Annotated in this window: 194 protein-coding genes and 8 pseudogenes (2 of these 202 running past the window's edge); 104 read left to right on the top strand and 98 right to left on the bottom strand. The window is 73.4% G+C overall.

Annotated elements, in window-relative coordinates; all coding sequences use genetic code 11:
• Window positions 1-138: the final stretch of a malate synthase A gene (aceB, locus tag OG422_RS25300; RefSeq protein WP_405745919.1), read on the top strand. Its footprint begins 1506 nt before the window's first position; only the last 138 of its 1644 coding nucleotides appear in the window; its start codon lies off the left edge, out of view; it ends in the stop codon at window positions 136-138.
• A gap of 416 nt (window positions 139-554) precedes the next feature.
• On the opposite strand, the gene OG422_RS25295 is transcribed toward aceB, so the two are convergent.
• The 4 genes from OG422_RS25295 to OG422_RS25280 all read right to left on the bottom strand — a co-directional run bounded on the left by OG422_RS25295 (window position 555) and on the right by OG422_RS25280 (window position 3672).
• A complete protein-coding gene (locus OG422_RS25295; RefSeq protein ID WP_405745917.1) occupies window positions 555-2021 on the bottom strand; it encodes a hypothetical protein in 1467 nt (488 codons plus the stop codon).
• Entirely contained in the window at window positions 2018-2497 is a 480-nt protein-coding gene (locus OG422_RS25290; protein WP_405745915.1) for a hypothetical protein, read from the bottom strand. The genes OG422_RS25295 and OG422_RS25290 overlap by 4 nt, the downstream gene beginning before the upstream one ends.
• A gap of 189 nt (window positions 2498-2686) precedes the next feature.
• Window positions 2687-2863: a hypothetical protein gene (locus OG422_RS25285; RefSeq protein WP_405745912.1), complete on the bottom strand. Its 177-nt coding sequence runs from the start codon at window positions 2861-2863 to the stop codon at window positions 2687-2689.
• Window positions 2864-2931: 68 nt separating this feature from the next.
• The gene (locus OG422_RS25280; protein ID WP_405745909.1) at window positions 2932-3672 is read right to left on the bottom strand and encodes a class I SAM-dependent DNA methyltransferase; all 741 of its coding nucleotides are present in this window, start codon (window positions 3670-3672) and stop codon (window positions 2932-2934) included.
• A gap of 406 nt (window positions 3673-4078) precedes the next feature.
• On the opposite strand from OG422_RS25280, the gene OG422_RS25275 reads away from it, so the two are divergent.
• Window positions 4079-4960 carry a chitosanase gene (locus OG422_RS25275; protein WP_405745907.1) on the top strand — a complete coding sequence of 294 codons (882 nt, stop codon included), beginning with the start codon at window positions 4079-4081 and terminating at the stop codon, window positions 4958-4960.
• A gap of 116 nt (window positions 4961-5076) precedes the next feature.
• Here OG422_RS25275 and OG422_RS25270 read toward each other — a convergent pair whose 3' ends face one another.
• From OG422_RS25270 to OG422_RS25230, 9 genes and pseudogenes are all read right to left on the bottom strand, one after another.
• Window positions 5077-6582: a nucleobase:cation symporter-2 family protein gene (locus tag OG422_RS25270; RefSeq protein ID WP_405745904.1), complete on the bottom strand. Its 1506-nt coding sequence runs from the start codon at window positions 6580-6582 to the stop codon at window positions 5077-5079.
• 387 nt (window positions 6583-6969) lie between these two features.
• Window positions 6970-8370 carry an 8-oxoguanine deaminase gene (locus tag OG422_RS25265; protein ID WP_405745901.1) on the bottom strand — a complete coding sequence of 467 codons (1401 nt, stop codon included), beginning with the start codon at window positions 8368-8370 and terminating at the stop codon, window positions 6970-6972.
• Between the two features lie 152 nt (window positions 8371-8522).
• Window positions 8523-8864, bottom strand: a pseudogene (locus tag OG422_RS25260) (solute carrier family 23 protein); the annotation flags it as partial.
• Window positions 8865-8946: 82 nt separating this feature from the next.
• Window positions 8947-9900, bottom strand: a complete 954-nt coding sequence (pucL, locus tag OG422_RS25255; RefSeq protein ID WP_405745899.1) for a factor-independent urate hydroxylase — start codon at window positions 9898-9900, stop codon at window positions 8947-8949.
• Window positions 9901-9907: 7 nt separating this feature from the next.
• On the bottom strand, window positions 9908-10312 hold the full coding sequence (gene uraH / locus OG422_RS25250) for a hydroxyisourate hydrolase (RefSeq protein ID WP_143943611.1): 405 nt from the start codon (window positions 10310-10312) through the stop codon (window positions 9908-9910).
• The gene (gene uraD, locus OG422_RS25245) at window positions 10309-10830 is read right to left on the bottom strand and encodes a 2-oxo-4-hydroxy-4-carboxy-5-ureidoimidazoline decarboxylase (protein WP_143943612.1); all 522 of its coding nucleotides are present in this window, start codon (window positions 10828-10830) and stop codon (window positions 10309-10311) included. Before uraD ends, uraH begins: the two co-directional genes overlap by 4 nt.
• Before the next feature lie 172 nt (window positions 10831-11002).
• On the bottom strand, window positions 11003-11383 hold the full coding sequence (locus OG422_RS25240) for a helix-turn-helix domain-containing protein (protein WP_143943613.1): 381 nt from the start codon (window positions 11381-11383) through the stop codon (window positions 11003-11005).
• Complete coding sequence (locus OG422_RS25235; RefSeq protein WP_405747978.1) at window positions 11380-11634, bottom strand: hypothetical protein; 255 nt, start codon at window positions 11632-11634, stop codon at window positions 11380-11382. Before OG422_RS25235 ends, OG422_RS25240 begins: the two co-directional genes overlap by 4 nt.
• A gap of 449 nt (window positions 11635-12083) precedes the next feature.
• Window positions 12084-12425 carry a MerR family transcriptional regulator gene (locus OG422_RS25230; RefSeq protein ID WP_405745894.1) on the bottom strand — a complete coding sequence of 114 codons (342 nt, stop codon included), beginning with the start codon at window positions 12423-12425 and terminating at the stop codon, window positions 12084-12086.
• A gap of 982 nt (window positions 12426-13407) precedes the next feature.
• On the opposite strand from OG422_RS25230, the gene OG422_RS25225 reads away from it, so the two are divergent.
• The 8 genes and pseudogenes from OG422_RS25225 (at window position 13408) to OG422_RS25190 (ending at window position 19415) form a co-directional block, all read left to right on the top strand.
• Window positions 13408-13611: a cold-shock protein gene (locus tag OG422_RS25225; protein WP_143944633.1), complete on the top strand. Its 204-nt coding sequence runs from the start codon at window positions 13408-13410 to the stop codon at window positions 13609-13611.
• 339 nt (window positions 13612-13950) lie between these two features.
• On the top strand, window positions 13951-15438 hold the full coding sequence (locus OG422_RS25220; RefSeq protein WP_405745890.1) for a DEAD/DEAH box helicase: 1488 nt from the start codon (window positions 13951-13953) through the stop codon (window positions 15436-15438).
• 237 nt (window positions 15439-15675) lie between these two features.
• Complete coding sequence (locus OG422_RS25215) at window positions 15676-15984, top strand: SCO5918 family protein (protein ID WP_405745887.1); 309 nt, start codon at window positions 15676-15678, stop codon at window positions 15982-15984.
• Between the two features lie 378 nt (window positions 15985-16362).
• A pseudogene (locus tag OG422_RS25210) lies at window positions 16363-16647 on the top strand (NAD-binding protein); the annotation flags it as partial.
• A gap of 408 nt (window positions 16648-17055) precedes the next feature.
• Entirely contained in the window at window positions 17056-17184 is a 129-nt protein-coding gene (locus OG422_RS25205) for a hypothetical protein (RefSeq protein WP_405748089.1), read from the top strand.
• Window positions 17185-17482: 298 nt separating this feature from the next.
• Complete coding sequence (locus OG422_RS25200; protein WP_143941751.1) at window positions 17483-18208, top strand: hypothetical protein; 726 nt, start codon at window positions 17483-17485, stop codon at window positions 18206-18208.
• Between the two features lie 127 nt (window positions 18209-18335).
• Window positions 18336-18851 carry a GNAT family N-acetyltransferase gene (locus tag OG422_RS25195; RefSeq protein ID WP_405745883.1) on the top strand — a complete coding sequence of 172 codons (516 nt, stop codon included), beginning with the start codon at window positions 18336-18338 and terminating at the stop codon, window positions 18849-18851.
• Between the two features lie 183 nt (window positions 18852-19034).
• Entirely contained in the window at window positions 19035-19415 is a 381-nt protein-coding gene (locus tag OG422_RS25190; protein ID WP_405745880.1) for an MmcQ/YjbR family DNA-binding protein, read from the top strand.
• A 51-nt stretch (window positions 19416-19466) separates the two neighbouring features.
• Here the strand turns inward: OG422_RS25190 and OG422_RS25185 are convergent, their stop codons facing one another.
• From OG422_RS25185 to OG422_RS25175, 3 genes are all read right to left on the bottom strand, one after another.
• On the bottom strand, window positions 19467-20108 hold the full coding sequence (locus tag OG422_RS25185; protein WP_405745877.1) for a class I SAM-dependent methyltransferase: 642 nt from the start codon (window positions 20106-20108) through the stop codon (window positions 19467-19469).
• A 141-nt stretch (window positions 20109-20249) separates the two neighbouring features.
• On the bottom strand, window positions 20250-21917 hold the full coding sequence (locus OG422_RS25180; protein ID WP_405745874.1) for an AMP-binding protein: 1668 nt from the start codon (window positions 21915-21917) through the stop codon (window positions 20250-20252).
• Window positions 21914-23617 (bottom strand): AMP-binding protein, encoded by a 1704-nt coding sequence (locus tag OG422_RS25175; protein ID WP_405745871.1) that lies wholly within the window; start codon window positions 23615-23617, stop codon window positions 21914-21916. The genes OG422_RS25180 and OG422_RS25175 overlap by 4 nt, the downstream gene beginning before the upstream one ends.
• Window positions 23618-23745: 128 nt before the next feature.
• Between OG422_RS25175 and OG422_RS25170 the strand changes: the two genes are divergently transcribed.
• From OG422_RS25170 to OG422_RS25150, 5 genes are all read left to right on the top strand, one after another.
• Window positions 23746-24579, top strand: coding sequence for a response regulator transcription factor (locus OG422_RS25170; RefSeq protein ID WP_405747977.1), 834 nt, complete (start codon window positions 23746-23748; stop codon window positions 24577-24579).
• 89 nt (window positions 24580-24668) lie between these two features.
• Window positions 24669-25241 (top strand): GNAT family N-acetyltransferase, encoded by a 573-nt coding sequence (locus OG422_RS25165; RefSeq protein ID WP_405745868.1) that lies wholly within the window; start codon window positions 24669-24671, stop codon window positions 25239-25241.
• 832 nt (window positions 25242-26073) lie between these two features.
• Window positions 26074-27204 carry an SDR family oxidoreductase gene (locus OG422_RS25160; RefSeq protein WP_405745865.1) on the top strand — a complete coding sequence of 377 codons (1131 nt, stop codon included), beginning with the start codon at window positions 26074-26076 and terminating at the stop codon, window positions 27202-27204.
• Window positions 27205-27216: 12 nt separating this feature from the next.
• Window positions 27217-27468 (top strand): phosphopantetheine-binding protein, encoded by a 252-nt coding sequence (locus OG422_RS25155; protein ID WP_143941743.1) that lies wholly within the window; start codon window positions 27217-27219, stop codon window positions 27466-27468.
• Window positions 27465-28688, top strand: a complete 1224-nt coding sequence (locus OG422_RS25150; protein WP_405745862.1) for a beta-ketoacyl-[acyl-carrier-protein] synthase family protein — start codon at window positions 27465-27467, stop codon at window positions 28686-28688. Before OG422_RS25155 ends, OG422_RS25150 begins: the two co-directional genes overlap by 4 nt.
• A gap of 100 nt (window positions 28689-28788) precedes the next feature.
• Here OG422_RS25150 and OG422_RS25145 read toward each other — a convergent pair whose 3' ends face one another.
• From OG422_RS25145 to OG422_RS25125, 5 genes and pseudogenes are all read right to left on the bottom strand, one after another.
• Window positions 28789-29964 (bottom strand): XdhC family protein, encoded by a 1176-nt coding sequence (locus OG422_RS25145; RefSeq protein ID WP_405745859.1) that lies wholly within the window; start codon window positions 29962-29964, stop codon window positions 28789-28791.
• Window positions 29965-29996: 32 nt separating this feature from the next.
• Window positions 29997-30310 (bottom strand): annotated as a pseudogene (locus OG422_RS25140) (NCS2 family permease); the annotation flags it as partial.
• 461 nt (window positions 30311-30771) lie between these two features.
• Window positions 30772-33156, bottom strand: coding sequence for a xanthine dehydrogenase family protein molybdopterin-binding subunit (locus OG422_RS25135; protein WP_405745857.1), 2385 nt, complete (start codon window positions 33154-33156; stop codon window positions 30772-30774).
• A 2-nt stretch (window positions 33157-33158) separates the two neighbouring features.
• A complete protein-coding gene (locus OG422_RS25130) occupies window positions 33159-33752 on the bottom strand; it encodes a (2Fe-2S)-binding protein (protein ID WP_405745854.1) in 594 nt (197 codons plus the stop codon).
• Window positions 33743-34630 carry a xanthine dehydrogenase family protein subunit M gene (locus tag OG422_RS25125; RefSeq protein WP_143944627.1) on the bottom strand — a complete coding sequence of 296 codons (888 nt, stop codon included), beginning with the start codon at window positions 34628-34630 and terminating at the stop codon, window positions 33743-33745. The genes OG422_RS25130 and OG422_RS25125 overlap by 10 nt, the downstream gene beginning before the upstream one ends.
• A 296-nt stretch (window positions 34631-34926) precedes the next feature.
• Here OG422_RS25125 and OG422_RS25120 point away from each other — a divergent pair, with 296 nt between their 5' ends.
• The 3 genes from OG422_RS25120 to OG422_RS25110 all read left to right on the top strand — a co-directional run bounded on the left by OG422_RS25120 (window position 34927) and on the right by OG422_RS25110 (window position 38982).
• Window positions 34927-36579 carry a PucR family transcriptional regulator gene (locus OG422_RS25120; protein ID WP_405745850.1) on the top strand — a complete coding sequence of 551 codons (1653 nt, stop codon included), beginning with the start codon at window positions 34927-34929 and terminating at the stop codon, window positions 36577-36579.
• 226 nt (window positions 36580-36805) lie between these two features.
• Complete coding sequence (locus OG422_RS25115; protein ID WP_405745848.1) at window positions 36806-37723, top strand: hypothetical protein; 918 nt, start codon at window positions 36806-36808, stop codon at window positions 37721-37723.
• A gap of 392 nt (window positions 37724-38115) precedes the next feature.
• Window positions 38116-38982 carry a hypothetical protein gene (locus OG422_RS25110; RefSeq protein ID WP_405745845.1) on the top strand — a complete coding sequence of 289 codons (867 nt, stop codon included), beginning with the start codon at window positions 38116-38118 and terminating at the stop codon, window positions 38980-38982.
• 37 nt (window positions 38983-39019) lie between these two features.
• On the opposite strand, the gene OG422_RS25105 is transcribed toward OG422_RS25110, so the two are convergent.
• Window positions 39020-39862 carry a GntR family transcriptional regulator gene (locus tag OG422_RS25105; RefSeq protein ID WP_405745842.1) on the bottom strand — a complete coding sequence of 281 codons (843 nt, stop codon included), beginning with the start codon at window positions 39860-39862 and terminating at the stop codon, window positions 39020-39022.
• Between the two features lie 127 nt (window positions 39863-39989).
• Here OG422_RS25105 and OG422_RS25100 point away from each other — a divergent pair, with 127 nt between their 5' ends.
• The 5 genes from OG422_RS25100 (at window position 39990) to OG422_RS25080 (ending at window position 47083) form a co-directional block, all read left to right on the top strand.
• Window positions 39990-40829, top strand: a complete 840-nt coding sequence (locus OG422_RS25100) for a (2Fe-2S)-binding protein (protein ID WP_405745839.1) — start codon at window positions 39990-39992, stop codon at window positions 40827-40829.
• Window positions 40830-41289: 460 nt separating this feature from the next.
• Window positions 41290-42732: a glycosyltransferase gene (locus OG422_RS25095; protein WP_405745836.1), complete on the top strand. Its 1443-nt coding sequence runs from the start codon at window positions 41290-41292 to the stop codon at window positions 42730-42732.
• A 55-nt stretch (window positions 42733-42787) separates the two neighbouring features.
• A complete protein-coding gene (locus OG422_RS25090; RefSeq protein ID WP_405745834.1) occupies window positions 42788-44293 on the top strand; it encodes a DUF6056 family protein in 1506 nt (501 codons plus the stop codon).
• A 134-nt stretch (window positions 44294-44427) separates the two neighbouring features.
• Window positions 44428-45783: a ricin-type beta-trefoil lectin domain protein gene (locus OG422_RS25085; protein ID WP_405745831.1), complete on the top strand. Its 1356-nt coding sequence runs from the start codon at window positions 44428-44430 to the stop codon at window positions 45781-45783.
• Window positions 45784-45967: 184 nt separating this feature from the next.
• Window positions 45968-47083 carry a DUF2637 domain-containing protein gene (locus OG422_RS25080; protein WP_405745829.1) on the top strand — a complete coding sequence of 372 codons (1116 nt, stop codon included), beginning with the start codon at window positions 45968-45970 and terminating at the stop codon, window positions 47081-47083.
• 66 nt (window positions 47084-47149) lie between these two features.
• Here OG422_RS25080 and OG422_RS25075 read toward each other — a convergent pair whose 3' ends face one another.
• The 3 genes from OG422_RS25075 to OG422_RS25065 form a co-directional block, all read right to left on the bottom strand.
• Complete coding sequence (locus OG422_RS25075; RefSeq protein WP_405745826.1) at window positions 47150-47623, bottom strand: ATP-binding protein; 474 nt, start codon at window positions 47621-47623, stop codon at window positions 47150-47152.
• 177 nt (window positions 47624-47800) lie between these two features.
• Window positions 47801-49543, bottom strand: coding sequence for a pyruvate dehydrogenase (locus OG422_RS25070; RefSeq protein WP_143943096.1), 1743 nt, complete (start codon window positions 49541-49543; stop codon window positions 47801-47803).
• 211 nt (window positions 49544-49754) lie between these two features.
• Window positions 49755-51410 carry a protein phosphatase 2C domain-containing protein gene (locus tag OG422_RS25065; protein WP_405745822.1) on the bottom strand — a complete coding sequence of 552 codons (1656 nt, stop codon included), beginning with the start codon at window positions 51408-51410 and terminating at the stop codon, window positions 49755-49757.
• Between the two features lie 714 nt (window positions 51411-52124).
• Here OG422_RS25065 and OG422_RS25060 point away from each other — a divergent pair.
• The gene (locus OG422_RS25060) at window positions 52125-52607 is read left to right on the top strand and encodes a DUF456 domain-containing protein (protein WP_143944629.1); all 483 of its coding nucleotides are present in this window, start codon (window positions 52125-52127) and stop codon (window positions 52605-52607) included.
• A 47-nt stretch (window positions 52608-52654) separates the two neighbouring features.
• On the opposite strand, the gene OG422_RS25055 is transcribed toward OG422_RS25060, so the two are convergent.
• The 3 genes from OG422_RS25055 to OG422_RS25045 form a co-directional block, all read right to left on the bottom strand.
• A complete protein-coding gene (locus OG422_RS25055; protein WP_405747975.1) occupies window positions 52655-54130 on the bottom strand; it encodes an Ada metal-binding domain-containing protein in 1476 nt (491 codons plus the stop codon).
• 106 nt (window positions 54131-54236) lie between these two features.
• Window positions 54237-55460 carry a ribosome small subunit-dependent GTPase A gene (rsgA, locus tag OG422_RS25050; RefSeq protein WP_405745819.1) on the bottom strand — a complete coding sequence of 408 codons (1224 nt, stop codon included), beginning with the start codon at window positions 55458-55460 and terminating at the stop codon, window positions 54237-54239.
• 308 nt (window positions 55461-55768) lie between these two features.
• A complete protein-coding gene (locus OG422_RS25045; RefSeq protein ID WP_405745816.1) occupies window positions 55769-58741 on the bottom strand; it encodes an AfsR/SARP family transcriptional regulator in 2973 nt (990 codons plus the stop codon).
• Between the two features lie 375 nt (window positions 58742-59116).
• On the opposite strand from OG422_RS25045, the gene OG422_RS25040 reads away from it, so the two are divergent.
• Window positions 59117-60121, top strand: a complete 1005-nt coding sequence (locus OG422_RS25040; RefSeq protein WP_405745814.1) for an alpha/beta hydrolase — start codon at window positions 59117-59119, stop codon at window positions 60119-60121.
• Window positions 60122-60181: 60 nt separating this feature from the next.
• Here OG422_RS25040 and OG422_RS25035 read toward each other — a convergent pair whose 3' ends face one another.
• Window positions 60182-60982: a helix-turn-helix domain-containing protein gene (locus tag OG422_RS25035; RefSeq protein ID WP_405745811.1), complete on the bottom strand. Its 801-nt coding sequence runs from the start codon at window positions 60980-60982 to the stop codon at window positions 60182-60184.
• Window positions 60983-61097: 115 nt separating this feature from the next.
• On the opposite strand from OG422_RS25035, the gene OG422_RS25030 reads away from it, so the two are divergent.
• The 5 genes and pseudogenes from OG422_RS25030 to OG422_RS25010 all read left to right on the top strand — a co-directional run bounded on the left by OG422_RS25030 (window position 61098) and on the right by OG422_RS25010 (window position 64551).
• Window positions 61098-62327, top strand: a complete 1230-nt coding sequence (locus OG422_RS25030; protein WP_405745808.1) for an MFS transporter — start codon at window positions 61098-61100, stop codon at window positions 62325-62327.
• Between the two features lie 7 nt (window positions 62328-62334).
• Window positions 62335-62442: pseudogene (locus OG422_RS25025) on the top strand (nuclear transport factor 2 family protein); the annotation flags it as partial.
• Between the two features lie 194 nt (window positions 62443-62636).
• Window positions 62637-63551 carry a DUF6777 domain-containing protein gene (locus OG422_RS25020; protein ID WP_405745805.1) on the top strand — a complete coding sequence of 305 codons (915 nt, stop codon included), beginning with the start codon at window positions 62637-62639 and terminating at the stop codon, window positions 63549-63551.
• A 135-nt stretch (window positions 63552-63686) separates the two neighbouring features.
• The gene (locus OG422_RS25015; RefSeq protein WP_143944874.1) at window positions 63687-63875 is read left to right on the top strand and encodes a hypothetical protein; all 189 of its coding nucleotides are present in this window, start codon (window positions 63687-63689) and stop codon (window positions 63873-63875) included.
• 268 nt (window positions 63876-64143) lie between these two features.
• Window positions 64144-64551, top strand: a complete 408-nt coding sequence (locus tag OG422_RS25010) for an SH3 domain-containing protein (RefSeq protein WP_405745802.1) — start codon at window positions 64144-64146, stop codon at window positions 64549-64551.
• 334 nt (window positions 64552-64885) lie between these two features.
• On the opposite strand, the gene OG422_RS25005 is transcribed toward OG422_RS25010, so the two are convergent.
• Window positions 64886-65653: an IclR family transcriptional regulator gene (locus OG422_RS25005; RefSeq protein WP_405745799.1), complete on the bottom strand. Its 768-nt coding sequence runs from the start codon at window positions 65651-65653 to the stop codon at window positions 64886-64888.
• A gap of 123 nt (window positions 65654-65776) precedes the next feature.
• Between OG422_RS25005 and hutH the strand changes: the two genes are divergently transcribed.
• Window positions 65777-67315, top strand: a complete 1539-nt coding sequence (gene hutH, locus OG422_RS25000; protein ID WP_405745796.1) for a histidine ammonia-lyase — start codon at window positions 65777-65779, stop codon at window positions 67313-67315.
• 64 nt (window positions 67316-67379) lie between these two features.
• On the top strand, window positions 67380-69047 hold the full coding sequence (gene hutU / locus OG422_RS24995) for a urocanate hydratase (protein WP_405745794.1): 1668 nt from the start codon (window positions 67380-67382) through the stop codon (window positions 69045-69047).
• Window positions 69048-69255: 208 nt separating this feature from the next.
• On the opposite strand, the gene OG422_RS24990 is transcribed toward hutU, so the two are convergent.
• Window positions 69256-70743: an amino acid permease gene (locus OG422_RS24990; protein ID WP_405745792.1), complete on the bottom strand. Its 1488-nt coding sequence runs from the start codon at window positions 70741-70743 to the stop codon at window positions 69256-69258.
• A gap of 142 nt (window positions 70744-70885) precedes the next feature.
• Between OG422_RS24990 and OG422_RS24985 the strand changes: the two genes are divergently transcribed.
• Window positions 70886-71698 carry an IclR family transcriptional regulator gene (locus tag OG422_RS24985; protein ID WP_405745789.1) on the top strand — a complete coding sequence of 271 codons (813 nt, stop codon included), beginning with the start codon at window positions 70886-70888 and terminating at the stop codon, window positions 71696-71698.
• A 39-nt stretch (window positions 71699-71737) separates the two neighbouring features.
• Here OG422_RS24985 and hutC read toward each other — a convergent pair whose 3' ends face one another.
• Window positions 71738-72520, bottom strand: coding sequence for a histidine utilization repressor (gene hutC, locus OG422_RS24980; protein WP_251076685.1), 783 nt, complete (start codon window positions 72518-72520; stop codon window positions 71738-71740).
• Window positions 72521-72708: 188 nt separating this feature from the next.
• On the opposite strand from hutC, the gene hutG reads away from it, so the two are divergent.
• A complete protein-coding gene (gene hutG, locus OG422_RS24975) occupies window positions 72709-73674 on the top strand; it encodes a formimidoylglutamase (RefSeq protein WP_143942353.1) in 966 nt (321 codons plus the stop codon).
• A gap of 58 nt (window positions 73675-73732) precedes the next feature.
• Here the strand turns inward: hutG and OG422_RS24970 are convergent, their stop codons facing one another.
• From OG422_RS24970 to OG422_RS24950, 5 genes are all read right to left on the bottom strand, one after another.
• A complete protein-coding gene (locus tag OG422_RS24970) occupies window positions 73733-74230 on the bottom strand; it encodes an ATP-binding protein (protein ID WP_143942354.1) in 498 nt (165 codons plus the stop codon).
• A 147-nt stretch (window positions 74231-74377) separates the two neighbouring features.
• Entirely contained in the window at window positions 74378-76501 is a 2124-nt protein-coding gene (locus OG422_RS24965; protein ID WP_405745785.1) for a xanthine dehydrogenase family protein molybdopterin-binding subunit, read from the bottom strand.
• A gap of 56 nt (window positions 76502-76557) precedes the next feature.
• Entirely contained in the window at window positions 76558-77547 is a 990-nt protein-coding gene (locus OG422_RS24960) for an FAD binding domain-containing protein (protein WP_405745783.1), read from the bottom strand.
• On the bottom strand, window positions 77544-78188 hold the full coding sequence (locus tag OG422_RS24955) for a 2Fe-2S iron-sulfur cluster-binding protein (protein WP_143942357.1): 645 nt from the start codon (window positions 78186-78188) through the stop codon (window positions 77544-77546). Before OG422_RS24955 ends, OG422_RS24960 begins: the two co-directional genes overlap by 4 nt.
• A 291-nt stretch (window positions 78189-78479) precedes the next feature.
• On the bottom strand, window positions 78480-78920 hold the full coding sequence (locus OG422_RS24950; protein WP_405745780.1) for a hypothetical protein: 441 nt from the start codon (window positions 78918-78920) through the stop codon (window positions 78480-78482).
• A gap of 198 nt (window positions 78921-79118) precedes the next feature.
• On the opposite strand from OG422_RS24950, the gene OG422_RS24945 reads away from it, so the two are divergent.
• The 3 genes from OG422_RS24945 (at window position 79119) to OG422_RS24935 (ending at window position 81981) form a co-directional block, all read left to right on the top strand.
• Window positions 79119-80315, top strand: coding sequence for a serine hydrolase domain-containing protein (locus OG422_RS24945; RefSeq protein ID WP_405745778.1), 1197 nt, complete (start codon window positions 79119-79121; stop codon window positions 80313-80315).
• Between the two features lie 176 nt (window positions 80316-80491).
• Complete coding sequence (locus OG422_RS24940) at window positions 80492-80743, top strand: hypothetical protein (protein WP_251076930.1); 252 nt, start codon at window positions 80492-80494, stop codon at window positions 80741-80743.
• 221 nt (window positions 80744-80964) lie between these two features.
• Window positions 80965-81981 (top strand): PP2C family protein-serine/threonine phosphatase, encoded by a 1017-nt coding sequence (locus tag OG422_RS24935; protein WP_405747973.1) that lies wholly within the window; start codon window positions 80965-80967, stop codon window positions 81979-81981.
• 33 nt (window positions 81982-82014) lie between these two features.
• Here OG422_RS24935 and OG422_RS24930 read toward each other — a convergent pair whose 3' ends face one another.
• The gene (locus OG422_RS24930) at window positions 82015-83178 is read right to left on the bottom strand and encodes a YihY/virulence factor BrkB family protein (RefSeq protein ID WP_405745774.1); all 1164 of its coding nucleotides are present in this window, start codon (window positions 83176-83178) and stop codon (window positions 82015-82017) included.
• Between the two features lie 63 nt (window positions 83179-83241).
• Window positions 83242-83664: a hypothetical protein gene (locus OG422_RS24925; protein ID WP_143944529.1), complete on the bottom strand. Its 423-nt coding sequence runs from the start codon at window positions 83662-83664 to the stop codon at window positions 83242-83244.
• A 385-nt stretch (window positions 83665-84049) separates the two neighbouring features.
• Here OG422_RS24925 and OG422_RS24920 point away from each other — a divergent pair, with 385 nt between their 5' ends.
• The 14 genes from OG422_RS24920 (at window position 84050) to OG422_RS24855 (ending at window position 96016) form a co-directional block, all read left to right on the top strand.
• The gene (locus OG422_RS24920) at window positions 84050-84394 is read left to right on the top strand and encodes a hypothetical protein (protein ID WP_405745771.1); all 345 of its coding nucleotides are present in this window, start codon (window positions 84050-84052) and stop codon (window positions 84392-84394) included.
• A 353-nt stretch (window positions 84395-84747) separates the two neighbouring features.
• The gene (locus tag OG422_RS24915; protein ID WP_405745769.1) at window positions 84748-85446 is read left to right on the top strand and encodes a class F sortase; all 699 of its coding nucleotides are present in this window, start codon (window positions 84748-84750) and stop codon (window positions 85444-85446) included.
• 12 nt (window positions 85447-85458) lie between these two features.
• Window positions 85459-86076, top strand: a complete 618-nt coding sequence (locus OG422_RS24910; protein WP_143940545.1) for a GNAT family N-acetyltransferase — start codon at window positions 85459-85461, stop codon at window positions 86074-86076.
• Between the two features lie 171 nt (window positions 86077-86247).
• Complete coding sequence (locus OG422_RS24905; protein WP_345085877.1) at window positions 86248-86331, top strand: putative leader peptide; 84 nt, start codon at window positions 86248-86250, stop codon at window positions 86329-86331.
• Between the two features lie 210 nt (window positions 86332-86541).
• The gene (locus OG422_RS24900) at window positions 86542-88239 is read left to right on the top strand and encodes a nitrite/sulfite reductase (protein WP_405745765.1); all 1698 of its coding nucleotides are present in this window, start codon (window positions 86542-86544) and stop codon (window positions 88237-88239) included.
• Complete coding sequence (locus OG422_RS24895; RefSeq protein WP_143940547.1) at window positions 88236-88442, top strand: hypothetical protein; 207 nt, start codon at window positions 88236-88238, stop codon at window positions 88440-88442. The genes OG422_RS24900 and OG422_RS24895 overlap by 4 nt, the downstream gene beginning before the upstream one ends.
• The gene (locus OG422_RS24890) at window positions 88439-89131 is read left to right on the top strand and encodes a phosphoadenylyl-sulfate reductase (RefSeq protein WP_143940548.1); all 693 of its coding nucleotides are present in this window, start codon (window positions 88439-88441) and stop codon (window positions 89129-89131) included. The genes OG422_RS24895 and OG422_RS24890 overlap by 4 nt, the downstream gene beginning before the upstream one ends.
• 47 nt (window positions 89132-89178) lie before the next feature.
• Window positions 89179-89712, top strand: a complete 534-nt coding sequence (cysC, locus tag OG422_RS24885; protein WP_405745760.1) for an adenylyl-sulfate kinase — start codon at window positions 89179-89181, stop codon at window positions 89710-89712.
• Between the two features lie 77 nt (window positions 89713-89789).
• A complete protein-coding gene (gene cysD, locus OG422_RS24880) occupies window positions 89790-90734 on the top strand; it encodes a sulfate adenylyltransferase subunit CysD (protein WP_143940550.1) in 945 nt (314 codons plus the stop codon).
• Between the two features lie 2 nt (window positions 90735-90736).
• Window positions 90737-92065 (top strand): sulfate adenylyltransferase subunit 1, encoded by a 1329-nt coding sequence (locus OG422_RS24875; RefSeq protein ID WP_143940551.1) that lies wholly within the window; start codon window positions 90737-90739, stop codon window positions 92063-92065.
• Window positions 92066-92279: 214 nt separating this feature from the next.
• Entirely contained in the window at window positions 92280-93389 is a 1110-nt protein-coding gene (locus tag OG422_RS24870; RefSeq protein WP_405745756.1) for an aliphatic sulfonate ABC transporter substrate-binding protein, read from the top strand.
• A 34-nt stretch (window positions 93390-93423) separates the two neighbouring features.
• On the top strand, window positions 93424-94245 hold the full coding sequence (locus OG422_RS24865; RefSeq protein ID WP_405745753.1) for an ABC transporter ATP-binding protein: 822 nt from the start codon (window positions 93424-93426) through the stop codon (window positions 94243-94245).
• Window positions 94232-95239: an ABC transporter permease gene (locus tag OG422_RS24860; protein ID WP_143940554.1), complete on the top strand. Its 1008-nt coding sequence runs from the start codon at window positions 94232-94234 to the stop codon at window positions 95237-95239. The genes OG422_RS24865 and OG422_RS24860 overlap by 14 nt, the downstream gene beginning before the upstream one ends.
• Window positions 95240-95242: 3 nt before the next feature.
• Window positions 95243-96016 carry a sirohydrochlorin chelatase gene (locus OG422_RS24855; RefSeq protein ID WP_405745750.1) on the top strand — a complete coding sequence of 258 codons (774 nt, stop codon included), beginning with the start codon at window positions 95243-95245 and terminating at the stop codon, window positions 96014-96016.
• On the opposite strand, the gene OG422_RS24850 is transcribed toward OG422_RS24855, so the two are convergent.
• Together OG422_RS24850 and OG422_RS24845 are read right to left on the bottom strand one after the other, a co-directional pair.
• Window positions 95956-97113, bottom strand: a complete 1158-nt coding sequence (locus OG422_RS24850; RefSeq protein WP_405745747.1) for a glycosyltransferase family 2 protein — start codon at window positions 97111-97113, stop codon at window positions 95956-95958. The two genes, OG422_RS24855 and OG422_RS24850, sit on opposite strands and share 61 nt — an antisense overlap.
• A gap of 267 nt (window positions 97114-97380) precedes the next feature.
• The gene (locus OG422_RS24845; protein WP_143942003.1) at window positions 97381-98598 is read right to left on the bottom strand and encodes a S8 family peptidase; all 1218 of its coding nucleotides are present in this window, start codon (window positions 98596-98598) and stop codon (window positions 97381-97383) included.
• Between the two features lie 607 nt (window positions 98599-99205).
• Between OG422_RS24845 and OG422_RS24840 the strand changes: the two genes are divergently transcribed.
• Entirely contained in the window at window positions 99206-100096 is an 891-nt protein-coding gene (locus OG422_RS24840; protein WP_143942002.1) for an aminoglycoside phosphotransferase family protein, read from the top strand.
• Between the two features lie 24 nt (window positions 100097-100120).
• Here OG422_RS24840 and OG422_RS24835 read toward each other — a convergent pair whose 3' ends face one another.
• Together OG422_RS24835 and OG422_RS24830 are read right to left on the bottom strand one after the other, a co-directional pair.
• On the bottom strand, window positions 100121-100843 hold the full coding sequence (locus OG422_RS24835) for a 3'-5' exonuclease (protein ID WP_405745744.1): 723 nt from the start codon (window positions 100841-100843) through the stop codon (window positions 100121-100123).
• A 193-nt stretch (window positions 100844-101036) separates the two neighbouring features.
• Window positions 101037-102284, bottom strand: coding sequence for an SAV2148 family HEPN domain-containing protein (locus OG422_RS24830; protein ID WP_143942000.1), 1248 nt, complete (start codon window positions 102282-102284; stop codon window positions 101037-101039).
• 622 nt (window positions 102285-102906) lie between these two features.
• Here OG422_RS24830 and glgX point away from each other — a divergent pair.
• Together glgX and treY are read left to right on the top strand one after the other, a co-directional pair.
• Window positions 102907-105060 carry a glycogen debranching protein GlgX gene (gene glgX, locus OG422_RS24825; RefSeq protein ID WP_405745740.1) on the top strand — a complete coding sequence of 718 codons (2154 nt, stop codon included), beginning with the start codon at window positions 102907-102909 and terminating at the stop codon, window positions 105058-105060.
• Window positions 105061-105323: 263 nt separating this feature from the next.
• On the top strand, window positions 105324-107951 hold the full coding sequence (gene treY, locus OG422_RS24820) for a malto-oligosyltrehalose synthase (protein WP_405745737.1): 2628 nt from the start codon (window positions 105324-105326) through the stop codon (window positions 107949-107951).
• A 136-nt stretch (window positions 107952-108087) separates the two neighbouring features.
• Here the strand turns inward: treY and OG422_RS24815 are convergent, their stop codons facing one another.
• Window positions 108088-108633 (bottom strand): DUF1707 and FHA domain-containing protein, encoded by a 546-nt coding sequence (locus tag OG422_RS24815; RefSeq protein WP_143941997.1) that lies wholly within the window; start codon window positions 108631-108633, stop codon window positions 108088-108090.
• Window positions 108634-108925: 292 nt separating this feature from the next.
• On the opposite strand from OG422_RS24815, the gene OG422_RS24810 reads away from it, so the two are divergent.
• The 3 genes from OG422_RS24810 (at window position 108926) to OG422_RS24800 (ending at window position 112283) form a co-directional block, all read left to right on the top strand.
• Entirely contained in the window at window positions 108926-110455 is a 1530-nt protein-coding gene (locus OG422_RS24810) for a PucR family transcriptional regulator (RefSeq protein ID WP_405745734.1), read from the top strand.
• Between the two features lie 236 nt (window positions 110456-110691).
• Entirely contained in the window at window positions 110692-111627 is a 936-nt protein-coding gene (locus OG422_RS24805; protein ID WP_405745731.1) for a metallophosphoesterase family protein, read from the top strand.
• Window positions 111624-112283 (top strand): 4'-phosphopantetheinyl transferase, encoded by a 660-nt coding sequence (locus OG422_RS24800; RefSeq protein ID WP_143943465.1) that lies wholly within the window; start codon window positions 111624-111626, stop codon window positions 112281-112283. Before OG422_RS24805 ends, OG422_RS24800 begins: the two co-directional genes overlap by 4 nt.
• A gap of 39 nt (window positions 112284-112322) precedes the next feature.
• On the opposite strand, the gene msrB is transcribed toward OG422_RS24800, so the two are convergent.
• The 4 genes from msrB to OG422_RS24780 all read right to left on the bottom strand — a co-directional run bounded on the left by msrB (window position 112323) and on the right by OG422_RS24780 (window position 116076).
• On the bottom strand, window positions 112323-112730 hold the full coding sequence (msrB, locus tag OG422_RS24795) for a peptide-methionine (R)-S-oxide reductase MsrB (RefSeq protein ID WP_143943464.1): 408 nt from the start codon (window positions 112728-112730) through the stop codon (window positions 112323-112325).
• Window positions 112731-112744: 14 nt separating this feature from the next.
• On the bottom strand, window positions 112745-114142 hold the full coding sequence (gene murC, locus OG422_RS24790) for a UDP-N-acetylmuramate--L-alanine ligase (protein ID WP_405745726.1): 1398 nt from the start codon (window positions 114140-114142) through the stop codon (window positions 112745-112747).
• Window positions 114143-114256: 114 nt separating this feature from the next.
• On the bottom strand, window positions 114257-114895 hold the full coding sequence (locus tag OG422_RS24785; protein WP_143943462.1) for a response regulator transcription factor: 639 nt from the start codon (window positions 114893-114895) through the stop codon (window positions 114257-114259).
• Entirely contained in the window at window positions 114892-116076 is a 1185-nt protein-coding gene (locus tag OG422_RS24780; RefSeq protein WP_143943467.1) for a sensor histidine kinase, read from the bottom strand. The genes OG422_RS24785 and OG422_RS24780 overlap by 4 nt, the downstream gene beginning before the upstream one ends.
• 240 nt (window positions 116077-116316) lie before the next feature.
• Between OG422_RS24780 and OG422_RS24775 the strand changes: the two genes are divergently transcribed.
• Window positions 116317-117381, top strand: coding sequence for an ABC transporter permease (locus tag OG422_RS24775; RefSeq protein ID WP_405745722.1), 1065 nt, complete (start codon window positions 116317-116319; stop codon window positions 117379-117381).
• Complete coding sequence (locus OG422_RS24770) at window positions 117378-118085, top strand: ABC transporter ATP-binding protein (RefSeq protein WP_405745720.1); 708 nt, start codon at window positions 117378-117380, stop codon at window positions 118083-118085. The genes OG422_RS24775 and OG422_RS24770 overlap by 4 nt, the downstream gene beginning before the upstream one ends.
• Here the strand turns inward: OG422_RS24770 and OG422_RS24765 are convergent.
• Both OG422_RS24765 and OG422_RS24760 read right to left on the bottom strand, forming a co-directional pair.
• On the bottom strand, window positions 118036-118509 hold the full coding sequence (locus OG422_RS24765) for an indole-3-glycerol phosphate synthase (RefSeq protein ID WP_143943459.1): 474 nt from the start codon (window positions 118507-118509) through the stop codon (window positions 118036-118038). The genes OG422_RS24770 and OG422_RS24765 overlap by 50 nt on opposite strands.
• 162 nt (window positions 118510-118671) lie before the next feature.
• A complete protein-coding gene (locus OG422_RS24760) occupies window positions 118672-119496 on the bottom strand; it encodes a pyrimidine reductase family protein (RefSeq protein ID WP_405745717.1) in 825 nt (274 codons plus the stop codon).
• A gap of 68 nt (window positions 119497-119564) precedes the next feature.
• On the opposite strand from OG422_RS24760, the gene zapE reads away from it, so the two are divergent.
• Entirely contained in the window at window positions 119565-120677 is a 1113-nt protein-coding gene (zapE, locus tag OG422_RS24755; RefSeq protein ID WP_405745715.1) for a cell division protein ZapE, read from the top strand.
• A 52-nt stretch (window positions 120678-120729) separates the two neighbouring features.
• Here the strand turns inward: zapE and OG422_RS24750 are convergent, their stop codons facing one another.
• Window positions 120730-121398 carry an ABC transporter gene (locus OG422_RS24750; protein WP_143943956.1) on the bottom strand — a complete coding sequence of 223 codons (669 nt, stop codon included), beginning with the start codon at window positions 121396-121398 and terminating at the stop codon, window positions 120730-120732.
• Window positions 121395-122453 carry an ATP-binding cassette domain-containing protein gene (locus OG422_RS24745; protein WP_405745712.1) on the bottom strand — a complete coding sequence of 353 codons (1059 nt, stop codon included), beginning with the start codon at window positions 122451-122453 and terminating at the stop codon, window positions 121395-121397. Before OG422_RS24745 ends, OG422_RS24750 begins: the two co-directional genes overlap by 4 nt.
• Window positions 122454-122614: 161 nt before the next feature.
• On the opposite strand from OG422_RS24745, the gene OG422_RS24740 reads away from it, so the two are divergent.
• Complete coding sequence (locus OG422_RS24740) at window positions 122615-123370, top strand: peptidyl-tRNA hydrolase (protein WP_405745709.1); 756 nt, start codon at window positions 122615-122617, stop codon at window positions 123368-123370.
• Between the two features lie 63 nt (window positions 123371-123433).
• Here OG422_RS24740 and OG422_RS24735 read toward each other — a convergent pair whose 3' ends face one another.
• Window positions 123434-124186, bottom strand: a complete 753-nt coding sequence (locus OG422_RS24735; protein WP_405745706.1) for a hypothetical protein — start codon at window positions 124184-124186, stop codon at window positions 123434-123436.
• A gap of 205 nt (window positions 124187-124391) precedes the next feature.
• Here OG422_RS24735 and OG422_RS24730 point away from each other — a divergent pair, with 205 nt between their 5' ends.
• The 5 genes and pseudogenes from OG422_RS24730 to OG422_RS24710 all read left to right on the top strand — a co-directional run bounded on the left by OG422_RS24730 (window position 124392) and on the right by OG422_RS24710 (window position 130443).
• Entirely contained in the window at window positions 124392-125051 is a 660-nt protein-coding gene (locus OG422_RS24730) for a LysE family translocator (protein ID WP_405745703.1), read from the top strand.
• A gap of 145 nt (window positions 125052-125196) precedes the next feature.
• Window positions 125197-126676, top strand: a pseudogene (locus tag OG422_RS24725) (DUF692 family multinuclear iron-containing protein).
• Window positions 126677-126681: 5 nt separating this feature from the next.
• Entirely contained in the window at window positions 126682-127728 is a 1047-nt protein-coding gene (locus OG422_RS24720; RefSeq protein ID WP_405745701.1) for a TIGR04222 domain-containing membrane protein, read from the top strand.
• A gap of 134 nt (window positions 127729-127862) precedes the next feature.
• Window positions 127863-128630 (top strand): TIGR04222 domain-containing membrane protein, encoded by a 768-nt coding sequence (locus tag OG422_RS24715; protein WP_143941944.1) that lies wholly within the window; start codon window positions 127863-127865, stop codon window positions 128628-128630.
• A gap of 121 nt (window positions 128631-128751) precedes the next feature.
• On the top strand, window positions 128752-130443 hold the full coding sequence (locus tag OG422_RS24710) for an alpha/beta hydrolase (RefSeq protein WP_405745698.1): 1692 nt from the start codon (window positions 128752-128754) through the stop codon (window positions 130441-130443).
• An 82-nt stretch (window positions 130444-130525) separates the two neighbouring features.
• On the opposite strand, the gene hemQ is transcribed toward OG422_RS24710, so the two are convergent.
• Window positions 130526-131272 carry a hydrogen peroxide-dependent heme synthase gene (hemQ, locus tag OG422_RS24705; RefSeq protein ID WP_143941943.1) on the bottom strand — a complete coding sequence of 249 codons (747 nt, stop codon included), beginning with the start codon at window positions 131270-131272 and terminating at the stop codon, window positions 130526-130528.
• Window positions 131273-131283: 11 nt separating this feature from the next.
• Complete coding sequence (gene hemG / locus OG422_RS24700) at window positions 131284-132741, bottom strand: protoporphyrinogen oxidase (RefSeq protein WP_405745694.1); 1458 nt, start codon at window positions 132739-132741, stop codon at window positions 131284-131286.
• Window positions 132742-132938: 197 nt separating this feature from the next.
• Here hemG and OG422_RS24695 point away from each other — a divergent pair, with 197 nt between their 5' ends.
• Window positions 132939-134135 (top strand): thiolase family protein, encoded by a 1197-nt coding sequence (locus OG422_RS24695; RefSeq protein WP_405745691.1) that lies wholly within the window; start codon window positions 132939-132941, stop codon window positions 134133-134135.
• A 236-nt stretch (window positions 134136-134371) separates the two neighbouring features.
• Entirely contained in the window at window positions 134372-135751 is a 1380-nt protein-coding gene (locus OG422_RS24690; protein WP_405745688.1) for an FAD-dependent oxidoreductase, read from the top strand.
• A 24-nt stretch (window positions 135752-135775) separates the two neighbouring features.
• Here OG422_RS24690 and hemE read toward each other — a convergent pair whose 3' ends face one another.
• The gene (gene hemE, locus OG422_RS24685) at window positions 135776-136843 is read right to left on the bottom strand and encodes a uroporphyrinogen decarboxylase (protein ID WP_405745685.1); all 1068 of its coding nucleotides are present in this window, start codon (window positions 136841-136843) and stop codon (window positions 135776-135778) included.
• Between the two features lie 102 nt (window positions 136844-136945).
• Between hemE and OG422_RS24680 the strand changes: the two genes are divergently transcribed.
• The 3 genes from OG422_RS24680 to OG422_RS24670 all read left to right on the top strand — a co-directional run bounded on the left by OG422_RS24680 (window position 136946) and on the right by OG422_RS24670 (window position 139994).
• Window positions 136946-137602, top strand: coding sequence for a DUF3000 domain-containing protein (locus tag OG422_RS24680; protein WP_405745682.1), 657 nt, complete (start codon window positions 136946-136948; stop codon window positions 137600-137602).
• A gap of 377 nt (window positions 137603-137979) precedes the next feature.
• On the top strand, window positions 137980-138642 hold the full coding sequence (locus OG422_RS24675) for a response regulator transcription factor (RefSeq protein WP_030279967.1): 663 nt from the start codon (window positions 137980-137982) through the stop codon (window positions 138640-138642).
• A 77-nt stretch (window positions 138643-138719) separates the two neighbouring features.
• Window positions 138720-139994: an HRDC domain-containing protein gene (locus tag OG422_RS24670; protein WP_405745679.1), complete on the top strand. Its 1275-nt coding sequence runs from the start codon at window positions 138720-138722 to the stop codon at window positions 139992-139994.
• A gap of 96 nt (window positions 139995-140090) precedes the next feature.
• On the opposite strand, the gene OG422_RS24665 is transcribed toward OG422_RS24670, so the two are convergent.
• On the bottom strand, window positions 140091-140810 hold the full coding sequence (locus tag OG422_RS24665; RefSeq protein WP_405745677.1) for a PepSY domain-containing protein: 720 nt from the start codon (window positions 140808-140810) through the stop codon (window positions 140091-140093).
• 187 nt (window positions 140811-140997) lie between these two features.
• Between OG422_RS24665 and OG422_RS24660 the strand changes: the two genes are divergently transcribed.
• The 3 genes from OG422_RS24660 (at window position 140998) to OG422_RS24650 (ending at window position 144896) form a co-directional block, all read left to right on the top strand.
• Entirely contained in the window at window positions 140998-142239 is a 1242-nt protein-coding gene (locus tag OG422_RS24660; RefSeq protein WP_143941935.1) for an acetyl-CoA C-acyltransferase, read from the top strand.
• Entirely contained in the window at window positions 142236-144395 is a 2160-nt protein-coding gene (locus OG422_RS24655) for a 3-hydroxyacyl-CoA dehydrogenase NAD-binding domain-containing protein (RefSeq protein WP_405745674.1), read from the top strand. The genes OG422_RS24660 and OG422_RS24655 overlap by 4 nt, the downstream gene beginning before the upstream one ends.
• Window positions 144396-144491: 96 nt before the next feature.
• Complete coding sequence (locus OG422_RS24650; protein WP_143941933.1) at window positions 144492-144896, top strand: NTP pyrophosphohydrolase; 405 nt, start codon at window positions 144492-144494, stop codon at window positions 144894-144896.
• A 100-nt stretch (window positions 144897-144996) separates the two neighbouring features.
• Here the strand turns inward: OG422_RS24650 and OG422_RS24645 are convergent, their stop codons facing one another.
• The 9 genes from OG422_RS24645 to ngcE form a co-directional block, all read right to left on the bottom strand.
• Window positions 144997-146547, bottom strand: coding sequence for an amino acid permease (locus tag OG422_RS24645; protein ID WP_405745670.1), 1551 nt, complete (start codon window positions 146545-146547; stop codon window positions 144997-144999).
• 186 nt (window positions 146548-146733) lie between these two features.
• Window positions 146734-148734 carry a 1-deoxy-D-xylulose-5-phosphate synthase gene (gene dxs / locus OG422_RS24640; RefSeq protein WP_143944097.1) on the bottom strand — a complete coding sequence of 667 codons (2001 nt, stop codon included), beginning with the start codon at window positions 148732-148734 and terminating at the stop codon, window positions 146734-146736.
• A gap of 203 nt (window positions 148735-148937) precedes the next feature.
• The gene (locus OG422_RS24635) at window positions 148938-150233 is read right to left on the bottom strand and encodes a sugar ABC transporter permease (RefSeq protein ID WP_405745667.1); all 1296 of its coding nucleotides are present in this window, start codon (window positions 150231-150233) and stop codon (window positions 148938-148940) included.
• On the bottom strand, window positions 150230-151030 hold the full coding sequence (locus OG422_RS24630) for an ATP-binding cassette domain-containing protein (RefSeq protein WP_384590711.1): 801 nt from the start codon (window positions 151028-151030) through the stop codon (window positions 150230-150232). The genes OG422_RS24635 and OG422_RS24630 overlap by 4 nt, the downstream gene beginning before the upstream one ends.
• A 267-nt stretch (window positions 151031-151297) precedes the next feature.
• Window positions 151298-152392 carry a sugar ABC transporter substrate-binding protein gene (locus OG422_RS24625; RefSeq protein WP_405745663.1) on the bottom strand — a complete coding sequence of 365 codons (1095 nt, stop codon included), beginning with the start codon at window positions 152390-152392 and terminating at the stop codon, window positions 151298-151300.
• Between the two features lie 171 nt (window positions 152393-152563).
• Complete coding sequence (locus tag OG422_RS24620) at window positions 152564-153763, bottom strand: ROK family transcriptional regulator (RefSeq protein ID WP_143943858.1); 1200 nt, start codon at window positions 153761-153763, stop codon at window positions 152564-152566.
• Window positions 153764-154055: 292 nt separating this feature from the next.
• Window positions 154056-154961: a carbohydrate ABC transporter permease gene (locus tag OG422_RS24615; RefSeq protein WP_143943857.1), complete on the bottom strand. Its 906-nt coding sequence runs from the start codon at window positions 154959-154961 to the stop codon at window positions 154056-154058.
• Window positions 154962-155885 carry a carbohydrate ABC transporter permease gene (locus tag OG422_RS24610; protein ID WP_143943856.1) on the bottom strand — a complete coding sequence of 308 codons (924 nt, stop codon included), beginning with the start codon at window positions 155883-155885 and terminating at the stop codon, window positions 154962-154964.
• 58 nt (window positions 155886-155943) lie between these two features.
• The gene (gene ngcE, locus OG422_RS24605; protein WP_405745659.1) at window positions 155944-157383 is read right to left on the bottom strand and encodes an N-acetylglucosamine/diacetylchitobiose ABC transporter substrate-binding protein; all 1440 of its coding nucleotides are present in this window, start codon (window positions 157381-157383) and stop codon (window positions 155944-155946) included.
• Window positions 157384-157805: 422 nt separating this feature from the next.
• Between ngcE and OG422_RS24600 the strand changes: the two genes are divergently transcribed.
• Entirely contained in the window at window positions 157806-161210 is a 3405-nt protein-coding gene (locus OG422_RS24600; protein WP_405745656.1) for a GH92 family glycosyl hydrolase, read from the top strand.
• Window positions 161211-161305: 95 nt separating this feature from the next.
• Here the strand turns inward: OG422_RS24600 and acnA are convergent, their stop codons facing one another.
• Window positions 161306-164023 (bottom strand): aconitate hydratase AcnA, encoded by a 2718-nt coding sequence (gene acnA, locus OG422_RS24595; protein ID WP_405745653.1) that lies wholly within the window; start codon window positions 164021-164023, stop codon window positions 161306-161308.
• A gap of 413 nt (window positions 164024-164436) precedes the next feature.
• Here acnA and OG422_RS24590 point away from each other — a divergent pair, with 413 nt between their 5' ends.
• Window positions 164437-164943, top strand: a complete 507-nt coding sequence (locus OG422_RS24590; protein ID WP_405745650.1) for a DinB family protein — start codon at window positions 164437-164439, stop codon at window positions 164941-164943.
• A 31-nt stretch (window positions 164944-164974) separates the two neighbouring features.
• Here the strand turns inward: OG422_RS24590 and OG422_RS24585 are convergent, their stop codons facing one another.
• Together OG422_RS24585 and OG422_RS24580 are read right to left on the bottom strand one after the other, a co-directional pair.
• Window positions 164975-165334 carry a GntR family transcriptional regulator gene (locus OG422_RS24585; RefSeq protein WP_143941987.1) on the bottom strand — a complete coding sequence of 120 codons (360 nt, stop codon included), beginning with the start codon at window positions 165332-165334 and terminating at the stop codon, window positions 164975-164977.
• Window positions 165335-166321, bottom strand: coding sequence for a DUF1648 domain-containing protein (locus OG422_RS24580; protein WP_405745647.1), 987 nt, complete (start codon window positions 166319-166321; stop codon window positions 165335-165337). It lies immediately after the preceding gene.
• 79 nt (window positions 166322-166400) lie between these two features.
• On the opposite strand from OG422_RS24580, the gene OG422_RS24575 reads away from it, so the two are divergent.
• From OG422_RS24575 to OG422_RS24515, 13 genes are all read left to right on the top strand, one after another.
• Window positions 166401-167930 carry a UDP-N-acetylglucosamine 1-carboxyvinyltransferase gene (locus OG422_RS24575; protein ID WP_143941989.1) on the top strand — a complete coding sequence of 510 codons (1530 nt, stop codon included), beginning with the start codon at window positions 166401-166403 and terminating at the stop codon, window positions 167928-167930.
• Between the two features lie 272 nt (window positions 167931-168202).
• Window positions 168203-170161, top strand: coding sequence for a CASTOR/POLLUX-related putative ion channel (locus OG422_RS24570; protein WP_405745643.1), 1959 nt, complete (start codon window positions 168203-168205; stop codon window positions 170159-170161).
• Between the two features lie 128 nt (window positions 170162-170289).
• Window positions 170290-171909 (top strand): adenosine deaminase, encoded by a 1620-nt coding sequence (locus OG422_RS24565; protein ID WP_405745640.1) that lies wholly within the window; start codon window positions 170290-170292, stop codon window positions 171907-171909.
• Between the two features lie 279 nt (window positions 171910-172188).
• Window positions 172189-173169 carry a FecCD family ABC transporter permease gene (locus tag OG422_RS24560; protein ID WP_405747971.1) on the top strand — a complete coding sequence of 327 codons (981 nt, stop codon included), beginning with the start codon at window positions 172189-172191 and terminating at the stop codon, window positions 173167-173169.
• Window positions 173166-174224 (top strand): FecCD family ABC transporter permease, encoded by a 1059-nt coding sequence (locus OG422_RS24555; protein WP_405745637.1) that lies wholly within the window; start codon window positions 173166-173168, stop codon window positions 174222-174224. The genes OG422_RS24560 and OG422_RS24555 overlap by 4 nt, the downstream gene beginning before the upstream one ends.
• Complete coding sequence (locus OG422_RS24550; protein WP_405745634.1) at window positions 174221-175033, top strand: ABC transporter ATP-binding protein; 813 nt, start codon at window positions 174221-174223, stop codon at window positions 175031-175033. The genes OG422_RS24555 and OG422_RS24550 overlap by 4 nt, the downstream gene beginning before the upstream one ends.
• A gap of 47 nt (window positions 175034-175080) precedes the next feature.
• A complete protein-coding gene (locus tag OG422_RS24545) occupies window positions 175081-176088 on the top strand; it encodes an ABC transporter substrate-binding protein (RefSeq protein WP_143941993.1) in 1008 nt (335 codons plus the stop codon).
• Between the two features lie 88 nt (window positions 176089-176176).
• The gene (locus tag OG422_RS24540) at window positions 176177-177367 is read left to right on the top strand and encodes an ATP-grasp domain-containing protein (RefSeq protein WP_405745630.1); all 1191 of its coding nucleotides are present in this window, start codon (window positions 176177-176179) and stop codon (window positions 177365-177367) included.
• A complete protein-coding gene (locus OG422_RS24535) occupies window positions 177364-179163 on the top strand; it encodes an IucA/IucC family protein (protein WP_405745628.1) in 1800 nt (599 codons plus the stop codon). Before OG422_RS24540 ends, OG422_RS24535 begins: the two co-directional genes overlap by 4 nt.
• 2 nt (window positions 179164-179165) lie before the next feature.
• Window positions 179166-180440 (top strand): MFS transporter, encoded by a 1275-nt coding sequence (locus OG422_RS24530; protein ID WP_405747969.1) that lies wholly within the window; start codon window positions 179166-179168, stop codon window positions 180438-180440.
• Window positions 180440-182206: an IucA/IucC family protein gene (locus OG422_RS24525; protein WP_405745625.1), complete on the top strand. Its 1767-nt coding sequence runs from the start codon at window positions 180440-180442 to the stop codon at window positions 182204-182206. Before OG422_RS24530 ends, OG422_RS24525 begins: the two co-directional genes overlap by 1 nt.
• Entirely contained in the window at window positions 182203-183423 is a 1221-nt protein-coding gene (locus tag OG422_RS24520) for a type III PLP-dependent enzyme (RefSeq protein ID WP_405745622.1), read from the top strand. The genes OG422_RS24525 and OG422_RS24520 overlap by 4 nt, the downstream gene beginning before the upstream one ends.
• Window position 183424: 1 nt before the next feature.
• Window positions 183425-184189 carry an HpcH/HpaI aldolase/citrate lyase family protein gene (locus OG422_RS24515; protein WP_405745619.1) on the top strand — a complete coding sequence of 255 codons (765 nt, stop codon included), beginning with the start codon at window positions 183425-183427 and terminating at the stop codon, window positions 184187-184189.
• Between the two features lie 34 nt (window positions 184190-184223).
• Here the strand turns inward: OG422_RS24515 and OG422_RS24510 are convergent.
• Window positions 184224-184502, bottom strand: a pseudogene (locus OG422_RS24510) (VOC family protein); the annotation flags it as partial.
• Window positions 184503-185117: 615 nt separating this feature from the next.
• Window positions 185118-185855: an HAD family hydrolase gene (locus OG422_RS24505; RefSeq protein WP_405745616.1), complete on the bottom strand. Its 738-nt coding sequence runs from the start codon at window positions 185853-185855 to the stop codon at window positions 185118-185120.
• Between the two features lie 475 nt (window positions 185856-186330).
• On the opposite strand from OG422_RS24505, the gene OG422_RS24500 reads away from it, so the two are divergent.
• On the top strand, window positions 186331-186930 hold the full coding sequence (locus OG422_RS24500) for a TetR family transcriptional regulator (RefSeq protein WP_405745614.1): 600 nt from the start codon (window positions 186331-186333) through the stop codon (window positions 186928-186930).
• Window positions 186931-187074: 144 nt separating this feature from the next.
• Here the strand turns inward: OG422_RS24500 and OG422_RS24495 are convergent, their stop codons facing one another.
• The gene (locus OG422_RS24495) at window positions 187075-187362 is read right to left on the bottom strand and encodes a hypothetical protein (protein WP_405745611.1); all 288 of its coding nucleotides are present in this window, start codon (window positions 187360-187362) and stop codon (window positions 187075-187077) included.
• Window positions 187363-187537: 175 nt separating this feature from the next.
• On the opposite strand from OG422_RS24495, the gene OG422_RS24490 reads away from it, so the two are divergent.
• Window positions 187538-188134 (top strand): ScbR family autoregulator-binding transcription factor, encoded by a 597-nt coding sequence (locus OG422_RS24490; protein ID WP_251076834.1) that lies wholly within the window; start codon window positions 187538-187540, stop codon window positions 188132-188134.
• Window positions 188135-188207: 73 nt separating this feature from the next.
• On the opposite strand, the gene OG422_RS24485 is transcribed toward OG422_RS24490, so the two are convergent.
• The 8 genes from OG422_RS24485 to OG422_RS24450 form a co-directional block, all read right to left on the bottom strand.
• Entirely contained in the window at window positions 188208-189734 is a 1527-nt protein-coding gene (locus OG422_RS24485; RefSeq protein WP_405745608.1) for an amino acid permease, read from the bottom strand.
• Between the two features lie 197 nt (window positions 189735-189931).
• Window positions 189932-190936: an ornithine carbamoyltransferase gene (gene argF, locus OG422_RS24480; protein ID WP_405745605.1), complete on the bottom strand. Its 1005-nt coding sequence runs from the start codon at window positions 190934-190936 to the stop codon at window positions 189932-189934.
• A gap of 270 nt (window positions 190937-191206) precedes the next feature.
• A complete protein-coding gene (locus OG422_RS24475) occupies window positions 191207-192442 on the bottom strand; it encodes an arginine deiminase (protein ID WP_405745602.1) in 1236 nt (411 codons plus the stop codon).
• Window positions 192443-193682: 1240 nt separating this feature from the next.
• The gene (locus OG422_RS24470; protein ID WP_143942625.1) at window positions 193683-194606 is read right to left on the bottom strand and encodes an LLM class F420-dependent oxidoreductase; all 924 of its coding nucleotides are present in this window, start codon (window positions 194604-194606) and stop codon (window positions 193683-193685) included.
• Between the two features lie 259 nt (window positions 194607-194865).
• Window positions 194866-195321: a DUF6099 family protein gene (locus OG422_RS24465; RefSeq protein ID WP_143942634.1), complete on the bottom strand. Its 456-nt coding sequence runs from the start codon at window positions 195319-195321 to the stop codon at window positions 194866-194868.
• 499 nt (window positions 195322-195820) lie between these two features.
• Window positions 195821-196204 carry a nucleotide pyrophosphohydrolase gene (locus tag OG422_RS24460; protein WP_143942626.1) on the bottom strand — a complete coding sequence of 128 codons (384 nt, stop codon included), beginning with the start codon at window positions 196202-196204 and terminating at the stop codon, window positions 195821-195823.
• On the bottom strand, window positions 196201-197553 hold the full coding sequence (locus OG422_RS24455) for a biotin transporter BioY (protein WP_405745598.1): 1353 nt from the start codon (window positions 197551-197553) through the stop codon (window positions 196201-196203). The genes OG422_RS24460 and OG422_RS24455 overlap by 4 nt, the downstream gene beginning before the upstream one ends.
• 64 nt (window positions 197554-197617) lie before the next feature.
• On the bottom strand, window positions 197618-198007 hold the full coding sequence (locus OG422_RS24450) for a cell division protein SepF (RefSeq protein ID WP_405745595.1): 390 nt from the start codon (window positions 198005-198007) through the stop codon (window positions 197618-197620).
• 504 nt (window positions 198008-198511) lie between these two features.
• On the opposite strand from OG422_RS24450, the gene OG422_RS24445 reads away from it, so the two are divergent.
• From OG422_RS24445 to kdpC, 5 genes are all read left to right on the top strand, one after another.
• Window positions 198512-199603, top strand: coding sequence for a HoxN/HupN/NixA family nickel/cobalt transporter (locus tag OG422_RS24445; RefSeq protein ID WP_143942635.1), 1092 nt, complete (start codon window positions 198512-198514; stop codon window positions 199601-199603).
• A gap of 223 nt (window positions 199604-199826) precedes the next feature.
• Window positions 199827-199916, top strand: coding sequence for a K(+)-transporting ATPase subunit F (gene kdpF / locus OG422_RS24440; protein ID WP_405745592.1), 90 nt, complete (start codon window positions 199827-199829; stop codon window positions 199914-199916).
• Between the two features lie 10 nt (window positions 199917-199926).
• Window positions 199927-201591, top strand: coding sequence for a potassium-transporting ATPase subunit KdpA (gene kdpA, locus OG422_RS24435; RefSeq protein WP_405745589.1), 1665 nt, complete (start codon window positions 199927-199929; stop codon window positions 201589-201591).
• Window positions 201591-203699: a potassium-transporting ATPase subunit KdpB gene (kdpB, locus tag OG422_RS24430; RefSeq protein ID WP_143942631.1), complete on the top strand. Its 2109-nt coding sequence runs from the start codon at window positions 201591-201593 to the stop codon at window positions 203697-203699. Before kdpA ends, kdpB begins: the two co-directional genes overlap by 1 nt.
• Before the next feature lie 28 nt (window positions 203700-203727).
• On the top strand, window positions 203728-204354 hold the full coding sequence (gene kdpC, locus OG422_RS24425; RefSeq protein ID WP_143942632.1) for a potassium-transporting ATPase subunit KdpC: 627 nt from the start codon (window positions 203728-203730) through the stop codon (window positions 204352-204354).
• 38 nt (window positions 204355-204392) lie between these two features.
• Here the strand turns inward: kdpC and OG422_RS24420 are convergent, their stop codons facing one another.
• The 6 genes from OG422_RS24420 to OG422_RS24395 all read right to left on the bottom strand — a co-directional run bounded on the left by OG422_RS24420 (window position 204393) and on the right by OG422_RS24395 (window position 212286).
• Window positions 204393-205139, bottom strand: a complete 747-nt coding sequence (locus OG422_RS24420) for a DUF4118 domain-containing protein (RefSeq protein ID WP_405745584.1) — start codon at window positions 205137-205139, stop codon at window positions 204393-204395.
• A 166-nt stretch (window positions 205140-205305) separates the two neighbouring features.
• Window positions 205306-206973 carry an ABC transporter family substrate-binding protein gene (locus tag OG422_RS24415; RefSeq protein WP_405745581.1) on the bottom strand — a complete coding sequence of 556 codons (1668 nt, stop codon included), beginning with the start codon at window positions 206971-206973 and terminating at the stop codon, window positions 205306-205308.
• Window positions 206974-207046: 73 nt separating this feature from the next.
• Window positions 207047-209134: a dipeptide ABC transporter ATP-binding protein gene (locus OG422_RS24410; RefSeq protein ID WP_405745578.1), complete on the bottom strand. Its 2088-nt coding sequence runs from the start codon at window positions 209132-209134 to the stop codon at window positions 207047-207049.
• On the bottom strand, window positions 209131-210039 hold the full coding sequence (locus OG422_RS24405; protein WP_405745575.1) for an ABC transporter permease: 909 nt from the start codon (window positions 210037-210039) through the stop codon (window positions 209131-209133). Before OG422_RS24405 ends, OG422_RS24410 begins: the two co-directional genes overlap by 4 nt.
• A 1-nt stretch (window position 210040) precedes the next feature.
• On the bottom strand, window positions 210041-211024 hold the full coding sequence (locus tag OG422_RS24400; protein ID WP_405745573.1) for an ABC transporter permease: 984 nt from the start codon (window positions 211022-211024) through the stop codon (window positions 210041-210043).
• 407 nt (window positions 211025-211431) lie between these two features.
• Window positions 211432-212286 carry an alpha/beta fold hydrolase gene (locus OG422_RS24395; protein ID WP_405745570.1) on the bottom strand — a complete coding sequence of 285 codons (855 nt, stop codon included), beginning with the start codon at window positions 212284-212286 and terminating at the stop codon, window positions 211432-211434.
• Between the two features lie 387 nt (window positions 212287-212673).
• Here OG422_RS24395 and OG422_RS24390 point away from each other — a divergent pair, with 387 nt between their 5' ends.
• Entirely contained in the window at window positions 212674-213444 is a 771-nt protein-coding gene (locus tag OG422_RS24390; protein ID WP_405745567.1) for a GNAT family N-acetyltransferase, read from the top strand.
• 67 nt (window positions 213445-213511) lie between these two features.
• Entirely contained in the window at window positions 213512-213835 is a 324-nt protein-coding gene (locus tag OG422_RS24385) for a putative quinol monooxygenase (protein ID WP_405745563.1), read from the top strand.
• 70 nt (window positions 213836-213905) lie between these two features.
• Here OG422_RS24385 and OG422_RS24380 read toward each other — a convergent pair whose 3' ends face one another.
• Window positions 213906-214139 carry a DUF6296 family protein gene (locus OG422_RS24380; protein WP_143943257.1) on the bottom strand — a complete coding sequence of 78 codons (234 nt, stop codon included), beginning with the start codon at window positions 214137-214139 and terminating at the stop codon, window positions 213906-213908.
• Between the two features lie 131 nt (window positions 214140-214270).
• On the opposite strand from OG422_RS24380, the gene OG422_RS24375 reads away from it, so the two are divergent.
• Window positions 214271-214807: a hypothetical protein gene (locus OG422_RS24375; RefSeq protein WP_405745560.1), complete on the top strand. Its 537-nt coding sequence runs from the start codon at window positions 214271-214273 to the stop codon at window positions 214805-214807.
• 24 nt (window positions 214808-214831) lie between these two features.
• Here the strand turns inward: OG422_RS24375 and OG422_RS24370 are convergent, their stop codons facing one another.
• The 3 genes from OG422_RS24370 to OG422_RS24360 all read right to left on the bottom strand — a co-directional run bounded on the left by OG422_RS24370 (window position 214832) and on the right by OG422_RS24360 (window position 217869).
• Complete coding sequence (locus OG422_RS24370) at window positions 214832-215413, bottom strand: GNAT family N-acetyltransferase (RefSeq protein ID WP_405745557.1); 582 nt, start codon at window positions 215411-215413, stop codon at window positions 214832-214834.
• A gap of 71 nt (window positions 215414-215484) precedes the next feature.
• Window positions 215485-216909 (bottom strand): hypothetical protein, encoded by a 1425-nt coding sequence (locus OG422_RS24365; protein ID WP_405745554.1) that lies wholly within the window; start codon window positions 216907-216909, stop codon window positions 215485-215487.
• 333 nt (window positions 216910-217242) lie between these two features.
• Window positions 217243-217869 carry a TetR/AcrR family transcriptional regulator gene (locus OG422_RS24360; protein WP_405745551.1) on the bottom strand — a complete coding sequence of 209 codons (627 nt, stop codon included), beginning with the start codon at window positions 217867-217869 and terminating at the stop codon, window positions 217243-217245.
• A gap of 111 nt (window positions 217870-217980) precedes the next feature.
• Between OG422_RS24360 and OG422_RS24355 the strand changes: the two genes are divergently transcribed.
• Together OG422_RS24355 and OG422_RS24350 are read left to right on the top strand one after the other, a co-directional pair.
• Window positions 217981-219171 carry a cytochrome P450 gene (locus OG422_RS24355; RefSeq protein ID WP_405745548.1) on the top strand — a complete coding sequence of 397 codons (1191 nt, stop codon included), beginning with the start codon at window positions 217981-217983 and terminating at the stop codon, window positions 219169-219171.
• A 4-nt stretch (window positions 219172-219175) separates the two neighbouring features.
• Window positions 219176-219394 carry a ferredoxin gene (locus OG422_RS24350; protein ID WP_143943263.1) on the top strand — a complete coding sequence of 73 codons (219 nt, stop codon included), beginning with the start codon at window positions 219176-219178 and terminating at the stop codon, window positions 219392-219394.
• A gap of 134 nt (window positions 219395-219528) precedes the next feature.
• Here OG422_RS24350 and OG422_RS24345 read toward each other — a convergent pair whose 3' ends face one another.
• Window positions 219529-220041, bottom strand: coding sequence for a DinB family protein (locus tag OG422_RS24345; protein WP_405745544.1), 513 nt, complete (start codon window positions 220039-220041; stop codon window positions 219529-219531).
• Between the two features lie 474 nt (window positions 220042-220515).
• Between OG422_RS24345 and OG422_RS24340 the strand changes: the two are divergent.
• The 3 genes and pseudogenes from OG422_RS24340 to OG422_RS24330 all read left to right on the top strand — a co-directional run.
• Window positions 220516-221127 (top strand): annotated as a pseudogene (locus OG422_RS24340) (ATP-binding cassette domain-containing protein); the annotation flags it as partial.
• An 18-nt stretch (window positions 221128-221145) separates the two neighbouring features.
• A pseudogene (locus OG422_RS24335) lies at window positions 221146-221992 on the top strand (ATP-binding cassette domain-containing protein); the annotation flags it as partial.
• Window positions 221993-222352: 360 nt separating this feature from the next.
• Entirely contained in the window at window positions 222353-222793 is a 441-nt protein-coding gene (locus OG422_RS24330) for an NUDIX hydrolase (protein WP_405745541.1), read from the top strand.
• An 18-nt stretch (window positions 222794-222811) separates the two neighbouring features.
• Here OG422_RS24330 and OG422_RS24325 read toward each other — a convergent pair whose 3' ends face one another.
• From OG422_RS24325 to OG422_RS24295, 7 genes are all read right to left on the bottom strand, one after another.
• Window positions 222812-224035, bottom strand: a complete 1224-nt coding sequence (locus OG422_RS24325; RefSeq protein ID WP_405745538.1) for a cytochrome P450 — start codon at window positions 224033-224035, stop codon at window positions 222812-222814.
• Between the two features lie 208 nt (window positions 224036-224243).
• Entirely contained in the window at window positions 224244-224891 is a 648-nt protein-coding gene (locus OG422_RS24320) for a TetR/AcrR family transcriptional regulator (RefSeq protein WP_143944458.1), read from the bottom strand.
• A gap of 70 nt (window positions 224892-224961) precedes the next feature.
• Complete coding sequence (locus OG422_RS24315; protein ID WP_405745535.1) at window positions 224962-226209, bottom strand: MFS transporter; 1248 nt, start codon at window positions 226207-226209, stop codon at window positions 224962-224964.
• Between the two features lie 308 nt (window positions 226210-226517).
• Window positions 226518-226769, bottom strand: a complete 252-nt coding sequence (locus tag OG422_RS24310; protein ID WP_186000479.1) for a hypothetical protein — start codon at window positions 226767-226769, stop codon at window positions 226518-226520.
• A gap of 331 nt (window positions 226770-227100) precedes the next feature.
• Window positions 227101-228165, bottom strand: coding sequence for a type III polyketide synthase (locus tag OG422_RS24305; RefSeq protein ID WP_143944455.1), 1065 nt, complete (start codon window positions 228163-228165; stop codon window positions 227101-227103).
• 765 nt (window positions 228166-228930) lie between these two features.
• Window positions 228931-230136: a cytochrome P450 gene (locus OG422_RS24300; RefSeq protein WP_143942336.1), complete on the bottom strand. Its 1206-nt coding sequence runs from the start codon at window positions 230134-230136 to the stop codon at window positions 228931-228933.
• A 484-nt stretch (window positions 230137-230620) separates the two neighbouring features.
• Window positions 230621-230686 carry the final stretch of a DUF1259 domain-containing protein gene (locus OG422_RS24295; RefSeq protein WP_405745530.1) on the bottom strand. Its footprint extends 819 nt past the window's final position, so 66 of the gene's 885 nt are visible here — the last part of the coding sequence; its start codon lies beyond the right edge, outside the window; it ends in the stop codon at window positions 230621-230623.

Raw genomic sequence — 230686 nt, 5'->3', positions numbered from 1 at the left:
ATCCGCGCCGAGGCCGGCGAGGAGGCGTTCACCTCCGGCCGCTGGCAGCAGGCCCACGACCTGCTGCTCCAGGTCTCCCTCGACGCCGATTACGCCGACTTCCTGACCCTTCCGGCGTACGCGCTGCTGGAGGGCTGAGAGCGGCGCCCGCACCGGCGGACGGCGGGGCCACGGCCGCGGCGGCGGGGCCCGCCCTCGCCGCCGGTCCGACGATGGCCGCGCCGTACGAGGAGTGGGGTCGGTCCTGGTGCCGGGTGCCGGGTGCCGCCGAGCCCGTTCGTCGTGGGAGTCCGGGGTCCACCGGTGTCGCCGCCTCCGTTGTGGCGGCGTCCCGGTACGACCGCCCGGCGCCGGGTCCCACGAAAAAGGTCCCCTCCTCGCATGAGGAAGGGACCTTGTCCAGAGCGCCCGGCAGGCCTTGCACCTGCATCTCCCACCGGTTGGTGGGCATCTTTCCTTGGACCACAGACGCAACGCTCCACCCGCCGTTCCCGGGGGCGAAGTTGCACCATGATCATATCGGATTGCAGCGGCTCCGCGCGCCTTCGGCCCGGTCAGCCCGGCTCGCCGTCGGCCCAGGGGTTTCCGTACGGCCCGACGAAGCCGCCGGGGCCTGGGGGTGAGGCGTTCCCGGGGTCCTGATCCGGGGCGCTCACGAGGCTCGGGGCCGGTGAGCCGGAGGGGCTGTCGCCGTGCCCGTCCGGGGACAGGCCGGTCCAGGGGTTCGGCTCCGGCGCGAACGAGGCCATCGGTCCGGGCCCTTCCTCATGGGGCGCTACGGGCACGAACTCACCGTCCTGCCATACCTCGGGGCCCTCCAGGCCGGTGGGTTCGTCATGGCTCTCCCCCGGACCGGTGAACTCGTCGCCGTGAAGGGAGGCCGGGGCATCCAACGAGGTATCGGCGGAAGACGACGGGGCGAGCGAGGACGTCGCCCCGGAAGGGGACGGCAGCCCGGACGAGGGCATCCGCTCGGGCGTCGCTCCCGACGGAGCCGGAAGCCCCGGCGACGGCGGCGCCTCGGGCAACGGCGACGGCCCTCTCGTACCCTCCGACGGCGGCCGCAGCAACCCCTCCACAGCACCCTCCAGGTGATCGGCAGGGGAGAGGGATCCGAGGTTCTTCGGGTTCATCCCGGTGTGCCGGGCGCCCCAGGCCCCGTTGAACGCCCCGTTGGCCGCGCCGGAGACCCAGTCGCCGGACAGGCCGAACGCGGCGTCCTGCGCGGCGCCTTCCGCCATGCCGGCCACCGCCCCGTATCCGCCCTGCCGGACCACGTCGGCGGCGCCGCGCACGGCGGGTCCCAGCCCGGCCGTACGGAGGCCCTTGCCCAGTCCGTGTCCGAGGGCGCCTCCGGCCAGGCCCGTGCCGAAGCCCACCGCGCCGCCGATCGCTCCGTTGACCGCGGCCACCGTGAGCTGCTGTCCGTCCAGCGTGCCGCGGTGCCCCTGCGCCAGCTCGGTGACCTGGGCCAGCAGCGCGAACCCCTCCTGCGCCAGCACCGATTCGGCGACCCGGGTCAGTACCCGTACGGCCGCCTGGCGCAGGAAGGCCAGGCAGAGCACCCGCGCGGCGGCGATCTCGACGGCGGCGGCCTCGGCGCCGCCGAAGAGGAACGCCACCGCGTCCACCATCAGCTGGACGGCGAGCACGATCAGCGCGCCGAGGATCTCGATGCGCAGCGTCTCGACCTCGTTCGCCAGGGCATCCAGCGCATCGGCCGCGCTCCCGCAGCAGCGGCTCGCCGTCGGCAGCACCGCACCGTCCTCGGCGCCCGGCCGCCCGATCAGCGTGGCGAGGAACGCGTCGACGCCCGCGCGGGTCGCGCCCTCCAGCCCGGCGTCCACGGCGCGCCACGCCTCGGTCACGTCCCGGACGCACTCGTCGAGCGCGTCGGCCACCTCGCGCCATGCGGCGGCCTCGGCGCGGAGGGCCGTCTCGTCGCCGGTGGGCCATTTGTTGCCGACGACCACCAGGAGGAGGTTCTGCAGGTCCGGCGGTATGTGGTGTGCGTCGATCACGATGCCGCGCCGCCCAGGTCGGCGAGGCGGCGCCCCAGGACCGTGACGGCCTCCAGCGCCGTGCCCTCGGCGTGGGCGAACGCGCCGCGCGTCGCTGCCAGATCATCTGCCAACTGCCGTAGTACGAGGTGCAGTTGATGGGCCGTCCGGACGAGATCGGCGCGGGGACCGGCGAAGGCGTCGCCGAATGCCTGGCCCAGCCCCGGGTCGTCGCCCCAGGGCGCGGGCCCCGACCGGGCCGTGGCGTCGTCCGCCTGTGCCGCGGCCCGCTGCGCCTCCCCGGCGGCGGACTCGGCGGCCTTGATCGCGGCGAGCAGTGCGGTGAAGTCGACCGCCAGCAGCCCCGAGCCGTCCGGCGTGGTGACGGGTCCGGGCGGCGTCAGGCCCGGGGCCGGGGCGGAGACCGGGGCGTTCCGGTAGCCACCGGCGGGCCCCGGTACCGCGGATTGAGGCGCCTTTTCGTGCTCCGGCGGCATACGCGTCCTTCGTGGCAGACATCGGCCGCCCCCGTCGGATCACGGCACCGGCTCCCTCGGTCCCCCGCAGTCCACCACCGGGCACGAGGGGTGCCGGGGCCCCTTAACAGCCTCCGAACGCGCACCGGCCGCCCCTTGGCGCACCGTTGACGCCGGGCCGCCGGCCGGGGCAGAACGGGCAGCAGATCATCACCTGATCAGCGACGCCGCCCGGCCGCGCTGCCGGCCGACCGGGGCGACGACCACGACACGTACCGCCGCCTCGTCCAGGATCTCGGCGGGAAGCCGCTGATCGCCTGCCGGGGAACCGGGCGTGGCTCCGGGCTCGGCCCCCAACGCCGGGTTGCGGAGCGCGCGTTCGCCCACCTGCACTGGTTCCCCCGCCTGCGAGTTCCACGGCAGCACGCTTACGTTGACGGCCCGATGGCCGCCCCTCAGGTCGGCTTGCGCCACACGGAGATGTGCTTCGCGGAGTCCTGGGTGAACGGCGCCCCGTCCCAGTCCGCGATGCGGCGTTCCCGTTCGAGCCCGGCGATCCGTGCCATCAGGTCAAGCTCCGCCGGCCAGGCGTACCGGTGGCGGGAGTTGCCGCGGCGGTAGCGGCCGTCGTCGCCGTCGCGGGTGAAGTGGTGCGAGACGAGAATCTGCTCGACCAGGTCGAAGGTGTCGAAGCCGAGATGCTGCTCGGAGACGTCGAACGGCACCGCGACCTGGCCGGGCGGCAGGAACCGCAGCGGCGGCACGCCCAGCTCGATGACGAATCGGCCGCCGGGTGCCAGATGACGTGCGGCGTTGCGGAAGCACTCGACCTGCTCGTCCTGCGAGAGCAGGTTCGTGATGGTGTTGTAGACGAGATAGACCAGGGTGAACTCGCCGGGGACGACGGTGGTGGCCATGTCTCCGATGACCACCGGGAGCGTGTCCTCGTCGGTCTTGCGCCGCAGGACCGCCGCCATGTGCGCGGACAGTTCGATGCCCACCACCGGCACGCCGCGTTCCCGGAGCGGGACGCCCACTCGTCCGGTTCCGATGGCGAACTCCAGTGCCCGGCCGTCTCCGGCGAGTTCGGCGAGGAAGGCGAGGGTCGGTGCGAGGACGGCGACCGAGGACATCTCGGTCTCCTCGGCGTCGTAGCGGTCGGCGGTCGCACGGGTCCACAGCTCACTGCTCGTCACGGCGGCCACTGTGCCCGGCGCCGAGGGCGCTGTCGACGCATTTACCTTCCACCGGCTCCGCTTCCACGGTTCCAGGGCGGGCCGGTACACACCTTTCAGGGCACGTCCGGCTCGGCCCTCACCCGGGGCATCGCGGCGTGCGGCACTTCGCGGGGCGGGGCACTTCGCGGGGCGGGGTGCGGAGCCGTCCCGGAGCCCTGGGCGGACGCCTTCCCGGGCGGCTGATCCACGCGGCGCCCGGCCTCCCCCGCCCCACGGCCAATACCCCACAACTCCCTTTACTTGTAAGGGAATCGCCGTGCGAACAGTTGTGCACGACGGGTATACGCCACCCCTCAAGCCTGGTAGGAAAGCTTCCTAACGATTGGGGAACCCCCCACAGCTCACTCCGGAATCGGAGGATCGAATGCGCTCCCGATCGATAGGGTCACGTGTGACCAAAATATCCACCCGCGTCGTCCTCGGCGTGGCACTACTCGCCGTTCCCGCGACCGCAGTCGCGGCAACGGCCATCCAGGGCGGCACGTCGGAGTCCGCCCCGCACTCGGCCCCGCACTCCGCTCACCCCTCGCGCGCGGCGTCCGGGCTCGACGACCCGGCGAAGAAGGAGATCGCGATGAAGCTGGTCTCCAGTGCGGAGAACTCTTCGCTGAACTGGAAGGACCAGTACAAGTACATCGAGGACATCGGTGACGGACGGGGCTACACCGGCGGCATCATCGGCTTCTGCTCCGGCACCCACGACATGCTGGAACTCGTCGAGCTGTACACCAAGCGCAAGCCGGACAACGTCCTGGCGAAGTACCTGCCCGCGCTGCGCAAGGTCGACGGTTCCGATTCGCACGAGGGGCTCGACCCCACGTACGCCAAGGACTGGAAGAAGGCGGCGCAGGACCCCGACTTCCAGAAGGCACAGAACGACGAGCGGGACCGGGTGTACTTCAACCCGGCGGTCAAGCAGGGCAAGGCCGACAAGCTCGGTGTGCTGGGGCAGTTCGCGTACTACGACGCGATCGTCATGCACGGCGACGGTGACGACGCGACCAGCTTCTCCGGTATCCGCAAGCGGGCGCTGAAGAAGGCGAAGCCGCCGTCGCAGGGCGGCGACGAGACGAAGTACCTCAACGCGTTCCTGGACGCCCGGGTGTGGGCGATGCAGCAGGAGGAGGCGCACAGCGACACCAGCCGCGTCGACACCGCGCAGCGGGTCTTCCTCAAGGACGGCAATCTCGATCTGCACACGCCGTTGAAGTGGAAGGTCTACGGCGAGGGCTTCCACATCGGCTGAGCCGGTGCGGGAGGGGGAAACCCCGAGGGGAAGCGGGCGGCGGCCCGCGGCGGAAACGGTCTCGGCCGTGTCCGTCGCGGGCCGCCGGTGCGTTCGGCCGCGGGCCGCCGGTGCGTTCAGCGGCTCTGGCCGGGCAGCCGGGGTGCGTCGTCGGCCGAGCGGCGGGCGGGCTGCGGCGGGACGGTCGGGGCGGCGGCCGGCGGGGCCGTGGCGTCCGGGGCGTCCGCCGGGCCGGGCGGCGAGGGCTCGCCGCCTCCGGCCTCGTCCTCCGTATGCCCGGTGGCCGCCGACCGGCCCCCGAGATGGTTGAAGGCCAGATTGAGCACGATGGCGATCAGGGCACCGGTGCTGATGCCGGAGTCCAGGACGACCAGCAGGTCCTTGGGGAAGGCGTGGTAGAAGTCCGGCGCGGCGATGGGGATCAGGCCGATGCCGACGGCGGCGGCGACGATCAGCGCGTTCTCGCCCTTCTCCAGCGCCGCCGTCGCGAGCGTCTGGATGCCGCTGGCGGCGACCGAGCCGAACAGCACGATGCCCGCGCCGCCCAGCACCGGCAGCGGCACCAGCGAGATCACCGAGGCGGCCACCGGGCACAGCCCGAGGAGCAGCAGGATCGCGCCGCTGGTCGCCACCACGAAGCGGCTGCGTACCTTCGTCATCGCCACCAGCCCGATGTTCTGGGCGAAGGCGCTGGTGGCGAAGGAGTTGAAGAGCGGGCTGAGGGCGGTGCCGAGGGTGTCGGCGCGCAGTCCGCCCTCGATGGTCCGCTCGTCGGCGGGGCGGCCGACGATCCGGCCGAGGGCGAGCATGTCGGCCGTCGACTCGGTCATGCAGACCAGCATCACGATGCACATCGAGACGAGGGCGGCGGCGTTGAACTGCGGTGCGCCGAAGTGGAACGGCGTCGGGAAGCCGAGCGGGGCGGCGTCGCCGAGCGCGGAGAAGTCGGTGAGGCCGACGGGGATCGCCAGCAGCGTCCCGGCGAGCAGCCCGAGCAGGATGGAGATCTGCCGCAGGAAGCCGTGCAGCACCCGCCGCAGCACCAGCACGCTCACGAACGTCGCCGCCGCCATCGCGATTTGGGTGAGCGAACCGTGGTCGGGGGACGACGCCTCGCCGCCCTGCGACCAGTTGAAGGCGACCGGCAGCAGGGAGACGCCGATGAGGGTGATGACGGTGCCGGTGACCACCGGCGGGAAGAAGCGGACCAGCCTGGAGAAGTAGGGGGCGAGGAAGAAGCCCAGCACCCCGGCGACGATGATCGCGCCGAAGATGACCGGCAGCGCGTGCTCCGGCCCCTGGGCCTTGCCGATGGCGACCATCGGGGTGACCCCGGCGAACGACACCCCGTTGACGAAGGGCAGCCTGGCGCCGATCTTCCAGAAGCCGAGGGTCTGCAGGAGCGTGGCGAGGCCCGCGGTGAAGAGGCTGGAGCCCACCAGGAACGACGTCTCTGTGGGGCTCAGTCCGCAGGCCGGGCCCACGATCATCGGCGGGGCGACCACCCCCGCGTACATGGCGGCCACGTGTTGCAGACCGCTGGTGAACATCGTGAAGGGCGGGAGGAGTTCGTCGACCGGATGGGTGCTCCGGTCCGTCTCCGGCGTCCGCGTTGCGGCCACTGCGGGCCTCCTGTCGTTTTCCGCGCGGCTCCTTCGGGGAGCGGCGCTTTGCTGTCACGGAGGGAGTGGTGCGGGTGGTGCGCGCGCGTCGGGTGCGGGCGCGGTGGGGGGTGCGAACGACCGCGCGGGTGGGCGGTGCGACACGGAACGCCGGTGGGCGGAGTGCGGGATGCGGCGGTGCGGTGCTCGTGGCGGGCACGGCCGCGGTACGAGGTGGTCCGGCGGCCCGGCGGCCCGGGGACGCGGGGTGCGCCCCGCGTCCCCGGGGTCCGGCGCTCGCGGCGCCACGAGGGTTCCGCGAGCCCGGCCGGGAGCCGTCCCTCCCGGCCGGGTCGGTGGGCAGCGCCGCGGGTCGCCCGGCGGCGCTACGGTTCAGGCGTCGCGGGGTCAGCCCCCGGCGGCGATACGGGTAAGGCGCCGCGCCTCGTCACGGGCGGCGCGGGCGACGGCGTCCTCGTCGACGCGGGTGAGGTGACCGTCCTCGACGACCGGGCGGCCGCCCACGAGGGAGAGGGTCACCGGTGCCGCCGCGCCGAAGACCAGCGCGGTGACCGGGTCGGCGATGGAGGAGTGGGCGAGGCCGTCCAGCTTCCAGAGGACCAGGTCGGCGAGTTTGCCGGGCTCCAGCGAGCCGAGTTCGGCGGCGCGGCCCAGGACCCGGGCGCCGCCGCGGGTGCCCAGCCGCAGCGCCTTGCGGGCGGTGAGCGCGGCTTCCTTGTGGGCGCCGAGGCGGTTGATGAGCAGGGCGTTGCGCAGTTCGGTGTGGAGTTCGCCGGACTCGTTGGAGGCGGTGCCGTCCACGCCGAGGCCGACGGGCACCCCGGCGGCGAGCATGTCGGGGACGCGGGCGATCCCGGCGGCGAGGCGGGCGTTGGACGACGGGCAGTGGGCGACGCCGGTGCCGGTGCGGGCGAAGGCGTCGATGTCGGCGTCGTTCATATGGACGCAGTGGGCCATCCACACGTCGTCGCCGAGCCAGCCGGTGGTCTCGAAGTAGGCCGTCGGGCCCATGCCGAACAGCTCGTGGCAGAACGTCTCCTCCTCCACCGTCTCCGAGCCGTGGGTGTGCATCCGTACGCCCTTACGGCGCGCCAACTCGGCGCTCTGCCGCAGGAGTTCGGTGGAGACGGAGAAGGGGGAGCAGGGGGCGGCGGCGATGTGGACCAGGGAGCCGAAGGAGGCGTCGTGGTGGGTGTCGATCGCCTCCTCGGTGGCGAGCAGGGCGCCTTCGGTGGTCTCGACGGCGAAGTCCGGGGGCAGCCCGCCGTCCTTCTCACCGCGGTCCATCGAGCCGCGGGCGAGGGTGAGGCGGGCGCCGATCGCGGCGGCGGCCGCCAGCTCCGCGGCGACGAGGTCGCCGGCGCCGCGGGGGAAGACGTAGTGGTGGTCGCAGGCGGTGGTGACGCCGCCGCGGACCATCATGCCGAGGGAGCCCTGGGTGGCGGCGGCCAGCATCGGCGCGTCGATCCGGGCCCACGTCGGGTAGAGCGCGACCAGCCAGTCGAAGAGATTGTGGTCGGTGGCGAGGCCGCGGGTGATCCACTGGTAGAAGTGGTGGTGGGTGTTGACCAGCCCGGGGGTGACCAGGTGGCCGGTGCCGTCGATGCGGCGGGTGACGTGCGCGAGGCCCTCGGGGGCCGGGCCCGCGCCCACCGCCTCGATGGTGTCGCCGGCGATCACGAGGTGCCCGGTGGGGTGGACGGTGTCGTGGGAGTCGACGGTCGCGACGGCGCAGTTCTCGATGACGAACCGCTCGGTCGCGCTGTCAGGGGATGCCGGTGCTGCCATGGGGGCTCCTGCTTTCGGTACGGCGGTCGCGGGCACGGCAAGGCCCTACGAAAGGTGAGTGCCGGAGCCGGACGGGGCGGCTGACAGCACCGCCGTCCGTGGGGTGCTCCGGGTGCCGAGATGGTGGAAGAACAGGTTGAGCAGCAGGGCGACCCTTTGGCGGTGGTTTCCGCGATGGCGAGCATCGGGGTGATCCCGGCGGAGCTGGCCGCGTTGACGAAGGGCAGGCGGTTGCCGACGGCCTTGCGGATGCCGAGGGTCTGCAGGAGCGTGGCGCATCCGGCGATCAGGAGACCGGCGGCGATGAGGCGGGTGCGGCCGGCGGCGTCCAGACCGACGGCCTGGCCGATGATGAGCGGCGGGGTGACGACGCCTGCGTACATGGCGGCGATGTGCTGGAGGGCGGCGGGAATCAGCCGCTTGGGCCCCGGCTTCTCGTCCACGGGGTGGACCGATGGGGCAGGTTGATGCCGGTCGTGCGGGAGCTGTGCCATGGGTGGGTCCCCTCAAGGATTCGCGGCCCCTCCCCCCTGGGCGCGGGGAGGGGATGCGAGGCACGGCGCTGCGTCCAAGCCGTCAGAGGTTGGTCAGATCCTGGGGGATCAGGGCTTCGACACCGTCGCGCAGAACAGTGGCTTCGATCAGGCCGTACGGGCGGTCCGCCGCGTGGTAGACGGCGCCGTCGGCGGCTTCGTTCTTGAGACCGAACGGCTCCAGGTCCACCTTGAAGTGGTGCTTGTTCGGGAGCGAGAAGCGGATCTCGTCGATCTCGGAACGGTTGTTGATGATGCGGGACCCCATTTGGTACAGGGTCTGCTGGAGCGAGAGGCTGTAGGTCTCCGCGAACGCCTCCAGCATGTGCTTCCTGACCTGGGCGTAGGAGCGTTCCCAGTGGGGCATCCGCTGGTCGTCGTCGGTCCAGTTGAACCGCCAGCGGCTGGAGACCTCGGTGGCGAGGATGCGGTCGTGGTCCTCCTTGAGGGTCGTGTACTTGTCCTTGATGTAGCCCCGGAACTCCGAGTGGGTGGAGTTCATGACGACGAGGTCCTTCAGACCGGAGATGACCTGCCAGCGCTCGCCGTCGTAGGTGATCTCCGACAGCCGGGTCTCCTGGCCCTTGCGGACGAAGGAGTGCTTGACCTCGTCGGCGCCGATGAAGCGGGAGTTGCCGTCGGAGGTGGCGATCCGCTCCCAGGCGTACTCCTCGATGCGGATGCGGGCCCGCTTGATCGGTTCCTGGCTGGTGACGAAGTGGCGGGCGAGGTGGATGCCGAACTGCTCCGCCGACTCGATGCCGTGTTCCCTGGCGAAGGCGTACACCGTGTTCTTGGTGGTGTCGGTGGGGAGGCAGTGGGCGTTGGAGCCGGAGAGGTGGACCTCTTCGAGGTCGCCGGAGAGGGCGACGGAGACGTTGAGGTCCTTGATGTGGTGGGTGTCGCCGTCCCGGACGATCTTGACGACGCGGTTCTCCGCTTTGCCGTACTGGTTCTGGCCGAGCATCACAGGGCGGGCAGGGCGGTTGGCGGTCATGTCGGTGCTAGCTCCCTCGGTATACGGAGTAGCCGAACGGGTTGAGCAGCAGCGGTACGTGGTAGTGCTCGCCCGGCTGAACGGCGAAGGTGATCGCCACTTCCGGGAAGAAGGCACCGCTGTCCCTTACGCGGGGGGCGTCCTGCTGTTCCTCGGCTTGCTGACGGGTGCGGGACTCGAAGTACTCCTCGACGGCGAAGTCGAGGCGTACATGGGTGGTGCCTTCCGGCAGGGCCGGAAGGTCCTTGCAGCGTCCGTCGGTGTCGGTCGCGGAGGCGCCGTGTGCGTGCCAGTCGCCGTCGCGTCCGGAGCGCACGGCGAGCGTGAGGGCGACGCCCTCCGCGGGGCGGCCCACGCTGGTGTCCAGGATGTGCGTGGACACCGACGTCGGTGCGGCCGTCTCGCTGCTCATGCGGGGTCTCCTTCGGCGGTCTGCGTCATACGGTGCAGACGGATGCGGTTGATCTTGCCCAGCTCCGCCCGGACGATCTCGCGTTCCCGCTCCGGCGCGTTGCCGATGCGGTCCCGGGCGGCGTCCCGCATCTGTTCCCCGGTGCGCCCGGAGGCGCAGATCAGGAAGGTGTGCCCGAACTTCTCCTGGTAGGCGAGGTTGAGTGCGAGCATCTCCTCCTTGAGCGCGGCGGAGGCCGAGGCCATGCCGCTCTGCTCGCGGGAGGAGGTGGGGTCGCCGGGCTTCGGCCGGCCGATGGGCGGGTGCCCCGCCATCGCCTCCGCCAGGTCGTCCGCGGTCAGCTCCGCCGTGGCGGCGTCGCCGGCTGCGTACAGGGCGTCGGTGGTGGCGTAGGGGCGACGGGCGGCGAGTGCGCTCCCCCATGCCCGGCTGGCGCAGACCTCGTGCAGTGCGGCGAGGGCCGTACCGTCGTCGGCCGCGTTGAACCGGGCGAGGCCCGGGGTCGTACTCGAAGACACGGGAAGCCTCCGTGGCCTGATGCTGATGACTCTGCTCGGCTGGGGAACAGCTAAGACCTCCGGCAACATCACGTCAACACTTTGTTGAAAAGTCGGTAACGGAAAAGCCGCCGCCCGGGTGTTCCGGACGGCGGCTTGTGCCGATCGGCCGCCGTGATTCGGCCGTTGGGGCTCAGTCCTCCCGCTTCGCGGCGTTCTCCCTGTTCAGGTAGTTGTAGACGGTGAAGCGGCTGACACCCAGCGCTCCGGCGACGGTCTCCACGCCGTGGCGGACGGAGAAGGCGCCGCGGGTCTCCAGGATGCGGACGACGGACTGCTTGGTCTTGCGGTCGAGTTCGGCCAGCGGCACACCGTGGCGGCGTTCCAACTCGGCCAGCAGGTGATCGAGGGATTCCGACAGGTGCGGCAGACGCACGGCGACCCGTTCCTCCCCCTCCCAGGTGAGCACGACGTCGTCGCCCTGGGCGAGACCGGGGGCGACCATCTGCCCGCCCATCGCGTCGACCAGCGGTTTGACCGCCCGGACGAACGGGTGGTCCGCGGGGTCCGTCACCTGACACCCTCCCCGGACCCGGCGGCGTCGACCACGTTGACCTGGAGGGAGACGCGGGTGGCGCCCGCCTCCAGGGTGTCGCGCAGCAGGACGGCCACCGCGTCGAGGACCCGTCCGGCGTCGCCCTCGGCGGTGTTGCCGAACGGGCCGACGTCGACGGCGTCCAGCCCGGCGCCCATGACGACCTCCCGCGCCACCACCGCATGGTCGGGCGCCTCGTCGAGATCGAACGGTTCGGTCGTGAACTCCAGCTTCAATCGCACTGCGCCCCCATGGCATCGCTCTGACCTGTATGCACTCTCAGCCCTCCACCCGAGAGGGCACATCCGGGGCACATTTCCTCGTCAGACGCCGAAGGCCCGGTCCACCGCCGCCCCGGTCCGCTCCTCCGACTCAGGGAGGAGGTGGCTGTAGACGTTCAAGGCCATCGCGGCATTTGGTGTGCCCCAGACGCTCCGGGACGACCTTAACGGACTCTCCTGCGGCGACCGCAGGGACGCAGAGGCATGCCGTGGAGCATGGGGCCCGGCGCCCTTGGGAATCTCGACCTCGGCGACGCCTGGGCGTCAGATCTGCTCGCAGAAGGGGGACGAGTGGATCGGCTCACCCTTTTCGTTCCGAAACGGAATTCGTCCCCGTCGACGGCGGAAGTTATCGAGATGCCCCTTGAGTCATTCCACCGCGCTCCCGGGCAGCAGCATCAGCCCCGCCGCCCCGGTTCGGCCGCGTTGCGGCGGAGTTCTTCGTTGAGGCGCTGAGCCTCTTCGAGCTGGTCTTCGAGGATGACGATGCGGCAGGCCGCGTCGACCGGGGTGCCCTGGTCGACGAGTTCGCGGGCGCGGGCCGCGATGCGCAACTGGTAGCGGGAGTAGCGGCGGTGGCCGCCTGCCGAGCGCAGGGGGACGATGAGGCGGGCCTCGCCGACGGCCCGCAGAAAGGCCGGGGTGGAGCCGATCATCTCCGCCGCCCGGCCCATGGTGTAGGCGGGGTAGTCGTCGTCATCGAATTTGTCGGTGGCGCGCGGGGGGTTTTCTCGGGTCATCGAACCTCTTCAGGGGACGCGTTGAAGGACCCCGACGCCGTACCGCGCCAGGGCCCGAGGATTTCCACGCCATCTGCCGGGACGTGTCCGGCCTTCCGCCTCCGTGCACGCGCCCGAGGGGCGGGGGAGCGGGGGTCGCGGGGCAGTGGCCGGAGGCCGTCTTCCGGTCGGGCCCTGCGGTGCCCGGGCAGGCCGGGCCGCATGCGGACGATCCTGATGGCGCCTGCTCCTCGCCTTCTTTTCGTACGGCTCTTCGGTGGTGACACCGTGCGGTGGTGGCCGGTGGCCCTGGAGTCGCCCGGCCCGGCGGGCTGCTGCGCCCCTCTCCCGCGACGGCCCCGGGGCGGGCCGGCGCGGACCGCCTCCGGCATCCCACCGGTCACCTTACTGATTTCGTTGACTATGAGAGAAATACTAAGCACACGAAACAAGAGTGTCTACTGTGCCCAATGGAGATTTCAGCCGTCGATCGGCGATGCAGGCCCGGTATTCCGTAGGGGCGGCGGGGCGGACGGTCCGGGTGCCGGTGCGCGCAAGGAAGGGGGCAGGCCCGGCGACGCGGGGAGCGTGGAGCCGACCCACCGGCGGACCGTGCCGGGCCCCGTAGGGCCGCGCGGCCGCACGCACCCCCGGATCCCGGCCCCGGACCGGGTCGGCGGCGTCCCCATTTCCGGGTGCTTTACCGCACGCGGACACCCCGAATATCTCATGCCGCAACTGCAGAAATGGTCGGACGGCGCGGTAGGGGTCTCCCGGCCGGGAAAGCGTGCGGAGTCATGTTGCTGTGCAGGTCCGCCGGTCCCGTGCTAGCGTCGAAGTCAGTTGCAGTTGTGGTTCCCAAAGACTTCAAGTGCGCTCGCCCCTTTACCGGGCGGGAGCGCTTTTGTATTTTCCGGGTCATTTTTCCGGACGGGGCAATCATCGCGGCGACGCGGAGTCCGCAGGGTGCGGGCTCCGGGCACTGCCCCGAAGGAGAAAAAACATGGCCAACGGCACCGTGAAGTGGTTCAACGCGGAAAAGGGCTTCGGCTTCATCGAGCAGGAGGGCGGCGGCGCCGACGTCTTCGCCCACTACTCGAACATCGCCGCCCAGGGCTTCCGTGAGCTGCAGGAGGGCCAGAAGGTGACCTTCGACGTCACACAGGGCCAGAAGGGCCCGCAGGCCGAGAACATCGTTCCCGCCTGACGCCTACGCGTACACTGAGCCGGGGCCCGCACCTTGGGTGCGAGCCCCGGCTCGCTGTTTTCCGCGCTTCCCCGGACGCGGGCACGACCGCCGCGCGGTACCGCTCCCCGCCTCTGAAGCGGCCGCGGTGTGGCGCGGGGCGGAAATCCGGCCCCGCTCCGCGATCCGGCAACGGCATCACTTTTCTCCACGGCCGTGCCGGTCAATTCCCGAAGGCCGGGCCGATATCGTTCCGCCCCGCCTCGTCTCAGCTTTTTACCGGTTCGTTCTGGCGATTCCCCGTGTACGGCTCAGCGCCGTCGGGAATTCCTCGACGCGCCGCATCGAGGAAGGTTCGCCATGAACCGCACAGCCCGAACGCATGACCGTTCCCACCGCTTCGGCTCCGGCCGTGGCTCATCCGGCCGCTCCGGCTTCTCCCCACAGGCATCGAAGCGCTCCGGCGGCAACCGCCGTCCCGCCGCACCGCAGGGCGAATTCGCGCTGCCCGTGACGCACACCCCCGCCCTCCCCCCGGCCGAGACCTTCGCCGAGCTGGACATGCCATCCGAGCTGCTGACATCGCTCACCGCGCAGGGAGTCACGGCCCCGTTCCCCATCCAGGCCGCCACGCTGCCGAACTCCCTGGCCGGACGCGACGTCCTGGGCCGCGGGCGCACCGGTTCCGGCAAGACGCTCGCCTTCGGCCTCGCATTGCTGGCCCGCACCGCCGGCCGACGGGCCGAACCGCGGCAGCCGCTGGCGCTGGTCCTGGTCCCCACCCGGGAGCTGGCCCAGCAGGTCACGGACGCGCTCACCCCGTACGCCCGGTCGCTGACGCTGCGGCTGGCCACCGTCGTCGGCGGGATGTCGATCGGCCGGCAGGCCGGTGCGCTGCGGGGCGGCGCCGAGGTCGTGGTCGCGACGCCGGGGCGCCTGAAGGACCTCATCGAGCGCGGCGACTGCCGTCTGGACCAGGTCGCCGTGACCGTGCTCGATGAGGCCGACCAGATGGCCGACATGGGCTTCATGCCGCAGGTCACCGCGCTGCTCGACCAGGTCCAGCCCGGGGGGCAGCGGATGCTCTTCTCGGCCACCCTGGACCGCAACGTCGACCTGCTGGTCCGGCGCTACCTCACCGACGCCGTCGTCCACTCCGTCGATCCCTCGGCGGGCGCGGTCACCACGATGGAGCACCACCTGTTGCAGGTGCACGGCGCGGACAAGCACGCCGTTGTCACGGAGATCGCCGCCCGCGAGGGCCGGTCGATCATGTTCCTGGACACCAAGCACGCCGTCGACAAGCTCACGAAGCACCTGCTGAACAGCGGTGTCCGGGCCGCCGCCCTGCACGGCGGGAAGTCTCAGCCGCAGCGCACCCGCACCCTGGCCCAGTTCAAAACCGGCACCGTCACGCTGCTGGTGGCCACGAACGTCGCCGCCCGCGGCATCCACGTCGACGACCTCGACCTCGTCGTCAATGTGGATCCGCCCACCGATCACAAGGACTACCTGCACCGCGGCGGCCGCACGGCCCGCGCGGGCCGCTCCGGCAGCGTCGTCACGCTGGTGCTGCCCAACCAGCGCCGCGCGATGGACCGCATGATGGAGCACGCGGACATCACCCCGAGCTCCACCCGGGTCCGCTCCGGCGAGGCCGAACTGACCCGCATCACCGGCGCCCAGACCCCGTCGGGCATCCCCGTCACCATCGCGGCCCCGGTCGCCGAACCGGTCAGGCGTAGCGGCTCCTCCACCCGCGGCCGCCGCTCCCGCTCCGCCCAGGCCCGGCGCTCCGCGGGAGCGTCCCGGTCCACGGCACCCACATCCCGCGGCCGGGCCGCGTAGCACGGACCCCGAGGCCCGGGGCGTCACCGCGGGAGGGCCGGCCGATGCGTCATACGGCTCCTCCCGGCAGTGGCACCCCGGGCCGTCCCGGCGGGCGCGGTGGCACCATCACCACCCGCCAACGCCACGGCAGCAGACCGGCGACGGCACGTCCGTCAGCTGCGTCCCTACACTGACCCCGCTCCTGGCCGCGCCGGCACTCCGTTTCCGGCTTCCCTCCGAACCTGTTGAGGCATTATGCGCTGCGTCATCGCCCGCTTCCCCTTCGACCTGATCAAGACCGAGGTGCAGGACGCGATGAAGGGCATCACACCCGAGCCCGTCACGGGAGACTCCGTCCTCATCGGCCGCCGCCACTACCCCGTCAAGCAGGTCGGCGAGGTCATCACCCGGCAGGACCGCCGCGACTTCACCGCCGGCGAGGTCACCCGCGCCCTGACCCGCCTCGGCTTCACCTGCCATTCGGCCGCCGCCCCCGTCCCCCCGTCCCCCGCCACCCCGCTGGAGGCAGCCTCCGCCCTCCTGGGGGACCCGCCCCGGAGCTGATGAGCCGCGGCGGCGCGGCCGCCTGACGCGGCCGTATCACCGCGGTAATGGCCATATCACCGCTGTAACAGAGGAGTTGGACCGGCGTACCCCGGGGAACGGGGCACAGCGAAGGCTCAGGTCGAAGACCTGAGCCTTCGCCATTTGGGGGCGGGCTTGCTCCACCCGGGCCGTCGGCACCCCCGGGGGCAGCAGAGCTTCACCGACCGGGTCCGCCAGGGCCTGCCGTCGACGTCCCGCCAGCTGCCCGGAGGACGGCAAGCGGGACTCGGATTCGTCGGATCCCGGTTCACGCATCAGGGCTGGAGGCCGCGCCCCAGCCACGCATGCGTCCGCAGCTTCCACGCGCCCGGCACCACCCGGCCGCGCACGCCCCACGCCCTCGACGTCCTCGGCGGCGGGCTGGCCGGGTCCACCGTCCTGACCCGGAAGAAGGAGAACTTCAAGAACCGCGACTTCGCGCCCGGCTTCCGTATCGACCTGCACCACAAGGACATGGGCATCGTCACCGACGCGGCCCGCAACGTCGGGGCGGCGCTGCCGGTCGGCGCGGTCGTCACGGGCCTCGTCGCCTCGCTGCGCGCCCAGGGGGACGGAGGGCTCGACCACTCCGCCCTGCTGCGCGGCGTGGAGCGGCTGTCCGGGCACACCGCCGACGCCTGATGGGCGGCGCGCCGCGGCGCGTCCCCGCCCTGCGCGGCGTGGTCCTGGTGGGGCGTCGGCCGCGGCGTACGCGGCGGCCGGGGGCGGGCGGCTACGGGCGGTGGCCACCGCCGCCGGTCCCCCGGGCGGGGAGACCCCCACCGCGATCGGTGTCCGTACGGCGCTGGACGCGGCGGAGCCGACCGGCGCGGACGGCGCGGGCGGCCCGGGAGCGAGTCCCGGGCACCGAGACCTCCGGACGGCGTCCGCGCCGACACCTGTCCTGTCGCGCCCAGGCGCGGCCGCCGTCCGGAACACCCCTTCGCATCACCCGCACTCGTTTCAACAAACTGTTGATGTTTGGTGGGGCGGTTCCTGCGCTTCCGACATGCGGAAGCCAACCTCCGCGCTCTCGTACGGAAGGTCATCATGACGAAGCCCACGCCGACCGCGCGCGTTCTCACCACGGAGTCCGGCGCCCCCGTCGCCGACAACCAGAACTCCTCCACCGCCGGCGTCGGCGGCCCGATCGTCCTCCAGGACCAGCATCTGCACTGACGGGAACCACCCGCGGACGGCCCGGATCCGCAGGTCACGGATCCGGGCCGTCCGTACATGCGGACGGCGGCGCGCGCACGGCCGGAGCAAGGGCGCGGCGCGCGCCCGCGTACGCGCCCCCTGCGCCCGGGTCATGGCCCCGCGGGGGCCGTACGCTCCCCCGATGTCCCCGGCCGACCGGCGGCGATCGGCGCAAATCCGCCCCCTGTCGGCCTGTTCGGGGGCACGATGGCAGAAATCAGCAGGCGCGCGGCGCCGGAAGACCGCCGCCCCGCCCGATCGACCGCCAGGAGCAACCATGGCCGACAGCGTGCCGGTGCGGTGCCCCACGTGCCGCCGCGAGAACGCCTTCACCCCGCCGACCTTCCCCTGCGCGTGCGGGGCGCCGCTGACGGTGCCGGTGCTGCGCGGCGGCGTCCCCGTCGAGATCGTGCACCGCACCTGGCAGGGTTCCTGGGTGATGGTGCGCTGCGACATCTGTGGCCGCCAGGACGAGTGGCCCGCGCCGGAGTCCGGCTGCGTCTGCGGCACGGTCGTCCGCATCCCCGTTGTGCCCGTCCCGCCCGCACCGCCGCGCGGCGCCACCCCCGGCAGCCGCGGTACGGCACCGGCCGCCCCGCCCCAGGTGCTGCGCCCGGCGTTCCGCCCGATCACCATCCGCACCGCCCGGGACTGCGTCACGGCCGCCGCGCAGTATCTGAAGTGGCTGGGCTTCACCGACATCCGCCGTACCCAGGAGCGGACGGCGTCCGGGGTGGATCTGCGGGGCACCGGCGTGGTCGCGCAGGTCGACCCGACGACGCGGTCCACGGCGCTCCGCGAGATCGAGTGCGTCTGGCTCAACGGCCTCCACGACTCCGCCATCACCGTCTTCTTCTCCCTCGCCGGGTACGCCCACGATGCCCGCTGCCGCGCCGACGACCTGCACATCCCGCTCTTCGTCATGGACCTCACGGGCACCCCGCAGCCGGTCAACGACGCCGCCGACGAGCTGATCCGCAAGGGGGCGCAGCGGCCCGGGTGACGCGCGCGGGTCCGCGCGTTCCGGTACGCCGACGCCGCCCGGCCCCGTCCCTATGAGCCGCAGGGCATGCCCGTCACGGGCCGGAATCCGGTTGCGGGGGCGGGGCCCGTCGGCGCAGACTCCGCGGATGATCATCCGTCCGGCCCATGAGACCGAACTCCCCGCCCTGCGCACCCTGGAGAGCGCCGCGGGCGCGCCTTTCCACGACATCGGGATGGCCGCCGTGGCGGACGACGAACCGCCCGCCCTCGCCACCCTCGCGGCCAGCCTGCGCGCCGGGCGACTGCTCGTGGCGTACGCCGAGGAAGGGCCCGGCGACGGCCTCGCCGGATACCTGATGTGGGAGCCGGTCGACGGCGCCACCCACATCGAGCAGGTGTCGGTGGCCCCCGCGTACGCCCACCGCCGTATCGGACAGGCCCTCATCGACCGGGCCGCACACGACGGCGGCGACCGCCCGCTGACCCTGACGACCTTCCGCGATGTTCCGTGGAACGCGCCCTACTACGCCCGGCTCGGCTTCCGCCCGCTCGCCGACGCGGAGCTGACGCCCGGCCTGCGTGCCATCCGGGCCCACGAGGCGGAGCTGGGGCTGGACCGGTGGCCCCGGCTGTGCATGCGGCGGGAGGCGGCGACCGCCTGACGGCGGCGGGCCGGGGCCCACGGCCGGATGCGGGGCGCGGGCGGCCCGGCGGGCACCCGGGGCTGCGCGGTCACGGGGCGGCGCGGTCACGGGGCGGCGCGGTCACAGGGCGGCGCGATCACGGGCCACCGCCCTCGCTGCCCACCGGGAGCCCGCCCGGCACCCGCCCGGCATAATGCCGCCATGATCGACGCCGAGGCGCTGCGCGCCGTCTGCCTGGAACAGAACGGCGCGGGCGAGGAGTTCCCGTTCCCGCGCAGCCCGGATCTCTCCGTCTTCAAGGTCGGCGGCAAGATCTTCGCGCTGACGAACCTGACGGCCACGCCGCTCTCCGTCAGCCTCAAATGCGACCCCGAACTGGCCCCGCAACTGCGCGCCGCCCACCCGGAGATCATCCCCGGCTACCACCTCAACAAGCGGCACTGGAACACCGTCACGCTGACCGGCTCGCTCCCCGACCGCCTGGTGCGGGAGATGATCGAGGACTCCTACGATCTGGTCGTCGCGGGCCTGCCCCGCTCCCAGCGGCTCCGCCTCGACCGGGCGGAGCCCCGGCGGAGCTGAGCGCGCGGCCCCGGAAGCGGCCGCCCCGGGCCACCCGCCGATCCGCGCCGTTCAGACCGTACGGTGCAGCCGCCACACCAGGTCCACCCGCGTCCCCGGCTCGCCCGTGGGCGACGGTGCGGGGCGCTCCACCGCCTCCCGCGTCACCACCCGCCAGGTCTCCGGCAGCGCGAGCTGGTCCAGGACGCCGTCCAGCGTCGGGAAGACCGCGTCGAAGGGGTGGTCTTGCTCGCCCTGCCACGAGGGCCAGCCGCCGTGCAGCACCAACAGCAGTGTGCCGCCCGGAGCGACCGCCTCGGCGGCCAGCCGCAGCACGCGGTCCTGGTCCAGTGCCACCGGCGATTGCAGGAACTGGGCGCTGACCAGGTCGTACGTCCCCTCCGGGAAGGTGACGCCCAGCTCGTGCCGCTGCCAGGTGGTGCGCGCGGCGACGCCCGCCGCCGCGGCGTGGGCGGCTGCCCGGCGCAGCGCCGTGGCGGAGATGTCGACGCCGGTGATGTGCCAGCCGCGCCCGGCGAGCCAGACGGCGTCGGCGCCCTCCCCACAGCCCAGCTCCAGGGCGGTGCCGGGCGTCAGATCGCCGGCCTCGCGGACGAGCAGCGGGTTGGGGTTGCCGCTCCAGACCCGGTCGCTGTCGCGGTAGCGGTCCTCCCAGAAGCGGGTCGGGTCGGTGGTCGGGGGCGTGGCGGACATGGCGCTCCTCGGGTGTGGTCGGCAGTCCGGCGCGCCGGGCGGGCGCACCGGCGGCCAGGATCGCGCCCGTGCCGGGGGCCGCCAAGGAAGGTTGCCGGAACGGCAACGCCGCCCGGCGGGCGGAGCGCCCGGCCCGCCCGGCTATGCCCCGTACGCCTCCCCCGCCAGCCGCTCCCGCAGCTCCACCTTGCGGACCTTGCCGCTGACCGTCATCGGGAAGTTCTCGACCAGCTCCAGGCGGCGTGGGATCTTGAAGTGGGCCAGGCGGGTGCGGCAGTACTCCGTCAGTTCGTCGAGGGTGAGGGGGTCGGTGGCGTCGCGGAGGATGACGCAGGCGGCGATCTCCTCGCCGTACTTCGCGTCGGGGACGCCGACCACCTGGACGTCGGAGATCTTCGGGTGGGCGTGCAGGAACTCCTCGATCTCGCGCGGATAGACGTTCTCCCCGCCCCGGATGATCATGTCCTTGATGCGGCCGACGATGCGGACGTAACCGTCGTCGTTCATCACCGCCAGATCGCCGGTGTGCATCCAGCGCTCGGCGTCGATGACCTCCGCGGTGCGCTGTGGGTCCTCCCAGTAGCCGAGCATCACGCTGTAGCCGCGGGTGCACAGTTCGCCCGTCGCGCCGCGCGGCACGGTCGCGCCGGTCACCGGGTCGACGACCTTGACCTCGATGTGCGGCAGCACCCGGCCCGCCGTCGCCGTACGGTGCTCCAGGTCGTCGTCGCGGCGGGTCTGGGTGGAGACCGGGGAGGTCTCGGTCATGCCGTAGCAGATGGACACCTCCGCCATGTGCATCTCGGCGACCACCCGCTTCATCACCTCCTCCGGGCAGGGCGAGCCCGCCATGATCCCGGTGCGCAGCGACGACAGGTCGTACCCGCCGAACTCGGGGTGCTCCAGCTCGGCGATGAACATCGTCGGGACGCCGTAGAGCGAGGTGCAGCGCTCGTCCTGGACGGCGCGGAGCGTGGCGGCCGCCTCGAAGGAGGGGGCGGGGATGACGACGCAGGCGCCGTGCGAGGTGGCCGCGAGGTTGCCCATCACCATGCCGAAGCAGTGGTAGAAGGGCACCGGCAGGCAGATCCGGTCGTGCTCGGTGTAGCCGACGGTCTCCCCCACCCCGTAGCCGTTGTTGAGGATGTTGCCGTGGGAGAGGGTCGCGCCCTTGGGGAAGCCGGTGGTGCCGGAGGTGTACTGGATGTTGACCGGGTCCCCGGGCGACACCGCGGCGGCGCAGGCGGCCAGCCGCTCGCGGGGCACGGCGGCGCCGGACGCCAGCAGCTCCCCCCAGCCCGGGTCGCCGAGGTGCACCACCTTGCGCAGCGCGGGGCAGTCGCCGCGCACCTCGGCCGCCATCTTCCGGTAGTCGCTGCTCTTGTGGCCGGTCGCGGCGACCAGCAGCCGGGTGCCCGACTGCCGCAGGACGTAGCCGAGTTCGTGGGTGCGGTAGGCCGGGTTGACGTTGACGAGAATGGCGCCGATGCGGGCGGTGGCGTACTGGAGGAGCAGCCACTCGGGGCAGTTGGGGGACCAGATGCCGACCCGGTCGCCGTTGCCGATGCCGTGGGCGAGCAGGCCGAGCGCGACCTCGTCGACGTCGTGGTCCAGCTCCGCGTAGGTCCAGCGCCGCCCGGACGGGACGTCGACCAGCGCCTCCCGGTCGCCGCACCGCGCGGCGGTGCGGGTGAGGTCGGCGCCGATGGTGCGGTGGAGCAGCGGCTGCGCGGTGTCCCCGCGGGCGTAGGCGGATGCCGTGCCGTCCGGGGGCGGTGCGGCGGCGGTCTCCGTGGCGGGTGGGGTCATCGGTGGTTCTCCTCCCGGTATTCGGCGCCGCCGTCGCCCTGCGCGGTGCGTTCGCGCAGCTCGATGCGGCGGATCTTTCCGGAGACGGTCTTGGGCAGGTCGGCGAATTCCAGCCGCCGGATGCGCTTGTACGGGGCCAGCACCTCGCGGGAGTGCGCGAACAGCGCCTTCGCGGTCTCCGGGCCGGGCTCCCAGCCCTCGGCCAGCACGATGTACGCCTTGGGAACGGCGAGGCGCAGCGGGTCGGGCGCCGGGACGACCGCGGCCTCGGCGACCGCCTCGTGCTCCAGGAGCGCGCTCTCCAGCTCGAACGGGGAGATCTTGTAGTCGGATGCCTTGAACACGTCGTCGGCGCGGCCGACATAGGTGATCCAGCCGTCGGCGTCGCGGGCGCCGATGTCGCCGGTGCGGTAGTAGCCGCCCGTCATCACCTCGGCGGTGCGCTCCGGGTCGCCGAGGTAGCAGGCCATCAGGCCGACCGGGGACGAGGAGAGCGCCAGCGCGATCTCGCCCTCGTCGGACGGGGCGCCGGTGACCGGGTCGAGCAGGACGACGTCGTAGCCGGGCGTGGGGCGGCCCATCGAACCGGGCTTGATCCGCTGGCCCGGCGTGTTGGCGACCTGCACGGCGGTCTCGGTCTGCCCGAAGCCGTCGCGGATGGTCACGCCCCAGGCGGCGCGGACCTGCTCGATGATCTCCGGGTTGAGCGGTTCCCCCGCCGCGACGATCTCCCGCGGCGGGCGCTTGAGGGCCGACAGGTCGGCCTGGATGAGCATCCGCCACACCGTCGGCGGCGCGCAGAAGCTGGTCACCCCGGCGCGGTCCATCTCCGCCATCAGCCGGCCCGCGTCGAAGCGGGTGTAGTGGTGGATGAAGACGGTTGCCTCGGCGTTCCACGGGGCGAAGAGATTGGACCAGGCGTGCTTGGCCCAGCCGGGTGACGAGATGTTCAGATGCACATCGCCGGGGCGCAGCCCGATCCAGTACATCGTCGCGAGATGCCCGACCGGATACGAGGTGTGGGTGTGCTCGACGAGTTTGGGGCGGGCGGTGGTGCCGGAGGTGAAGTACAGCATCAGCGAGTCGTCGGCCCGGGTCGGCCCGGTCGGCACGAACGCCTCGGACGCCTCCCGTGCTTCCTCGTACGCCAGCCAGCCCTCGGGGGCGCCGCCCACCGCGATCCGGGTGTAGCCGCCGGGCACCTGGTCGAACTTGGGGGTGTCCTCGGCCCGCGCGATGACGAAGCGGGCCCTGCCGCGGGTGATGCGGTCGGTGAGGTCGACGGGGCCGAGCAGCGGCGTCGCGGGGATCACCACGGCGCGCAGCTTCATCGCGGCGAGGGCGGTCTCCCACAGCTCGGTCTGGTTGCCGAGCATCACCACGATGCGGTCGCCGGGCCGTACGCCGTGGGCCGCGAGCCAGGAGGCGGTCCGGTCGGAGCGGCGGCGCATCTCCGCGAAGCTGATGCGGGTCTCGGTGCCGTCCTCCTCAACGATGTGCAGGGCGGTGCGGTCGTTGTCGCGGGCGATGACGTCGAACCAGTCGAGCGCCCAGTTGAAGTGCGCGGGCCGCGGCCAGCGGAAGTGCGCGCGGGCGCCCTCGTAGTCGTCGCCGAAGCGCACCAGCAGGTCCCTGGCGGCCCGGAACTCCTCGGTCGCGTCCGGCGAGCGGCCTTCCTGCGTCCCGTCCCTGTCCAGCATGTGTCCTCCTCATTGCCCCACGCCTGGTGGACATCGTGTAATCAGTGACGCATGTCTCACCACCCCCGTACGGGGGGAAGCGGAGGTTATGGGTGTACGGCGAGCCGGGGACGGACACGTCCGCAGACCTGGGGGCGGCTCTGGCGCGGTTGCGCCGCTACAGCGGACTGCCGGTGGCGTTCGGCGGGCTACAGGCCGGGCACGGACGCTACCGGCTCAACTCCCTGGCCGGTACGGCGACCGCCGCGCTGCGCGGTCTCGACATTCACCACGGCAACGGCGTCGGCGGCAAGGCGGTGGCGCTGCGCCGCCCGTTCACGGTGACCGATTACCACACCTCCGTGGTGATCAGCCATGAGTACGACGCGGTGGTCGCCACCGAGGGGCTGCGGTCGGTGGTGGCGGTGCCGGTGGTGGTGCGGCGCCGGGTGCGCGGGGTGCTGTACGGCGCACTGCGCACCCCGGTGCGGCTCGGTGACGGCCCGCTGTCCGCGGCGATGGACGCGGCGCGGGAGCTGGAGGAGGCACTGCTGCTCCAGGACGAGGCGGCGCGGATGCTGGCGGCGGCGCGGCAGCCGGCCGTCGATCCGGCGCGGTGGGAGGAGGTCCGCGAGGCCCACGGCGATCTGCGGACGCTGGCCCAGCGGGTCACCGATCCGCTGCTGCGCCAGGAGATGCTGACGGCCTGCGGACGGCTCGCCGCCGCCTCCCCGGACCGCGCCGCCCCGTCGGGCGAGGCGCCGGCACTGCCCGCGGCGCGCGAAGCCCCCATGCTGGCGCCGCGCGAGGTCGACGTCCTGGTGTGTGTCGCGGCGGGCGCCACCAACGCCGAGGCGGCGGAGCGGCTCGGGCTGCGCCCGGAGACCGTCAAGAGCTATCTGCGGTCGGCCATGCGGAAGTTGGGCACACACTCCCGGATGCAGGCGGTCATCGCGGCGCGAAGGGCGGGATTGTTGCCGTAGGGACCGCCGGGCGAAGCGCCCCGGGCGCGGGCTGCCCCTGCCGGGAAATGCCGTTGCCGGGTCCGGGCGCGGGCCGCCATCATCCCCACATGATCGATACCTCCGCCCTCGACGAGAAGCCCGTCCTTCCCGGTGCCCGTATCCGGCTCGTACCGCTGGAGCCGCGGCACGCCGTCGACTACCACGCCGCAACACTGGACCCGGAGATCCGCCGGCTGACCGGCAGCCACCACGACTTCACGCCGCAGGAGATCGAGGCGTGGTGCGCCGTGTCCGCGACGCAGCCCGGACGGCTCGACCTCGCCATCGAAGACCGGGAGAGCGGCCGCTTCCTCGGGGACCTCTCGCTGAAGGACGTCGACCCGCACAACGCCCACGCCACCCTGCGCATCCTCCTGGTCGCCGGCGCCACCGACCGCGGTCTGGGCACCGAGGCGATCCGGCTGCTCCTGGACCACGCCTTCGACCGCGTCCGGCTGCACCGCGTCCGGCTGGAGGTCTTCGCCTTCAACGACCGTGCCCGGCGCGCGTACGAACGCTGCGGCTTCACCGTGGAGGGCCGGATGCGGCAGGCGCTGCGCTGGGACGGCGCCTGGCACGACGTGCTGGTGATGGCGGCGCTGCGCACCGAGCGGACGGACGGCGCCCGCGCGCCACGCTGAGCGCCCCGGGCGCCGTTCCGGGCCCGCCGTACGCGGTGGGCCCGCGCCCTTCGCGAACCGCCGGCGCGTCACCAGGCGTGGGGGCGGGGCCGTGATCTCGGCGAGATCCTGTCGCCCGAAATCCCGGAATTCATGGGGTCCAGACCGCTTTGCCAATGCCCCCCGATGCTCATGGAAGGGTAATCCGGGAACAAATAAGACACAGGTAATCATGTCATTACAGCGTGTTATAGTGACGGCCGCCCGCCGCCCCGCTGAGACGAGAGGGCTCTCGCTCGCATGCTGTTGGATCCTCCTGTCGCCCCACCCGTGAACGGCTCGCTCCCCCCGGCCGTGCGGAACGCCGGAACGCCCGCCGGATGTCACGGGAATCGCACGTCCCCGCGAGGGGGCGGCACGCGACCGGGCATCGCCCCCGATCTGCCGGAAATCCGGTAACGCGCGCGATGCGCGCCCACATACCCACCCACTCCCGCTCACGCCGGGGCCGGACGGCTCCCGGCACAGCACGGGCGTCGGTGCATCCCTCCGCTCCCCAGTGCCCGGCCCGCCTGGCGGGTCACCCCTTATGCCGGCCCGCTGCCCCGCCCCGGGACCCGGTGCGGTGGCCCGGCCACCACCCTGCCCGTCCCTGACGCGACACCCTCCGGTGCCGGGCCCGCTCGGCCCCGACCGGCCCCCGGCTCCGTCCGCCTCCCCGTCGCTCCGTGCTGAAGCCCTCCGGCCACGGAGACGAGGCCGCCACCCCTTCCTCCACCGACCGCATCGTCCTGCCCTCCCCACTCCTGCCCGAACACGGCAGGCGGTTCACTGACCCCTAGGACGCTCCCCCGTGCTGACCGTACTGACCGGAGCCACCGGATTCTTCGGCTCCCACCTGCTCATACGACTCCTGCAACGCCCCGGGGAGGTGACGGCCCTCGTACGCCAGGACGGCGACGCGGGCCGGCGCCGCCTGGAACACGCCCTGCGCGCCACCGGGGAACCGCTCCCCGAGGACCTGCACACCCGGGTCCGGCTGCTCCGCGCCGACCTCACCGAACCGCTCCTCGGCCTCAGCCCCGAGCGCCACCGCGAACTGGCCGGCCAGGCCGACGTGATCTGGCACAACGCGGCCGTCATCGACCTCGCCGCGCCCCTGGAACAGGTGATGCGGGTCAACGTCGAAGGCACCCGCCGCGTACTCGAACTGGCCTCGGCCGCCCCCGGTCCGCTTCCCCGTGTCCTCTACACCAGCAGTTCCTACGTGGCAGGCGGACGCCTGGAGGGGACGGTCCTGGAGGACGACCTCGACGACCGGTACGGCTTCCGCACCCCCTACGAACAGTCCAAGTACGCCGCCGAACAGGCGGTCCGCGGCTGGGCCCACGACCGGAACCACCCGGTGACCGTGCTGCGGCCCAGCGTGCTCACCACCGACCAGGCGCTGCCCCGCAACGCACCGCTGCACCCCCTGGCCGAAGTGGGCGCCCGACTGTCCCTGTTGTCCCGGCTCGGCCCGTCCCGGCTGTTCCCCGGCGCCACCCCGGACACCCCGGCGGTCGTCGAGGTGCCCGGCCGCGCGGACGCCATGATGAACCTGGTCCCGGTCGAGTACGCGGCCGAGGCATCGGTGCACGTCGCCCTGCGCACCCCCCAGCGGCTCGTCGAGACCTTCCATCTGACGCATCCGCGGGAAACCCCGGTGTCCGCCTGCCTGGACGCCATGCGCGACCTGTGCCCCTGGCTGGACCTGCGGGTGGGGCCGGACGCCCCGTCCCACACCTCCGAGCACGGGACGCAGCAGCTCGCCCAACTCCTGGGCGGCATCCACCCGTACACGCGCCTGCACCGGACCTACGACCGGACCGCGCTGCTCGACGCCCTGGGCCACGCCCTCCCCGATCCCCCCGCCCCGGACAGGAACTATCTCGTCGCGGTCCTGCGCAGCGCCCCGTCCGTCGCCGCTTCCCTCACCCCCTGAAGGAGACCCACCATGTCCACCCCTTACGAAAAGCTCGCCGACATCCTCGTGGAAGAGCTCGGGCAGGACCGGGACGACCTGTCCCCGTCCGCGACCTTCTCCGAGATCGGTCTCGACTCCCTCTCCCTCGCCGAACTGAGCGTCATCGCCATGGACAAGACCGGCGTCGAAATCGAAGATCTCACGCCCGAGTCCACCCTCGCGGAGGCCGCCGCGCTGCTCGACGCGGCGGCCTCGGGAGCGGACGCGGGGTCCGCCATATGAGGCGCGACGACATCGCCGTCACCGGCACGGGCATGGTCACCCCGGTCGGCGTCGGTACCGAGGCGAGCTGGCAGGGGCTGCTGGACGGCCGGTCGGCCGCCGCCACCGACCCCCGGCTCGACAAGCTGGACATCGACTTCACCTGCCGCGTGCCCGGCTTCGAACCGGGCAAGTTGCTCGGCCGCGCGCTCGCCTCCCGGCTGGACAGCCATGCCCATCTCGCGCTCGTCGCCGCCCGCGAGGCGGTCGCGGACGCCGGGCTCGCCACCGAGGAGTGGGACGCGACCCGGGTCGGCGTCGTCCTCGGCGTCGGCTGCAACAGCCTGGAGCAGTACCACCGGGAATTCGGCCGGCTCAACTCCGACCGGGCCAAGCTCATCTCCCCGCGCGCCATCGTCCGCAGCGTGCCCAACATGGTCCCCGCCGAAGTCGCGCTCGACCTCGGCGCGCGCGGCCCGAGCCTGGCCGTCTCCACCGCCTGCGCCTCCGGGACGACCGCCCTGAGCATCGCGCGGGACCTGCTGCGCAGCGGCTCCTGCGACATCGTGCTGGCCGGCGGATCCGAATCGGGCACCGCCCCGGTCACGGTCGCCTGCTTCCAGCAGATGCGCACGCTGTCCGAGCGCACCCACGACCCCGGCGGGGCATCCCGGCCGTTCGACCAGGACCGGGACGGGTTCGTCCTCGGGGAGGGCGCCGGAATCCTGGTGCTGGAGCGCGCCGAGCACGCGGCGGCCCGCAACGCCCGCGTGCACGCCCTGCTGGCGGGCTGCGGCAACTCCACCGACGCCCACCACGTCACGGCACCCCACCCGGAGGGCCGGGGAGCCGTCCAGGCCCTCCGGCAGGCCCTGGACGACGCCGGACTCACCCCCGCCGACGTGGACCACGTCAACGCGCACGGCACCTCGACCGCCCTGAACGACCAGGCCGAACACCGCGCCCTGCGCGCCGTGTTCGGCACGCCGCCGCCCGTCACCGCCAACAAGAGCGTCCTGGGGCACTGCCTCGGCGGCGCCGGCGGCATAGAGGCGGCGGCGACGGTCCTCAGCCTCCGGCACCAGACCATCCCGCCCACCGCCAACCTCGACACGCTCGATCCCGACATCGACCTGGACGTCGTGCACAAGGTGCCCCGCCCCACGCGGATCAGGGCCGCTCTCAGCAACTCCTTCGGGTTCGGCGGCCAGAACGCGGTGGTCGTGTTCACCGCCGTCTGACGCCCGAGGGCTCCGCACCCGGAGCCGGTGAACGGCCTTCGCCCCCTCGCGGGGCGGAGGCCGTCTCCTTGCCGTCTCCCTTCGGCCCGGCCATCCGCCGTCAGGCGACCGAACCTATCCGCGGCGGGTCCCGGTGAATGGGGGTGTGCGCGCCGGTGAGGGGCGCGCCGGTGCCGCCGCGGCGGTTGGCGACGATCTCGGCGGCGATGGACAACGCGGTCTCCTCGGGGGTGCGCGCGCCGAGGTCGAGGCCGATCGGTGAGCGCAGCCGGTGGAGCTCCAGCTCCGTCAGCCCGGCCTCGCGCAGCCGCTCCAGGCGGTCTAGGTGGGTGCGGCGGGAGCCCATCGCGCCGACGTACGCCACCGGCAGCCGCAGCGCACGCTCCAGCAGCGGGACGTCGAACTTGGCGTCGTGGGTGAGGACGCAGAGCACCGCGCGGGCGTCCAGGTCCTGGGAGTCGAGGTAGCGGTGCGGCCAGTCGACGACGATCTCGTCGGCGTCGGGGAAACGGCCCGCGGTGGCGAAGACGGGCCGGGCGTCGCAGACGCTCACGTGGTAGCCGAGGAACTTGCCGACCCTGACCAGCGCGGCGGCGAAGTCGATCGCCCCGAAGACCAGCATCCGCGGCGCGGGCACCGAGCTCTCCACCAGCAGCGTCACCGGCTCCCCGCACCGCGACCCGTCCGCGCCGATCTCGACGGTGGCGGTGCGCCCCGCCTCCAGGAGCGCCCGCGTCTCGGCTGCGGCGGTGCGGTCCAGGTCGCGGTGGCCGCCGAGGGTGCCGGTGACGGTGCCGTCGGGGCGTACCAGCAGGGCGCGGCCCAGGAGCGCGGGCGGGCCCTGCACCACGCGGGTGAGGGCCGCCGCCTCCCCGCGGGCGGCGGCGGCCAGCGCCCCGGCGAGCGCGTCGGCGTCCGCCGTCCGCGCCCCGTCCGAGGCGGCCGAGGCGGCGTCCCGGCCTGTGGCACGGACCGGTGTGACGAGGATGTCGATGGTGCCGCCGCAGGTCAGGCCCACGGCGAAGGCGTCCTCGTCGCTGTAGCCGAAGCTTTCGCGGACCGGCGCGCCGCTCTCCAGCGCCTCCTGGCACAGCGCGTAGACCGCGCCCTCCACGCATCCTCCGGAGACCGAGCCGAGGGCCGTGCCATCGGCGTCTACGGCGAGCGCGGCGCCCGGGTGGCGCGGTGCGCTGCCGTGGGTGGCCACGACGGTGGCCACCGCGAAGTCGCGCCGCTGCTCGACCCACCGGTGCAGTGCGTCGGCGATGTCCAGCATCTCGATTCTCCTCACGAAGGGGGCGGGCGGGGCTATCCGACGCCGAGCCGGCTTTCTCTCGGATGGAGGGCGAAGTGGACGACGAAGACCAGGGTCAGCGCCCACATGAAGCCCCCACCTCACGCCATCTGCCCTGCGCCGCCCGGATGACGGTGCAGGAGATGACGCCGGCGCCGACGCCCGCGGTGATGTCGTAAGTGAACGGCATCAGGGCGACCGTGAGGAAGACCGGGACGGATGTCGCGCGGTCGCTCCAGTCGACATGGGCGGCCGCGCTCATCATCATCGCGCCGATGACGACGAGGGCGGCCGACGCGACCTGCGCCGGGACCAGTTGGGTGAGCGGGCCGCCCTCACCCCTGCCGACGAATCCGGCCTTGACCAGCCCGAGGAGGGCGACGAACATCCCGATGCCCATGGTGATGGCGTGCTTGAGGGCCTGCGGAATCGCGTTCATGATCATTTGAAGGTGGTGATGCCGCCGCGCACTTCGCGGGCGGGCGTCGAGCCGCGGGGAGATGTGGAAGTACCGGTCGAGCCACGCGCGTCCGGCGGGCTGACGCGTGCCGTGGCCCGCGTCATCCGCCGTCGTCGGTGGCCGGGTGGGCTGCTGGGGTCATGGTGCCTGGCTCCCAGGCGCTCAAGGGGCCCGCTCCGGGCGGGCTCCGGGCGGGCTCCGGGCGGGCTCCGGGACGGAACATCGGCTGCACGACCCGGGGGACGGCCCGAGGCGGGCGGGGGCCGCCCTGCGCTGCTCGGACGGCGACCGGGCCGGGCCGCGGTGCGGCGCGCGCCCGGCCCGGTGGCTCAGGTGCCGGTGAGGTGTTCGGGGCGCACCGGCGTCTTGTTCAGTTCCAGGCCCGTCGCGTCCCGGATGGCCGCGAGGACGGCCGGGGTGGACGAGAGGGTCGAGGCCTCGCCGATGCCGCGCAGCCCGTACGGCGCGGCCTCGTCGGCGAGTTCGAGGACGTCGACCGGGAGGGTCGGGGTGTCCAGGATGGTGGGGATGAGGTAGTCGGTGAAGGAGGGGTTGCGGACCTTCGCGGTGACCGGGTCGACGAGGATCTCCTCCATCACGGCGACGCCCAGGCCCTGCGTGGTACCGCCCTGGATCTGGCCGACCACCGACAGCGGGTTGAGCGCCTTGCCGACGTCCTGCGCGCAGGCCAGCTCGACGACTTTGACGAGGCCGAGGGCGGTGTCCACCTCGACGACGGCGCGGTGCGCGGCGAACGAGTACTGGACATGGCCGTTGCCCTGACCGGTGCGCAGATCGAACGGTTCGGTGGGCCGGTGCCGGAACTCCAGCTCCAGATCGATGGCCTCCTCCCCCAGGACGTCCACGAGGTCCGCCAGCGCCTCACCGCCGTCGGTGACGACCTTGCCGCCCTCCAGCAGGAGTTCGGCCGTCGCCCACGCCGGGTGGTACGTCCCGAACCGCTCCCGGCCCAGCCGGAGCACCTTCTCCCGCACCGCCTCGCAGGTGTGCTTCACCGCGCCGCCGGTCATGTACGTCTGCCGGGACGCGGAGGTGGAACCGGCCGAGCCGACCTGGGTGTCGGCGGGGTGGATCGTGACCTGCTGGACGCCCAGTTCGGTGCGGGCGATCTGCGCGTGGACGGTGACGCCGCCCTGGCCGACCTCCGCCATCGCGGTGTGCACGGTGACGAACGGTTCGCCGGCGACGGCCTCCAGCCGCACCCGGGCGGTGGAGTAGTCGTCGAACCCCTCGGAGAAGCCGACGTTCTTGATGCCGACGGCGTAGCCGACGCCGCGTACCACGTCCTCGCCGTGGGTGGTGTTGGACAGTCCGCCCGGCAGCGCCCGGATGTCGGCGCCCTCGGTGGTCTCCCACTGCTGCTCCGGCGGCAGCGGCATCGCCTTGACGCGGCGCAGCAATTCGGCGACGGGCGCCGGGGAGTCGACGGGCTGCCCGGTCGGCATGAGGGTGCCCTGCTCCATGGCGTTGATCCGGCGGAACTCCACCGGGTCCATGCCGAGCGCCCGGGCGACCTTGTCCATCTGCGCCTCGTACGCGAAGCACGCCTGGACGGCGCCGAAGCCGCGCATCGCGCCGCAGGGCGGGTTGTTGGAGTAGAGGGCGAGCGCCTCGATCTCCACGTCGTCGACGGCGTACGGGCCGACGGCGAGGGAGGCGGCGTTGCCGACGACCGCCGGTGAGGAGGAGGCGTAGGCACCGCCGTCCAGCACGATGCGGCACCGGATGTGGGTGAGTTTGCCGTCCTTGGTGGCGCCGTGCTCGTAGCGGAGCCTCGCGGGGTGGCGGTGGACGTGGCCGAAGAAGGACTCGAAGCGGTTGTAGACGATCTTGACGGGCTTGCCGGTGCGGAGCGCCAGCAGACAGCCGTGGATCTGCATCGACAGGTCCTCGCGGCCGCCGAAGGCGCCGCCGACGCCGGAGAGCGTCAGCCGGACCTTCTCCTCGGGCAGCCCGAGGACGGGGGCGATCTGCCGCAGGTCGGCGTGGAGCCACTGGGTGGCGACGTAGAGGTCCACGCCGCCGTCCTCGGCGGGCACCGCGAGCCCGGACTCCGGGCCGAGGAACGCCTGGTCCTGCATGCCGAAAACGTACTCACCGGTGATGACGACATCGGCCCGTCCGGCGGCGGCGGAGGCGTCGCCGCGGACGATCGGCTGGCGGTGGACGATGTTCGGGTGCGGGACGTGGGCCGCATGGCGATCCGTGCGGTGCTCGTGGACGAGCGGGGCGTCCTCGGCGGTCGCGGACGCCTCGTCGGTGATGACCGGCAGCTCCGCGTACTCGACCTTGATCTTGGCGGCGGCGCGGCGGGCGGTCTCCGGGTGGTCGGCGGCGATCAGCGCGACGGGCTCGCCGTGGTGGCGGACCTTGCCGTCCACGAGGACCGGTGTGTCCTGGACCTCCAGGCCGTAGTGCTTGACCTCGGTGGGCAGGTCGTCGTAGGTGAGGACCGCGTACACGCCGGGGGTGGCCAGCGCCTCGGAGGTGTCGAGGGAGACGATCTCGGCGTGCGCGACGGTGGAGCGCAGGGTGTGGCCCCAGAGCATGTCTTCGTGCCACATGTCGGAGGCGTACGCGAACTCGCCGGTGACCTTCAGGGTGCCGTCCGGGCGGAGCGTGGAGGTGCCGATTCCGGCCGGGGCGGTGGAGCCCTGGGTGAGGCCGGTGGGGGTGCGGGTGACTCCGGCCATGGTCAGGCCCCCTTCTCCGTGGTCGGGGCGGCGGCGCGGGCGGCCGCGAGGCGGACCGCGTCGAGGATCTTCTCGTAGCCGGTGCAGCGGCAGAGGTTGCCGGAGAGCGCCTCGCGGATGTCGGCGTCGGAGGGCTCGGCGGTGCGCTCCAGGAGTTCGTCGGCGGCGACCAGCAGGCCCGGGGTGCAGAAGCCGCACTGGACGGCTCCGGCGTCGATGAACGCCTGCTGGACGGGGGCGAGTGGTGTGTCGGTGCCCGGGGCGGGCTTCGCCTGTCGGCGGCGGGCGGCGTCGGGGTCGGGGTCGGTGCCGCAGGGGCCGGAGGCGCAACCGTGCCCGGCGCGCTCCTCGGCGAAGTCCGCAAGCCCCTCGACGGTGACGACCTCGCGGCCCTCGGCCTGTCCGGCGGCGACGAGGCAGGAGCAGACCGGCACGCCGTCCAGGCGGACCGTGCAGGAACCGCATTCGCCCTGCTCACAGGCGTTCTTGGAGCCGGGCAGGCCCAGCCGCTCGCGCAGCACGTACAGCAGGCTTTCGCCCTCCCAGACGTCGTCGGCCTGCTGGGGGCGGCCGTTGACGGTGATGTTCACGCGCACGGTGCGCTCCTTTTCTGTCCGCGGTAGGTCTCCCAGGTCCAGCCGAGGGTGCGGCGGGCCATGACGCCGACGGCGTGGCGGCGGTAGGCGGCGCTGCCGCGGACGTCGTCGATGGGGTTGCAGGCACCGGCGGCGAGCTGCCCGAACTCCCGGGCGACGGACGGCGGGAGCGCCCCGCCCGACTCCCACAGCCCGGCCTCCGCCAGCGCCGCGGCCAGGAACTCCTCGGCGGCGGTGGCGCGGACGGGGGTGGGCGCGGCGGAGCCGATGCCGGTGCGCACGGTGCGGGTGTCCGGGTGCAGGGCCAGGCCGAACGCGCAGACCGCGATGACCATGGCGTTACGGGTGCCGACCTTGGAGAACTGCTGCGGGCCGGTGGCCCGGGGGATGTGGACGGCGCGGATCAGCTCGTCCGGCTCCAGGGCGTTGCGTTTGACGCCGCGGTAGAAGTCGTCGATCGGGATCATCCGGCGGCCGCGTACCGACTCCGCCTCGACCTCGGCGCCGGACGCCAGCAGCGCGGGGTGGGCGTCGCCCGCCGGGGAGGCGGTGCCGAGGTTGCCGCCGACGCCGCCGCGGTTGCGGATCTGCGGTGAGGCCACGGTGTGTGCGGCGAGCGCCAGCCCGGGCAGTTCGGTCCGCAGTTGCTCCATGATCTTCGTGTACGGCACCGACGCCCCCAGGCGCACGGTCCGCTCCCCGGTCTCCCACTCCTCCAGGTCGCCGATGCGGCCCAGGTCGAGCAGGTACGCGGGGCGGCGGTGGTCGAAGTTGATCTCGACCATCACATCCGTGCCGCCCGCGAGGGGTACCGCCGAGGGGTGCTCTGCCTTGGCGGCGAGCGCCTCCTCCCAGGTGGCGGGGCGAAGGAAGTCCATCACGGCTCTCTTCCAGGAATAGGGGCGAACTAGGGCAAAGTACGGGAATCTCGCAGAAGACTCTCGCTCACCACCCGCGGTGGGGGGCCACCGGTCGCGCCGCCGGCGAGCAGTTCATGTCCTGTTCATGCCGTCGGTGCCAGTCAACGCGGCGCCGCGCCCCGGGGTGCAGTCACCGAAAACATGAAGCGGTTGGCTGGCCACGCGGCATGTCTTGTAGATTCGAACGAAAGGCGGGGTCGGTACACCTCGCGGTATTCGGCACCACCACACAGCACAGATCGGCGGGCGAGGTCATGCGGCTCCGCGCACTCCTGGACACGGCATCCCTGGGCCTGAGCCTGCTCGGGGGCGAGGACGAGCTGGAGCGTGCGGTACGCGGCGTCATGACCACCGACCTGCGCGACCCCAGCCGCTACCTCTCCGGCGGCGAACTGGTCCTGACCGGCCTGGCCTGGCGCCGCGAGCCGGGCGACTCCGAGCGCTTCGTCCGCATCCTGGCCGCCGAGGGCGTCGCCGGGCTGGCGGCGGGCGAGGCGGAGCTGGGCTCCGTCCCCGAGGACCTGGTGCGGGCCTGCGCCCGGCACCGGCTGCCGCTGTTCTCCGTCACCGAGGCCGTCTCGTTCGCCTCCCTCACCGAGTACGTCGTCCGGCAGGTCTCCGCCGAACGCGCCGGTGACCTCGCCGCCGTCGTCGACCGCCACCGCCGCCTGATGACCTCCGGCCCGGCGGGCGGCGGCCCGGACGCCGTCCTGGACCTCCTCGGCTCCGACCTCGATCTACGCGCCTGGGTGCTCTCCCCCACCGGCCGGCGGATCGCCGGTTCCACCTTGACCGATCAGGGTCCCGAGCTGCCCGAAGGGATCGGCGCGCGGCTGGCCGGAGCCCATCTGGCCGCCTCCCGCGAGGGCCGCCGCGGCCCGTACCGCGTCACCCTCGACGGCACCGCGTACGCGCTCTTCCCCGTACGGCAGGAGGGCCGCGAGGCGCGCGAGACGCTGCTGTCGGACTGGTTGCTGGCCGTCGAGGCGGACATCGCGGACTGGCCCGCCGAGCGGCTCGACCTGCTCCAGGGCGTCACCCAGCTGATCGCCGTCGAACGCGAGCGGCGGGACGCCGCGCGCACGGTGCGGCGGCGGCTCGCCCAGGAGGTGCTGGAGCTGGTCCAGACGGGCGCCGCGCCCACCGAGATCGCGGCCCGGCTGCGGCTGGCGGTCCCGGTGCTGCTGCCCGGCCCGAGCGCCGCGCCGCGCTGGCAGATCGTGGTGGCCCAGGTCGAACGGGACGGCGACGAGGGGCCGGGCGGCCCGGCGGCGCAGGCCCTGCTGGAGGAGGTGCTGGCGGCCCCCGGCGCGTCCGGACCGGAGCCGTCCGAACGGATCGCCGTGGCGCACACCGGCGACGAGGCGGTGGCGCTGGTCCCGCTGCCCCCCACCGCCGACGGGGACGGGGAGGGGCTGCACGCCACCGCGCTGCTCTCCGCCGTCGGGGAACCGCTCGGCCGCGGGCTGGCCGACGACGGCCGCCTGACGATCGGCGTCAGCGCGCCCGTGCACTCCGCCGAAGGGCTGCGCGGCGCCCTGGAGGAGGCCCGGCACGCCCGCCGGGTGGCCGCCGCCCGCCCCGGCCGGGTCTGCACCGCCGGTCACGAGGAACTGGCCTCGCACGTCCTGCTGCTGCCGTTCGTCCCCGACGACGTACGGCGGGCGTTCACCGCGCGGCTGCTGGACCCGCTGCGCGACTACGACCGCCGCCACCGCGCCGAACTGATCCCCACCCTGGAGGCGTTCCTGGACTGCGACGGATCGTGGACCCGCTGCGCCGCACGCCTGCATCTGCACGTCAACACGTTGCGCTACCGCGTGGGCCGCATCGAGCAGTTGACGGGCCGTGACCTCTCCCGCCTGGAGGACAAGCTCGACTTCTTCCTGGCGCTGCGGATGAGCTGAGGCCGGGCGGGCCCGCCGCCACGGCCCGTTGACTCCACGGAATCCGTACCGCCCGGTCCGGCGCCCCGGTGCTCACGGGCCGTTTCCCGGGACCGGAGCGGTTTCGGGCGTTTGTGAAAACATTCACCCGGACCCTTGGCCGCGCCACGGAATCCGTGCTGAGATGCGCCCACGGCTTCGGCCACGGCTTCCATTTCCAGCTCAATGGCGCGCTCGGGAGGGCAAGGTGGCGGATCCCGCTATGCCGAAATCCGCGAAACCCGAGGGATCCCCGGACGCCCCGGCGTCCCCCGTATCCCCGCGATCCACGACTTCGGCAGCGGCCCGCCGGGCCCCGGCCCCGCCCCCGGTCCCCGCGGTGCGCACGCCCGGCGACGACCCGCTCGACCGCGCCGTGTGGCGGCTGCGCTCCCGTGGCTGCTGGGACGATGCGGCGGCGCTGCTGGAGCCGTACGCCGCCCGCAGCGCACCGGTCGCGCTGCACCGCGCCGCCCTCCTGGTGGAGCGCTGTATGTACACCGCCGCGGGGTGGGCGGCGGCGGAGGACGCGCTGCGCACCGCCGAGGCACTCGCCTCCGACGACGCGGAGCGCGGCGGCGCGGCCTGCGAACGCGGCCATCTCGCCTACACCGCCACGGTGTTAGGCGTCCGCGACCGCGCCGACGAGGCCCGTTCCGCGCTGGGCCGGTCGGCGGCGCTCCTCGCGCCCGGCGCGCCCGGACGGCCGCTGCTGGACTTCCGGCGCGGCCTGATGTCCGAACACGTCGCGGACAGCCCGCAGTCCGCGCGCGCCGCCTACCGCCGGGCGCACGCGGGCGCCACCGCCGCCGGGGACACTCTGCTGCTCTCCGCCACCTGGCGCCATCTCGCCGGACTCGCCCTGCGGGACGGGGAGTTGGCGGAGGCGCGGCACGGGTTCACCGAATCTCTGCGGATCCGGGAGGAGTTGGGCTTCCTGGTCGGCACGGCGCCCGCGCTGGTCGCCCTGGCGGACGCGGCGCCGGAGGCCGACGCCGCCCACCTGCTCACCGAGGCCGCCCGCCTCTTCCGCCTCATGGGCGGCCTCCCCACCTGGCTCACCGGTCGCTTTCCCCGTGCGCTCCTGGACGAGGAGGACGCGGACGGGGGCGAGCCGCCTGTGTGACGGGAGGCGGAAACGCCCCGCCGGGACGGGCCCGGCCTCCGGCCCCGGCACGGCGGCGCACCCGCCCCGGGCACCGCGGCCCGCCGCCCCAAGTGCCGTGACGCCCCGCCCCATGAGCCACCGCACCCACCCCGTCAACCCCCTGGCGTCGGCCATGCCCGTCCGCGCCGTCATCGGCCGAAATCCTACGGCGGCGGGGCCGGAACGGCCGCCGCGGCGGGCCGTCGCCCCCGCGCTGCCAGGGCACCTCGCCCGCGCCCGACGGCCCCCGCGGGCGGCCCGGCGCCGGGCCGGAGCGCCGAAAATGGCCGCAAGTGACGGTGTCGGCCCGGGATCGGGGCTGGATGCTGGTCCGGGTCCCCGCCCTTCGGCAGAGCTTTCAGGAGGCATCCGTGGCAACTGAAGCGCACCACTCCACCACCTCGTCCGACTGGGGCAAGGCTGATTTCGAGGCGATCTACAACTGCCCGGATCCACGCCGCTACTTCACGACGCTCCAGCCGCTCGACTACCAGATCCCGCACCACGGCCAGGCGGTGTTCCGCGCCGCCACCGACGCCCTGCGCCGCCACCGCGCGGACCGGCCGCCGTTGCGCGTCGTCGACCTGTGCTGCTCGTACGGCATCAACGCCGCCCTCCTCAACCACCATCTGACGCTCACCGACCTCTACGCCCGCTACACCACCCCCGGGCCGAACGGCGGGGGGCGGGCGGCGGACGACCGCGCGTACTTCGCCACCAGGCGCCGGGCCGACGCGGTCCACCTCACCGGGATCGACGCGGCGGACCGGGCCGTGCGCTACGGACGCGAGGCCGGTCTGCTGGACGCGGGCTTCGCGGAGAACCTGGAGACCGGGCGGCCCACCGCCGCGCTGCGCGCCGCGCTCGCCGGTACCGATCTGATCACCGTCACCGGCGGCGTCGGCTACATCACGGCCCGCACGTTCGGGCATCTCCTCGACTCCGTGACCGCGCCGCCGTGGGTCGCCGCATTCGTGCTGCGGACCGTCTCGTACGGCCCGGTGTCCGCCCTGCTGGCGCGCGCCGGGCTGGTGACGGAGAAGCTGCCCGCCCGAACGTTTCGTCAGCGCCGGTTCGCGGACGACGACGAGCGGCGGGCGGCCTTCGCGGCGCTGGCGGAGCACTCCCTGCCGACCACCGGCAAGGAGGCCGACGGCTTCTACCACGCCGACCTCTACCTCTCCCGTCCGGCGGCCGATGTCGCCGCGCTCCCGCTGGAGAAGCTGGTGACCGACTGACCGCACGGGCGCCCGGCCGGACCGTCGGCCGGGCGCCTCAGAACCGGTGGCGGGCGAGCGAGAGATGGGCCCGGACGACGCGTTCGGCGCGCTCCGGTTCACCGGCGGACAGCGCGTCCACCAGCGTCACGTGCTGCGCGGCGTCCGCCTGGAGCTCCGCCGGGCGCGGGCGGGGGCCGCCGGCCGGGCGCCGGGCCCGGCGCAGCAGATCGTCGACGACCGCCACCAGCCGGCGGTTGCCGGTGAGGGACATCAGGTCGTGGTGGAAGGCGCGGTCCGCCTCGGCGTACCCGGCGCGGTCGCCGCGCGCCGCGGCCGCGACCCCGTCGGCGGCCAGCGACCGCAGCCCCACCCACCGCTCCGGGCACGGCACCGCGCCCGCCAGCCGGATCACCGCCGGGATCTCCAGCATCGCCCGGACCTCCGCCACCTCGGCGAGGTCGCGGACGCTGTGCTCGGCGACCCGGAAGCCGCGGTTGGGCACCACCTCGACGGCGCCCTCGCCCGCGAGTTGCTGCATCGCCTCCCGCACCGGGGTCGCCGAGACGCCGTACCGCCCGGCGAGCGCGGGAGCGGAGTAGACCTCCCCCGGCGTCAGCTCCCCGGCGAGCAGCGACTGCCGCAGCGCCGCGAGGATCTGCGCGCGCACGGAGTGCCTTCGCGGCCGGACGAGGGGCGGCGCGGGCTCGGGGCGGGGCGCGGCGGGCTGTTCGGGGACGGCTCTCCGGGGGGCGGCCTGCTCTTCCCGGTGCGTGGCGGGCGCCGCCCGGTCCGTGGCGGGGACGGTCTGATCCGCGACGGGACCGGCTTGGGCGGGCACCCGGGGGCGGGCCGCCGGTCCGTGGTCCGCGCCGGCCTGTTCCACGGGGGTGCCTTCCATGGGGGTACCTCCTGACATTCCCAGAACTTTAGGCGGCGGCGGCGAAGGTTCCCAGCTCGCGCCCCACGGGTAGGCTTCCGCTAAGGTAAGCCTTACCTGCTAACGATCGCGATTCGGTGGTCTTCGCATGCCCTCTGCCCTCGCCACGTCCGCCCCCGCCTCCCCGCTCTCCGGCGCCTACGCCCAGCTGACCGAGGTCTTCCCCTCGCTGCGGGTCACCGAGGCGGACGCCGCCCTGCCGGACGGCGACGGCTGGGTGGGCGCCGCGGCCCTGGCGACCGGCGGCGAGGACCTGGACACCTTCCTGGCCTGGGACGACGCGCAGGTCCAGCGGGACTACGGCACCCGCGCCCGGCCCGACGTCGTGGCCTCCTTCGCGCTGCACCGTTACGCCTGGCCCGCCTGCCTGCTGATCACCCTGCCCTGGTTCCTGCACCGCCGGGTGCCGTCGCTGCCCGTCGCCGATGTCGCCTTCCACCGCGAGCAGGGCCGGATGGCAGTACGCGTGCGCTCGTTCGCGTGCCTTCCCGGGGACCCGGCGGCGGAGCTGCCCGGGGCGCGGGTGGTGCCCGACGAGGAGGCGCTGCGCGGGGCGGTGCGGGAGGCGGTGGCCGGGCATCTGGGGCCGGTGCTGAACGGCTTCCGCGGCCGGATGCGGCGCGGCCCGCGCGCCCTGTGGGGCATGGCGTCCGACGAGATCGTCGAGGGCCTGTGGTACCTCGGGCATCTGCTGGGCGAGGAGCGGCGCGCCGTCGCCGAGCTGGAGCGGCTGCTGCCCGGCGCCACCGCCCCGTACGTCGGCTCCGCCGCGTTCCGCGAGCTGACCGGGCCGGGCGGCGAGGCGCTGCCGACCCGGGACCGCGCGAGCTGCTGCATGTTCTACACGCTGCGGCCCGAGGACACCTGCGTCACCTGCCCCCGCACCTGCGACACCGACCGCGTCGCCCGGCTGACCGCCACCGCCTGAGCCCGGGTCAGCCGCCCGTACGGAAGCGGCACCACCGCCGCCGAACTCCGCCTGATCCTGTCCTGGTTGACGGGCCGCCGCGCCGCTCCGCTCCGCCGGGGAAAATCCCCTCACTACGTTGCGGCGCTTCCCCAACTCTCCACGGTGGAAAAGGCTTTCCCTCTCCGTACATCATTCTCCGCGCCCTTTCCCGTCCTCGCCGGGAAAGGGCGGCGATTGAGCCGATCGGGTCAGCCCGGCACCCGGTGGCGTGTGGCGAACGCGTGGGGCGCGTTCAGTGATTAGATGCGGCCGTGGGGTGCGAAGGGGAGCCGGGCCGCCCGCGCCATTCGGCGGAACGCAGGGGGCATCACCCGCATTCCGCAACGGCGTTCCCGGGCTCCGGCACCCACCCGTTCCGCCGCGGCACACGGCCCGATCCGGTACGGAAATCCATCCGTTCCGATGCGAGGAGAGCAAGGTGACCACTCTTCAGATTTCGGTTGTGGTGCCGTGCTTCAACGAGGCCGAGGTCATCGAGAAGTTCCACGTGGCGGTCGTCGCCACCCTCGACCGCACCGGGGAAACCTTCGAGATCTGCTACGTGGACGACGGGAGCGCCGACCGCACCGGAGCGCTGCTGCGCACCCTCGCCGCGGCCGACCCCCGCGTGCGCTACACCTTCTTCAGCCGGAACTTCGGCAAGGAAGCCGCCATGCTCGCGGGGCTGCGCATGGCGCGCGGCCGGGCGGTGGTGCTGATGGACGCCGACCTCCAGCACCCGCCGGAGCTCATCCCGCGGATGGTCGCCCTCCAACGGCACGGCTACGACCAGGTCGTCCCGCGGCGGGACCGCGCCGGTGACGGACTGGTGCGCACCGCGCTCAGCCGCACCTACTACGCCCTGGTGCGCCGCTTCATGGACGTGGAACTGGTCGACGGCGCCGGGGACTTCCGGCTGCTGTCGCGGCGCGCGGTGGACAGCGTCCTGACGCTCCCGGAGAACAACCGCTTCTCGAAAGGCATCTTCTCCTGGATCGGATTCGATACGGTCACCTTCCGGTACCGCAATGCCGAACGCGCCGCCGGATGTTCGAAATGGGGCAGCAGAAGACTGCTGAATTACGGCATCGACGGCCTCCTCTCGTTCAACAACCGCCCGCTCCGCGTCGCCATCTACGCCGGACTCTGGGTCTTCCTCTCGGCACTCGCCTACGCCCTGTGGGTCGTCGCGAATGTCGCGCTGAACGGCGCGAACGTGCCCGGCTATGCGACGCTGCTGACCGCCATCGTGGCACTGAGCGGAATTCAGCTCGTCACCCTCGGGGTCATCGGCGAATACGTGGGCCGCATTTACCACGAGGCGAAACGCCGGCCGCCCTATGTCGTACGCGAGACCGACGCCCTTCCGGCGGCCGATCCGGTACCCGTGACCGTACCGACGACGGCGAATTCGGCGGCGGCCGTGCCGGAGCCCGCGCAGCGCACGGCCCCCCGGCAGTTCGCGGCGTTCGTGCTGATCGGCTGCGCCAACACCGCCGTGTACCTCGCCCTCTACGCCGCGCTCAACCGCGTCATCCCCTATCTCGCCGCGCACATCCTGGGCTACGCGGTCAGCACCGTCGGGTCGTTCCTGCTCAACTCGCGTTTCACCTGCCGGACCCGGCCCACCTGGCGTGGCCTCGCGCGCTATCCGCTGTCGAGCCTCTTCAATCTGGTGGCCTCCGGCGCCCTGCTCTACGTCGCGGTCAGTCGGTTCGGCATGGACCGGAACCTCGCCGCGCTCGCCGCCGGTGTCCTCGTCACCCCCGTCACCTTCCTGCTCGCCCGGTGGGCCATCACCTCGGGCGGCGCGGCGTCCGCTCCCCCGCGCCGGACGGCCGCGCCGCTCGGGCGTCCGGCCGACCGGCCCGAAACGGGCTGACCACCTCACGGACCGGCCGCCCGCGCGGGCGGCGACGTCGAAAGGCAGTACCGCCATGGCCGACCGCGCCACCGGCACCACCGTCCCCCACGAACCGGGCCCGGCGCCGCAGCCGGTACGGGGGGCCGCCACGCCGGAGCCCGCCGCACGGCCCGGCGGCCGCTGGGTGGCGCTCCTCGCCCTCGCACCGCTGACGCTCCTCACCGCCGCCTCGTGGTCGGGCCGCTGGGTGCGGCCGAGCGGCGACGAGTGGTGCTTCCTGCCCGTGGTGCGCGACGGCGGGATCTCCGCACTGGTCGACACCTTCTACGCCAAGGACAACGGGCGCATCGTCAACGCCCTGCTGGTCGGGGCGTACGCCACGTTCGACGTACCGGGCCACCAGTGGTTTCCGCTGGTCAGCGGCGTGCTCATGCTGGGGATCCTGTGGGCGGTGACGGCGGCGGCGCTGCGCCGGGCCGCCCTGACGGCGCCCGCCGGGACCGCGCCGCTCGTCGCCGCCGTCGTCACCGCGCTCTTCCTCTTCGCCTCCCGGAACACGTACAAGACGTTCTTCTGGCCCGCCGCGTCGGTGTCGCACACCCTGCCGCCGGTGCTCGCCTGCGCGGCGGCGCTGCCGCTGCTGCGCGCCAGGACCCGCACCGGGCGGCGGCTGGCGCTGGGCACCGTCCTCGTCGCGGGCGTCGTCATGGCGATGCTCTCGGAGGAGACCACCGTCGTCGCCGTGCTGGTGCTGGCCGCGGCCTGGCTGCTGGCCGAACGGATCGCCGGGGAGCGGATGCGGCCCTTTCTGCGGCGCTGGTGCGCGGCGGGCCTCGCGGGCTGTCTGATCGGCGGGGTCCTGCTGTACACCTCCCCGGGTCTGCGGATCCGCCGCGAGCGGCACGATGCGGGCACCGCGGAGATGGTCGCCCCCGATTCGCTGCTCGGCGCCCTGGAGGGCTTCGCCCGCATCCTCGGCATGCTGCTGACGAACTGGCCGTACCTCGCCGCCGTCGCCGTCGGCACGCTGCTCGCCCTGCTCACCCGGCCCACCGGTGACGGCCCGCCCCGCCCGCCGTGCGGCGCCGCGCCACTGGCCGCCGCCGGTGGCGTGGTCTTCCTGCTCTCCGGCTATCTGTGCACGCTGCTGGCGTATCCCGTCTTCGGCGGCCATGTGACGTCCTCGACCCGCATCTGGAACGACTTCGTCCTCCTCTACCTGGTGCTGCTCGTCGGCGCGGGCACGCTCCTGGGCCGCGCCGTACGGCGGCGCGCGGCACGGACCGGCCCGCCACTGGCGGCCGCCGCGGCGCTGTGCGGCGTGGTCTGCGCCGCGCTGCTGGTCTCCGTGGCGCATCTCGACACCGCGATGCGGGCGCGGGCGCAGGCGTGGGAGCGTCAGGACCGGTCGCTGCGCGCCGAGGCGGCCGCCGGTGCGCGGACGGTGCCGTACACCCCACTGGTCATCGCCGAGATGACGGAGCCGTTCGACAAGCGGGGCACCCCGCGCTGGTCGGCGGCGTGCGTCGCGGACTACTACCGCGTCGACCATGTCACCCTCGGGACCCGGCGGCCCTGACGGCCGGTGCGGCGGCGCCGCGGCCGCCCGGGTGAACGCCGCGGCGCGCCGGTTTTCGCTTCCGGCCGTGGCGGGACGCTCCCTCCGGCGGCCCGCCCCTGCGCGACGGCCGTCCAGGCACACCGGGAGGGCGCATGGCTGACGGATCCCGCACGGCCGGACGGCGCCCGCGTCCCCGCCCCCTCGGGGTGACGGCGATCGTGCTGCTCCTCGCCCTGACGCTGACCGCCCTGCTGACGCCCACGGGGCCCACGGCCACGGGCGATCCGGCGCAGTCCCGTGGCGGCGACCGGGCCGCGCCCTGCCACCGGACGCTGGTGGGCGTCGCACACGAGGACGACGATCTGCTCTTCGTCACCCCGCAGATCCAGCAGTTACTCACCGCGCGGTGTCCGGTCCACACGGTCTATCTGACCACCGGAGACGCGGGCCACGCGGCGCCCCGGGGCGGCTACGTCCTCGACCGCGAGCACGGAGTCCGCGCCGCCTACGCCAAGCTGGCCGGTGCCCGGAACGTCTGGCGGCGCGACGACCTCACGGTGCGGGCGACGCGGATCCCGTCGTTCACGCTCGCCGGACGGCCCGAGGTCCGCCTGACGTTCTTCGGCCTGCCGGACGGCTTCCCGTACGGCGAGGGCAGCGCCGCCCACCACCGGCAGAGCCTGCTGAGGCTCTTCCGCGGCGAACACCGCGTCCTGCACTCCACCGACGGCACCCGCGCGTACACCGACAGCTCCCTCGTCGACGCGCTGGCCGCGCTGGCCGCGCTGGCCGGGAAGGGGGACGCCGACAGTTTCCGGACGCTGGACTTCGACGGCACGCGCTTCGGCGCCCCCGCCGACCGGCTCGCCGACCACAGCGACCACGCCATCGCGGCCCGCTACTTCCGGCGAGCCGCCTTCGCCGTCCAGGGCCACCCCGACGTCCGCGCGTACCTCGGCTACCCGCTGACCACCCTGCCCGCCAACCTGACGCCGGAGCAGGAGGCGCGGAAGACGGCGGCGTTCGACGCGTATCTGCGCGGCGTCACCTGCGTCCCGCTCCGCTGCCCCGCCCCGCGCCCGACGGGCCTGTACCGGGGGTGGCTGCGCCGGGAGTACCCGCGGACGCACCGGGAGCCGCGAGGCGGCGAGATCATGTCGGGCATCGGCGGCACGGACCGGCGCGGCGCGGTGGAACGCTGCCTGGACGCGGGCGGCGCCCCGGCCGCCCGGACCCGGCCGTGCGACGGCTCCCCGGGCCAGTCGTGGACGTTCGGGCCCGGCGGGTGGCTGCGTCCGGCGGCCGGGCACCTCTGCCTGATCGCCGCCGCCGCGCCGGGCCTCGCACCGTGCGACGGGCCGCCGGGCCGGACGTGGTGGACCGACGGTCAGGGCCGGATCGGCTCCGGCGACCGCTGCCTGTACCAGGACGACATGGCCCTGCCCGCGCCCCGCCTCCGCCTGGCCCCCTGCACGCCGTACCGTCCGGAGCTCCTCTGGCGCCACTGAACCGCCGCCTCCCGCACATCGAACACCACTCGGCGCACAGCTACGTACGTTCGACGGACACGCCGACGAGGGCGGGACTCCTTGCACCCCTTGGCGTTCACTTGTCCCGAATCCCGGGGCGCGGGCGGCGACTTCCGTCAAGGTGGCGCGCGAAAACGCGTACCACTACCCGAAGGATCCCCGAATGAGAATGACCGACACGGCGCTGGACTGGCTGGTTCCGGGGGCGCTGCTGCTCGCCGGGGTGCTGACCGCCGGGGGTGTCCTGCTGTTCAGCAGGCGGGCGGCGAACCGTTCGTCGTCCGGCGAGGACTCCTGGGAGCGCAGCGAGGAGCGCCGCCGCCGCAAGGAGACCGTGTACGCCATGGCCTCGTATCTGCTGCTGTTCTGCTGCGCGGCGGTGGCCGCGGCGCTGTCCTTCCACGGTCTGGTCGGCTTCGGCAAGCAGAACCTCAACCTCTCCGGCGGCTGGGAATACCTCGTACCGTTCGGCCTCGACGGCGCGGCGATGTTCTGCTCCGTACTCGCCGTGCGCGAGGCCAGCCACGGTGACGCGGCGCTCGGCTCGCGGCTGCTGGTGTGGACGTTCGCCGGGGCGGCCGCGTGGTTCAACTGGGTGCACGCGCCGCGGGGCCTGGACCACGCGGGCGCACCGCAGTTCTTCGCCGGGATGTCGCTGTCGGCGGCCGTGCTCTTCGACCGGGCACTGAAGCAGACCCGGCGCGCGGCGCTGCGGGAGCAGGGCCTGGTGCCCCGGCCGCTGCCGCAGATCCGCGTGGTGCGGTGGCTGCGGGCGCCCCGGGAGACGTTCGCCGCCTGGTCGCTGATGCTGCTGGAGGGGGTGCGGTCGCTGGACGAGGCGGTGGACGAGGTCCGGGAGGACCGTCGGGAGAAGGCGCAGCGCCGGATGCGCCGCCGCGATCAGGGTCGCCTCGACCGCGCCCGGATCAGGGCGCTCAACCGGCAGCACCGGTCCTGGGGCCTGCGCCGGGCGGCGCGGCAGCTGCCGGTGGAGCCGTCCGGGACCCCGGCCGAGACGCTGCCCGAACCCGGCGCCGCGAGTGGTGAGCCGCAGCCGCTGCCCGCCGGTGAGGGCCGGCAGGCGCCCGCCGGTGAACTGCCGTCGCACGCCCGCCCGGCGCTGAAGGCCGTCAACGGCGCCGAGGCCGACGCCGCCCGGCAGTCCGCCACCGCCCGTCCGCAGACCGTCGACCTGACGGCGGAGGACGACACCCAGACGCTGCCGCGGCTGGACTCCCTGGAGGAGAAACTCGCCGAGATCGAGCGGCAGTTCGGCTGAGGGGTGCGGCGGACCGCGTCGGGCCACAGGCCCACGAAGACCGGGAGACGCGCCCAGCGGACACCCTTAGGCCGGTCCGCCGCCCAGCTCGAACCAGACGCTCTTGCCGAGGGCATGCGGCCGCACTCCCCAGGCGTCCGCCAGGGAGCGGACGAGTATCAGACCCCGGCCCGAGGTGCCGTCGCCCGTCGGCGGGCGCGGCTCGGGGCGGGCGGACGCGCAGTCCCGCACTTCGACCCGTAGCCGGTCGGTGACCGTCGCGGTGAGCAGTGCGCCGCCGGTGGTGTGCACCAGGGCGTTGGTCACCAGCTCGCTGACCAACAGCGCCGCCGTGTCACAGAGCCCGGCGGGCGCCGGATCGTCCCAGCGTCGCAGCAACTCCCGTAACGCGCGCCGTACTTCCGCGACCGCCCCCAGATCGGCGGGGCGGATTCTTCGTTCCAGCACTCCTGGTGCGCGGGCGACCACCGTGGTGCCCCGGCCCCCCTCGGCCGCCGCACCGTGCCGCTCGCCGTCCTCGCGCCGCACAGGCTGACGCATCCTCTCCCCCGCCCCCCAGATGTCCCACCGGCTCTCTCGAACAGCCTCACGGAGATGCATGCCCACGGGGAAAGGCGACATGCTTCGACTTTCACAGGTCCACCCCACCGGGCGCCGGGCCGCACACGGAACACCGCGATCCGGACATTCGACGTTCATCTCTTGCATGACAGAGCGTCACATACGGGGAATGTTGCGCAGGTTGGACCGCGCCATCTGAAGCATCCGCCCGACGCCGCCGTCCAGCACGATCTTCCCGGCGGACAGCGCGAAGCCGGACACCATCTCGGCGCTGACCTTCGGCGGGATGGACAGCGCGTTGGGGTCGGTGACGACGTCGACCAGCGCGGGCCCCTGGTGCGCGAACGCCTCGCGCAGCGCGCCCCGCAGCTGCTTGGGCTTCTCCACCCGGATCCCGTGCGCGCCCGCCGCGCGGGCGACGGCGGCGAAGTCCGGGTTTTGGTTGGTGGTGCCGTACGACGGCAGGCCCGCGACCAGCATCTCCAGCTCGACCATGCCGAGCGAGGAGTTGTTGAACAGCACCACCTTGACCGGCAGGCCGTACTGGACGAGCGTGAGGAAGTCGCCCATCAGCATCGTGAAGCCGCCGTCGCCGGACATCGACACGACCTGCCGCCCGGGGTCGATGAACTGCGCACCGATCGCCTGCGGCAGCGCGTTCGCCATGGAGCCGTGGGTGAACGAACCGATCACCCGGCGGCGGCCGTTGGGCGTCAGATAGCGGGCGGCCCACACGTTGCACATGCCGGTGTCGACGGTGAACACCGCGTCGTCGTCGGCCTCGTCGTCGAGGACGGAGGCGACGTACTCCGGGTGGATCGGGATGTGCTTCTCGACCTTGCGGGTGTAGGCGCTGACCACGCCCTCCAGCGCGTCGGCGTGCTTCTTGAGCATCCGGTCGAGGAAGGCGCGCTGCGATTTGATCTGCACCTTGGGCGTCAGACAGCGCAGCGTCTCGCGGACGTCGCCCCAGACGCCGAGGGCGAGCTGCGAGCGACGGCCGAGGTGTTCGGGCCGGACGTCGACCTGGACGATCTTCACGTCGTCGGGGAGGAACGCGTTGTACGGGAAGTCGGTGCCGAGCAGGATCAGCAGATCGCACTCGTGGGTCGCCTCGTACGCGGCGCCGTAGCCGAGCAGTCCGCTCATGCCGACGTCGTACGGGTTGTCGTACTGGATCCACTCCTTGCCGCGCAGGGCGTGGCCGACGGGCGCCTTGACGCGTTCGGCGAACTCCATCACCTCGGCGTGGGCGCCCGCGGTGCCGCTGCCGCAGAACAGGGTGATCTTTCCCGCCGCGTCGACGAGTTCGGCGAGCCGGTCGATCTCGGCGTCGCCGGGACGGACCGACGGCCGCGCGGTGACCAGGGCGTGTTCGATGGCGCGGTCGGGCGCCGCCTCGGATGCGATGTCGCCGGGCAGCGAGACGACGGAGACGCCGCTGCGGCCGACGGCGTGCTGGATGGCGGTCTGCAGGACCCGCGGCATCTGCTGCCGATTGGAGATCATCTCGCTGTAGTGGCTGCATTCGGCGAACAGCCGGTCGGGGTGGGTCTCCTGGAAGTAGCCGGTGCCGATCTCGCTGGAGGGGATGTGCGAGGCGAGCGCGAGGACCGGGGCCATCGAGCGGTGGGCGTCGAAGAGCCCGTTGATGAGGTGGAGGTTGCCGGGCCCGCAGGACCCGGCGCAGGCGGTGAGCTTGCCGGTGACCTGCGCCTCGGCACCCGCGGCGAACGCGGCGGTCTCCTCGTGCCGCACCTGGATCCAGTCGATGGCCCGCGAGCGGCGGATCGCGTCGACGACGGGGTTGAGGCTGTCGCCGACGACGCCGTACAGCCGTTGCACCCCGGCACGCACCAGGATGTCCACGAATTGCTCGGCCACGGTCTGCTTCGCCATGTCGCGCTCGCTCCTTCGCCGCCGTCGGTGGGCCGTATCTCCCTGCCATGAACCCATGAGGCGGCGGGCGGCGCCTCCGGTGCCACCCGGTCGGACGGTCCGTGTCGCGCCCGGCCGGGGCCGTCGCGGCGCGGGGCGTACGGCCGGGTGGGGCCGCCGCGCCCGTACCTGTCCTACGTGTCGTACGGGCCCTCCGTGCCCGTGCGGTGCGCTACGTGTCCCACACCCCGACGGCCGTGCGGTCGCGGGCGTGACCCTTGACGCGGACCTGCGCGGAGGCGAGGAAGGAGGTCAGGCCGGGCGGCTGGGGGCCGGAGAAATCGGTGGCGAGGTGGGCGGCGAGGGCCGGTTCGTCGGCGAGCGGTTCGGCGAGCCCGGCGCTGCACAGCAGCAGGGCGTCACCGCGCCGCCCGGTGACGGTCGTGAAGAGGAACGGCGCGGGACCGGGCGCACGGCGCGGGCCGGACGATTCCAGGCCGGGGGCGGAGCCCGGCGGGGCCGGGACGCCCGCGGAGGGCCGGTGGCCGGACGCGGACGGTCCGTCGTGGGGCGCGAACTCCTCCTGACCAGGCGCGGACGGTTCGAGGTCCTCCCACACACCGTCACGCAGCCGCAGGAATCCGCCCTCGCCGACGCCGAAGAAGACCCGCGTCCGGCACGCCGGATCGGCGGGCAGCAGCAGACAGCGCACGGCGGCCGGGGACTCCGGTACACCGCCGGGCCCCGCGGTGCGGGCCCGCAGCTTGCCGTAGCCGCGGTCGGCGAGCCGCTGGAGCCCCGATCGCAGGGCGCTGCGGTGGTCCGTTCGCAGGTCCTCCACCAGTCGGGTGCAACTGCGGGCCACGGCCCCGCCGATCCAGGCACAGGCGTCGTGCGCCGCGCGCGGGTCCCCGACGGCGGGCCCGGACGCGACAGCCGCCAGGATCAAGGAGTGCGCACCGGTACCGAACCGCGCCAGCAGCAGGGCATCGCGGCGCGGCGTACCCCGGTAACGCGCCGAGTCCCCACGCTGCGACACGGCACGAAGCGTGAGCGAGCCGTACTGCGCCCCGTCCAGCACGGTGTCCGGCACCAACTCCCCGAGCGCCGCCGGATCCGCAACGGGCAAGGCCACGGGCTCGGCCGCGTAGGTGGGCGGGCGGTGGCCGATGTAGGTGGGGTGGTGGACGGTGGGGGGTTGTGTGGGGGGTGGGGCCTCGCCGTCCGGGATGGGGTCGGTGGCCGGGGCCGCTTCGTTGTCCGGGGTGAGTTCGGTGGCCGGGGCCGCCTCACCGGCCGGTACGGTCTCCGCACCCGGCGCAGACGCGGTACCCGGCTCGGCCTCCGCCCCTCCCTCGGTCTGCGGTCCGTCCTCGGCCTCCGGTACGGCTCCGGCCCCCGATACGTCCTCGGCGTCCGGCGCCGCCTCGGCACGCGGCGCGGACTCCGGGCCCGTCGCCTCCGGAAGTGCCGAAGCAACGGGGGGTGGTTCGGCGGGTGACGCCCCAACAGATGACGGCTCGGCAAGGGCCTCGGCCCGCCCGGTCGAAGGCCGCTCGACCGGAAGCGGCCGCGCTACGGGCGACGTGCGGGCGCCCGCGTCAGGCCGAGCGGACGGCAGCTCCTCCGGGGGCAGCAACCCGGGCGGCAGCGTTCCGGCCCGGAACGGCCACGGTGGCGCATCGGCGGCGGACAGACCGACCGGCAGTTCGTCCGGCGGCAGCAACCCGGGCGGGAGCAGTCCGACGGCCGGAAGCGTGGCCGGGCGAGGCGCCTCGCCCACCGGTACCGGAGGCGCCGGGACGGAGAGCGACGGAGCCGTAGCGGTCGACTCCCCCCTCGCGACGGGCAGCTCCCGGCCCGCCACGGCAGGATCCGGCGGCGCCACGGGCGCATCCGGGGACGCCACAGCCGGACCCGGAACCGACGGCACCCCGGAGGAAGCCGGAGCTGACGCGACCGGGGCCGGGGCCGACTCGCCCGGGCCCGGAGCCGATGCGGCCGGAGCCGGACCCGGAATCGACGCCCCCACAGAGGCGGCCGGGCCAGGAGCGCCCGGCGCGGCCGAAGACGCAGCCGACGGCGCACTCAGCGCCCGAAGCGCCGAAGCGACCCGTTCATCGAGGGTGTCCGTGGCGCCGGACGGACCCGTGTCGCTCGGTGCGTACGGTCGCGGGGCCATGGTGCCGGGACCGGATGCGCCCGGATGGTCCCGGTCCGGTCGGATGTCGCCGTAAAGCTGCCGCCACCAGTCGTCCTCCGGCCCGCGGCATGGTGCGCCCTGCTGGTTCATGCGCCGTATTGTCCACGCGCCGGCGGCGGGGAAACAGAGCGCGAAGAGGTGTTCGCCCGGACGTTCCGCCGGACGGCCCACCCGGGCGTCGGAGCGCCCCGGCCGGGTGGCGGCGGGGCGGACGAGGCGTCCCGCGGCGGGCCGGGCCGGGCGCGTACCACGCGGGGCGGCGCCCGGCGTCCCGGTGGGACCGGTCCGGGGAGCGCGTTCGGGTCACGTCCGGCAGGCTTGGGCCATGAGCGTGCGCAGCGTGCCGGACCGGGGGATCGCCGTGGCGGGGGCGGCGGCCGGGCCCGGCGAGGGCGTCGTATGAGCGGGTGGCAGCTGTTCGCCGTCGGGCTGGTGCTGCTGCTCGGACTGTTCGGGGTACTGGTCCCCGGCGTCCCCGGGACGCCGATCGTCTGGGCGGGGGTGCTGTGGTGGGCGATGACGGAGCAGACGTCGGTGGCGTGGACGGTGCTGATCGCCGCCACCGCGCTGCTCCTGCTCCAGCAGGCCGTGAAGTTTCTGCTGCCGACGCGCAATCTGCGGGCCGCGGGAACCCCGTACCGCGTGCTGTTCCTCTCCGGCGCCGCCGGGATCGCCGGATTCTTCGTGATCCCGGTGATCGGCGCCCCGCTCTGCGCCCTCGGCGCGCACTACCTGCTGGAACGGGTCCGGCTCGGCAGCCACGGCGACGCCTGGGCCGCCACCCGTACGGCGATGCGCGCCGTCGGGCTGAGCGTGCTGGTGGAACTGTTCGCCTGCCTGCTGGTGGTGGGCGCGTGGGCGGGCGTGGTGTTCGCGGGGTGAGGCGCGGGCCGCGCGCCGGGCGGGACTTTACGGACACGCCCTAGCGGTCACCGGGCGGCGAGCGCGGGCAGCGCGAACGCGCCGGGCGGGACGCGGTCCGCGTTCCACAGGTGGTGCAGGGCGTAGGCGCGCCACGGCCGCCATGCCTCGGGCGCGCCGTCCGGGCCCGCGTCCGGGTCGCCCAGGGCCCGCATCCGAAGGTGGCCGACGGCCCGTGCGCCGACCCCGGGCAGTGCCCGCAGGACCCCTTCGGCGGCGGCGCGGTCCGCGCCCGCGCCGAGGTCGAGGGTCCCGTCGACGAGCGCCGCGCACAGCGCCCGTACCGGCGCGCCGACCTCGGCGGAGAGGAGTTCGCCGGGCGCCGGGAACACATGGGTGAGCCCGCCGTCGGCGGCATCCAGCGGCTTGCCGTGGGCGGCGACCAGTGCCGCCGCGCGCTCCGGGGGCCCGCCGAGCACGGTCCGGACGGCCAGCTCCTCGGGGTCGGCCGCGCCCGGTGACCGCAGCCCCGGGCAGGCGGCGACGAGCGGGCCCAGCAGCGGATCGCCGCCCAGCCGCTCGGCGACGGCGTACGGATCGGCGTCCAGGTCGAAGAGGCGCCGCAGCCGCTGCACGGCGGTGGCCAGATCGCGCGGGTCGGTCAGCCGCAGCCGGCACTCCAGCCAGCCGCCGCCGTCCGGGGCCCGCTCCGGCCCGCTCTCCCCCGCGCGTGGCCGCCGCCGGACCGCGCCGCCGGTGGCCTCGTCGACCTCGGCGATGGCGGTGCCGTAGCTGAGCCGCAGGGTGCGCCGGTACGTGCGGCGGCCGCGCGGGCCGACCGTCTCCTCCACCCCGGGGACGGCCCCCGCGGCGAGGACGTCGAAGATCTCGGCGGCGGCGTACGGGCCGCGGTGGGCCAGGCGCAGCGGTATGCCGTGGGGCGCGGGGCCGTCCGCCGCGCGCCGGGTGCCGGTGCGGGCGCGGCCGGGCAGTGCGGCGGCGCGCAGCTCGCGCGGCGTACCGGCGTAGATCTCCCGCATCGTGTCGTTGAACTGCCGGATGCTGGCGAACCCGGCGGCGAACGCCAGCTCCGTGACGGGCAGCGCGGTGGTCTGGAGCAGCACCCGTGCGGTGTGCGCGCGGCGCGCCCGGGCCAGCGCCACCGGGCCCGCACCCAGCTCGGCGGTGAGTTGCCGCTGCACCTGGCGGGTGCTGTAGCCGAGGCGCCGGGCGAGCCCCGCGACGCCCTCCCGGTCGACGACGCCGTCCCCGATGAACCGCATGGCCCGGCCGACGAGATCGGCGCGGACGTTCCACTCGGCGGAGCCCGGTACGGCGTCCGGGCGGCAGCGGCGGCAGGCCCGGAACCCGCCCGCCTGCGCGGCGGCGGCCGAGGGGAAGAACCGCACGTTGGCGCGTTTCGGCGTGACCGCGGGACAGCTCGGCCGACAGTAGATCCCGGTCGTCGTCACGGCGAAGAAGAACTCCCCGTCGAACCGGGCGTCCCGGCTCGACACCGCCTCGTACCTGGTCTCGTCATCCATCACGTGTCCCAGTGTGCGCCGCCCCCATGCCGCGGACCGGCGGAAATCGGACGTGGGGGTGAGGGCGGCGCAGAGGGGGAGGGCGGGAGGCCGGGCGGGGCGGCGCTCACCCCCCGGCCAACGGCCCCCGCTTACGCGCCGACCTCTCGCGCCCCTCCGCCTGCTTCAGACGCCACTCGCGGCGCATCTCCGCCCGCAGGCGGACATCGGTCTTCGCCACGATGCGGCGGTTCTCGCGTTGCAGCTTGCGGTAGCTGTCCAGACGGCGGGGGGAGAGCAGGCCGCCGTCGACCGCGTCGCGGACCGCGCAGTCCGGCTCCGTACCGTGCGCGCAGTCGTGGAAGCGGCACCGCGCGGCCCGCTCCTCGACGTCCGCGAACGTACGGCTGAGCCCGTCCCCGGCGTCCCACATGCCGACGCCCCGCAGCCCCGGCGTATCGATCAGGACGCCACCGCCGGGCAGCGGCAGCAGATCGCGGGTCGTGGTGGTGTGGCGGCCCTTGCCATCGCGGTCGCGGATGGCCTGGACCCGCTGCGCGGGCCGTCCGGCGAGGGCGTTGGCGAGGGTCGACTTGCCCGCGCCGGAGCGGCCCAGCAGCACCGCGGTCCCGGTGGCGAGCGCGGCGGCCAGCGCCTGCACGCCCTCCCCCGTCTCGGCGCTGACGGCCCGTACCCGTACGCCCGGCGCCACGTCCTCGACGTCCGCGACGAGCTGCGCCGGGCACGCCCCGTCCGCCACGAGGTCCGCCTTGGTCAGCGCCAGGACCGGCTGCGCACCGCTCTCCCAGGCGAGGGAGACGAACCGCTCCACGCGGTCCAGGTCGAGCGCTTCGGCGAGCGACACCGCGATCACCGCGTGATCCGCGTTGGCCGCGAGGATCTGCCCGTCCGACCGCTTCGACGACGCCGACCGTACGAACGCGGTACGGCGCGGCAGCAACGCCCGTACGAGACCGTCGAGTTGCGGCCCGACCCGGCCGTTCTCCAGGTCGATGACCGCCCAGTCACCGGTGCACGGCACCCGCAGGGGGTCACCGGTCGCCACCGGCGCGGTGTCCGCGAGCACGGTCCGCACTCCGGCACCGTCCGGCACAACGGCGTCCACCCGGCCCCGGTCGACGCGGATGATCCGGCCGGGCACGAAGCCCCGCCCGGCGTACGGCGCGAAGCTCTCCGCGAACCCGTCGTCCCAGCCGTACGCGGCGAGCGTCGGCGAGGCACCCGGGGCATACGGCCCGGAAGGGGGAGCGGAGGGAGCAGCGAGGGGGGAGGGGGAAGCGTCCGGGGACGGAGAGGAGGAAGAAAACGAAGAGGAAGAGAGGGAAGACAAAGGAGGCCCTTCGCGGGGGCCCCGGCTGCGCGCTGAAGCCCGGGGTGCGGGCAGGGGCGCGAGGTGACGGCTTCTGTCGGCGGTCGTGGATCAGCCGGTGGCCACGGAGGTGGACGGTATGAGCTTCTGGAGCGGGGCGATGCCCCTCGCAACGGCAGCCATCAGCCGCACCTCCCTCTTCACACGCGGCGACGACACCCCGTCGGCGTCGTCCGCAACGCCTCGAAGGTAACCCTGCGACGCTCGAACGCACCACCGGTTTTCTCCGCAGCCGTTCGCGCGGGCGGCCCGCCGGACCCGGCGCCCCCTCACGGCAACTCCCCCCTCCCCTCCGCCCCGCTCTCCCGCAGCGCCTCCAACGCCAGGGCGCGCTGGTCGGGATGGCCGTCGGCGCCGGGGAGGGTGAGGACGGTGCGGAACTGTTCGCGGGCCTCGGGGACGCGGCCCGCGGCGGAGTAGGTGCGGCCCAGGCGGTAGCGGATGTCCCTCTCCAGGCGGTCGCGGTGGGGTTCGGACAGCGGGGAGAGGGTGCGGTGGCGGGCGAGGGCCTGGTGGTGGAGGGCGGTGGCGGCGGGCAGGTTTCCGGCGCCGTGTTCGGCGGAGCCCATGCGGGTCAGGATGATCGCGTGCAGCAGAACGTCGCCGGAGCGTTGCGCCAGGTCGGCGGCGTGCCGGTAGAGCGCGCGGGCCTCGCCGAAGTGGCCGAGGTCGAGGTGGACGTCGGCGGTGGAGGCGAGGGTTTTGCTGATCATGCGGGGGCGGCCGTTGGCCTCGGCGTGGGTGAGGGCGGCCGTGTAGCAGGCCAGCGCCTGCTCGTGGCGGCTCCGGGTGTGATGGAGGGCGCCGAGGACGCACAGGCCCATGGCGTTGAGCCAGTTGTCGCCCAGGCGGCGGGCGGCGGCGAGTGCGGCGGTGAGGTGGACGAGGGCGTGGTCGGGGCGGCCCGCGTGGAGTTCGGCGGCGCCCAACCCGCCGAGGGCCCGCGCCTGTTCGCGCAGGTCCGCGCGGACGCCGTCGAGTTGCAGCACCTCGGTGAACCAGGCGCGTCCCTGGTCGTGGCGGCCCTGGTAGACGTCGGTGATGCCCATGCAGTTGCGCAGCGCCCCGGGCATCCGCGGGTCGCCGGACGCGTCGGCCTGGGCGAGCGCGGTGCGCAGCGCGCCGCGGCACTCGTGGTAGCGGCCCCGGCGGGCGAAGTAGTCGCTCAGGGCCTCGGCGGTCCAGCACGCCTGGTCGGCCTCGCCGAGCGCCGCCGCGTGCGCGACCACGTCGGCGAGTTCACCACCCGCCGCGTCCAGCCAGCCGTCCGCGTCCTGCCAGTCGGCGAACGGGGCGTCGCCGGGCCGCGGTCCGGTGGGGAAGCCGTCGGGGCCCCAGTCGCTGCTGATGCGGCCCGCGTCGAGGTACAGCCGCAGCCCCGCGGTACGGGCCGCGGCGGACTCGTCGGGGGTCTCCGCAGCGAGGCGCCGAGCGTGCGCCCGTACCAGGTCGTGCAGGCGGTAGCGGCCGGGCCCCGGCTGGTGGAGCAGGCTCGCGTCGACCAGGCTCTCCAGGAGGCGTTCGGCCTCCTGAGGCGGCCGGTGCAGCATCGCCGCCGAGGTCAGGACGTCGAACTCGACGGTCGGGGCGAGGCCGAGTGCCCGGAAGCCGCGCCGCTGCTCGGGCGCGAGATGGTCGTACGAGAGCCGGAAGGCGGCCTCCACGCTGCGGTCCCCGGCGCGCAGTTCGCCCAGCCGCCGTTCGTCGCCCGCCATCCGTTCCACCAGGGATGTGAGGGTCCAGGAGGGGCGGGTCTGGAGCCGGGCACCGGCGATGCGCAGGGCGAGCGGGAGGCCGTCGCAGAGGCGGACCAGTTGCCGGGTGGCGGCCGGTTCCCGGTCGGCGCGGGCGGCGCCGACGAGGTCGCGGAGGAGGGTCAGGCCGTCGCCGCCGCCCAGGGGTTCGAGGGTGACGCGGCGGTCGGCGTCGAGCCCGGGGAGCCGTCGGCGGCCCGCCACGAGCACCGTGCTGCCGGGACCCGCGGGCAGCAGCGGCCGTATCTGCTCGGCGCTCCGCACATCGTCGAGGACGAGGAGCAGTCGCAGGGCACTGGTCGCGGCCCGCCAGGCGGCGGTCAGGTCATCGAGGTCCTCGGCGACCTCGCTGCCGGACGCGCCGACCGAGCGCAGCAGCCGTCGTAGCACCCGCTGCGGGGCGAGGGGGCGTTGACCGGCGCTGTGGGTGCGCAGGTCGACGAAGAGACAGCCGTCGGGGTGGCGGTCGCGGAGGGCCTGGGCGGTGTGCAGGACGAAGGCGCTCTTGCCGACGCCCGCGACGCCGTCGACCGCAAGGACGGTGACACCGTCGGACACCAACTCCTCGCCGATCAGGGCGAGTTCGGGGTCCCGGCCGATGAGGCGGGTGGGTCCGGCGGGCAGGTCGTCGACGACGTGGCGGGGGCGCGGCGCCGGGCCGGGCGGAGGCATGGCGCCGGGTGGGCGGGGGCCGCGCAGCTGTCCGTCGTCGCGGCGCAGCACCGCCTGGTGGGCGCGGCGCAGCTCCTCGCCCGGATCGACGCCGAGTTCGTCGCGGAGCCGGGTGCGCATCTCCTGGTGGACGGTGAGCGCCGCGGCCTGCCGTCCGCTGCCGTACAGGGCACGCATCCGCAGCGCCGCCAGCGCCTCGTCGTACGGGTCGGCGGCGCAGAGCGCGGCGAGGCCGTCGAGGGTTTCGGCGGGCCGGCCGAGGTCGAGCAGGCAGGCCAGCCGGTCCCGTTGGAGCGCGGGGCGGTGCCGGGCGAGACGCTGCCGTTCGGCGTGGGCGAAGGGGCCCGGGAGGCCGGTCAAGGGCTCGTCGCCGAGGAGCGCGAGCGCCTCGGCGAAGCGGTCGGCGGCGGTGGCCGGGTCACCGGAGGTCCAGGCGCGGTGGGCGGCGTCGGCGTGGGCGGTCAGCTCCGCCGTGTCGAGGCGGACGCCGTCGGTGTGGAAGCGGTAGCCGCCGCGGTCGCTGCGGATCACCGAGCGCGCCGGTGGGGTGCCCGGCGGGTCGAGGGCCTTGCGCAGCGGGTAGACGTAACTGGGCAGGACCCGGCGGCCCGAGGGCGGTGGCTGCGCGCCCCATACGTCGTCGAGCAGTTGCTCATGGCTGACGCGGGTGTCCGGCCGCAGCACCAGGGCGGCCAGTACCGCCCGCCGCCGGACCGGTCCCAACTCCAGCGGCGTTCCGTCGCGCCAGGCCCGTACCGGCCCCAGCACGGCGATGCGCCAGCGCGCTTCCCCGACGGTTCCGCAGTCTCCGCTCATGCCCGTCCCCCTGTCGTCCTCAACGGAATTTCATCGGCATTTCAGCGCCCGCCGCAAGGGTGGGCGCGTCACCACCGGCACCACGGGGGGGGCACGGGGGACACGGGGGACGACGGGGCCTGGGGGAACGGCGATGGCGGGCAGTGGGCGCGTGGCATGGGGCGTGCGCCCCTGCCGTGCGCCGCGCGCCGCCACGGCGCGCTCCCGGGTGCCGGTGGGCACACCGCGCGGGGAGCCGTTTCCCGGGCGTCCGGCCCCGGGGTCCCCGGCCCCCGCGCCGCCGCCGCGGGCCTCTCGCCCGGGCGGCCGGTCCGATGGCGTCCCGAGTTTTCCGCGGCACGCGCCTCGGCCGTGCCGCCTTCCGACCTGGAGGTCATGTTGAGCGAGCACCGCACCAGCCGCCGGAACGTGCTGAAGGCCGTCGGCGGGGTCTCCGCCGCGCTGGCGCTCGGCGGGGCGGGGGTCCTGTCGGCCGCCGCCCCGGCCAGTGCGGCGCCGGGCGACGGTTCCGGGCTGCGTATCGTCCAGCGCGACGAGCACGACGCCCGGATGTGGTTCTACACATTCGCGACCGACGCGATCGGCTGGCAGCCCGCCGTCAACGTCCTGCTGCCCGACGACTACCACACCGGCGACCGCACCTACCCCGTCCTCTACCTCTTCCACGGCGGCGGCACCGACCAGGACTTCATGACCTGGGACCGGCTGCCGGAAGGCGGCATCCGCGCCTGGACCGCCGGGAAGCCACTGATCGTCGTGATGCCCGACGGCGGCCACGCCGGGTGGTACTCCGACCCGGTCAACTCCAACTCCGGGCCCCGCAACTGGGAGACGTTCCACATGGCCCAGCTGATGCCGTGGGTCGAGGCGAACTTCCGGACGTACGCGGAGCACGACGGCCGGGCCGTCAGCGGGTTCTCCATGGGCGGCTTCGGCGCGCTCAAGTACGCGGCGAAGTACCCGGACCGCTTCGCGTCGGTCAGCGCGCACTCCGGCCCGCCGAGCCTCCGCCGCGACCTGGGTGCCGTCGCCAACTGGGCGAACGTCTCCGCCGCCGCGCTGGACCTGGCGGGCGGCACCATCTACGGCGCGCCGCTGTGGGACGAGGCGAAGGTCAGCGCCGACAACCCGATGGAGCACCTGGACAGCTACCGCGACAAGCGGGTCTTCCTGGTCGCCGGGACGAGCCCCAACCCCGTCGACCCGTTCGACCTGCTCAACGAGACCGAAGTCCTGCGCGGCCAGCAGGAGTTCCGGGCCGCTCTGGACGGCGCCGGAATCGCGTACGAGGCGCACGAGGAGCCCGGCGGGCACTTCATCCGCCCCGAGCGCGCGCGGAACGACATCGACGGCATCATCGCCCGGCTCAAGAAGGCGTAAGCCGTCGGCGACCTCCGCTCCCGGGCCGCCCGGCCGGGCCCGGGAGCGGACCGTCGCGCCTCACGCCGCGCCGTCGCCCGGCCCGGTCGGCGCGGTGAAGTAGCCGCTGGGGGTGGTGCCGAGGGTGCGGCGGAACATCGCGGTGAAGGCGCTGGGGGTGGCGTAGCCGAGGGCTCCGGCGACGGCGGTGACGGGGGTGCCGGCGGCCAGCAGGGTGACGGCGTGGAGCAGGCGGGCCTGCTGGACCCAGCGGGCGGGGCTCATGCCCGTCGCGGCGGTGAAGCGGCGGTGCAGTCCGCGGGGGCTGAGGTGGGCGCGGGCGGCGAGGTCGGCGGTGGACCAGCGGGCGCCCGGGTCGCGGCGGACGGCCGCGCAGACCTCGTCCAGCTGGGCGTCGCCGGGCGCCGGGAGGTGCAGCGCGGGGAGCGGTTCGGGGGCGAGCTGGAGGAGGAGCAGCCGCATCAGGGCGCCGTCCCGGCCGTCGGGGTCGTAGGCGACGGGGATGCGGGTCGCCTCGTCGATGAGTTCGCGCAGCAGCGGGGAGACGGGCACCACGGCCGGGGCGGCGGTGAGGTGTCCGGCGGCCGCGGGGTCGACGTAGAGGGTGCGCAGGGCGACCGCCCCGGCGCAGGTCATCGCGTGGGTGAGCCCGGCCGGGAGCCAGGCGGCGCGGGTGGCGGGGACCACCCAGGTGCCGTGCGGGGTGGTGACGGTGATCGCGCCGGTCGTGCCGTAGAGGAGTTGGTGGCGGCGGTGGCGGTGCGGCGGGATGTGGTGGCCGTCGGGGAGGTCGCGGGCCATCGCGGCCAGTGGCCGGGGGACGTGCTGGTAGTCGTCCCGGTCCTCGCTCTTGCCGTACACCGTGCCCGCTCCTTTCCGCCCGGCGGGTGGCGGCCCGCCGTCCCGGCCGCTTCTCGACAGGGGACGGCCGGGGCTCGAAAGTATGCCGTGCGGCGGCGCCCTAGCGTCGGGGGCTGTGAGCCATTCTCTTCCTTCTGCCCAGGTCAGCGACGGTGTGCCGGGCGGCCGTACGGTGCGCGGCGGCCGGTCGCCGGTGCCGCTGCTCGCGGTCGCCGCCGCCGTCACGGCCGCCAATGTCTATCTCAACCAACCGCTCCTGGACGCCATCGCCCGGTCGCTGGGCGCCGACGCCGGGACGCTCGGGGCGCTGCCGACCGTCACACAGGCGGGGTACGCGGCGGGCATTCTGCTGCTGGTACCGGCGGGCGACAGTCACGACCGGCGGCGGCTGATCCTCACGCTGGGGTGGGGGTCGGCGGCGGCGCTCGCGGTGTGCGCGGTGGCGCCGTCGGTGTGGTGCCTGCTCGTGGCGGGCTTCGCGCTCGGGGTGCTGTCGCCGGTGCCGCAGCTGCTCACGCCGCTCGCCGTGGCGCTGGCGGACGCGTCGGGCGGCCCGGCGGCGGGCCGGGGCCGGATCGTCGGCACGGTGCAGGGCGGGCTGCTCGTCGGGGTGCTGGCCTCGCGCGCGTACGCCGGGGCGCTGGCGGAGCTGGCGGGCTGGCGGACCGTGTACGGCGTCTCGTGCCTGGCCACGCTGGGGCTGATGGCCGTACTGCGGCGGGCGCTGCCGCCGCTCCCGGCGGCCGGGGGTCCCGGCTACCGCGCCACCCTCGCCTCGCTGCCCCGGCTGTGGTGGCGGCCGGTGGTGCGGGTGGTGACGGTGTCGGGTGCGCTGGTGGGCGTGGCGTTCGGCGCCTTCTGGACGACGCTGACGTTCCTGCTGGCGCACGAGCACCGGCTCGACCCGGCGCGGATCGGGCTGTTCGGGCTGGTGGCGGCGGCCAGCGCGGCCGCGTCGCCGTACGCGGGGCGGCTGGCGGAGCGGTGGGGGCGGCGCGGGGCGATGGCGGCGCTGACCGGTCTGGTGGTCGCCGGGTGGCTGGTGCTGCTGCCCGGCACCGGCTCGCTGTGGTGGGTGATCGCGGGCGTGATCGTGCTGGACGTGGGGGTGTGGGGCGGGCAGGCCACCACCCAGACGGTGCTGTTCCGCCTCGATGCGGCGCAGCACAACCGCCTCAACACCCTCTATTTCACGCTGCGTTTCCTGGGGATCGCGGCCGGTTCGCTGTGCGGTGCGCTGGCCTGGACGGCGGGCGGCTGGCCCGCGGTGGTGGCCACCGGGTGCGCCGCCGCACTCGCCGGGCTCCTCGTCGGGCTGCTGCCGGTCGGTGACGCGGGCCGGTGAAGGTGCTGTGCTGGACGAGCACCTGGCCACGGTCTGCACGCTCCGCGGCGGGAGGATCGCGCGGATCGAGACCTACCTCTCCGATGTGCCCGGGATGAACGCCTTCTTCGTCTGACACCGGGGGCGCACGGTACGTCCGCGAGGCCCGGTCCGCCGCCCGGCTTGCGGCCCGTGGCGGCGCCGGGCAGACAATGGTCCCGGCAGGGACGAAGAGGGACGGAACGGAACAGAACGAAGGGGGCCCGCGCCCCGGGAGCCGTCCCGCCCCCGTGCCACCCGCCCACGGACGCCGGACGATCGGAGAGGGCCGTGACCACGACACCACCCCCGCCCGAACACGGGCACCCGGACCCGGCCGACGCCCCCCAGGCGCCGGGGGAACCAGCCAGGCGCACCCCGGCCGGGCATCCGCCCGAAGGGCATCCGGCCGCGGTCGGGCGCCCGGTCCGCCCGGCCCGGCGCGCGCCCTGGTGGCACCGCACCGCCCGGCTCGCGCTGCCCGCCGGGATACTGGCGGCCGCTCTGCTCCTGACCGGTTTCCTCACCCGGCCGTACCAGGGCGCGCCCGCCGCCGCCGAGGCCCGCACCGGGCTGCTGCCGCTGCCGTTGCACGAGCCGGGGCCCGACCCGTTCACCGCGTCGGTGGCCCGGCGGACCGGCCCCCCGGCGCCGCACGCCGCCCCGCGCCGCCCCCAGACCGTCCGCGACCTCCCCGGGTCGCTGCACGGCCTCTACGGCGGCAGGCGCTCCACGGCCTCCTGCGACACCGGCCAGCTGATCCGGTATCTGCAGGCCGATCTCGGGCGGGCCGCCGCGTTCGCCGACACCGAGGGCATCGAGGACTCGGCCCTCCCGGAGGCGGTGCGTGCCCTCACCCCCGTCGAGCTGCGGTACGACACCCAGATCACCGCCCACGGCTTCCTCGACGGCGAGGCCACCGACTACCAGGCGGTGATGCAGGCCGGGACCGCGGTGCTCGTCGACGGGCACGGGGTGCCGCGGGTCCGCTGCGTGGGCGGCAACCCGCTGACGCCGCCGGTCGAGCTGAAGAAGTCGCCGCCCGCCGAGGGCCAGGCGTGGCCGGGGTACGACCCGGGCCGCACGATCGCGGTGCGGCAGACGTCGGCGGAGGTGACGGACTTCGTCCTGGTCGACCCCACCACCGGGCGCCAGTTCGTCCGCCCGCGCGGGACCACCGGGGACGCCGACCGCACGGCGCCGTGAGAGCCGCCCGCCGCGCTCCGGCCCGACGCCGTGCGGACCGGGGGCGGCGGCAGCATGATGGAGGGACCCGAAGTGAGCGTCGGCCGTGGCCGGGCGGTGAGCAGGTGTCCGGGAGGGCCGGAAGAGGAGGAATCCGTGAGCGCTGACGACGAGGGATCGACCACCGAGCGGCCGAAGGAACTGTTCACCGGCGGCGAGCGGCCGTTCGACGCCGAGGATCTGGTGCGGGCGTCGGGGCGGGAACCGAACCCCGAGAGCCTGGAGTGGGCACGGCGCATGATCGACGAGAAAGGGGCCGCCGCCCTCGAACGCTATCTGCCATGAGCGGCGGCGACGCGGACGCGCTCCGCGCTCCCGGGCCACTGCGCCCCCGGGAGGCGCGGAGCACCGCTGTAACGGCCTCGCCCGCGAGGGTCAGCGCGACGGCCACTGACCCTCGCGGGCGAGGCCGTAAGGGGCCGCCGGGCACCCGAACACCGCTCACACGATCAGCTGTTCTCCCGTGATTCGACACCGACACGGAGGCATTTCGGGCGTAATGTCCCCCTCGCGGCAATGGGCGTCATTGCACGTCGAGAACAGGAGACCTCCCATGTCCATGAGCGGCACCCTCGCACGCGGCAAGAAGTTCGGCACCACCGCAGGCGCGCTGGCCGCGGCCGCCGCCCTCGGCTCCACACTGCTCGGCGCGGCCCCGGCCCAGGCGGCCGTCGCGCAGCCGTACGGCAAGGTCCTCTCGGCCACCGGCATGAAGGAGCGCCGGTACCCGAGCACGGACGCTCCCGCCACCGGCTATCAGCGCCACGGCGCGCAGGTCGGGCTGCGTTGCAAGGTCCGTGCGCAGAACGTCGGCGGGAACGACGTCTGGTACCAGCTGCGCGACCGCGCGGCCTGGGTCGCCGCCAAGTACGTCGCCAACACCGGCCCCGTGCCGTTCTGCAAGGACGTGCAGCGCTTCCGGACCGCGGACGGCGCCGCGCACCAGGGCGCCCGGGGCTGACCGCTCCCGCACGGTCGCCCCGGGACATGCCCGTGGCCCGGCACCCCCTCGGTGCCGGGCCCTCACGCGTCCGGGTGGCGGGCCGGACCCCCGCCGCCCCGGACGCCGGGCCGCCTTCCCCCGTGGACGGCCCCGGCACGGGCGCCGGACCCTCCCCCGTCGGGCCCCGCGTCCGTGCACCCGGTGCGTCCGCCCCCGCGGCCGCCCGGGATCTGGCCGGGCCTTCTCCCCCGTGGCGCATCGGCGAAGGCCCGTACGGAAGAGGCTGGCCGCGGCGGGTTGCCGTTCGCTGAACGTTGCGTCAACGCTCTTGTGGGGCGGGGCCGTTCGTGGGTCAGGTGGCCGGGGTGCCGCCGACTCGGAGGGTGAGGTCGCGGGCGGTGCGGGCGACCTCCTCGGCCAGCCGGGCGCGCTGGGCGGCGTCCACCTCGGCCGCCGGGAAGGTCGTCGCCACCCCGGCGATCGGATGCGCCCCGTGATCGAGGACCGGCGCCGCCACCGACGAGAACCCGGCGGTGACCTCGCCCTCCTCCGTGGCGTAGCCGCGCCGCCGCACCTCGACGAGCAGCTGGTGCAGCGCGGACAGCGACCGTGGCCCGGTGCCGGTGCGCTCCACGAACACCGACGGGTCCGGGAACAGCGCCCGCACCTGCGCCCGCGCGAGGCGGGCCAGCATCGCCCGGCCGCTGGCGGTCAGATGCGCGGGGAGCCGCACCCCTACCTCGGTCACCAGCGGCGGCCGCCCCAGGGCCCGTTCCTCGATGACGTAGATGACCTCGCGGCCGTGCAGCACCGCGAGATGGGCGCTGTGGCCGGTGCGGTCCACGAGTCCGGCGAGCGGCACGCGGGCCAGCCGGGCCAGCGGCGCCTGGCGGCTGTAGCCGGAGCCGAGTTCGAAGGCGCTGACGCCGAGGCCGTAGCGGCGCTCGTCCGCCAGATGCACCACAAAACCGTCGTGCACGAGGGTGTCGAGGAGGTGGTACGTCGTGGAGCGGGGCAGCCCCACGTCACGGCTGATGGCGGCGGCCTGGACCGGGCCGGCCTGCCGGGCGAGATAGCGCAGTACGGCCAGGACCTGGGCCGCCGCGGGCACGATGGACATGCGGTGACGCTACCGCCGTCTTGTCGGCGAGACGCCCCGGCGCCCGCCCAATGTCTTGGATCCCAGACACAAGACCCGCGGCGGACATGGCGGAACCCTTGTCACCCGGTGCTTCATGGAGACATGAACCACGTTCTCGTTGACGTCGGCCCGCTCAGCGCCGACGATGTCGTGTCCGTCGCCCGCCACGGTGCCCCCGTGGAGATCTCGGCGGCGGCCCAGCAGGAGATCGGCCAGAGCCGGAAGGTCGTCGAGGCGCTGGCCGACGACGTCACGCCGCACTACGGCGTCTCCACCGGCTTCGGTGCCCTCGCCACCCGTCACATCCCCACCGAGCTGCGCGCCCAGCTCCAGCGCAGCCTGGTCCGCTCGCACGCCGCGGGCTCCGGCCCCGAGGTGGAGCGCGAGGTGATCCGGGCGCTGATGCTGCTGCGCCTGTCCACCCTCGCCACCGGCCGTACCGGCGTCCGGCCGGAGACGGCGCAGGCGTACGCGTCGCTGCTGAACGCGGGCATCACGCCCGTCGTGCGGGAGTACGGCTCGCTCGGCTGCTCCGGCGACCTGGCGCCGCTCGCACACTGCGCGCTGGCGGTCATGGGCGAGGGCGAGGTCCGCGACGCCACGGGCGAGCTGCGGCCGGCCGCCGTGGCGCTGGCCGCCGCCGGGATCACCCCGGTCGTGCTCCAGGAGAAGGAGGGCCTGGCCCTCATCAACGGCACCGACGGCATGCTGGGGCAGCTGATTCTCGCCCTGCACGACCTGCGGACGCTGCTGGCCACCGCCGACATCGGCGCGGCGATGAGCGTCGAGGGACAGCTCGGTACGGACGCGGTGTTCGCCGCCGACCTCCAGGCGCTGCGCCCGCACCCGGGGCAGGCCGACAGCGCCGCCAACCTCCGCGCGGTGCTGGCCGACTCGGCGATCGTGGCGAGCCACCGCGGCCCGGAGTGCACCCGGGTCCAGGACGCGTACTCGCTGCGCTGTTCGCCGCAGGTGCACGGCGCCGCGCGGGACACCGCCGCGCACGCCGCGCTGGTCGCCTCGCGGGAGCTGGCGAGCGCCGTCGACAACCCGGTGGTGACACCCGACGGGCGGGTGGCGAGCAACGGCAACTTCCACGGCGCGCCGGTCGCCGCCGTCCTCGACTTCCTCGCCATCTCCGTCGCCGACGTCGCCTCGGTCGCCGAGCGCCGTACCGACCGCTTCCTGGACGTGGCGCGTAACCACGGGCTGAACGCCTTCCTCGCCGACGACCCGGGCGTGGACTCCGGCCACATGATCGCGCAGTACACCCAGGCGGCCATCGTCTCGGAGCTGAAGCGGCTCGCCGCGCCCGCGTCGGTCGACTCGATCCCCTCCAGCGCGATGCAGGAGGACCATGTGTCGATGGGCTGGTCCGCGGCGCGGAAGCTGCGCAAGGGCGTCGACGGGCTCACCCGGGTGATCGCGGTGGAGCTGCTGACCGCCGCCCGCGCCCTGGATCTGCGCGCCCCGCTGACGCCGTCCCCGGCCACCGCCGCGGTCGTCGCCGGGCTCCGCCGCGACGTCCCCGGCCCGGGCACCGACCGCTACCTGGCCCCCGAGATCGAGGCCGCGGTCCGCTACGTCGCCTCCGGCGAGGCGCTGCGCGCCGCGGAGGCCGTCACCGGCCCGCTGCACTGACCCGGCTCCTCCCCCGCTCTCTCCACAGACGCACACCGATCTCTCTCACGGAAAAGGACTCACCATGCACGGTGCACGACCGGTACGGGCCACCCGTGGCACGCAGCTGAGCACGCTGGGCTGGCAGCAGGAAGGCGCCCTGCGCATGCTGCAGAACAACCTGGATCCCGAGGTGGCGGAGCACCCCGACAACCTGGTCGTCTACGGGGGCACCGGTAAGGCCGCCCGGGACTGGCGCTCGTTCGACGCGATGGTCCGCACGCTGAAGACCCTCAAGCAGGACGAGACGATGCTCGTCCAGTCGGGCCGCCCGGTGGGCGTGATGCAGACCCACGAGTGGGCGCCGCGGGTGCTGCTCGCCAACTCCAACCTGGTCGGCGACTGGGCGAACTGGGAGGAGTTCCGCCGCCTGGAGCAGCTGGGCCTGACGATGTACGGCCAGATGACCGCCGGGTCGTGGATCTACATCGGCACCCAGGGCATCCTCCAGGGCACGTACGAGACGTTCGCCGCGGTCGCCGCGAAGAAGTTCAACGGCACGCTGGCCGGGACGATCACCCTCACCGCCGGTCTCGGCGGCATGGGCGGCGCCCAGCCGCTGGCCGTGACGATGAACGACGGCGTCGCGATCTGCATCGACTGCGACCCGCGCGCCATCGAGCGCCGCATCGAGCACCGCTACCTCGATGTGAAGGCCGACAGCCTGGAGCACGCGCTCCAGCTGGCGACCGAGGCCCGTGACCAGCGCAAGCCGCTCTCCATCGGCCTGCTGGGCAACGCCGCGGAGCTGCTGCCGCGGATGCTCGCCGAGGGCGCGCCGATCGACATCGTCACCGACCAGACCTCGGCCCACGACCCGCTGTCGTACCTCCCGGTCGGCGTCGACTTCGCGGACATGCAGTCGCTGGCCGCGAAGGACCCGGCGGGCTTCACCACCCGGTCCCGTGAGTCGATGGCCCGGCACGTCGAGGCGATGGTCGGCTTCCTGGACGCCGGGGCCGAGGTCTTCGACTACGGCAACTCGATCCGCGGTGAGGCGCAGCTGGCGGGCTACGAGCGGGCGTTCGCCTTCCCCGGCTTCGTCCCGGCGTACATCCGTCCGCTGTTCTGCGAGGGCAAGGGCCCGTTCCGCTGGGCGGCGCTGTCCGGTGAGGCGTCGGACATCCACAAGACGGACAAGGCGATGCTCGACCTCTTCCCGGAGAACGAGTCACTGCACCGCTGGATCAAGATGGCCGGCGAGCGGGTCCACTTCCAGGGCCTGCCCGCCCGTATCTGCTGGCTCGGCTACGGCGAGCGGGACAAGGCCGGTGAGCGCTTCAACGACATGGTGGCCTCCGGTGAGCTCCAGGCGCCGCTGGCCATCGGCCGTGACCACCTGGACTGCGGTTCGGTCGCGTCGCCGTACCGCGAGACCGAGGCGATGAAGGACGGTTCGGACGCCATCGCGGACTGGCCGCTGCTCAACGCCATGGTGAACGTCGCCTCCGGCGCGTCCTGGGTCTCCCTCCACCACGGCGGCGGCGTCGGCATGGGCCGCTCGATCCACGCGGGCCAGGTCTGCATCGCGGACGGTACGCCGCTGGCGGGCGAGAAGGTCCGCCGGGTGCTGACCAACGACCCGGGCATGGGCGTGATCCGGCACGTGGACGCCGGTTACGACATCGCCGAGAACGTCGCCACCGAGCGCCACGTCCGCGTCCCGATGCGGGAGGACGACGCCTCCGCGTGACCCTCGTGGTCGTCCATGACGCCCGCACGGCGCAGGGTTCCTGCGCCGTGCGGGCGTTTGGTGTGCGGTAGGTCTGGTACGGGGAGGGCGCCGGGGCCCTTGCCCCGTACGGCCAGGGGTGTGCGGGCACGGAAAAGGCCCCGCTCCACGCCTGGCACGGGCACGTGGAGCGGGGCCTGGGAAAGCCCTGGGGAAACGCCGGGTGCGGCTACTCGGCGGCGGTGGGCGCGACGGAGGTACGGGCCTCCGCGTCCGGGCCGTCCTCGGAATCGGCGGGCCCGGTGGCGGTCGCGGGCCCGGTGGCGGTCGCGGCAGCCGGGGTCACCGCCCGGGCGGCCTCGCGCGGGCGGAGCCAGACGCGGTGGATGACCGCCAGCAGGACGAGCCACACGGCGCCGACGATCAGCGCGACGCGGGTGCTCGCGGAGAAGGCCAGCAGCACCATCACCGCCGTCATGAAGACGACCGCGATGATCTGCCCGTAGGGCCAGAACGGCGCGGGGTAGTCGAGCGCCGCCTCCTCCTCGGGACGCATCGCGCGGCGCGCCTTCATCTGCGTCAGCAGGATCATCAGCCAGACCCAGACGGTCGCGAACGTCGCGATCGAGGAAATGATGAGGAAGATCCGGTCGGGAATCAGGTAATTGAGCAGAACGCCCAGCAGCAGCGCACCGATCATGATCGTGACGGTCATGACCGGCACTCCGCTGCGGGAAAGCTTCCGCATCACCTTCGGCGCCTGGCCTCGCTCGGCCATTCCGTACATGATGCGGCCCGCGGCGAAGATGTCGCTGTTGATGGCGGAGAGCGCCGCGACCACCACGACGATATTCAGCACGGTCGCGGCGGATTTGATGCCGAGGCCGACGAAGATCTGCACGAACGGGCTGCCGTCGGAGCCGACGTTTTCCCAGGAATTCAGCGACATGATGACCGCGAGGGTCAGGACGTAGAAGAGCACGATGCGCACGGGAATGGAGTTGACCGCGCCCGGAATCGTCTTTTTCGGGTCCTCCGCCTCACCCGCGGTGACGCCGATGATCTCGGTGCCGCCGAAGGCGAACATCACCACCGCGAAGGAGAGGATGAAGCCCTGGGTGCCCTGGGCGAAGAATCCGCCGTGGGACCAGAGGTTGGATATCCCGGTATGCGCGCCTCCACCGCCCTTGAAGCCGATGACCAGCACCACAGCCCCGGCGATGATCATCGCGACGATGGCGACGACCTTCACCAGCGACAGCCAGAACTCCATCTCCCCGAAGACCTTGACATGGAAGAGATTGAGCACGCCGATGACGAGAATCGCCGCCAGCAACCAGATCCAGCGCGGTACGTCGGGAAACCAGAAACCCATGTAGACGCCGAGCGCGGTGATGTCGGCGATACAGACGATGACCATTTCGAAGGCGTACGTCCAGCCGGTGGTGAATCCGGCGAGCGACCCGAGATGCCGGGTCGCGTACTCACCGAAAGAGCCCGCGCACGGGTGGTGCACGGCCATTTCGCCGAGCGAGCGCAGCACCAGGAAAACCGCGGCACCGCCGATGAGATAAGCAAGCAGAACGGCCGGGCCGCCCGCCTGGATCGCCTCGGACGATCCGTAGAAAAGGCCGGTGCCGATGGCGGAACCGAGCGCGATGAAACGAATATGGCGCGACCGCAGGCCCCTGCGCAGCGTCGCTGTTTCGGTGGTCAAAGGATGCCCCTCCTCGGGGAATGGCACGTCCGTCCCTGACATACGGCGCACGGCCCGGCCCAACCGGCCTCCGGCGCACCTCGCAAGACCGCAAGAGCGCCTGTATATTCCTGTATAGACAGGCACGTCAAGAGGTGATCCGGTGCAGGAACAGGAGCGTGGGTCGAGCGCATCGCCCGCCGTCGGGCGGGCGCTGGACATCCTCGGCCACCTCGCCACGCGTCCCGGGCCGGTGCGTGCCGCCACGCTCGCCCGCGAGCTGGGAATTCCGTCATCCTCCGCCTACCACATCCTGGCGATCCTGATCGATCGCGGTTTCGTCGTCCATCTCCCCGAGGAGCGGGCGTACGGCCTGGGTGCCGCCGCCCTGGAGCTCGGTGCGGCACACCGCCGCCACGAACCCCTCGAACGTCTCGCCCGCCCCGTCGCGGGCGCCCTCGCCCGGCGGCTGGGGCACCCCGTGCACCTGGGCGTGCTGCACGGCGCCGAGACGGTCTACCTGCTCAAGGAGCAGCCGCCCGCCCGGCGCCACGACACCGGCCGGGCGCTCGTCACCGGCGTCGGCGTGCGCCTGCCTGCCCATCTGACCGCCACCGGCCGGGCGCTGCTCGCGCACTGCGCCGAGGCCCAGCTGCGCGCCGCCTTCCCGCGCCCCGGCGCCCTCGTCACCCGCACCGGCAAGGGCCCCCGGTCACTGACCGAGCTCCGCGCCGAGCTGGACCGGGAGCGGACCCGCGGCTGGTCGGAGGAGACCGAACTGGTCGCGCCCGGCCTCCGCTCGATCGGCGTGGCCGCCTTCGACCATCTCGGGCACCCGGTCGCCGCGCTCTCGGCCACCTGGTGCCGCCACCACCAGCCGCACGACGCGGAGCGCATCCGCGACGCCCTGCTGAGCGGCGCCGCCCGGCTGACCGCCGCCGTCTCCGGCCGCGCCCCGCACCCGCGGGCTTCCTGACCGTACCGTCACCCCGGTCACGTCCCGGAGGCCGGCCGGTCAGCGGGGGTCGAAGGTGCCCATCAGGCGGTAACGCGAGCCGGGATGCAGCAGCCGCGCGACGCTCACCAGCGCCTCGCCCGACCACGTACGGCGCTGGATCAGCAGGCACGGCTCGGACGCCGCCACCCGCAGGATCCGGCACTCGTCCGCCGACGGCAGCACCGCCTCCACGACATGCTCGCCCTTGCCCAGCGGCGCCACCTCGGACAGGAAGGTGAACGGGGTGCGCCGGGTGAAGTCCTGTTCCAGGTAGCCGGGGGCGAAGTCCGGGTGGACGTAGCGGTCCTCCAGCTGGATGGGCACGTCGTCCTCGAAGTGGACCACCTGGGAGTGGAACACCGGGGTGCCCTCGCCGATTCCGAAGCGGGCGCCGGTCTCCTGGCCCGCCGCCTCCTCGCGGACGAAGCGCACCTCGGTGCGGTGGCGGTGGCCGCGCGCGCTCACCTCGTCGGCGATGTTGTGCACCTCGACCAGCGCCGAGCTGCCCTTGTGCAGGGCGACGAAGCTGCCGACGCCCATGACGCGGCGGATCAGCCCCTGGGCGGCCAGTTCACGCAGCGCGCGGTTGACCGTCATCCGGGACAGGCCCAGCGCCTCGACGAAGCGGCTCTCCGACGGCAGGGCGTCGCCCTCCCGCCAGCGGCCGCTCATGATCTGCTCGGTCACCAGGTCCTTGACCCGCTGATACGCGGGCGTCGCCCCGGACGCGGTCGCCGCATACCGTCGCGCGAGCTCCGCCGCCTCCGCCGCCACGCCGTTTCCCGCCCTCGTCGTCGTCACCCGTACCGCTTTGCCTGCTTTGCCCGTCTGCGCGGAACCGCGCCGCGTCAGGAAGATTCTAGGGCGTGGCCGAACACTGTCTCGGATCCGAGGAGAACCGGCGTCCGCCCTGGTCCGGCGGGTACAGCGGCGCTGTCATGGAGCCGACCGGGCGGACCGTCCGGTGGGCGAGGCGGAAAGGGCGGACGATGACCGTGGACGTGGCGGCGGAGCCGTGGACCGGACGGAGCGACGGGGACGGCGACGACGTGCTGCGCTGGCACCACGTGACCACGCCGCTGACCGGCGCGGACGCGCCCCGGGACGCCGCGTTCGTCGGCTTCCGCAGCGATGAGGGCGTCCGCCGCAACCAGGGGCGGCCGGGTGCGGCCGGCGGCCCCGTGGCGCTGCGGTCCGCGCTCGCCTCCGTGGCGCTGCCCGCGCCGCTGCGCGCCGTGGACGCCGGGGACGTCGTGGTCGGCGACGGCGACCTGGAGGACGGGCAGCGGCGGCTGGGCGAGGCGGTCACCGCGCTGCTCGACGCGGGCGGCCCGGTGGCGGTCCTCGGCGGCGGCCACGAGGTGGCGTACGGCACGTACCTGGGGCTGGCCGGGAGCCGCGCGGTGCGAGGCGGGGCGCGGCTCGGGGTGCTCAACCTCGACGCCCACTTCGATCTGCGCGACGCACCGCGGCCCAGCTCCGGCACGCCGTTCCTCCAGATGGCGCGGGACGAGGAGCGTCAGGGACGGCGGCTGGACTACCGGGTGCTGGGGATCAGCCGCCTGAGCAACACCGAGCGGCTGTTCCGCACCGCGGACCGGCTCGGGGTGCACTACCTGGAGGACACCGACTGCGGACTGCTCTCCCTGGCCCGCGTCGAGGCGTTCGCCGGGGCGTTCCTCGACGCCTGCGACCTCGTCCACCTCAGCATCGATCTGGACGTGCTGCCCGCGGCGGCGGCGCCGGGCGTCAGCGCGCCCGCCGCGTACGGCGTGCCGATGGAGGTCGTGGAGCGGGTCGTCACGGCGGTGGCGGCGAGCGGGAAGCTGGCGGTGGTCGACGTCGCGGAGCTCAACCCGGACCTCGACATCGACGCCCGTACCGCCCGCGCCGGTGCCCGGCTGGTGCACCGCGCGCTCACCGGGACGCCGGAGGCACGGGGGCGGCGCGGCTGACGCCGGAACCGTCCCGTGCGCGGTGTCCCGCCGCGCACGGGGCCCGGCGGGTGACGCCTCACACCGGTGCCGGCGCCCCCGCCTCCGGGACGTCGGCCTCCGCGCCCGGTCCGGGCTTGGCGTCGGGGACGGCGCGCGGTGACTGCGGTGCGGTCAGCGGGGTCGCGCGGGCGGCGCCGACGCGCCGGGTGAACCACACGACCTTGCCGTCGTCGGTGGGGCAGGTGCCCCAGCTGTCGCTGAGTGCGGCGACGGCGGCCAGCCCGCCGCCCTGGGCGCTGTCCAGCCGCGCCATCCGCGGACCGCGGTCGGCAACCGAGACGGTCAGATGGCGGCCGCTCCAGCGGACCTCGACGACGCACATCGCGTCCGGTCCGACGTGCCGCCGGACGTGGTCCAGCAGCTCGACCAGCCCGCGGCAGGCGGCCGGTATCTCCGCCGCCAGTCGCCAGTGGCGCAGATGCGCGGCCACGATGCGCCGGATCTGCGGCACCCGCTCCGCGGTGACCCGCAGCTCGGCCGCGTAGCGACGGTGGGCGGTGACAGTCATGGTCATGGCTCCTTCACACACGGCTCACCCGCCTCCCCCGGAAAGAAACACGGAGGGTGAGCTTTCGTCACTGACGGGTGAAGGTCATCGTCACCCGGGCGGCCACCGCCCGCAACCGGGGGAGCCGCCCGCAGCGCCGTCCCGCGCGGGCCGTCACGGCAGATGCGGCAGCACGGCGTCGGGTGTCAGCGGCAGGGTGCGCAGGCGGACGCCGAGGGCGTGGTGCACGGCGTTGCCGACCGCCGCGGCGGCGCCGACGATGCCGATCTCACCGATGCCCTTGCTGCCCATCGGGTTGAGATGCGGATCGCCCTCGTCGAGCCAGTGCGCCTCGATCGTGTGGACGTCGGCGCAGACCGGGACGTGGTACGAGGCCAGATCGCGTTCGGTGAAGCCGCCGACGACGGGGTCCATGGTGCTGTGCTCGGTGAGCGCCATGCCGATGCCCATCGCCATCCCGCCGATGAACTGCGAGCGCGCGGTACGGGGGTTGAGGATCCGCCCGGCCGCGAACATGCCGAGCATCCGGCGCACCCGCACCTCGCCGGTGACGGTGTCGACCTGCACCTCGGCGAAGTGGGCGCCGAACGCGTGCCGGGCGTAGGGCGATCCGGCGGCGATCTCCTCCCGCGTGTCCGCCGCGACCGCCAACCCCTCCCGGGGCAGCGGGTGTTGACGATTACTCAGGTCTTCGCGCAGGGCGCGGCACGCCTTGTGGACGGCCCAGCCCCAGGAGCCGGTGCCGGAGGAGCCCCCGGCCAGGAACGCATCGGGCAGATCGCTGCGGCCGATCTCGACGCGGACCCGCTCCTCCGGGACGCCGAGCGCCTCGGCGGCGATCTGCCCGAGGACGGTACGGGCACCGGTGCCGATGTCGGTGGCGTTGATCCGGACGCGGAAACCGCCGTCCGGCGCGGCGTGCGCCTCGGCGGACGAGGGGAAGATCAGCACCGGATAGGTGGCCGCGGCGACGCCGGTACCCAGCAGCAGATCGCCGTCGCGCCGTACGCCGGGGCGCGGGTCGCGGGGGCGCCAGCCGAAGCGGTCCGCGCCCTCCCGCAGCGCCCGGGTCAGGCCCCGGCTGCTGAACGGGCGGCCGGTGTCCGGTTCGGTCGCCGGTTCGTTGCGCAGCCGCAGTTCGACCGGGTCGAGGTCGAGGAGGACGGCGAGTTCGTCCATCGCCGACTCCAGGGCGTACATGCCGGGTGCCTCGCCCGGGGCGCGCATCCACGACGGGCTCGGCACGTCCAGCGCCACCACGCGGTGCACGGTGCGGCTGTGCGGCGAGGTGTACATCACCCGGGCGGGGACCGCCGCCTGCTCGACGAACTCCTTGACCGTCGAGGTGTGGGTGACCACCTCGTGCGCGAGGGCGGTGAGCACACCGTCGGCCCCGGCGCCCAGCCGCACCCGCTGCACGGTGGGCGCCCGGTGCCCCACCACGGCGGGCATCTCCCGGCGCGGCAGGGCGAGCGTGACGGGACGGCCGGTGACCCGGGCGGCCATCGCGGCGAGGACCGCCTGCGGGCGGAGGGTGCCCTTGGAGCCGAAGCCGCCGCCGACGTGCTCGGAGACGACCGTGACATCCCGGGGGTCCAGCCCGAACAGCGCGGCGAGGTCGTCCCGCGCCTTGGTCGACCCCTGGGTGGAGTCGTGGACGGTGAGATGTCCGCCGTCCCACCACGCGGTGGCGGCGTGCGGCTCCATGGGGTGGTTGTGCAGCGCGGTCAGGGTGTACGTCGCGTCGACGGTGACCAGCGCACCGGCGTACGCCGCGTCGAAGTCGCCGCGCTCGCGCGTCCCCGGATAGCCGCCGTTGACCTCCTTGGGCAGATAGAGGCCCGGATGGTCCGGGGTGAGGGTGACGTCGTGCTCCTCGGCGGCGTACGTGAGGCGAACGGCCTCGGCGGCGGCGCGGGCCGATTCGAGAGTGTCGGCGACGGCGAGCGCGACGTACCAGCCGCGGTGCGGGACGGCGGGCCCCTGGAGGACGGCGACGGCCGGGTCCTCGGGCGGCTCCAGACGTGGCGCGTTCTCGTGGGTGAGGACGGCGTGCACCCCGGGCAGGGCGAGGGCGTCCGCGGTGTCGACGGAGGTGATCCGGCCGCGTGCGACGGTGGCGGGCACCGGCCAGGCGTGGACGCGGTGCGGCGGGGCGTGCTCGGCGGCATAACGGGCGGCGCCGGTGACCTTGGCGCGGCCTTCGCGGCGGGCGGTGGGCGCCCCGAGCGGGTGGCGGGGCGCCTCCGGGGGAACGGGCTGCGGATCGTGGCTCATGGGCGCGTCCTCACAGGGCGTCGGTGCGGGCGCCGCGCGGCGGGGCGCCCGCGGGGTCAGCGGTGGCGGGCGGCGAGTGCGCCCAGGACGGAGACGGTCAGCCGTCGGGCCAGCGGCACCTTGAAGCCGTTGTCGCGCAGCGGCCGGGCGGCGGACAGTTCGGCGTCGGCGGCGCGGCCGAAGGTGTCGGCGGTGGCCGGGGCGCCGCGCAGCGCCTCCTCCGCGGCGGTGGCGCGCCAGGGCCGGTGCGCCAGCCCGCCGTAGGCGAGCGCCGCGTGGTGCACCACACCGTCGCGGACCTCCAGCAGCGCGGCGACGGAGACCAGCGCGAAGGCGTACGAGGCGCGGTCGCGGGCCTTGCGGTAGCGCCCGTGGGCCAGGGGCGGCGGCGGGGGCAGCCGCACCGCGGTGATCAGTTCGCCGGGCTCCAGCACCGTGTCCCGCTCCGGATGCTCGCCCGGCAGCCGGTGGAGGGCGGTGACCGGGACGGTGCGGGCGCCGTCCGGGCCGGTCACCTCGACGGCGGCGTCCAGGGCGGCGAGGGCGACGGCCAGGTCGGAGGGGTGGGTGGCGACGCAGTGCGCGGAATGCCCGAGGACGGCGAGGTCGCGGTGGACGCCCTCGACGGCGGGGCAACCGCTGCCCGGCTCCCGCTTGTTGCACGGCGTGGAGACGTCCTGGAAGTAGGAGCAGCGGGTGCGCTGGAGGAGGTTGCCACCGGTGGTCGCGGCGTTGCGCAGCTGCCCCGAGGCCCCTGCCAGCAGCGCCTGGGAGAGCACCGGGTAGCGCTCCTGGACGACAGGGGCGGCGGCGAGGTCGCTGTTGCGGACGGTGGCGCCGATGCGCAGCCCGCCGTCGGGCAGCTCCTCGATCCGGTCCAGCGGCAGCCGCCCGACGTCGATGAGCAGGTCGGGGGCGCACGCGCCCAGTTTCATCAGGTCGACGAGGTTGGTGCCGCCGCCGAGGAACGCGGCCCCGGGGTGCGCGGCCCGGGCGCGTACGGCCTCGTCGACGGTGTCGGGGCGCAGATAGGCGAAGGGTTTCACGATGCCGTCCTCCCGCCGCCGTTGACGGAGACGGCCCCGATGCCGTGGACGGTGTGCGGCACGGGAGGGGCGGCCGGGTGCGCGGTGGCGTCGCCGATCGCCTCGACGATGCGCGGATAGGCGCCGCAGCGGCAGAGGTTGCCGCTCATCCGCTCCCGGATCTCGTCGGCGGTCAGCTCCACCGGGGCGCCCGGAGTCACGGTGTCCGGGGTGACGTGGGAGGGATGGCCGTCGGCCGCCTCCTGGAGCATCCCGGCGGCCGAGCAGAGCTGGCCGGGTGTGCAGTAGCCGCACTGGAACGCGTCACGCTCCATGAAGGCGTGCTGGAGCGGGTGGAGGCCGTCGGCGTCGGCGAGCCCCTCGACGGTGGTGAGGGCGCTGCCGTCCAGCGCGACGGCGAGCAGCAGGCAGCTGTTGGCGCGCCACCCGTCGACGAGGACGGTGCAGGCGCCGCACTGTCCGTGATCGCAGCCCTTCTTCGTGCCGGTCAGCCCGAGGTGGACGCGGAGCGCGTCCAGGGCGGTGGTGCGGTGGTCGAGGGTCAGCCGGTGCGGTACGCCGTTGACGTGCAGGGTGACCGTGGAGCGGGTGGCTCCGGGCGGCGGTCCCGCGGCGTCGGGAGGGGATGCGGTGGGCTCCACGCGCTCGCCTTTCGGGCTGGGCCACGCGCCGCGGTACGCGGGCGCACGCGGCGGGGGGAGGTGCGGCTGCGGGACGGTCCGGCGGGGCTTCGCGGCCCCTCCGGCGGGTCTCCCGGCCGGAACCGGGCGGGCCGGTGCCGCCCGCACCGTCCGGACGCCCGCGCCCGGACCGGGCCGCGTCCGCCGGTGGCGGGTCCCCTCTGCCTATCAGGCGCGGTGGCCGCCCGCGCGGCGGCGCGGCCGTGCGGCGAGCGGCCTCGCCCGGCCGGTCCGGTGCCGTCCAGGTGACGGTCAGCGGTTCTCCAGCTGGAGCTGGACCTCCTGTTCCTGGTCCCCGGCGACGGTGCCGGTGACCCGTACGGCGAAGGCGGGGCGGAGGCTGTCCCGCAGCCGGGCCACCGCCCAGTAGCCGCCCTGGAGGCTGATGGAGACGGGCGCGGTCAGCCGCCGGGGGCCGGGCTCCGCCAGGAGGTCGGTCACGTCGAACGTCGAGGTCCACACGGTGGGGTGCGGACCGGCCACGGCGCGCGGCACGTCGTCCGGCGCCCGGTCGCACACGAAGGAGGTGCGCAGCGCGCTGAAGACGGCGTGCGCGTCCTCCGTCGCACAGTCGGTGACCTCGACGACGACCTCGGCCTCCGGGTGGTACGCCGACGACGGCTGCGGGGAACGCTCGTTGCCCTGCACCGGGCCCGGCTGCCCCGGCTGGTTCGCCTGCTGCGCGCTGTTCACGGTGGACCTTCCTCTCAGTGGGGACGACATCTCCAGGCTGACCCGCGCGCCGGGCACATGCGACCGGAGCCACCCGGAGCCGGGGACCGGCCCGCGGCGGACGGGTTCCTTCCGGGGCGCCCCCGGGGACGTCTGGTACGGACGGGTGGTCCGCCGCGGCGCGGGACGCCCCCCAGGGCTGTCCCGTAGGGAGGAACCATGGTCCGGCCACCGCTCGGCGGCGCCTGTGCGCCCGGGTTCGAGGGCGTGCGCACCGCATTCGAGCGGAACTTCACCGCCCACGGCGACCTCGGCGCGGCCGTCGCCGTGCTGCTGGACGGTGTCCCGGTCGTCGATCTGTGGGGCGGGTACGCGGACGCCGCCCGCACCCGCCGCTGGGAGCGGGACACCCTGGTGAACGTCTACTCCACGTCGAAGGGGATGACCGCGCTCTGCGCCCACCTCCTGGTGGACCGCGGCGCGTTGGACCTCGACGCGCCGGTGGCCCGGTACTGGCCGGACTTCGCACGGGGCGGCAAGGGCGAGCTGCCGGTCCGCTGGCTGCTGAGCCACCGCGCCGGGCTGATCGCCCCGCGCGCCCCACTGCCGCTGCCCGCCGCGTACGACCACGCACGGGTGTGCGCGGCGCTCGCCGCGACGGAGCCGTGGTGGGAGCCGGGGACCGCCCAGGGGTACCACGCGGTGACGTTCGGCTACCTGGTCGGCGAGGTGATCCGGCGGATCACCGGCCGCACGGCCGGGGCGTTCCTGCGCACGGAGATCGCCGGGCCGCTCGGCGCCCGGGTGTTCCTCGGCACCCCGGCGGCCGAACACCCGCGCTGTGCCGACATGGTGGGGCAGCTCGACGCGCGGCTGCTCGCGGAGCGGTATCCCGGTGTGCCGCGCCCGCCGCTGGCCTCGCTCGACGGGCATCCGCTGGCCGCGGCGGCGCTGAGCCTGCTGTCGGTCCCCACCGGCGACGTCAACAGCGCCACCTACCGCACGGCGGAGATCCCGGCGGGCAACGTCCACGCCTCCGCACACGGCCTGGCCACGGTGTACGCGGCGCTGGGCGGCACCACCCTGGTCGGGGCGGACACGCTGGCCGCGATGCGGCGCCCCCAGGGACGGCCGGGCGAACCGGACCTGGCGATGGGCCCGCTGGCACCGCCCGGCACCGACGTGCGCTGGGGCCTGGGCTACCTCCTCAACACCCAGGGCCGCGCAGGGCCGAACCCCCGCGCCTTCGGCCACGGCGGCGCCGGCGGCTCGTACGCCTTCACCGACCCGGAGAACGGCCTGGCGTACGCGTACGTCATGAACCGCTACGGCGGCGGCACCACTGGGGACGATCCGCGCCATGCCGGACTGGTCGCGGCCGTGTACGCGGCGCTCGGGGAGAGGGCGGGGGGCTGAGGCGGGGCGGGCCCCGCCCGGCGGGTCACAGACGGGCCTCCCTGGAGCGGCATTCGACATTTACCCCTATACCATCCACCGCGCAATAATGGGCTGATAAGGCACAGGCTGCCGGGTATGCCACCGATGAGGTCCCGCCGCCTGGGCCGTGGGGCCACGGAAGGATGTGGGTGGACATGGACCGCGAGGCCGAGACCGTTCATGAGGCGTACTCCTTCGTCTGTCTGCACTGCGGGCGCGGATGGGAAGAGCGCTACGAGATCCGGCACACCACCGACCTCTCGGGTCGGCGTCGCGCCGTGTACTACTCCGGAGGGGTCCACGTCCCCTCGCCGCTGTCCCGGACCGAGTGCCCCGCGTGCAATCTCGGCCCCCTCCGTATCCTGCGCCCCGGCCGGGTGGAGTCGGCGCGGCTTTTCCCGCACTGACCCCGCATCCGGGCCGGATGCGGCCACTGCGATTCGATAACGGGGCGCATTCGAGGTAATTCGCCCACCGACCAGTGCTTATGCTCAGCTCCGGCGGGGCGGGCCGGGCCGGCTCCCCGCCGCCCGTCCCACCCCTCGAACCGCCGGAGCACCCCTTGGCCGTGGACCCCCCGAAGCAACCCCTGAGCCCCCGCGTACTGGTCGTGCTCCCCTACGGCGTGATGGCCGTGGTCACCACGGTGGACGTCACCGCCGGGCCCGGGGTCGGGTTCCTGCCCCTCGTGTCGCTGGGGCCCGCGTTCGCCGGTCTGGTCGGCGGCTGGCGCCGCACGGCCGTGGTCGGCTCGGCCGCGTTTCTGCTCTGCCTGGGCCTCGGGATGTACGACGGGCTGTTCGAGGGCCGTCGCGGGCTGCCCGCGCTGCTGTCGGTGGCCGGGGTGACGGTGGCCGGTGTGGTGGCCGCGGTGATGCGCCAGCGGCGCGAGGCGGAGCTGGCCAACGTCCGCTCCATCGCGGAGGTCGCCCAGCGGGTCCTGCTGCGGCCGGTGCCGCGCGGCGCGGGGCCACTGCGGATCGCGGTCTCGTACACCTCGGCGGTGGCCGAGGCGCGGATCGGCGGCGATCTGTACGAGGTCGTGACCTCGCCCGGCGGCGTACGGATCATCGTCGGCGACGTCCAGGGCAAGGGCCTCGAAGCGGTGGAGAGCGCCGCGGTGGTGCTGGGCGCGTTCCGGGAGGCGGCCCACGACGAGGCGGAGCTGACCGCGGTCGGCGCGCGGGTGGAGCGGGCGCTGGGCCGCCATCTGGGCGGCGAACGGTTCGTGACGGCGGTGCTCGCGGAGATCGGCGACGGGCCGTCCGCGACGCTGCTGAACTTCGGCCACCCGGCGCCGCTGGTGGTGCGCGCCGGGGGCGCCGTGGACTTCGCCGCCCCGCCCGAACGCGCCCTGCCGCTCGGCCTCGCGGCGTACGCCGACGACGGCCCGAAGCCGCACACGGTGCCGTTCGCCCCCGGCGACCAGCTGCTCTTCTACACCGACGGGGTCACCGAGGCGCGGGACGGCGGCGGCCGGTTCTACCCGCTCGACACCCGCGCGACGCTGCTGAAGGACGACGATCCCGAGGAGGCGCTGCGCGCGGTGCGCGAGGACGTCGTCGCGCACGCCGAGGGCCCGCTCCACGACGATGCGGCGATGCTGCTGGTCCGCTACCGGGAGGCGCACGGCGACGACCGCTGAGGGGCGCCTTTCGCGCGGGCCGGGGACCGGCGGTCAGCGGCGGCGCGGGCTCCGGTGGCGGCGGCGCGGCAGCCGGCCGCGGATCTCCTCGGGCGGCAGGAAACGGGCCCACCGCTCCGGGTACTCGGCGGGCGGCAGCGGCTCGTCCGCGTCGTCCTCGTCGTCGTCCTCGTCGTCCGCCCCGTTGTCCTCGGTCTCGTCGCCGCACTCCTCGGGGGCGTCCTCGTGCTCCGCGGCCGCCTGAGCCGCCCGGCGTTCCTTCTCCGCGCGGGCCGCGGCCGTCGCCACCGAGGGCCAGACGCGGTCCGTCGCGGCGTTCGTCGCGGCGCCGACGAGGACCGCGAACGCCGAGACCCCGATCCACAGCAGCACCGCGACCGGCGCCGCCAGCGACCCGTAGATCGTCGGGCCCTCGACCGTCGCGGTCAGGTAGATCCGCAGCAGGAAGCTGCCCAGCACCCACATCGCGAGGGCCACCACCGCGCCCGGGATGTCCTCCTGCCAGGGCGAACGGACCGGCACCGACACGTGGTAGAGCGTGGTGAGGAAGGCCACCGACAGCAGCAGGACGACCGGCCAGTACAGCGCCCGGATGACGTCCGCGCTCGCCGGGAGCCAGTGCACCAGGGTGTCCGGGCCCACCACCATCAGCGGCAGCGCGACGGCGCCGACGACCAGCGCGCCCAGGTAGAGCACGAACGCCAGCAGCCGGGTCCGCACGATGCCGCGGCGGCCGTCCAGCCCGTACATGATCGTGATGGTGTCGACGAAGACGTTCAGGGCGCGCGAGCCGGACCACAGGGCGAGGGCGAAGCCGAGGGAGATGACGTCGGGACGGCGGCCGGTGAAGACGTCGTCGAGCAGCGGCCGGGCGATCTCGTTGACGCCCTGGTAGGAGAGGACGGCGGACGACGCGTGGAGAATCTGCTCCCGGACGCCGTCGATGGTGGCCCGCCCGATCCAGGGCTCCAGGTAGCCGAGCAGACCGATGAGCCCGAGCAGCAGCGGCGGCAGCGACAGCAGGCAGAAGAAGGCCGCCTCGGCGGCGAGACCGGTCACCCGGTACGTCATGCAGCTGTGGACGACGTCCTTGAGGAGCAGCCAGCCCAGCCGCCGCTTGGAGACGTTGCGATAGAGGACCCTGGCCCTGGTCAGGCGGCCCTCGGGCCGCTCGGTCGGTTCGTTCTCCGGCTGCACCCGCCCACCGTATCCGGGCGGTTGGACGGACGGCGGCGGAGCCCGCGCAGCTCCGCACCGGCCTCAGGGCCGGGCGCCGGGCGGCCCGCCGCGGCGTTCGCGCAGCGCCGCCTCGATGACCACGTACAACTCCTCGTCCGGCACGTCGGGCCGGAAGCCGACGAGGACGCCGCGGGCCTCGTAGTAGCGGATCGCACGGTAGGCGTCGCCGACGCCGCCGACCACGGTCCGCAGATGCACCATCAGATCGGCGAAGGCGAGCGCCGGGGGCGGGCCGCCGGCCCCGGCGAAGCGGGCGAGCAGGCGGGGCGCGGCGTCGACGACGTAACCGGCGGGCGGTGGGCACGGCGCCGCCAGGATGTCGGCGGCGGCGCGGCGCGGGACGCGGTAGTGCGCGGCCAGCCGGTCGGCGCGCGCCGCGCGCAGCCGTCGATCGGCGCCGAGCACCACGACGCGCGCAGCCGCGGCGTCCCTGGCGGCGTTCATGGTGATCTCCCTCCCGCACCGGTGCGGTGTGCCCCCGTACGGCAGCACTCCGGCAACGTCGCCCCGCCCCTGCATGTTCCCGTACGGCAACGTCCTTCCGCCCGGGGTGGCGTGACGTTTCAGCACCCCGTCACGTGCCCCTCGCACCGGTGCCCGTCGTCCCGTACGGGCGCGGTGCCGCGGGTCGGCCGCGGAGTGGTGTCGGGGGCGGCCGGCCGGAACCGCGGGGGACGGTGCCCCGCCGGCCGCCCGGAACACGTTCCCCGGGAACACCGGGGGTCACCATGGTTGCGCTCCGTTGCACCGGCTCGGTGCAATGGGCTCTCCCGTACGCCGCCCGACGGCACCACGGCCCGAACGGGAGGCCCGGCACACGGAGAGCTGCGTGGGCGAGAGACCGACCGACGGCGTCACGGGGCCCCATGGCACCCACGCCGGCGCCCGCCGCCTCGCCGCGCTCCGGGAGGCGACGCTCTCCGGCGACGGGACACCGGAGCCGCGCGCCGTCATCGACGCGTCCTGGCGCCGGGTCCGCGGCTGCGGTGTCGATCCGGACCACGACCGACGCGAACGCCCCCTGAACGTCGCCGAGTTGGAGCACCGCCCGTACCGCTTCGCCGACGGCATCGTCCCGGAGCTGCGGCTGCCACCGGACCCGGGGCAGTTGCTGCCGCATTCGGTGGCTCCGGGGGTGCGGGCGGCCAGAGGGGCTGAGGGCGGGGTGGGGTAGGCCGGGGCCACCGGGCCGGATCGCGGCGGCGCGCGGCGCTTTCGGGTGGCGGGCCCCGCACCCGGCCGGGCGAGTCCCGCGCCGGGCCGGGGCGGCTTCCGGCTGAGCCGGGGCGGGGCGGCACATGGAGCTTCCTGGCGACGGGGCTCGTGCCGGGCCGGGGTGGCGCGCGGCGCTTCCACGTGACGGGCCCCACGCCGGGCCGTGCCGGGCCGGGGCGCGCCGCCGCGAGAACGCGCCCCCTCCACGCCCGCGCGCATCCCCTCCCCCGATCGCCCCGCCCCGATCGCCCGCCCCTCCCCGCGCGCCTACGGTGCCGGGAGCGGAGCGCGGTGGTGGGCGGAGGGAGTGCGATGAGCCTGATGGCGGGGTGGCCGGAGGAGCGGCGCCCGGAGCCGGAGGCCCGGCGGCGGCCGTGGGGTGCGCTCGCGCTGATCGCGCTGACGGGGATCTTCCTGATGCGTACGGGGCTGCCGGACCGGCCCGGCGGCCCGCCGCGGCCGGGTCCCGCGCACGCCGCGCCCGCCGACCACGCTCCGGCCGCGCGGCCGTTGCCGCGGTCCGTCCCCGACCGGGTGGTGATCCCGGCGCTCCAGGTGTCCGCCCCGGTGATCGCGCGCGGGCTGGACGCGCACGGCGCGATCGAGGCACCGCCGTCCGCCGACACCCGCGTCACCGGCTGGTACAAGGGCGCCCCGACCCCCGGCGAACGCGGCACCGCCGTCCTCGTCGGCCACGTCGACAGCTACACCGGCCCCGCGGTCTTCTACGGCCTCGGCGGGCTGAAGCGGGGCGCCGCCGTCGAGGTCCGCCGCCGGGACGGCCGCCGCGCGGTCTTCGCCGTCTACTCCGTGCGGACCTTCGCCAAGGACCGCTTCCCCGCCGAGCAGGTCTACGGTTCCGCCGGCCGGCCCGAGCTACGCCTGCTGACCTGCGGCGGCACCTACCACGCGGGCTCCGGGTACGCCGGTAACGTCGTCGTCTTCGCCCGGCTCGTCGCGCCCGGCGGCGGGCATCCGGCAACCCCCTCGGCCACGCCCGGAGCCCCATGATTGGCTGCCGCCATGAGCAGCAGCATCACCGTCACCACCTGGTACCTCGAACAGACCGCGCCGGGCGATCTGACGCCCGCCGCCGAGCCGCCCGCCGCGCGGGGCGTCCGTATCGTGTGTGCGCAGCGCCCCCTGCCGGAGTTCAGCCGGTTCCTCTACTCCGCCGTCGGCGGCGACATCCTGTGGACCGACCGGCTGGCGTGGCCGTACGCGCGGTGGGCGGAGTATCTGTCGCGGCCCGGCGTGGAGACCTGGGTGGCGTACGCGCACGGGAGTCCGGCGGGCTTCATCGAGCTGGACGGGACGTCCGACGGCGTCACCGAGATCGCCTACTTCGGGCTGATCCCGGCGTTCCGCGGGCAGGGCATCGGCGGCCATCTGCTGTCGTTCGGCACCGCGCGGGCCTGGGATCTCGCCGAGCGCCACGAGGGGCGGCCGCCGACGCGGCGGGTGTGGGTGCACACCTGCAGCAAGGACGGCCGCCACGCGCTCCGCAACTACGAGCGGCGGGGCTTCGGGCTGTACGACACCACGGTCGAGCAGGAGGCCGCGGCCGGGACGCCGGGGCCGTGGCCGGGCGCCGGGAACATCGCCCTTCCCGCCTGGGAGGGCGCGCCCCGTCCGGTGTGACGGGACCCGCCGTGCCGGGGCGCGCCGCTCTCCCGCGTGCCCCGGTACGGCACATCCGTAGGGCACGATGACCGCGTGACCAAGACCACAGCATCTCGCGATCCGGGACATTGCTGTCCAAATTTCGGACGATGGTGGACTGTCGCGAGAACGGCGTGCCACGCTGCGGTCATGTCTCGAACAGGAATTGCGTTGGTGAGCCGACTCCACGTCGACCTCGGCCGCCTGTCCAGCGCGATCTGTCCGGCGCGCTGACGCTGCATCGGCCAGGGGTCACCGCCCCGGCAGCACCGCCGGCACCACCCGTCGCACCCGCCGTCCCCGTCGTCGCGGACGCCCCGAGACCTCACCTCCCCCCTTCACGACGCGCCGCCGCGCGCCGCCCTTCTGCGTGTCCACGCAGGTCACCGCGGGTTTTCCCGTGCCCTCCCGCCTCCCTTGAGTCGCCCCGAAGGACGTACATCCATGGCCGCCACCCCGGAACGACCCGCAGCTGCCACGACCCGCCGCAAGGCCGGACGCCACCGCGGCGAGGGCCAGTGGGCCGCAGGTCACTTCACCCCTCTCAACGGCAACGAGCAGTTCAAGAAGGACGACGACGGTCTCAATGTGCGGACACGCATTGAGACGATCTACGCTCGGCGCGGTTTCGACTCCATCGACCCCAACGACCTGCGCGGGCGGATGCGTTGGTGGGGCCTCTACACCCAGCGCCGCCCCGGCATCGACGGCGGCAAGACCGCGGTGCTGGAGCCGGAGGAGCTGGACGACGAGTTCTTCATGCTGCGGGTACGGATCGACGGCGGGCGGCTGACCACCGATCAGCTGCGGGTCATCGGCGAGATCTCCCAGGAGTTCGCGCGCGGCACCGCCGACATCACCGACCGGCAGAACGTCCAGTTCCACTGGATCCGCATCGAGGACGTCCCGGAGATCTGGCGGCGCCTGGAGGGCGTCGGCCTGTCCACCACCGAGGCGTGCGGCGACACCCCGCGCGCCATCCTCGGCTCACCGGTCGCCGGGATCGCCGAGGACGAGATCATCGACGGCACGCCGGTCATCGAGGAGATCCACCGCCGGATCGTCGGCAACCCCGCATTCTCCAACCTCCCCCGGAAGTTCAAGACCGCGGTCTCCGGCTCCCCGCTGCTGGATGTCGCCCACGAGATCAACGACATCTCGCTGGTCGGCGTCGTCCACCCGGAGCTGGGCCCCGGCTTCGACGTCTGGGTCGGCGGCGGGCTCTCCACCAACCCCAAGCTCGGCGTGCGGCTCGGTGCCTGGGTCTCCGCCGAGGAGGCTGCCGAGGTCCACGAGGGCGTCCTCTCGATCTTCCGCGACTACGGCTACCGGCGGCTGCGCACCCGCGCCCGGCTGAAGTTCCTCGTCGCCGACTGGGGCCCGGAGAAGTTCCGCCAGGTGCTGGAGGACGAGTACCTGGGCCGCACACTGCACGACGGCCCGGCCCCGGCCGAGCCCGCGCAGCGCTGGCGCGACCACGTCGGCGTGCACCGCCAGAAGGACGGCCGGTTCTACGTCGGCTTCGCCCCGCGTGTCGGCCGGGTGGACGGCGCCACCCTCACCAAGATCGCCGAACTGGCCGCCGTCCACGGCTCGGGCCGGGTCCGCACCACCGCCGAGCAGAAGATGCTCGTCCTCGACCTCACCGAGGACCGCGTCGACCCGCTCGTCGCCGGTCTGGAGGCGCTGGACCTGCGGGTGACCCCGTCGCCGTTCCGCCGCGGGACGATGGCCTGCACCGGTATCGAGTTCTGCAAGCTGGCCATCGTCGAGACCAAGGGCCGCGGCGCGTCCCTCATCGACGAGCTGGAGCGCCGCCTTCCCGACTTCGACGAGCCCGTCACCATCAACCTCAACGGCTGCCCGAACGCCTGCGCCCGTATCCAGGTCGCGGACATCGGTCTCAAGGGCCAGCTGATGCTGGACGAGAGCGGCGAGCAGGTCGAGGGCTACCAGGTGCACCTGGGTGGCGCGCTGGGGCTTCAGGCGGGCTTCGGCCGCAAGGTCCGCGGGCTGAAGGTCACCGCCGCCGAACTCCCCGACTACATCGAGCGGCTGCTCACCGCCTTCACCGAGCAGCGCACCGAGGGCGAGCGGTTCGCCCAGTGGGTGGGCCGCGCGGAAGAGGGTGCGCTGAAGTGAGCGAACGCGCCGCGCCATTCCACTGCCCGTACTGCGGCGACGAGGACCTGCGCCCCTCCGAGACGCCTTCGGAGCGGGGCACCGGGGCCGCGTGGGAGTGCCGCGCCTGCAACCGCGCCTTCCGGCTGAAGTTCCTCGGCCTGCTGTCGCAGGGCCTCGCCGCCCCGTCCCCGTCCGATGGATCCGCCGGAGGTGCCCCGTGACCACCGCGTCCGCACTGCCGCAGCTCGCCGAGCGCGCGGGCCGCGACCTGGAGGAGGCCGATCCGCTCGCCATCCTCCGGTGGGCCGCGGAGACCTTCGGGCCGCGTTTCTGCGTCACCTCCTCCATGGAGGACGCGGTCGTCGCCCACCTCGCCTCGCGCGTCGCGCCCGGCGTGGACGTCGTCTTCCTCGACACCGGCTACCACTTCCCCGAAACGCTCGGCACCCGGGACGCGGTCGCCGCGGTCATGGACGTCCACGTCCGCACGCTCACGCCCCGGCAGACGGTGGCCGAACAGGACGCCGCGTACGGGCCGCAGCTGCACGCCCGCGACCCGGACCTGTGCTGCGCGCTGCGGAAGGTCAAGCCGCTGGAGGAGGGGCTGGCCGGGTACGACGCCTGGGCCACCGGGCTGCGCCGCGACGAGTCGCCGACCCGCGCCCACACGCCCGTCGTCGGCTGGGACGCCCGGCGGGGCAAGGTGAAGGTCTCGCCGATCGCCCGCTGGACGCAGGCGGACGTCGACGCGTACGTCGCCGAGCACGGCGTGCTCACCAACCCGCTGCTCCAGGACGGCTACGCCTCCGTCGGCTGCGCCCCGTGCACCCGCCGGGTGCGCACCGGCGAGGACGCGCGGGCCGGGCGCTGGGCCGGGAGCAACAAGACCGAGTGCGGACTGCACGGATGACCGACCGACCCACTGCGCCCGGCGCAACGGAAGTTGAGGAGATACCCATGACCGGCGCCACCGTGTGGCTGACGGGCCTGCCGAGCGCCGGCAAGACCACGATCGCCCGCGCCCTCGCCGACCGGCTGCGCGCCGAGGGCCGCCGCGTCGAGGTCCTCGACGGCGACGAGATCCGCACCTTCCTCTCCGCCGGTCTCGGCTTCACCCGCGCCGACCGCGACACCAACGTCCAGCGCATCGGATTCGTCGCCGAACTCCTCGCCCGCAACGGCATCACCACGCTGGTGCCGGTCATCGCCCCGTACGCCGACTCCCGCGCGGCGGTCCGCGAACGCCACCGGGCCGAGGGCACCCCCTATCTGGAGGTGCACATCGCCACGCCCGTCGAGGTCTGCTCCGAGCGGGACGTGAAGGGGCTCTACGCGAAGCAGGCGGCCGGGGAGATCTCCGGTCTGACCGGCGTCGACGACCCGTACGAGCAGCCCGAGGCGCCCGATCTGCGGATCGCCTCGCACACCCAGACCGTGCCGGAGTCCGCGGCCGCGCTCCACGGTCTGCTCACCGAGCGGGACCTGGCGTGAGCGCCCCCGAGCACGCCGTGGCCCCGCCGCCCCGGGCCGGGGAGCGCGGCGAAGGACAGCCCGACGAAAGGGGCAGCATGACCACGACCACCACCGCTGCCGCCGGGAGCACCGGCGACACCGGTCCGTATGCGCTGTCGCACCTGGACGCCCTGGAGTCCGAGGCGGTGCACATCTTCCGCGAGGTGGCGGGCGAGTTCGAGCGGCCGGTGATCCTCTTCTCCGGCGGCAAGGACTCCATCGTCATGCTGCACCTGGCGCTGAAAGCATTCGCCCCGGCGCCGGTGCCTTTCTCCCTGCTGCACGTGGACACCGGGCACAACTTCCCCGAGGTCATCGACCACCGCGACCGGGTGGCCGCCGAGCATCGGCTGCGGCTGCACGTCGCCGCCGTACAGGACTACATCGACCGCGGTGAGCTGCGCGAACGCCCCGATGGGCTGCGCAACCCGCTCCAGACCGTGCCGCTGCTCGACGGCATCGGGAAGGGCCGCTTCGACGCGGTCTTCGGCGGTGGCCGCCGCGACGAGGAGAAGGCACGTGCCAAGGAGCGCGTCTTCTCGCTGCGGGACGAGTTCGGCGGCTGGGACCCGCGCCGCCAGCGCCCCGAACTGTGGCAGCTCTACAACGGCCGCCACTCCCCCGGCGAGCACGTCCGCGTCTTCCCGCTGTCCAACTGGACCGAGCTGGACGTCTGGCAGTACATCGGCCGCGAGAAGATCGAACTGCCCGCCATCTACTACGCCCACGAGCGTGAGGTCTTCTCCCGCAACGGCATGTGGCTGTCGCCCGGCGGGTGGGGCGGCCCCAAGGACGGCGAGAGCCTTCAGACCCGGACGGTGCGCTACCGCACCGTCGGCGACATGTCCTGCACCGGCGCCGTCGACTCCGACGCCGCCACCATCGAGGCGGTCATCGCGGAGATCGCCGCCTCCCGCCTCACCGAACGGGGCGCGACGCGGGCCGACGACAAGATGTCCGAGGCCGCCATGGAGGACCGTAAGCGCGAGGGGTACTTCTAGCCATGAGCACTGTTGTCGAGAACGAAACGGCCTCCCTGCTGCGGTTCGCCACCGCCGGAAGCGTCGACGACGGCAAGTCGACGCTGGTCGGAAGGTTGCTGCACGACTCCAAGTCGGTCCTCGCCGACCAGCTCGAAGCCGTCGAGCGGGCGTCGCTGGGCCGCGGTCAGGACGCCCCGGACCTGGCGTTGCTGACCGACGGGCTGCGCGCGGAGCGCGAGCAGGGCATCACCATCGATGTCGCCTACCGCTACTTCGCCACCCCGCGGCGCCGGTTCATCCTGGCCGACACCCCCGGGCATGTGCAGTACACCCGCAACATGGTCACCGGCGCCTCCACCGCCGAACTGGCCGTGGTCCTCGTCGACGCCCGCAACGGCGTGGTCGAGCAGACCCGCCGGCACGCCGCGGTCGCCGCCCTGCTGCGTGTCCCGCACGTCGTCCTGGCCGTCAACAAGATGGACCTGGTCGACTACGCCGAGCCGGTCTTCGCCGCCATCGCCGAGGAGTTCACCGCCTACGCCGCCTCACTGGGCGTCCCGGAGGTCACCGCCATCCCGATCTCGGCGCTCGCCGGCGACAACGTGGTGTCCCCGTCGGCGCACATGGACTGGTACGGCGGCCCGACCGTGCTGGAGCACCTGGAGACCGTGCCCGTCGACACCGATCCGACGGACGACCCGGCCCGCTTCCCGGTGCAGTACGTCATCCGGCCGCAGACCGCCGAACACCCCGACTACCGCGGCTACGCGGGCCAGATCGCCTCCGGTGTGCTGCGCGTCGGCGACGAGGTCAGCGTGCTGCCATCGGGCCGCACCAGCACCGTCACCGGCCTCGACATGCTCGGCCGGGCCGTCGACACCGCGTGGGCGCCGCAGTCGGTCACCGTCACCCTCGCCGACGACCTCGACATCTCCCGCGGCGACCTGCTCGCCCCCGCGGCGAGCGCTCCGGCCGTCACCCAGGACGTCGAGGCAACGGTCTGCCATGTCGCCGACCGTCCGCTCACGGCCGGTCAGCGGGTGCTGCTCAAGCACACCACCCGCACCGTCAAGGCGATCGTCAAGGAGATCCCGTCGCGGCTGACGCTGGACGACCTCTCCCAGCACCCGGCGCCCGGCGAACTGGCGGCGAACGACATCGGCCGGGTCCGGATCCGTACCGCCGAACCGCTGGCACTGGACGCCTACGCCGACTCCCGGCGCACCGGCTCCTTCCTGCTGATCGACCCGTCGGACGGGACGACGCTGACCGCCGGCATGGCGGGCACCGCCTTCGCGGCGCAGGCGGCGAAGGACACGGCGGCGGACGACGAGGGCTGGGACTTCTGACCGTGCACCAGGACGTGTTCTCGACCTTCGCGAAGGAGGGCGGCCGCATCGGCAGCGGCGCCCTCGGCAGCGGCCAGGGCGGAGTCGGCCGATGTGTGAGCTGACGACGCACCACTCCGCCTGCCCGCTCACGCCCGTACGAAGACCCACCGCACCGCCGGGCGCGCCCTAGAGGGGCGCGAACCGCCCCGGCCCTACGAGAGGAACGCCTCCCGTGCCTGCCGTTCGACCCCGCCATCCGGCGGCCGCCGCCCTCGCCTTGCTGCTGCTCGGGGCGGTCAGCGCCTGCGGCTACGGCTCCGAGGCCAGGAAGGACCCGGCGGCCGAGGTCGCCGCCAAGGGCCCGAAGACCGATGGCCTGGACACCGTCAAGATCGGCTTCTTCGGGAACGTCACCCACGCCACGCCGCTGATCGGCCTCCAGGAGGGGCTGTTCCAGAAGGAGTTGGGCGGCACGGCGGTGAAGCCCTCGGTCTTCAACGCGGGCCCCGCCGAGATCGAGGCGCTCAACTCCGGCGCCATCGACATCGGCTGGATCGGCCCCTCCCCCGCGATCAACGGCTACACCAAGTCCCACGGCAAGAGCCTGAAGATCATCGGCGGCTCGGCCTCCGGCGGGGTGTCGCTCGTGGTCAACCCGAAGAAGGTCAAGAGCCTCGACGACCTCAAGGGCAAGAAGATCGCCACCCCGCAGCTGGGCAACACCCAGGACGTGGCGCTGCTCAACTACCTGGCGGAGAAGGGCTTCACGGTCGACGCCACCACCGGCAAGGGCGATGTCACCGTGCAGCGCACCGAGAACAAGGTGACGCCGACCGCCTTCCAGCAGGGCGCCATCGACGCGGCGTGGGTTCCCGAGCCGACCGCCGCCAAGCTCGTCAGCATCGGCGGCAAGACGCTGCTGGACGAGAAGGACCTGTGGAAGGACGGCAAGTTCGTCATCACGAACATGATCGTCTCGCAGAAGTTCCTGGCGGAGCACCCCAAGGCCGTCGAGGCGGTGCTGCGCGCCTCGGTGCGGACCAACGCCTGGATCCGCTCGCACCCCGCCGAGGCGGTCAAGGCGCTCAACGACAAGCTCGCCGACCCGCAGATCTCCGGCAAGGCGCTGCCCGCCGACGTCATCGGCCCGGCGTTCAAGAACACCGATGTCACCGACGATCCGCTGGCCGCCACGCTCCGGCAGGAGGCGGACCACGCCGTCAAGGCCGGTCTGCTGCAGAAGCCGGACCTCAAGGGCATCTACGACCTGCGGCTGCTGAACAAGGTCCTCAAGGCCGAGGGCAAGCGGCCCGTCGACGCCGCCGGTCTCGGCAACGACTGACGCCCGCCCCGCAGCACTCCAGGAGGTGACACCGATGACGACCACCCTCACCAAGCGGCCCGCCACCACGGCGGACGCGGCCCCGGCGGCCTCGTACGCCGCGCGCATCGACCATGTCTCGAAGTCCTTCGGCCGCCCCGGCGCCCGCCAGCACGTGCTCGACGACATCAGCATCGACGTCGCGCCCGGCGAATTCGTCTGCCTGCTCGGCGCGTCGGGCTGCGGTAAGTCCACGCTGCTGAACCTGGTGGCCGGGCTCGACGCGCCGACGTCCGGCTCCATCGAGACGCCGGGCGGACGCCCCGCGCTGATGTTCCAGGAACACGCGCTGTTCCCGTGGCTGACCGCCGGACGCAACGTGGAGCTGGCGCTGCGGCTGCGCGGGGTGCCGCGCGCGGAGCGCCGCGAGGAGGCCGAACGACTCCTCGAACTCGTCCGCCTCAAGGGCGCGTACGGCAAGCGGGTGCACGAACTGTCCGGCGGCATGCGCCAGCGCGTCGCCATGGCCCGGGCCCTCGCCCAGGACAGCCGGCTGCTGCTCATGGACGAGCCGTTCGCCGCGCTGGACGCCATCACCCGCGATGTGCTGCACGACGAACTGACCCGCATCTGGCGGACGTCGAACGACACCGCCTCCGGCGGCCTGTCGGTGCTCTTCGTCACCCACAACGTCCGCGAGGCGGTACGGCTCGCCGAGCGCGTCGTGCTGCTCTCCTCCCGCCCCGGCCGGGTGGCCCGGGAGTGGCAGGTCGGCATCGCCCAGCCGCGCCGCATCGAGGACGCCGCGGTCGCTGACCTTTCCGTCGAGATCACCGAACAGCTGCGTGGGGAGATCCGCCGCCATGGCCAGCACTGAGACCACCCCCGGGCCCGCGGGGAGCACGCCCGGCGACGCACCTGACGCCACGGACACCCCGGCCGCCCCCACCTCCGCCGACACCGCGGGAGCCACGACCGCCGGAGGCGGCGCGGACCGTCCGGCGGACCGGGACGGCACCGATCTGGCGGGCCTGGAGGCCGGGCTCGACGCCCTGGAATCCACCGTCGCCGCCCGGCAACCCTGGCTGCGTACGCTCGCATCGAAGGCGCTCCCTCCCCTCATCGCCGTCGTCATCGTGCTGGTGCTGTGGCAGCTCGCCTACCACTTCGAGGTCAAGCCGCACTATCTGCTGCCGAGCCCCGTCGACGTGGCCCGCTCCCTCCAGGAGAAGTGGCTGGAGGGCACGCTGCTGGGCTATGTGTGGACCAGCCTCTCCCGGGGTGCGCTCGGCTTCCTCGCCTCGGTGGTGCTCGGCACCGTGCTCGGGCTGATCGTGGCCCGCGTCAAGGCGGTGCGGGCCGCGATCGGTCCGATCCTCAGCGGTCTGCAGTCGCTGCCGTCGGTGGCGTGGGTCCCGGCCGCGATCATCTGGTTCGGCCTGAGCGACGCCACCATCTACGCGGTGGTGCTGCTCGGCGCCGTACCGTCGATCGCCAACGGTCTGGTGGCCGGTGTCGACCAGATCTCCCCTCTCTATCTGCGGGCGGGCCGCACCATCGGCGCGACCGGTGTGGCCGGGGTGCGGCACGTGCTGCTCCCCGCCGCGCTGCCCGGCTACATCGCCGGGCTCAAGCAGGGCTGGGCGTTCTCCTGGCGCTCCCTGATGGCCGCCGAACTCATCGTCAACGCCCCCGATCTGGGCACCGGCCTCGGCCAGCTCCTGGAGCAGGGCCGGGAGTTCCAGGACATGCCCTGGGTGCTCTCCGCGATCCTGCTGATCCTCATCGTCGGTATCGGTATCGAGCTGCTGGTCTTCGCGCCCCTGGAGCGGCGGGTGCTGCGCAGCCGCGGACTCCTGGTGAAGAGCTGACCCATGGACACCTCGCCCACCCTCCTCGTCGTCGCCCACGGCAGCCGCGACCCGCGGCACGCGGCGACCGTCTCCGCGCTCTGCGCGCGGGTGCGGGCGCTGCGGCCGGGGCTGCGTGTGGAGGTCGGGTACCTCGACTTCAACGCGCCGACCGTGCCCCGAGTGCTGGAACGGCTGGCCGCGGAGGGGGTGCGGGAGGTGGTGGCTCTGCCGCTGCTGCTCACCCGCGCCTTCCATGCGAAGTCGGACATCCCGGCGGCGCTGCGGGAGGCCACCGTGCGCCTGCCGTGGCTGACCGTCCACCAGGCGGGTGTACTCGGCCCCTCCTCCCTGCTGACCGCCGCGTTGGAGCGGCGGCTGGCCGAGGCCGGGCTGCGGCCCGGTGACCGCCGCTCGACCGGGATCGTCCTGGCCGCGGCGGGCTCCAGTGACCCGGAGGCGATCGCAGTGATCGCTGAAACCGCGCGGGAGTGGCGGCGCACCGCTGGTTGGTGTGCCGTGCGACCTGCGTTCGCCTCCGCATCTCTGCCCCGCACGGCCGATGCCGTGCGGGCCCTGCGGGCCGAGGGTGCCGCGCGCGTCGCCGTCGCCCCGTACGTCATCGCGCCCGGCTTTCTGCCGGACCGCATCGCCCGGGGCGCCCGGGAGGCGCGGGCCGATCTGCTGGCGCCGGTGCTCGGCCCCGCCCCGGAGCTGGCCCGGCTGCTGCTGCGGCGCTACGACGCATCGGCCACCGCCCGGGCCGGGCGGCCGGATCGGCCCGCGCTACTCGTCTGACCTGGGCGTTTCCTCCCTGCGGCGGTGGGCGCCGCCACCGGCGTATCGGCCCGCCCCTTCTCGTAGACCGTCAGCCCCTTCGACAGGCCCAGGGGCACCAGGAGCAGTTCGACGACGAGGGCCTTCCAGGCGTAGACGAGGTTGACGGCCTTGGTGGCGTAGACGCAGGGCAGGTCGCGCAGGACGGCCACGGTCCGGAGTTTGCGGCGGCGGGCGGCGTAGAGGAGGGGTGGCGCGGTCAGGAGCAGGTCGGTCCCGGCCCACCAGCCGAGGGTGGCCGGCAGCGGCCGGTCGGTGAGGGCCGCCATCGCGAACGGGGTCGCCCACCACAGCGGGGCGGTGACGATCTCGAAGACGGCGAGCACCACCCATAGCGCGAGCAACGGTTTGTGACGGATCAGGGCGCCGAGGTGGAGCCGGACGTTCTGGCAGAAGCCCGCCATCCAGCGCCAGACCTGTTTGCGCAGGTAGGTGAGGTCTTCCGGGTCGGCGGCGAGGGCCACCGCGGCGGAGACGTAGACCGCCTTGCGCCCGGCGATCTGCTGACTCCACGTGTAGTCCATGTCCTCCACGATGGTGCGCTCCGGGAAGCCCCCGAAGGCCACCAGGTCCGCGCGGCGGAAGACGGAGCAGCAACCGGAGCAGACCATGGGGCTGTTGGCGCGTGCCTGGATCGGTCGGTGCCAGTGAAAACCGAAGAGGTACTCGGTGGAGCGGCCGCGCTCCCAGATGGTGCGGGTGTGGCGGGTGCGTACCGTCCCGGCGGCGACGGTGACGGCCGGGTCGTCGAAGACCGGCAGTACCGTCTCGATGTAGTCGGGCGCGAGGACGGTGTCCGCGTCGACGGCGAGGACGAGGTCGGTGGTGCAGTGCGGCAGCGCGTGGTTCTGCGCCCGGGCCTTGCTGCCGAGGTTCCGCGGCGGGCGCAGCACGGTGGCGCCGTGTGCGGCGGCCACCTCGCCCGTGCGGTCGGTGGAGGCGTCGTCGACGACGAGGACGCGGTCAGGTGGCACCGTCTGCCGCGCCAGCGACTCCAGCGTGGCGGGCAGCCCCTCCTCCTCGTTGTGTGCGGGAACGATGACGGTGATGGTGTGCATGCCGAACTCCCCCTGCGGTGCGAAGTGCGCCGGCCACGAGCGTGAGCAGCCCGATCAGGCCGTAGACGAGTGTGCTGATGCCGATGAACGGCAGTCCTCCGTGCATGTCACCGACGGTAGCGAGGGGACGCGTCCCACGGTTCCGGAGGCGCCCTCCTGTGGATAACTCACCGGTTCGGCACGGCACTTCGACGCAACGACGCCGGCCGCCGCGCCCCGTGGGGGCGAGCGCGACGGCCGGTGTGTGGTGCTGAGGGAGGAAGTCGGTTACTCGACGACCTTCAGCAGCTTGTTGGGCGTGCCCTCGCTCGGGTTCGAGATCTTGTCCGGCGTGGCGCCGTCCGTGAGGGCCTTGGCGACCTCGTCCGGCTTGGCGTCCGGGTGGGCGCCGAGGTAGACCGCGGCCGCGCCCACGACGTGGGGGGTGGCCATGGAGGTGCCGGAGATGGTGTTGGTGGCGTTGTCGTCGGTGTTCCAGTCCGAGGTGATGTCGGAGCCGGGGGCGTAGAGGTCGACGATGCTGCCGTAGTTGGAGAAGTCCGACTGCTCGTCCTTGTTGGTGCTGGAGGCGACCGTGATGGCCTCCTTCACCCGCGCCGGGGAGCCCTGCGAGGCGTCGGCCGACTCGTTGCCCGCCGCGACGGCGAAGGTCACGCCGGAGGCGATGGCCTTCTTGACGGCCGCGTCGAGCGCCTCGTCCGCGCCGCCGCCGAGCGACATGTTGGCGACCGACGGGCCCTTGTGGTTCTTGGTCACCCAGTCGATACCGGCGACGACCTGCTCGGTGGTGCCGGAGCCCTGGTCGTCCAGCACGCGGACGGCGACGATCTTGGCCTTCTTGGCGACACCGTGGTCGGTACCGGCGATGGTGCCCGCGACGTGCGTGCCGTGGCCGTTGCCGTCGTTGGCATCGTTGTCGCCGTCGACCGCGTCGAAGCCGTAGGACGCACGGCCACCGAAGTCCTTGTGCGAGATGCGCACGCCGGTGTCGATGACGTAGGCGGTGGCGCCCTCACCCGCGGAGTCCGGGTAGGTGTACTTCTTGTCGCCCTGGGTGTCCGCCTGGTCGATGCGGTCCAGGCCCCACGACGGCGGGTTGTCCTGGGTGGCGTCGATGTGGAACTTCTTGTTCTGTACGACCTTGTCGACGGCCGGGTCGGCGGCGAGGCGCTTGGCGTCGTCGGCGCTCAGACCGGTGGCCGAGAACCCGTTGAGGGCGGCGCTGTAGTTCCGCTTGACCTTGCCGCCGTACTTCGAGGCGAGGTCGTTGTGGGCGGTGGCGGACACCGCGGCGCCGCTGACCGACTTCTTCAGCATGACGATGTAGCTGCCGTTGACGGCACCCTTCGCCTCGGCACCGTAAATCTTGCCTTCGGCGGGGGTGGCACCAGCGGTGACCGCGGTGACTGCGGCGATACCAGTGGCGGCTACGGCGGCGGTGATGGCCGTGACGAGCCGCTTCTTGCTGGAACGCTTGTGAGCCATAGCGAGGGTTCTCCTCGTTCGTGGTGTGGGGGGAAAGCGTTGCGCAATGGCCCGGTTCGACAGGAAGTCCTGCACCGGACTGGATCGAAACCCTGTCGGATTGACGAGTTCAATTCAAGGCCAGCCGCCCCTTGTGAGATAAACAACAACCCTGCATAAAGACAAAATCGGCCACAAATACACCAAAAGAAGCGGGTAGTTGAACATTCGAGCCTCAATGCCGTTTACATTTCGGCAATCTGCGGTTACAGACGGTGGATTGACCGCTACCGAGGGCCTGTTGGCGTACAGGGCTCGCGCGCTCAGGAGCTGACGGGGCGGATGACCGAGTGGGCGTCAGGCGCCGTCGCGTCAGCCCGGTGTTCATCGGCCTCGGTTCGTCGACGAAGGCGCGGGCGGATCGTCTCTCGGAGAGCGCCGGCCAGTACGGGTGGCCGGGCCGTCCCTCGTGCGTGAGGCCGGGGCCCGTCGGCGGGCCGCCGCCTCCGCCCCCAGGTCCGCCCGCCTCCGCGCCGGGCCCGCGCACCGCCGTCCCCGGGTCCACCCACCCACCCCGGTACAGGCGCCTGCGAAACTGGGCACGTCACGCCCGGCAGGAGGAATCACCATGAACGAACCGCGCCCCGGCGCCTTCACCGAGGCACGCGCCCGCGCCGCGCTGACGGCCGCCGGGCGGCCCGACGCCGCTGCCGACGCCCGGCTGCTCTCGCTCGGCGAGAACGCCGTCTTCGCGCTCGGCGAGCGCGGACCGGTCATCCGGGTCGGCCGCAGCGCCGAACTCCTCGAACGCGCCGAACGGGAGCTGATTGTGGCCCGCTGGCTGGCGGACGCGGGCATCCCCGCCGTACGCGCCGCCGAGCCGGAGGCGCAGCTCGCCGACGGTCATCCCGTGACGTACTGGGAGCGGCTGCCGGACACCGTCCGCCCCGCCGAACCCGGCGACCTCGCCGCGCTGCTGCGGCTGGTGCACGCCCTGCCGGAGCCGCCCTTCGCCCTCCCGCGGCGCGACCTGCTGGGCGGCGTCGAGCGGTGGCTGCGGCTGGCCGGGGACGCCGTCTCCCCGCAGGACGCGGAGTATCTGCGCGGCCGCCGGGACGCCTTCGCCCTCGCCGCGACGGCGCTGGAGCCGCATCTGCCGCGCGGCCCCATCCACGGGGACGCGCTGCTCCGCAACGTCCATGTCGGGCCCGACGGTCCGGTCCTGGTCGACCTGGAGACCTTCTCCTCCGATCTGCGCGAGCACGACCTCGTGGTGCTGGCCCTCAGCCGCGACCGCTACGGACTGCCCGCCGAGGCGTACGACACCTTCGTCTCCGTCTACGGCTGGGACGTACGGGACTGGGAGGGCTGTGCGGTGCTGCGCGGCTCCCGGGAGACCGCAAGCTGCGCCTGGGTCTCCCAGCACGCACCGGGCAACCCGGCGGCCCGTACGGAGTTCGCCCGGCGCATCGCCTCGCTGCGCGAGAAGGACACGACCGTGCGGTGGTATCCGTTCTGACGGTGCGCCGGGACGGCGGGCGGGTCAGTCGTGCGGCGCCTGGTGCGGGATGAGCGGCCAGGCGCCCTCGACGTACGCCTCCGGCTTGCCCGAACGCCGCAGATACGCCTGGAAGTCGGTGGCCTGCTCCGCGGCCGCGCCCTCCTGGAGCGTGTGCAGCGCCTCCGGGGACGGCAGGGCGACGACCGGATACCGCTCGCCTATCCGCCGGGCGACACCGGCCGCCGCGACGGCGTCGGCGCCCGCCTCATGGGCGCCGACGAGCGGGACGCCGTAGTGGGCGCAGAGGGCCTGGAGGGCGCGCTTGCCCTTGCGGTACCGGTCGACGTGGCGGTCCAGCACCAGTGGGTCGATGACCGGGGAAGGGGCGCGGCCCAGGCGCTCGGTCAGGGACCGCACACCGTGGCGGCGGCACTCCCTGTCGAGGAGGGAGAGGTCGTACCGGGCGTTCATCACCACCAGGGGTATCCCGGCGCGCAGGGCCTCGGCCAGGGCCTCGGTGATCTCCTCCACAGCGGTCTTCGCCGAGACGCCGTGCTCACGGACGTAAACAGTGGACATGCCGTGGATCGCGGCGGCTTCCTCGGGCACCGGGATGCCCGGGTCGATCAGCCACGTCTGCCGGACCACGGTCGTGCCGTCGCCGTCCAGGCGGATCAGCGCGGCGGTCACGATGCGGTCCCGCTCGATGTCGGTGCCCGTGGTCTCCAGGTCGAAACCGGCCAACAGGTCCTGATGCCAGCTCATGGCGGGGCCTCCTTCGGTGGTGCGTCCCCCGTTGCTCCGCCACTCTCGCACGCACCACTGACAACGCGACCGGCAGCCGCGAGCAGATAGGACAAAGCGGACGGCGGGGCGGCGGAAGCCGTGCCGGTCCGCACGCGGCGGACCAGGGCGGACCAGGCACGACGGACCACGCCCGCCCCGGCCCCGCCCGACGTCAGGACACCGGCCGGGAGTCCGCCCACTCGCTCTCGAACTCCTCGCGGTACGTCTCGAAGAGCCCGGCCTCGCCCTCCCGGCCGCCGCCACTCTGGCGAACCACGTCCCGTCCGCCGCCGCGCAGCACCAGCACCGGCGACTCCATGCCTCGGCTGCGGCGCAGATAGCTCTGGACGACGGCCAGCCCGTCGGACCCGTCGCCGTCGACGAGGTACGCGGTGAACCGCGGCGTCTCGTCGAAGACCTGGATCTCGAACGCCCCCGGGTCGCGCAGCCGTGCCCGCACCCGCCGCATGTGCAGGATGTTCATCTCGATGGACCGGCTCATCTCGCCCTTCTTGAGCCCGATCTCGCGCTCGCGGCGGCGGACCGCGCTGCTCGCGGGGTTGAGGAAGAGCAGCCGGATCCGGCAGCCCGCCTCGGCGAGGTGGACCAGGCGGCGGCCGGAGTAGTTCTGTACGAGGAGGTTGAGCCCGATGCCCACCGCATCGAGGCGGCGGGCGCCGCCGAACAGGTCCTCGGCGGGCAGTTGCCGCTGGAGCCGCACCCGGTCGGCGTGGACCCCGACGACGTCGGCGTAGCGGTCGCCCACCAGGTCCTCGACGGCGTCGATGGGCAGCCGCCCGGAGGTACGGGTGCCGCTGCCGGACCCCAGGAGGTCCAGCAGCCGGGCGGAGGCGCGCTCCGCCTGGGCGAGGACGGTCTCCGACAGGGCGCGGTTGCGGGAGACGATGTTGCGGGCCACCTCCAGCTCGTCGAGGCCCAGCTCGACGTCCCGGCGGTCGTCGAAGTACGGCTCGAAGCAGGGCCAGTGCTGGACCATCAGCTCCCGCAGCTGCGGGAGGGTCAGAAAGCTGACGATGTTGTCGTCGGCGGGGTCGAGGAGGTAGCCCTTGCGGCGGCTGACCTCCCGGACGGCCACCGCGCGCTGGACCCATTCCTGTCCGGCCGGTCCGGCGGCGGCGATCACCCATTCGTCGCCGTGCACCGGCTCGTAGATGGGGCGCAGCACCGCGGAGACCACGGCACGGAGCCGCTGCTCGACGAGATTCAGCCATATGTAGGCGCGACCGGCCCGGCGGGCGCGGGTGCGCACCTCGCTCCAGGCGTCGGCGCCCCAGTCGAGTTCCGCGCCGATCTCCAGTGGCCGCGCCAGGGACACCGCGCCGGGCGGCGCGTCGACGGAGCCGCCCTCATGACCCTCGTGACCCTCGTCACCAGGGGGCAACTCCAGCCCGCCGCTCACCTGCCACCGCCTTCCGAACCTCCGTGCCAACGATCAAGGCAGACTACTGCGGAGCGGGGAACGGTGCAGCAGGATGGGTCGACCGGTCCGTCAACTCCCCATGTCAGACGTGGCGGTTGCGCCCCGAAATGCGGCGCGGACGTGAGCGGTTTCCTAGCCGCGTCACCCCCGGGCGGCCCTTGTGCGGCCCCGGGGCGCAGGCCCGGCGCCGCGCGGGAGCCGCCCGCCCGGACACCGCGAAGGGTCCCGTCCACCACAGGTCCGCGCCCTCGGCACGGCGTCCGGAACGACCGGTGCAGGGGCGCGTGACGGCGCGCGGTCCCGCCGGGGCGCGCGGGCATCGAACGCCGGGACGCCGGGTGACTGGCCGGGCCTCTACTGGTGAACTCCGTCTGGATGAGCTATCCGCTACCGCATCTGACGTACGGGAGATGGCCACCGGCCGCCGCGGGCGCCGACGACACGACAGTAAGGTCCCACTAGGCTCGAAATTGCCCGCTTTCCGGGGAATATCAAGCGGTATGCCAGGTGTGTGGGGTGGGTCGGGGAAGGATCCGAGGCGGTCCGCGGACGCGTGCCATGGAGTCACCGCAGCCCCCGACGAGAAGGTGGAAGCCGACGCATGCAGGTCTGGCCGGGACAGACATATCCACTGGGCGCCACCTACGACGGCGCCGGAACCAACTTCGCGGTCTTCTCCGAAGCCGCCCGGCGCATCGAAGTGTGCCTGCTGCACGACGACGGCTCACACACCACCGTCGAACTGCGCGAGACCGACGCGTTCGTCCGCCACGCCTACCTCCCCGGGGTGATGCCGGGCCAGCGCTACGGCTTCCGGGTGCACGGCCCCCACGACCCGGCGCGCGGCAACCGCTGCAACCCCGCGAAACTGCTCCTGGACCCCTACGCGCGCGCCCTGAGCGGTCGCATCGACTGGAACGAGGCCGTCTACGGCTACCACTTCGGCCGCCCCGAGTCCCGCAACGACCTGGACTCGGCGCCGCACACCATGGCGTCGGTCGTGGTCAGCCCGTACTTCGACTGGGGCGACGACCGGCCGCCGCGCACCGCGTACCACGAGACGGTGCTCTACGAGGCGCACGTCAAGGGCCTCACCATGCGCCACCCGGACCTCCCCGAGGAGCTGCGCGGCACCTACGCGGCGCTGGCGCACCCGGCGGTCATCGAGCATCTGACGCGGCTGGGGGTGACCGCGCTGGAGCTGATGCCGGTACACCAGTTCGTCCAGGACCACCGGCTGGTGGACGCCGGGCTCACCAACTACTGGGGCTACAACACCATCGGGTTCTTCGCCCCGCACAACACCTACGCGTCCTGGGGCGACCGGGGGCAGCAGGTGCTGGAGTTCAAGTCGGCGGTGCGGGCGCTGCACCGCGCGGGCATCGAGGTGATCCTCGATGTCGTCTACAACCACACCGCCGAGGGCAACCACCTGGGCCCCACGCTCTCCTTCCGGGGGCTCGACAACGCCTCGTACTACCGGCTCGCGGAGGACCGGCGGCACTACACGGACACCACCGGCACCGGGAACTCCCTGCTGATGCGCAGTCCGCACGTCCTGCAGCTGGTGATGGACTCGCTGCGCTACTGGGTGCAGGAGATGCACGTCGACGGCTTCCGGTTCGATCTGGCGGCGACGCTGGCGCGGCAGTTCCACGAGGTGGACCGGCTGTCGTCCTTCTTCGACCTGGTGCACCAGGACCCGGTGGTCAGCCAGGTCAAGCTGATCGCGGAGCCCTGGGACCTCGGCGAGGGCGGCTACCAGGTGGGCAACTTCCCGCCGCTGTGGACGGAGTGGAACGGCAAGTACCGCGACACGGTGCGCGACCTGTGGCGGGGCGAGCCGCGCACACTGGCGGAGTTCGCCTCCCGGCTGACCGGCTCCTCGGACCTCTACCAGGGCGACGGGCGCCGCCCGATCGCCTCGGTGAACTTCGTGACCTGCCACGACGGCTTCACCCTGCACGATCTGGTGGCGTACGACGAGAAGCACAACGAGGCCAACGACGAGGAGAACCGCGACGGGGAGCGCTTCAACCGGTCGTGGAACTGCGGCACCGAGGGCCCGACGGACGACCCCGGCATCCGGGCGCTGCGGGCGCGCCAGATGCGGAACGTCGTCGCCACCCTGATGCTGTCCCAGGGCGTGCCGATGCTCTCCCACGGCGACGAGTTCGGCCGCAGCCAGCGCGGCAACAACAACGCGTACTGCCAGGACAACGAGGTCTCCTGGGTGCGCTGGCCGGCGCCGGAGGACACCGGGGAACGGGAGCTGCTGGCGTTCGTCCGGCGACTGGTGCGGCTGCGGCGCGAGCATCCGGTGTTCCGTCGGCGGCGGTTCCTCCAGGGGCGGCCGGTTCCGGGGGGCGAGGACGCGCTGTCGGACATCGCGTGGTTCACCGTCGACGGGACGGAGATGGGGCCGGACGACTGGGAGTCGGCTCAGGCAAGGTCCCTGATGGTTTTCCTCAACGGCCGGGCGATCTCGGAACCGGGCCCCCGGGGCGAGCCGATCGCCGACGACTCGTTCCTGCTGTTGTTCCACGCGCACCCCGAGGAGCAGGAGTTCACCGTTCCGCCGCGCCACGGGCGGCGGTGGCAGGTCGTGGTCGACACCGCGCGGCCCCCCGCGGCGGACGGCGCGGACGGCGACGGGGCCGTGGTGAAGGCCGGTGACCGCCTGATGCTAACGGGGCGGAGCCTGGTGGTGTTGCAGCGGCCTACGGAGTCCTGGGAGCCGGTGGGGCCTGCGTAGGCCGGACCGTCTCGCCCGGGGCCGGTGCGCGCCGCCCCGGGCGGAACGTCGCCCCGGGCGGCCCGGTGGCGCGGGGCCGTCGCGTGTGGGGCCGGGGGCGCGCCGCCCTGGGGGCGCCCCCTGCGGAACGTCGCCCCCTGCGGCCCCGAGCCCTCGCTCCGCTCGGCCGGTCGGGGGCGGGGGCCACCCGTTCGGCGCGTCCGGAGAGGGGATCGCGCACGGGGGCGCGCGGGCGGGCCGGTGCGCCGGGTACGGCTGCTCCCATGACGCAGCCGCCCGCTCCCCCGCCGACCGCCACCTACCGGCTCCAGCTCCAGCCGGACTTCCCGTTCGCCGCCGCCGGGCGGGCCGTCCCGTACCTGGCCCGGCTGGGCGTCTCGCACCTCCATCTGTCGCCGGTGCTGGAGGCGGTCCCCGGCTCGGCGCACGGCTACGACGTGGTGGACCACACGGCCGTACGCGCCGAACTCGGCGGTGAGGACGGGCTGCGGGCCCTGGCCGCCACCGCACGGGCGCACGACCTCGGCCTGATCGTCGACCTCGTGCCGAACCACATGGCCGTCCCCGCCCCGATGTCCCTCAACGGGCCGCTGTGGCGGGTGCTGCGGGACGGGCCCGGCTCCCCCTGGGCGCGCTGGTTCGACATCGACTGGGACGCCGGGCACGGCGGACGCCTGCTGCTGCCGGTGCTCGCCGGACGGCTCGGCGACGAACTGCCGCGCCTGCGCGTCACCGACGGCACCCTGCGCTACGGGCGGCACGCCTTCCCGCTGCGCCCGGGGACGGAGGACCTGCCGCTGCCGCGCCTCCTGGACGCCCAGTGGTACCGCCTCGCCTGGTGGCGGCTGGCCCGCACCGAGCTGAACTACCGCCGTTTCTTCACCGTTTCCGAGCTGATCGGGGTGCGGGTCGAGGACCCGGAGGTGTTCGAGGCGACGCACCGCACGGTGTTGCGGCTGGTGCGGGAGGGCGTCCTCGACGGCCTGCGGGTCGATCATCCGGACGGGCTCGCCGATCCGGCCGCCTATCTGGAGCGGCTGCACACCGCCACGGGCGGCTGCCGCACGGTCGTGGAGAAGATCCTCACCGGCGGGGAACGGCTGCCCCGCGACTGGACCTGCACCGGGACCACCGGCTACGACGCACTGCGCCACCTCGACGCCCTCTTCGTCTGCCCCGAGGGGGCGCGCAGACTGCGCGCGCACTACCGCGACCACGCCGCCCCGCCCCCGGACCGGGGCGGCGACTGGGCGGCGACGGTGCGCCGGGCCGCGTACGAGGTGCTGACGCACGAGCTGGCGGCGGAGGTGGAGCGGCTGGTGCGGGCGGCCGGGCGGATCGCCGCGGCGGACGGCGGCGACCACGCGCCCTGGGCGCTGCGCCGGGCGATCCGGGAGCTGCTGGTGCGGCTGCCGGTGTACCGCCCGTACCCGGCGCGGGCGTCCGGTGCCGCCCGGGACGTGGCCCTGCTGGACGCGGCGGCCCGGGGCGCCCGCGACGCGTTCCCCGTCGCGGCGGAGGCCCTGTCGGTGGAGCTGATCCGGACGCTGGCCCTGGGCGGGACGGAACGGGAGGGCGCGGACCGGGAGTTGGCCGGTACCGGGGGCGCGCCCGGGGAGGCCGAGGGGGCGTGCGCCGAGACCCCGGGCGCCCCGGACCCGGCTCCCGGGGGCGAGGCGCTCCGGGGCGAGGTGGCCGCGTTCGCCGCGCGGTTCGCACAGACCGCATCCGCCCTGCACGCCAAGTCCGTGGAGGACACCGCCGGCTACCGCCATCCGGCGCTCCTGTCCGCCTGCGAGGTGGGCGGCGACCCCGGACGGCCCGCGCTGGATCCGGAGGTGTTCCACGCGTACTGCGCGCACCTCCAGGCGGAGTGGCCGGAGACGTCGACGGTGCTCACCACCCACGACACCAAGCGCAGCGCCGATGTCCGGGCGCGGATCGCGGTGCTGTCGGAGTGCCCCGACCGGTGGCGCGACGCCCTGCACGAGGCGGGCGCGTGGCCCCGGGGCGGGCCGGAGGGCGGCCCCTCGGGTGAGCTGGAAGGCCATCCCCTGGGCGAGCCGGAAGCCGCTCCCCCGGGCAAGGCGGACGACGGCCCTCCGGGTGGCCCGGAGGCGCCGGATCCGCTGGTGGCGTGGCTCGGCTGGCAGAGCGCCTTCGGGCTGGGCTCACCGCCCGCCGGGGAATCGTCGAAGGCCGAGCGGCTGACGGCCGCGGTCCTCAAGTCCGTACGGGAGGCGGGGCTGCGCACCTCGTGGACCGATCCGGACACCGGCTACGAGGACGCCGTCGCGCGGTTCGTGCGCTCCGGGCCGGGCGGACCGGCCGCCGCGGTGCTGCGGAAACTGGAGGACGAACTGACGCCGTTCCTCCGCGCCAATGTGCTCGGCACGGCCCTGCTGCACCTGACGATGCCCGGCGTCCCGGACCTCTACCAGGACACCGAGCGGGAGTACGCCGCCCTGGTGGACCCGGACAACCGCCGCCCGGCCCGGCCGCTGCCCGCCCTCCTCGCCCGGCTGGACGACGGCGGCGCCCCGTCCGATCTGTCCGCCGAGAAGCTGCGGCTGACCGCCGCGGCGCTACGGCTGCGGCGCACCCGCCCGCGCGCGTTCGGCGCGGACGGCTCGTACACGCCGCTGCGCGCCATGGGGCCCGCAGCCGGGCACTGCGTCGCCTTCTGCCGCGGTGGGGCGGCGGTCTCCGTCGTGACCCGGCTGTCGCTGCGCCTGGCGCGGTCCGGCGGCTGGCGGGGGACCACGCTGCGGCTGCCGGACGCGGGGCGGTGGCGGGAGGTGCTGACCGGCCGCACATGGGCGGGCGGTACGGCGGTGCGCCTCGACGAGCTGTTGGACGGGGCGCCGGTGGCGCTGTTGACGACGGAGTGAGCCGACGCGCACGGTCCCTCGCGCGCGCCCCGCGTGGCGGCCCTCCGAGGCCCCCGCCCGGGGCGCGCGGCGGACGGGCCCACGCCCCGCGTCACGCCGTCGGCCGCTCCCGCCGGTGGCGCCCCGGGTGCGGCGGTCAGCGCTCCGTCAGGACGTAGTCCATGGTGCCGAAACTGATGTGGTCGCCGGGGCCCACCGGGACCTCGCCGACCACCCGGAGGCCGTTGACGCAGGTGCCGTTGGTCGAGCCGAGGTCGCGCAGCATCCAGCCGCTGCCCTCGCTGCGGAGTTCGGCGTGGGTGCGGGAGACCGTCTCATGGTTGAGGCGCAGCCCGGCGCCGGGCGCCCGCCCTATGCTCAGCGGGATCGGCCCGGGCACCGGGAGCATCAGCTTCGGCAGCCGCTCCGTGCGCCATGCGCGGCGGATCCGCAGGTGGAACGCCGACACCCGGCCCACCGCCCGCAACAGCGCGCCCTGCACCCGGCCGCGGGTCTCCAGATCGGCAGTGGCCAGGGAGAGTTCGGAGTGCTGCTGCGCGGTGAGAACCAGCTCCAGCCGACGCAGAAAGGTGTCCTGCGACAGTCGTCCCTCCGCGGCACCCTCGCGCAACAGATGCAGCGCACGTTCCCGGTCCGCGTCCGACGGGCGCGCCGGTCGGGCGGGGAAGTCGAGCGAAGTCATGCGGTGATTCTGCGGGGCGGGTGACCCGCTGTCCAGGCGAGGTGGCCGTTCCGGCCGCCCGGGGCGCATCCCTGACGTCGTACCAGATCGCGGCCCCGGCACAGGCATGCGTACGAGGTTGTCGGGCTCGCCCCGGTACGAGCCCCGACGGGCCCTGGAGCGAGCCGGTACAGCGCACGGGCCGGGCGACGGCGCGCGCGACGACCGGCGCGCCGGGAGCGCGGACCGGCGGGCGGCGGCGCGCGCGGATGCCCGCGCGCCCCCGGCGTCACCGGTGACGGAGACTGGCACCATGCCCCTGCGTATCGCCGACCTGCTGGCCCGGACGGACCTCGCGCTGTCCCCCGGCTACGACGTCCCGCCGCCGCTGCGGGACCGTGCCATCGAGGCGGCGACCGTCTCCGACCTGCTACGGCCCGGTAAATGGCTGCAGGGCGGCGAGTTGCTGATGACCATCGGGCTGCTGCTGCCGGACGACGTGGGCGGCTGCCGGGAGTACGTCCGTGACGTCGCCGGGGGCGGCGCCGCGTGCCTGGCGCTCGGCCTCGGGCACGACCTGCGCTACCAGGAGGCGCCCCGGCCGCTGATCGACGCCGCGCGGGAGGCCGGGCTGCCGCTGCTGACCGTCCCGGACGAGGTGCCGTTCATCGCCGTCACCAAGGCGGTCTTCGCGGCCCGGGCCGAGGAACGGCGCGCGGCGCTGCACCGGTCCTTCGCCACCCAACGGCGGCTGACCGCCGCGGCGGTCGGCGGCGGGCTGCCGACCGTGCTGCGGGAGTGGACCGCCGCCACCGGGGTGGGCGCCGCCGTCCTCGACCCGTTGGGCCGCCCCCTGGCGACCGGCGCGGGCCCCGGGGACGACGCGCCGCCCCCGGACGCGGCACGCGACCTCATCGACCGGGTCGCCACCCAGGGGCTGCGCACCAGCGCCACCAGCGCGGCGGACGGGCGCCACCTGGAGGTGCAGCCGCTCGGCGCCCGGCGGCTGCGCGGACTGCTGCTGCTCACCGGCCGCCCGGACGGCGCCGCCCGCGCCGTCGTGCCCGGCCTCGTCTCCCTGCTCTCCCTGGAGCTGGAGCGCCGCCATCTGCGGGACGAGCCGGAGCGCCGCCGCCGCTCGGCGCTACTGTCCGAAATCCTCGCCGACGACGGGCCGACCGCCGAACGCGCCGATGCCCTGCTGGCCTCGGCGGGCCTGACGGCCGGGCGGGTACGGGGCATCGCCGTCGAGGCGCCCGGCGGGCCGGACGAGGCGGCGCGGGCGGCGGCCGCCCAGGACCTCGCCGCCGATCTGGCGCTGGCCCTGCCCGGCGGCCTGGTCCGGGTCCTCGGCGGGGTGGTCGAGGCGGTGGCCGGGGAGGAGTGCGACGTCCGGGAGGTGCTGGGGCGGTTCGCGCCGGGCCGCCCGGCCGGTATCGGACCGGCCACCGTGCCCGTCTCCGCCCGGGTGTCGCTGCGTCAGGCCACCGGGCTGCTCGGCGTCAGCCGGGCCACCGGCGAACCGGCCGAGGCCCGCAGCTCCGGAACCAGCCGCCTGCTGCTGGACCTCGGCGACCGGCCGACGCTGCTCGGCTACGCCGACACCGTGCTGGGCCCGCTCGACCTCGCCGACCACGGCGCCGAACTGGTGGCGACCCTCACCGCGTGGCTGGAGACCGGCGGCGCCTGGGACGCCACCAGCCGCCGCCTCGGCGTCCACCGGCACACCGTGCGCAACCGCCTCGACAAGGCCATGGACCTCACCGGACGCCGCCTCGACGACCCGGACGACCGCTTCGACCTGTGGCTCGCCACCCGCATCCGCCGGGGCACCGCCCCGTAACGTCCGCCCTCGGGCCACCCGGGCACCTCCCACGGACACCGGGCCACCCGGGGCACCACCGGCACCGGTCGGCCCAGGGGCGGCCGTACGGACACCGGCCCACCCGGAGACGGCCGAAACGGACGCCGGGACACCGCCCGACCGGCCCGGGCGCGCTCCGCCGGTCCGGTCCGACGCGCCCCTGCCGCACCGGGAGCCCCTTCCCTCCCCCCTCCCCCACGGTCTTTACTGCGCAGGTGACTTACGAGATCCGCGCCACGGGCCCGCTGCCCCACGCCCCCGACCGTCCCCGGCCCACCGACGGCCCCGGCACGCCGGGCGCCCGGCCCGGGAAGCTCGTCGCCGTCAGCGACCTGCACGTCCGGTACGACGAGAACCGCGAGATCGTCGAACAGCTGCGGCCGGAGTCGGACACGGACTGGCTGCTGGTCGCCGGGGATGTCGGCGAACAGGTCGCCGACATCCGCTGGGCCCTCGGCCTGCTCCGCGACCGCTTCGCCCAGGTGGTGTGGGTCCCCGGCAACCACGAGCTGTGGACCCCGCCCGACGACCCGGTGCGGCTGCGCGGCGTGGCCCGCTACGACCATCTGGTCGGCATCTGCCGGGAGTTGGGCGTCCTCACCCCCGAGGACCCGTACCCGGTCTGGGAGGGCGACGGCGGCCCCGCCGTCATCGCGCCGCTCTTCCTCCTCTACGACTACACGTTCCGGCCGCCGGGCACCCACGACAAGGACTCCGCGCTCGCCACGGCCCACAAAGCGGGCGTGGTCTGCACCGACGAGTACCTGCTGCACCCGGATCCGTATCCGACGCGCGACGCCTGGTGCCGGGAGCGGCTCGCCCTCACCGAGGCGCGGCTGAAGGAGATCCCCGAGGAGCTGCCCACCATCCTCGTCAACCACTTCCCGCTGGTCCGGGAACCGCTACGGCCGCTGCGCTACCCGGAGTTCTCCCTGTGGTGCGGCAGCGAGGCCACCGCCGACTGGCCGCGCCGCTTCCGCGCCCGGACCGTCGTCTACGGCCATCTGCACATCCCGCGCCTGCTGACCTGCGACGGCATCCCGCACCAGGAGGTGTCGCTGGGCTATCCGCGCGAATGGCGGCCGCGCCCGAAGGCGCCGGGCCGCCCGGTGCAGATCCTGCCGCCGGTGACCGCCGGGATCCCGGCATGATCGAGAAGCTGCTGCCGCCGCCGATCGCGACCGCCGAGGCGTTCGAGGACCGGCCGCTGGACGAGATGTTCCCCGAGGAGCGGGCGGCCGTGGCCCGCGCCGTCCCCTCCCGCCAGCGGGAGTTCGGAACCGTACGGGCCTGTGCCCGCGCCGCGCTGGCGACGTTCGGCATCCCCCCGGCGCCGCTGGTGCCCGGGGCGGACCGGGCGCCGCGCTGGCCGGAGGGGCTGGTCGGCGCGATGACGCACTGCACCGGCTACCGTGCCGCCGCCGTCGCCCGCTCCACCGACCTCCGCTCCGTCGGCCTGGACGCGGAGCCCAACGAACCGGTCCGCGACCCGGGCGTGCTCGGCCTGATCACGCTGCCCGAGGAACGCGCCGCGCTGCCCGCGCTGCAGGCGGCCCAGCCGGAGATCCACTGGGACCGGCTGATCTTCAGCGCCAAGGAGAGCGTCTACAAGGCGTGGTACCCGCTCACCGGCCGCTGGCTGGGCTTCGAGGACGCCGTCCTCACCCTCGACCCCACGGACGCGTCGTTCACCGCCCGGCTGCTGGTCGACGGCCCCGAGATCGGCGGGGTGCCGCTGACCGTCTTCCACGGGGGCTGGCTGGTCGCCGACGGTCTGGTGGTGACGGCGGTGACGGTGGAGCGCTGAGAGCGGGCCGGGGCGCGCAGCCGCGCCCCGGCCCCGGCGTCAGCCCGCGTCGGGCGACAGTCGCAGCGATATGGAGTTGATGCAGTACCGCTGATCCGTCGGCGTCGGGTACCCCTCGCCCTCGAAGACATGGCCGAGGTGCGAGCCGCAGCGGGCGCAGCGGACCTCGGTGCGGACCATGCCGTGCGAGCGGTCGTCGATCAGCTCCACCGCCGCGGAGTCCTTCGGGTCGTAGAAGGACGGCCAGCCGCAGTGGCTGGCGAACTTGGTGTCGGAGCGGAACAGCTCGGCGCCGCAGGCGCGGCAGGAGTAGACGCCCTCGGTGGTGGTGTCGGTGTACTCACCGACGAAGGCGGGCTCGGTGCCCGCCTGCCGCAGCACCTGGTACTCGGCGGGGCTCAGCTCGGCGCGCCACTGCTCATCGGGCTTGTCGATCTCGTACGACATGGGGTCTCCTCAGCTCAGCCGGCCAGGCGGGACAGGATCGCGGGGCCGAGGTCGGTGACGTCGCCCGCGCCCATGGTGAGAACAAGGTCACCGGCCCGCGCCATTCCGGCGACGGCGTCCGGGACGGCGGCGCGGTCGTCGACGGCGGTGACGTCGGCACCGGCGGCGCGCGCCGCGTCGACGATCAGGGCGCTGGTGATGCCGGGGATCGGGTCCTCACGGGCCGGGTAGATGTCGAGGACGACGGAGGCGTCGGCGAGGGCGAGCGCCTGGCCCATCTCCTTGCCCAGCTCCCGGGTGCGGGAGAAGAGGTGCGGCTGGAAGACGACCAGGACGCGGGCATCCTCGGCGGCGCCGCGGATGGCCTCCAGATCGGCGGTCATCTCGGTGGGGTGGTGCGCGTAGGAGTCGATGACCTGCACCCCGGCCGCCTCGCCCTTGAGCTGGAGGCGGCGCTTGACGCCGGTGTACGTGCCGAGCGCGGAGGCGAGGTTGTGCGGCGGCAGGCCCAGGGCGATACCGGCGGCGAGGGCGGCGACGGCGTTGTGGGCGTAGTGGCTGCCGGGGACGGAGACGGTGAAGGTCAGGATCCGGCCGGTGGCCAGGGAGACGCTGACGTCGCTGGTCAGACCGCGCGGGTTGATCTTCAGGATGCGGACGTCGGCGTCCTTGGACTCGCCGTAGGTGACGACCTGGATGTCGTGCTTGCCTTCGATCTTCGCGGTCAGCTCACGGGCGCCGGGGTGGTCCGCGGAGATCACGAGGGTGCCGCCGGGACGGACCCGGCCGACGAACGTCTCGAAGGAGGCGTAGATCTCGTCCATCGAGGCGTAGTTGGCGTGGTGGTCCAGCTCGACGTTGAGGACGATGGCGACCTCGGGCGCGTACTTGTGGAAGCTGCGGTCGCTCTCGTCGGCCTCCGCGACGAAGATCTCGCCGGTGCCGTGCTCGGCGTTGGAGCCGGGGGCGTCGAGGTCGCCGCCGATGGCGTACGACGGCTTGAGGCCGAGCGAGGTCAGGGAGACGGCGAGCATGGAGGTGGTCGTCGTCTTGCCGTGCGTCCCGGCGACGGCGATCGGGCGGACGCCGTCCATCAGGGCGGCGAGGGCGTCGGAGCGGTGCACCACCGGGATGCCGCGCTCGCGGGCGGCAGCCAGCTCCGGGTTGTCCTGGCGGATCGCGGAGGAGACGACGACGGCGGTGGCGTCCGCGGCGAGATGGTCGGCGGCGTGGCCGATGTGGACGGTGGCGCCCAGCTCGCGGAGGGCGGCGGCGGTCGCGGACTCCTTGGCGTCGCTGCCCGCGACGCGGGCGCCGCGCTGCGCGAGGATCTTGGCGATGCCCGACATACCGGCTCCGCCGATGCCGATGAAGTGCGGTCGGTCCATCGAGGCTGGGATGGCGGCTGCCATGGGTGACTCCCTGATCGTCGCGGCTCTCGTGCTGCCGTTGATTCTCGCACCCACCTCCGACAACGCGTGCCCGGCCGCTCCGCGCCACGACGGACGGGCGGCGGCCCGCGCGGCTCAGCGGCGGATGAGACCGCGCGCCGTGGCGGCCGCCACCGCCGCCGTACGGGAGTCGACGCCGAGCTTGGCGTAGATGTGCACCAGGTGGGATTTGACGGTGGCCTGGCTGAGGAAGAGCCGTTTGCTGACCTCGGCGTTGGACAGGCCGTCGGCGACGAGTTGGAGCACCTCCGTCTCGCGGCGCGACAGTGCGACGGCGGGGTCGCGCATGCGGTCCATCAGGCGCAGCGCGACGGCCGGCGCGAGGGCCGATTTCCCGGCCGCCGCGGTGCGGACGGCGGCGGCCAGCTCCTCGGGCGGGGCGTCCTTGAGGAGGTAGCCGGTGGCGCCCGCCTCGATGGCCGCGAGGATGTCGGCGTCGGTGTCGTAGGTGGTCAGCACGAGGACACGGGGCGCGCCGGGGCGGGCGGTGATGGCGGCGGTCGCCTGGGAGCCGCGCATCTCGCCGCCGAACCGCAGGTCCATGAGAACGACGTCGACGCCGGGCAGCGCGGCGAGGGTGACGGCCTCCTCGGCGGTGGGGACGTCGGCGACGACCGCGAAGCCCGGTTCGGTCTCCAGGACGGCGCGCAGTCCGGCCCGTACGACGGGGTGGTCGTCGGCGAGCAGCAGCCGGATCGGGGCGGCGTCGTTCACGGGGTGTTCTCCTCGCTGCGGTCCGGATGGCCGGCGCCTCCGGGGGCGGGCGGCAGGGGCAGGGTGACGGCGACGGCGGTGCCCTCGCCGGGGGCGGATTCGACGGCGAGCGCGCCGTGCAGGGCGCGGGCGCGGGCCCGCATGGCGGCGAGGCCGAAGCCGGTGCCGTCGGCCGTCGCCGTCCCGGCGGGCGGCAGGGCTTCGGGGGCGAATCCGGCGCCGTCGTCGACGACGTCCAGGGCGACCTCGGTGTCCATGTAGCTCAAGGTCAGCTCGGCGCGGCGGGCCCCGGCGTGCCGGACGGTGTTGGCCAGCGCCGACTGCGCGATGCGCAGCAGGGCGACCTCGTGCGGGGTGGGGAGTTCCGCGGGCGTGCCGGAGACGTGGCAGTGCACGGCGAGGCCGGAGGTGCGGGCGGTGGTGGCGCAGAGCCGCTCCAGCGCGGCGGGCAGCGATCCGGTCTCCAGGTCGGGCGGGCTCAGTTCGCGGACGAAGCGGCGGGCCTCGGCGAGGTTGTCGACGGCGGTGGCGCGGGCATGGACGACATGCCCCAGCGCGGCCTCGGGGCGGGACGGCAGGGCGCGTTCGGCGGCCCGCAGCAGCAGCTGGATGCTGGACAGGCCCTGCGCCAGCGTGTCGTGGATCTCCCGGGCCAGGCGTTCGCGTTCGGCCAGCACCCCGGCGGCGTGCTCGGCGGCGGCCAGTTCGCTGCGGGTGGCGGTCAGCTCCTCGACGATCCGGCGGCGCTGTTCGCTCTCCCGGTAGAGGGCCTGGTAGCCGAGGACGACGGCGACCGCGACGGCAGCGCCCAGCACCGGCCCGATGACCGTGCCGACGCCCAGCGTCCCGGTGTGGCGGGCGAACCCGGCGACGGCGACGGCCGTGGTGACGACGACGGCGGGCAGCCCCCAGCGCGGCGGCAGCAGATGCAGCTGGACGAAGAAGAGCGGGAAGGCGAGCCAGACGCCGTCCTGGGTGAGCGCCAGCAGCACGATCCACACAGCCGCGACGAGCATCAGCCACAGGGCCGCGGCGCCGCTGCGCGGGCGGACGCGGGGCAGCAGCGGGCCCGCGACGTAGCAGCCGAGGAGGACGGCGGATACGGCGACGACGGCGGTGGCGTACGGGTTGTCGTCGACTACGGCACGGGCGGCGGCGAGCGTCAGCAGCGCCGCCACCATCAGGTGCAGGCAGCTGCGCAGCACCCGCACGGCGGGGGTGAGGGAGGGGTCGGTCACGGTTCCTCCAGGTTAGGCACGGCGCCGGGGAGCAGCATCCATCGAAAGGTTGAGCGGCCGCCGCACCTTTCGATCCGGGGGAACCGCTCCCGGGCGCGATGCCCCGGGGCGCCCCGGGGCGGGACGGTGGAGCCATCCGCCGGGCAGTGGGCCCGGCCGCCGGAGAACAAGAGGGATGAGGCTGTGTTCGTCGCCTGGAGGGATCTGAGATTCGCGAGGGGCCGGTTCGCCCTGATGGGCACGGTCATCGTGCTCATCACGGTGCTGGTCGGCCTGTTGTCGGGGCTGACCGCTGGCCTGGGCCGGGAGAACACCTCAGCGATCACCGCGCTCCCCGCCGACCACCTGGTGTTCTCGAAGCCGGCCGACGGCGGCACGGTGTCGTTCACCGATTCGCGGCTGTCGCGGAAGACCGTGGACGGCTGGTCCGCGGTGCCGGGCGTGGAGCGCGCCGAGCCGCTGGGCATCGCCACCGCCAAGGCCGAGGCGGGGCGGCACACCGCCGCCGTGTCGGTGTTCGGGGTCGGGCCCGGCTCGTCGCTCGCGCCCGGGGGCGCGCCGGTGACCGGGGGCGCCGTGCTGTCGCGGAAGGCCGCCGACGCACTGGGCCTCGCGCGCGGCGACCGGCTCACGCTCGGGGGCCGTACGGTGACGGTCGCCGCCGTGACAGGCGCGGCGATGTACAGCCACACCCCGGTGGTCTGGACGACGCTGGACGACTGGCGGACGCTGCCCGGCGGCGGGGACGGGGCGACGGTGGTGGCGCTGACCGCGTCCGGGACCGATCTGGCCGCCGCCGACGCGCGGCTCGGCACCACGACGGTGACGCTCGCCGGATCGCTGGCGGGCATCGGCTCGTACACCGCCGAGAACGGTTCGCTGCAGCTGATGCGCGGGTTCCTGTTCGTCATCTCGGCGCTGGTCATCGGCGCGTTCTTCACCGTCTGGACGATTCAGCGCAGCGGCGATGTGGCGGTGCTCAAGGCGCTCGGCGCGTCCACCGGGCTGCTGTTGAAGGACGCGCTCGGCCAGGCGGTCGTCCTGCTGGCCCTCGGGACGGGCGTGGGCGCCGCGCTCGTCGCCGGGCTGGGCGCGGTGGTCGGGCAGGCGGTGCCGTTCGTCCTCACGCCGTCGACCGTACTGGTCCCCGCGCTGATCATGATCGCGCTGGGGGCCGCCGGTGCCGCCCTCGCCATCCGCCGCATCACGTCCGTGGACCCGCTGACCGCCCTGGGAAGTGCCCGATGAGCCTCGAACTGACCGATGTCACGCTGACCTACCCGGACGGCGACGCCCGGCTGACCGCGCTGGACCGCGTCTCGCTGACCGTTCCGGCAGGCTCCCTGACCGCGGTGATCGGGCCGTCGGGCTCGGGCAAATCCAGTCTGCTGGCGGTGGCCGCGACGCTGATCACGCCGGACAGCGGGCGGGTCGTGCTCGCCGGGCGGGACACCACCGGGCTGGGCCGCGCCGCGCTGACGGCGCTGCGCCGCACCACCGTCGGCACCGTCTTCCAGCAGCCGAACCTGCTGCCGTCGCTGACCGCCGCCGAACAGCTCCAGGTGATGGCCCACCTCGACGGCCGTCCGCCCCGCGCCGCGCGGCAGCGGGCGCGGGAGCTGCTGGCCGCCGTCGGGCTGGAGGGCGAGGAGGGCAAGCGGCCGCACCAGCTCTCCGGCGGTCAGCGGCAGCGCGTCAACATCGCGCGGGCGCTGATGAACGACCCGGCCGTCCTGCTGGTGGACGAGCCGACCAGCGCCCTCGACCACGTGCGCGGCGCGGCGGTGCTGGAGCTGCTGACCACGCTCACCCACCGGCGCGGGACGGCGACGGTGCTGGTCACGCACGACCGGTCGCATCTGACGGCGGTCGACGCCGTCGTCGAGGTGACGGACGGGCGGCTCACTCCTGCGCCTGGGGCGGATCTTCCGGGGCGTGCGAGAACAGTTTGAGGACCGGCACGCCGACCTTGTGGCGGGCGCGGGAGGCCCAGTCGCGGTGGAAGAACTCCTCCACGAAGTGGGGGGTGGTCAGCACGATCACCTCGTCCGCGCCCGTCTCGTCGACGACCTCGCGCAGCCGGTCCAGCGGGTGCCGCTCGGCGACCTGCCCGGTAGCCTCGGCGCCGGTGGCGCGCAGCGCGGCGAGGGTGTGCGCCAGCGCGCGTTCGGCCGGTGCGTCCGCCGCGTCACCCTCCGGCTCCGCACCCTCGCGGACGGCGTCGTCGAACTCGCCCAGGGCGACGTCGTCGATGGCCCGCAGCAGCAGGTCCTGCGCGCCGCGCGGCTGCATGAGGACGACGAAGGAGACCGGATCGTCGCCGTGCAGCGTCGTGACGAAATCGACGTCGGCGGGCGTCAGAGGCTTCTCGATCATCAATACGCTCGTGAACACGACGGACGCCCTTCTTCTCTTCTTCCGGGGCACGGCATGTCGCGGCACCCCACAGAAACCATCCTGCCCCCGCCGCCACACGGGGTCTGTTGGCTCCAAGTGTGCCCAAAGGAACCTAAGCGGAACGAGTAATTCCGCTGATTGTCAGCTTCGACGGTATCGGGTGAACAGGAACCCGGCCTCCTCCAGGACGGACGCCAGCGCGAACCGCTCCGGGACGGCGACCGCCGGGCCGCCCATGATCCGCGGCGCGTCGCCCACCGCGACGACCGGCGCCAGCGACAGACACATCTCGTCCAGCACCCCGGCGGCGGCGAACTGCCCCAGCAGCGACGGCCCGCCCTCGGTCAGCAACCGCCGGTGCCCCCGCGCGGCCAGCACCGCCGGGACCCGCGCGGGGTCGACGCCCTGCCCCTCACCCGCGAACAGCACCTCCACCCCGGCCGCCCGCGCCGCGGCCACCCGCTCGGCCGGGGCCCCGGTGCCGGTGACGACGAGCGTGGGCACCAGCGGCTCGGTGAACAGCGGCAGCGTGAAGTCCAGGCCCAGTCCGGCGGTCACCACGGCGACGGCAGGGGCGGGGCCCTGCCCGGCGGCGGCCCGGCGTCCGGCGAACGCCGCCCGGGCGCGGGCCGGCCGGTACCCCTCCTGGCGAACCGTTTCCGCGCCGACCACGACCGCATCGGCGAGCGCCCGCAGCACCCCGAAGATCCGCATGTCGGCAGTGCTGGAGAGCGGCTGCGAACGGCCCTCGTGGTGCGCCGCACCGTCCAGCGACGCCACCATGTTGGCGCGCAGCCAGCCCGGCCGTCCGGCGCGCAGCGGATCGCTCTCGTCCGGGTACGCGTAGGCGTCCGCCAGCTCGTCGAGCGTCCACTCGCGGTCGGTGGACGCGTCCGGGCCGGGAGGCGCGGCGGCCGGGTCCGGGAGAGCGGCGGCGGGGGCGGGGAGGGGGTACAGGCGTCGCATGGGCGGCAGTGTGACATGGCTCGCCCGGCGGCCCGGGACCCGCCACGGAGCGACTAGGCTGGAGTGCTGTGTCGTCTTCCCAGCCCTCGTCCTCACCGTCCGCGCCGATAGCCGAATCGCCGGACGGCGCCGACGCCGCGCCCGCCGCGCTGACCTCCCGCGCCCCGCACGTCCCCGCCGACCGGCTGGTCGCCGAGATGGTGCCGCCGCCGCGCTTCCAGGGCGCCCGTTTCGACACCTACCTCCCCGACCCGAAGCAGCCCAGCCAGACCGAGGCCGTGACGGTGCTCGGCGCCTTCGCCGCGGGCATCGGCGGCGCCTCGGCCGTCGGTGGCAGGCGCCGCTGGTTCGCGAAGAAGCCCGCCGCGCCCAAGGGCCCGCGCGGCGTCTACCTGGACGGCGGCTACGGCGTCGGCAAGACCCATCTGCTGGCCTCCCTGTGGCACGCCACCGACGCGCCGCCCGAGCGCAAGGCGTTCGGCACCTTCGTCGAGCTGACCAACCTGGTCGGCGCGCTCGGCTTCCAGGAGACCGTCCGCACCCTCGGCGGCCACCGCCTGCTGTGCATCGACGAGTTCGAGCTGGACGACCCCGGCGACACGGTGCTGGTCTCCAGCCTGCTGTCCCGGCTGGTGGAGTCCGGCGTGGCGCTGGCCGCGACCTCCAACACGCTGCCCGGCAAGCTCGGCGAGGGCCGGTTCGCGGCGGCCGACTTCCTCCGCGAGATCCAGGGCCTGAGCGCCCACTTCCGGCCGTTGCGCATCGACGGCGAGGACTACCGCCACCGCGGTCTGCCCGAGGCACCCGCCCCGTACGACAACGAGACCGTCACCCGGACCGCGTACCACACGCCGGGCGCCTCACTCGACGACTTCCCCTCCCTTCTGACGCATCTGTCGAAGGTGCACCCCAGCCGCTACGGCGCGATGTGCGACGGCATCCGGGCCGTCTGCCTCACCGATGTGCAGGCCGTGCCGGACCAGTCCACCGCACTGCGCCTGGTGGTCCTCGCCGACCGGCTCTACGACCGCGAGGTGCCGGTGGTCACCTCCGGCAAGGCGTTCGACGAGCTGTTCAGCGACGAGATGCTGCGCGGCGGCTACCGCAAGAAGTACTTCCGCGCGATCTCCCGCCTCACCGCCCTGGCCCGCGACGCGGGGCCGCTGGTCACCGGCGCGTAGTGCGCGCACACCGGCGGGGCCCCACGCCCCGCCGGTGTGCGGTGACGGGTCGTCAGCCCCGGCGGGCGGCGAGGTGGCAGACGGCCGCCACCACGGCGGCGGATATCGGTATCGCGGCGGCGAGCGGCAGCCACGGCATCTCGGCCGTGCCGCTCATCGAGCCCGCCACCAGGCCCCGGACCACCGCGCTGGCGGGCGAGAGGGCCGGGACGACCAGCAGGACGCAGCCGAGCAGCCCGGCGCAGACCGGCAACGCGGTGCCGTGCAGCACCGGCCGGTTGCACACCGCCCCGACCGCGGTGCCCAGCAGCAGGCAGACCACGGCGGCCGCCAGCCCGCAGGCCGTCGCCGGCAGCAGCGCCACGGTGACCTGGTGGTCGTTGGACCGGCGGTCGGAGAAGAGCGCCACGAACGCCGTCCCCGCGAGCGCGGGCGGCAGCGCAGCGAGGGCGGCCGTCAGGACCGCCGCGAGATGCGCCCGGACCGGGCCCACCGCGGCGGCGGCGCAACTGCGGGCGGCGGGCGGCTCGTTGGTCACACAGACCCGGGTCAGCCAGACCGTCAGCGGCAGCAGGGCCGCCGCGGCGAACGCGAAGGCGTCGAGGACCGGGCTGCCCGTCCCGATGCCGACGACGAGGAACCCGGCGTACAGGAGTATCGGCGGCAGCCAGCGGTGCGAGCCCAGCAGCAGGGCCGCCTGGTAGCGGAGCAGGGCGATCACCAGTGGTCTCCTTCCGCGAGTGCCGGGTCGGTGACGGCCGGGGAGGCGGGGCCTGCCGGTGCCGGACCGGTGGCGGCCGGGGAAGCAGGACCTGCCGGAGCGGAGTGGTCCGCCGTCGCCGGACCGGCGCCGCGGGCCATCGCCCCGTCGTCCGGCTCCCCCGTACCGGGCATGGCGTCGCCGCCAGCCGGCCCGTCCGGCGGCCGCTGCGCCACCGGGGCGGTCACCGTATGGATGTGCCAGGGCGGACGGGCCGTCAGCAGCGCCCGCAGCAGCGCATCGGAGTACGCGGCGGGGACCGTCAGCCGGGCCGTGCCGTCCGGCTCCCGCTCGGTCACGGGCCGCCCCGGCAGCTCCTCGGGCAGCTCCGCACCAGACCCGGGCGGCGCGGCGCGGACCGTCACCCGGGGCCCGGCCGCCGGGGTGTGGGCCGCCGGATCCGGGGGCGGCGCGGGGCACAGGCGTCCGTCGACGACACGGTGGCAGGCGTCGGCCGCACCGGCCAGCCGCCGGGGATCGTGGTCGACGAAGAGGACCGTGCCGCCGTCGGCGACCCGCTCGGCGACCGCGCGGTCCAACTCGGCGCGGGCCGCCGCGTCCAGGCCCGTCCACGCCTCGTCCAGGACGAGCAACTCCGGTGCGGCGAGCAGCGCCTGAGCGACAGCCACCTTCTGGCTGGTGCCCTTCGACAGCTCGGAGAGCGGCGTTCCGGCGTGCCCGGCGGCGCCGAACCGCTCCAGCCACACCCCGGCCGCCCGGTCCGCCGCCGGACCGCGCAGCCCGTGCACGCGCCCCAGGTGGGTGAGGTATCCAAGGGCGGTGAACGGCAGTGCAGGGGGGAACCGTTCGGGGACGTACGCGGTACGGGGGCGGCCGCGGATCCGGCCGGTGGTGGGCCGGTCGATCCCGGCGCACAGCCGCAGCAGCGTGGACTTCCCGCTGCCGTTGGCCCCCTCGATCCGTACCAGCGTGCGCTCCGGCAGATCGAGGTCCACCCCGCGCACCACCCACGGCCCGCGCAGTCCGTACCTCCGGCCGACGCCGTCCAGCCGCATGTCTCCCCCTCGCCGTTCCGTCCCGCGCTCCCTCGTGCCTTCACCGTGCCAACGGCAACGGCCGCGGGACCGTTCCCCGGACCTCGCCACCCTGGGGAGGGTCCGCGAGGTCACGTCGTCCGGCGCACGGGCGCCCTTGGGACGGCTGGCACACTGGGCGGATGACCAGCACCGAAGCCCATGGCTCCGCCGCCCCGACCGCGGTCGGGGCGCACCTGAGGAGCGCGGCGGAGCGGGACGTCGCGCCGCAGTTCGTCCTGCCGCTCGTCGTCCGCATCGAGCGGGCCGGTCCCCCGGCGCGCACCGACGCCCTGGAGACGGCCGCCCGCGCCGTACTGGTGCTGCTCTCCGACGCCCGCGCGCACGGCGACGGCGAGTGGGCCGCGGCCGTACGGGACTGGCAGGACGCCCGGATCCGGAAGGTGGTGCGGCGGGCGCGCGGCGCCGAGTGGCGGCGGGCCGAGGCGCTGCCGGGCCTCACGGTGACCGGGGACCGCACCGAGGTGCGGGTCCACCCCCCGGTGCCGCTCGACGGCTGGCCCAAGGACCTGGCCCGCCTCCAGGTCTCGGGCACCGAACTGGACGACCCGGAGCCGCCATCCGCGCCGCCCGCCGGGAATCCGGTGCTCTGGCTCAACCCGGGCCTGACGATGTCGGCGGGCAAGACCATGGCGCAGGCCGGGCACGGCGCGCAACTGGCCTGGTGGGAGCTGTCCGCACCGGAGCGCGCGGCCTGGCGGGACGCCGGTTTCCCGCTGTCCGTACGGACCGCGCCGACGGACGCCTGGGACGGCCTGACCCGGAGCGGGCTGCCGGTGGTGCACGACGCGGGCTTCACCGAGATCGCCCCCGGGCCGACGGTGGTGGCGGAGGGCGGCGAACGGTTCTGCCCGCTGCCCGGATCGCGCCGCCCGTAGGCGAGGGCTTCCGGGCTCCGCCACCGGGTCCCGGCCTTCCACAGGGCTCTGTTCTCCGGGCGGCTACCCGCCCGATGCCGCCTTGGCCGCCGCGGTGACGCAGTCCTTGCAGGGCGGGAGGGAGGCCATCTCCTCCCGGGTCGCGGGGCGGATCGGGTTCAGGGTGCGGCCCGCGTCGTCGGTGTAGTGGTGGTCGCACCCGGCGAGGTGCCGGCGGCGGGGCGGTTTACCGGTCGGGGTGCCGTCGAGGGTGACCGGTTCGTAGATCACGTTGATGCCGGGCCAGTGGCCATGGGCACGGTCGAACCACGCGAGGAAGCCACGGACACCGCCCAGCTGACGGATCCGGTCGTGCACGGCGGTCTGGTCGTGCCCGGTGACGAAGTCCTTCCCCGCGGGGGTCCGTTCCCCGCATCCGCACAGGCACGGGGACCGCTCCTCCGGGGCGTCGAAGTAGCCCACCGGGTTGCGCTGCGGCGGCAGCGGCGACGGCTTGCCGACGTAGGCGTCGTGGACGGCGTGCCCCGGGGTGAGGACGTCGCCATGGATCACCGACCGGCGCGCGCCCTCCCGTCCCTCGTCGCCGCCCGGGGCGGGCCCGACGCGGTCGATCGCGACGGCGAGGACTCCGACGCCGTCGCAGGTCATGAGGGCGAAGCGCTCCCGCTGCGCGCGCTCCCCCAGGTGCCAGGTGCCGTGGCAGGCGTCGTACAGGGCCGTCGGGCTCATGGTGGGGCCGTAGCCGACGCGATCGCGTCCCAACTCGTCCTCCCCGGGGTCCACCCGTCGCTCCGGGCCGAGGCTGATCACGATCATGCGCCTGCTCCTCACCGCTGAATACTTTTCACCCCGGGGGATGTGAACTATCGAGGCCGGGAGGGAAAGGTACGTCGCCAGCCCGGACGGCACAGGTATTTTTCCGGCCATCGCCGGACCGCCCATCCGCTCAGGGGGCAGGGGCGCGCGCACGGGTCCCCGGGCCCCCTGAGGGTGGCCGGAACCCGGCCCGTACCTTTGTGGCGTGTTCACGTCTCTCCTCGGCTTCACCGCCGTCGCCGCGCTGCTGACCGTCTCACCGGGGCCCGACTTCGCCGTCGTGCTGCGCACGGCGCTCGGCTCGGGGCGGCGGGCCGCGCTGTGCAGCGCCTTCGGCATCGCCGCGGGATGCTTCGTCTGGGGGCTGGCCGGGGCGGTGGGACTGACGGCGATGCTGTCCGCCTCCGAGGCGGCGTACGGCGCGCTGCGGGTGGCCGGTGCGCTGTACCTGATGTGGCTGGGCGTCCAGGCGCTGCGGGCCTCGCGACGCAACCGGACCGCTCCAGAGACTGCGGTTCCGGCCACCGTCGAGGACGCGGACGACGCGGGCACGGACGGGCTCTCGCCGCTGCGGGCGTTCCGCACGGGGCTGCTGACGAATGTCCTCAACCCCAAGGTCGGCGTGGTCTACCTGTCGCTGCTGCCGCAGTTCATCCCGCACGGCGCGCCGGTGGTGGCCACCACCCTGCTGCTGGTGGCGGTGCACGCCGCGCTGGGCGTCCTGTGGCTGGGCACCCTCGCCTGCGCCGTCCACCGGGCGCGCGCCTTCTTCCACCGCCCCCGGGTAGGACGGCGGCTGGATCAGGCCACCGGCGGGGTGCTGCTGGCCCTGGGGGCGGCCACCGGGTTCGAGGCGGCCCGCTGACGGCCGACAGCGCGCACGGCCGGTCCCGACGGTGGGCGTCGCCGCACGCAGAAGCTCAAATCGGGCTCTGAAACCGGCGCGCACAGGGTTCGGTGGGCGGTGCCGGGGCGAAGTACCGGTGCATACACAGTGCAAGGGGGAACGGATGGAACGCCTGGGAACGGGCATCGGCTGGCGGCCGGAAATCGCCACGGAGATCGCCGGGTTCGACGGCCTGGACTGGGTCGAGGTGGTGGCCGAGAACCTCTGCCCCGACCATCTGCCGCCAGAGCTCCAGGAGTTGCGCGCACGGGGCCTGACGGTGGTGCCGCACGGGGTGTCGCTGGGCCTCGGCGGCGCCGACCGGCCCGACGAGGGGCGGCTGACGGCGCTCGCGGAGCGCGCGGTGGCCCTGGACGCGCCGCTGGTCACCGAGCACATCGCGTTCGTCCGCGCCGGGGGTCCGGCGACCGGTTCGCCCCGGCTGGAGGCGGGGCATCTGCTGCCGGTGCCGCGCACCCGTGACGCGCTCGACGTGCTGTGCGCGAACGTACGGATCGCGCAGGACGCGCTGCCGGTGCCGCTGGCGCTGGAGAACATCGCGGCGCTCGTCGCCTGGCCCGGCGAGGAGATGACCGAGGGGCAGTTCCTGACCGAACTGGTCGAACGGACCGGCGTGCGGCTGCTCATCGACGTCGCCAATCTGCACACCAACCACGTCAACCGGGGCGAGGACCCCGCCACCGTCCTGGACGCGCTGCCGCTGGAGGCGCTCGCCTATGTGCACGTCGCGGGCGGCGTGGAGCGCGACGGCGTCTGGCACGACAGCCACGCCCATCCGGTGACCCGCCCGGTGCTGGACGTCCTCGGGGCGCTGTGCGCGCGGACGGTACCGCCCGGGGTGCTGCTGGAGCGCGACGAGGATTTCCCCGAGCCCGGCGAGCTGGCCGCGGAACTGACCGCGATCCGCACGGTGCTGGAAGGGGCCCGGCATGACGCAGCGGCCTGACGGAGGAGCGGACCGAGGCCCGATACGGGCGGCATCCGCCGTGGGCGCCCAGGCGCCTGCACAGGGCGCCCACGGGACGACGCGCGCCCCCCGGCCCGTCGCCGGTACCGACCGGCCCGTCGCCGCCCCCGGCATCACCCCACCCCGCGCGGACTCCGCCCACCGGGACGCGGCCCCCGCCTCGGACGCCACCGACGCCGCCCGCGGGCGGCTGGCGCGCGCCCAGGAGGGCCTGCTGGCGGCGCTGGTCGCCGGGGCGCCGCCGCCGGAGGGCTTCGATCCCGTACGGCTGGAGGTGCAGCGCCGGGCGCTGGCCGCCAAGCGGGCCACGGTGATCGCGAAGGTCGCGCCCGAGCTGCCCGAGATCCTGGGGGACGGCTACCGCCCGGCGTTCCTCGCGTACACGCGGGGCCGCCCGCTGACCGATGGCCACCGGCGCGACGCCCTGGACTTCGCCGCCCATCTGCTGGCGCGGGGGCTGCCGGACGACGCCGGGGCGCGGGCCCGGCTGACCCGTTGGTGGCAGGACCGGGCGGGCCCCCGGCCGCCCGGCACCGGCCCGTTGGCCCGGCTCTCCCGCTCCCCCCTGTTCTCCCGACTTCTGCGGGCCGTCCGGCCCGCCGCGCACCGGAGGTGACCACCGTGTCCTTCATTTCCTGGGTGTACCTGGTGATGGCGCTGTCATCGGTGGGCCTCATCGTGGCCACCGTCCGCGGACGTCGGCCGGAAAACAAGATCCGGCTGGTGGACGCGCCCACCCGCGACGTGTGGGAGATCGCGTTCCTGGGCGGCGGGCCCGCGCGCCTGGTGGACGCCGCCGTCGCCGCGCTGCACGAGGACGGCCGGGTGGCCGTCGGCGAGCCCGGTGTGGTGACCGTGCTCCGCAACGCCCCGCGCGACGCCGTCGAGGCGGCCGTGCTGAACGCCGCCGCGGCCACGCCCGGCGGCGCGCTGGCCGAGGTGCGGCGCCGCGCGATGACCGACCCCGCGGTCCAGGAGGTCGGCGACCGGCTCGCGCAGCGCGGGCTGATGCGGCACCCCGCACGCGGGCGCGTCAGCAGGGCGTGGGCGAACCTCCAGATGGCAGGTGCCGCGGTGCTGATCCTCGGCGCCGTGCTGCTCACCGCGGCCGGTCACCTGGACGCGGACCCGGTCGAGGTCCCCACCGTGGTGGTGATCGCGCCCGCGGTGGTCGTGGCGCTGGTCATCGGCGGGATCTGCAAGCAGAGCGGACGGGGAAGGCTGACGGAAGCCGGGCGGCTCGCACTCCGGGGCGCCCAGGCCACCCACCATCCGCTCACACACGCGAAAACGGCGGTTCCGGCGGCGCTCCTGGTGGCGATCGGCAGCGCCGCGCTGCTCTCGGACGACGTGCTGCGGGAGCAACTGGCCCAGGCACAGACCGCGATGGCCGCGACCGCGGGCGGCTCGTCGTCCGACGGCGGGAACACCTGGGTCGACGGCTCCGCACAGGCCGCCTGGTGCGGCGGGTCCGGCGGCGGATCGAGCTGCGGGGGCTCGCACCACCACGGCGGCGGGTCCTCCTGCGGCGGCTCGCACCACAGCGGGGGCTCCTCCTGCGGTTCGCACCACGGGGGTTCCTCCTGCGGCGGGTCCTCGTGCGGAGGCGGTTCCTCGTGCGGCGGTGGGTCCTCCTCCTCGTGCGGCGGATCGAGCTGCGGGAGCTGAGCGCGGAGGCGCACCACGGGGGCGGGCGGCCGTACGGGCCCGGTTCCGGCCGGGGCTCCCGGGCCGCCCGCCCGGTTCCCGCATGCTGAGATATCCCATGGCGACCGGACGGGTGTTCGCGTAGAAATTCCGCCATGGGGCTTCTCTTCCTCGCCGTCGCCGTGCTCGCCGCCGCCGTCTCCTGTCTCCGCGTCTGCCACGCCGCCCGCGTCCTGCCGCCGCCGGCCTGCCCCACCGCCCCGCCGCCCGGGGCACCCCACGGACCGACGCTGTACGAAACGGCGTTCCTGGCAGGCGGGCCGGACAGAGTCGCCGACGTCACCCTGGTGTCGATGGCGCAGCAGCGCCGTCTGCTGCTGGCGCACACCGGCTGGGCCACGGTCGTCGACCCGATCGGCCGGGACGCCGTCGAATGCGCGGTGCTCACCGCCATCGGGTCCGACGGGCAGCGCCGCATACCGGCCATCCGCAACGGACTCGCCGCCACGGAGGCGCTGCGGTCCCTGACGGCCCGGCTGGTCGCCGCCGGTCTCGCCCCGTCGGCCGACCCGTACGGCGGTCTCGGCGAGGCACTGCGGCAGGTGCGGGCCGCCACCCTCGTCGTGCTGCTGGCCGCCGCCGCGGCGGTCTGGCAGGCCCCGCCGGAGCGCGCCACCGGGCCGCTGCTCGGCTGGTTCGCGCTGCCGCTGGTCCTGACGGCCGGTACGTGGGCGATGGCGCGCGCCGAGTACCGCCCGGCCGCGCGCTGGGCGACGGAGGCGGGCGCGGGCCGGTTGCGCCGCGCCGCCACGTCCGCCCCGCCCGCGGCACCCGGGGAGGCGCTGACCGCCCTGGCACTGCACGGCCCGCGGGCGCTCGACGATCCGGCGCTGCGCTCGGCCCTCCACTCTTCCGGGGTATAGCGGGCAACACCGCAGCCCGGTGCTTTACTTCACCGACCACCGCCCCAACCATCCCTTTTGTATGCACGTATGCGGCACGCGCGCGGCCGCATACGTGCCGGGCACGACGAAGGGACGGTTCGTGAAAGCACTCGCGTTGTACGGAACCATCGGGTCGCTCCTCCTGAGCGCCCTCACCACCGCCCCCGCGGACGGCGCCACCCACGCGCCCGCGCCCCTCGCGCGCCCCCTCACCTTCGGGCGCTGCGCCCCCGTCGAGCACCTGCCGTCGGACGTCGAGTGCGCCGCGCTGACCGTCCCGCTCGACTACGCGCGCTCCCAGGGCAAGCAGATCAAGCTGACGGTCAGCCGGATCCGCGCCACCGCCCCCAAGGAGCGGCAGGGCGCCCTGGTCTTCAACCCGGGCGGGCCGGGCGGCTCCAGCATGGACTTCCCGCTCTACGGCACACTGCCCAAGTGGCGCCGGACCGCCCGCGCCTACGACTTCGTCGGCTACGCGCCGCGCGGCGTCGGCCGGTCGGTGCCGCTGTCCTGCCAGGACCCGAAGGCGTTCGCCAAGGCCCCGACGGACAGCCAGGTGCACCCCACCGCCGCCTTCAAGCGCGAGAAGACCGCGCAGGCCGCGGCGTACGCGCGCGGCTGCGCCCGGAAGGCCGGTGCCGATCTGCCGTTCTACAACTCCGTCAACAACGCCCGCGACCTCGACATGCTGCGGGCCGCGCTCGGCGAGCGGAAGCTGACGTTCATGGGCGCGTCCTACGGGACCTACTTCGGCGCCCTGTACGCCACGCTCTACCCCGGGCACGTCCGCCGGATGATCTTCGACAGCGTCGTCGACCCGGACCCGCGGCAGATCTGGTACCGCAACAACCTCACCCAGAACATCGCGTTCCAGGGCCGCTGGCGCGACTGGCTGCGCTGGGTCGCCCGCCACCACGACGCCTACCACCTGGGCACCACGGAGCGGGCCGTGCAGCACGCGTACGACACCGCGCTCGCCCGGCTGCGGCGCCATCCGGCGGGCGGCACGGTGGGACCGGCGCAGCTCCAGTCGGCGTTCCTGAGCACCGGCTACAACGACGTGTACTGGCCGCGCCGGGCGGCGGCCCTGTCGGCGTATCTGCGGGGCGATGAGAAGCCGCTGCGGGCCCAGGCGGCGCCCGATCCCGAGGACGCGGCCGCCGAGGAGAACAGCAACGCGGTCTACACCGCCGTCCAGTGCAACGACGCGGCCTGGCCGCGCGACCTGCGCACCTGGGACCGCGACAACGCCGAGGTGGCGCGGGTCGCGCCGTTCGAGACCTGGGACAACGTCTGGATGAACCTGCCGTGCGCCTTCTGGCCGGACGCCGCGCAGTCGGCGCGCGCCGGGCTGACCGCCGCGACCGGCCGGGCCGCGGACCGGGCCCCCGGGGCGGACGAGGTCGGCGAGGCCGCCCGGTACGCGGCCGCCGCCCGGGCGGCGCAGGCCCTCCCCGGGCACCGCGGTCCGGTCGACATCCGTACCGCGCCCGGCGCGCTGCCGCCGGTCCTGCTGCTGGCCGCCGAACGCGACGGCGCCACGCCCTACCCGGGCGCCCTCGGGCTCCAGGAGCGCCTGCCGGGCTCGTCCCTGGTCACCGAGAACGGCGCCGGAACCCACGGCATCGCGTACGGCCCCAACACCTGCGTGAACGCGCATGTGGAGGCGTATCTGCTGCACGGCACCGTCCCCGGGCACCGGGTGTACTGCGCGCCGCGCGCCGAGCCGAAGCCGGGCGACGGGACGCAGGCCACCAGGAAGGCCCGGAAGGGCGCGACAAGCCCCCGGTGAGCCCCCGGAGGACACAGCGACGGCGGGCCGCCCCATGGTGGGGCGGCCCGCCGTCGTGGTGCACGGGCCGTACGCGGCCGGATCAGGCCAGGCCGGCGACCAGTTCGGCGACCGGCTTGCGGCGACCGGTGTAGAACGGCACCTCCTCGCGGACGTGACGCCGCGCCTCGGAGCCGCGCAGATGACGCATCAGGTCGACGATGCGGTACAGATCGTCGGCCTCGAACGCCAGGATCCACTCGTAGTCGCCGAGCGAGAACGACGGCACGGTGTTGGCGCGGACGTCCGGGAAGCCGCGGGCCATCTTGCCGTGGTCGGCGAGCATCTTCCGGCGCTCGTCGTCGGGCAGCAGGTACCACTCGTAGGAGCGCACGAACGGATAGACGCTGACGTAGTCGCGGGGGCGCTCGTCGGCGAGGAACGCCGGGATGTGCGACTTGTTGAACTCGGCGGGGCGGTGCAGCGCCATGTTGGACCACACCGGGGTGAGGGCGCGGCCCAGGCGGGTGCGGCGGAAGAGGTTGAACGCCTCCTGGAGGGCGTCCGCAGTCTCCGCGTGCCACCAGATCATCACGTCGGCGTCGGCTCGCAGCCCGGAGACGTCGTAGGTGCCGCGGACCACGACGTCCTTGGCGGCGAGCTGCGTGAACAGCTCCTCGACCTCGTCGGCGTACCCGCTACGGTCCTCGGGGAGGACGTCCCGCAGCCGGAAGACCGACCACAGGGTGTAGCGGATGGTGTCGTTGAGGTCCTTCGCCTTCTTGCCGGCGTTCTGCGCCCGCTCCGCGGCGGACCGGTCGGGGGTGGAAGCGGTGGAAGCGTCTGTCATACCGACCATTCTCACTCGCCTCCGGAGAAGTCCGGCGCCCGGGTCTCCAGCGCCGCGAGGATCTCGTCGGCGGCCCGCCGCGCCGACCCGATGCACGCCGGGATGCCGACGCCGTCGTAGGCCGCGCCGCAGACCCGCAGCGCCCCGGGGAGCGCCGCGCGGATCCGGGCGACCCGGTCCGGGTGGCCGACGAAGTACTGCGGCAGCCCGCCCTCCCAGCGGGTGACGGTGGACGCCACGGGGCGGGCGGCAAGGCCCACCGCCGCGCCGAGGTCGGCGAGCGAGATGTCCACCAGCTCGGCGTCGTCGCGGCCCAGCAGCGCGTCGTCCTGGTAGCGGCCGACGGAGGTGCGCAGTACGAACAGCTCCGGGTCGGCGTCGGCGATCCACCCCCACTTGCGGCTCGCGAACGTCGACGCCTTGATGCGGTGGCCGTCCACGGGCGGTACGAGGAAGCCGCTGCCCTCCGGGATGCGCTCCAGGTCGGCGCGGCGGAAGGCCAGGGTGATCAGCGCCATCGAGGCGGAGTCGACGGTGTCCAGCTCGGTGGCGGCCGCCGGGCAGTCGTCCCGCAGCAGCCGTGCCGCGGGCCCGGCGGGCGCCGCCAGGACCACCGCGTCCGCCTCGATCGTGCGGTCGCCCGCCACCACCCGCCAGCCGTCGGCGCCGCGGCGGCGCAGCGAACGAACGGGGGTGCGCAGCGCGATCTCGCCACCGGCGGCGCGTACCGCGTCCGCGACGGCGCCGGGCAGGGTGCCGATGCCGCCGTCGATGCCCATGAAGACCGGCCGGTCGGCGGGGAGGTCCCGGGCCGCCTCGGCGGCGCGCTCCTGGAGGGAGCGGACCCCCGCGATCAGGGACCGCTCGGCGCGGGCCGCCTCGAAGAGCTGCGGGACGGCGGCGCGCATCGAGATGCGGTAGGCGTCGCCCGCGTAGACGCCGCCGAGCAGCGGTTCGACGAGCCGGTCGACGACCTCGCGGCCGAGGCGCTCCGCGACGTACGCGCCGACCGCGACGTCCTCGCCGACGTCGGTGCGCTCCAGGGTCGCGTCGGCGGCGATGCGGTCGAGGCCCTCCGCCGAGATGACGCCGGAGGCCGCGAGCGGGGCGAGGTCGCCGGGGACGCCCATGACGTGGCCCTTGGGCATGGGGCGCAGCGCCCCGCGCGTCCAGAGGGTGGCGGAGGCGGTGGCGGGCGGCTGGAGGCGGTCGCCGAGGCCGACGGCGCGGGCGAGGTCCACGCCCTCGGGCCGCCGCGCCAGCATCGACTCGGCGCCCAGGTCGACGGGTACGCCGGCGATCTCCCCGGCCCGCAGCCTGCCGCCGAGCCGCCCGGACGCCTCCAGGACGGTCACCGCGGCGCCGCCTTCGAGGAGGCGGTGCGCCGCGGCGAGGCCGGCGATCCCGGCGCCGATGACGACCACATGGCGGCCGGCTGCCCGGCCCGTACTGGTGTGCGCTGCGCTCATGCCCCCACTCTCTCAGAGCGCTCCGGGCGCCGGGACGTTGGCCGAGGGCCCCGTTGACACCGCCCGGGGCCCGGCAAAGACTCGGGCGGGCGGCGGCCCGGCGCCCGCCCGCGCCGCTGCCGCCCCGCGCGGGCGCGCGCCCGGACGGCCCGGTCCCCCGGCTCCCCGGACAGCCCCAGACAGCGAGGACACCCTTGATGACCGAGCACCGCGCACGGGACGTCTACGTCGTCGACGCCGTACGGACCCCGGTCGGCAGATACGGCGGTGCGCTGGCGGGCGTACGCCCCGACGATCTCGCCGCGCACGTCCTGGCGGCGCTGGTGGCGCGCAGCCCCGAGCTGGACCCGGCCCTCATCGACGACGTCGTCCTCGGCGACGCGAACGGCGCCGGTGAGGACAACCGGAACGTGGCGCGCATGGCCGTGCTGCTGGCCGGGCTGCCGGACACGGTGCCCGGGGTGACGGTCAACCGGCTGTGCGGTTCGGGTCTGGAGGCCGTCATCCAGGCGGCGCGGGCCCTCGCGCACGGCGATGCGCACCTCGTGGTGGCGGGCGGCGTGGAGTCGATGAGCCGGGCGCCGTACGTCCTCGCCGCACCGGACCGCGGCTTCCCGACGGGCAACCAGGAGCTGTACTCCACGACGCCGGACTGGCGGATGGTCAACCCGCGGATGCGGCCCGAGTGGACGGTCGCGCTGGGCGAGGGCGCCGAGAAGATCGCCGATCTGCACGGGATCACCCGCGAGCAGCAGGACGTGTTCGCGCTGGCCAGCCATCAAAAGGCGAGCCGCGCCTGGCGCGAGGGGCACTACGACGCGGAGGTGGTGCCGCTGCCCGGGGTGGCGCTGGAGCGCGACGAGACGATCCGGGAGGCGTCCTCCCTGGAGGCGCTGTCCCGGCTGAAGCCGGTGTTCCGCCGCATCGGCGGGACGGTCACCGCCGGGAACTCCGCGCCGCTCAACGACGGCGCGGCGGCGCTGCTCCTCGCCGACGAGGAGGGGCTGCGGGCCACCGGCCGGGAACCGCTGGCCCGGATCGGCGCGAGCGCGGTGACGGGCGTGGAACCGCAGTTCTACGGGCTCGGCCCGGTCGGCGCGGTACGGCGGGCCCTGGACCGCGCCGGGCGCGGCTTCGGCGACCTGGCGGTCTTCGAGCTGAACGAGGCGTTCGCCGCACAGGCCCTGGGGTGCATCGGCCGCTGGCCGGAGCTGGACCCCACCCTCGTCAACCCACGCGGCGGCGCCCTCGCGATCGGCCACCCCCTGGGGGCGTCGGGTGCGCGACTGGCCGGTGCGGTGGCCCACCAACTCGCGGCCCGCGGCTCCGGCACGGGCCTGGCGGCGCTGTGCATCGGGGTGGGGCAGGGACTGGCGGTCGTGCTGGAGCGGTGAAGGGGCGGGCCGGGCCCGGCACCGCACGGGGCTTCGTGACGGCCCCGGCCCGGTGAGCGGCGCCGCACGGGGGCCTCGTGGCGGCCCCGGCCTGGCACCGTCACAGTCCGCTCCCCGCCTCGTCCCGGCGTGGCCGCCGCGCTCCCCCGCCGTTGTCGGTGCCGGGCCGTAGCCTGGCTCGGGTGGGCTCGTGCGGGCGTTCCGCGCGGGCACGGCGGACGGCGTGAGGGGCTTCCATGGCGGAACGACTCGTGGTCATCGGCGGCGACGCGGCGGGCATGGCGGCCGCCTCGCAGGCCCGGCGGCTGAAGGGGCCCGGCGAGCTGGCCATCACCGCGTTCGAGCGCGGCCACTTCACGTCGTACTCCGCATGCGGCATCCCGTACTGGGTCGGCGGCAAGGTCGACGGCCCCGCGGCGCTGATCGCCCGTACGCCCGAGGAGCACCGGGCGCGCACCATCGACCTGCGGATGCGGACCGAGGTCACCGAACTCGACCTGGAGCGCGGCCGGGTGCGCGCCCGGGCGCTGGACGACGGCGGCCGGGAGAGCTGGACGGACTTCGACAAGCTGGTGCTGGCCACCGGCGCCCGGCCGCTGCGGCCCCCGCTGCCCGGTATCGAGGCGCGCGGGGTGCACGGCGTGCAGACCCTCGACGACGGCCGCGCCCTGATCGACACCCTCACCGCGTCCCCGGGCCGCCGCGCCGTGGTGATCGGCGCCGGGTACATCGGCGTGGAGATGGCCGAGGCGCTGGTCCACCGCGACTACGCGGTGACGGTGCTGGACAGGGGCGAGCAGCCGATGTCCACGCTCGACCCGGACATGGGCGCGCGGGTGCACGCCGCGATGTGCGGCCTGGGCATCGAGACGGTGCGCCGCGCCGTCGTCACCGCTGTCCTGACCGACGACGAGGGGCGCGCCCGCGCGGTGGCCACCGAGGACGCGGAGTATCCGGCGGACGTGGTGGTGCTGGGGATGGGCGTCCGTCCGGAGACGACGCTGGCCGAGGCGGCGGGGCTGCCGCTCGGGGAGTCCGGCGGGCTGCTGACGGATCTGTCGATGCGGGTGCGCGGCCGGGAGAACGTCTGGGCGGGCGGCGACTGCGTGGAGGTCCTCGACCTGGTGGCGGGCCACACCCGCCATCTCCCGCTCGGCACCCACGCCAACAAACACGGCCAGGTCATCGGCGCCAACGTCGCGGGCGGCTACGCCACCTTCCCCGGGGTGGTGGGCACCGCCGTCAGCAAGGTCTGCGATCTGGAGATCGCCCGCACCGGCCTCCTGGAGCACCAGGCCCGCGCGGTGGGCCTGGAGTTCGTGACCGTGACCATCGAGTCGACCCATCACGCCGGGTACTACCCCAAGGCCCGGCCGATGCACGTGAAGATGCTCGCCGAGCGGCGTACGGGGCGGCTGCTGGGCGTGCAGATCGTCGGCCGTGAGGGCGCCGGGAAGCGGGTGGACATCGCGGCGGTCGCGCTGACCGCCGGGATGACGGTGGAGCAGATGATCATGCTCGACCTGGGTTACGCGCCGCCGTTCTCCCCGGTGTGGGATCCGGTGCTGGTCGCGGCCCGCAAGGCCACGGCGGCGGTCCGGGCCGCCGGGGTGTGACGCCCGGTGGACCGGACCGGCGGCTCAGCGCGCGGTCTGCGTGTGGACGTACTCGACGAGGCGGGTCAGCGCGTCCGGGTCGGTGGCGGGCAGCACGCCGTGGCCGAGGTTGAAGATGTGGCCGTCGAGCCCGGCGGCCGCGTCCAGCACCTCACGGGCCTTGGTCTCCACCGCCTCGCGCGGGGCGAACAGCACGGCCGGGTCGATGTTGCCCTGGAGCGCCTTGCCGGGGCCGACCCGCCGGGCCGCCTCGTCCAGCGGCACCCGCCAGTCGACGCCGACGACGTCCGCCCCGGCCTCGCCGAGCAGGCCCAGCAGCTCGCCGGTGCCGACACCGAAGTGGATCCGCGGCACGCCGTGGTGCGCGACCGCCTCGAAGACCTTCGTGGAGGCGGGCATCACCGAGCGGCGGTAGTCGGCGGGCGACAGCGCGCCGACCCAGGAGTCGAAGAGCTGCACGGCGCTCGCCCCGGCCTCGATCTGCACGGTGAGGAAGGCGGCGGTGATCACGGCGAGGCGGTCCAGCAGGTCGGCCCAGAGCTGCGGGTCGCCGTACATCAGCGCCTTGGTGTGCTCGTGGTTGCGGGACGGGCCGCCCTCGACGAGGTAGCTGGCGAGCGTGAACGGCGCACCGGCGAAGCCGATGAGCGGCGTGGGCCCCAGCTCCTTGACGAGCATCCGCACCGCCTCGGTGACGTACGCGACGTCGCCGGGCTCCAGCGGACGCAGCCGGTCCAGGTCGGCGCGGGTGCGGATCGGGTTCTCGACGACGGGGCCGACGCCCGGCTTGATGTCGAGGTCGATGCCGATGGCCTTGAGCGGGACGACGATGTCGCTGTAGTAGACGGCGGCGTCGACGTGGTGGCGGCGCACCGGCTGGAGGGTGATCTCCGTGACCAGATCGGGCTGCGTGCAGGAGTCGAGCATCGCGATGCCCTCGCGGACCTTGTGGTACTCGGGCAGCGACCGTCCGGCCTGCCGCATGAACCACACCGGGGTGTGCGGCACCGGCTCGCGCCGGCAGGCCCTGAGGAAGGCCGAGTCGTACGTTCCGGTCTGCTGCTGGCCCGTCGGGCGGTCGTTGTCGCTCACGCACGGAATCTTCGCATGCGGCACCGGACACCTCCGAACGGGCGACGCGCGCATCGGGTGTCCTCCCCCTCCGCGGCGCCACTACCGCCTACTCTTCCGGGCATGGCTGCGGCGTACGAACACCTCTCGGACAGCGCGGACGAGACCCCGATCCCCTTCCGACGAGCGGTCGAGTCGCTCCGCGCGGCTCGGCTGCGTCCCGAGATCGACCTCGATGTGGTCCCCGCCCCGAAACGGCTCGCGCCGTACGCCACCGCGCTGGAGGCCACGGTGGTCGAGCGGGGCGCGGGCCCGGACGGCGAGGACGCGGATCTGGCGGACGGACGGCTGGTGCTGCTGTACAACCCCGCCGGGCACGAGGCGTGGCAGGGCGCGTTCCGGGTGGTGACGCTGGCGCGGGCGGAGCTGGAGCCGGAGATGGGCGCCGATCCGCTGCTGCCCGAGGTGTCCTGGTCGTGGCTGACGGGCGCGCTGGACGCCCGCGCGGTGCGGTACGGCGAGGCGAGCGGGACGGTGACGCGGGCCGCGTCGCACCACTTCGGCGGTCTGGCGGCGCGGGAGCCGGCCACCCAGATCGAGATCCGCGCGTCGTGGACCCCTGCCGAGGGCCCCGGCGGTGTACCCGACACGGGCGGGCACCTCGCGGCGTGGTGCGACCTGCTGTGCCAGGTCGCCGGTCTGCCCCCGGCCTCGCAGGAGGCCGGTCCGCGCGGCGGTGTGGTGCCGCTCCCCCAGCGCCGGGGGGTCCAGCCCCGCTGAGCCGTCCCGCGCCGGGCGGCGAAGCCCCGGCCCGGCCGACCGGCGCCCACCACTCACGGCGCCGGCCACCGGGCACGGCCCCGAACCGAGGGCGTCGCACCACGCGGTGCGGCGCCCTCGGCGTGTCCGTGCCGCGCGCCCGGCGCCGTCCTCGTGCACCGTGCGCGGAAAGTGGTGCGCCGTTGATCACCCCGGTGTTCACGTATGATCGCTCACGCATCCGATTTGTCCGAATTGACACTAACTAAATCGTGATCGATGCCTAAAGTCCCCTCGGATTGCTGCCGAAGAGGTCAGTGACCCTTCACATACGGAACGTCCCGGCTCGCCCCTTGTAGCCGGTCGTGTCCGTCCCGCCACTCCCCCCAGGAGGCCCGGTGTCTGTTCTCCTCGAGCAACCTTCGAGCCTGGTCGCCTACCGCCCGAACAAGCCGACGGCCATGGTCGTCGTGGCCGACCCTCGCGTCCGCTCCACCGTCACCCGCCACCTGTGGGCCCTCGGAGTACGGGACGTGATCGAGGCGTCGTCGATCGCGGAGGCCCGCCCCCGCGTCGGCAACCCACGCGACATCTGCGTTGCCGACGTCCACCTGCCCGACGGCTCCGGCCTGACGCTGCTCTCCGAGACCCGCGCCGCCGGGTGGCCCAACGGCCTCGCCCTGTCCGCTGCCGACGACATCGGCGCGGTACGCAACGCCCTCGCGGGCGGCGTCAAGGGCTATGTCGTCACCGGCACCCGCACCAACCTCGGCCTGCCGGGCCGCCCGGGAGCCGCACCCATCGGCGCCCACGCCGCCCGTATGCAGCGCCGCCCGCCGGGCGCCCCGGGCCACCCGGGCGGCTACCGCGAGCTGTCGGGCCGGGAGGTCGAAGTGCTGCGGCTGGTGGCGGAGGGCCAGTCCAACAAGGCGATCGGCGTGTCGATGGGGCTGTCCGCCCTGACCGTCAAGAGCCACCTCGCCCGCATCGCCCGCAAGCTCGGCACCGGAGACCGGGCCGGAATGGTGGCCGTGGCGCTGCGCACCGGCATCATCCACTGACCCGCACCCCGGCGCATCGCCCGTCGAGGGAACGTTCCCCTCGACGGGCGATGCGCATACACAGATACCCTTGACAGGTGACCGACGCCCAAAAGACCGCAGCAGACACGACACTGCGAGCAGCCGGAGACTCGCCTCCGGATTCCCGACCGGCGCCGGAACCCCTGTTGGAGCCCCGTGAGGGCATCCCCCCGGTGACCGCCAGCGGTGACGCCCTCGCCCAGGTCGTCGCCGCCCTCGCGGCGGGCAACGGCCCCCTCGCCGTCGACGCCGAGCGTGCCTCGGGCTACCGCTACGGCCAGCGCGCCTACCTCGTCCAGCTGCGCCGCCAGGGCGCCGGCAGCGTTCTGATCGACCCGGTCGGCTGCCCGGACCTCGGCACGCTCGGCGACGCCGTCGCCGACACCGAGTGGGTCCTGCACGCCGCCACCCAGGATCTGCCGTGCCTGCGCGACATAGGGATGGTGCCGACCCGGCTGTTCGACACCGAGCTGGCGGGCCGCCTCGCCGGTTTCGCGCGGGTGGGCCTGGGCGCGATGGTCGAGAACGTCCTCGGCTACGCGCTGGAGAAGGGCCACTCCGCCGTCGACTGGTCGACCCGTCCGCTCCCCGACCCGTGGCTGCGCTACGCCGCGCTCGACGTCGAGCTGCTGGTGGATCTCCGCGACGCGCTGGAGGAGGAGCTGGAGCAGCAGGGGAAGCTGGAGTGGGCCCGGCAGGAGTTCGCCGCCATCGCCGGTGCTCCCCCGGCCCCGCCGCGCAAGGATCCCTGGCGCCGCACCTCCGGGATGCACAAGGTGCGCCGCCGTCGTCAGATGGCCGTCGTCCGCGAACTGTGGACGGCGCGCGACCGGGTGGCCCAGAAACGCGATGTCTCCCCGGGCAAGGTGCTCGGCGACTCCGCGATCGTGGAGGCGGCGCTGCATCTGCCGCCGAACGCCCACGCGCTGGCCGCGCTGCCCGGCTTCGGGCACCGGATGGGCCGCCGTCAGCTGGAGCAGTGGCAGGCGGCCGTGGACCGGGCGCGGGCGCTGCCGGACAGCGAACTGCCGCAGCCCGGCGCGCCGCTCAACGGCCCGCCGCCGCCCCGCGCCTGGGCGGACAAGGACCCGGTGGCCGCGGCGCGGCTCTCGGCGGCGCGTGCGGCGGTGACCGCGCTGGCGGAGGAGCTGAACCTCCCGCAGGAGAACCTCATCACGCCCGACACCGTGCGCCGGCTGTGCTGGGAGCCGCCCGCCGAGCCGAACCCGGATGCCGTCTCCGCCGTCCTGGCCGGGCACGGCGCGCGCCCCTGGCAGGTCCAGCTGGTGTCGCCCCTGCTCACCCAGGCGCTGACGACGCACGACGGCTGACGGCACACCGCACCCCGGCGGCCTCATGGGCGCGCCGGGGTGCGGGTGGCCGCTGCGGACCGTACGGCGCCGGGGCCGCGGACCGGTCTACGGGCGTCAGTCCTGGTCGGTGTGTTCCTGCAGGATCTTGTTCTCCTTGGCGTCGACGTCGAAGGTCGTCTTCTTCCAGTCGGAGGTCGAGACGACGTCCACCTTCCAGACGGGCTTGCCGTGGTCGGTGTTCTCCAGCTCGATCGCCGCGACGTCGCCCTTCTTCTTCGCCATCGCCGTCCTGGCGGCCGTCGGCGCGGTGACCGTGGCGTCCCGCAGCCGCTTCGCCAGCGCCTTGCGGTCCTCGGCCTTCTGCTGCTCGGCGACCGGCTTCCCGGCCCTCCCGGTGACCGCGTCGACCCGGACGGTGTGGGCGGTACCGTCGGCCGCCGCCATCACCGTCTCCCATACGGGGTTGCCGGCGCCTCCGCCCTTCAGTTCGGTGGAGACGGGCTCGGTGTGCGGCACGGCGCCCGCCGCGGCGGTCAGCACCTGCGCGTGGTCGGCCTTGGTCTTCGCGAAGAGTTCCTTGCTCTCGCTCTGGTCCTTGGTCAGATTCCGGCCGGGCGAGGTGTTCGGGGAGCCGCCTGGGGAGGTGGCCGCCGCCGGGGACGCCACCTCGGGACTGTCCGGCGCACCGCTCACGCTCTTGCCCGTGCCGCTGCCGCAGCCCGCGAGGAGCGCACCGGTGGCGGCAACGGCGCACACCGCTCCGAGCGCGCGGGGCCCCACGGGACGCCGCCGACCGCGCACACACACCACCAGATCCTTACGCTTTGTGTCCATAGAGGCACTTTATGTGCGCCTGTGGTTGATCACATCTCCACGGCGCCGACACCTCCGCGATGTGACCTTCACCGCTCCGGGCGAGGGGGCTGTGCAGCATGGTTACCCGTAAGTAGCATGTCGGTGTGATGCGTCCCTCCGGGGGCGCCCCGCAGCAGTGCCATCCCGCACCTGGAGGAGAGCCAACGTGCCTCGTACCGCTAGGGACGTCGTCTTCGTCGACGGCGTCCGCACCCCGTTCGGCAAGGCGGGCCCGAAGGGCATCTACCACGAGACCCGCGCCGACGACCTGGTCGTCAAGTGCATCCGGGAGCTGCTGCGCCGCAACCCGGACCTGGACCCCGCAAAGATCGACGAGGTCGCGCTCGCGGCGACCACGCAGATCGGTGACCAGGGCCTGACCCTGGGCCGTACCGCCGGCATCCTGGCGGGCCTGCCGCAGTCGGTGCCCGGCTTCTCCATCGACCGCATGTGCGCCGGTGCGATGACCGCCGTCACCAGCATCGCCGGTGGCGTCTCCTTCGGTGCGTACGACATCGCCGTCGCCGGTGGCGTCGAGCACATGGGACGGCACCCCATGGGTGAGGGCGTCGACCCCAACCCACGGTTCGTCAGCGAGAAGCTGGTCGACCAGTCGGCGCTGTTCATGGGCATGACGGCGGAGAACCTCCACGACCGGCTGCCGCACCTGACCAAGGAGCGCGCCGACGCCTACGCCGTCCGCAGCCAGGAGAAGGCCGCGAAGGCGTACGCCAACGGCCAGATCCAGGCCGACCTGGTGCCGGTCTCGGTGCGCCGGACCAACGCCGAGGCGGGCGAGATTGGTTGGGGTCTGGCCACCGCCGACGAGCCGATGCGGCCGGGCACCACGCTGGAGAACCTCGCCGGGCTGAAGACGCCGTTCCGGCCGCACGGCCGGGTGACCGCGGGCAACGCCGCCGGTCTCAACGACGGCGCGACCGCCTCGCTGATCGCCGCCGAGGACGTGGCGCGCGAGCTGGGCCTGCCCGTCAAGATGCGTCTTGTCGACTACGCCTTCGCGGGCGTGGAGCCGGAGGTCATGGGCATCGGCCCGGTCCCGGCGACGGAGAAGGCGCTGGCCAAGGCCGGTCTGACCATCGACGACATCGGCCTGTTCGAGATCAACGAGGCGTTCGCCGTCCAGGTGCTCTCGCTGCTCGACCACTACGGCATCGCCGACGACGACCCGCGCGTCAACCAGTACGGCGGCGCCATCGCGTTCGGCCACCCGCTGGCCTCCTCCGGCGTCCGGCTGATGACGCAGCTGGCCCGCCAGTTCGAGGAGCAGCCGCACGTCCGCTACGGCATCACCACCATGTGCGTCGGCTTCGGCATGGGTGGCACCGTGATCTGGGAGAACCCGCACTGGAGCGGAGCGACTAATGGACACCGCGAGGGGAACAAGTGACTACTACCGCTGAGCTGTTGAAGGGCGCGGCCGAACTCTTCCCGGACGAGGTCGTCACCCAGGCGCATGTGCGCCACCTCGACCTGCCCAAGGGTGCGGGCCGCTTCGCGCTCATCACGCTGGACAACGGCCTGGACCACACCAAGCCGACCACCTTCGGCCCGCAGTCACTCGCCCACCTGAACGTGGCGATCGACCAGGTCGAGAAGGAGGCCGCGGACGGCAGGATCGTCGGCGTCGGTATCACCGGCAAGCCGTTCATCTTCGCCGTCGGCGCCGACCTCAAGGGCGTCGAGCTGCTGAAGCGCCACGAGGACGCGCTGGCCATCGGCAAGGGCGGCCACGACGTCTTCACGCGGCTGTCGGGCCTGGCCGTGCCGACGTTCGCGTACTACAACGGCGCGGCGATGGGCGGCGGCGTCGAGGTCGGCCTGCACTGCTCGTACCGCACCGTCTCCAAGGCGCTGCCCGCGTTCTCGCTGCCCGAGGTCTTCCTCGGCCTGGTGCCCGGCTGGGGCGGCTGCGTGCTGCTGCCGAACCTGATCGGACCCGACCGCGCGGTCTCGGTCATCATCGAGAACTCCCTCAACCAGAACAAGCAGCTCAAGGGAGAGCAGGTCTTCGACCTCGGCATCGCGGACGCGCTGTTCGAGGGCGCGGACTTCCTGGAGCAGTCCCTGATCTGGACCGCCTCGGTGCTGACCGGCGAGACCGAGGTCGCGCGGCCCGAGCTGGACCGCGGCGCCGCCTGGGACGAGGCCGTGGCCCGCGGCAAGGCCGTCGCCGACGGCAAGGTGCACGGCGCGGCCCCCGCCGCCTACCGCGCGCTGGACATCATCGCGGCGGCCAAGAACGCGGGCTCCGCCCGCGAGGGCTTCGACACCGAGACGCTGTTCGCTCTCGAAAACGTGGCGCTCGCCGACCTGATCATGGGCGGCGAACTGCGCTCCGGCCTCTACGCGTTCCACCTCGTACAGAAGCGCGCCAAGCGGCCCGCCGGTGCGCCGGACAAGGCGCTGGCCCGCCCGGTCACCAAGGTCGGTGTCGTCGGCGCCGGTCTGATGGCCTCCCAGCTGGCGCTGCTCTTCGCGCGCCGCCTGGAGGTCCCGGTCGTCCTCACCGACATCGACCAGGCCCGGATCGACAAGGGCGTCGAGTACGTCCACGGCGAGATCGACAAGCTGCTGCTCAAGGGCCGCGTCAACCAGGACAAGGCGAACCGCCTCAAGGGCCTGGTGACCGGTCACCTCGACAAGGCCGCCGCCTTCGGCGACGCGGACTTCGTCATCGAGGCCGTCTTCGAGGAGATGGGCGTCAAGCAGCAGGTGTTCGCCGAGGTCGAGGCGGTCGTCCCGGAGCACGCGATCCTGGCGACCAACACCTCCTCGCTGTCGGTCACCGAGATGGCGTCGAAGCTCAAGAACCCCGAGCGGGTCGTGGGCTTCCACTTCTTCAACCCGGTCGCGATCCTGCCGCTGCTGGAGATCGTCCGCGCCGAGAAGACCGACGACGCGTCGCTGGCCACCGCCTTCGCCGTCGCCAAGTCGCTGAAGAAGACCGCGGTGCTGGTGAAGGACGCCCCGGCGTTCGTCGTCAACCGCATCCTGACCCGCTTCATGGGCGAGATCCAGAACGTCATCGACGAGGGCACATCCGTCGCCGTGGCGGAGAAGGCCGTCGAGCCGCTGGGCCTGCCGATGTCACCGCTGGTCCTGCTGGAGCTGGTCGGCCCGGCGATCGGTCTGCACGTCTCCGAGACGCTGCACGGCGCGTTCCCGGAGCGGTTCACCGTCTCCCCGAACCTCAAGGCCGTCGTCGATGCGGGCAAGCGCGGCTTCTACGTCTACTCCGCCGAGAACGGCTTCAAGCCGGAGCTGGACCCGGAGGTCGCCGCGCTGCTGCAGCAGGGCGACGCGGTGCTGACCGAGGAGCAGGTCCGCGACCGTGTGCTGGACGCCGTGGCGCAGGAGATCGGTCTGATGCTGGACGAGGGCGTCGTCGCCGAGGCGCAGGACATCGACCTGTGCCTGATCACCGGCGCGGGCTGGCCCTTCCACCTGGGCGGCATCACGCCGTACCTGGACCGCGCGGGCGTCTCCGAGCGGGTGACGGGCAAGAAGTTCCTGGCCCCGGGCCTGGCGAGCGTGCCCGCGTAAGGCACCTGGCAACACAGCGGCGCGGGTCGGCTTGGCGGAGCCGGCCCGCGCCGTCGTGCGTCCGCCGCGCCGCCCGGCACATGACAGGCTGGAGCCATGGATTCCTTGGTCATCGTCGATGCCGCGAACGTCGTCGGGTCGGTCCCGGATGGCTGGTGGCGCGACCGGCGCGGCGCCGCGGAGCGGCTGCGGGACGGGCTGGCCGCCCACGCCGCCGCGGGCCTGCCCGGGTACGCCGAACCGCCCCTGGAGCTGGTGCTGGTGGTGGAGGGCGCGGCCCGGGAGGTGGCGTCCGTCGACGGGGTGCGGGTGGAGTCCGCACCCGGCAGCGGCGACGACCGGATGGTGGAGCTGGTGGCGGCCGAGGGCGCCGGGCGGGACTGCCTGGTGGTGACCGCCGACCGCGGCCTGCGGGCCCGCGTCGAGGCGCTGGGCGCGCGGGTGGCGGGCCCCCGCGCGGTCCGCGACGCCCGGGGCGGGGGCGGTCGGTCGGGGGCGTGACGGACGACTGAGGAGGCGGGGCGGCCCCCACGATGGCGGGCGGCCCGGCCGTCGGCGCGGCCCCACCCCCAACAGCGCGCTCCCGTACGGAAGTTGTCCCTCAGCCCCGCCCCGCACCACCGCCCGCCGCCCTCCCCTCGGCCGCGATACGGCGCCCCAGGCGGCTGTGCGCCCGCCCGTACATGGCGTAGACGACGATGCCGATCACCATCCAGGCGGCGAAGCGGAGCCAGGTCTCGGCGGGCAGGTTGAGCATCAGCCAGAGCGAGGCGAGCACCGACAGCGCGGGGACCAGCGGGACCAGCGGGGTGCGGAAGGACCGGGGCAGGTCGGGGCGGGAGCGGCGGAGCAGGATGACGCCGAGGGCGACGACGACGAAGGCGAAGAGCGTGCCGATGTTGACGAGTTCGGCGAGTTCGTTGATCGAGGTGAACCCGGCGACGACGGCGACCACCGCGCCCAGCAGGACCGTGGAGCGGTAGGGCGTGCCGAACGTGGGGTGCACCCGGGAGAAGAACTGCGGCAGCAGCCCGTCCCGGCTCATCGCGAAGAACACCCGGCTCTGCCCCAGCAGCAGGATCATGCAGACCGAGGTGAGGCCGACCGCCGCGCCGAAGCTGATGATCCCGGCGTAGAAGGGATGGCCGACGGACTTGAAGGCGTCGGCGAGCGGGGCGTCGGTCGACAGCTCGGTGTACTTCTGCATGCCGGTGACCACGATCGACACCGCGACGTAGAGGAAGGTGCAGATGGCGAGGGAGCCGAGGATGCCGCGGGGGACGTCGCGCTGCGGGTGGCGGGTCTCCTCGGCGGCGGTGGCGACGATGTCGAAGCCGATGAAGGCGAAGAAGACGACGGCGGCGGCGGCGAAGATGCCCATGACGCCGAAGTGGGACGGGGTGAAGCCGAAGAGGAGCTGGGAGAGCGGGGCGGCGTAGCCGCTCCCCCCCGCGTGCGGACGGGTGGGCGGCAGGAACGGCCGGTAGTTCTGGCCGCTGATGAAGAACGACCCGGCGATGACGACGAGCAGCACCACCGTCACCTTGATGCCGACGATCACACTCGTCACCCGGGACGACAGCTTCATACCGAGGACGAGGATGGCCGTCAGCACCAGGACCAGGATGCAGGCGAGCAGGTCGAAGCCGAACATGCCGCCCTGGGTCCCGGAGAGCGCGGCGGGCAGATGCCAGCCCGCGGAGTCCAGCAGCGAGCGGACGTAGCCGGACCAGCCGACGGCGACCACCGCGCAGCCCAGCGCCAGCTCCAGGACCAGGTCCCAGCCGATGATCCAGGCGGGGAACTCGCCGAGCGAAGCGTACGAGAAGGTGTACGCGGACCCCGCGACCGGGACGGTGGAGGCGAACTCCGCGTAACAGAGCGCGGCGAGGGCGCAGACCACACCGGCGACGACGAAGGAGAGGGCGACCGCCGGGCCCGCCTGCTCCTTCGCGATCTTGCCGGTGAGGACGAAGATGCCGGTGCCGATGACGACACCGACGCCGAAGACCGTCAGGTCCAGCGCCGACAGGGACTTCTTGAGCGCGTGCTCCGGCTCCTCGGTGTCCTCGATGGACTGCTCGACGCTCTTCGTCCGGAACACCCCGCGGTCGCGGCGTGACCGGGTGCCTGGGCCCTGCTGTGTGCTCATGGGCGAACCTCCGCCTGGACGACCCTCACCACTCACCTGAACTGGCAAATTCTCTGCAATGCAGACAAATCGTCAGGGGTGGCGGGCCCCGGGCGGCGGCGATTCACCCTATGGAGCGCGGCGGCGGGCAAACGGATGGGCCGGTCGGCGCACCCGGAGGTGGCCGGCCGGCCCGTATCGCGCGGGTCAGTCGCCCGCGACCTCCGCCGGGCGGGGCGCGCCCGCGGCGCTGGCGGACGCGCCCTCGAACCGGCCGTCGAGCTTGGCCACCAGGCCGGTGACCTGCCGGGCGATGTCCGGCGCGGTCAGCCCGATCTCGGCCATGACCTCCTTGCGGGAGGCGTGGTCGAGGAAGCGCTCGGGGATGCCGAAGTCGCGCAGCGGGAGGTCCACGTCCGCGTCCCTCAGCGCCTGCGCGACAGCCGCGCCGACGCCGCCGGTACGGATGTTGTCCTCGACGGTGACAACGACGCGGTGCTCGGCGGCGAGGCCGGGCAGCGCCGGGTCGACCGGCTTGACCCAGCGCGGGTCGACGACGGTGGAGGAGATGCCCTGCTTGTCGAGGAGGGTGGCGATCTCCAGGCACATCGGGGCGAGCGCGCCGACCGAGACCAGCAGCACATCGGGGCGTCCGACGACCGCCACCGGGGCGCGCAGCACGTCCATGCCGCCGACCGCGCCGACCGCCTCGACGGCCGGGCCGACCGCGCCCTTGGAGTAGCGCACCACGGTCGGGGCGTCGTCGACGTCGACGGCCTCCCGCAGCTGCGCGCGGACCTGATCGGCGTCGCGCGGCGCGGCGATGCGCAGCCCCGGCACGACCTGGAGCAGTGACATGTCCCACATGCCGTTGTGGGAGGCGCCGTCGGTGCCGGTGATGCCGGAGCGGTCGAGGACGAAGGTGACGCCGCACCGGTGCAGCGCGACGTCCATCAGCACCTGGTCGAAGGCGCGGTTGACGAACGTGGCGTACAGCGCGAAGACGGGGTGCAGACCGCCGGTGGCCAGGCCCGCGGCGGAGACCGCGCCGTGCTGCTCGGCGATGCCGACGTCGTAGATGCGGTCGGGGAAGGCGGCGGCGAACTTCTTCAGGCCGACGGGCTGGAGCATCGCGGCGGTGATCGCGACGATGTCCTCGCGCTCGTGGCCGAGCTTGACCATCTCCTCGCCGAAGACGGAGGTCCAGTCGGCGCCGGACGCGGCGACCGGCAGGCCGGTGTCCGGGTGGATGACGCCGATGCCGTGGAAGCGGTCCGCCTCGTCCTGTTCGGCGGGCTTGTAGCCGCGGCCCTTCTCGGTGAGGCAGTGGACGATGACAGGGCCGCCGAAGCGCTTGGCGCGCTGGAGCGCCGACTCCAGCGCCTCGATGTCGTGGCCGTCGATCGGGCCGACGTACTTCAGGCCCAGGTCCTCGAACATGCCCTGCGGGGCGATGAAGTCCTTGAGGCCCTTCTTGGCGCCGTGCAGCGTCTCGTACAGCGGCTTGCCGACGACCGGGGTGCGCTCCAGCAGGTCCTTGCCGCGGGCGAGGAACTTCTCGTACCCGTCGGTGGTGCGCAACGTGGCGAGGTGGTCGGCGAGGCCGCCGATGGTCGGCGCGTAGGAGCGCTCGTTGTCGTTGACGACGATGACCAGCGGGCGGTCCTTGGCGACCGCGATGTTGTTGAGCGCCTCCCAGGCCATACCGCCGGTCAGCGCGCCGTCGCCGATCACCGCGACGACATGGTCGTCCTTGCCGCGGACCTGGTTGGCCTTGGCCAGGCCGTCGGCCCAGCCCAGAACCGTCGAGGCGTGGCTGTTCTCGATGACGTCGTGCTCAGACTCGGCGCGCGAGGGGTAGCCGGACAGGCCGCCCTTGGCGCGCAGGCGGCCGAAGTCCTGACGGCCGGTGAGCAGCTTGTGGACGTAGGACTGGTGCCCGGTGTCGAAGAGGACGCGGTCCTTCGGGGAGTCGAAGACCCGGTGCAGGGCGATGGTCAGCTCCACCACACCGAGGTTGGGGCCGAGGTGACCGCCGGTCCGGGCGACCGCGTCGACGAGGAAGGTACGGATCTCCCCGGCGAGCTGCCCGAGCTGCTGCGGCGTGAGCCGGTCCAGGTCGCGTGGTCCTTCGATACGGGTCAGCAACTCCCGTCCGTCTCCGGCCACCGCCCCGGCCTGGCGCGCTTCGCGCGGCACCTTCTGCACTGTGCCTCCCTGCTTGTCGAGCTTCGAAACTGGTCGAGGTTGCTGATCAGCCGAGTCTAATGTTCCGGTGTCCGCCGCGACCTTCGGGCCTCGCGATGTATGTCACTCGGGTGACCCGTCGGATTCGGCCAACCGCCGGACATGCGGCGGCCCCCACCGGAAGGTGCCTGGTGGGGGCCGCCCCGGGCGGTACGGGCCGGGGCTCAGGTGCGTCCGGCGGTCTTCTGGGTGCGGCGGGAGAGCGAGTCGATGACGACCGCCGCGAGCAGCACCGCGCCGGTGATCATGTATTGGATCTCACTGGCCATGCCGAGGAGGTTCAGACCCTGCTGAATCGACTGGATCACGAGCATGCCCAGCAGCGCGGACCAGATCTTGCCTCGGCCGCCGAAGAGGCTGGTGCCGCCGATGACCGCCGCGGCGATCACATTCATCAGGGTGTTCCCGGCGCCGAGGTTCTTGGTGGCGCCGCCGGAGAGGCTGGCGATGAAGAGGCCGCCGAAGGCCGCCAGCATGCCGGAGACCGCGAAGACCGTGACGCGGACGCGGTTGACGTTGATACCGGCGCGGCGGGCCGCCTCCGCGTTGCCGCCGACCGCGAAGATCTGCCGCCCGTAGGACGTGCGGCGCACCACGAAGTCCGCGAGGACGAGGACGGCGAGGAAGAGCACCAGGGCCAGCGGCAGACCGCGGGCGCCGGCCGGTTCGTTCAGGACGTAGGCGACGGCGAAGGCGAGGACCGCGACGACGCCGGTGCGCAGCGCGATCTCGCTCGCCGGGCGGGACGGCAGCGCCGCGGCCCGGCGGCGGCGCGCCTCCCACAGCAGCGATCCGGCGTACGCGAGGACGGCGACGAGGGCGAGGCCGTAGGCGGCGGCCTTGTCCTCGAAGTAGTAGCCGGTGAGGTTCTCCACCACGCTGCCCGAAGGCGTGTTGATGGAGCCCTCCTTGCCCATCAGCCAGATCTGCAGACCGCTCCAGCCGAGGAATCCGGCGAGCGTGACGACGAACGCGGGGACGCCGACCTTGGCGAAGAAGAAGCCGTGCAGGGTGCCGATGGCGGCGCCCGCCGCGACGGCGAGGAGGACGGCGAGCCAGTCACTGACGCCGTGGGTGACGCTCAGCACCGCCCAGACGGCCGCGCCGACACCGGCGACCGAGCCGACGGAGAGGTCGATCTCGCCGAGCAGCAGCACGAAGACGATGCCGACGGCCATGATGCCCAGGCCGGAGGTGTAGACGCCGATGTTGGCGAGGCTGTCGGCGGAGAGGAAGGCGCTGTTCTTCAGCTGGAAGACGACCGCGATGACGATCAGTCCGACGACGACCGGCAGCGACCCCAGTTCACCGCCGCGCACCCGCCGCCTGAACTCGCTCAGGTACCCGGCGAGGCCCTGCTCGCGGACGAGGAGGCGGGGGTCGACGGCGGCGGGCGCCTCGGCCGCCTCGGTGCGGTCCGGCTCCGTGGCGTCCGCCGTCTTCTTGGTGAGGTCACTCATCGCGCCTCCTCCTTCCTGCCCTGCTCGGTGCGTGCCTTGCGGCGGGTGACGGCGTTGTCCGAGGCGCCGGTGATGGCCGCGATGATCTCTTCGTGCGAGGTGGTGGCGACGTCGAAGACCCCGTTGTTGCGGCCGAGGCGGAGCACCGCGACGCGGTCGGCGACGGCCTGGACATCGGCCATGTTGTGGCTGATGAGGATGGTGCCGAGGTTCCGCTCGCGCAGCCGCTCCACGAGGTCGAGGACCTGGGCGGTCTGCTCGACGCCGAGCGCGGCGGTCGGCTCGTCGAGGATGACGACCTTCGGCTCGCCGATCAGGGCGCGGGCGATGGCGACGACCTGCCGCTGACCGCCGGAGAGCGCCGCGACCGGGATCCGGACGCTGGGGATCCGGATGGACAGGGTGTCCAGCAGCTCCTTGGCCCGCTTCTCCATCGCGATCTCGTCCAGGACGCCCGCGCCGCGCAGCTCGTTGCCGAGGTAGAGATTGGCGACGACGTCGAGGTTGTCGCAGAGCGCGAGGTCCTGGTAGACGGTGGCGACGCCCAGCTCCTGGGCGTCGTGCGGCTTGGTGATGCGGACCGGCGCGCCCTCCCACTCGATGGTGCCGTCGTCGACCGGGTGCACGCCCGAGATGGTCTTGACGAGGGTGGACTTACCGGCGCCGTTGTCGCCGACCAGGGCGACCACCTCACCGGGGTGGATCTCCAGCGTGACGTCGGTGAGCGCCTGGACGGCGCCGAACCGCTTGGAGACCTTGCGCAACGCCAGCACGGGCGTAGCGGACACGGACATCATCTCCTTCGCCGCCTTCACAGGGGCGGGACGGTGGTGCGGGGGCACCGGGTTCTGCGAGGGGGGGTGGGGTGCGGCGGGACACCGGGGTACCGGCGGAGGCACGGCCGCGCCGCGCGGGCGGGGCCGGTGCGGCGGCACCGGGGCCGACGGCACGGGGCCGGAGCGGCGGTCCGCCCGGGCCCGGATCCGGCGGCCGGTGCCGCCGCCCGCGCCCCGGGCTGACCGGGGCGACCGGGCTGACCGGGCTGACCGGGCTGACCGGGCGGGCTACTTGATACCGGCCGCCTCGCACGCCGCCTTCACATCGGCGGTGCAGATCTGGCTCGCCTTGTAGACCTTGTCCTTGATGATCGTGTCCTTGACGTTGTCCTTGGTCACGACCTGGGCGTCGTAGAGCTTCGCCGGGATGCCCTTGACGTCGCCGCTGAGGCTGTCGACCTTCGTGGGCGCCAGCGCGCCGATCTTCTCGCCCTTGAGGAGCTTCACCGCGATCTCGGCGGTGGCGTCCGCCTGCGGCTTGATCTGCTTGTAGATGGTGAACGCCTGGTCGCCCTTGAGGACGCGCTGGAGGCCCGCCAGCTCGGAGTCCTGGCCGCCGACCGGGACCTTGACGCCCTGCTGCTTGAGGGCGGTGATCGCGCCGCCCGCCTCGCCGTCGTTGGCGGCGTAGACGCCCTGGAAGCCGTCCTTGCCGAGCGAGTCGATGGCCGCGCTCATCTTCTTGTTGGCCTCGTCCGAGGACCAGTCGGGGATGTCCTGCTCGTAGACGATCTTCTTGACCTGCTTGTCGAGGACGGTGTGCGCGCCCTTCTTGAAGAACGGCGCGTTGGCGTCGGTCGGCGAGCCGTTGATCATCACGACGTTGCTCTTCTTCGCGTCGCTGCCGAGCGCCTTGACCAGCGCCTCGCCCTGGAGGCGGCCGATCTTCTCGTTGTCGTAGGAGACGTACGCGGAGATCTCGCCCTCGGCCAGCCGGTCGTACGCGACGACCTTGACGCCCTTCTTGGCCGCCTGGTCGACCCACGACTTGGTGGCCTTGTAGTCGACCGGGTCCAGGATGATCACCTTGACGCCCTGGGTGATCAGCGCGTCGAACTGCTTCTTCTGGGTCTCGGTCTCCTGCGCCGCGTTGTTGTACTTGACCTCGCAGTCGGCGCACAGCTCATGGATCTTCGCCTCCATGAGCGGCCGGTCGAAGGTCTCGTAGCGGGTGGTCTTGTTCTCCGGCAGCAGCAGGCCGATGGTCTTGCCGTCCCCGCCCGCGGCCTTGTCGCCGTCGCCCGCCTTGCCGCAGGCGGCCACCGAGAGGGCCATCGAAACGGCGGCGGTGCCTATGACGGCGCGACGCGTCCAGACATTCATGTGAGCTTGCCTCCCTGACGAGGCCGCGTCCTTGCGGCCGAGGTGGCTGGAAGTCAACTCGGCCACAAGGACGCCGTCAAGGAGTAAATCCTTAACGAGATGACAACGGTGCCATACGTTAGGTGCCTGAAGTCAGCCGCACGTCAGCCACCGTTCGTACACCGGGGGTTCTCAGGCGGACGCGGCGCCGTGCACGGCCTGCGCGCCGTCCAGCAGGGTGGCGTCGCCCATCTCGCTGAGCACCAGCGCGAGCGCCCCGAGCACCTCGGCGCGGCCGCCCAGCATGCCGGGCACCACGCCCAACTGCCGGGCCGCGCTGGGGATCGCGTACCGCGACACCGACTCGCGGATCGGCCCGAGCACCAGCTCCCCCGCCTCCGCGAGATCACCGCCGAGCACCACCCGGCTCGGGTTGAGCAGATTGCAGAGGTTGGCGACGCCGCTGCCGACGTGGCGGCCCACATCCGCGATGACCCGGCGGCACCCGGGGTCGCCCTCGCGGGCCAGCTCCACCACGCGCGCCATGGTCAGATCCGGGCCATGGCTGGGCTGGAGCAGCGGGAGGACGTAGCGGGCGGCGGTGAAAGTCTCCAGGCAGCCGCGGTTGCCGCAGCGGCAGACCGGCCCGGACTCGTCCAGCGTGATGTGGCCGATCTCGCCCGCCGTGCCGCCCGGACCGCGGTAGATCCGCCCGCCGATGACCAGCCCGGCGCCGACCCCGCTGGCGACCTTGATGTACGCCAGGTCGGCGGCGCCCCGTCCGCTGCCCCACACCAGCTCGCCCAGGGCGCCGAGGTTGGCGTCGTTGTCGACGTGGACGGGGACGCCGAGGCGCCCGGACAGCTCCGCGCCCGGGTTGGTGCCGGTCCAGCCCGGCAGGATCGCGGTGGAGCCGAGGGTGCCCGATTCGACGTCGATGGGGCCGGGCACGCCGAGACCGACGCCGATGACCTTGTCGGGGGCGATGCCGGTCGCCTCGACGAGCCGGGCGACCAGCCGTTCGGCGCGGCCGAGGCCCTCGGCGGCGGAGGCGTCCACGTCGATCGGCTCGGCGTCCTCGGCGAGCACCTGGTGGGCGAGGTTGCCGACCGCGACCCGCAGATGGGAGTGGCCGAAATCGATGCCGACGACGATGCCCGCGTCGCCGGAGAGGGACACACTGCGGGCCCGGCGGCCCCCGGCGGAGGTGGGCGTCACCTCGACGGTGCCGCCGTCCTTCAACTCACGAACGATATTCGAGACGGTGGCCGCGGACAGCCCCGTGCTCCGGGCGATCTCCGCCTGGGTGAGCGAGCCCGCCATGCGCACCGCGCGCACGACCCGCTCCAGATTGGCCCGGTGCAGCGAGGACTGCGACCCCGGAGTCTCCATCGGCTCATCCACTCCCGCCTGAGGCGTGCGGCACGACGACCGCCAGCCGGGCCGGACCACACCAACAGGGCCCGGCTTGTCTCCAACATGTGAATCTAAGCTGAGCCGTACGGATCACCTCCCGTCAAGTCCTCGACCACGGCCACGAGGGGCGGGGCGGGCGCGCGGGGACGGTCGGCGCACCGCGGCGGACGGGCGCCCGCGCCGGAGCGGACGGGCCCCCGGGGCCCCCGCGACAGGCGAAGGTCCCGCGCCCCGTGGAGGCGGCGCGGGACCTTCGGAGCCCCGGCGGCTACTTGAGCGCGCCGGCGGTGAGACCGGCGACCACCTGCCGCTGGAAGATGATGTACGCCGCGAGCACCGGCAGCATCGCGATGGTCAGGCCGGCGAAGAGCCCCGACCAGTCGCCCTTGTACCCCTGGCTGACCGCGAGCGCCACCAGCCCCTGGGTGAGCATCTTCTTGTGCGGATCACCGACGTTGAGCACCGTCGGCAGCAGGTACTGGTTCCACTGCCCCAGGAAGTTGAAGATGCCGACGCTGATCAGGCCCGGCTTCGCCATCGGCAGCATGACCTGGAAGAACGTGCGGGTGTGGGAGGCGCCGTCGATGAGCGCCGCCTCCGCCACCGAGGTCGGCAGCGTCTTGAAGAACCCGCTGAGGAAGAAGACGGTGAACGGCAGCGAGTACGCGATGTAGACGCATATCAGCCCGTGGTACGTGTCCAGCAGCGCCATGTTCTTCATGACGAAGAAGAGCGGCACCAGCGCCAGGATGACCGGGAAGCCCATGCCGCCGACGAAGAGGAAGTAGAGGACGCGGTTGCCGGGGAAGTCGAAGCGGGCCAGCACATAGGCCGCCATCGAGCCGAGCACCATCGTGCCGATCAGCGAACCACCCACCACGATCAGCGAGTTGAGGAAGTACTCGCCCATGTTCGCCTTCTCCCAGGCGCGCACCCAGTTGTCGGGGTGCAGCACGGACGGCAGGCTCCAGGGCGAGCCGAAGATCTCCGCGTCGTCCTTGAAGGAGGAGACCACCGCCCACAGCAGCGGCATGGTGACCAGCAGGCCCCAGATCACCAGGACGCCGTGGGAGAAGACGTTCAGCACGCCGCCCTCGCCGCCGCGGCGCCCCGCGCGGCCCGGTCCGTCCTTCGGCGCGGCGTGGCGGGCGGCGGGTTCGGTCTGCGTACTCATTCAGAACTCCAGTCGCTCGCGTCGCCCCAGCCGCATCACGACGGCCGAGAAGACGAGGGTCACGATCAGCAGGGAGACGCCGATGGCGGTCGCGTACCCGGCCTGACCGTCGCGGAAGGTCCGCTGATAGACGTAGAGCGGCAGGACCTCGGTCGAGTAGTCGGGGCCGCCCGGGCCGACGCTCATGATCTGCACGAACGCGAAGGCGGAGACGTCCAGGGCGAGAATCCCCATGTAAATCCAGCCGGTCTGCACGGTGTCCCACAGCAGCGGCAGGGTGATCCGGAAGAACGTGTTCACGCGGTTCGCGCCGTCCAGCAGCGCGGCCTCGTAGAAGTCCTTGGGAATCGAACTCATCCCGGCCGAGAACAGCACGACATAGAAGCCGACATTGGCCCACACCATCGCGCCCATGACGCACCACAGCGCGAGCTGCGGATCGCCCAGCCAGTTCGGCTGCACCCCGTCGAGGCCGAGGGCGCCGAGAAAGGCGTTCAGGGCGCCGCTTTCCGGGTTGTACGCGAATTGGAAGAGCAGCGCGACGATCGGGACGGACAGCACCTGCGGGAAGAAGTAAATGATCTTGTAGACGCCGGATCCGCGCACGCCGCCGATGACCGCCTTCTTCCGGCGGCGGCCACCGACGTTCAGCATGAACGCGAAGAACAGCCCGAGGCTGAGCGTGATCACCGGGAGCAGCAGCAACAGCGTCACGCTGTTTCCCACCGCCGCCCAGAACACGGAGTCCTGGAAGAGGCGTACGTAGTTGTCGAAGCCGACCATCCGCAGGTCCGGGCTCAGGCCCGTCCAGTCCGTGAGGGAGTAGTAGATGGCCTGCACGAAGGGCGAGATCACGAAGACCGCGTAAATCGCCAGCGGAATGATCAGGAATCCCGCGATGAAACGGTATTTACCGTGCTGCATGACTGCCGGTCCCGTTCTTGCGCTGCGGATGGTGCCGGTGGCTCGTTCCCTCCATGGGTCAGCGCTTGTACTTGGTGACGCTGGAGTCCGCGCGGGTGTCGTCCGCGTACTTCTGGATCTTCTTGATCGCCTCGTCGGGCGTCATCCGGCCGGCCATCATCTCGCCGATGGCGCCGACGCCGATCTTTTCCTTCTCCAGCGCGACATACCAGTCCTGGAGCCGGGGATTGAGGACGTTCTTTCCCGCCTTTTCCAGTACGGTCTGCGCGGAGGCCAGCCCCGGCGGCAGATCGACGCCGTCCGTTCCGCCGTCGAGCGAGGTCAGTGAGGAGACCTGCTTGATGAAGTTCTGCGCCGCCTTCTTGCCGAGCATGACGCGCAGCAGCTCCATGCCGCCCTCGGCGTTGTGCGCCTGCTTGGGGACGATGTACGGCTCGCCGCCGGACGCCCAGAGGGTGCCGTAGGGCATCTTGTCCGCGGCGGAGAGGCTGGACGGGGCGCCGACCGCGAGCTGGAAGTGCGGGTCCTGGGCGATCTGCTTGGCGGATTCGTTCTCCACCCAGGAGCCGTTGGGGATGAACAGCGCCTTCCCCTCGGCCCAGGCGTTCTGCGACTGGAGGTGGTCGAGACCGGGCGAGCCCTTGAGGATGTAGCCCTTGCGGTACAGCTCGTAGTACGCCTCAAATGCCGCCTTGACCGCCGGGTCGTGCCAGGCGTTCGGCTCCAGGTTGTCGATCCGCCGCAGCACCTCCGGGCCACCGATCTTGCCGATGAAGGGGTAGAGGGAGAACGGGAAGTAGTACGGGTACTTACCCGGGTAGGTCCACCCGGCTATGCCCCGCTTCTTGGCCTTCGCGCAGAGCGCGAGCATATCGTCCCAGGTCTCGGGATATTCCGCGTCGAGTTTCGCGAGATTCCCTCTCGAATACCACACGCCGTAGACGGTGTACGCGTAGTAGAGAATCCAGGTCTCCTTGCCGCCGAACTGCCCCATTTCGACGACGCCACGACGCAGGGTCTCGCGCACCTTCTTGGCCGGGTCGTCGATCGACGGGGCATCGAGGAGGGCGTTGAGATCGGTCAGCTGGTCCTTGCTGACGAGGGTGCCGAAATCCATCTGTTCGGCGCCGGAGTTGTCGACGAGGTCCGGCGGGTTGCCGCCGTTGAAACGCGGCTGCAGCGTCGACTGGATCTTCTGTGTGGAGGTCAGCTTGGCCTTTCCGGCGGCCTTCGGAAATGCCTTGGCGTATTCCGCAAGCGCACTCTTGGCGTAGGCGTCTCCGAAGCCGCCGTCGAAGATGACGACGTCCAGACCGGCACTGTCGTTGACGGCGAGCGGATTCTTCGCCGACTTGGTGCCCTTCGCGGCCTTTTCGCCGCCGCCACCGCCGGAGCTGGCGCAGGCGGAAAGGAAACTCATGGCGGGGAGCGCGACGATTCCCATGGCCGCTGCCCGCTTGACCAGATCGCGCCGGTTGAATTCCGAGGTGGATCCCATGCTCAAGTCCTCGCCTTCTTAAGGACTCAGACGGTGCCCGACATTCCCCGGCACCGCAGGTCGTCAGATGGAGCTGAGTGGTACGGGATGTACGCCGGGCGTGCCAGGGAACCGCGGACGCATTCGGCCATCCGCATTTCCCCCCGGATCCACGGTCGTTGACGGACCGTTCGGACGCCGACAGGTATAGTCCACTTTCGGGTGACGGGGCAAGATCGAATGCGGTGTTCCTCACTCTCTTTCCCGAGTTGAGACCTGGTCCGACCGGATGAGCGCACCCCGGCGCGCACCGTTCCGCACCACGGCGCGCACCCCGGCCCGTATGCCGTCTCCCCCACCCTTGACACCCACCGAACCGCCCTCCTTACTTGTCTCTGCACACACCAACTGACAACGATGTCAACCCCGTTGAGAGGGCTCGCGTGCGGATCGGACACCGGAACACCCCGCCACGGACGCTCGCCCGCCCCACCGCGCTGGTGGCGGCCGCGCTGCTCACCGTCACCGCCTTCGGCCCGGCGGCCCAGGCCACACCGCCCCCACCACCGCCCGCAGCAGGGGAGTTCAGCTCCTCCTTCGAACCGGGGCAACCGGCGCCCGACTGGACCGACACCGCCGACCAGGCCCCCGGCGGCCACCCCAGAACGGACGGGGTCACCCCGCCCTCCCGCCCCGCCGCCCCGGGCATGGCCACCCGCACCAGCACCGGGCCCGAGTCCACCCCGACGTCCAAGAACGGCGCCGGGTTCTCCGGCCGTCACGCCCTGGAGTACGCCGGGACCCACACCGCGTCCGGCCGCGGCTACGCGTACAACAAGGTCTTCGCCGTCCACACGCCCGTCACCGCGGACACCACGCTCTCGTACAAGATCTTCCCGGAGATGGCCACGGCCGATCCGGACTACCCGGCCACCCATGTCGCCGTGGATCTCGCCTTCACCGACGGCACGTACCTCAGCGACCTGGGCGCCACCGACCAGTACGGGGCGCCCCTGACGCCGCGCGGCCAGGCCGGCGCCCGGATGCTCTACGTCAACCAGTGGAACGCGCGCACCGCCCGCATCGGCGCGGTCGCCGCCGGGAAGACCGTCGACCGGATCCTCGTCGCGTACGACGCACCGCGCGGACCGCGCAAGGCCCCGGCGTTCCGCGGCTGGATCGACGATCTCACCCTCGGCCGGAAGGCCCCGGAGAAGCCACGCTCGCATCTCTCGGACTACGTGCGGACCACCCGCGGCACCCTCTCCAGCGGCAGCTTCTCGCGCGGCAACACCTTCCCGGCGACCGCCGTCCCGAACGGCTTCACCTTCTGGACGCCGGTGACCGACGCGGGCTCGACGGACTGGCTCTACGAGTACGCCCGCAGGAACAACGCCGACAACCTCCCCACCCTCCAGGCGTTCGCCGCCAGCCATGAGCCCAGCCCCTGGATGGGCGACCGGCAGACGTTCCAGGTCATGCCGTCCACCGCGGCGGGCATCCCGGACGCCTCGCGCACCGCCCGCGCGCTGCCGTTCCACCACGAGAACGAGACGGCCCGGCCGCACTACTACGGCGTGACGTTCGACAACGGCCTCAAGGCGGAGATCGCCCCCACCGACCACGCCGCCCAGATGCGCTTCACCTTCCCCGGCGACGACGCGAACCTGATCTTCGACAACGTCAACAACAAGGGCGGCCTCACGCTCGACGTGAAGCACGGAACCGTCAGCGGCTACTCCGACGTCAAGAGCGGCCTGTCCACCGGCGCCACCCGCCTCTTCGTCCACGGCACCTTCGACGCGCCCGTCACCACGGGCGGACGGCTCGACGGGGGCGGCGGCAAGGACGTCACCGGCTATCTGCGCTTCGCTCCCGGCAAGGACCGGACGGTGACGCTGCGGCTCGCCACCTCCCTGATCGGCACCGACCAGGCGAAGGCCAACCTCGACCGGGAGATCCCCGCCGGGACGCCGTTCGCCACCACCGAGCGCCGCGCGCAGGCACAGTGGGACGACCTGCTGGGCCGCGTCGAGGTCGAGGGCGCGACCGGCGACCAGCTGACCACCCTCTACTCCAACCTCTACCGGCTCTACCTCTACCCCAACTCCGGTGCGGAGCAGGTCGGTTCGCGCACCCGCTACGCCAGCCCGTTCTCCCCGCCGGTCGGTGAGTCCACCCCGACCCGCACCGGCGCGAAGATCGTCGACGGCTCGGTCCATGTCAACAACGGATTCTGGGACACCTACCGCACCGCCTGGCCCGCCTACGCACTGCTCACCCCCGGCCGGGCCGGAAAGCTGGTCGACGGCTTCGTCCAGCAGTACAAGGACGGCGGCTGGACCTCGCGGTGGTCATCCCCCGGCTACGCGGACCTGATGACGGGGACCAGCTCGGACGTGGCGTTCGCCGACGCGTACGTCAAGGGCGTGCGCTTCGACGCGGAGGCCGCGTACGAGGCGGCGGTGAAGAACGCCACCGTGGCACCGCCGCAGTCCGGCGTGGGCCGCAAGGGCATGACCACCTCACCGTTCCTCGGCTACACCGCCACCGACACCCGCGAGGGCCTGTCCTGGGCACTGGAGGGCTATCTCAACGACTTCGGCATCGCCCGCATGGGACAGGCCCTGTACGCCAGGACCCACCAGGCCCGCTACAAGGAGGAATCCGACTACTTCCTGGGCCGGGCCCGGAACTACGTCCGCCTCTTCGACGCCCAGGTCGGCTTCTTCCAGGGCCGCGACGCGAAGGGTTCCTGGCGGTTGCCGCCGGAGAAGTTCGACCCGCGCGTCTGGGGCCACGACTACACCGAGACCAACGCCTGGACATACGCCTTCCCCGCGCCGCAGGACACCCGGGGCCTGGCCAACCTCTACGGCGGCCGGCCCGGCCTCGCGAAGAAGCTCGACGCGTACTTCGCGACGCCCGAGACGGGGGCCAAGGAGTTCGCCGGTTCCTACGGCGACGTCATCCACGAGATGACCGAGGCCCGCGACACCCGCATGGGCATGTACGGGCACAGCAACCAGCCCTCGCACCACATCGCCTACCTCTACGACGCGGCCGGTCAGCCCTGGAAGACGCAGGCGAAGGTCCGCGAGGTGCTGTCGCGGCTCTACGTCGGCAGCGACATCGGCCAGGGGTACCCGGGCGACGAGGACAACGGCGAGATGTCCGCGTGGTATCTCTTCGGCGCCCTCGGCTTCTCTCCGCTGGTGATGGGCCAGGGCGAGTACGCGGTGGGCTCCCCGCTGTTCACCAAGGCCACCGTGCATCTGGAGAACGGCCGCGATCTGGTGGTCAACGCACCGCGCAACAACGCCCGGAACGTCTACGTCCAGGGCCTGCGGGTCAACGGCAAGCCCTGGACGTCCACCGCGCTGCCGCACGCCCTGCTGGCCCGCGGCGCCACCCTGGACTTCACGATGGGCGACCGCCCCTCGTCCTGGGGCACCGGGAAGAACGCCGCGCCGACCTCCCTCACCCACGACGACCGGGTGCCCACCCCGCCCGCGGATGTGACCGACCCGGCCGACGGCCCGCTCTTCGACAACACCTCCGCCACCACGGCACCGTTCACCCCCACCCGCGTCGACCTCCCCCAGGCCACCCGGGTCACCTCGTACACCCTCACCTCGGCCGACCGCACCACGGCCCCCAAGGGCTGGACCCTGGAGGGCTCCCCCGACGCCACCCACTGGCGCCCCCTCGACCACCGCACCGCCGAGCCCTTCCGCTGGGACCACCAGACGCGGGCCTTCACGGTGCAGGCTCCGGCCGCGTACCGGCATTACCGGTTGGTGCCGGAAGGCGGGGGGACGTTGGCGGAGGTGGAGTTGCTGAGCTGACGTACCTCCCGGCAGGCAGAAGGGCCGCACCCCCTGATCGAGCGGGGTGCGGCCCTTCGGGCGTTCCGGCCGTCAGGCGGCCGGGTTGTCCCAGGTCAGCTGTTGATCAGCGACCGCAGGACGTACTGCAGGATGCCGCCGTTGCGGTAGTAGTCCGCCTCGCCGGGGGTGTCGATGCGGACGACCGCGTCGAACTCCACGCCGGAGTCGGTGGTGACCTTGACGGTGCGCGGGGTGGTGCCGTCGTTCAGCTCGGTGACGCCGGTGACCGAGAAGGCCTCCTCGCCGCTCAGGCCCAGCGACTCGGCGGACGCGCCCTCGGGGAACTGCAGCGGCAGGACGCCCATGCCGATGAGGTTCGAGCGGTGGATGCGCTCGTACGACTCGGCGATGACGGCCTTGACGCCGAGGAGCGCGGTGCCCTTGGCGGCCCAGTCGCGGGACGAGCCGGAGCCGTACTCCTTGCCGGCCAGGATGACCAGCGGGGTACCGGCGGCCTGGTAGTTCTGCGACGCGTCGTAGATGAACGAGACCGGCGCGTCCGCCTGGGTGAAGTCGCGGGTGAAGCCGCCCTCGGTGCCCGGCGCGATCTGGTTGCGCAGGCGGATGTTGGCGAACGTGCCACGGATCATGATCTCGTGGTTGCCGCGGCGCGAGCCGTAGCTGTTGAAGTCGCGGCGCTCCACACCGTGCTCGGTGAGGTACTTACCGGCCGGGGTGTCGGCCTTGATGGCACCGGCCGGGGAGATGTGGTCGGTGGTGACCGAGTCGCCCAGCTTGGCCAGCACGCGGGCGCCCGCGATGTCGTTGACCGGCGACGGCTCCATCGCCATGCCCTCGAAGTACGGGGGCTTACGGACGTAGGTCGACTCGCCGTCCCACTCGAAGGTGTTGCCGGTCGGGATCGGCAGGGCCTGCCACTGGGCGTCGCCCGCGAAGACGTCCGCGTAGGACTTGTTGAACATGTCCTCGCCGATGGCGTTCGCCACGACGTCGTTGACCTCGGCCTCGGACGGCCAGATGTCCTTGAGGAAGACCGGCTTGCCGTCCTGGTCGGTGCCGAGCGCCTCCTCAGTGATGTTGATCTTCATCGAACCGGCCAGGGCATACGCGACGACCAGCGGCGGGGACGCCAGGTAGTTCATCTTGACGTCGGGGTTGATCCGGCCCTCGAAGTTCCGGTTGCCGGAGAGGACCGAGGTGACCGCGAGGTCGTGGTCGTTGACGGCCTTGGAGACCTCCTCCGGCAGCGGGCCGGAGTTGCCGATGCAGGTGGTGCAGCCGTAGCCGACGAGGTTGAAGCCGACCTTGTCGAGGTACGGCGTCAGACCGGCCTTGTCGAAGTAGTCGGTGACGACCTTCGAGCCCGGGGCGAGGGTGGTCTTGACCCACGGCTTGCGGGTCAGGCCCTTCTCCACGGCCTTCTTCGCGACGAGCGCGGCGGCGACCATGACGTACGGGTTCGAGGTGTTGGTGCAGGAGGTGATGGCCGCGACCGTCACCGCACCGTGGTCGAGGGTGTAGGTCGTGCCGTCAGGGGCGGTGACCTGGACCGGGTTGGACGGCGCGCCGTTGGGGTGGACGGCCGGGGAGTCGGAGGCCGGGAAGGACTCCTCGCCCGCCTCGTCGGCGGTGGCGACGTAGTTGCGGACGTCCAGCTTGAACTGCTCGGCGGCGTTCGCGAGAACGATGCGGTCCTGCGGACGCTTCGGACCGGCGATCGACGGGACGACCGTCGAGAGGTCCAGCTCCAGCTTCTCGGAGAAGTCGGGCTCGGCGGCCGGGTCGAGCCAGAGGCCCTGCTCCTTGGCGTACGCCTCGACGAGCGCGACCTGCTGGGCGTCACGGCCGGTCAGACGCAGGTAGTTCAGGGTCTCGTCGTCGATCGGGAAGATCGCGGCGGTGGAGCCGAACTCCGGCGACATGTTGCCGATGGTGGCGCGGTTGGCGAGCGAGGTGGCGCCAACGCCCTCACCGTAGAACTCGACGAACTTGCCGACGACACCGTGCTTGCGGAGCATCTCGGTGATGGTCAGCACGAGGTCGGTGGCGGTGGTACCGGCCGGCAGCTCACCGGTCAGCTTGAAGCCGACGACGCGCGGGATGAGCATCGAGACGGGCTGGCCGAGCATCGCGGCCTCGGCCTCGATACCGCCGACGCCCCAGCCGAGGACGCCGAGGCCGTTGACCATGGTGGTGTGCGAGTCGGTGCCGACCAGGGTGTCGGGGTACGCCTGGCCACCCCGGACCATGACCGTACGGGCCAGCTTCTCGATGTTGACCTGGTGGACGATGCCGGTGCCCGGGGGGACGACCTTGAACTCGTCGAACGCGGTCTGGCCCCAGCGCAGGAACTGGTAGCGCTCGCGGTTGCGGCCGTACTCCAGCTCGACGTTCTGGGCGAAGGCGTCGCTGGTGCCGAACTTGTCGGCGATGACGGAGTGGTCGATGACCAGCTCGGCCGGGGCGAGCGGGTTGATCTTCGCCGGGTCGCCGCCGAGCTCCTTGACGGCCTCACGCATGGTGGCGAGGTCGACGACGCAGGGGACGCCGGTGAAGTCCTGCATGATCACGCGGGCCGGCGTGAACTGGATCTCCTGGCTGGGCTGGGCCTGGGAGTCCCATCCGCCCAGCGCCCGGATGTGGTCGGCGGTGATGTTCGCGCCGTCCTCGGTGCGGAGCAGGTTCTCCAGCAGCACCTTCAGGCTGTAGGGCAGACGGGCGGAGCCCTCCACCTTGTCCAGCCGGAAGATCTCGTACGACTCGTCGCCCACCTGCAGCGTGCTGCGGGCGTCGAAGCTGTTCGCCGACACGACAGTCTCCTTCATGCATGAATTCGCGCGTACCACCGCATCCTGCCGTCGCAGGTCCGCACCGATCCGGTAAGGTGAACCTTAGTTAGGCGTGCCTTACTGGCGCGGCGACGGTACGCCTTGGGGCAGATATCTCGATGTCGAGATAACTCTAGTACATCGCCGCGGTCTGGTCATGCCCCGGCGGGCCCGATACCGCATCGCGCGTTCCGCCGCGAGCACGAACGTAGGCCCGGGGCCGGGCATCCGCGCGTACACGGGGCCGTTCGGGTCGGGGCACGGAGCCGGTGAGTTCGCGCGCGTCACCGCGGTCGGCGGGACGGGGGCACGGTGCGGGCGGTAGGTTCGGGCCGCTGCCCGGCCGGGTGCCGCGCCCGCGGCGCTCCGGGGGCCGGGCCGGGAACGGGGGACCCATGGCCGTCGAACGGATCGATCCGCCGCGCACCGGCGGTGAGCGGGAGACGCTCCGCGCGTACCTGGACTTCCACCGCGCCACGCTCGTCATGAAGTGCGACGGCCTGACGGACGAGCAGCTGCGCCGCCGGGCCAGTCCGCCCTCGACGCTCTCGCTGCTCGGGCTGGTGCGGCACCTGGCCGAGGTGGAGCGGGCGTGGTTCCGGCGGGTGGTGGGCGGCGAGGACGTCCCGCTGGTCTGGTCGCCGGAGGGCGACTACCAGGCGGCGTACGACGCGCGGGGCTGCGCGCGGGCGGAGGCGTTCGCCGCGTGGGAGGCGGAGGTGGCGCACGCCCGCCGCATCGAGGCGGCCGCCCCGTCCCTCGACACCGCGTACCACGCGGCCCGGTGGGGCGAGGAGGTGTCACTGCGGACAGTGATGCTGCATCTGATCCACGAGTACGCGCGGCACAACGGGCACGCCGACTTCCTGCGCGAGGCCGTGGACGGGACGACCGGGGCCTGACCCCGGCCGCCCCCGCCGCCGTACGGGCAGGTCAGCGCGGAGCCAGCCCCTGACGCACCACGCCCACGATCTCATCGTCGCTCAGACCGAGCCGCCGGGCCTCGGCGATGAGGCGGTCGGCCGCCTCGCCTAGGCGGGCGCGGGCCGGGGACGCGACGCCGGTGACCACCGCGCCGCGGCCGCGCCGGAGTTCGATCAGGCCCTCCTCCTTGAGGCGCTGGTAGCCGCGGAGGACGGTGTGGACGTTGACGCCGAGCGAGGCGGCCAGCTCCCGCCCGGCGGGCAGGCGCTCGCCCGCGCGGACCGAGCCGTCGGCGATGGCGCCGCGGACCGCGGCGGCGATCTGGTCACCGAGCGGCACGGTGGAACGGGGGTCGACCCGGAACAGCACTCAGTCACCTCGGTCCGGACGGGCGCGGTCGAGCAGGGTGTTCAGCAGCGCGGCGGCGGTCGCCGCGTCGTCGACCGTCACCACGAATTCGCGGCCGCCGCGCAGCCGCAGGGCGATCCCCTCACCCGATCGGAGCACCAGCCCGCTGCCGTGTGCGCGAACGCGGTAGCCCCAGCCGCCGAACTCGGCGAACGGGTCGATATTTCTGCAGGTGGCCTCGGTGACCCGGTCGAGGGGGATGCGGCGGAAAGCGTACGGCAGCAGCGCGGGCGCGAGCGCCAGCCCGCGCCGGTCGACGGTCACCCGCACCGAGGCGAGCACACCGGTCAGCGCGCCCGCGGCGCACAGCGCGACACCGGCGAACGGCCCGGCCACGAAGGCGAGATACAGCCCGGCGCAGCAGGTGACCAGGCCGACGGCGGCGAGCAGCGGGGAGCCCGTCGTACGGGTCCACCCGGCGCGCTCCCCCACCGCGAGCGCCAGCCGCGGCGCGCCCTGCGGACCCGTCGGCTCCGGGCGCGGCCGCGGGCCCCCGAGCCACAGCCCGACGGCGCCCGCGAGCAGCCCGGCGGCGATCGCCACGAGCACCTGCCACAGCGGCATCCGGGCCGCGTGCGCCTGACCGGCACCGGCGTTGGCCAGCAACGTCAGGCAGGTCGGGACGGCGAGGGTGGCGGCCAGGAACCAGCCCGTGGCGAGCACCCAGGGCGCGGCCGGTGCCAGCCGCCGGACCCGGGCGAGGACGGCGCCGCCGGCCCCGAGGGCGAGCAGCACCAGGACCACTCCGGTGACGAAGCCACGGGCCGAGGTGAAGCCGTCGGCGGTGCCGTCGGCACCGAAATGGGTGGCGAGCGGATCGGGCAACCGGTCGGCAGTCTTGTGGTGGACGCCGACGACGACGGCGACCGCGACCAGAAAGGGGAACGCGGCGATCGCGACCCGCAGGGTGTCGGTCGGGGGACGGGTGAAGGGAGTGGCAGGTTTCATGTCAGCCTCCAGTTATTCGCATAGTAGTAGAACAACTAGCGAAAATGAACACATCTCATATCTGAGATACGGTCATGTCATGGCAGACGACTACCTCGAACGTATCGGCAGGCTGATCCGTGACGCCCGGCAGCACCGTGGGTGGACACAGACGCAGCTCGCCGACGCTCTCGGCACCAGCCAGAGCGCGGTCAACCGCATCGAACGCGGCAACCAGAACATCAGCCTTGAGATGATCGCCCGGATCGGCGAGGCCCTCGACAGCGAAATCGTCTCGCTCGGCTTCCCCGGACCGATGCACCTGCGCGTGGTCGGCGGCCGCCGGCTCTCCGGCTCCATCGCGGTGAAGACCAGCAAGAACGCCTGCGTCGCACTGCTCTGCGCCTCGCTCCTCAACGCGGGCCGCACCACCCTGCGCCGGGTCGCCCGGATCGAGGAGGTCTACCGCATCCTCGAAGTCCTGGGCAGCATCGGCGTACGCACCCGCTGGATCAACGACGGCAACGACCTGGAGATCGTGCCGCCCGCCGAACTGAACCTCGCCGCGATGGACACCGAGGCGGCCCGCCGCACCCGCAGCGTCATCATGTTCCTCGGCCCGCTGCTGCACCGCATGGACCACTTCCGGCTGCCGTACGCGGGCGGTTGCGATCTCGGCACCCGTACGGTCACCCCGCACATGACGGCGCTGCGCCACTTCGGGCTGGAGATCACCGCGACCGACGGCGTCTACCTCGCCGAGGTCGACCGCACCGTCACCCCGCGCCGCGCGATCGTCCTGACCGAACGCGGCGACACCGTCACCGAGAACGCGCTGCTGGCCGCCGCCCGCCACGACGGCACCACCGTCATCCGCAACGCCTCCTCCAACTACATGGTCCAGGATCTCTGCTTCTTCCTGGAGGAGTTGGGCGTACGGGTCGAGGGCGTCGGCACCACCACCCTCACCGTGCACGGCGTCGCCCACATCGACCGCACCGTCGACTACGCACCCTCCGAGGACCCGGTCGAGGCGATGAGCCTGCTGGCCGCCGCCGTCGTCACCGAGTCCGAACTCACCATCCGGCGCGTGCCGGTGGAGTTCCTGGAGATCGAACTGGCGGTCCTGGAGGAGATGGGCCTCGACCACGAACGCAGCGCCGAGTACCCCGCCGACAACGGCCGCACCCGGCTGATCGACCTGACGGTCCGCCCCTCCAAGCTCCAGGCACCGCTGGACAAGATCCACCCGATGCCGTTCCCCGGCCTCAACATCGACAACGTCCCGTTCTTCGCGGCCATCGCCGCCGCCGCACAGGGCCAGACCCTGATCCACGACTGGGTCTACGACAACCGCGCCATCTACCTCACCGACCTCAACCGCCTCGGCGCCCAGGTGAAGTTGCTCGACCCGCACCGCGTCCTGGTCGACGGCTCCACCCGCTGGCGCTCGGCCGAGATGATGTGCCCCCCGGCCCTGCGCCCCGCCGTCGTCGTCCTCCTCGCCATGATGGCCGCCGAGGGCACGTCCGTCCTGCGCAACGTCTACGTCATCAACCGCGGCTACGAGGACCTGGCCGAACGCCTCAACTCGATCGGGGCGCAGATCGAGACGTTTCGGGATATCTGAGCGACGCCGTCCCGGGGCCGCCCTCAGCACATCGGGCCCTCCCTCAGCACGTACCGCCGCGCCCCCGCGTCCCGTCACCCCGTGGACGCGGGGGCGTCACCCGTCCCGAAACATGTTCGCTCCCCCTTGGCTTGATCCCGTCCAAAGCTCCCGAACGGGTCAATCACCCCCTCAACTTCCTTGTGCCGTACCGGACCACGGTTAACTGATCTTGAAAAGTGGTGACGGTGCCGGGGCGCGGGGGAAACCGGTCACGGTGAGGGAGATTTTCGGTGGGCAGAAAACTGCGGGACCTGCGGGGCCGGTTGCGGTACTGGTTCGACGGGACGATGGACCGGGGTACCCCCGCGCTGATCGGCTGGCTGGGGCTTGCCTCGGTGATGTTGATCGCCGCGGTGACCGTGTTGGTGGTGCTCTTCACCAACGAGGACACGGAGAAGAACGGCGGCTGGCCGGGCGTGGTCTGGATGAGTGTGCTGCGCACGCTCGATCCCGGCACGATGGGCGGGGACACCGGCGGTCCGGTCTTTCTCGGGCTGATGCTGATCGTGACGATCGGCGGGATCTTCATCGTCAGCGCCCTGATCGGTGTGCTGACGACCGGACTTGAGGCCCGGATCGAGGAACTGCGGCGCGGGAAGTCGCGGTTGGTCGAGCGCGGGCACACCGTGGTGCTGGGCTGGTCGGAGCAGGTGTTCACGGTGCTCGCGGAGCTGGTGGAGGCCAATCAGAGCGAGCGGCGTTCGTGTGTGGTGATCCTCGCCGACCGGGACAAGGTCAAGATGGAGGAGGAGATCCGCCGCCGGATCCCCGAAACCGGCCGTACGCGGGTGATCTGCCGCTCCGGCAGCCCGTTGCAGCGGCAGGACCTGGAGCTGGTGAGCCTGGACGCGGCCAAGTCCGTCATGGTGCTGCCGCCCGTCGGGGACGACAGCGACACCGAGGTCATCAAGGTGCTGCTGCTCCTCAACAGCCGGGCCTGGAAGGGCGATCGGCCCAACATCGTGGCGGCGGTGCAGAGTTCGCCGAACCTGGCGGCGGCGCGGCTCGCGGCCGGGGAGACCGCGCTCGTCATCGACGCCGACGACATCGCCGTACGGCTGATCGTGCAGTCGCACCGGCAGTCCGGCCTGTCGGCCGTCTTCAACGAACTGCTCAGCTTTGTCGGCAATGAGATCTATCCCTGTCCCGCGGGGAGCCTGGCCGGCGGCACGTACGGGGAGGCGCTCAACGGGTTCGACCTCGGCGTGCCCGTCGGGCTGCGCCGGGAGAGCGGGGAGGTGCAGGTCAACCCGCCGATGGACGCGGTGATTTCGGACGGGGACGAGATTTTGGTGATCGCGGAGGACGATCTGCTGATCCGGCGGGCGCAGACCCGGCCGGACATCGTCGAGCAGGCGATGACCTCGGGGGCCGGCGGGCAGTCGGAGCCCGATCACACGCTCGTCATCGGCTGGAACTCCCGCGCGGCGAAGATCATCACGTTGCTGGACCGGCTGGTGGAGCCGGGTTCGCTGATCGACGTCGCGGCACCGCGTGAGCCCGCGGCCCTGCCCCGGGAGGGTCTGGACAACCTCACCGTCGGCTTTCTGCGCTGCGAGCCGACGCACCGGCCGTCGCTGGAGGCGCTGGGCCTGGACCGCTACCGCCACATCATCGTGCTGACCGACGACGACATCGGCTCCGGCCGGGCCGACGACCGCACGCTGGTGACGCTGCTGCACCTGCGGGACATCGCCACCCGCACCGGCACCCCGTACTCGATCGTCACGGAGATGAACAGCGACGCCAACCGCGAGATCGCGCAGGTCACCAAGGCGGACGACTTCATCGTCAGCACCAAGATCATCAGCCTGTTGCTGACCCAGCTCGTCGAGGACCGGCATCTGTACGCCGTCTTCAGTGATCTCTTCGATCCCGAGGGATCGGAGATCTACCTGAAGCCGGCCAGTGGCTATCTCGCCCCGGACACCCCGGCCAACTTCGCGACGGTCATCGAGGCGGCCCGGCAGCGCGGGGAGACCGCCATCGGCTACCGCCGCGCCAACGAGAGCGACACCCCGCCCGGGTACGGGGTCGTCCTCAACCCGCCCAAGACCGCGCCGCTTTCCCTGCGCGCGGACGACGCGATCGTGGTGCTCGCCGAGAACGGCCGGGTGACCGCTCAGGTGCCCGCGGCCCGTACGGAGCCGGGCCGGGAGGGCGTCGGGGCGAAGGCGTCCCGGGGCTGAGACCGGCCCATTCCGCAGCGGCCCTGCCCCCAACCACCTCTGGGGGCAGGGCCGTTCGCCGTCACCCACTCGGGTGACCGGAGGCCCGGCGCCGGACGCGGCGGGCGTCCGGCCACCATCATGCGGAGGTGACTCCTGTGAATACTCCGGGCCGGCACCGGCCCCGCACCCTTGTCGTCGCCGGACTCGGCGCCCTCGCCCTGGTGGCCACCCTGTCCGCCGGGCCTGTCGCCCACGCCGGCCCGCCCTCCGCGGACGGCGGCCGGGCCGCGGTTCCCGCCGTCCGTCCAGTGACCGCGGCGGAGCGGTCCACGGACGCCCATCTGGCCTCCATCCGCCACGCCCCGGGTGCGCTGCGCGCCTTCTTCCGCCAGCTGCCCAAGGGCGGTGACCTGCACAATCACCTGTCCGGCGCGGTCACGCCCGAGTACCTCATCGGGCAAGCGGCCGAGGACGGGCTGTGCGTCGAGACCGCCACGATGACCGCCGTCCGCCCGCCGTGCGGGCCCGGCGCCCGACCCGCCGCCGACGCCCGCCGCGACCGCGCGTTCCACGACGCGCTCGTCCGCGCCTGGTCGATGCAGGACTTCCCCGCCGACGGCAACGGCCACGACCACTTCTTCGACGCCTTCGGCAAGTTCGGCGAGGTGACGTGGCGCCATCGGGGCAAGCAGCTCGCCCAGGTCGCGGGCGCCGCCGCCGCGCAGCACCAGTTCTCCGTGGAGACGATGGTCACGCCCGCGTCGGACGGGGCGAAGAAGCTGGCCGACGCGGTCGGCTGGGACGACGACCTCGCCGCGCTCCACGCCAAGCTGGTGGCCGGCGGCAGGCTCGACGGCGTCGTCGCGGAGGCGCGCCGGGAGGCGGACGCCACGGACGCCGAGTTCCGCGCCACCGCCCGCTGTGGCACCGCCCGTGCCGAGCCCGCATGCCGCCTGCCCGTCCGCTGGATCTCCCAGGTGTCCCGGGGCAGCGCGCCGGAACGGGTCTTCACGCAGCTGGCCCTCGGGCTGCGGCTGGCCGAGCGCGACCAGCGCTTCGTCGCGGTCAACCTCGTCCAGCCGGAGGACGGGGAGCGGGCGCTGCGCGACTACCGGCTCCAGATGCGCATGGTGCGGTATCTGCGCGGGATCTACCCCAAGGCCCATGTGACGCTGCACGCGGGCGAGTTGTGGCCCGGCCTGGTCAAGCCGCAGGAGCTGAAATTCCACATCCAGGAGGCGGTCGACGTCGCCCTCGCCGACCGCATCGGCCACGGCGTGGACCTCGTCCACGAGGACGGCTGGCAGCGCACCGCCCGCACCATGGCCGCCCGGGAGATCCCCGTGGAGGTCCCCTTCACCAGCAACGCCCAGATCCTCGGCGTCCGCGGCGCCGCCCATCCCTTTGCGACGTACCGCGCCTTCGGCGTGCCCGTCGTGCTGGCCACCGACGATCCGGGCATCAGCCGTACCGACATCAGCCACGAGTACGCGTACGCCGCCCGGACCTACGGTCTGTCGTACCCGGAGCTGAAGGACCTCGCCCGCGCGTCCCTGGAGTACGGCTTCCTGCCGGGGGCCGATCTGTGGCGGGGCAACCCCACCCGTGACGGCTACCGCACGGTCGGCGCCTGCCGCGGGGTGCGCCCTGGCAGTCCAGTGCCGGGGCCTGAGTGCCGCCGGCTGCTCGACGCCAGTCCGAAGGCGGCCGCGGAGTGGCGTCAGGAGGGCGCCTTCCAGCGCTTCGAGCGGGCCTTCGGCCGCTGATCCCCGCCCCGCAGGCGGCCGTCGGTTCCGGACCGGCGGCCGCCTTCGCGTTGCCGGTCCGGGGGGGGTGAGCGGCGTTCGCGCGCGGGGGGGCCGGGAATCCGAGGTGATGCCCGCTGCGCCCGTGGGGCGAGCGCGGGGCAGATGCGGACGTTTCACCGGATCCCCGACTCGCCACTTGCACCTTTAGGTTTGCCTAACCTAATGTCACGACGCGTGTTGACGACCAAACCCCCAGCTACCGGGGACCGTTCGGCGTCCGCGCGGGCCCTAGCGGCTCTGCTGCGGCGCCTGTCATGGGCTGCCGCCGGGCTCGCCGCGCTGGCGCTCTGCGCCGCCCTCAGCCTCGCCTGGGGCACCCGCTCCGTACCGCTGTCCACCGTGCTGGACGCCCTGACCGGCACCGCCCACGGCCGCGACGCGCTGGTGGTCACCGGACTGCGGCTGCCGCGCACCCTGGTGGGGCTCGCGGTCGGCGCGGCGCTCGGCGTCGCCGGGGCCGTCGTCCAGGGCATCACCCGCAACCCGCTGGCCTCGCCCACCACCCTCGGCATCAACGCCGGTGCGGGCTTCGCCGTCGTCACCGCCATCTACGCGCTCCATCTGACCCGGCCGGGCCAGTACGTGTGGTTCGCGTTCGCGGGCGCCGCGGCCGCCGCGCTCTTCGCCCAGGCGCTGGCCCGGCGCGCCGGGGACCTCGACCCCGTACGGCTCGCGCTGGGCGGCACCGTGCTCCAACTGGTGCTGCTGTCCTGGACTTCGACGGTGATGCTGGCGAGCCGCCGCACCCTCGACGAGGCGCGGTTCTGGCTGGCCGGATCGCTCGCGGAGCGGCCGCTGTCGGTGCTGCTGCCGGTGCTGCCCACGCTGGTGATCGGCCTGGTCGTCGCCTTGGCGATCGCCCCGGCGCTCAACGCGCTGGCGCTGGGCGACGATTGCGCGCAAGCACTGGGCGTGCCGGTGGCGAAGATCCGGCTGGCCGGTGGGCTCGCGGTGGTGCTGCTGGCGGGCTCCGCCGTCGCCGTGGTCGGGCCGATCGCCTTCATCGGGCTGGCCGCGCCGCATCTGGTGCGGCAGCTGTTCGGCTCCGACCACCGGATGCTGGTGCCCGGCTGCCTGGTCGCCGGGCCGTTGCTGCTGCTGACCGCGGACATCCTCGGGCGCGTGGTGATCCGCCCCTCCGAACTCCAGGTCGGCATCGTCAGCGCCTTCCTGGGCGCACCGCTGCTCGCCCTGCTGGCCCGGAAGGCGGCGCGGTGACCGACGTACGAGATCTTCCGCGGGCGCCGGGGCGCCCGGCGGCCCGGCGGGTGCACGGGCCGCGGCGCACCCTGCTGCTCCTCGCCCTCGCCGCGGTGGCGCTGCTCGCGCTGATCGTCACGTCCGTGGCGGTCGGCGAGATCCCGCTGGGGCCGGTGGTGGCGCTCAAGGGGCTGCTCGGTCTGGGCGAGCGGGCCGATGTGGTCGTGGTGCAGCAGTTCCGGGCGCCGCGGATGGCCGCGGCGGTCGTCGCCGGGCTCGGCCTGGCGGTGGCCGGGGCGCTGCTCCAGCGGCTGTTCCGCAACCCGCTGGCCTCGCCGGACGTGATGGGCGTGACCGGCGGGGCGTCCTTCGGGGCGGTCGCGATGCTGGCCGCCGGGGCGCCGCAGGCCCTGATCCCGCCCGCCGCGCTCGGCGGCGGAGTGCTGGCCGCCGTGCTGCTGGGCGCGTTCGCCTGGCGGTCGGGCGCCGGGGTGACCCGGCTGGTGCTGGTGGGCCTCGCGGTCCAGGCGGGCCTGTCGGCCGCGGTGAACTTCATGGTGGTCCGCTTCCCCACCGAGCTGGCCGGGTCCGCGCTCCAGTGGACCACCGGCTCGGTCTACGGCCGGACCTGGGCCGAGGTCGGCGCCGCCGGGGGCGCGGTGGCCCTCGCGCTGGCCGTGGCGTTCGCGCAGCACCGGCGGCTGGCCGTGCTGGACCTCGGCGACGACTCGGCCGGTGCGCTGGGCCTTGGGACCTCCGCCGCCCGGCTGCAGATCCTGGTCACCGCCATCGCGCTGGCGTCGCTGGCGGCGGCGCTGACCGGCCCGGTGGCGTTCGTCGCGCTGGCCGTGCCGCACCTGGTGCGGTTCCTGGCCGGGCCGCCGACCGCCGCGACGCTCGCCCTCACCGGCCTGGCCGGTGCCGTTCTGCTGCTCGCCTCCGATCTGGTGGCGCAGTACCTGCTGCCGGTCAGCGGGCTGCCGGTCGGGGTGGTCACCGCCACCCTGGGAGCGCCCTGGCTGCTGGTGTTGATGATCCGTCAGAGCAGTTCCGTCCACAGGAGTGCCCGATGACCGCCGACCGGCTCGCCACCCACGGCCTCGATCTGCGCTACGGCGACCGGCTGGTCGTCGGCGGCCTCGACCTGGAGCTGCCGGGCGGCGCCGTCACCGCCGTCGTCGGGCCCAACGCCTGCGGCAAGTCGACCCTGTTGCGCGGTCTGACCCGGCTGCTCGCCCCGGCCGCCGGGACCGTCACCCTGGACGGCGCCGACATCCACCGGATGTCCGCGAAGGCGCTGGCGCTGCGCATGGGGCTGCTGCCGCAACAGCCCGTCACGCCCGAGGCGATCACCGTCGAGGCGCTGGTCCGGCTCGGCCGCTATCCGCATCAGAAACTACTCAGTCCCTGGTCGGCGGCGGATCAGGCGGCGGTGGACGCGGCGCTGGCCCGCACCGGCACCGACGTCCTGCGCGACCAGCCCGTCGACCGGCTCTCCGGCGGGCAGCGCCAGCGCGCCTGGATCGCGCTGGCGCTCGCCCAGGACACCGATCTGCTGCTGCTCGACGAGCCGACCACCTTCCTGGACCTGCGCCATCAGCTCGACGTCCTCGACCTCGTCGCCGAACTGCACACCGAGGCCGGGCGGACCGTGGTGATGGTGCTGCACGACCTCGGCCAGGCCGCCCGCTACGCCGACCACCTCGTCGTCCTCAAGGACGGACGCCTCGCCGCGTCCGGCGCCCCCGCCGACGTACTGGACGCGGAGCTGGTCCGGTCGGTGTTCGGCGTGGAGTGCCGGGTGATCCCCGACCCGGAGACCGGCACCCCGCTGGTCGTCCCCCTGGGCCGGGCCGCCCGGCGCGGCGCCGTGACCGCCTGAACCACCCCCCGTATCCCGTACACCGCCGACCGAGGAAGACATCACTCATGGTCAACAGATCCGTACCGCGCGGCCGTCGCCGGTTCGTCGCCGCGCTGCTCGCCACCGTCCTGGGCACCGTCTCGCTCGCCGCGTGCGGCGGCGGCGCCACCGACGAGGGGGCGAAGGACACCGCGGGCGGCGCCTTCCCCCGTACCGTCAAGACCGCGATGGGGGACGTGACGATCCCGTCGAAGCCGAAGCGGGTCGTGGTGCTGGACACCGGTGAGCTGGACGACGTCACGATGCTCGGCGTCGACCCGGTCGGCGCGGTCTCACCGCACATGAAGACCGAGGGCGGCTTCCCCGCGTACCTCAGGTCCAAGATCGGCGGCGTCACCGACGTCGGGCCGCTGCTGGAGCCCAACCTGGAGAAGATCGCGAGCCTGCGGCCCGATCTGATCCTGTCGTCGAAGGTCCGCCACGAGAAGGTCTACGACAAGCTGAAGGCGCTCGCCCCGACCGTCTTCACCGAGACGACCGGCGGCCCCTGGAAGGCCAACCTCACGGTCCACGCCCGCGCGCTGGGCCTGGAGAAGAAGGCCGACGCGGCGATGGCGAGCTACCAGGAGCGCGCCCACCACCTGGGCGAGGCCATCCGGAAGAAGAACCACGGCACCATGCCGACCGCCTCCGTGGTCCGCTTCATCGCCGGGCCGACCCGCCTCTACCAGCGGTCGTCGTTCAGCGGTGTGGTCCTCGACGACATCGGGCTGAAGCGGCCCGCGTCGCAGCGCTCCACCGACCCGGCGAAGACGATGGCCGACGTCGGTCCGGAGGAGATCGACCGGGCCGACGCCGACCTGGTGTTCGTCACCGTCGCGGACGTGCCGGAGAAGACCCAGCGCAAGGACGTCACCTCCAACCCGGTCTGGAAGAGCCTGCCCGCCGTGAAGCACCACAAGGTCTTCGAGGTCCCGGACGAGACCTGGATGTCCGGCATCGGCATCCAGGCGGCCGCGCACATGCTCGCCGACGTGGCGAAGGCCGCGGGCGTGCCGCTGCCCCCGAAGTGACCGCCGGGGCGGGCGGTCCACGTCCCCGGACCGCCCGCCCCGTACCCCTCCCCCTGCACCGCCCCCGACCCCGAAGGGGTTCCCGCTCATGCGGATGTACCTGCTCGCCCGCAACCCCACCGACTCGGTCACCGACGGCTTCGTCCCCGCCGCCGCCGGACTCAGCCTGGACCTCACCGTCCTGACCGACCAGCCGGACGACCACCGGGCCGCCTGCCCGGGCACCGAGGTCCTGGCGTGCGATGTCACCGATGTCGCCGCCGTCATCGGCCGGATCGCCACCCACCACCCGGCCGACGCCGTCTTCACCAACAGCGATCACCTCCAGACGCAGACCGCGCTGGCCGCCGCCTACTTCGGGCTGCCCGGCAAGGACTGGCGCGCCACGCTGCGCACCAAGAACAAGGCCGAGCTGCGCCGCCACCTCGCGGCCTGCGGCGCCGACACCGTCCGCGCCGCCGAACTCCCCGCCGGGCAGGACCCGTCCGCCCTCGCCGACGCCGCGCTCCCCTACCCCTGCGTCGTCAAACCGCGCGAGGGCGTGGCCAGCGAGGACGTGGTACTGGCCCGGGACACGGCCGAGCTGGTGGCGCACGCCACCGCGATCCGCGGCCGCCGCCCGGACGCCGCGCTGGTCGCCGAGGAGTACCTGCCCGGCGACCTGTACACGCTGGAGACGCTGGGCGACGGCCACCGCCGCCACGTCCTGGGCGGCTTCCGCACCACCGTCTCGGCGCCGCCGACGTTCATCGAGGAGCGGCACGACTTCACCGCCGCCCACCCGGAGCCGGTCACCGCGCAGGTGCTGGCCCAGCTCGACGCACTGGGCGTCGGGTTCGGCGCCTGCCACACCGAGTTCGTGGTGCACGAGGGCCGGGCCCGGCTCATCGAGGTGAACTACCGCGCCATCGGTGACCAGTGCGACCGGACGCTCGCCGACGTCCTGGGCATCCCGCTGTTCACCCACATCCTCCGCACCCACCTCGGCGAGCCGCTCCCCGCCGGCCTCGGCGCCCGCACCGGCGGCGCCGCCCGCGTCGCGTACGCGCTCGCCGACCGCGCCGGGACCCTGACCGCCGCACCCGCCGCCACCGACCGCACCGCCGACGGCGTCCGCCTGGCCTACCGCCCGCTGCGCACGGTCGGCACCACGCGGCCGCACCACCGCACCAACCGCGACTACCTCGGCGTGGTCCGGGCCACCGGCGACGACCGGGCGGCCGTGGAGCGGGCCGTGGACGCCTTCCTCGCCGACGGACGCTGGGAGATCACCGCGTGACCACCGCACCCGCCACCGAGACCCTCCCCGACGCCACCGGGGACGACGAAGGCGCGCTGCTGCTGCGGGTGCTGAGCGCCCTGCTGCGCGAGGACGTCGCCGGGTTGCGCACCCGCACCACGCCGCTGCGGCGGCCCGACGGCCGGTGGCTGCGGCTGCCCGCCGACGGGGCGGCCGGGGCGCTGCTGCTGCCGGTGGCCCACGACGGCTACCAGAGCGCGGACGCCGCCCGGCTGCCGCTGCTGGTCCGGGAGGCCGACGGCGCCCGGCTGGACACCCTCGGCGCGGTGCTCGCCGCGCTGCGCGCCCACGCCGACCCGGCCGACCACGACGGCCACGACGCCTTCGCCGAGGAGTGCCGCCAGACCCTCGCCACGATACGGCTGCACACCCGCACCCGGCAGACCGTCGAGGCGGCGCTCACCGCGCGGTACGGCGCCGATCCGGCGCACTGGACTGGTCCGGCCGCGAGCCCCGCGTACGACACCCTCGCCGCCCGCCTGGACCACCCCGTCTACCCCACCTCCCGCGGCCGCTCCGGCCTGAGCGACGGCCAACTGCGCGCCTACGCACCGGAGTTCCACCCGCGCTTCGCGCTGCGCTGGCTGGCGCTGCCCCGCGAGAAGGTGACCGTCGCCGGTGGCCCGGGCGCGCTGCCCGCGCTGCTGCCGACGCCCGCCGCCATGGGCCTGGACGGCCTGGAGGCCACCCATGTGGCGCTGCCCGTCCACCCGTTGAGCCTGGGCGCCCCACTGGAGGCGGCGCTGCGCGAACGGGGCCTGACGGGGCGGGCGGCGCTCGCGGACCGGCCGCTGCTGGACGTCGTCCCGACGCTGTCGATGCGGACGGTGGCGGTGGCCGCCGATCCGCTGCTCCACCTGAAACTGCCGCTGGCCACCGCCACCCTGGGGCTGCGCAACCGGCGCACCATCAAGCCCCGCACCCTCGTCGACGGCGCCGCCGGACAGCACCTCCTCGACCAGGTCATCGCCCGCGAATCCCGCTTCGCCGGGCGCGTCCTCCAGGCCGACGAGACGGTGTACGCGCACGCCGGGCACGAGATGCTGGCGGTGCTCTGTCGCCGCTACCCGGCCGGGTTGGACGACAGCTGCGTGGTGCCGCTGGCCGCGCTGCTCGCCCCGGCACCCGGCGGCGGACTCGTCCTCGACCGGCTCGCCGACCGCTTCCACGACGGCGACCCGCTCGCCCTGCTGGACGCGCTGTTCGCCCTGCTCCTGGACTGGCAGGCCACGCTCTTCGGGTACGGCGTCGCGCTGGAGTCGCATCAGCAGAACGTCTCGGTGGTGCTGGACCGGCCCGGCGGCGGGCCGACCCGGCTGCGGCTGCTGTTCAAGGACAACGACGCGCCGCGGCTGCACCTCGCCCGGATGCGGGAGCGGCTGGGCGATGACGCGCCCGGCGCCGCGGACTTCGACGACCCGCGGATCTTCACCGACGACGACTCCGCGCTCGCCGCCGTCTTCGCCACCATCACCGTCCATCTCTGCGCCGCCTCCTGCGCGTTCGGGCTCGCCCGCGCCGGTCGCGCCCCGCTGCCGCGCCTGCTGGACCTGGTACGCGACCGGCTGGCCGAGGCCGCCGACCGGCAGGGCACCGCGCCCGGCACGCCCGGGGCGGTACTGCGGCAGCGGGTGCTGGACGCCCCGGCGCTGCCGGTGAAGGCGATGGTCAGCGCCGGGACGCTGCTCTCCAAGGAGCGCTCGGGCGCCGCCGACATCAACAAGCACTACACCGACGGGCCCAACTACCTGCTGGCCGGCGGTGGTGCGTCGTGACGCTGTCCGCACCGGCGACCGGCGCCCCGGCGCCCGCGCCCGCCCGGCCGGGCCGCCGTCAGGTCCACGCCGTGGCCGGGTGCTACTTCGTGGCGTCCTTCGCGGCGCTGGGCCTGCCGCCGTACCTCACCTCGATCCTGCCGGAGCTGGGCGAGGGCGCCGCCCGCTGGGCCGGGCTGCTCTATGTCGTGCCCACCGTCTTCGGCGCGCTGGGCGCCCCCCTGTGGGGCCGCCTCGCCGACCGGTACGGCCGTAAACGGCTGCTGCTGCGGGCGCAGTTGGGGCTGACCGCATCGTTCCTCCTCGCCGGGTTCGCCGACTCCCTGGAGCTGTTCGCCGCGGCGCTCGTCCTCCAGGGCGTGCTGGGCGGCACCTTCGCCGCGTCCAACGGCTATCTCGGCGCGACGCTTCAGGGCGCGGAGCTGTCCCGGGCGCTGACGCTGATGCAGGGCAGCGCCCGCGCCGCGCTGGTGTGCGCGCCCATCGTCGTCGGCGCGCTGACGCCGTGGCTGTCACCGCACCGGCAGTACGCCCTGCTGGCCGTGCTGCCGCTGACCGCCGCCGGAATGCTGGCGGTGCTGCCGGAGCCGCCGCGCCGCACCGCACCGGCCGGGACTCCCGACGAGGCCGGTGCGACGGCCGGGGTGGACGCCCCCGGTGCCGCGGAGACCGCCACCGACGCGCACCCCCACTCCCCCGCCGTCGCCTCCCCCGCCGCCCTGCGGTCCCTGTACACCCTGGAGTTCGTCTTCGTCTTCTCGACGGTGATCTCCTTCCCGTATCTGATCTCGCTCGTCGAGGAGCGGCTGCCGGGCACCGGACCGGTGACCTCCGGTGTGCTGTTCGCGCTGCCGCACATGTGCTACCTGGTCGGCGCGATGGCGGCGCACCGCTTCTGCCTCCGCCGCCCCCACCTCGGCCTGGTGTTCGGGTTCGCCTGCATAGCCGCCGGTTCCGCCGGGCACGCCGCCGCCACCTCGCTCGCGGAGTTCGCCGCCGTGCGGCTGGTGCTGGGCGCCGGGCTCACGCTGGGCCTGGTCGGCCTGTCGGTGCGGGCCGCCGACTGCGCCGCGGGCCGGGCGCCGGGCGGACTCTTCGGCTCCATCGAATTCTTCTCCAAGGCCGGCGCGGTCGCCGCCGGTCTGGCCGCCGCGGCCGGCAACGCCTGGTTCGGGCCGTCCGCGCCGCTGCTCATCGGCACCGCCCTCGCCCTGGCCACGGTGGTCGCCTGCGCCCTCCCCGTCCTCCGCCGTCCCCGCCTCCGCAGGAGCCTGTGATGCCCCCGCTCACCAACCCCGCCGGCCCCCAGGCCGCGCCCACCGCCACCCCCGGCGCCCTGCCCGCCGCGGACCACGCCGCGGCCCACACCCTCCTCAACTGTCTGCTGCGCGAGGTCTCCGGGCCCGAGCACCAGACCGCCGTCGACCGCGGTCATCTGCTGCTGCGCCTGCCGCGCCGCGGGGTGCTGCTGCGGGTCGCGCTGCGCCGCACCTCGCTGCTGGGCGCGCACCGCTTCACCGGCCCGGTCACCGTCGAGGACGGCGACGGCTGGACGGAGATCGGCCCGCGGCGCCTCGCCGAGTACGTCCACACCGAGCTGGCGCTGCGCACCGGCGTCCACAACGACGAGTTCCTCGACCAGTTCGGCTCCGGCCACCGGGCGCTGGCCGCCGCCCTCGCGGCGCGGCCGCTGCCGCAGCCGCCCGTACCCGCCGGGGCGCCGGAGTGGACCGGCGCCTACCTCGCCTCCGAGCAGGCCCTCCTCTTCGGCCACCGCTTCCACCCGACCCCCAAGGCCCGCACCGGCGACCCGGCGGCCTGGCGGACGTACGCGCCGGAGACCGGCGGCCGCTTCGGGCTGCTGCACCTCGCCGTCCGGGACGAGCTCATCGCGCAGGAGACCGCCGACGACGGCGCCGCCGCCCCGCTGGACGCGCTCGCCGACGTCCCCGACGGCTACCGCCTGCTGCCCGCCCACCCCTGGCAGTACACGCTGCTGCGCGACAACCCGGTGCTGCGCGCCGCCGTCGACCGCGGCGACCTCCGCGTCCTGGGCACCGGCACCACCCCGTTCACCGCGACCGCGTCGGTGCGCACCCTGCACGCCCCCGACACGTTCCTGAAGTTCAGCCTGAACGTGCGGATCACCAACTGCCTGCGGAAGAACGCCGCGTACGAACTGTCCGGCGCGGTCGCCCTCACCCGGCTGCTGGCGCCCGCCCTCGACGACCTGGCGGCCCGCTTCCCCGGCAGCGCCGTCCTGCGCGAACCGGCCTACCGCAGCGTGGCGCTGCCCGGCCCGGACGGCACGCCGGACACCGCGCTGTTCGAGGGGTTCGGGGTGATCGTCCGCGAGGGGCTGTCGCGGCGGCTGCTGCCGGGCACCACCCCGCTGCTGGCCGGTGCCGTCGCCGACGAATACCCGACGAGCCCGGCCCATATCTCCCGCCTGCCCGCCGGGCGCGGCCCCGACGAGGCGCTGGCGTGGTGGGGCGCCTACCTCGACCTGCTGATCCCGCCGGTCCTCGCCGCCTACTTCGACCACGGGCTCGTCCTCGAACCGCATCTGCAGAACGTGCTGATCTGTGTGGACGGCGACGGCATGCCCGCGCAGGTCCTCTTCCGCGACCTGGAGGGCACCAAGCTCGTCCCCGAACACCACACCGCCACCCTCGCCGCGCTCCCGCCGGACGTCGCCGGGCCGCTGACGTACGACGCGCAGCGCGGCTGGGACCGCGTCGTGTACTGCCTGCTCGTCAACCACGTCGCCGAACTCCTCGCCGCCCTCGCCGATCTGCACCCCGGCACCGAGGCGGCGCTGTGGGCGCGGGTCCGCGCCACGCTGGCGTCGCACGCCGAGCGGCACGGCTGCCCGCCGCGGCTGGCCGCGCTGCTGGCCGGGGTGCCGCTGCCCGCCAAGGCCAATCTGCTCACCCGCTGGGAGCGCAAGGCCGACCGGGACGCCGGATACGTCCGGCTGCCCTCCCCGCTCGCCGAGTCCGTCCTCACCGGCGCCGGCACCACCCCCCGGAGCACCCCGTGACCGACCCCACCCCCGCCGTCCGCGCCCGCATCGCCGCGCTGGCGCCGGACGCACTGCCCGCGTACGTCTACGACCTGACGGCGCTGGCCGCCCACGCCGCCCGGGTGCGGGGCGCGCTGCCGCGCCGCGTCGAGCTGTACTACGCGGCGAAGGCCAACCCGGAACCGCAGCTCCTGGCGGCGCTGCGCCCGTACGTCGACGGCTACGAGGTCTCGTCCGGCGGTGAACTCGCCCATGTGCACGGGGCGGTGCCGGACGCGCCGCTGGCGTTCGGCGGCCCCGGCAAGACGCCCGCGGAGATCGTCCGGGCGCTGGAGCTGGGCGTGGCGCGGTTCCATGTGGAGAGCGGCCATGAGCTGCGGATGCTCGGCGCGCTCGCCGCCCGGCACGTCCCGGAGCGGCGGATCGCGGTGCTGTTGCGGTTCAACCTGCCGGTGGCCGACGGCGCCCTGGACGGGGTGTCGCTGGCGATGGGCGGCCGCCCCACCCCGTTCGGCGCGGACCCCGCCGAGGCCGACGCCCTGGTCCGGGCGCTGACCGACGGCGGGCTGCCGCAGCTGGAACTGCGCGGCGTCCACGCCCACCTGGCGAGCGGCCTGCGGGCGCCCGAACAGTTGGCGGTGGCCACCTCGATCGTGACGTGGTCGACGGCGCTCGCCGCGCGGCACGGCGTCCCGCTCGCCGAGGTCGTCGTCGGCGGCGGCATGGCCGTCGAATACGCCGCGCCCGGGGAGCGCTTCGACTGGGCCGCGTACGGCGCCGGTCTGGAACACCTGGCCGCCGCCCACCCGGAGCTGACGCTGCGTATCGAGCCGGGCCGGGCGCTGACCGCGTACTGCGGCTGGTACGCGACGGAGGTGCTGGACGTGAAGGCGAGCCACGGCGAGGAGTTCGCGGTGGTGCGCGGCGGCACCCACCATCTGCGCACCCCCGCGACGAAGGGCCACGACCAGCCCTGCACCGTGCTGCCGTCCGACGCGCCATGGCCGCACCCGTGGCCGCGCCCCGCCGCCCGGGGCGAACGGGTCACCCTCACCGGCCAGTTGTGCACCCCGAAGGACCTGCTGGCCCGCGGCGTGGCGGCGCCAGGGCTGCGCGCCGGTGACCGGGTGGCGTTCGGCCTGGCCGGGGCGTACGCCTGGAACATCTCGCACCACGACTTCCTGATGCATCCACGCCCCGGCTTCCACTTCGTCGGCGCCGCCGGGGAGGCGTGAGGTGCTGCGGCCCAACGAGGTCAAGCGGAAGCTCGCGGCGGGCGAGGAGGTCCACGGGCTGTTCGGCGTGATCCCCGATCCCGCGGTGACGGAGATGATCGGGCACGCCGGATACGACTTCGTCATCCTCGACACCGAGCACACGCTCGTCGGCCCCGAACGGCTGGAGCATCTGATCCGGGCGGCCGAGACCTGCGGCCTGACGCCGTTCGTCCGGGTGCCCGAGGGTGATCCGGGCGCCGTGCTGCGGGCGCTCGACGCGGGTGCCATGGGCATCGTGGTGCCGCACGTACGCGGCCGCGCGGACATCGACGCGGCGGTACGCGCCGCCCGTTACGCGCCCGCGGGGATGCGCTCCCTGAACGGTGGCCGCGGCCCCGGCTACGGCACCCTCCCGCTGCCCGAGTACCTCGCGGCGGCCAACGACGCGGTCATGGTGATCGCGCTGATCGAGGACGCCGAGGGGGTCGACGCCCTCGACGCCGTCCTCACCGGCGGCGGCATCGACCTCGTCCTGCCCGGACCGGGCGACCTCTCCCAGTCGTACGGCGTGCCCTGGCAGGTACGCCATCCCCGGGTCCGGGAGGCGGTACGCACCGTACGTGCGGCGTGCGCCCGGCACGGCGTGCCGTTCTGCGCGATGGCCACCACCGAGGAACGCCGCCACGACTGGCGCTCCGACGGCGTCACCGCCTTCGTCCTCGGCGAGGACCGCGACATCATCTCCCGGGCGTTGCGGGGGCATCGGGGGGTGGCGCCGGGGTAGCGACGGCCCCGGTGTCGCTCTGTCCCGGCCGCTTTCACCCCTCGCTCTCCGCAGGGGTCAGCACCACGAACTCCGCCCCCGCCGGGTCCGTGCAGACCGCGAGGCGGCCGACGCCCTCGGCGTCCTCGGGGCCCATCCGGACGGCGCCGCCCCGCGCGGTGACGGCGGCGACCGTGGCGTCGCAGTCGGCGGCGCCGAACACCGGATGCCAGTACGCCGCGCCGCCGGTCTCCGCGAGCGCCTGGGCCGGGAGCTGCATGATGCCGCCCTGCATCCGCTCCTGCCCGGCCCCGCTCGGGGTCACCAGCGGGAACGCCGCCCGGCGCGGCCACGGCGCCCGAAAGGTGCGGCCCGCACCACGTGCCCTCGCTCGTCCGGGTGGCCCTGGTGGCGCCGCCCCGCCGGGCCCGGCGCCACCGGGCGGAGCGAGGACGTCCTGAGCCGTATGCGACGGGCCGCACGCGGGTCGCATTTCCGGTACGGCGACGACCCGGTGTAGTGCCCCCTCATCCGCCCGGCGGGCCCCGGTCCGCCCTCTCCCCTCCTGACGGAGGGCCGACCGGGAACCCGCACGGCGGTCTCCGCCCGTCGCCGACAGCACGGCGACGGGCGGGCGGGCGTCCGGTTCGGCACCACGGCGCGACGGCCCGCCCGCACGGATCTGCGGCAGGCCGCGGTGTCCGCGGAATCCGGTTCCCCCCGGAACGCCCCTCCTGCACCCGCCCCCCGGCGGGCATCACTGCGGGCGCCCGTCCCCACGGGCGCCCGTCCCCCTACGGGCTCCGCCCCCCGGCGGCAGCCCCTTCCCCCTCGATGACGGCACCCCCCGGCACCGGCACCGGACAGCGGCGCCCCCCGACGCCGCTGCCCCGTCGGGGCCAAGCCCCTCAGGTTCGTACCGCGGACGCGCCCGGCGCCCGCGGTGGTGTCACCGGCGGCGTCGCTGCGCCGCCAGCGCCGGAGCCGGCATCCGCCGCGGCCGGGACGCGGCGATCACCGACACCACATCCTTGAACGAGCTGCACATCCGGGTACCGGCGACGGCCGCCAACTCCCCGAACGTCCCGGCGCCATAGGTAACGGCGACCGCCTCCATCCGCGCGGTCACCGCCATCCGCATGTCGCCGACGGTGTCCCCGACGTACGCGCTCTCCCAGGCGGCGACGCCGAGCCGCCCGGCGGCCCGCAGAACCATCTCCGGGTGCGGCTTGCCGCGGCGGACCATGTCCTGGCCGATGACCGGGCCGACCAGTTCGCGGATGCCCATGACGTCCAGCAGCGCCTCGGCGCCCCGGGTGGACTTGGACGTCGCGACGGCCAGCTCCACGCCGTGGGCGCGCAGCGCGGAGAGCCCGGCCGTTACACCCGGGAACAGCAACTGCGGCCCCAGGCACATGACATCGACGGCGAACTGCTCGCGGTAGCGGTTGATCGCGGCGAGCACCTGGGCGTCGTCCTCGGGCTTGCCCAGCAGCCGCCCGAACGCCTGGCCCGGAGGCTTGCCGACGGCGGCCGCGGCCTGCCGCGGGGTCACCGTACGACCCTGCTCCGCCGCCACCTTGACGAGGAGTTTGGCGATCGCCGGGCGCGTATTGGCGAGGGTGCCATCCAGATCGAAGACAGCAGCCTTGATCGTCTCGCTTCCGGCGCCCCGTACGCCTCTCACAGGACGTTCGCCGACTACCGCTGATACGCGCATGGCTGGAGACCTTTCCGGATTCCGATGGGTGCACTGGCTGGGGAGCGTGGCCGTCCGGCTGGTCCCGGTGGCCCGCGGTCGACGACGGGCGACGGCTGGAAAGAGTTCTCCGTGACGCACCGCTGTCCCGACGCGATGCGCTACCGCCGTGGCGGTCATCACGGAAGAAGAGGATCCCGTTTACCGCCTTCGCAGATTTAAAAACCGTCTGCGCTGTTTGTCAATGCACTCCCGTCCCAGATGCGAATCTCCTGCTCAATCCTGGGCCTCACACGGGAATCGTGGGCTGTTCAACCATTTTTCGGCGGTCGGACGAGCGATCGGTATGCGACACCACGCCCCCATACCGGCCATTCCGGAACCCCATACAGAACCGCATGGTTGGTTTTCTCAGTAGACTGTCCTGCCAGCTCGCAGCCGTACTAGAGACGGGACGGACACCGTGCCCACGCAGCATCGCGCCATCCAGAGCCGCCAGGCGCTCATCCGCTCGGCCGCCGAGACCTTCCTGGAGAAAGGGGTGCCCGCGGCCGGGATGGTCGAGATCAGCCGGCGGGCCCGGCTGAGCAAGGGCGCGCTCTACTTCCACTTCACGTCCAAGGACGATCTGACCCTCGCGGTGCGCGATACGGCACTGGACACCCTCCAGCGGATCGAGGAGGGGCTGATCCGCTCGCCCCAGCCGATCGGCATCGCCGTACAGGACTTCGCCGCGGAGCTGTTCGCGCGGGTGGAGGGCGATCCGGTGCTGCGCGCGGGGCTGCGCCTGCGCCCCGAGACCGCGCCGGGGCTGGAGATCACCTCCCTGGAGCGGCGCTGGTACGCGCTCTTCCTCGACAAGGCGATGACCGGCGGGGCCAGTGGCGCTTCGCGATCGGAAACCGAACCGCGCCGCACCGCGCAGCTGTTGACGTCGGTGGTGGTGGGCCTGCTGCACCTCGGCTACGAGGACCCCGCCTGGTGGGCGGAGGCGGCGCTGGCCGACGTCTGGACGCTGCTTCCGGCCGCCCCCGTCGCCATCCCGGCCCCCGCCGGAAGCTGAACCGCACGGCACCACGTACACCGGGCGGCGAGGCCCTGGGAGCGGAGCGCGACGGGGCCGGGCAGCGCGTCCCGGCCGAGGCGTCGCACCCGGTCGGCGCCGGCGGCGGCGCATTCCCGCCAACCACCGGGGCGTTGGACAAATTCACCGTGCGTCAACCGGCCGGACACCTCGGCGGCCACCGCACCGACGGCCGCGCTCCCCCATCGCCTCACCGGGACGGAACGACGCCACCGACAGCCGGACGCCGGGCATCCGGGTCCGCAGCGCCGCGGCGACGGCCATCATCCGCGTACGGAACGGGACTTGCCCAGGCACCGGGGTGGGCACCGACGCCTCGGCGGGGGACGCGCTCCTCGCCGGACGGGCCGACGAGGTGTGCGGCGCGCCGGATCCCGCGGTGGACCGCGGGACGGGCAGCGGAATCTTCATGGGGCGACGACCGCGCTCCGTGATGCGGTGACGGTCCCTGATTCGCGGACCGTACCGCTTGATTGGTTCCTTATGATGCGGGACGAGACCCCGGCCACGTGCGACGGGCGCACTCGGGCACAACAACTCCACGAGAGCATACGGAGGGCGATCGGTGGTCAAGCAGGAACGCGCAGTGCGCACACGGCGTGCGGTCCTTGAGGCGGCGGCGCAGGTGATGGGCGTGCGCGGATACGAGGCCGCAACGATGGCGGAGATCATCCAGCAGGCCGGTGTCACCAAGGGGGCGCTGTACTTCCACTTCTCCTCCAAGCACGCGCTGGCCCGTGCGGTGATCATGGAGCAGACCCAGCCCTTCGAGCAGAAGGTCACCGCCTCCCGGCTCCAGGACGCGATCGACTTCACGCATCAGGTGGCGGTGGCGCTGCGGGACGACCCGCTGCTCCAGGCCGGTACCCGTATCGCGCTGGAGACGACGTTCAGCGAGGAGCCGCTGGTGCCGTACCACGCGTGGATCGACATCATCACGAAGATGTTCTCCGACGCCCAGGACAACGGCGAGCTGTTGCCCGGCGTCTCACCCGAGGGGGCGGCGGAGTTCTTCGTCGCGTCGTACTTCGGCGTGCAGCTGTTCTCGATGGCGGCGAGCAACCGCACCGATCTGCCGGAGCGAGTCACCGTGCTGTGGAAGCACACCCTGCCGGGGCTCGCGACGGCGGGCGCGCTGAGCCACCTGGAGCCGCGCGGCAGCGAGGAGCGGGCCGCGGTCTGAGCCCGGCGCCACAAGCCGGCGGACCGGCCCGTGGGGCACCGGGCGAATCCGGAGGGCCCCGGCCCCTACGGGGTCAGCTCAGGGGCGCGGGCTCCGAGCGGTGCGCCTCCTCGGAGGACTGCGCGCCCTCGTCCGGCATCGGCTCCTGGGCGGTCCGCAGGCGGGAGTGGCGGCGGCCGTAGAGCGCGTAGACGACCGCGCCGACGACGAGGAATCCGGCGAACTCCAGCCAGGTCGCGCGGCCCGTCCCGTAGATCAGGTAGAGGCTGAACGCGATGCCCAGGAGCGGGCTGACCGGGAAGAGCGGGACACGGAAGCGGCGGGCGAGACCGGGGCGGGTGCGGCGCAGCACCATGACGCTGACGTTCACCACCGCCATGATCGCCAGGGTGCCGATGGTCGTCAGGTTCATCACCACGTCCAGCGGGACGACGGCTGCGGGGACGGCGAAGACGACCGCGACGATCCAGGTGTTGGCGACGGGCGTGGCGGTCCGGGGCGAGATCCGGGCGAAGACCCTCGGGATCAAGCCATCACGCGACATCGACATCAGGATGCGGGTCTGGCCGTACATGACCGCCAGGACGACGGAGGCGATGGCGACGACCGCGCCGAAGGCGATCACCCCGCCGCCGACGGCGGAGTGCGTGACGTGGTTGACGATCAGCGAGAGCGCGGCGGGCTTGTCGGCGACGTCCCCGGCGGAGAGCGCACCGATGGCGCTGAGGGCGACCAGGCAGTAGAGCACGGTGACCACGCCGATGCAGATCATGATCGCGAGCGGGATGTTCCGGCGCGGGTTCTTGACCTCCTCACCGGCGGTGGTGATCGCGTCGAAGCCGATGTACGAGAAGAACGCGACGGAGGCGCCCGAGGTGATCCCGGCGACGCCCTCGGGCGCGAACGGCGTGAGGTTGCCGTCGCGGAAGGCGGAGAGGGCGATGGCGCAGAACAGCAGCAGCACCGCGATCTTCAGGACGGCCATGGCGGCGGTGGCGCGGGCGCTCTCGCGGATGCCCCGCACCAGGAGCGTCGCGGCGAGCAGCAGCACGACGACCGCCGGGACGTTGACGATGCCGCCGTCGCCGGGCGGGCTGGCCAGCTCGGCGGGCAGCTGCCAGCCGGTGAGGCTGCCGAGCAGTTCGTTGAGGTACTGGCCCCAGCCGACCGCGACCGCCGACACCGAGACGCCGTACTCCAGCAGCAGACACCAGCCGACGAGGAACGCGGTCCGCTCGCCGAGGGTGGCGTACGCGTAGGAGTACGAGCTGCCGGACACCGGGATCGCGCCGCCCAGCTCGGCGAAGGAGAAGGCGGTGAAGATGCAGGTCAGCGCGGCGAGAATGAAGGAGATGAGGACGGCGGGGCCGGCGTGGGCGACGGTGTCGGAGAGGCCGACGAAGATGCCGGTGCCGACGATGGCGCCGATGCCGAAGCAGACGACCTGGAAGAGCCCCATGCTGCGGGCGAGGCCGTTGCCGTCGAGGTCCGTGCCCGATTCGGCGAGGAGCGCGTCGGGGGATTTGATGCGCAGCCCGGGGCGGGCGGCGAGCGGTGCGCGCCGCGCCTGGGGCGAACGGCGGGCTGCGGACGGACGCATGGGGTGGTTCTCATCTCTGGTGGTGCGGGGCGCGCTGCCGGTGCGGGTGGCGTCCGGCGTGCGGAAACGGGGCGTGGGCCGGTGGGCCCGGACCCCGTGAGCGGTCGATGGTAACCGCTATGACTGCATGATCGCCCATTTGTACGCATGAGTATGCGGTGCGGGGTGTGCCGGGCACACCCCGCGGCCGTCTGCCGTCAGCGGCCGAGGATGGCGACGAGGACCGCCTTGATGGTGTGCATGCGGTTCTCCGCCTCCTCGAAGACGACGGAGTGCGGGGACTCGAAGACCTCGTCGGTGACCTCCAGCGAGGTCAGCCCGTGGCGGGCGTGGATCTCCCGGCCGATCGCCGTGCCCAGGTCGTGGAAGGCGGGCAGGCAGTGCAGGAACTTCACGTCCGGCCTGCCGGTGGCCCGCAGTACGTCCATGGTCACGGCGTACGGGGCGAGCAGCGCGATCCGCTCGTCCCAGACCTCCTTTGGCTCCCCCATGGAGACCCAGACGTCGGTGGTCACGAAGTCGGCGCCGCGCACGCCCTCGGCGACGTCCTCGGTAAGCGTGATGCGGGCGCCGCTGGCCGCGGCGAGCGCGTGCGCCTGCGCCACGACCTTGTCGGACGGCCAGAGCAGGCGCGGCGCCACGATCCGGATGTCCATGCCGAGCAGCGCTCCGGTGACGAGGTAGGAGTTGCCCATGTTGTAGCGGGCGTCGCCGAGGTAGGCGAAAGCGGTATCGGTCAGCGGGCGGCCGCCGCCGTGCTCGACGACGGTGAGGATGTCGGCGAGCATCTGGGTGGGGTGCCAGTCGTCCGTGAGCCCGTTGAACACCGGGACACCGGCGTACGCGGCCAGCTCCTCGACGTCCGCCTGCGCGCTGCCCCGGAACTCGATGCCGTCGAACATCCGGCCGAGAACGCGCGCGGTGTCACGGACGGACTCCTTGTGCCCCAGCTGCGACGCGGACGGGTCGAGGTAGGTGGTCGAGGCGCCCTGGTCGGCGGCGGCGACCTCGAAGGCGCAGCGGGTGCGGGTCGAGGTCTTCTCGAAGATGAGGGCGATGTTGCGGCCGCGCAGCCGCTGGGTCTCGGTCCCGGCGCGTTTGGCGGCCTTCAGCTCGGCCGCCAGGTCGACCAGTCCGCGGAATTCCTCGGCGGTGAAGTCCAGCTCCTTGAGGAAGTGGCGGCCGGTGAGATCTATCGCCATGGTGACTCCTGGTTCACGGCATCGGGGCACGAGCAGATGTTTTCGGACAGGACCCTGGAAGTGTATACGAGGCGCCGCATCACTATTCAGGACTGGGTGCTCGGACCCTCGCGCGGCGCCCCCTGATGGCTCGCCCGGGATGCCGCGGGGTGGGCCCGGAGGGGGGCGGGATGCGGGCGCGGCCGGCACCAGCCTGGGCCGGGGCCGGGCGAGGCCGGGCCGGGGCCGGGTGCCGCCCGTCGCGGTCCGGCGCCATCCGTCCGCCCCGCCTCAGCCCACGTCCGGTATGGCGTCGCGCTCCACCGGGCAGCTCATACAGCGCGGCCCGCCCCGGCCTCGGCCCAGTTCACTGCCCGGGATGGTGATGACCTCGATGCCGCGCTTGCGCAGGAAGGTGTTGGTCGTGACGTTTCTCTCGTAGGCGACCACCACGCCCGGCTCCACCGCGAGGACGTTGCAGCCGTCGTCCCACTGCTCCCGCTCGGCGGCGTGCACGTCCTGGGTGGCGGTGAGCACCCGGATGTCGCTCAGCCCGAGCGCCGCCGCCATCGCGCGGTGCATGTGCTCCGGGGGATGGTCGGTGACCTTGAGGTCGTTCTCGCCGCCGCCCGGCTCGATGGTGTACGAGCGGAGCATGCCGAGCCCCGCGTACTGGGTGAAGGTATCGCCGTCGATCATGGTCATGACCGTGTCGAGGTGCATGAAGGCGCGGCTCTTGGGCATGTCCAGCGCCACGATGGTGCGGGCCGATCCGGCGGCGAACAGCCCCCTGGCCAGCATCTCCACGGCCTGCGGTGTGGTCCGCTCGCTCATCCCGATCAGCACCGCGCCGTTGCCGAGCACCAGCACGTCGCCGCCCTCGATGGTGGACGGGTAGTCCACCTGCCCCTCCGACCAGACGTGGAACTCCTCGTCGCGGAAGAGCGGATGGTGGGCATAGATCGCCTCGTAGTGCACCGTCTCGCGCTGCCGGGCCGGCCAGCGCATGGCGTTGACCGACACCCCGTCGTAGACCCAGGCGGAGGTATCGCGGGTGAAGAGGTGGTTGGGCAGCGGGCCGAGCAGGAAGTCGTCCAGCTCCATGACGTGGAAGCGGACCGACGTCGGCTCGGGGTACCGCTCCAGGAACTCCCGCTTCGTCATGCCGCCGACCAGCGCCTCGGCCAGATCCGGCACCGGCAGCGCGTCGAAGGCGGCCCGCAGATGATCGGTGGCGAGCGGACCGTACTCCTTCTCGTCGAAGACGCGGTCCAGGACCAGCTCGCGCGCGACGGGCAGGGCGAGCGTCTCGGCCAGCAGATCGCCGAAGAGATGCACCGCCACGCCACGGTCGCGCAGCACATCGGCGAATCCGTCGTGCTCCGCCCGCGCCCGGCGTACCCACAGCACGTCATCGAAGAGCAGCGCGTCCTTGTTGGTCGGCGTCAGCCGCTTCAGCTCCAGATCGGGACGGTGCAGGATGACGCGGCGCAGCCGCCCGGCCTCGGAATCGACTTGGAATCCCATCTCTCCATCTTGGCCGCTTCCGCCCCACGGTGAACGCTGCCCGCGGGATTCGGGGGAGAAGTGGGGGTTCGGCTGCGGGGTACCTCGGGGTGTTCCCTGGTCTGGGGTCGGGGTCGGGGTCGGGGTCGGTGTTCGGCTGGGGCGTGTGCCGGACCCGCCTCCGGGCCCGTGCCAGGGCTGTCCCGCGTCCCGCCCGGTTCTGCGCTACGCGACTCCGCCCGGTGCGGCCCCGCCCGGTGCGGGCTTCCTCGGGACGTGGCAGAGCGGCGGGGTGGGGCGGTGTCGGCAAGGCCGGAGACGCCCAGCCGGGCACGCCAGGGCGCGGAAGATCGCGGGGTGGGGCGGCGCGCCGAGCCAGGCGGGCGGGCGTTCCGCGCGGGGGCGCACCAGCGGCTCCGCACGCCGGGTCCGCGCGCTCCGCTCCGCTCTTCGCGCCGCGCACCGCGTGAGCACCGGGCGGCGCCCTGCCCGTACGCCCCGCACCACCACCCGGCGCGGGCCCCGGGCTCCGGCGTCCCCGCCCGCCCGGTCGGCGCGCCGGTGTGGCGCCGCGGGGGACCGGGATCTTTCCACTGGCGACGCCGCGAACGCCGCTCGGACACCACCGGGACAGGGCCCCTGCACCGGCTCGCGCGACGGCCGCACGCGGTCGGTTAGATGCGTTCCCGGGGCGCGGATGGCCGCCCAGCCCGTATCGCTCACGGGCTGACAGCAGGCTCACCCGTGGCCGATTCCAGCCGTCTCAACCTTCCCTCCCACGCCCCTCCCGTACGGGATCCGGGACGTCCCCTACGGGCTCCGCCGCGCCGCCCGGCGGGATTCCGGTACGGCGGTCGATCCCTCCGGCACACCGCCGCCGCACATCGAGCCGTCGTCAACATGGCGCCGAACGGGCCGCAGGCACTGCGCCACAACAGGCGCCAAGTTGACGGCAATTACGGCAAAGCGCCATATCAATGGCCCCAACAAAACGCCCGTCGGCCCCGCTGCCGATCCGCCTCGCTCCGCTACCCTGGCGAACGGTGACGCCCGCGCCTCGATACCGGGCCCGTCACTCAACAGCCGGCCGGCCCCGACACCTGAAGGCCCTGAAGGCACAGCCCTCTGAGGCACGGCGCCCGGAAGCCCCGAACAGCACGAGGGCCGTCGGTCCGGCGGTCACCCGCCCGGCCCGACGGCCCTCGACGCAGTGCGGGTTCGCCGGGCCCCGCGTCGTGGCCCGGTCCGGCGGTCCCGCGGTTCAGCCGAGCTGCGACTGCACCTGGGCGGAGATCAGCTCCAGGTGGTCCAGGTCGTCCAGATCCAGGATCTGGAGGTAGACGCGGGAGGCGCCGATCTCGGCGTACCGCCCGATCTTGTCGACGACCTCGGCGGGCGAACCGGCCAGGCCGTTGGCCTTCAACTCGTCCGCCTCGCGCCCGATGGCCGCCGCACGGCGCGCCACCTCGGCGTCATCCTTGCCGACGCAGGCGACGAGGGCGTTGGAGTACACCAGGTCGTCCCCCTTGCGCCCGGCCACCTCCGCCGCCGCCCGCACCCGGCCGAACTGGCGCTCACTGTCCTGGAGCGAGGCGAACGGGATGTTGAACTCGTCGGCGTACTGCGCGGCGAGCCGCGGCGTACGCGTCGCCCCGTGGCCACCGATCAGCACCGGGACCTTCCGCTGGGCGGGCTTGGGCAGCGCGGGCGACTTCGTCAGCTGGTAGTGCGTGCCGTCATAGGAGAACTCCTCGCCCGGCGCGGTGCCCCACAGGCCGGTGACGATCGCGAGTTGCTCCTCCAGCCTGGCGAACTTCTCCTTGGGGAAGGGGATGCCGTACGCCGTGTGCTCCTCCTCGAACCAGCCCGCGCCCAGGCCCAGTTCGACGCGGCCGCCGGACATCTGGTCGACCTGGGCGACCTGGATCGCCAGCACACCGGGCAGGCGGAAGGTACCGGCGGTCATCAGGGTGCCGAGGCGGATACGCCGCGTCTCACGGGCGAGACCGGCCAGGGTGATCCAGGCGTCTGTCGGACCGGGCAGACCGTCGGAGTTGCCCATCGCGAGGTAGTGGTCGGAGCGGAAGAAGGCGTCGAAGCCGAGGTCTTCGGTGGCCTTGGCGACGGTGAGAAGGGTGTCGTAGGAAGCCCCCTGCTGAGGCTCCGTGAAAATACGCAGATCCATGTCTCCATCCTGCACGCTCAGCCCCCGCGGAACCGTCGCCGCGGACCGCGTGCCCCGGATCGAAGCGTCCGGCGAACGGAAGGAGCCATCGGCGAGGCGAGGTGTGAGTTCTCTCAGGGCGCGAGTCGTGCCGGGGAGCGCGAGTCCGGCGCCGACGGGAGCGGGTCGATGGGCCGGACCGACGGAAGGCCGAGACGAACGGCCGGTGGCATCGGCCGGCGGAAGGCCAGGAGGAACGGCCGACCCGCAGCCCCGCGCCTCAGGCGAGATCGCGGTCGCGTACCTCCAGCTTTTCGAGTATTCCGGCGATGCGGTCACGCGATTCGTCCGCGGAGTCCATCACCTCGACGCAGGTCCAGTACATCCCCTCCTCGTCCGCCGTGCACACGATGCCCACCAGCACCTCGCAGACCTCCCGCAGCAGTCCGCGCAGGCCGGTCAACGCGGCCCTGACGTCCTTCACTTCGGTGAGCTGGGCCGCCCGCAGGCCGCCCGCTCTCGCCACCGGGCAGAGCAGTCCCCCGCTGAACCGCCCGCCCGCATCGCCCAACCCCCTTGCCCGGGACCGCACTTCGTACGGACCGAATATCGCGAGATGGCTCCCGACCGCCTCGGCCAGGGCTTGCGCCTGCCATGCCTCGACGACCACTTCCTGCACCGTGCTCGCCTCTGCCAGACCGCGCCGACTGGCCGCGATGATCCGCACCGCGTCCATGCGCGTTCCTCCCTTCGTCGTCATCTGCCTCACCCCACACTCTTCCACTACCCAGAGTGAGGGTGAACACCCAAAAACGCCAGGGGAATTCGCAAATCTATGGACAACCAAGGCGATGCGGAGAGATCCATGACTCCGGAGAGTGACTTATGGCGTGCCCGAGTCTCTTCGTTCACTTCTGTCATGGCCTTCCCTCCACCACCTGACGCACCGCCGGATCGCGGTCGTCCCTTCGGCCCCGGGCGTCACGGCGTTCCGTTCCGCCGCGGCAGGCAGCGCGTTGCTCACGGGAGACTCCGGCTCAGAGGCGACGGAACGCCCGGAAGTGCCCCGCGCACACGCCCGAACCGGCCACGCCCGGCAACGGTGACGGCTGGCCCCGCCCGGGACCGGCCGTCACCACTCCTCTCGTGGCGGGGGAGCGCCGCCCGGCCCTCCCCGCATTCCTGCCCCGCCGGTGGTCGGTACCGGGGAACGGCAGGGAGCCGCCGGGCGAAGCTCAGGAGGCGGAATCCGCCCCGCCGGACCCCTCCCCCGTGCGATCGCGGTCCGGCCGGGCGTCGCGCACGGCGGGGAAGCGGGACTCGTTGCGTTCGATCTTCGCCGCCAGGGCCGTCAGGGCGTCGATCCCCAGGGCCTCGCAGAACTGCAGCAGATAGGCGAGGACATCCGCGACCTCGTCCTCCACCCGGCGCGCGGAGGCCGGTTCGGACATCACCGCGGCCGACTGCTCAGGGGTCAGCCACTGGAAGATCTCGACCAGTTCGGACGCCTCGACGCTGAGCGCCGCCGCCAGGTTCTTGGGGTTGTGGTACTGCTGCCAGTCCCGTGCGGCGGCGAATGCGGCCAGTCGCCGCTGGAGGGTGTGGAGATCTTCACTCATGTCCCCAGGTGTAGCACCCGCACCCCGGGCAGTCCGTCGGCGACCGCCGGATCCCGCACCGTCCCCAGGAGCCGCACCCGGCCGCGGTCCGCCATCCGTACGGCCAGCGCCATCAGTTCGGCCGCCTGCCGGGCGTCCATGCAGCGGTCCGCGCCGTCCGCGACGACCGTCAGCTGCTGAAGGGCCTCCGGGATCTCCGCCACCGGGTCCATCGCCAGCACCCCGGGCCCGGTGAGCAGCACCACGGCGAGCCCCAGATAGCGCAACTCGCCGTCGCCGAGCCGGTCCAGGGGCATCACCCCCAGGCGCCCCCGGTCGAGTACGGCCTGGATGCCCGTCGGTCCGGCCGGTTCACCGCGGGGCGCCATCGGGCCCGGCGCCGCCTCGGCACCGCTCCGCCCGTCGGCCACTGTCCGCCGGTCCGGCTGCCGGGGCACGGTGCGCAGCCCCTCGACCGGTCCCGTAGAGGCGGCCCGTACCGCCGCCACCAGACCGGTGTGGCGCCGCGTGCACTCCTCGGCCATCCGCTCCAGGACCACCGACAGGTTGTCGCAGGAGGACCGCAGCCGCCCCTCGTCCGCCCCGTCGCCCAGGGCGGGGTGGCCCTCCGCCCGCGTCGCCGTACCCGGCCGGACGGCGACGCGTCGCCCTCGGGATGTACGGCCGTCCGCCGCGCCCCCGGGGCCGTCGGTTTCCCCGGCGCGCCCCGGGGCGGGCCGTTCACCGCGGATCGCCTCCGGCCACGGATCGCACCGGAAGACCGACCTGAGCGCCACCACGACCTGCTCCGCGGCGGCCAGCACCAAGCGCTGACCGGCCGTCTTGCCCGCGACGCGGAGCGGCAGCAGCGAGGTACCGAGGCGGTCGTCGGGCAGTGGCGCGCGGGTGACGGGCGCCGCGCCCGCCGTGTGCCAGGCGGCCTGCACGGCGCGGCGGGCCGGATCCGTCAGGGCGGTGGTGAGGAGGGTTTCGCCGCCGCCGGTCAGCCGCTCCCCGGCGATCCGCAGGTCGGGTTCGGTCTGGACGGCCAGATCGAGGTGGACCGGCCCGGCCGGACCGTCGACGGTGCAGCCGATGCGGAACCCCCGGCGGCCCTGCTCGTCGGGGCGCGCGTCGGCCGGTACGCACGCCGGGGCGCCGCCGGGTACGGACGCCAGCGCGTCCGCGAGCCGCTCCCCGGCACCGAGCCGGGCGAGGATGCCGTACGCCTGGAGGGCCCCGGTCTTGCCGCTGCCGCTCGGGCCGGTGAGCAGGGTGACGGGGCTCAGCGGGAGGCTGACGCCCCGGTGGTTGCGGAAGGCGGAGAGCCGTAACTCGGTGAGCGCGGGACGCGCGCTGTCGCTATGCATAGCTCGAAGCTATGCAGGGTCCCATGGGACGCCCGCCGGAGAACCGTTACATCGTCGGCTCTTCCTACGAATGAGGGATGGAGCCGACGGCCGGTTCCGCAACCTCCGTGCCCTGGGGTGCGAGCAGGAAGACATTGGTGTCCACGCGGTGCATTCCGCTGGCCAGTCCGAAGACGACGCCGCTGGAGAAATCGAGGATGCGCTTGGCGACATCCGCGTCGGCGCTGCTGAGATCCAGCAGTACGGGAATCTGCGCCATCAGGTACTCGGCGACCTCGCGGGCGTCCGCGAAAGTCTGCACCCGGATCACGACGAAACGGCGGCTCTCCTCGGTCGGATCGTCGTCGGGGAGCGCGCGGTGATCCGGCCAGGAGGGCCATTCGCTGCCGCTACGCAGCGGGACGACCACGGCCAGACCTTCCCACTGCTCATCGGTGGCATCGGGGCCGTTCACCGCTTCACCTCATTCGTGGGGGCACTGCCTGACGCAATATCCACATCGATCAATTCCAGGGATAAACATACAAACACCGCTGGGTGCGGTACACATCGCACCACATCCGCGGCCCATCCTGCACCATCCACACGGGCCGGAACCGACAGCCCGGGCGGTTTCCCCCGTCGGGATTGTGTGTGCCTCTTCACCCCGTACGCAGCGCCTTACGGGGAGGGCCCTCGTACCGCGACTACGGACCCTCCCCCTCTGGAAAGAGGCGGCGGAGCACGGAAATCCGCGATCCGATCACGGCCGGTCGACGGCGGTTTCCGCAGGGGTCACGGCGGTTTCCGCAGGAGGGGGCGGAGTCGAAGCTTTACTGCACATTGGTTGCAAGTAAAACTGACCCGCAGGAATGTGGAGGGGCAGGTCCTTCGGAAGAAAGCAGTATCCATGCCCACGCCCCCGTCCATGCCCGCGGCCGGTCCCGCGCTCTCCCGCCGTCAGCGCCTCGCGCGCTCGATGACCCGCGCCGAATGGGGCCGGATGGCGGGCATGGCCTCGTTCATCGTCGCCCTGCATGTCATCGGCTGGTTCACGCTGGTCGCCATCGTGGCGCCGGAGCACTACAGCCTGGGCACCAAGACCTTCGGGATCGGCATCGGGGTCACCGCGTACACCCTGGGCATGCGCCACGCCTTCGACGCCGACCACATCGCCGCCATCGACAACACCACCCGCAAGCTCATGGGTGAGGGGCAGCGCCCGCTGTCGGTCGGCTTCTGGTTCTCGCTGGGCCACTCCAGCGTCGTCTTCGCCCTGGCCTTCCTGCTCTCCCTCGGCGTGAAGACCCTCGCCGGGCCCGTGCAGGACGACGGTTCCCGACTCCACGACATCACCGGGCTGATCGGCACCACCGTCTCCGGCGTCTTCCTCTACGTCATCGCCACGGTCAACCTCGTCATCCTGGTCGGCATCTGGCGGGTCTTCCGGCGGATGCGGGCCGGGTCGTTCGACGAAGAGGCCCTGGAGGAGCAGCTCAACAACCGCGGGTTCATGAACCGCCTCCTCGGCCGCGTCATGAAGTCGATCACCAAGCCGTGGCAGATGTACCCGCTGGGCCTGCTCTTCGGCCTCGGCTTCGACACCGCGACCGAGATCGCGCTGCTGGTGCTGGCCGGCTCCGGCGCCGCCTCCGGCCTGCCCTGGTACGCCATTCTCTGCCTGCCGGTGCTCTTCGCGGCGGGGATGTCGCTGCTGGACACCATCGACGGCTCGTTCATGAACTTCGCCTACGGCTGGGCGTTCTCCAAGCCGGTCCGCAAGGTCTACTACAACCTCACCATCACCGGGCTCTCCGTCGCCGTCGCCCTGCTCATCGGCACCGTCGAACTCCTCGGTCTCCTCGCCGAGAAGCTCGCTCTGCACGGCTTCTTCTGGGACTGGATCGCCGGGCTCGACCTCAACCTCGTCGGCTTCGTCATCGTGGGCCTCTTCTTCGCCACCTGGGCCGTCGCGCTCGCCGTCTGGAAATTCGGCCGCATCGAGGAGAAGTGGACCGCGGGTCTGCGGTCCGGTGCCGTCCAGGAGGGCGCGCTCAGCTCGTCGGAGTGACCGCCGCACGCCCCGTCACCCCGTCGGCCGCGCGCAACAGCGGGAAAACCCGGACACCCGCCGGATCACCACGGGGAATCGGGCCCCCTCGGGGAAGGTGGGGCGAACGGTCCGCTCCCCCGGTGCTATGAGGTGGCTCAGCTGTGTCGGATGTCGTCCACATCGCCCTCACGGTCGTGGTGTTCGCGCTCCTCTCACTGGCCGCCCGAGGGGCGGGGCGGCTGTGAGCGCGGACGACATCATCGGCCTGGTGGCCGCCACCGGCCTGGTGATCTACCTGATCGTCTGTCTCCTCCACCCCGAGAAGTTCTAGGCGGGCGCGGATGAGCGACACGCTCGCCGGCTGCCTCCAGGCGCTGCTTCTGGTGGCGGCGCTGGCCCTCTCGTACCGCCCGCTGGGTGACCATCTCGCGCGGGTGCTCACCGCCACCGGCCACGGGCGCGTCGAGCGGCTGGTGCACCGCGCGGGTGGGGTGAACGCCGCGGTGGAGCAGCGCTGGCCGGTCTATCTGCGCAGCGTCCTCGCGTTCTCCGCGGTGTCGGTGCTGTTCCTGTACGCGTTCCTGCGCCTCCAGCACCACCTGCTGCTCTCCCTCGGCAGGGGCGCCGTCCCCGCGGACCTGTCGTTCAACACCGCGGCGTCGTTCGCCACCAACACCAACTGGCAGGCGTACGCGGGCGAGTCGGTCATGGGGCATCTCGTGCAGATGGCCGGGTTCACGGTGCAGAACTTCGTCTCCTCCGCCGTGGGCATCGCCGTCGTCGCCACGCTGATCCGCGGCTTCACCAGGAAGCAGACCGACCAGGTCGGCAATTTCTGGGTGGACCTGACCCGGCTCGTGCTGCGGGTCCTGCTGCCCCTCGCGTTCGTCTTCGCGCTCGTCCTGGCCGCCTCCGGGGTGATCCAGAACCTCCACGGCGCCCACGAGGTCACGACCCTGGCGGGTGGTCACCAGAGTCTGACGGGCGGCCCCGTCGCGTCGCAGGAGGCCATCAAGCAGCTGGGCACCAACGGCGGCGGCTTCTTCAACGCGAACTCCGCGCACCCCTTCGAGAATCCCACCGCCCTCACCAACCTCATCGAGATCTACCTGATGCTGGTGATCGCCTTCGCCCTGCCGCGGACCTTCGGCGCCATGACCGGCGATCACCGGCAGGGCTACGCGATCGTGACCGTCATGGCGCTGCTCTGGGTCGCGTCCCTCGTCACCGTGACCGTCAACGAACTGCACGGCGTCAGCAGCGCGGCCGGGCGGGCGGCCGGCGGGATGATGGAGGGCAAGGAGACGCGGTTCGGGATCTGGGGCTCGGCGCTGTTCGCCGTCTCCACCACGCTCACCTCGTGCGGCGCCGTCAACTCCGCCCATGACTCGTACACGCCCGGCGGCGGCGGGATGACGCTCTTCGACATGATGCTGGGCGAGATCGCACCGGGCGGTACTGGCTCCGGGCTGTACGGCATCCTCATCCTGGCGATCGTCGCGGTCTTCGTCGCCGGGCTGATGGTCGGCCGGACACCCGAGTACCTGGGCAAGAAACTGCGCGGCCGGGAGATGAAGTTCGCCTCGCTCTACCTGCTGACCACGCCCGCGCTCGCCCTCACCGGGGCGGCGCTGGCGATGGCGCTGCCCGGTGAGCGGGCGGCCATGCTCAACAGCGGTCCGCACGGCTTCTCGGAGGTGCTGTACGCGCTGACGTCCGCGGCGAACAACAACGGCTCGGCGTTCGCCGGGCTGAGCGCGAACACCGGCTGGTACAACACGGTCCTCGGGGTCGTCATGCTGCTCGGCCGCTACCTGCCGATGGTGTTCGTGGTGGCGCTCGCCGGTTCGCTCGCCGGTCAGCGGCACGTCCCGGTCACCGCGGGCACGCTCGCCACCCACCGGCCGCTGTTCATCGCGCTGCTGACCGGCGTCGTCCTCATCGTCGTAGGTCTGACGTACTTCCCGGCCCTCGCGCTGGGCCCGATCGCGGAGGCGCTGCACTGATGTCCACGCCCGGTCTCTCCACCCCGGCCCGGGACCGGGTCTCCGGCGGGCTGCTCGACCCGGGACAGCTGGTGCGATCCCTCCCCGGCGCCGTGCGCAAGCTCGATCCGCGGGTGATGTTCCGTCACCCGGTGATGTTCGTGGTGGAGGTCGGCGCGGCGCTGACCACGCTGGCCGCCGCCGAGACGCCGAGCGTCTTCGCCTGGGTGATCACCGCGTGGCTGTGGCTGACGGTCCTCTTCGCCAACCTGGCCGAGGCGGTGGCCGAGGGGCGGGGGAAGGCGCAGGCGGAGACGTTGCGGCGGGCCCGGACCACGGTCATGGCGCGGCGGCTGACCGGCTACCGGCCCGGTGCGGCCGCCGCCACCGAGGAGGAGGTGCCCGGCGTCGACCTGCGGCAGGGCGACCATGTGGTGGTCGAGGCCGGGCAGATCATCCCGGGTGACGGTGATGTCGTCGAGGGCATCGCCAGCGTCGACGAATCGGCCGTCACCGGGGAATCGGCGCCGGTGATCCGGGAGTCGGGCGGCGACCGGTCGGCCGTCACCGGCGGGACGAAGGTGCTCTCGGACCGCATCGTCGTCAAGATCACCTCGAAGCCGGGCGAGACCTTCATCGACCGGATGATCGCGCTGGTCGAGGGCGCGGCCCGGCAGAAGACGCCCAACGAGATCGCGCTCGACATCCTGCTGGCGTCCCTCACCGTCATCTTCCTGGTCGCCGTGGTGACGCTGCAGCCCTTCGCCCTCTTCGCCGGTGCCGGACAGACCCTCGTCGTCCTCACCGCCCTGGTCGTGGCGCTGATCCCCACCACCATCGGCGCACTGCTCTCGGCCATCGGCATCGCCGGGATGGACCGGCTCGTGCAGCGCAACGTCCTGGCGATGTCCGGCCGCGCCGTCGAGGCGGCGGGCGACGTCAACACGCTGCTGCTCGACAAGACCGGCACCATCACCCTCGGCAACCGGCAGGCCGCGGAGTTCCTGCCCGCGCACGGCGTGGACATCGGCGAACTGGCGGACGCCGCGCAGCTGTCGTCGCTCGCCGACGCGACGCCCGAGGGCCGCTCGATCGTCGTCCTCGCCAAGGAGCGGCACGCGCTGCGCGGGCGTGACGAGGGCGAGCTGCACGGGGCGAGGTTCGTCCCGTTCACCGCGCAGAGCCGGATGAGCGGCGTCGACCTCGGCGGGGCGGCGGAGCGGCGGTCGCTGCGCAAGGGCGCGGCGACCGCGGTGATGCGCTGGGTCCGCGACAACGGCGGGCACCCCACCGCGGAGATCGGCCACCACGTCGACGGCATCTCGGCGAGCGGCGGCACCCCGCTGGTGGTGGGCGAGGTCCTCCGGGACGGCGGCACCCACACGGCCCGGGTGCTCGGCGTCATCCACCTCAAGGACGTGATCAAGAAAGGCATGCGGGAGCGCTTCGACGAGCTGCGCCGGATGGGCATCAAAACCATCATGATCACCGGCGACAACCCGCTCACCGCCAAGGCCATCGCCGCGGAGGCGGGCGTGGACGACTTCCTCGCCGAGGCCACCCCCGAGGACAAGATGGCCCTCATCAAGCGGGAGCAGGCGGGCGGCAAACTCGTCGCGATGACCGGCGACGGCACCAACGACGCCCCGGCCCTCGCCCAGGCCGACGTCGGCGTCGCCATGAACACCGGCACCTCCGCCGCCAAAGAGGCCGGAAACATGGTCGACCTCGACTCCAACCCCACCAAACTCATCGAGATCGTCGAGATCGGCAAACAACTCCTCATCACCCGCGGCGCGCTCACCACCTTCTCCATCGCCAACGACGTCGCCAAGTACTTCGCGATCATCCCCGCGATGTTCGCGGCGGTGTACCCGGGCCTGGACGGGCTCAACATCATGCGGCTGCACAGCCCGACCTCCGCGATCACCTCCGCGATCGTCTTCAACGCCCTGATCATCGTCGCGTTGATCCCGCTCGCGCTGCGCGGCGTCCGCTACCGGCCGTCCTCCGCGGACCGGCTGCTCGCCCGCAACATCTGGGTCTACGGGCTCGGCGGGCTGGTCCTGCCGTTCCTCGGCATCAAACTGCTCGACCTCGTCATCCAGTTCCTGCCCGGTCTGCGCTGACCGCCGCCCGGCGACGGAGAGGACGCCCATGGCACGCACCGCTCTCCCCACGGTCCTCCGCCACCATCTGGCGGCCCTGCGGATGCTGCTGGTGTTCACGGTGATCACGGGTCTTGCCTATCCCCTGCTCGTCACCGGCATCGCCCAGGCGGTCCTCCCCGGGCAGGCCAACGGCTCGCTGCTGACGGCGGACGGCAGGCCGGTGGCCTCGCGGCTTCTCGGGCAGAACTTCACCCTGCCGCGGGCGCGCGGCGGACGGCCCGACCCGGCGTGGTTCCAGCCTCGCCCATCGGCCGCCGGCTACGACCCGGGGAAATCCGGCGCCTCGAACCTCGGGCCGAACAACCCGGCGCTGACCGCCGCCATCCGGGCGCGCCGCGCCGCCGTCGCCGCCTTCGACGGCGTCCCCCCGGCAGCCGTCCCGGCGGACGCGGTCACCGCCGGGGGCTCCGGCCTCGACCCGGACATCTCCCCGGCGTACGCGTACGAGCAGGCAGGGCGGGTCGCCCGGGCCCGACGGCTCTCCCCCGCCCGCGTCCGGGCCCTGGTCGGCCGGCACGTCCAGGGGCGTCAGCTGGGGTTCCTGGGGCAGCCCCGGGTGAATGTCGTCGTCCTCAACCGGGCGCTGGCCGGGCAGGGGCGGCCGGTGCGGTAGCGCGGGGCACCGTGGCGTGCCCCGGGCCCGGTCCGGCGTCAGGCGGCCGTCGGGCTGAGGTTGTCGAAGGCCGCCCCCACCTGGTCGGCGAGGGTGACCGCGACCAGGCGGGCGCCCAGCGGCGGGGCGGCGCCGGGGGCCGGGCGGAGCAGGAAGCGGCCGTGGAAGCGGCCGTTGTGCAGCACGCGCAGTTCCACCTCCGCCGGCGGCAGGCCGTCGCGGTCGGCGTCCCAGTGCCGCCGCCCCCAGTCGATGGAGCCGTCCTCCCGCAGGCGCGGCGGATGGCCGAGGAGCGTGCCGTACTCGAAGCGGCAGGCGCTCAGCCCGAGCAGGCCGACCAGTTGCCGGGAGACGTGGTCGATCACCTCGTCCGGGGAAGCGGCGGTCCCGGCCAGGCGGGCGGTGTGGTGGATCTGCGCCAGATAGCCGTCGTCCAGGACCGTGATCACCTTCCACTTCCGGGCCCGCGCCGCGAGCTGCGCGACGGTGAGGCCGACGACGAGGAGCAGCACGGCGGTGACGGCGTCGGCGGACCGGGCGATGTCCAAGGTGCCGTAGGGCGGGGTGAGGAGGACGTCGAACCACACCGCGGCGGAGAGTGCCGCCAGCGCCCCGGCGGCCCGGTTGCCCAGGGCGGCCACCGCCACCACGGCCACGACGGCGATCAGCGCCGCGTCGGCGTGGGGCAGGACGCCCCGGACGGGTACGAGCGCCGCGCAGAGCGCGGGCGGGAGGAGGACCGCGCCCGCAAGAGCGAGCCGGTTCCGGGTGGCATACCGCACCATGGCGCTCACCTCCACTTCCGGTGTAACCGCCACCGGTGCCCCGGGGCCGCCCGCCCGCCACACCTTGACGGAACCTTGGCGCATTGCCCGGGGCGGGCCCGCGGGGGCCCGCCCCGCGCGGCCGGCGCGGGGCGGGACACCCGGTCCGCGTGACCGGCCGCGGGCGTCACTTCTGCCAGCCGACCGTCTCCGGCAGCGGGGTGTGGAAAATCGTCGCGCCGACGTTGGCGAGGCCCTTCTTCACGCCGTACGTCGACGGGCCGCTGAACAGCGGCAGGAAGGCGTACTGCGCCAGCGCCTTCCGCTCGACCTTGTTGACCGCCGTCGCCTGCTTGCCGAGGTCGGCGATGTCGGCGGTGGCGCGGATCTCCTTGTCGAGGGCGGGGGTGCCCGCGCCGGTGAGGTTGGAGTCACGGTCGGAGCAGTAGAAGTCGCAGAGGTAGCGGGCGCCGAACGGGTCCATGGAGCGGTTGCCGGAGAGGATCAGATCGAAGCGCCGCTCGTTGAGGATCTTCGCAAAGTCCGCGTCGTCGCCCTTCTTGATGACGAGGTGGATCCCGGCGGGCTTCAGCATGGCGGCGAGGGCGCCCGCGGTGGCCTTGCCCAGCGGGTCGTCGCCGAGGAGGGTGTAGCCGATCTCCAGCTTCTTGCCGTTCTTGACGCGGACGCCGTCCGGGCCGGGCTTCCAGCCCGCCGCGTCGAGGGTCTTGGGCGCCTGGTCCGGCGCGTGCCGGAGGACGGCGGCGACGTTGTCCTCGTACCCCTTCTGGAAGCTGTAGAGCACGGCCGAGCCGGGCAGCGGTTCCTTGTAGTCGAGGCCCTGGAACTGGATGCGGGCGATCTGCGGGCGGTCGACGCTCTCCACGACGGCCTTGCGGACGGCCTTGTCGGCGAGGATCGGGGACTTGGTGTTGACGTTCAGGGAGTACTCGAAGGGGCTGCCGCCGCTGCGGATCTCCGTGCCCGCCAGGCCCTTGATCTGCTGGAGGCTCTCCGCGTCGACGGCGGAGGTGTAGTCGAGCTGGCCGTTCTTGAAGGCGTTGACCGCCGCCGTCGACTCCAGGTTGACGTAGACGCGCTTGTCGAGCTTGCCCTTCTTCCCCCACCACTTGGGGTTGCGGACGAAGGTGATGTTGCCGGAGTGGGTGTCCCAGCTGCCGACCGTGTACGGGCCCGCGCCCCACTCCGGGTGGGCCTTCTTCACGTACGCCTTGTTGAAGTGGGCGACCGTGGCGGCCTTGGGGTGCAGGAAGGTGCTGAAGAGGGCGGGCCAGGCGGGGTTGACGCCCTTGAAGCGGATGACGGCCTGTTTGGCGGTCTCCCCGCGCTCGACGGCGGTGATCCGGTCGTAGCCGTCCGTGGAGGAGGCGGCGAACTCCTTGTCGGAGCCGTTGTTCGCCTTCCAGGTGGCGTGGATCGCCGTCCAGTCGATGGGGGTGCCGTCGTTGAAGACGGCCTTCGGGTTGAGCGTGAGGACGACCGTCTGGTCACCGCCGTCGACGGTGACCTTCACGTCGCTGTAGTAGTCGGGGTTGTACCGCACCTCACCGGCGGGCGAGTAGGTGATCGCGTCGGCGTTGTACCAGCCCCAGACGCGGGACGCGGTCAGCGTGGCGTTGACGTTGAACGGGTTGCCCTGGTCGTCGAAGGTCCCGGCGGTGGTGTAGGTGCCGCCGTCCTTGATCTTGTCGTAGAGCTGCGGGTTGTAGTCGACGGCGGCCGACGCGGTCCTGGGGCCGTCGGCCGTGTCCTTCGCGGCGGGCGCCTGGCAGGCGGTGGCGGCGACGGAGACGGCGGCGACGAGGGCGACGGGGAGGACCAGTCTTGCGCGCATGGCGGCAGGGTTCCTTCGTGTTTCGGGGAGCGGGCGGGAGGGGGTTCGGGGGCCCGTGCGGGCCGGGCCGGGGTCAGGCGGCGTGGCAGGCGTAGCGGTGGCCGGGGTCGCCGTCCGCGGCGGCCGGGGCCGGGCGTTCGGTGCGGCAGCGGCGGCGCAGGTCCTCACCGGCGAGGCGGTACAGCGGGCAGCGGTCCACGAAGACACAGCCCTCGGGCAGCCGGGTGGCGCTCGGCTGCTCGCCCTCCAGCACCAGGCGCTCCCGGCTGCGTTCGCGCTCCGGGTCGGGCACCGGGATCGCGGAGAGCAGCGCCCGGGTGTACGGGTGCCGGGGGTCGGCGAAGAGCGTTTCGGTGGGGCCGGTCTCGACGAGGTGGCCGAGGTACATCACCGCGATGCGGTCGGAGAGGTAGCGGACGACGGCCAGGTCGTGGGCGACGACGAGGGTGGCGAGGGAGAGTTCCCGCCGCAGCCGCGCCAGCAGGTTGATCACTCCGGCCTGTACGGACACGTCGAGGGCGGAGAGCGGTTCGTCGAGGACGAGGAGTTTCGGCTCGGTCGCCAGGGCCCGGGCGATGCCGACGCGTTGACGCTGGCCGCCGGAGAGCGCGGCCGGGAAGCGGTCGCTCACGGCACCGTCCAGGCCGACCAGGCGCAGCAGTTCGGGGACGCGGGCGCGGATCGTGGCGCGGTCGGCGCCCATGGCCTGGAGGGGTTCGGCGAGCAGGTGGTGGACCGGCAGCCGCGGGTCGAGGGCGCCCAGCGGGTCCTGGAGGACGATCTGGACGTCCCGCCGCAACTCCCGTATCCGCGCGGCCGGTCCGGCGGTTGCGACATCGGTCCCGGCGATCTCGATGCGTCCGCCCTCGGGCCGCTTCAGCCGCAGGATCTCCAGGAGGGTGGTGGTCTTGCCGCTGCCGGACTCGCCGACCAGGCCCAGGGTCTCCCCGGCGCGCAGGTCGAAGCTGACGCGGTTGACGGCGTGCAGGGTGCCGACCCGGCGTTTGAGGACGGCGCCCTTGGTGACGGGGAAGGTCTTGACCAGGTCCTCGACGCGGAGCACCACCTCCCCGGTCGCGGTGTCGCCCTGGACGGCCCCGGGCTCGCCGTCCGGGGCGGTCCCGGTGGGGTCCAGCGTGCCGTCGGCCACCTCGTCGGCGCGCAGGCAGGCGGCCTGCCCGTGCCCGGGGACGTCGCGCAGTGCGGGGTCGGTGGTGCGGCAGGCGTCGACGGCGACGCGGCAGCGGCCGGCGAAGGCGCAGCCGGCCGGCGGACCGACGAGGGCGGGCGGCTCCCCGCCGATGGGGATCAGGGGGCGGCGCACCCCGCTGTCCACGGTGGGCACGGCGGCGAGCAGCCCGGCAGTGTACGGCATGACCGGCCGGTCGAACAGCTCCCGTACGCCCGCCCGTTCCACGACGCGGCCCGCGTACATCACGGCGATGTCGTCGGCGTGCCCGGCGACGACGCCGAGGTCGTGGGTGATGAGGACGAGCCCGGCGCCGGTCTCCCGCTGGGCCACCCGCAGCACGTCGAGGATCTGGGCCTGCACGGTGACGTCGAGGGCGGTGGTGGGTTCGTCGGCGATGAGGACGGACGGCTGGTTGGCGATGGCCAGGGCGATGACGACGCGCTGGCGCATACCGCCGGAGAACTCGTGCGGGAAGGAGCGGGCGCGCTCGCGCGGGTCGGGGATGCCGACGAGGTCGAGGAGTTCGACGGCGCGGTCCCAGGCGGCCCGCTTCGTCAGGTCCTGATGGACCCGCAGGGCGTCGGAGAGCTGCCGGCCCACGGAGAAGATCGGGGTGAGCGCGGACAGCGGGTCCTGGAAGACCATGCCGAGGTCGGCGCCGCGTACCCCGGAGAGCGCCTTGTCGCCGAGTCCGACCAGGTCACGGCCGTTCAGCAGCACCTGTCCGCCGATGTCGGCGGCGGGCGGCAGCAGGCCCATGACGCCCATCGCGGTGGCCGATTTGCCGGAGCCGGATTCGCCGACGATGCCGAGGGTGCGGCCCGGCAGCAGATCGAAGCTGACGCCGCGGACCGCCTCGACCGGCCCGGCTTCGGAGGGGAACGAGATCCGCAGGTCCCGGACGGAGAGCACGGGGGTGGTGGCGGCGGACCGCGGTGCCGGGCGGGGCAGGGTCGTCGTACGGGTCATCGTCGGCCTCCAGCCGCGCCGGTCACGGAAGTGGGGTCGAGGGCGTCGCGCAGCCCGTCGCCGATGAAGGTCATCGACACGGTGAGCAGGACGACCAGGCCCGCGGGGAAGGCGAAGAGCCAGGGGGCGCTCGTGACCGTGCCCGCGCCGTCGGCGAGCATCGTGCCGAGGGAGACGTCCGGGGTCTGGACGCCGAACCCGAGGAAGGAGAGGGCGGTTTCGCTCAGTACGGTCGCGACGACGCCGAGCGTGAGGTTGACGATCAGCAGCGAGCCGAGGTTGGGGATGAGGTGCCGCAGGATGATGCGCGGCGCGCTGACGCCCATGAACTCCGCCGCCGTCACATAGTCCCTCTCGCGCAGGGAGGTCGAGACGGACCAGATGACGCGGGCGGTGGACATCCAGCCGAAGACCGTCAGCACGACGATGAGGACCCGCCAGTCACCGGCGAGGCGGTGGGAGACCAGCGCGAGGATGAGGAAGGAGGGGACGACCAGCAGGAAGTGGATGACGGCGAGCGTCACCCGCTCGATCCGGCCACCGAAGTACGCGGCGCCGGAGCCGATGACCGCGGCGACGACGACGGTCAGCACGGAGACGCTGACGGCGATCACCAGGGACCGCTGGAGACCGTGGACGGCGGAGGCGTAGACGTCGTTGCCGCCCTGGTTGGTGCCGAACCAGTGGGTCGCGCCGGGCGGTTGGGTGAGCGCCACGAAGTCGGTGTCGGCGTACGTGTACGGGGTGAGCAGCCCGCCGAGCGCGCTGAACAGCACCAGCAGGACGAAGATCGCCACGCCGGCGACGGCGAGCCGGTTGCGCAGGAAACGCCGCAGGTAGAGGCGGCCGAGGCGGTGGGCGGACGGCGCGGGGGCCGGGGCGCCGGTTTCCGTGTCGGTGGCCATCTCAGCTCACCCGCACTCTCGGGTCGAGGAAGACGGTGGCGATGTCCGCGAGGATCGCGCCGACGGCGGTGAGGGCCGCGGCGAAGGCGGCGGTGGCAACGGTGCCGTGCACATCGTTCTTGACGATGGTCTGGAGGAAGTAGCGGCCCATGCCGTTCCAGCCGAAGATCGTCTCGGTGATGACGGCGCCGGTGAAGAGCGCCGGGATGCTGAACGCCACGGAGGTCGCCGTCGGGATGAGCGCGTTGCGCAGCGCGTGCCGCCGGATGGCCTGGGCGCGGGTGAGCCCGGTGGCGCGGGCGGTGCGCACGTAGTCGGCGTGGAGCGTGTCGAGCAGCAGCGACCGCTGGGTCAGGTGGTAGCCGACGTATCCCATCAGGGTCAGCGTCAGGGTCGGCAGGATCAGGTGGAGGAGGCGGTCGCCGATCGTGGGGAGCAGCCCTTCGACGTTGGGGGAGTTCTCCCCGGCGACGTAGAGGAAGTGCAGTCCGGCGTGCTGGTTGAGCCAGATGGCGACGAAGACCACGGCGAGGGCGGCGACGGACGTCGGGATGTTCAGCACCACGATGGAGACGGCTTGGGAGACGCGGTCGGCCCAGCCGTACTGCCGCGATGCGGTGTACACGCCCAGCGCGACGCCGATCAGTACGGACAGGAGCGTGGCGATGACGACCAGTTCGGCGCTGACGAGGGAGCGGTAGCCGATCTCCCCGTTGACGGAGACGCCCGTGGGGGACTTACCCCAGTCGAAATGGAGGACGACGGAGGTGAGCCAGTCCCACCACCGGTGCACCAACGGCACCTGCGGGTCCAGGTTGTAGGGCGCGAGGGCCCGGTCGATCTGCGCCTCGGTGCGGACCGGCCGCAGGTCCCGGAAGTTGGCGCGCGGGTCGAGGAACCAACTCGCCAGGAAATAGGTGGCGTTGGTGGCGACCGCGATCATCAGCAGCCAGCCCGCCGCCTTGCGCGTCATATGGCGCAGCATGCGCGCCACCTCCTGGGGCGGGCCGTGGGGGCGCCGGGTCTGCGGGATTTCTGCATGTGCCGTGGAGCTTTCCGGGAAGACGGGACGTGAGCACAAATGTGCGAACACCAGTCTTGTCAGCGCTCCGCCACCGGCACCAGACTTTGCCTGTGTCCGCCACGAGACCGACATGCCGCTGTAGCAATCGGCGGCATTCCCGGTTTCCTTATGCGGTACGTCTCTTACGGGTCCCGTCCCCGCCCGGAAAGGGTTCCGGGAGGCTCATTACCCGGCGCATACACCCTTTCCTCGGCGCTTTCCCTCCCGCTCAACTCCGGTGTGTACGAAGGGGATCGGACCGGTGTGACCCATACGCATCGGCGGCCGATGGCGCACCCCTGCCGCACCACCGGCCACCAGGCACGATGTCAGCCCGTAACAAGGCTTCCGAGCAGTTCGGCGGCGGGCTCCGGGTGGACGAGCCAGCGCAGATGACTTCCCTGGAGCGTATGGACGTCGAACGGATTACCGGGGGTGAGCGCGTCGCCTTCGCGGATCATCCGGTCCTGCATATCGAGCGGAATGGCGAGGTCTTCGGCCAGCCGCACATAGGTCTTGGGAATACGGCCCCAGGTCGCTTCCTGTGCGCAGTCGGCGATGGTTCCGGCGTCGAGATTGTCGTCGGGCTGGAAGGTGTTCAGGAAGGTGCGGAATTCGTCGTCGGCGAGGTCGGCGCCGACGGTCTGCCGCAACGAGGCGAGTGCCGCCGGGTCCGCGGTACGGAAATTGGTGCGGAGCAGACCGAGTTCCGCCGGATTCCCGACGAGCGCCGTCGCCAGGGCGGCCGGATCGACGTCCGCCATCTCCGGCTCGGCGTAATACCCGGCGACATCGAGGTCGACCGGGCACCACGCGGAGACGTAGACGAGGCGGTCGACGAGGTCGGGCCGGGCGTTGCCGACCGCGGTGAGGGTGATGCCGCCCCGGCTGTGGCCGACGAGCACGGTCGGGCCGTTCCGCTGTGCCCGCTCCAGGACGGCGATGACGCGGGCGACGGCGTCGGCGAGGGTGACGTCCTTGATGCCGCCCGGCTCCGTGGCGAGCGCGTCGAGGTCCTGCGGCGCCTGGTACGCGGCGGGGAAGGTCGCCTCGAACCCGTGCCCCGGCAGGTCGACCGCGACGGACCGGTGCCCCAGAAGGCCGAGTTCGGCCTGGAGCGGCGCGAAGGAGAAGGAGTTGGCGAAGGCCCCGTGAACGAGGACGAAGGTCGGAAGAGTCTGCATGCCCCAGCGTCCAACGGAAACGCGCGGCGCGACAAGCGGGGGTGGGTGTGAGGTGGGTCGGGGCGACGGGGTGGATTGCTCGGGGGGCGGCGGGAGGGCGGCCGGGCCGACGCGCACGGCGACGGTCCCGGCGCCCCCCGTCCGATGGCTCTCGCGAACGCCCGCCTGCACTTCCGTGGCCCGAGGGCGGTCCGCCCTGCGAAGGCGAGGCACGTGCGGGGCCTCACGGAGTTGCGCCGAGGTCGGGGCGGTGTGCGACAGTGGGCGTCCGGTCGGCCGGGCGCGCGTCTGCGCTGCCGCCACCGGACCCCCACCTTCCCGACACGGCCCTCTCCGGTCGCGCCCGCGCGCCCGGGGCCACGGCCTCCCCACGTCCCCGAGAGAGCTATGCAGGCCACGACACTCGCTCCCCGCACCACGGACCCGCTCGGTCAGGGTCTGGAGTCGCGGGACGGTACCGCTCTGCTGCGCTTCGGCGTCGCGCGGCGCCGCCCGGCCGACCGGATCAGCTGGAGCGGCACCGGCGCCGCGGCCTGGCTCGACCGCGGACAGGTGCTGAGCGTCGGGGATCCCGACGCCGCCGCCGGCCTCGTCCTGCGCGCCGCCCACGGACTCCCGGACCGGGTGCGGGAGTTCACCGTGCCGCGCGGCTCCGACGTCCTGGTCGGGCGGCACCTCCCGGTGACCGGCGCCGTCGAGTGGGTCTTCCGCTGGACGGAACAGGAGCCGCCCCCGCACGCCGCGGAGGAACGGGTCCAGGCCCTGGACGCCACGCACCACGACGCGCTCCGCGCCTTCCTCGCCGAGCACAGCCCCGCGCACTCCACGGGCCCCGGCTCCTCCGACGTCAGCCTCTGGGCCGGGATCCGCGACGACGCCGGGCAGCTGGTGGCGTGCGGGGCACTGAGCCGCCTGCGGGACAGCGGCGCGCCCTTGATGGTCTCCGTCGCCACCGACGCGGCCCGGCGCGGCGAGGGCCTGGGCGCCGCGCTCACCTCCTGGCTGACCCGGCACGCCGTGCGCAACGACGGCGTGTGCACCCTGTGGCAGCTCGGCGGCAACGCCCCCGCCGAACGGCTCTACGACCGCCTCGGCTACCGCACCGGCGACCCCTGCGTGACCGCCCGGATCGCGCCCGCGCCGCCGATGGCCGCCTGATCCGCCACGGCGGGGGCGCGGCGGGACCCCCTGACCCCGCCTGCCGGAGATGACCTAGAATCGCCGAATGATCTTTATTGTTGTGAAATTTCCCGTGAAGCCCGAATACGCCGAGGAGTGGCCGTCGCATGTGGCCGCGTTCACCGAGGCCACGCGGGCGGAGCCGGGCAACCTCTGGTTCGAGTGGTCCCGCGGCGTCGAGGACCCGCTGTCCTACACCCTCGTCGAGGCGTTCCAGGACGACGCCGCCGAGGCCCACGTCACCTCCGACCACTTCCGTGCCGGGCTGGAGACCATGCGCCCGCTGCTGCGGCACACCCCCGAGATCGTGAGCACCACCATCGAGGGCGCCACCGGCTGGGGCGCCATGGGCGAGTTGGTCATCGACTGACACCCGACCGCGTCACGGCCGCCGTACGGGGGACCCCGCGGTGCGGGCCACAATCCGTACGGCGTCCGGGTCAGGACGGTTTCAGGGGGCGGACCAGGAGCGGCACGCCGATCTCCTGGTGCCCGCCGCTGGCCAGCATCCGGACCTCACCGCGGTCGCTGATCTCGGCGCGGACGATGCCCGTCTCGTCCTCGTAGACCGGGTATCCGCCCGCCCCGGCGGCGGCGGTGCGCCGGACGACCACCACGTCGTCGGCGACGGCGGACGCCTGGAACACCAGCTCGAAGGCTTCCGGATACTCCATGGCTGCCTCTTCGGCGATGGGTTGTCGACTCTTCCATCGTCTCGCACCCCGGGCCGCCCCGCCCGACGGAACGGCCCCTGCCCCACGGGCGCCGGACCGGCCGTGACACCGCCTCGGTATCGTGACGCCACGTGGGTGACAACGGCACACTGTGGACCTTGGCCATCGCCGTGGTGACGGGCGGCACCGCGGTGCTCGCGAGCTGGGTGACCGGCCGCGGCAGCGCCCGCGCCGCCACCCTCCAGGCGGAGACCGCCGCCCGTACGCAGCGCGCCGAGCGGCTGCGCGAGAGCCGCCGCATCGCCTACCTCGACCTCATCGAGCAGGCCCACCGCATGGGCGAGCTGTACTGGGAGACCTCCGCGGTCCTCCGGCGCCCCGACTCCGCCGAACGCCTCGGCGCCCTCCGCGAGCTGCACGACCGCGAGATCGCGGAGTACGCCCGCATCCGCCGCTGCGCCCGCGTCGTCGAGCTGGAGGGCCCACCCGAAGCGGCCACCGCGGCCCTCGCCCTCCAGAAGGCGACCGGCCCCTTCCACGCCGGCGTCACCGCCGAACTCGACGGCGACCCCACCGGCCGCGACCACCTCGACGCCGCCTACCGCCCGTTCTGGCAGGCCCTGGAACTCTTCGTGGATGCGGCGCGCACGGCGCATCAGAGGGATTGAACGGGGGCTGGACGGGGGCGCGGATCAGGGCACGTCCACCGGGTGCAGCCGGGCGAATTCGTCGGCCAGCAGGCCCATCACGACGAGATCCTGATGGCGTCCGGCAAGAAAGACGTGGTCACGAAGGCGCCCCTCCTCGACGAAGCCGAGCCGACGGTGCAGGGCCAGGGATGCCGCGTTGTGCGCGAAGATCCGTGCCTCGCATTTGTGGTAGCGCCGCTCGGCGAAGAAGAAACGCAGCAACAGCACCGCCGCCTCGGTCGCATACCCCTTGCGCCGGTGACCGGCTTCCCTCGTGATGCCGTACGCGAACCGTCCCGCGTGCGGATCGGCGTACGACGAGCCGACGGCGCCGACCGTCTCCCCCGTGTCCAGTGCCTCGATCACCAGCCGGAAACAGTCACCCTCGGCGGCGGTGGCCTGCTCCCGCGCCCACGCGCGGAAGCTTTCGGCGGAACGCGGGGGACGCAGCACATCCCCCGACCGCTCCTCGTCGGCGGCGAAGCGCCGGAACGCGGCCCAGTCGCCGGGCTCGATCCCGCGCAGCCGTACGCGCTGTCCGGTCCGGAACGAGGTCGTCCCGTATGCGATCACGCCACGGCGCACGGGGTCCAGCCCTTCGTCTGCCGAACCCCGTCCCGGTGGGCCGGTGCCGCGTGCCCGGGCCGACCGCCCCACTACTCCCCCGACGCCTCCCGACGTGCCACCAGCGCCCGGGCTGTACGGGTACGCGGGTGCCAGGGGCCGTACGCGCGCTCGCACGCCTCGGCGGCCTCCGTGGCCAGGCGGTCGGCGTCGGCGGGGGTGAGCTTCGGGGGTCTGCTGACGGTGGCGTCGAGGAAACGGACCACGGGGGCGGGGAACATGCCCACGGCGCGGGTGCGGCCCCCGCCGTCCTCGGCCAGGGAGCGCACCGCCTCGTCGGCCACCTCGGCATGGGTGAGGCGGATGAGCGCGGCCGCGCGGGGGTGGTCGCGCTCCAGTGCCGCGGCGTCCCGGAAGGTCAGGGCGTCGCGGAGCAGGACCAGCGCCTCGGTCCACAACCGCTGGCGGCCGCGCGAGCGGGCGCGCCGGAGTTGGGTGAGGATCCGCGCCGGGTGGGCGGCGCCCAGGACCCGCCAGTACAGGCCGGTGGCGGTGTGCAGCAGCCGCTCACCCTCCGCGTACCGGCGCCGCCCGTGAAGCGCCTCGGCCAGCACGGTCAGCACGTCGGCGGCCTGTACCAGCACATCGCCGTCGACGGTGGAGAGCTTGCCGGTGAAGGGCCCCTCGGCGTTCTCCCGCAGCAGCTCCCCCAGGGACGGCCCGGTCCTTCCGGCCAGGGTCAGGTCGCGCGCGGTCGCCGCCGCGTCCGCCCGGGCCAGCACCGGCCGCAGCACCGCCTCGGCCTCGGCGTGGTCGCCGCAGCGCACCCGGAGGCGGCCGTGGGCCAGCGCGTCGGCGAGGCCCGCGCCCGCCGGGCAGACCACGATCCGCTCGGCGAACGGCAGCGCCGCCTCGTAGGCACCGCACCGTTCGTAGCCGTCCCGGAGGCGCCGGGCCGCCGCGACCGGCTCGGGCAGCGTGGCGCCGGAGCGCCACAGGAGGGCGCGGACGTGCGGCGCGAACAGCGGGAGTTCGGCGTCGTCGGCGCTCCGTAGCAGGGCGCGGTCCAGCAGCGCGGCGGCCCAGGCGTCGAGCGCGGGCCGCGCGGGTCCGCCGGGCCGGGCGGCGGGCGGACGCAGACAGCGGACCGGGCTCCGTACCGTGCCCTCCGGCGCCACGGGCGAGGCCGCGGGCACGGCCGCACCGGCGAGCGCACCGACCGCCGCGGCCACCGCCTCCGGCGCGGGGCCGGGATCCGGCAGCGCAACGGCGGCCGGCGCCCGCGGGTCGAGGACGTGCGCGGGCAACGGTGCATCCGCGAAGCACGCCAACAACTCCTCCGGCGTCGGCGGGGCTCCGGCGCCCACCGCGCCGTCCGGCTCCCGCGACGCCGCGGGGGCCGGACCGCCGTAGGTGATGTGCAGATCCCGGCCCGCCTGGTGGACGCGCCCGCCCTCATGCGCCTCGGCCCGGAAAGAACCCCCGTCGTCCATCCCCACCCCCTGAAGCTCCGTCAACCCACCTCCAGGTTAGGGCGCACTGGTGACACACCACCGTACGAACGCCCCACCAGGTTCCGGATGTTGGACGCACGGGGGGCGAGCCCGTAGGGCGGCAGACCCGGAAGGCACCGGCCCCGCGAGGCGGCGGACTCATGAGGCGCGCCGCATGGGGCACCGCCCCGCGACGCAGCGGCCCCGTGGGGGCATGCCGCATGGGGGCATGCCGCATGGGGCGCGGCCCATCGGGCACACGGGGCGCAAGGTATCGGGCGCGCAGGGCGCGAGGCATCGGGCGCGCAGGGCGCGAGGCATCGGGCGCGCAGGGCACCCGGCGCCGGGCCCCAGCCGTCACCGCTCCCCGGACTCCGGCGGCACCGCCCCCTCCGGCGCCGGCACCCCCTCCAGCAACCGCCGGAGAAGCCCCAGAACCAGCTCGCAGACCTCATCCGGGTCCGCGCTCGCGAGGGGTTCGCGGCCGACGACGACGCGCATCATGCCGATGCCCAGCAGCCACGCCATGGCGAGATCCGCGCGCAGCGCCGCGTCCTCGGCCCCGGAGAGCCCGGCCAGCACGTCCGCGTACTGCTCCCCCAGCACCTTCACCGTCTCCGCCGCGTCGTCGGCGCCGCCGACGGAGCGCAGATACACCGCGAGGGAGCGGTCGTGGGGCTCCTTGCCGTGGTGGGTGAGCATGCCGCGCAGCGTCGTCTCGAACAGCTTCTCCGGGGGCGTGGTCCGCAGCTGCTCCTCGCCGCTGTGCGCCATCACCTCCGTCAGCAGCCCGCTCTTCGAGCCGAAGTACCGGAACAACAGCGCCTGATTGGCACCGGCCCGGTCCGCGATGTCCCGCACGGTCGCGGCGTCGTAACCGCGCTCGGCGAACAGGTCGGCGGCGGCCTCCAGCAGCCTGCGGCGAGTGGCCTGCGCGTCTCTTCTCCGGGGTGAACCGGGCGGTACGCCAACGGGATTCGCCATGGTGCTCCTCTCCGGACGGCCCGTCAGGATAACGGCCGTAACCGGTCGTTGACCGTCCGCGGACCGGCGCCCTAACGTTTGTAAGCAGGTGCTTACACAAGGGAGGCCACCGTGACCACAGCTGATACAGCACCCCTCTCCTATCCCTTCAACACCGCCGACAACCTGTCGTTGTCCGAGGCGTACGACGAGGCCCGCAACCGCCCCGGTCTCTTGCAGGTCCGCATGGCCTACGGGGAACCCGCCTGGCTGGTGACGCGGTACGCCGAAGCCCGCTTCGTCCTCGGTGACCAGCGCTTCAGCCGCGCCCTGGGGCTGGAACGCGACGAGCCGCGGCAGTCCGAGGGCAGCCTCAACAGCGGCATCCTCAGCATGGACCCGCCCGAGCACACCCGGCTGCGCTCCCTGGTGGCGAAGGCGTTCACCGTGCGCCAGGTGGAGAAACTCCGGCCACAGGTCAAGGAGTTGACCGGCCAATTGCTCGACGAGCTGGAGGAGGCCGGTCCGCCCGCCGACCTCGTGGACCGCTATGCGCTGCCGATTCCGGTCGCGGTCATCTGCCGGATGCTGGGCGTCCCCGTCGAGGACCGGCCGAAGTTCCGGGCCTGGAGCGATGCGGCACTGTCGACCAGTTCGCTGACGGCGGAGGAGTTCGACGCCAACCGCGAGGAACTGCGCGCCTATATGGGGCAGTTGATCGAGGAGCACCGCAGGCATCCGCAGGACGACCTGATGACGGCGCTCATCGATGCACGGGACGCCGGGGACCGGCTCTCCGAGCTGGAGCTGGTCGATCTCTGCATCGGCATCCTCGTCGCCGGGCACGAGACGACCGCGACGCAGATACCCAATTTCGTCCTCACCCTGCTCGACCACCCCGAGGAGCTGGCCCGGCTGCGGGAGCGGCCGGAGCTGATGGCCGGTGCGGTGGAGGAGCTGCTGCGGTTCGTGCCGCTGGGCAGCGGGGCGGGCCAGCCGCGCTACGCCACCGAGGACATCGAGGTCGGCGGCACGCTGGTGCGGGCCGGTACGCCGGTGCTGGTCGCGGTGGGCGCCGCCAACCGCGATGCGCTCCGTTTCTCCTCCCCCGGCACCCTGGACTTCGCCCGGACCGGCAACCAACACCTCGGTTTCGGCCACGGCGTCCACCACTGCCTGGGCGCGCCGCTGGCCCGGCTGGAGCTCCAGGAAGCGCTCGGCGCATTGATCACCCGCTTCCCCGGGCTGCACCTCGCGGGCGATGTGCAGTGGAAGACCGAGATGCTGGTGCGCGGGCCGCGCGTCCTGCCGGTGGGGTGGTGAGCCCATGAGCCGACAGGTGGAGGTGGACCCGCAGCGCTGCATCGGCTCCGGCATCTGCGCCGGAACCGCGCCCGGACTCTTCGTCCTGGACGGCCCCCGCTCCCGGCCGGTGCGCGAGGAGATCGACGGGGACGACGAACTGGCCCTGGACGCCGCGGACCTGTGCCCGGCGATGGCCATCACCGTACGGGAGGACGGTCGCGAGATCGCGCCCCGGGACTGACCGGGCCGCCCCGGGGTGCCTCGGCCCCCGGGGCGGCAGGTCCCGGCGCGCCTCCGGAGCGCGGGCCCGCCGTCCGGTGAGGTCTCGGGACAGCCGCGCCCCGGGCGCCGTGGCGGTGCTTCGCCGGGCGTGGGTCAGACGCCCGTCCTGCCGTCGATGCGCTCACGGATGAGGTCGGCGTGGCCGCAGTGGCGGGCGTACTCCGCGATCAGGTGGGTGTATATCCAGCGGAGCGTGACGCGGCCCTCCCCCAGGGAGCCGGTGTCGTCCAGGGAGCGGCCGGCACAAGCGCGCCGGGCATGCTCCACCTCGGCCCGCCACAGCGCCATCGCGTCCTCGCACGACGCCTCCCCGGCACCGTCGAAACCGCCGCTCATCCCGTCGGCACCGGCGTCCCCCGGGAACAGATCGGGAACGTCCTCCCCGGCGAGGACCCGGCGGAACCAGCTCCGCTCGACCTCCGCCAGATGCCGGACGAGGCCAACGAGGGTGAGCGGCGAGGGCGGCGCGGAGACCGTGCGCAGCTGCTCCTCCGCGAGCCCCGCGCACTTACCGACGAGGGTGGCGCGGTAGAAGTCGAGCCAGCTGGTCAGGGACGTCCGCTCATCTGCGTCCATCGGGGGCGTGACGCGTTCGGAAGTGGTCATGGTCGTCATCGTGGCACGGGGGTGTGACAACGCCCGGGCGCTGCGGACGCCCGACGGGGCGGGCGCGGACGGAGCGTAGGGCGGACGGGCCGGACGGGCCCGCACCGGCCGGCCGCCGCCCCTGCCCCCGCCGAACGGACCCGCGCCGACCGGCCCCGTCCCCGCCCCTCACCGACCGGCCGCTCATCAATCCCGATGCGGCCCGCTCCTGGCTGAGGTACCGTTCCGGAGTCCTGTTGTCTCCGATAGAGGTGGACGTTGCGCATCTGAGGTCCGCGACCATCGCGCGGTACGGCCCTGCCGTACACCTGTCACGCTGTGCCGGCACTCTGCCGCCCGTGACCTCGCGCGGATGCGACCTCGGTGCATGAACCGTCCTCCCTTGCCAGGACCGCACCCCTCCCTTCCCGGCCGGTCGCCGCGTGGTGCTCGCCTACGACGCCCCCGTTCCTGCGTGCAGACTGCGAGAAAACCATGTCCCGACCCCCCGCTCCGCAAGCCTCGGTGACCTGCTCCGGCGTGACGTTCCGCTGGCCCGACGGCAGTACCGTCCTCGACCGGCTCTCCCTCGTCATCGGCCGGGGCCGTACCGGCCTCGTCGGCGACAACGGCACCGGGAAATCCACGCTGTTGCGGCTGCTGGCCGGTCAACTGCGCCCCGCCGAGGGCACGGTGAGCGTCACCGGCACCCTCGGCTACCTTCCGCAGAACCTCACCCTCGACACCGGTCTGCGGGTCGAGGACGCCCTCGGCATCGCCGACCGGCGCGCCGCGCTGCGCGCCATCGAGTCCGGCGACACCGACGAGGCGCACTTCACCACGCTGGGCGACGACTGGGACATCGAGGAACGCGCCCTGGCGACGCTGGGCTCCCTGGGGCTCGGCTCCCTCGGCCTCGACCGCACCGTCGGCGAGATGTCCGGCGGCGAGACCGTCCTGCTGCGGCTGGCCGCCCTGCTGCTGGACCGCCCCGACGTGCTGCTCCTGGACGAGCCGACCAACAACCTCGATGTGTTCGCGCGACGGCGGCTCCACGAGGCCGTCGCCTCCTGGCGCTCCGGCGCGCTGATCGTGGTCAGTCACGACCGGGAGCTGCTGGAGCGGATGGACCGGATCGCCGAACTCCGCTCCACCGCCGTGACCTGGTACGGCGGTGGCTGGTCCGCCTATCGGGAGGCCGTCGCCGCCCAACAGGACGCGGCCGCACGGACGTTGCGCACCGCCGAGGCGGACGTCCGCAGGCAGCAGCGGGAGCTGGAGGAGAGCCGCGTCAAGGCGGCCCGGCGCCGTCGGCAGAGCGCCAAGCTGGACGCGCAGCGACGCGCGCCGCGCATCGTCGCCGGGGAGCGCAAGCGCTCCGCCCAGGAGTCCGCCGACCGGGTCCGCGGCATCCACGAGGACCGCCTCCAGGAAGCGCGGGGGCGGCGTGAGGAGGCCGCGGAGGCGATCCGGGACGATGCCGAGATCCGGGTGGACCTGCCGCACACGGCGGTGCCCGCGGGCCGCACCGTGCTCCGCCTGACGGCGCTGCGCCCGCGCCACGGCCTGCTCCGGGAAGGCGATCTGGAGGTGCGCGGCCCCGAGCGCGTCGCGCTGATCGGCCGGAACGGCGCCGGGAAGACGACGTTGCTGCGCACCCTGGCCGGACAGGTGGAGCCGCTGTCCGGCGAGGCGCGGACCTTCGTTCCGCTGCGCTTCCTGCCGCAGCGTCTGGACATCCTGGACGACGGCCTGAGCGTGGCGCGGAACGCGGCCCGTACGGCGCCCGGTGTCACCGACAACGCGCTGCGGTCGCAACTGGCACGGTTCCTGTTCAAGGGGGATCGCGCGCAGGCGCTGGTGGGCACGTTGTCCGGGGGTGAGCGGTTCCGTGCCGCGCTCGCCGCGACGATGCTCGCCGCGCCCGCCCCGCAACTGCTGATGCTGGACGAGCCGACCAACAACCTCGACCTCTCCGGGGTGCGGCAGCTCACCGCCGCGCTGGCGTCCTACCAGGGCGCGCTGGTGATCGCCGGGCACGATCTGCCGTTCCTGGAGTCCGTCGGCATCACCCGCTGGCTCCTCGTCGGCGAAACGCTGGAGGAGACCACCGCCGAGGAGGTACGGGCCCTGCTGGAGGCGCCGGAGCCTGCCTGACGGCGCCGGGGTGGGGCGGGGCCGCCCGGCGCGGCATGGGGCGGGCCGACGGGGGCGTGGTCCGGCGGGCGCACGCCCCCACGCAACCGTTGCCCGCCCCGCGCTCGTCTCCCTTCCGCACGCCCCGCCCCGCGCGGCCGCCCCCGGTCGCGCGCCCGCACGCCTGGAGGCCACCTTGGACACCGTCCCGCGCACCCGTGTCTCGGCGTACGCCGTCGTCGTCGCCGACGGACAGCTGCTGCTGACCCGGCTCTCGGCGGCCTCGCCGGTCTTCGCCCCCGGACTCTGGCATCTGCCGGGCGGCGGCATCGACCCGGGCGAGCAGCCGGCCGACGCCTTGGCACGGGAGGTGTACGAGGAGACCGGCGGCACCGTGCGCGACGCCCGCCTGATCGGTGCGCGCACCTACACGGCGCACCGGCGGGGCGTCGAATGGCACCTCGTGGGCCTCTTCCACGCCGTCACGCTGCTGCCGGGCCCGTTGCGGGTCCACGAGACCGGTGGCAGCACCGCGGCCGTGGCCTGGCACCCGTTGTCCGGTCTCGACGAGGCGCGGCTGAGCCCCGCGGCCGTCGACGCGCTGACGCTGACGGAGCTGCGGCCGACCAGCCCCTGAGCGCCCTGGCCGCCCGCCTCACCAGGTGACCGGCAGCGCGTGCACCCCGTACACCGCACCGTCGTGCTTGAAGGAGAGATCGTCACGGTCGGCGGCCAGGCGCAGGGTGGGGATGCGCCGGTGGAGGGTGCTGTGGACGACCTGTAGCTCGATACGGGCCAGGGTCTGCCCGAGGCACTGGTGCACGCCGAAGCCGAAGGCGAGATGGCGGCGGGAGTCGCGGGCGAGGTCGAGCCGGTCCGGGTCGGGGAAGACGTCCGGGTCGCGGTTGGCGAGGTCGTTGGCGAGGACGATGCCCTCGCCCGCCCGGAGGGTCTGCCCGGCGATCTCGATGTCCTCCAGGACGGCGCGACGGCGGCCGCTGTGGGTGATGGTGAGGTACCGCAGCAGCTCCTCCACGGCCGAGGCGACCACCCGCGGATCGTCGGCGTCGCGCAGCAGGGCGAGTTGGCCGGGGTTCTCCAGTAGCGCGAGGGTGCCCAGCGCAATCATGTTGGCGGTGGTCTCGTGCCCGGCGAGGAGGAGCAGGACGCCCGTCTCGGCGGCCTGTTCCCGGGTCAGCTCCCCCGCGTCGACGCGTCCGACCAGCCCGGACAGCAGATCGGTGGGGCCCGCGGCCTTCCGGGCGAGCAGCCCGTCGAGGTAGCCGGTCAGGTTGGCGTGGGCGGCGGCCCGCTGCTCCGGTTCGACGGTGCGGCTGATAAGTATCCGGCTGTTTTCCTGAAAGAAGTCGTGGTCGGCATAGGGCACACCGAGCAGTTCGCAGATGACCAGCGACGGGACCGGCAGCGCGAACCGGGCGACGAGGTCGGCGGGGGCGGGCCCGGCGAGGAGTTCGTCGAGGAAGCCGTCCACGATCCGCTGAATGGTGGGCCGCATCGCCTCCATGCGGCGGACCGTGAACGGTGCCGTCACCATCCGCCGCAGCCGGTTGTGCTCGGGGTCGTCCATCAGGATGAAGCTCATCCGCGCGCTCCCGGTGACGGGCGCGGAGGCGGGGTAGCCGGGACGTGTGATGTCCGCGCTGACCCGGGGGTCGGCCAGCAGGGCACGCTGGTCGGCGTGGCGGGTCACCAACCAGGGCGTGCTGCCGTCCCACAGCCGGACCCGGGTGAGCGGCCCGCTCCGCTGCGCCTCCCGCAACCCCGGCGGCGGGTCGAAGGGGCAGCCGGCCGCCCGGTCCATCGGGAACGCGTGGATCCCGCCCGGGGTCGTGCCGTGCGGGGCTGCGGTGCCGCTCATGTGTCGCTCCTCGTCTGCCCGCCCGGCCGGGCCGACGGCCGGGTCCGGTGCGGTACGTATCGGTGGTGCGTGGGGGGCGGGTGATACGGGGGGCCGGGCGGACCGGCTGGCCCGAGGGGCGTCGCCGGCCAGGGGCGTCCCCGGAAGGCACATCAGGCGAACCGGTTGCCCCGGGGCGGCGCCATCGGCCGGGGCGCCCCAGGGGCCGTCAGCCGGTCCGCGTCACCGGTGCGGTCCACAAACCGACGATGGCGTCGATCAACCCGGTGGCCGTGGCGTGCCAACTGCTGCGCGCGGTGGCGGTGTTGTCGGCGAGGGCGCGTTCCCGTTCGGCGCAGGTGTGCACGATCAACTGCCGTGCCATCGCGCCCCGTTCGACGTGGACCTCGGGCGGCAGGTCGGGCAGACAGCGGTTCAGCCCCTCCAGGGTCCGCACCAGCGCCGGTGACCCGAGGGACTCCTCGGCGAGTACGTCCTGGAGCGCCGGATCGGTCATCACCTGGGCGCAGCACCGCGCGAACCATGTGGGGCTGCCCAGGGACGCGAGATGCGCGGTGGTGGGCCGCACCAGGCAGCCGACCCACGCGCCGATGTCCGCGCCGCCGTCCAGCGCGTCCACCCGGCGCGCCCGGTCCTGCTCGATCCGGCCCATGTGTTCACCGGCGATGGCCCGCACCAGGTCGGCCTTGGTGCCGAAGTGGTAGCCGACCGCGGCGTTGTTGCCCTGCCCGGCGGCCTCGCTGACCTGCCGGTTGGACACCGCGTAGACCCCCCGCTCGGCGAACAGCCGCTCCGCCGCGCGCAGGATCCGCGCCCGCGTCACCTCCGCCTGACCGGCCCGCGCCGCCCCCCGCATACCGTCTCCTCCCGACCGCCCATGCCCCGCTTCCGTGCCCGGTCAGGCAACCCGATCGACGCCACCCAAGTCAAGCAACTGACTTAAATTCGCGCTCCGTTGCACCAGACGCCGCGCCATCGGCAGACCGCGCCGCACGGCGCCCGAGTACGGGGACGAGCAGCGCGGCCACCACCCCCACGGCGGTGAGCACCAGCCACGCCGGGCCGAACCCCTCCCGGGTGACGAGCCACCCGAAGAGCATCGGCCCGCAGGCCCCGCCCAGGGAGACTCCCATCTGGGTGAAGGCGGTGGCCCGCGCCGCCGCGGCCGGGAAGGAGACGCCCGCCACGTAGTGCAGCAGCCCGGCCCACCCCCATCCCCCGCCGAAGGCGAGCAGCGCCCCGGCGACGGTGACGGCGACGCCGCCGTTCAGGGCGAGCAGCGATGTCCCGAGGGCGCCGACGGCGTAGAGCTGCCAGAGCAGGGCGCGCGGCGCGTAGCGGCCGCGGTCCACCACGACGCCCGCCGCGAGCCGGACGGCGATGTTCACGACGGAACCGGCGGCAGCCAGGAACCCGGCCATGGAGAGCGCCAGACCTCCACGGGTCCCCGAAGCGATCAGGAACCCTCCCAGAGAGTTCCCGACCATGGCGCCGCACAGACCGGCCACCGCCAGCCCCAGCAACTGGGAGTTCAGCTTCAGCGGCGGGGCGGCGGCACGGGCCGGGGCCGCGCCCCGCCCACCGCGCCGCGCACACAGACCGACGACGCCGTACAGCGCGCAGACCCCGGCGGCGGACAGGAAGACGGCGCGCCAGCCGTACGGAACGGCCAGCGCCGGGACCGCGACGCTGCCGAGCAGGGTGGCCATGGGGACGGCCGCCTGCTTCAGCCCGAACGCGAAGCCCTGGACGCGCCGGGCGCAGTGCCGCATGAGCAGGGAGTTGGTGTGCGGCTGGCTGTAGCCGTAGACGAGGCCGCCGACCGCCGTCCCGGCCACCAGCCCGACGCCGCCCGCCCAGGCCCCGAGCGCCAGCCCCACCGCCGTCGCGAAACTCGCCACGCCCACCGTGGTCTCCGCCGACACCGGCACCTCGACCTTGCGGCTCAGAAAAGCGCCGAGCAACGACGCGAACCAGTACGCGGCCAACAACAGGCCCGTATCCCCCGCATCCCAGCCCAGCTCACGATTGATCAGCGTACTGGTGGCGCCGACGAGAAAAAGCGGCATCGAGGTGAGCACGGTGATCAGGGCCACCCCCGCCGCCGTCCCCATTCCGGCGGGCCCGGAGGCATCGGTTTCGCCCTGCGCGGGCACTGCTGTCGTCCGGCTCATGCCGCTCTCCTGGCCTGGTGAGGAGGGGTACGAATCCCGGCGGTCAGATGCCGGAGAAGTCACGGTTATGGAAAACAACAAAGGGAGGAGAAGAGGGAATGGAAAAGGGGATAAGACCGTCCGGTGGACGAAACTCACAGGGACAGGAAGAGGCCGGAAAGGAGAATCCCCCGCTTTATCAAATTCCGGAACCGGCTTCCCGCCTCACTCTAGCGAGCGCGAAAGAGGAGCGTAAATTACCGCTCGTCATGACGGATGCGTACGAGACATGAGTGACAGGAGAGCGGAGAGGGAAGAGGCGCTGCACCTCACCCCCGCCACCACGGCTCCCGCACATACAGGCTCTCCACGCGGGTGCAGCCCAGGCCGTGGGAGATCTGCGCGGAGTCCAGGTTCCGGCCGACGACGCCGCCCTTGCGGCTCAGTTCGATCAGATGGTTGCTCCCGGTCACGGTGCCGTTGGTGACCTGGCACTTCACGATCGGCGTCCAGGTCTGCCCGTCGAGCGCGGAGACGAACGCCAGCACCGGCAGCACCAGCACGGTCAGGACCAGCGCCACCCACTGTTCGACGGCCGCCGCGCGGCGCAGCCGGCGGGGCGGCCGGTAACCTGCCGCCCCGCCCGAGCCGTTGCCGTCGTCGAGCGCGGCCGCCCCGCCGATGGCGCCGCCCGGCGCGGCACTCCACCACCACGCCCTTGCGCAGCAGATACGCGACGACGCCCGTGCCGAGCCCCCTCCAGAAGCCGAAGAGGCAGGCGGCGATCATGCCGACCGCCACCGGGGGACGGCAGGCGCGACACGGGCCCGCCGGAAGCCGGGCGGGACGGCCCGCCGACAGCGGCGCCCCGCCCGCAGGCCGCCGGGACGAGCCCGCCCGCGAACGCCCGGCTCACTCCGCCGTGTCGGACTCCGAGACCCAGGTGCCGAGGGTGATCTCGGCCGTGATGCCAGGCCCGAATCCGGCCATCAGGCCGCGGTCCCCGTCGAGGGCGGACGCCTCGTCGAACAGCCGGGCCATGGCGTCCAGCACCACGGCGCTGGCGATGTTGCCGTACTCGGTGAGCGTGGCCCGGCTGAAGCGGAACGCCTCCGGCGGCACATCGAGGAAGTAACAGAGATCGTCGAGGATCCGGGGGCCGCCCGCGTGGATGATGTAGAAGTCCATCTTCCCGGCGTTCCAGTCGTGTTCCTCCGCGGCGGTGCACAGCGCCGGAGCGAGGGGTTCCATCGTTCCCGGCACCCGCTTGTCGAGCTGGAAGTGGAACCCGGTGGACTTGATCGCGTACGAGATCCACGCCTCGGTGTTCGGGATGATGTACGAGCTGCTGCGCTCCAGCCGGATGCCGGTTCCGCCGTCGCCCCGCAGCACCGCCGCGGCGATCCCGTCGCCGAACAGGCCGTTGGAGAGCAGCGATCCGACGCCCAGGTCGGTGGGCTGATAGCACAGCGAGCAGAACTCACAGGCGACGATCAGCACGTTGGCGTCCGGGTACGCCGTGCAGAAGTCGTGGGCCCGGTTGACGGCCGCTCCGCCGGCGGCGCACCCGAGTTGGGCGATCGGCAGCTGACGCGTCTCCGGCCGGAACCCCATGGCGTTGATCAGCCAGGAGGTGGGCGGCGGCATCATGAAGCCGGTGCAGGAGACGTAGATGATCAAGTCGATCTGCTGCGGCTCCAGTTGGGCCTGGTCGAGGGCGCGCCGCACCACGGCGGGCACCCGGTCCTTGGTCTGCTCCTCGTACACGATGCTGCGGGCGTCGAGCCCCGGGTGCCGCAGCGTCTCCTCGATCGGCTGGATCAGATGCCGCTTGAGCACTCCGGTGTGCTCGATCAACCGGAGGACCAGGCCGAGTTGCGGATGGTCGCCGTGCAACCGTTTCGCGAGTTCGAGTGTTTCCTCATTGGTGATGACATGCTCGGGTACTGCGATGGCCGGTTTGCAGAGAACCGCCATGGATCTCCTCCTAGCGGACGGTGCTCCACACGGCTGAGCCCTACGGGGGGACGCGGGGTGTTCGCCGGCCGATGGCCGACGCTGCGGCAGCGTATGCGCGCATGGGCGCAAGGCGGGCCGTTGGCGTTGCGCGCCGCCGCATCGTGCGTCTCCGAAATGGGCGCTGACGGGCCGACCGCCGAAAGACTGTGTGCTCGCCGTATGGGCAGATGGTGGTGTGCCACACCGTGGCTGGCCCTCGGCATTACGTTACGGCAGCCAGGTGACGGCCGCATGTCGACCGGTGGGCGCCGCCCCGCGCGGGTACGTGGGGTTTCCGGTTGCTGTGGCCCCGGGGTTGACGCAGCATCCGGGGCGCCCGGGAGGCGGGGCCGGGGGGCGGTTCCGTGGGGAGCGGTTCGCCGGGCGGTGCGGTCAGTCGAGGGCAGGCGTCCGGACCGGTCGAGCCCGGCCGGCGCCCCCGGCCGGGTGGCGGGCCGGGCCGGGTGCCCGGCGGAGCCGCCCTCCTCCCACCGCCCGTTCGGCGGCGCCCGCGGTGCGCACAGCGGTGCGGCCGGGCATCATGCTGCCCGGCCGCACCGCACGGCATACGGATTCGCCCTGACCGTCAGCGGGGCGGCGGGCCACGCCCCGAAGGCAGGCCCCGCCGGTGCCCTCCCGAGGACGACGGTTCCCGTCCGGCCCGGGGATCCGTCACGGCCCCACCGGGACCACCGGACGAGCGGCAGGCCCGACCGGCCCGGCGGGCCGCCGCTCACGCCCCTCTCACCAGGTGACGGGCAGGGCCAGCGGATAGCGCCAGATGGAGCCCTTGTTCCACTGCACCTCTTCGGCGGGCACCGCCAGCTTCAGCCCCGGGAAGCGCTTCATGAGCGTGCCGAGCGCCACCTCCAGTTCGGTGGCGGCGAGCGGGGCGCCGAGGCAGTGGTGACCGCCCCAGCCGAAGGTCATATGGGACGGCCCGGTGCGCTCCAGGTCCAGCTCGTCCGGCCGGTCGAACTTCCGGCCGTCCCGGTTGGCCGTCAGGTACGACACGTGCACGATGTCGCCCTCACGGATCTGGACCCCGCCCAGCTCCACGTCCTCGGTGGCGACACGGGGAATGCCGACGCCCTTGCGGAAGGGGATGAACCGCAGCAGCTCCTCCAGCGCCTGCGGGAACTTCTCCGGGTTGTCCCGGAGCATGGCCATCCCGTCGGGCCGGGTCAGGAGGGCGTAGGAGATGTTCCCGAGCTGGTACGTGGTGGTGTCCTGGCCCGTGATGAGCAGGACCATCGCCATCACGGTCAGTTCCCGGTCGTTGAGCAGTTCGTCCCCGTCGCGGGCGGTGGCCAGCACGCTGATCAGGTCGTCGCCCGGGTGCGCCCGCCGCTGTGCGGTCAGCGACGCGAAATAGGCCCGCAGGTCGGCCTTGGAGCGGATGGCCGCGTCCTTGTTGTCGACGCTGGTGTTCATCATGGTCCGGGCGTGCGCACGCAGCTGTGCGCGGTCCCCCTCGGGGATGTCGAGGACCTCGCAGATCGTGGTCAGCGGCAGCGGCGCCGCGAGATGCTCGAAGAGGTCGGCGGGCGTGCCGTGCGCCTCCATCCGGTCCAGCAACTCGTCCACGACGTGCTGCGTACGGACCCTCATCCGCTCCATGTGACGCGGCGCGAACCCCTTCGAGATCAGGCTGCGCAAGCGGCTGCTGCCCGGCGGGTCCATCACGTTGATGGCCTCGTCCTGGACGATGGGCTCCGGCGTCATCCGCGGGAAGTCCCGGCCGACCACCGCTCTGCGGCTGAAACGCCGGTCGGTGGTGACGGTACGCACGTCGTCGTAACCGGTGACCAGCCACGCCTCCCCCTCGCCGTGCGGCAACCGGATACGGGAGACGGGCCCCTCGTTCTGCAGCGCTCTGAGCTGCGGGTCGAATTCGAGGGCCTCGGCATAGTCGAAGGGGCAGTTCCGCGTGGGGGGCACGGGGTCCATACGAAGCTCCAGGTACGGGATCGGACGGATGAGGCGGGCACCGAAGGGGACGGACGCCCCTCGCGAGGCCGGCCGCGTGGCGTCGTGCGCCCGTCGGGCGGTTCCACGGGGTCCGGCCTGCGGCCACGAGGCACGGAAGGGGGTACGAAGCGGCGCGCCGACGACCGACGACAACGCCGCACGTGGGCGCACCGCATCTCGCGTACCGGAGCCCGTGGACCGGTTCCGGCGGGGACGACACGACCTAGGTACCCGATCATTTGTCGGCACACGCACCGCATCCGGGCGATTGATCCAATTACCCCATATGCCATGCACTCTCCGGTCGACGGCGCGTCCACCGCCCGAGCCCCCGGGCCCCCGGAGGCCGCGTGCCACAGGGACCCCCGAAGGCGGGGACCCCCGAAGGCGGGGACCCCCGAAGGCGGGGACCCCCGAAGGCGGGGACCCCCGAAGGCGGGGACCCCCGAGGGGAACGGCCCCCTCAACCGGCCGGGACCGTCCCCTGCGGAACCTCCACATTGGCGGCGTCCACCGCGCGGCGCAGGGT

Origin of the sequence: Streptomyces sp. NBC_01525, assembly GCF_045040405.1 — a bacterium.
GTDB lineage: Bacteria > Actinomycetota > Actinomycetes > Streptomycetales > Streptomycetaceae > Streptomyces > Streptomyces benahoarensis.
This window is presented reverse-complemented; position numbering and strand designations above follow the sequence as displayed.

Coding starts and splice junctions, on each gene's coding strand:
- OG422_RS24865 (WP_405745753.1), top strand. CDS start 93,424: ATGACGACCACCCTCACCAAGCGGCCCGCCACCACGGCGGACGCGGCC.
- OG422_RS25185 (WP_405745877.1), bottom strand. CDS start 20,108: ATGTCCGCCACGCCCCCGACCACCGACCCGACCCGCTTCTGGGAGGAC.
- OG422_RS24800 (WP_143943465.1), top strand. CDS start 111,624: ATGATCGAGAAGCTGCTGCCGCCGCCGATCGCGACCGCCGAGGCGTTC.
- OG422_RS24765 (WP_143943459.1), bottom strand. CDS start 118,509: ATGATCGAGAAGCCTCTGACGCCCGCCGACGTCGATTTCGTCACGACG.
- OG422_RS24320 (WP_143944458.1), bottom strand. CDS start 224,891: ATGCGGGGGGCGGCGCGGGCCGGTCAGGCGGAGGTGACGCGGGCGCGG.
- OG422_RS24325 (WP_405745538.1), bottom strand. CDS start 224,035: ATGAGCGGCACCGCAGCCCCGCACGGCACGACCCCGGGCGGGATCCAC.
- OG422_RS25180 (WP_405745874.1), bottom strand. CDS start 21,917: ATGACCCCACCCGCCACGGAGACCGCCGCCGCACCGCCCCCGGACGGC.
- OG422_RS25290 (WP_405745915.1), bottom strand. CDS start 2,497: ATGCCGCCGGAGCACGAAAAGGCGCCTCAATCCGCGGTACCGGGGCCC.
- OG422_RS24455 (WP_405745598.1), bottom strand. CDS start 197,553: ATGCATAGCGACAGCGCGCGTCCCGCGCTCACCGAGTTACGGCTCTCC.
- msrB (WP_143943464.1), bottom strand. CDS start 112,730: ATGTCGTACGAGATCGACAAGCCCGATGAGCAGTGGCGCGCCGAGCTG.
- OG422_RS24410 (WP_405745578.1), bottom strand. CDS start 209,134: ATGACCCGTACGACGACCCTGCCCCGCCCGGCACCGCGGTCCGCCGCC.
- ngcE (WP_405745659.1), bottom strand. CDS start 157,383: ATGGGATCCACCTCGGAATTCAACCGGCGCGATCTGGTCAAGCGGGCA.
- OG422_RS24405 (WP_405745575.1), bottom strand. CDS start 210,039: ATGGCCACCGACACGGAAACCGGCGCCCCGGCCCCCGCGCCGTCCGCC.
- OG422_RS24910 (WP_143940545.1), top strand. CDS start 85,459: ATGAGCAGCAGCATCACCGTCACCACCTGGTACCTCGAACAGACCGCG.
- OG422_RS24715 (WP_143941944.1), top strand. CDS start 127,863: ATGGGGCTTCTCTTCCTCGCCGTCGCCGTGCTCGCCGCCGCCGTCTCC.
- kdpA (WP_405745589.1), top strand. CDS start 199,927: ATGAGCGACACGCTCGCCGGCTGCCTCCAGGCGCTGCTTCTGGTGGCG.
- argF (WP_405745605.1), bottom strand. CDS start 190,936: ATGGCGATAGATCTCACCGGCCGCCACTTCCTCAAGGAGCTGGACTTC.
- OG422_RS24305 (WP_143944455.1), bottom strand. CDS start 228,165: ATGGCGGTTCTCTGCAAACCGGCCATCGCAGTACCCGAGCATGTCATC.
- OG422_RS25075 (WP_405745826.1), bottom strand. CDS start 47,623: ATGCGTCAGCCTGTGCGGCGCGAGGACGGCGAGCGGCACGGTGCGGCG.
- OG422_RS24630 (WP_384590711.1), bottom strand. CDS start 151,030: ATGATGTCCGTGTCCGCTACGCCCGTGCTGGCGTTGCGCAAGGTCTCC.
- OG422_RS24645 (WP_405745670.1), bottom strand. CDS start 146,547: ATGAGCACACAGCAGGGCCCAGGCACCCGGTCACGCCGCGACCGCGGG.
- OG422_RS24470 (WP_143942625.1), bottom strand. CDS start 194,606: ATGGATCTGCGTATTTTCACGGAGCCTCAGCAGGGGGCTTCCTACGAC.
- OG422_RS24445 (WP_143942635.1), top strand. CDS start 198,512: ATGACCCGCGCCGAATGGGGCCGGATGGCGGGCATGGCCTCGTTCATC.
- OG422_RS24845 (WP_143942003.1), bottom strand. CDS start 98,598: ATGGCTCACAAGCGTTCCAGCAAGAAGCGGCTCGTCACGGCCATCACC.
- OG422_RS25090 (WP_405745834.1), top strand. CDS start 42,788: ATGGCCGACCGCGCCACCGGCACCACCGTCCCCCACGAACCGGGCCCG.
- OG422_RS25195 (WP_405745883.1), top strand. CDS start 18,336: ATGATCATCCGTCCGGCCCATGAGACCGAACTCCCCGCCCTGCGCACC.
- OG422_RS24615 (WP_143943857.1), bottom strand. CDS start 154,961: ATGAGTACGCAGACCGAACCCGCCGCCCGCCACGCCGCGCCGAAGGAC.
- cysD (WP_143940550.1), top strand. CDS start 89,790: ATGACCACGACCACCACCGCTGCCGCCGGGAGCACCGGCGACACCGGT.
- OG422_RS25165 (WP_405745868.1), top strand. CDS start 24,669: ATGATCGATACCTCCGCCCTCGACGAGAAGCCCGTCCTTCCCGGTGCC.
- OG422_RS25215 (WP_405745887.1), top strand. CDS start 15,676: ATGCGCTGCGTCATCGCCCGCTTCCCCTTCGACCTGATCAAGACCGAG.
- OG422_RS24620 (WP_143943858.1), bottom strand. CDS start 153,763: ATGGAGACTCCGGGGTCGCAGTCCTCGCTGCACCGGGCCAATCTGGAG.
- OG422_RS24525 (WP_405745625.1), top strand. CDS start 180,440: ATGCCCCCGCTCACCAACCCCGCCGGCCCCCAGGCCGCGCCCACCGCC.
- OG422_RS24940 (WP_251076930.1), top strand. CDS start 80,492: ATGGACCGCGAGGCCGAGACCGTTCATGAGGCGTACTCCTTCGTCTGT.
- hemQ (WP_143941943.1), bottom strand. CDS start 131,272: ATGACAGACGCTTCCACCGCTTCCACCCCCGACCGGTCCGCCGCGGAG.
- OG422_RS24610 (WP_143943856.1), bottom strand. CDS start 155,885: ATGCAGCACGGTAAATACCGTTTCATCGCGGGATTCCTGATCATTCCG.
- OG422_RS25070 (WP_143943096.1), bottom strand. CDS start 49,543: ATGGCGAAGCAGACCGTGGCCGAGCAATTCGTGGACATCCTGGTGCGT.
- OG422_RS24860 (WP_143940554.1), top strand. CDS start 94,232: ATGGCCAGCACTGAGACCACCCCCGGGCCCGCGGGGAGCACGCCCGGC.
- OG422_RS24905 (WP_345085877.1), top strand. CDS start 86,248: ATGTCTCGAACAGGAATTGCGTTGGTGAGCCGACTCCACGTCGACCTC.
- cysC (WP_405745760.1), top strand. CDS start 89,179: ATGACCGGCGCCACCGTGTGGCTGACGGGCCTGCCGAGCGCCGGCAAG.
- OG422_RS25040 (WP_405745814.1), top strand. CDS start 59,117: ATGTTGAGCGAGCACCGCACCAGCCGCCGGAACGTGCTGAAGGCCGTC.
- OG422_RS24745 (WP_405745712.1), bottom strand. CDS start 122,453: ATGCGGCTGGACGGCGTCGGCCGGAGGTACGGACTGCGCGGGCCGTGG.
- OG422_RS25005 (WP_405745799.1), bottom strand. CDS start 65,653: ATGTCCATCGTGCCCGCGGCGGCCCAGGTCCTGGCCGTACTGCGCTAT.
- OG422_RS25225 (WP_143944633.1), top strand. CDS start 13,408: ATGGCCAACGGCACCGTGAAGTGGTTCAACGCGGAAAAGGGCTTCGGC.
- OG422_RS24680 (WP_405745682.1), top strand. CDS start 136,946: ATGGCTGCGGCGTACGAACACCTCTCGGACAGCGCGGACGAGACCCCG.
- OG422_RS24665 (WP_405745677.1), bottom strand. CDS start 140,810: ATGGACACAAAGCGTAAGGATCTGGTGGTGTGTGTGCGCGGTCGGCGG.
- glgX (WP_405745740.1), top strand. CDS start 102,907: ATGCAGGTCTGGCCGGGACAGACATATCCACTGGGCGCCACCTACGAC.
- OG422_RS24840 (WP_143942002.1), top strand. CDS start 99,206: ATGAACGAACCGCGCCCCGGCGCCTTCACCGAGGCACGCGCCCGCGCC.
- OG422_RS24815 (WP_143941997.1), bottom strand. CDS start 108,633: ATGACTTCGCTCGACTTCCCCGCCCGACCGGCGCGCCCGTCGGACGCG.
- kdpC (WP_143942632.1), top strand. CDS start 203,728: ATGGCACGCACCGCTCTCCCCACGGTCCTCCGCCACCATCTGGCGGCC.
- OG422_RS24925 (WP_143944529.1), bottom strand. CDS start 83,664: ATGAACGCCGCCAGGGACGCCGCGGCTGCGCGCGTCGTGGTGCTCGGC.
- OG422_RS24580 (WP_405745647.1), bottom strand. CDS start 166,321: ATGAAACCTGCCACTCCCTTCACCCGTCCCCCGACCGACACCCTGCGG.
- OG422_RS25275 (WP_405745907.1), top strand. CDS start 4,079: ATGCGCTCCCGATCGATAGGGTCACGTGTGACCAAAATATCCACCCGC.
- OG422_RS25200 (WP_143941751.1), top strand. CDS start 17,483: ATGGCCGACAGCGTGCCGGTGCGGTGCCCCACGTGCCGCCGCGAGAAC.
- hemG (WP_405745694.1), bottom strand. CDS start 132,741: ATGAGCGCAGCGCACACCAGTACGGGCCGGGCAGCCGGCCGCCATGTG.
- OG422_RS24965 (WP_405745785.1), bottom strand. CDS start 76,501: ATGAGCCACGATCCGCAGCCCGTTCCCCCGGAGGCGCCCCGCCACCCG.
- OG422_RS24690 (WP_405745688.1), top strand. CDS start 134,372: ATGGCGGAACGACTCGTGGTCATCGGCGGCGACGCGGCGGGCATGGCG.
- OG422_RS24390 (WP_405745567.1), top strand. CDS start 212,674: ATGCAGGCCACGACACTCGCTCCCCGCACCACGGACCCGCTCGGTCAG.
- OG422_RS24835 (WP_405745744.1), bottom strand. CDS start 100,843: ATGAGCTGGCATCAGGACCTGTTGGCCGGTTTCGACCTGGAGACCACG.
- OG422_RS24540 (WP_405745630.1), top strand. CDS start 176,177: ATGCGGATGTACCTGCTCGCCCGCAACCCCACCGACTCGGTCACCGAC.
- OG422_RS24475 (WP_405745602.1), bottom strand. CDS start 192,442: ATGGGATTCCAAGTCGATTCCGAGGCCGGGCGGCTGCGCCGCGTCATC.
- OG422_RS25150 (WP_405745862.1), top strand. CDS start 27,465: ATGAGGCGCGACGACATCGCCGTCACCGGCACGGGCATGGTCACCCCG.
- OG422_RS24345 (WP_405745544.1), bottom strand. CDS start 220,041: ATGACCACTTCCGAACGCGTCACGCCCCCGATGGACGCAGATGAGCGG.
- OG422_RS25155 (WP_143941743.1), top strand. CDS start 27,217: ATGTCCACCCCTTACGAAAAGCTCGCCGACATCCTCGTGGAAGAGCTC.
- OG422_RS25125 (WP_143944627.1), bottom strand. CDS start 34,630: ATGGACTTCCTTCGCCCCGCCACCTGGGAGGAGGCGCTCGCCGCCAAG.
- OG422_RS24575 (WP_143941989.1), top strand. CDS start 166,401: ATGGCAGACGACTACCTCGAACGTATCGGCAGGCTGATCCGTGACGCC.
- OG422_RS24590 (WP_405745650.1), top strand. CDS start 164,437: ATGGCCGTCGAACGGATCGATCCGCCGCGCACCGGCGGTGAGCGGGAG.
- treY (WP_405745737.1), top strand. CDS start 105,324: ATGACGCAGCCGCCCGCTCCCCCGCCGACCGCCACCTACCGGCTCCAG.
- OG422_RS25135 (WP_405745857.1), bottom strand. CDS start 33,156: ATGGCCGGAGTCACCCGCACCCCCACCGGCCTCACCCAGGGCTCCACC.
- OG422_RS24770 (WP_405745720.1), top strand. CDS start 117,378: ATGAGCCTCGAACTGACCGATGTCACGCTGACCTACCCGGACGGCGAC.
- OG422_RS25100 (WP_405745839.1), top strand. CDS start 39,990: ATGCCCTCTGCCCTCGCCACGTCCGCCCCCGCCTCCCCGCTCTCCGGC.
- OG422_RS24810 (WP_405745734.1), top strand. CDS start 108,926: ATGCCCCTGCGTATCGCCGACCTGCTGGCCCGGACGGACCTCGCGCTG.
- OG422_RS25085 (WP_405745831.1), top strand. CDS start 44,428: ATGGCTGACGGATCCCGCACGGCCGGACGGCGCCCGCGTCCCCGCCCC.
- OG422_RS24485 (WP_405745608.1), bottom strand. CDS start 189,734: ATGCGTCCGTCCGCAGCCCGCCGTTCGCCCCAGGCGCGGCGCGCACCG.
- OG422_RS25060 (WP_143944629.1), top strand. CDS start 52,125: ATGAGCGGGTGGCAGCTGTTCGCCGTCGGGCTGGTGCTGCTGCTCGGA.
- OG422_RS24855 (WP_405745750.1), top strand. CDS start 95,243: ATGGACACCTCGCCCACCCTCCTCGTCGTCGCCCACGGCAGCCGCGAC.
- OG422_RS24550 (WP_405745634.1), top strand. CDS start 174,221: ATGACCGCCGACCGGCTCGCCACCCACGGCCTCGATCTGCGCTACGGC.
- pucL (WP_405745899.1), bottom strand. CDS start 9,900: ATGACCGCCAACCGCCCTGCCCGCCCTGTGATGCTCGGCCAGAACCAG.
- OG422_RS25265 (WP_405745901.1), bottom strand. CDS start 8,370: ATGGCAGCACCGGCATCCCCTGACAGCGCGACCGAGCGGTTCGTCATC.
- OG422_RS24300 (WP_143942336.1), bottom strand. CDS start 230,136: ATGGACCCCGTGCCCCCCACGCGGAACTGCCCCTTCGACTATGCCGAG.
- OG422_RS24915 (WP_405745769.1), top strand. CDS start 84,748: ATGAGCCTGATGGCGGGGTGGCCGGAGGAGCGGCGCCCGGAGCCGGAG.
- OG422_RS24945 (WP_405745778.1), top strand. CDS start 79,119: ATGGTCCGGCCACCGCTCGGCGGCGCCTGTGCGCCCGGGTTCGAGGGC.
- OG422_RS24350 (WP_143943263.1), top strand. CDS start 219,176: ATGAGCCGACAGGTGGAGGTGGACCCGCAGCGCTGCATCGGCTCCGGC.
- OG422_RS24625 (WP_405745663.1), bottom strand. CDS start 152,392: ATGAATGTCTGGACGCGTCGCGCCGTCATAGGCACCGCCGCCGTTTCG.
- hutU (WP_405745794.1), top strand. CDS start 67,380: ATGCACGGTGCACGACCGGTACGGGCCACCCGTGGCACGCAGCTGAGC.
- OG422_RS24415 (WP_405745581.1), bottom strand. CDS start 206,973: ATGCGCGCAAGACTGGTCCTCCCCGTCGCCCTCGTCGCCGCCGTCTCC.
- kdpB (WP_143942631.1), top strand. CDS start 201,591: ATGTCCACGCCCGGTCTCTCCACCCCGGCCCGGGACCGGGTCTCCGGC.
- OG422_RS24875 (WP_143940551.1), top strand. CDS start 90,737: ATGAGCACTGTTGTCGAGAACGAAACGGCCTCCCTGCTGCGGTTCGCC.
- OG422_RS24380 (WP_143943257.1), bottom strand. CDS start 214,139: ATGGAGTATCCGGAAGCCTTCGAGCTGGTGTTCCAGGCGTCCGCCGTC.
- OG422_RS25190 (WP_405745880.1), top strand. CDS start 19,035: ATGATCGACGCCGAGGCGCTGCGCGCCGTCTGCCTGGAACAGAACGGC.
- OG422_RS24315 (WP_405745535.1), bottom strand. CDS start 226,209: ATGAGCCGGACGACAGCAGTGCCCGCGCAGGGCGAAACCGATGCCTCC.
- OG422_RS25145 (WP_405745859.1), bottom strand. CDS start 29,964: ATGCTGGACATCGCCGACGCACTGCACCGGTGGGTCGAGCAGCGGCGC.
- OG422_RS25205 (WP_405748089.1), top strand. CDS start 17,056: ATGACGAAGCCCACGCCGACCGCGCGCGTTCTCACCACGGAGTCCGGC.
- OG422_RS24465 (WP_143942634.1), bottom strand. CDS start 195,321: ATGGACGCGGTGCGGATCATCGCGGCCAGTCGGCGCGGTCTGGCAGAG.
- OG422_RS25010 (WP_405745802.1), top strand. CDS start 64,144: ATGTCCATGAGCGGCACCCTCGCACGCGGCAAGAAGTTCGGCACCACC.
- OG422_RS24460 (WP_143942626.1), bottom strand. CDS start 196,204: ATGAGTGAAGATCTCCACACCCTCCAGCGGCGACTGGCCGCATTCGCC.
- OG422_RS24635 (WP_405745667.1), bottom strand. CDS start 150,233: ATGAGTGACCTCACCAAGAAGACGGCGGACGCCACGGAGCCGGACCGC.
- OG422_RS25175 (WP_405745871.1), bottom strand. CDS start 23,617: ATGCTGGACAGGGACGGGACGCAGGAAGGCCGCTCGCCGGACGCGACC.
- OG422_RS25105 (WP_405745842.1), bottom strand. CDS start 39,862: ATGGAAGGCACCCCCGTGGAACAGGCCGGCGCGGACCACGGACCGGCG.
- OG422_RS24900 (WP_405745765.1), top strand. CDS start 86,542: ATGGCCGCCACCCCGGAACGACCCGCAGCTGCCACGACCCGCCGCAAG.
- OG422_RS24740 (WP_405745709.1), top strand. CDS start 122,615: ATGACCAGCACCGAAGCCCATGGCTCCGCCGCCCCGACCGCGGTCGGG.
- OG422_RS24850 (WP_405745747.1), bottom strand. CDS start 97,113: ATGCACACCATCACCGTCATCGTTCCCGCACACAACGAGGAGGAGGGG.
- OG422_RS25230 (WP_405745894.1), bottom strand. CDS start 12,425: ATGACCCGAGAAAACCCCCCGCGCGCCACCGACAAATTCGATGACGAC.
- uraH (WP_143943611.1), bottom strand. CDS start 10,312: ATGAGCAGCGAGACGGCCGCACCGACGTCGGTGTCCACGCACATCCTG.
- OG422_RS24420 (WP_405745584.1), bottom strand. CDS start 205,139: ATGGTGCGGTATGCCACCCGGAACCGGCTCGCTCTTGCGGGCGCGGTC.
- OG422_RS24970 (WP_143942354.1), bottom strand. CDS start 74,230: ATGACCATGACTGTCACCGCCCACCGTCGCTACGCGGCCGAGCTGCGG.
- OG422_RS24760 (WP_405745717.1), bottom strand. CDS start 119,496: ATGCGACGCCTGTACCCCCTCCCCGCCCCCGCCGCCGCTCTCCCGGAC.
- OG422_RS24735 (WP_405745706.1), bottom strand. CDS start 124,186: ATGATCGTGATCAGCCTCGGCCCGGAGCGACGGGTGGACCCCGGGGAG.
- OG422_RS25120 (WP_405745850.1), top strand. CDS start 34,927: ATGCGGCTCCGCGCACTCCTGGACACGGCATCCCTGGGCCTGAGCCTG.
- OG422_RS24650 (WP_143941933.1), top strand. CDS start 144,492: ATGGATTCCTTGGTCATCGTCGATGCCGCGAACGTCGTCGGGTCGGTC.
- hutG (WP_143942353.1), top strand. CDS start 72,709: ATGACCGTGGACGTGGCGGCGGAGCCGTGGACCGGACGGAGCGACGGG.
- OG422_RS24385 (WP_405745563.1), top strand. CDS start 213,512: ATGATCTTTATTGTTGTGAAATTTCCCGTGAAGCCCGAATACGCCGAG.
- OG422_RS25055 (WP_405747975.1), bottom strand. CDS start 54,130: ATGGATGACGAGACCAGGTACGAGGCGGTGTCGAGCCGGGACGCCCGG.
- OG422_RS24395 (WP_405745570.1), bottom strand. CDS start 212,286: ATGCAGACTCTTCCGACCTTCGTCCTCGTTCACGGGGCCTTCGCCAAC.
- murC (WP_405745726.1), bottom strand. CDS start 114,142: ATGGCAGCCGCCATCCCAGCCTCGATGGACCGACCGCACTTCATCGGC.
- OG422_RS24695 (WP_405745691.1), top strand. CDS start 132,939: ATGACCGAGCACCGCGCACGGGACGTCTACGTCGTCGACGCCGTACGG.
- OG422_RS25080 (WP_405745829.1), top strand. CDS start 45,968: ATGAGAATGACCGACACGGCGCTGGACTGGCTGGTTCCGGGGGCGCTG.
- OG422_RS24495 (WP_405745611.1), bottom strand. CDS start 187,362: ATGAAGATTCCGCTGCCCGTCCCGCGGTCCACCGCGGGATCCGGCGCG.
- OG422_RS24780 (WP_143943467.1), bottom strand. CDS start 116,076: ATGGTGGCGGCGCTGCTGACGCTCGCCGCCGCCCGTGCCGTAGTCGAC.
- OG422_RS25045 (WP_405745816.1), bottom strand. CDS start 58,741: ATGAGCGGAGACTGCGGAACCGTCGGGGAAGCGCGCTGGCGCATCGCC.
- OG422_RS24400 (WP_405745573.1), bottom strand. CDS start 211,024: ATGCTGCGCCATATGACGCGCAAGGCGGCGGGCTGGCTGCTGATGATC.
- OG422_RS25220 (WP_405745890.1), top strand. CDS start 13,951: ATGAACCGCACAGCCCGAACGCATGACCGTTCCCACCGCTTCGGCTCC.
- OG422_RS24360 (WP_405745551.1), bottom strand. CDS start 217,869: ATGGCGAATCCCGTTGGCGTACCGCCCGGTTCACCCCGGAGAAGAGAC.
- hutH (WP_405745796.1), top strand. CDS start 65,777: ATGAACCACGTTCTCGTTGACGTCGGCCCGCTCAGCGCCGACGATGTC.
- OG422_RS24545 (WP_143941993.1), top strand. CDS start 175,081: ATGGTCAACAGATCCGTACCGCGCGGCCGTCGCCGGTTCGTCGCCGCG.
- OG422_RS24935 (WP_405747973.1), top strand. CDS start 80,965: ATGGCCGTGGTCACCACGGTGGACGTCACCGCCGGGCCCGGGGTCGGG.